The organism is Novosphingobium sp. B1, from assembly GCF_900176395.1.
In the GTDB taxonomy this organism is placed as follows: domain Bacteria; phylum Pseudomonadota; class Alphaproteobacteria; order Sphingomonadales; family Sphingomonadaceae; genus Novosphingobium.
Genome location: NZ_FWXL01000007.1, coordinates 56882 through 235532, shown reverse-complemented (window position 1 = coordinate 235532; position 178651 = coordinate 56882). Strand labels below are relative to the sequence as shown.

180 protein-coding genes, 1 tRNA gene and 2 pseudogenes (1 of these 183 only partly in view) are annotated in these 178651 nt (G+C 64.2%); 100 read left to right on the top strand and 83 right to left on the bottom strand.

What is annotated here, in order from left to right:
- Positions 1-103: 103 nt before the first annotated feature.
- The 3 genes and pseudogenes from B9A23_RS14540 to rho all read right to left on the bottom strand — a co-directional run.
- Positions 104-846, bottom strand: a pseudogene (locus B9A23_RS14540) (IS5 family transposase); the annotation flags it as partial.
- Positions 843-1112: a hypothetical protein gene (locus tag B9A23_RS14535; RefSeq protein ID WP_084279820.1), complete on the bottom strand. Its 270-nt coding sequence runs from the start codon at positions 1110-1112 to the stop codon at positions 843-845. The gene B9A23_RS14535 and the pseudogene B9A23_RS14540, both read right to left, overlap by 4 nt.
- A 127-nt stretch (positions 1113-1239) precedes the next feature.
- A complete protein-coding gene (gene rho / locus B9A23_RS14530; protein WP_084279792.1) occupies positions 1240-2496 on the bottom strand; it encodes a transcription termination factor Rho in 1257 nt (418 codons plus the stop codon).
- 215 nt (positions 2497-2711) lie between these two features.
- On the opposite strand from rho, the gene B9A23_RS22845 reads away from it, so the two are divergent.
- Entirely contained in the window at positions 2712-2870 is a 159-nt protein-coding gene (locus B9A23_RS22845; RefSeq protein ID WP_176218003.1) for a hypothetical protein, read from the top strand.
- Here B9A23_RS22845 and B9A23_RS14525 read toward each other — a convergent pair.
- Entirely contained in the window at positions 2867-3310 is a 444-nt protein-coding gene (locus B9A23_RS14525; protein WP_084279791.1) for a CopD family protein, read from the bottom strand. The genes B9A23_RS22845 and B9A23_RS14525 overlap by 4 nt on opposite strands.
- 80 nt (positions 3311-3390) lie before the next feature.
- Positions 3391-4419, bottom strand: a complete 1029-nt coding sequence (gene hemE / locus B9A23_RS14520) for a uroporphyrinogen decarboxylase (protein WP_084279819.1) — start codon at positions 4417-4419, stop codon at positions 3391-3393.
- Positions 4420-4773: 354 nt separating this feature from the next.
- On the opposite strand from hemE, the gene B9A23_RS14515 reads away from it, so the two are divergent.
- The 10 genes from B9A23_RS14515 (at position 4774) to B9A23_RS14470 (ending at position 11401) form a co-directional block, all read left to right on the top strand.
- Positions 4774-5613, top strand: a complete 840-nt coding sequence (locus B9A23_RS14515) for a pyruvate, water dikinase regulatory protein (protein ID WP_084279790.1) — start codon at positions 4774-4776, stop codon at positions 5611-5613.
- Positions 5610-6197 (top strand): nucleoside triphosphate pyrophosphatase, encoded by a 588-nt coding sequence (locus B9A23_RS14510; protein WP_084279789.1) that lies wholly within the window; start codon positions 5610-5612, stop codon positions 6195-6197. Before B9A23_RS14515 ends, B9A23_RS14510 begins: the two co-directional genes overlap by 4 nt.
- On the top strand, positions 6194-7051 hold the full coding sequence (gene aroE, locus B9A23_RS14505) for a shikimate dehydrogenase (protein WP_084279788.1): 858 nt from the start codon (positions 6194-6196) through the stop codon (positions 7049-7051). Before B9A23_RS14510 ends, aroE begins: the two co-directional genes overlap by 4 nt.
- Positions 7048-7653: a dephospho-CoA kinase gene (coaE, locus tag B9A23_RS14500; RefSeq protein WP_084279787.1), complete on the top strand. Its 606-nt coding sequence runs from the start codon at positions 7048-7050 to the stop codon at positions 7651-7653. The genes aroE and coaE overlap by 4 nt, the downstream gene beginning before the upstream one ends.
- A gap of 49 nt (positions 7654-7702) precedes the next feature.
- Positions 7703-8404: a DNA polymerase III subunit epsilon gene (gene dnaQ / locus B9A23_RS14495; protein WP_084279786.1), complete on the top strand. Its 702-nt coding sequence runs from the start codon at positions 7703-7705 to the stop codon at positions 8402-8404.
- A 68-nt stretch (positions 8405-8472) separates the two neighbouring features.
- Positions 8473-9057: a ribosome hibernation-promoting factor, HPF/YfiA family gene (gene raiA / locus B9A23_RS14490; protein ID WP_084279785.1), complete on the top strand. Its 585-nt coding sequence runs from the start codon at positions 8473-8475 to the stop codon at positions 9055-9057.
- Between the two features lie 179 nt (positions 9058-9236).
- A complete protein-coding gene (locus tag B9A23_RS14485) occupies positions 9237-9698 on the top strand; it encodes a PTS sugar transporter subunit IIA (protein WP_084279784.1) in 462 nt (153 codons plus the stop codon).
- On the top strand, positions 9688-10191 hold the full coding sequence (locus B9A23_RS14480; RefSeq protein WP_084279783.1) for a PaaI family thioesterase: 504 nt from the start codon (positions 9688-9690) through the stop codon (positions 10189-10191). Before B9A23_RS14485 ends, B9A23_RS14480 begins: the two co-directional genes overlap by 11 nt.
- Before the next feature lie 44 nt (positions 10192-10235).
- Complete coding sequence (locus B9A23_RS14475; protein ID WP_368655942.1) at positions 10236-10553, top strand: DUF1491 family protein; 318 nt, start codon at positions 10236-10238, stop codon at positions 10551-10553.
- A 215-nt stretch (positions 10554-10768) separates the two neighbouring features.
- The gene (locus B9A23_RS14470) at positions 10769-11401 is read left to right on the top strand and encodes a cell wall hydrolase (RefSeq protein ID WP_084279781.1); all 633 of its coding nucleotides are present in this window, start codon (positions 10769-10771) and stop codon (positions 11399-11401) included.
- Positions 11402-11528: 127 nt separating this feature from the next.
- On the opposite strand, the gene purH is transcribed toward B9A23_RS14470, so the two are convergent.
- The 3 genes from purH to rpe are packed head-to-tail and all read right to left on the bottom strand — an operon-like array spanning position 11529 to position 15734.
- Entirely contained in the window at positions 11529-13118 is a 1590-nt protein-coding gene (gene purH / locus B9A23_RS14465) for a bifunctional phosphoribosylaminoimidazolecarboxamide formyltransferase/IMP cyclohydrolase (protein ID WP_084279780.1), read from the bottom strand.
- Between the two features lie 14 nt (positions 13119-13132).
- Entirely contained in the window at positions 13133-15061 is a 1929-nt protein-coding gene (locus B9A23_RS14460) for a heparinase II/III family protein (RefSeq protein WP_254895127.1), read from the bottom strand.
- A gap of 1 nt (position 15062) precedes the next feature.
- A complete protein-coding gene (rpe, locus tag B9A23_RS14455; RefSeq protein ID WP_084279779.1) occupies positions 15063-15734 on the bottom strand; it encodes a ribulose-phosphate 3-epimerase in 672 nt (223 codons plus the stop codon).
- Positions 15735-16083: 349 nt separating this feature from the next.
- On the opposite strand from rpe, the gene B9A23_RS14450 reads away from it, so the two are divergent.
- The gene (locus tag B9A23_RS14450; RefSeq protein WP_084279778.1) at positions 16084-16578 is read left to right on the top strand and encodes a DUF2141 domain-containing protein; all 495 of its coding nucleotides are present in this window, start codon (positions 16084-16086) and stop codon (positions 16576-16578) included.
- Positions 16579-16631: 53 nt separating this feature from the next.
- On the opposite strand, the gene B9A23_RS14445 is transcribed toward B9A23_RS14450, so the two are convergent.
- The 3 genes from B9A23_RS14445 to B9A23_RS14435 all read right to left on the bottom strand — a co-directional run bounded on the left by B9A23_RS14445 (position 16632) and on the right by B9A23_RS14435 (position 19846).
- Positions 16632-17393, bottom strand: coding sequence for a phosphocholine cytidylyltransferase family protein (locus B9A23_RS14445; protein ID WP_084279777.1), 762 nt, complete (start codon positions 17391-17393; stop codon positions 16632-16634).
- A 94-nt stretch (positions 17394-17487) separates the two neighbouring features.
- A complete protein-coding gene (locus B9A23_RS14440) occupies positions 17488-18588 on the bottom strand; it encodes an inositol-3-phosphate synthase (RefSeq protein WP_084279776.1) in 1101 nt (366 codons plus the stop codon).
- Positions 18589-18685: 97 nt separating this feature from the next.
- On the bottom strand, positions 18686-19846 hold the full coding sequence (locus B9A23_RS14435) for a CDP-alcohol phosphatidyltransferase family protein (protein WP_176218002.1): 1161 nt from the start codon (positions 19844-19846) through the stop codon (positions 18686-18688).
- 133 nt (positions 19847-19979) lie between these two features.
- On the opposite strand from B9A23_RS14435, the gene B9A23_RS14430 reads away from it, so the two are divergent.
- Positions 19980-20948: a CDP-alcohol phosphatidyltransferase family protein gene (locus B9A23_RS14430; protein WP_084279774.1), complete on the top strand. Its 969-nt coding sequence runs from the start codon at positions 19980-19982 to the stop codon at positions 20946-20948.
- Here the strand turns inward: B9A23_RS14430 and B9A23_RS14425 are convergent.
- A complete protein-coding gene (locus B9A23_RS14425) occupies positions 20941-22509 on the bottom strand; it encodes a lipopolysaccharide biosynthesis protein (RefSeq protein ID WP_176218001.1) in 1569 nt (522 codons plus the stop codon). The two genes, B9A23_RS14430 and B9A23_RS14425, sit on opposite strands and share 8 nt — an antisense overlap.
- Before the next feature lie 9 nt (positions 22510-22518).
- Complete coding sequence (locus B9A23_RS14420) at positions 22519-23805, bottom strand: MFS transporter (protein ID WP_084279817.1); 1287 nt, start codon at positions 23803-23805, stop codon at positions 22519-22521.
- A gap of 170 nt (positions 23806-23975) precedes the next feature.
- Here B9A23_RS14420 and B9A23_RS14415 point away from each other — a divergent pair, with 170 nt between their 5' ends.
- Positions 23976-24602, top strand: a complete 627-nt coding sequence (locus B9A23_RS14415) for a class I SAM-dependent methyltransferase (protein WP_084279772.1) — start codon at positions 23976-23978, stop codon at positions 24600-24602.
- Between the two features lie 46 nt (positions 24603-24648).
- Here B9A23_RS14415 and B9A23_RS14410 read toward each other — a convergent pair whose 3' ends face one another.
- Entirely contained in the window at positions 24649-25470 is an 822-nt protein-coding gene (locus B9A23_RS14410; protein WP_084279771.1) for a glycerophosphoryl diester phosphodiesterase membrane domain-containing protein, read from the bottom strand.
- 107 nt (positions 25471-25577) lie between these two features.
- Between B9A23_RS14410 and lipB the strand changes: the two genes are divergently transcribed.
- Both lipB and B9A23_RS14400 read left to right on the top strand, forming a co-directional pair.
- Positions 25578-26246 carry a lipoyl(octanoyl) transferase LipB gene (gene lipB / locus B9A23_RS14405; protein ID WP_084279770.1) on the top strand — a complete coding sequence of 223 codons (669 nt, stop codon included), beginning with the start codon at positions 25578-25580 and terminating at the stop codon, positions 26244-26246.
- Positions 26243-26545 (top strand): hypothetical protein, encoded by a 303-nt coding sequence (locus B9A23_RS14400; RefSeq protein WP_084279769.1) that lies wholly within the window; start codon positions 26243-26245, stop codon positions 26543-26545. Before lipB ends, B9A23_RS14400 begins: the two co-directional genes overlap by 4 nt.
- On the opposite strand, the gene B9A23_RS14395 is transcribed toward B9A23_RS14400, so the two are convergent.
- On the bottom strand, positions 26528-27409 hold the full coding sequence (locus B9A23_RS14395) for an HpcH/HpaI aldolase/citrate lyase family protein (protein WP_084279768.1): 882 nt from the start codon (positions 27407-27409) through the stop codon (positions 26528-26530). The two genes, B9A23_RS14400 and B9A23_RS14395, sit on opposite strands and share 18 nt — an antisense overlap.
- 14 nt (positions 27410-27423) lie before the next feature.
- On the bottom strand, positions 27424-28527 hold the full coding sequence (locus B9A23_RS14390) for an alkene reductase (RefSeq protein WP_084279767.1): 1104 nt from the start codon (positions 28525-28527) through the stop codon (positions 27424-27426).
- A 67-nt stretch (positions 28528-28594) separates the two neighbouring features.
- On the opposite strand from B9A23_RS14390, the gene B9A23_RS14385 reads away from it, so the two are divergent.
- Positions 28595-29488: a DMT family transporter gene (locus B9A23_RS14385; protein WP_084279766.1), complete on the top strand. Its 894-nt coding sequence runs from the start codon at positions 28595-28597 to the stop codon at positions 29486-29488.
- A 2-nt stretch (positions 29489-29490) separates the two neighbouring features.
- Here the strand turns inward: B9A23_RS14385 and nadA are convergent, their stop codons facing one another.
- The 6 genes from nadA to B9A23_RS14355 form a co-directional block, all read right to left on the bottom strand.
- Positions 29491-30489 (bottom strand): quinolinate synthase NadA, encoded by a 999-nt coding sequence (gene nadA, locus B9A23_RS14380; protein WP_084279765.1) that lies wholly within the window; start codon positions 30487-30489, stop codon positions 29491-29493.
- Positions 30490-30545: 56 nt separating this feature from the next.
- Complete coding sequence (locus tag B9A23_RS14375; RefSeq protein ID WP_084279764.1) at positions 30546-31277, bottom strand: adenylate cyclase; 732 nt, start codon at positions 31275-31277, stop codon at positions 30546-30548.
- 100 nt (positions 31278-31377) lie between these two features.
- On the bottom strand, positions 31378-32049 hold the full coding sequence (locus B9A23_RS14370) for a DUF4230 domain-containing protein (RefSeq protein WP_084279763.1): 672 nt from the start codon (positions 32047-32049) through the stop codon (positions 31378-31380).
- A complete protein-coding gene (locus tag B9A23_RS14365) occupies positions 32031-32954 on the bottom strand; it encodes an MBL fold metallo-hydrolase (protein WP_084279762.1) in 924 nt (307 codons plus the stop codon). The genes B9A23_RS14370 and B9A23_RS14365 overlap by 19 nt, the downstream gene beginning before the upstream one ends.
- Before the next feature lie 41 nt (positions 32955-32995).
- Positions 32996-33481, bottom strand: a complete 486-nt coding sequence (locus B9A23_RS14360) for a DUF1465 family protein (protein ID WP_176218000.1) — start codon at positions 33479-33481, stop codon at positions 32996-32998.
- A gap of 126 nt (positions 33482-33607) precedes the next feature.
- The gene (locus B9A23_RS14355) at positions 33608-33805 is read right to left on the bottom strand and encodes a YdcH family protein (RefSeq protein WP_084279761.1); all 198 of its coding nucleotides are present in this window, start codon (positions 33803-33805) and stop codon (positions 33608-33610) included.
- 284 nt (positions 33806-34089) lie between these two features.
- On the opposite strand from B9A23_RS14355, the gene B9A23_RS14350 reads away from it, so the two are divergent.
- The 11 genes from B9A23_RS14350 to B9A23_RS14300 all read left to right on the top strand — a co-directional run bounded on the left by B9A23_RS14350 (position 34090) and on the right by B9A23_RS14300 (position 46225).
- Positions 34090-34248 (top strand): YdcH family protein, encoded by a 159-nt coding sequence (locus B9A23_RS14350; RefSeq protein ID WP_084279760.1) that lies wholly within the window; start codon positions 34090-34092, stop codon positions 34246-34248.
- 182 nt (positions 34249-34430) lie between these two features.
- The gene (gene ptsP, locus B9A23_RS14345; RefSeq protein WP_084279759.1) at positions 34431-36704 is read left to right on the top strand and encodes a phosphoenolpyruvate--protein phosphotransferase; all 2274 of its coding nucleotides are present in this window, start codon (positions 34431-34433) and stop codon (positions 36702-36704) included.
- A 128-nt stretch (positions 36705-36832) separates the two neighbouring features.
- Positions 36833-37873: a helix-turn-helix domain-containing protein gene (locus B9A23_RS14340; protein ID WP_084279758.1), complete on the top strand. Its 1041-nt coding sequence runs from the start codon at positions 36833-36835 to the stop codon at positions 37871-37873.
- Positions 37874-37969: 96 nt separating this feature from the next.
- Positions 37970-38950: a tetratricopeptide repeat protein gene (locus B9A23_RS14335; RefSeq protein WP_084279757.1), complete on the top strand. Its 981-nt coding sequence runs from the start codon at positions 37970-37972 to the stop codon at positions 38948-38950.
- A gap of 16 nt (positions 38951-38966) precedes the next feature.
- Entirely contained in the window at positions 38967-39953 is a 987-nt protein-coding gene (tilS, locus tag B9A23_RS14330; protein WP_084279756.1) for a tRNA lysidine(34) synthetase TilS, read from the top strand.
- 94 nt (positions 39954-40047) lie between these two features.
- Positions 40048-41979 carry an ATP-dependent zinc metalloprotease FtsH gene (gene ftsH, locus B9A23_RS14325; RefSeq protein WP_084279755.1) on the top strand — a complete coding sequence of 644 codons (1932 nt, stop codon included), beginning with the start codon at positions 40048-40050 and terminating at the stop codon, positions 41977-41979.
- A 211-nt stretch (positions 41980-42190) separates the two neighbouring features.
- Entirely contained in the window at positions 42191-43198 is a 1008-nt protein-coding gene (locus B9A23_RS14320) for a ligase-associated DNA damage response exonuclease (protein ID WP_084279754.1), read from the top strand.
- Positions 43198-44793 (top strand): cisplatin damage response ATP-dependent DNA ligase, encoded by a 1596-nt coding sequence (locus B9A23_RS14315; protein ID WP_084279753.1) that lies wholly within the window; start codon positions 43198-43200, stop codon positions 44791-44793. The genes B9A23_RS14320 and B9A23_RS14315 overlap by 1 nt, the downstream gene beginning before the upstream one ends.
- A gap of 60 nt (positions 44794-44853) precedes the next feature.
- Positions 44854-45042, top strand: coding sequence for a hypothetical protein (locus B9A23_RS14310; RefSeq protein WP_084279752.1), 189 nt, complete (start codon positions 44854-44856; stop codon positions 45040-45042).
- 62 nt (positions 45043-45104) lie between these two features.
- Entirely contained in the window at positions 45105-45524 is a 420-nt protein-coding gene (locus B9A23_RS14305) for a group II truncated hemoglobin (RefSeq protein ID WP_084279751.1), read from the top strand.
- Between the two features lie 62 nt (positions 45525-45586).
- Entirely contained in the window at positions 45587-46225 is a 639-nt protein-coding gene (locus B9A23_RS14300; RefSeq protein WP_084279750.1) for a YoaK family protein, read from the top strand.
- Here the strand turns inward: B9A23_RS14300 and B9A23_RS14295 are convergent.
- Genes B9A23_RS14295 through B9A23_RS14275 form a run of 5 tightly spaced genes read right to left on the bottom strand, consistent with a single transcriptional unit; the run spans position 46222 to position 50234 of the window.
- Entirely contained in the window at positions 46222-46503 is a 282-nt protein-coding gene (locus B9A23_RS14295; protein ID WP_084279749.1) for a DUF167 domain-containing protein, read from the bottom strand. The two genes, B9A23_RS14300 and B9A23_RS14295, sit on opposite strands and share 4 nt — an antisense overlap.
- The gene (locus B9A23_RS14290; protein ID WP_084279748.1) at positions 46484-47065 is read right to left on the bottom strand and encodes a gamma carbonic anhydrase family protein; all 582 of its coding nucleotides are present in this window, start codon (positions 47063-47065) and stop codon (positions 46484-46486) included. Before B9A23_RS14290 ends, B9A23_RS14295 begins: the two co-directional genes overlap by 20 nt.
- 20 nt (positions 47066-47085) lie before the next feature.
- Positions 47086-47622 (bottom strand): GNAT family N-acetyltransferase, encoded by a 537-nt coding sequence (locus B9A23_RS14285; protein WP_254895126.1) that lies wholly within the window; start codon positions 47620-47622, stop codon positions 47086-47088.
- Positions 47623-47629: 7 nt separating this feature from the next.
- Positions 47630-48622 carry a porphobilinogen synthase gene (gene hemB / locus B9A23_RS14280; protein WP_084279747.1) on the bottom strand — a complete coding sequence of 331 codons (993 nt, stop codon included), beginning with the start codon at positions 48620-48622 and terminating at the stop codon, positions 47630-47632.
- A 40-nt stretch (positions 48623-48662) separates the two neighbouring features.
- Positions 48663-50234: a M23 family metallopeptidase gene (locus B9A23_RS14275; protein ID WP_254895125.1), complete on the bottom strand. Its 1572-nt coding sequence runs from the start codon at positions 50232-50234 to the stop codon at positions 48663-48665.
- 133 nt (positions 50235-50367) lie between these two features.
- Here B9A23_RS14275 and B9A23_RS14270 point away from each other — a divergent pair, with 133 nt between their 5' ends.
- Together B9A23_RS14270 and B9A23_RS14265 are read left to right on the top strand one after the other, a co-directional pair.
- Positions 50368-51414: a DUF3667 domain-containing protein gene (locus B9A23_RS14270; RefSeq protein ID WP_254895124.1), complete on the top strand. Its 1047-nt coding sequence runs from the start codon at positions 50368-50370 to the stop codon at positions 51412-51414.
- 112 nt (positions 51415-51526) lie between these two features.
- On the top strand, positions 51527-52045 hold the full coding sequence (locus tag B9A23_RS14265; protein WP_084279813.1) for an EF-hand domain-containing protein: 519 nt from the start codon (positions 51527-51529) through the stop codon (positions 52043-52045).
- Positions 52046-52128: 83 nt separating this feature from the next.
- Here B9A23_RS14265 and clpA read toward each other — a convergent pair whose 3' ends face one another.
- On the bottom strand, positions 52129-54504 hold the full coding sequence (clpA, locus tag B9A23_RS14260) for an ATP-dependent Clp protease ATP-binding subunit ClpA (protein ID WP_084279745.1): 2376 nt from the start codon (positions 54502-54504) through the stop codon (positions 52129-52131).
- Between the two features lie 168 nt (positions 54505-54672).
- Positions 54673-54891 (bottom strand): DUF1192 family protein, encoded by a 219-nt coding sequence (locus tag B9A23_RS14255; RefSeq protein ID WP_084279744.1) that lies wholly within the window; start codon positions 54889-54891, stop codon positions 54673-54675.
- Between the two features lie 93 nt (positions 54892-54984).
- Here B9A23_RS14255 and B9A23_RS14250 point away from each other — a divergent pair, with 93 nt between their 5' ends.
- A complete protein-coding gene (locus B9A23_RS14250; RefSeq protein WP_084279743.1) occupies positions 54985-55983 on the top strand; it encodes an NAD(P)H-quinone oxidoreductase in 999 nt (332 codons plus the stop codon).
- Between the two features lie 74 nt (positions 55984-56057).
- Here the strand turns inward: B9A23_RS14250 and B9A23_RS14245 are convergent, their stop codons facing one another.
- From B9A23_RS14245 to B9A23_RS14235, 3 genes are all read right to left on the bottom strand, one after another.
- Positions 56058-56762, bottom strand: coding sequence for a DUF1013 domain-containing protein (locus tag B9A23_RS14245; protein WP_084279742.1), 705 nt, complete (start codon positions 56760-56762; stop codon positions 56058-56060).
- 128 nt (positions 56763-56890) lie between these two features.
- Positions 56891-57241, bottom strand: a complete 351-nt coding sequence (locus B9A23_RS14240) for a bactofilin family protein (RefSeq protein WP_084279741.1) — start codon at positions 57239-57241, stop codon at positions 56891-56893.
- 7 nt (positions 57242-57248) lie between these two features.
- Entirely contained in the window at positions 57249-58421 is a 1173-nt protein-coding gene (locus B9A23_RS14235) for a M23 family metallopeptidase (RefSeq protein WP_084279740.1), read from the bottom strand.
- Between the two features lie 277 nt (positions 58422-58698).
- Between B9A23_RS14235 and B9A23_RS14230 the strand changes: the two genes are divergently transcribed.
- The 9 genes from B9A23_RS14230 (at position 58699) to B9A23_RS14190 (ending at position 66102) form a co-directional block, all read left to right on the top strand.
- Complete coding sequence (locus B9A23_RS14230; protein WP_084279739.1) at positions 58699-59976, top strand: glutamate-5-semialdehyde dehydrogenase; 1278 nt, start codon at positions 58699-58701, stop codon at positions 59974-59976.
- Complete coding sequence (locus tag B9A23_RS14225) at positions 59940-60629, top strand: nicotinate-nucleotide adenylyltransferase (protein WP_084279738.1); 690 nt, start codon at positions 59940-59942, stop codon at positions 60627-60629. Before B9A23_RS14230 ends, B9A23_RS14225 begins: the two co-directional genes overlap by 37 nt.
- Positions 60630-60738: 109 nt before the next feature.
- Positions 60739-61131, top strand: a complete 393-nt coding sequence (gene rsfS, locus B9A23_RS14220) for a ribosome silencing factor (RefSeq protein ID WP_084279737.1) — start codon at positions 60739-60741, stop codon at positions 61129-61131.
- 171 nt (positions 61132-61302) lie between these two features.
- On the top strand, positions 61303-61728 hold the full coding sequence (locus tag B9A23_RS14215) for a 23S rRNA (pseudouridine(1915)-N(3))-methyltransferase RlmH (protein ID WP_084279736.1): 426 nt from the start codon (positions 61303-61305) through the stop codon (positions 61726-61728).
- A gap of 7 nt (positions 61729-61735) precedes the next feature.
- On the top strand, positions 61736-62953 hold the full coding sequence (locus tag B9A23_RS14210; protein ID WP_084279735.1) for a murein hydrolase activator EnvC family protein: 1218 nt from the start codon (positions 61736-61738) through the stop codon (positions 62951-62953).
- A gap of 124 nt (positions 62954-63077) precedes the next feature.
- Positions 63078-64421: a S41 family peptidase gene (locus tag B9A23_RS14205; protein WP_084279812.1), complete on the top strand. Its 1344-nt coding sequence runs from the start codon at positions 63078-63080 to the stop codon at positions 64419-64421.
- Positions 64422-64434: 13 nt separating this feature from the next.
- Positions 64435-64923, top strand: a complete 489-nt coding sequence (locus B9A23_RS14200) for a disulfide bond formation protein B (protein ID WP_084279734.1) — start codon at positions 64435-64437, stop codon at positions 64921-64923.
- Entirely contained in the window at positions 64920-65429 is a 510-nt protein-coding gene (locus tag B9A23_RS14195; RefSeq protein ID WP_084279733.1) for a demethoxyubiquinone hydroxylase family protein, read from the top strand. The genes B9A23_RS14200 and B9A23_RS14195 overlap by 4 nt, the downstream gene beginning before the upstream one ends.
- A gap of 100 nt (positions 65430-65529) precedes the next feature.
- A complete protein-coding gene (locus B9A23_RS14190) occupies positions 65530-66102 on the top strand; it encodes a hypothetical protein (RefSeq protein ID WP_368655941.1) in 573 nt (190 codons plus the stop codon).
- Between the two features lie 52 nt (positions 66103-66154).
- Here B9A23_RS14190 and fabI read toward each other — a convergent pair whose 3' ends face one another.
- The 3 genes from fabI to B9A23_RS14175 form a co-directional block, all read right to left on the bottom strand.
- Positions 66155-66958, bottom strand: a complete 804-nt coding sequence (gene fabI, locus B9A23_RS14185) for an enoyl-ACP reductase FabI (RefSeq protein ID WP_084279732.1) — start codon at positions 66956-66958, stop codon at positions 66155-66157.
- Entirely contained in the window at positions 66955-67953 is a 999-nt protein-coding gene (locus B9A23_RS14180; RefSeq protein ID WP_084279810.1) for a YihY/virulence factor BrkB family protein, read from the bottom strand. Before B9A23_RS14180 ends, fabI begins: the two co-directional genes overlap by 4 nt.
- Positions 67954-68031: 78 nt before the next feature.
- Positions 68032-68982, bottom strand: coding sequence for a DnaJ C-terminal domain-containing protein (locus B9A23_RS14175; protein ID WP_084279731.1), 951 nt, complete (start codon positions 68980-68982; stop codon positions 68032-68034).
- Positions 68983-69230: 248 nt separating this feature from the next.
- On the opposite strand from B9A23_RS14175, the gene pdxH reads away from it, so the two are divergent.
- Genes pdxH through B9A23_RS14160 form a run of 3 tightly spaced genes read left to right on the top strand, consistent with a single transcriptional unit; the run spans position 69231 to position 71651 of the window.
- A complete protein-coding gene (gene pdxH, locus B9A23_RS14170) occupies positions 69231-69848 on the top strand; it encodes a pyridoxamine 5'-phosphate oxidase (RefSeq protein WP_084279730.1) in 618 nt (205 codons plus the stop codon).
- Positions 69849-69858: 10 nt separating this feature from the next.
- Entirely contained in the window at positions 69859-70839 is a 981-nt protein-coding gene (locus B9A23_RS14165) for a cation diffusion facilitator family transporter (protein ID WP_084279729.1), read from the top strand.
- A complete protein-coding gene (locus B9A23_RS14160) occupies positions 70836-71651 on the top strand; it encodes a PhzF family phenazine biosynthesis protein (protein WP_084279728.1) in 816 nt (271 codons plus the stop codon). The genes B9A23_RS14165 and B9A23_RS14160 overlap by 4 nt, the downstream gene beginning before the upstream one ends.
- A gap of 35 nt (positions 71652-71686) precedes the next feature.
- Here B9A23_RS14160 and B9A23_RS14155 read toward each other — a convergent pair whose 3' ends face one another.
- A complete protein-coding gene (locus B9A23_RS14155; RefSeq protein ID WP_084279727.1) occupies positions 71687-72811 on the bottom strand; it encodes a serine hydrolase domain-containing protein in 1125 nt (374 codons plus the stop codon).
- 32 nt (positions 72812-72843) lie between these two features.
- Between B9A23_RS14155 and B9A23_RS14150 the strand changes: the two genes are divergently transcribed.
- On the top strand, positions 72844-73215 hold the full coding sequence (locus tag B9A23_RS14150; RefSeq protein WP_176217999.1) for a hypothetical protein: 372 nt from the start codon (positions 72844-72846) through the stop codon (positions 73213-73215).
- A gap of 7 nt (positions 73216-73222) precedes the next feature.
- On the opposite strand, the gene mnmA is transcribed toward B9A23_RS14150, so the two are convergent.
- A complete protein-coding gene (gene mnmA, locus B9A23_RS14145; RefSeq protein WP_084279726.1) occupies positions 73223-74362 on the bottom strand; it encodes a tRNA 2-thiouridine(34) synthase MnmA in 1140 nt (379 codons plus the stop codon).
- A gap of 172 nt (positions 74363-74534) precedes the next feature.
- Between mnmA and B9A23_RS14140 the strand changes: the two genes are divergently transcribed.
- From B9A23_RS14140 to B9A23_RS14115, 6 genes are all read left to right on the top strand, one after another.
- Positions 74535-74885: a hypothetical protein gene (locus B9A23_RS14140; protein WP_139797478.1), complete on the top strand. Its 351-nt coding sequence runs from the start codon at positions 74535-74537 to the stop codon at positions 74883-74885.
- Position 74886: 1 nt separating this feature from the next.
- A complete protein-coding gene (locus B9A23_RS14135) occupies positions 74887-75186 on the top strand; it encodes a CtrA inhibitor SciP (RefSeq protein ID WP_084279724.1) in 300 nt (99 codons plus the stop codon).
- 321 nt (positions 75187-75507) lie between these two features.
- Entirely contained in the window at positions 75508-76788 is a 1281-nt protein-coding gene (locus B9A23_RS14130) for an efflux RND transporter periplasmic adaptor subunit (RefSeq protein ID WP_254895123.1), read from the top strand.
- Between the two features lie 9 nt (positions 76789-76797).
- Entirely contained in the window at positions 76798-79980 is a 3183-nt protein-coding gene (locus B9A23_RS14125; protein WP_084279723.1) for an efflux RND transporter permease subunit, read from the top strand.
- A gap of 119 nt (positions 79981-80099) precedes the next feature.
- Entirely contained in the window at positions 80100-81305 is a 1206-nt protein-coding gene (locus B9A23_RS14120) for a DUF445 domain-containing protein (RefSeq protein WP_084279722.1), read from the top strand.
- A 29-nt stretch (positions 81306-81334) separates the two neighbouring features.
- Positions 81335-81859: a GNAT family N-acetyltransferase gene (locus B9A23_RS14115; RefSeq protein WP_176217998.1), complete on the top strand. Its 525-nt coding sequence runs from the start codon at positions 81335-81337 to the stop codon at positions 81857-81859.
- On the opposite strand, the gene B9A23_RS14110 is transcribed toward B9A23_RS14115, so the two are convergent.
- The 4 genes from B9A23_RS14110 to B9A23_RS14095 all read right to left on the bottom strand — a co-directional run bounded on the left by B9A23_RS14110 (position 81843) and on the right by B9A23_RS14095 (position 87155).
- Entirely contained in the window at positions 81843-83498 is a 1656-nt protein-coding gene (locus B9A23_RS14110; protein ID WP_254895122.1) for an ATP-binding protein, read from the bottom strand. The two genes, B9A23_RS14115 and B9A23_RS14110, sit on opposite strands and share 17 nt — an antisense overlap.
- 146 nt (positions 83499-83644) lie before the next feature.
- Positions 83645-85288, bottom strand: a complete 1644-nt coding sequence (groL, locus tag B9A23_RS14105) for a chaperonin GroEL (protein ID WP_084279720.1) — start codon at positions 85286-85288, stop codon at positions 83645-83647.
- Between the two features lie 51 nt (positions 85289-85339).
- On the bottom strand, positions 85340-85627 hold the full coding sequence (groES, locus tag B9A23_RS14100) for a co-chaperone GroES (RefSeq protein ID WP_039337841.1): 288 nt from the start codon (positions 85625-85627) through the stop codon (positions 85340-85342).
- Positions 85628-85778: 151 nt separating this feature from the next.
- The gene (locus B9A23_RS14095) at positions 85779-87155 is read right to left on the bottom strand and encodes an MATE family efflux transporter (RefSeq protein ID WP_084279719.1); all 1377 of its coding nucleotides are present in this window, start codon (positions 87153-87155) and stop codon (positions 85779-85781) included.
- A 237-nt stretch (positions 87156-87392) separates the two neighbouring features.
- Here B9A23_RS14095 and B9A23_RS14090 point away from each other — a divergent pair, with 237 nt between their 5' ends.
- Positions 87393-88817 (top strand): sensor histidine kinase, encoded by a 1425-nt coding sequence (locus tag B9A23_RS14090; RefSeq protein ID WP_084279718.1) that lies wholly within the window; start codon positions 87393-87395, stop codon positions 88815-88817.
- A gap of 51 nt (positions 88818-88868) precedes the next feature.
- Here the strand turns inward: B9A23_RS14090 and B9A23_RS14085 are convergent, their stop codons facing one another.
- Positions 88869-89744 carry an OmpA family protein gene (locus tag B9A23_RS14085; protein ID WP_254895121.1) on the bottom strand — a complete coding sequence of 292 codons (876 nt, stop codon included), beginning with the start codon at positions 89742-89744 and terminating at the stop codon, positions 88869-88871.
- Between the two features lie 169 nt (positions 89745-89913).
- A complete protein-coding gene (locus tag B9A23_RS14080) occupies positions 89914-90909 on the bottom strand; it encodes an adenosine kinase (RefSeq protein ID WP_084279716.1) in 996 nt (331 codons plus the stop codon).
- Positions 90910-91055: 146 nt separating this feature from the next.
- Between B9A23_RS14080 and B9A23_RS14075 the strand changes: the two genes are divergently transcribed.
- Positions 91056-91490, top strand: a complete 435-nt coding sequence (locus B9A23_RS14075) for a hypothetical protein (RefSeq protein WP_254895120.1) — start codon at positions 91056-91058, stop codon at positions 91488-91490.
- On the opposite strand, the gene B9A23_RS14070 is transcribed toward B9A23_RS14075, so the two are convergent.
- A complete protein-coding gene (locus B9A23_RS14070) occupies positions 91474-91926 on the bottom strand; it encodes an RrF2 family transcriptional regulator (protein WP_084279715.1) in 453 nt (150 codons plus the stop codon). The genes B9A23_RS14075 and B9A23_RS14070 overlap by 17 nt on opposite strands.
- 80 nt (positions 91927-92006) lie before the next feature.
- On the opposite strand from B9A23_RS14070, the gene B9A23_RS14065 reads away from it, so the two are divergent.
- Complete coding sequence (locus tag B9A23_RS14065; RefSeq protein WP_084279714.1) at positions 92007-92450, top strand: globin domain-containing protein; 444 nt, start codon at positions 92007-92009, stop codon at positions 92448-92450.
- Positions 92451-92535: 85 nt separating this feature from the next.
- Here the strand turns inward: B9A23_RS14065 and B9A23_RS14060 are convergent, their stop codons facing one another.
- The 5 genes from B9A23_RS14060 to B9A23_RS14040 all read right to left on the bottom strand — a co-directional run bounded on the left by B9A23_RS14060 (position 92536) and on the right by B9A23_RS14040 (position 96041).
- The gene (locus B9A23_RS14060; protein ID WP_084279713.1) at positions 92536-93705 is read right to left on the bottom strand and encodes a saccharopine dehydrogenase family protein; all 1170 of its coding nucleotides are present in this window, start codon (positions 93703-93705) and stop codon (positions 92536-92538) included.
- A gap of 90 nt (positions 93706-93795) precedes the next feature.
- Positions 93796-94350 carry a dCTP deaminase gene (gene dcd, locus B9A23_RS14055; protein WP_084279712.1) on the bottom strand — a complete coding sequence of 185 codons (555 nt, stop codon included), beginning with the start codon at positions 94348-94350 and terminating at the stop codon, positions 93796-93798.
- Between the two features lie 33 nt (positions 94351-94383).
- Positions 94384-94821, bottom strand: coding sequence for a cytidine deaminase (locus B9A23_RS14050; protein ID WP_084279711.1), 438 nt, complete (start codon positions 94819-94821; stop codon positions 94384-94386).
- Complete coding sequence (locus B9A23_RS14045) at positions 94818-95528, bottom strand: glycoside hydrolase family 25 protein (protein ID WP_084279710.1); 711 nt, start codon at positions 95526-95528, stop codon at positions 94818-94820. The genes B9A23_RS14050 and B9A23_RS14045 overlap by 4 nt, the downstream gene beginning before the upstream one ends.
- A gap of 30 nt (positions 95529-95558) precedes the next feature.
- Positions 95559-96041: a UPF0262 family protein gene (locus tag B9A23_RS14040; RefSeq protein ID WP_084279709.1), complete on the bottom strand. Its 483-nt coding sequence runs from the start codon at positions 96039-96041 to the stop codon at positions 95559-95561.
- A gap of 202 nt (positions 96042-96243) precedes the next feature.
- On the opposite strand from B9A23_RS14040, the gene B9A23_RS14035 reads away from it, so the two are divergent.
- The 3 genes from B9A23_RS14035 to rpoZ all read left to right on the top strand — a co-directional run bounded on the left by B9A23_RS14035 (position 96244) and on the right by rpoZ (position 99360).
- Positions 96244-97329 carry a GGDEF domain-containing protein gene (locus tag B9A23_RS14035; RefSeq protein ID WP_084279708.1) on the top strand — a complete coding sequence of 362 codons (1086 nt, stop codon included), beginning with the start codon at positions 96244-96246 and terminating at the stop codon, positions 97327-97329.
- A gap of 99 nt (positions 97330-97428) precedes the next feature.
- A complete protein-coding gene (locus B9A23_RS14030; protein WP_084279805.1) occupies positions 97429-98943 on the top strand; it encodes a replicative DNA helicase in 1515 nt (504 codons plus the stop codon).
- 72 nt (positions 98944-99015) lie between these two features.
- Positions 99016-99360, top strand: a complete 345-nt coding sequence (rpoZ, locus tag B9A23_RS14025; protein ID WP_084279707.1) for a DNA-directed RNA polymerase subunit omega — start codon at positions 99016-99018, stop codon at positions 99358-99360.
- 69 nt (positions 99361-99429) lie between these two features.
- Here rpoZ and B9A23_RS14020 read toward each other — a convergent pair whose 3' ends face one another.
- Together B9A23_RS14020 and B9A23_RS14015 are read right to left on the bottom strand one after the other, a co-directional pair.
- Positions 99430-99813, bottom strand: a complete 384-nt coding sequence (locus B9A23_RS14020; RefSeq protein ID WP_084279706.1) for a nuclear transport factor 2 family protein — start codon at positions 99811-99813, stop codon at positions 99430-99432.
- Positions 99814-99889: 76 nt separating this feature from the next.
- On the bottom strand, positions 99890-100588 hold the full coding sequence (locus B9A23_RS14015; RefSeq protein WP_084279705.1) for a dienelactone hydrolase family protein: 699 nt from the start codon (positions 100586-100588) through the stop codon (positions 99890-99892).
- Between the two features lie 120 nt (positions 100589-100708).
- Here B9A23_RS14015 and B9A23_RS14010 point away from each other — a divergent pair, with 120 nt between their 5' ends.
- From B9A23_RS14010 to B9A23_RS13980, 7 genes are all read left to right on the top strand, one after another.
- Positions 100709-100972 (top strand): DUF6489 family protein, encoded by a 264-nt coding sequence (locus tag B9A23_RS14010; protein ID WP_084279704.1) that lies wholly within the window; start codon positions 100709-100711, stop codon positions 100970-100972.
- A gap of 31 nt (positions 100973-101003) precedes the next feature.
- Complete coding sequence (gene mnmE / locus B9A23_RS14005; RefSeq protein ID WP_084279703.1) at positions 101004-102302, top strand: tRNA uridine-5-carboxymethylaminomethyl(34) synthesis GTPase MnmE; 1299 nt, start codon at positions 101004-101006, stop codon at positions 102300-102302.
- A gap of 68 nt (positions 102303-102370) precedes the next feature.
- The gene (gene mnmG, locus B9A23_RS14000; RefSeq protein ID WP_084279702.1) at positions 102371-104218 is read left to right on the top strand and encodes a tRNA uridine-5-carboxymethylaminomethyl(34) synthesis enzyme MnmG; all 1848 of its coding nucleotides are present in this window, start codon (positions 102371-102373) and stop codon (positions 104216-104218) included.
- A complete protein-coding gene (gene rsmG / locus B9A23_RS13995) occupies positions 104215-104889 on the top strand; it encodes a 16S rRNA (guanine(527)-N(7))-methyltransferase RsmG (protein WP_084279701.1) in 675 nt (224 codons plus the stop codon). The genes mnmG and rsmG overlap by 4 nt, the downstream gene beginning before the upstream one ends.
- Positions 104886-105662 carry a ParA family protein gene (locus B9A23_RS13990; protein ID WP_084279700.1) on the top strand — a complete coding sequence of 259 codons (777 nt, stop codon included), beginning with the start codon at positions 104886-104888 and terminating at the stop codon, positions 105660-105662. Before rsmG ends, B9A23_RS13990 begins: the two co-directional genes overlap by 4 nt.
- Positions 105659-106618 (top strand): ParB/RepB/Spo0J family partition protein, encoded by a 960-nt coding sequence (locus B9A23_RS13985; RefSeq protein WP_084279699.1) that lies wholly within the window; start codon positions 105659-105661, stop codon positions 106616-106618. Before B9A23_RS13990 ends, B9A23_RS13985 begins: the two co-directional genes overlap by 4 nt.
- A gap of 148 nt (positions 106619-106766) precedes the next feature.
- Positions 106767-107921, top strand: coding sequence for an acyl-CoA dehydrogenase family protein (locus B9A23_RS13980; RefSeq protein ID WP_084279804.1), 1155 nt, complete (start codon positions 106767-106769; stop codon positions 107919-107921).
- A 107-nt stretch (positions 107922-108028) separates the two neighbouring features.
- Here B9A23_RS13980 and B9A23_RS13975 read toward each other — a convergent pair whose 3' ends face one another.
- Both B9A23_RS13975 and B9A23_RS13970 read right to left on the bottom strand, forming a co-directional pair.
- Positions 108029-108730, bottom strand: a complete 702-nt coding sequence (locus B9A23_RS13975; protein WP_084279698.1) for a glycine zipper 2TM domain-containing protein — start codon at positions 108728-108730, stop codon at positions 108029-108031.
- A 124-nt stretch (positions 108731-108854) separates the two neighbouring features.
- Complete coding sequence (locus tag B9A23_RS13970; protein WP_084279697.1) at positions 108855-109337, bottom strand: GAF domain-containing protein; 483 nt, start codon at positions 109335-109337, stop codon at positions 108855-108857.
- 111 nt (positions 109338-109448) lie between these two features.
- Between B9A23_RS13970 and B9A23_RS13965 the strand changes: the two genes are divergently transcribed.
- On the top strand, positions 109449-110909 hold the full coding sequence (locus tag B9A23_RS13965; protein WP_254895119.1) for a PQQ-dependent sugar dehydrogenase: 1461 nt from the start codon (positions 109449-109451) through the stop codon (positions 110907-110909).
- 9 nt (positions 110910-110918) lie between these two features.
- Here the strand turns inward: B9A23_RS13965 and B9A23_RS13960 are convergent, their stop codons facing one another.
- Both B9A23_RS13960 and B9A23_RS13955 read right to left on the bottom strand, forming a co-directional pair.
- Entirely contained in the window at positions 110919-111737 is an 819-nt protein-coding gene (locus B9A23_RS13960) for a DUF815 domain-containing protein (protein ID WP_084279695.1), read from the bottom strand.
- Between the two features lie 10 nt (positions 111738-111747).
- Complete coding sequence (locus tag B9A23_RS13955; RefSeq protein WP_084279694.1) at positions 111748-113466, bottom strand: acyl-CoA dehydrogenase; 1719 nt, start codon at positions 113464-113466, stop codon at positions 111748-111750.
- 78 nt (positions 113467-113544) lie between these two features.
- Here B9A23_RS13955 and B9A23_RS13950 point away from each other — a divergent pair, with 78 nt between their 5' ends.
- A complete protein-coding gene (locus tag B9A23_RS13950; RefSeq protein ID WP_084279693.1) occupies positions 113545-114492 on the top strand; it encodes an L-threonylcarbamoyladenylate synthase in 948 nt (315 codons plus the stop codon).
- Here B9A23_RS13950 and B9A23_RS13945 read toward each other — a convergent pair.
- Both B9A23_RS13945 and B9A23_RS13940 read right to left on the bottom strand, forming a co-directional pair.
- Entirely contained in the window at positions 114489-114836 is a 348-nt protein-coding gene (locus B9A23_RS13945; RefSeq protein WP_084279803.1) for a hypothetical protein, read from the bottom strand. The two genes, B9A23_RS13950 and B9A23_RS13945, sit on opposite strands and share 4 nt — an antisense overlap.
- Positions 114837-114941: 105 nt before the next feature.
- Positions 114942-115721 (bottom strand): head GIN domain-containing protein, encoded by a 780-nt coding sequence (locus B9A23_RS13940; protein WP_084279692.1) that lies wholly within the window; start codon positions 115719-115721, stop codon positions 114942-114944.
- A 282-nt stretch (positions 115722-116003) separates the two neighbouring features.
- Between B9A23_RS13940 and B9A23_RS13935 the strand changes: the two genes are divergently transcribed.
- Positions 116004-116468, top strand: a complete 465-nt coding sequence (locus B9A23_RS13935) for a GNAT family N-acetyltransferase (RefSeq protein ID WP_084279691.1) — start codon at positions 116004-116006, stop codon at positions 116466-116468.
- Positions 116469-116569: 101 nt separating this feature from the next.
- Here the strand turns inward: B9A23_RS13935 and B9A23_RS13930 are convergent, their stop codons facing one another.
- From B9A23_RS13930 to B9A23_RS13905, 6 genes are all read right to left on the bottom strand, one after another.
- Positions 116570-117094: a CarD family transcriptional regulator gene (locus B9A23_RS13930; protein WP_011443787.1), complete on the bottom strand. Its 525-nt coding sequence runs from the start codon at positions 117092-117094 to the stop codon at positions 116570-116572.
- A 349-nt stretch (positions 117095-117443) separates the two neighbouring features.
- Complete coding sequence (gene fdxA, locus B9A23_RS13925) at positions 117444-117782, bottom strand: ferredoxin FdxA (RefSeq protein ID WP_084279690.1); 339 nt, start codon at positions 117780-117782, stop codon at positions 117444-117446.
- Positions 117783-117854: 72 nt separating this feature from the next.
- Positions 117855-118139 (bottom strand): RNA-binding S4 domain-containing protein, encoded by a 285-nt coding sequence (locus tag B9A23_RS13920; protein ID WP_084279689.1) that lies wholly within the window; start codon positions 118137-118139, stop codon positions 117855-117857.
- A gap of 18 nt (positions 118140-118157) precedes the next feature.
- Positions 118158-120710: a helicase-related protein gene (locus B9A23_RS13915; RefSeq protein WP_254895130.1), complete on the bottom strand. Its 2553-nt coding sequence runs from the start codon at positions 120708-120710 to the stop codon at positions 118158-118160.
- Positions 120711-120803: 93 nt separating this feature from the next.
- A complete protein-coding gene (locus B9A23_RS13910; RefSeq protein WP_084279687.1) occupies positions 120804-122132 on the bottom strand; it encodes an aminopeptidase P family protein in 1329 nt (442 codons plus the stop codon).
- 167 nt (positions 122133-122299) lie between these two features.
- A complete protein-coding gene (locus tag B9A23_RS13905; protein ID WP_084279686.1) occupies positions 122300-122728 on the bottom strand; it encodes a CBS domain-containing protein in 429 nt (142 codons plus the stop codon).
- Positions 122729-122869: 141 nt separating this feature from the next.
- On the opposite strand from B9A23_RS13905, the gene B9A23_RS13900 reads away from it, so the two are divergent.
- The 8 genes from B9A23_RS13900 to dxs all read left to right on the top strand — a co-directional run bounded on the left by B9A23_RS13900 (position 122870) and on the right by dxs (position 129118).
- Complete coding sequence (locus B9A23_RS13900) at positions 122870-123163, top strand: hypothetical protein (RefSeq protein ID WP_084279685.1); 294 nt, start codon at positions 122870-122872, stop codon at positions 123161-123163.
- 45 nt (positions 123164-123208) lie between these two features.
- Positions 123209-123541: a HesB/IscA family protein gene (locus B9A23_RS13895; protein WP_084279684.1), complete on the top strand. Its 333-nt coding sequence runs from the start codon at positions 123209-123211 to the stop codon at positions 123539-123541.
- 48 nt (positions 123542-123589) lie between these two features.
- Positions 123590-124378: an exodeoxyribonuclease III gene (gene xth / locus B9A23_RS13890; protein ID WP_084279683.1), complete on the top strand. Its 789-nt coding sequence runs from the start codon at positions 123590-123592 to the stop codon at positions 124376-124378.
- Positions 124379-124515: 137 nt separating this feature from the next.
- Entirely contained in the window at positions 124516-124656 is a 141-nt protein-coding gene (locus tag B9A23_RS22840; protein ID WP_176217997.1) for a hypothetical protein, read from the top strand.
- Position 124657: 1 nt separating this feature from the next.
- Positions 124658-125335 (top strand): peptide-methionine (S)-S-oxide reductase MsrA, encoded by a 678-nt coding sequence (gene msrA / locus B9A23_RS13885; RefSeq protein ID WP_084279682.1) that lies wholly within the window; start codon positions 124658-124660, stop codon positions 125333-125335.
- A 36-nt stretch (positions 125336-125371) separates the two neighbouring features.
- On the top strand, positions 125372-125839 hold the full coding sequence (locus B9A23_RS13880; protein ID WP_084279681.1) for a Fur family transcriptional regulator: 468 nt from the start codon (positions 125372-125374) through the stop codon (positions 125837-125839).
- Between the two features lie 36 nt (positions 125840-125875).
- A complete protein-coding gene (locus tag B9A23_RS13875; RefSeq protein WP_084279680.1) occupies positions 125876-127153 on the top strand; it encodes an MFS transporter in 1278 nt (425 codons plus the stop codon).
- 42 nt (positions 127154-127195) lie between these two features.
- Positions 127196-129118: a 1-deoxy-D-xylulose-5-phosphate synthase gene (dxs, locus tag B9A23_RS13870; RefSeq protein ID WP_084279679.1), complete on the top strand. Its 1923-nt coding sequence runs from the start codon at positions 127196-127198 to the stop codon at positions 129116-129118.
- 76 nt (positions 129119-129194) lie between these two features.
- On the opposite strand, the gene B9A23_RS13865 is transcribed toward dxs, so the two are convergent.
- Positions 129195-129875, bottom strand: a complete 681-nt coding sequence (locus B9A23_RS13865; protein ID WP_176217996.1) for an NnrU family protein — start codon at positions 129873-129875, stop codon at positions 129195-129197.
- A 111-nt stretch (positions 129876-129986) separates the two neighbouring features.
- Positions 129987-131981 carry a peptide MFS transporter gene (locus tag B9A23_RS22295; protein ID WP_084279677.1) on the bottom strand — a complete coding sequence of 665 codons (1995 nt, stop codon included), beginning with the start codon at positions 131979-131981 and terminating at the stop codon, positions 129987-129989.
- A 200-nt stretch (positions 131982-132181) separates the two neighbouring features.
- Here B9A23_RS22295 and B9A23_RS13855 point away from each other — a divergent pair, with 200 nt between their 5' ends.
- The 4 genes from B9A23_RS13855 to B9A23_RS13840 all read left to right on the top strand — a co-directional run bounded on the left by B9A23_RS13855 (position 132182) and on the right by B9A23_RS13840 (position 134198).
- Positions 132182-132523 carry a GntR family transcriptional regulator gene (locus B9A23_RS13855; protein WP_084279676.1) on the top strand — a complete coding sequence of 114 codons (342 nt, stop codon included), beginning with the start codon at positions 132182-132184 and terminating at the stop codon, positions 132521-132523.
- Positions 132524-132675: 152 nt separating this feature from the next.
- Positions 132676-132957: an integration host factor subunit beta gene (locus tag B9A23_RS13850; protein ID WP_084279675.1), complete on the top strand. Its 282-nt coding sequence runs from the start codon at positions 132676-132678 to the stop codon at positions 132955-132957.
- 237 nt (positions 132958-133194) lie between these two features.
- Positions 133195-133279: transfer RNA gene (locus B9A23_RS13845), tRNA-Leu, on the top strand.
- A 259-nt stretch (positions 133280-133538) separates the two neighbouring features.
- The gene (locus tag B9A23_RS13840) at positions 133539-134198 is read left to right on the top strand and encodes a PilZ domain-containing protein (RefSeq protein ID WP_084279674.1); all 660 of its coding nucleotides are present in this window, start codon (positions 133539-133541) and stop codon (positions 134196-134198) included.
- Between the two features lie 167 nt (positions 134199-134365).
- On the opposite strand, the gene B9A23_RS13835 is transcribed toward B9A23_RS13840, so the two are convergent.
- The 6 genes from B9A23_RS13835 to xseA form a co-directional block, all read right to left on the bottom strand.
- Positions 134366-135844 carry a tetratricopeptide repeat-containing sulfotransferase family protein gene (locus B9A23_RS13835; RefSeq protein ID WP_084279673.1) on the bottom strand — a complete coding sequence of 493 codons (1479 nt, stop codon included), beginning with the start codon at positions 135842-135844 and terminating at the stop codon, positions 134366-134368.
- 87 nt (positions 135845-135931) lie between these two features.
- On the bottom strand, positions 135932-139114 hold the full coding sequence (locus tag B9A23_RS13830; RefSeq protein WP_084279672.1) for a TonB-dependent receptor: 3183 nt from the start codon (positions 139112-139114) through the stop codon (positions 135932-135934).
- A gap of 486 nt (positions 139115-139600) precedes the next feature.
- Positions 139601-142579, bottom strand: coding sequence for a TonB-dependent receptor domain-containing protein (locus tag B9A23_RS13825; RefSeq protein WP_084279671.1), 2979 nt, complete (start codon positions 142577-142579; stop codon positions 139601-139603).
- Between the two features lie 380 nt (positions 142580-142959).
- On the bottom strand, positions 142960-143847 hold the full coding sequence (locus tag B9A23_RS13820; RefSeq protein WP_084279670.1) for a M23 family metallopeptidase: 888 nt from the start codon (positions 143845-143847) through the stop codon (positions 142960-142962).
- Positions 143804-144004 (bottom strand): DUF2093 domain-containing protein, encoded by a 201-nt coding sequence (locus B9A23_RS13815; protein ID WP_084279669.1) that lies wholly within the window; start codon positions 144002-144004, stop codon positions 143804-143806. The genes B9A23_RS13820 and B9A23_RS13815 overlap by 44 nt, the downstream gene beginning before the upstream one ends.
- Positions 144005-144030: 26 nt before the next feature.
- Positions 144031-145509, bottom strand: coding sequence for an exodeoxyribonuclease VII large subunit (gene xseA, locus B9A23_RS13810; protein WP_084279668.1), 1479 nt, complete (start codon positions 145507-145509; stop codon positions 144031-144033).
- On the opposite strand from xseA, the gene purD reads away from it, so the two are divergent.
- A complete protein-coding gene (purD, locus tag B9A23_RS13805) occupies positions 145508-146794 on the top strand; it encodes a phosphoribosylamine--glycine ligase (protein ID WP_084279667.1) in 1287 nt (428 codons plus the stop codon). The two genes, xseA and purD, sit on opposite strands and share 2 nt — an antisense overlap.
- A 67-nt stretch (positions 146795-146861) precedes the next feature.
- Here the strand turns inward: purD and B9A23_RS13800 are convergent, their stop codons facing one another.
- Positions 146862-147368 carry a hemerythrin domain-containing protein gene (locus B9A23_RS13800; RefSeq protein WP_084279666.1) on the bottom strand — a complete coding sequence of 169 codons (507 nt, stop codon included), beginning with the start codon at positions 147366-147368 and terminating at the stop codon, positions 146862-146864.
- A 95-nt stretch (positions 147369-147463) separates the two neighbouring features.
- Between B9A23_RS13800 and B9A23_RS13795 the strand changes: the two genes are divergently transcribed.
- Positions 147464-148255 carry a histidine phosphatase family protein gene (locus B9A23_RS13795; RefSeq protein WP_084279665.1) on the top strand — a complete coding sequence of 264 codons (792 nt, stop codon included), beginning with the start codon at positions 147464-147466 and terminating at the stop codon, positions 148253-148255.
- Complete coding sequence (locus B9A23_RS13790; RefSeq protein ID WP_254895118.1) at positions 148221-149129, top strand: NAD(P)H-hydrate dehydratase; 909 nt, start codon at positions 148221-148223, stop codon at positions 149127-149129. Before B9A23_RS13795 ends, B9A23_RS13790 begins: the two co-directional genes overlap by 35 nt.
- On the opposite strand, the gene B9A23_RS13785 is transcribed toward B9A23_RS13790, so the two are convergent.
- Genes B9A23_RS13785 through B9A23_RS13765 form a run of 5 tightly spaced genes read right to left on the bottom strand, consistent with a single transcriptional unit; the run spans position 149098 to position 154148 of the window.
- A complete protein-coding gene (locus tag B9A23_RS13785; protein WP_084279663.1) occupies positions 149098-149484 on the bottom strand; it encodes a (2Fe-2S) ferredoxin domain-containing protein in 387 nt (128 codons plus the stop codon). The two genes, B9A23_RS13790 and B9A23_RS13785, sit on opposite strands and share 32 nt — an antisense overlap.
- The gene (locus B9A23_RS13780; RefSeq protein ID WP_084279662.1) at positions 149481-151589 is read right to left on the bottom strand and encodes a S9 family peptidase; all 2109 of its coding nucleotides are present in this window, start codon (positions 151587-151589) and stop codon (positions 149481-149483) included. Before B9A23_RS13780 ends, B9A23_RS13785 begins: the two co-directional genes overlap by 4 nt.
- 44 nt (positions 151590-151633) lie before the next feature.
- Positions 151634-152053, bottom strand: a complete 420-nt coding sequence (locus B9A23_RS13775) for a DUF2497 domain-containing protein (RefSeq protein WP_139797477.1) — start codon at positions 152051-152053, stop codon at positions 151634-151636.
- Between the two features lie 41 nt (positions 152054-152094).
- Positions 152095-153567 carry a TolC family outer membrane protein gene (locus B9A23_RS13770; protein ID WP_254895117.1) on the bottom strand — a complete coding sequence of 491 codons (1473 nt, stop codon included), beginning with the start codon at positions 153565-153567 and terminating at the stop codon, positions 152095-152097.
- Positions 153555-154148, bottom strand: coding sequence for a protein-L-isoaspartate O-methyltransferase family protein (locus B9A23_RS13765; protein ID WP_084279661.1), 594 nt, complete (start codon positions 154146-154148; stop codon positions 153555-153557). Before B9A23_RS13765 ends, B9A23_RS13770 begins: the two co-directional genes overlap by 13 nt.
- A 193-nt stretch (positions 154149-154341) precedes the next feature.
- On the opposite strand from B9A23_RS13765, the gene B9A23_RS13760 reads away from it, so the two are divergent.
- The 3 genes and pseudogenes from B9A23_RS13760 to B9A23_RS13750 all read left to right on the top strand — a co-directional run bounded on the left by B9A23_RS13760 (position 154342) and on the right by B9A23_RS13750 (position 158648).
- Positions 154342-155856 (top strand): fumarate hydratase, encoded by a 1515-nt coding sequence (locus tag B9A23_RS13760; RefSeq protein WP_084279800.1) that lies wholly within the window; start codon positions 154342-154344, stop codon positions 155854-155856.
- Between the two features lie 1315 nt (positions 155857-157171).
- A pseudogene (locus tag B9A23_RS23325) lies at positions 157172-157903 on the top strand (sensor histidine kinase); the annotation flags it as partial.
- A gap of 10 nt (positions 157904-157913) precedes the next feature.
- Positions 157914-158648, top strand: a complete 735-nt coding sequence (locus B9A23_RS13750) for a LytR/AlgR family response regulator transcription factor (RefSeq protein WP_084279660.1) — start codon at positions 157914-157916, stop codon at positions 158646-158648.
- A 4-nt stretch (positions 158649-158652) separates the two neighbouring features.
- Here the strand turns inward: B9A23_RS13750 and B9A23_RS13745 are convergent, their stop codons facing one another.
- From B9A23_RS13745 to B9A23_RS13735, 3 genes are all read right to left on the bottom strand, one after another.
- A complete protein-coding gene (locus B9A23_RS13745) occupies positions 158653-160428 on the bottom strand; it encodes an AMP-dependent synthetase/ligase (protein ID WP_254895116.1) in 1776 nt (591 codons plus the stop codon).
- A gap of 186 nt (positions 160429-160614) precedes the next feature.
- Entirely contained in the window at positions 160615-162372 is a 1758-nt protein-coding gene (ggt, locus tag B9A23_RS13740; protein WP_084279658.1) for a gamma-glutamyltransferase, read from the bottom strand.
- A 10-nt stretch (positions 162373-162382) separates the two neighbouring features.
- Positions 162383-163432 (bottom strand): quinone-dependent dihydroorotate dehydrogenase, encoded by a 1050-nt coding sequence (locus B9A23_RS13735; RefSeq protein WP_084279798.1) that lies wholly within the window; start codon positions 163430-163432, stop codon positions 162383-162385.
- Between the two features lie 447 nt (positions 163433-163879).
- Between B9A23_RS13735 and B9A23_RS13725 the strand changes: the two genes are divergently transcribed.
- Genes B9A23_RS13725 through B9A23_RS13690 form a run of 8 tightly spaced genes read left to right on the top strand, consistent with a single transcriptional unit; the run spans position 163880 to position 169864 of the window.
- Positions 163880-164311, top strand: a complete 432-nt coding sequence (locus tag B9A23_RS13725) for an SUF system Fe-S cluster assembly regulator (protein WP_084279656.1) — start codon at positions 163880-163882, stop codon at positions 164309-164311.
- Entirely contained in the window at positions 164308-165789 is a 1482-nt protein-coding gene (gene sufB / locus B9A23_RS13720; RefSeq protein WP_084279655.1) for a Fe-S cluster assembly protein SufB, read from the top strand. The genes B9A23_RS13725 and sufB overlap by 4 nt, the downstream gene beginning before the upstream one ends.
- Positions 165786-166307, top strand: a complete 522-nt coding sequence (locus B9A23_RS13715) for an endonuclease domain-containing protein (protein WP_084279654.1) — start codon at positions 165786-165788, stop codon at positions 166305-166307. Before sufB ends, B9A23_RS13715 begins: the two co-directional genes overlap by 4 nt.
- Before the next feature lie 9 nt (positions 166308-166316).
- Complete coding sequence (sufC, locus tag B9A23_RS13710; RefSeq protein ID WP_084279653.1) at positions 166317-167060, top strand: Fe-S cluster assembly ATPase SufC; 744 nt, start codon at positions 166317-166319, stop codon at positions 167058-167060.
- Positions 167057-167785, top strand: a complete 729-nt coding sequence (locus tag B9A23_RS13705; protein ID WP_084279652.1) for a SufD family Fe-S cluster assembly protein — start codon at positions 167057-167059, stop codon at positions 167783-167785. Before sufC ends, B9A23_RS13705 begins: the two co-directional genes overlap by 4 nt.
- Positions 167782-168993 carry a cysteine desulfurase gene (locus tag B9A23_RS13700; RefSeq protein WP_084279651.1) on the top strand — a complete coding sequence of 404 codons (1212 nt, stop codon included), beginning with the start codon at positions 167782-167784 and terminating at the stop codon, positions 168991-168993. The genes B9A23_RS13705 and B9A23_RS13700 overlap by 4 nt, the downstream gene beginning before the upstream one ends.
- On the top strand, positions 168990-169472 hold the full coding sequence (locus tag B9A23_RS13695; protein WP_084279650.1) for an SUF system Fe-S cluster assembly protein: 483 nt from the start codon (positions 168990-168992) through the stop codon (positions 169470-169472). The genes B9A23_RS13700 and B9A23_RS13695 overlap by 4 nt, the downstream gene beginning before the upstream one ends.
- Positions 169473-169495: 23 nt before the next feature.
- Positions 169496-169864 (top strand): HesB/IscA family protein, encoded by a 369-nt coding sequence (locus tag B9A23_RS13690; RefSeq protein ID WP_084279649.1) that lies wholly within the window; start codon positions 169496-169498, stop codon positions 169862-169864.
- Here B9A23_RS13690 and B9A23_RS13685 read toward each other — a convergent pair.
- The 3 genes from B9A23_RS13685 to thrS all read right to left on the bottom strand — a co-directional run bounded on the left by B9A23_RS13685 (position 169861) and on the right by thrS (position 173612).
- A complete protein-coding gene (locus B9A23_RS13685) occupies positions 169861-170802 on the bottom strand; it encodes a hypothetical protein (RefSeq protein WP_084279648.1) in 942 nt (313 codons plus the stop codon). The genes B9A23_RS13690 and B9A23_RS13685 overlap by 4 nt on opposite strands.
- 72 nt (positions 170803-170874) lie before the next feature.
- Positions 170875-171621, bottom strand: coding sequence for a sulfite exporter TauE/SafE family protein (locus tag B9A23_RS13680; RefSeq protein ID WP_176218004.1), 747 nt, complete (start codon positions 171619-171621; stop codon positions 170875-170877).
- Positions 171618-173612 (bottom strand): threonine--tRNA ligase, encoded by a 1995-nt coding sequence (gene thrS / locus B9A23_RS13675; protein ID WP_084279646.1) that lies wholly within the window; start codon positions 173610-173612, stop codon positions 171618-171620. The genes B9A23_RS13680 and thrS overlap by 4 nt, the downstream gene beginning before the upstream one ends.
- Before the next feature lie 349 nt (positions 173613-173961).
- On the opposite strand from thrS, the gene B9A23_RS22835 reads away from it, so the two are divergent.
- The 8 genes from B9A23_RS22835 to B9A23_RS13645 form a co-directional block, all read left to right on the top strand.
- The gene (locus B9A23_RS22835; protein ID WP_176217995.1) at positions 173962-174132 is read left to right on the top strand and encodes a hypothetical protein; all 171 of its coding nucleotides are present in this window, start codon (positions 173962-173964) and stop codon (positions 174130-174132) included.
- Between the two features lie 3 nt (positions 174133-174135).
- Entirely contained in the window at positions 174136-174552 is a 417-nt protein-coding gene (locus tag B9A23_RS13670; protein ID WP_084279645.1) for a hypothetical protein, read from the top strand.
- The gene (locus B9A23_RS13665) at positions 174549-174743 is read left to right on the top strand and encodes a helix-turn-helix transcriptional regulator (protein WP_084279644.1); all 195 of its coding nucleotides are present in this window, start codon (positions 174549-174551) and stop codon (positions 174741-174743) included. The genes B9A23_RS13670 and B9A23_RS13665 overlap by 4 nt, the downstream gene beginning before the upstream one ends.
- A gap of 2 nt (positions 174744-174745) precedes the next feature.
- On the top strand, positions 174746-174907 hold the full coding sequence (locus B9A23_RS22830) for a hypothetical protein (protein WP_176217994.1): 162 nt from the start codon (positions 174746-174748) through the stop codon (positions 174905-174907).
- A 37-nt stretch (positions 174908-174944) separates the two neighbouring features.
- The gene (locus tag B9A23_RS13660) at positions 174945-175739 is read left to right on the top strand and encodes an alpha/beta fold hydrolase (RefSeq protein ID WP_084279643.1); all 795 of its coding nucleotides are present in this window, start codon (positions 174945-174947) and stop codon (positions 175737-175739) included.
- Positions 175740-175761: 22 nt separating this feature from the next.
- A complete protein-coding gene (locus B9A23_RS13655) occupies positions 175762-176688 on the top strand; it encodes a tetratricopeptide repeat protein (RefSeq protein ID WP_139797476.1) in 927 nt (308 codons plus the stop codon).
- Entirely contained in the window at positions 176685-177677 is a 993-nt protein-coding gene (locus B9A23_RS13650) for an LLM class flavin-dependent oxidoreductase (protein WP_084279641.1), read from the top strand. Before B9A23_RS13655 ends, B9A23_RS13650 begins: the two co-directional genes overlap by 4 nt.
- 197 nt (positions 177678-177874) lie before the next feature.
- Positions 177875-178651 carry the 5' end (the start) of an NAD-glutamate dehydrogenase gene (locus B9A23_RS13645; protein WP_084279640.1) on the top strand. It continues 3921 nt past the right edge of the window, so 777 of the gene's 4698 nt are visible here — the first part of the coding sequence; it begins with the start codon at positions 177875-177877; its stop codon lies off the right edge, out of view.

Sequence of the window (178651 nt, the reverse complement as noted above, 5' to 3'; positions counted from 1 at the left end):
CTTCATGGCTGCTTCCTTCCTTCAGGATTCGACAACCAGAAGTGTGCGCCTCAACCAAGGCCCGAGGGAAGCAGCCGCAATTACACGATGACTCATAAGCGCGCAGCCACAGGCGCATTGAGGCGAGTTGGACCATGGCGAGGAAGTTGGCAGCGAGTTTGTCGTAACGGGTAGCGACGCGACGGAAGTGCTTCAGCTTGGAGAAGAACCGCTCGATAAGGTTGCGCTCGCGATAAAGGCGCTTGCTCAAGCAGGGTTTCCATTTCCGATTGGATTTGGCCGGTATATTCGCCGTGGCTCCCTGCTCCTCGATCAGGCCACGGATGCGGTCAGCGTCATAGGCCTTGTCGGCCAGCACGATGGTGTGCGGTCCAAGGTGGTTGAGTAGCGTATCGGCGATTTGCCCATCATGCGTCTGACCGGCGGTCAGGCTTAGTCGGATCGGGAGGCCTTGTGCATCGACGACCGCGTGGATTTTGGTCGTGAGGCCGCCTCTGGAGCGACCGAGACAATGATCTCGATCCCCCTTTTTGCCGTTGCGGCCTGCTGATGAGCGCGAACGGAAGTGCTGTCGATCATCTGGATGTCGCCCTCATGAGCGGCAGTGATGGCATCCATCATCCGGTCCCATAACCCGGCTTTTCGCCATCGCACGAAGCGGTTGTAGCAAGTCGTGCGTGGGCCATAACGTTCCGGTAGATCGCGCCACGGCGCACCGGAACGCAGCACCCAGAAGATGCCGTTCAGCACGCGACTATCATCTACGCGCGGCACGCCTCTGGATTTGTTGGGCAGCAGCGGCTCGATAACGCGCCATTCGAAGTCGGTCAGATCATATCGGCTCATGCCGACGCTGAATCATAATCTCCATGCTCGGAGAAGAGCCGTTCCAGCAGGCTGGCGTCCCTGATGCTGCCGTCGCAACGAAAAATCTCAATCTCCGGCGTGTGGTCGGGGAAGAACTCCACCTCCCACCGCTCGCCGGGCACCGCCACCTGCACCATGACCGCACCTTCACGAACTGACGTCAGCGTGAAGTGGATGCGCGCCTCCTCAAGCCGAAGAAGGAAGGCGGACAAATCTGCAAGAGAACTACCGGTCGGATCACTCATCATCAGAGCGTAGCTGCCAGCCCCGGCGCTGCCAACCGCGCCCGCTTTATGAGTTCACAACCTAGCCACGCCAAACGCAAGAAAGCCCGGATTTCTCCGGGCTCTCCTGTTTTTCCGATCGACAATTCTACTGGTTCATCGTCGCGAAGAAGTCTTCGTTGGTCTTCGAATCCTTCATCTTGTCGAGCAGGAACTCCATCGCATCGACGGTGCCCATCTGCATGAGAATGCGGCGCAGGACCCACATCTTCGAGAGCTGGTCCTTCGGCACGAGCAGCTCTTCCTTGCGGGTGCCGCTCTTGCCCACGTCGAGCGCCGGGAAGATGCGCTTGTCGGCAACCTTGCGGTCGAGCACGATTTCGCTGTTGCCGGTGCCCTTGAACTCTTCGAAGATCACTTCGTCCATGCGGCTGCCGGTATCGATCAGTGCGGTGGCGATGATCGAGAGCGAGCCGCCTTCCTCGATGTTGCGCGCCGCACCGAAGAAGCGCTTGGGGCGCTGCAGGGCGTTGGCATCCACACCGCCGGTCAGCACCTTGCCCGATGATGGCACCACGGTGTTGTAGGCGCGGCCGAGGCGTGTGATCGAGTCGAGCAGGATGACGACGTCACGCTTGTGTTCGACCAGGCGCTTGGCCTTTTCGATGACCATTTCGGCCACCTGCACGTGACGCGTGGCGGGTTCGTCGAACGTCGAGGAGATGACCTCGCCCTTCACGCTGCGCTGCATGTCGGTCACTTCTTCCGGGCGCTCATCGACCAGCAGAACGATCAGGAAGACTTCCGGATGGTTGTCGGTGATCGCCTTGGCCATGTTCTGCAGCAGCACGGTCTTGCCGGTGCGCGGCGGGGCGACGATCAGTGCGCGCTGGCCCTTGCCCTGGGGGCTGACCAGATCGATCACGCGGGCCGACTTGTCCTTGACCGTCGGGTCGAGCGTATCGAGCTTGAGGCGCTCGTTCGGGTAGAGCGGGGTGAGGTTGTCGAAGTTGACCCGATGGCGCACGGCCTCCGGTTCGTCGAAGTTCACCTTGATCAGGCGAGTGATCGCGAAATAGCGTTCGCCATCCTTGGGCGCGCGGACCTCGCCCTCCACGGTATCGCCGGTGCGCAGGCCCCATTTGCGGACCTGGTTGGGCGAAACATAGATGTCGTCCGGGCCGGCAAGGTAGTTCGCCTCGGGGCTGCGCAGGAAGCCGAAGCCGTCGGGCAGGACTTCGATGGTGCCGATGCCGAGGATTTCCTCGCCGTCTTCCGCCATTTCCTTGAGAATCGCGAACATCAGGTCCTGGCGGCGCATGGTGCTGGCGCCTTCGACCTCGAGCTCCTCGGCCATCTGGACCAGCTCGGCGGGGGTCTTCTTCTTGAGTTCCTTCAGGTGCATTTGATGGTTTTCCAAAGGGTTGGGTAGATAGCCGGAAACCTCTGACGGGCTTGGAGAAAGCAAGAGGGCGGCTGCATCTGTGGCAGCGCATCGATCTTCCGGTTCGCCCGCAGATATGCCTCGGGCGGGCGATAGTCAATTGTGGATCAGGCCAGGGGGGTGGTATCCTCCTCGCATCAAACCGGAAAAACCGGTCAGTACGAGAGGACATTACCATGATCAGACTGCCGCGGCGCAGTAGCGCCTTTCCCCGCCCGCAGGCACACGATGCTCCGGCCAACGCCTGGGGCTCGCAGTGGAAGCACCTGCCACGTTCGCCGATGCGGATTGTCCGCAACGCCATGCGCGATGGCTTGCGGACCTTGCGCGGCTAGAACGGCTTCACGATCACCATGATGACGATCACCGCGGCAGCGACGCCGGGGATCTCGTTGAGCATGCGCAGCTTCTTGCCCGAAAGCTTCCTCACGCCCTGGGCAAGTTGCTGCGCGTAGTTCGCCAGCCAGAAGTGGTAGGCGGTCAGCACCAGCACGGCAGCCAGCTTGAGGTGGAACCACCCTTGGGCGAATGCGCCGATATCCACGGCCAGCAGCAGGCCGAGCACCCAGACCACCACCAGCGCCGGCCACATGATGATCTTCATCAGCTTGCCCTCGCGATCGACCCAGATCGCATTCTCGGGCGAGCCTTCGGGCGCTTCCTGGTGATAGACGAAGAAGCGCGGCAGCATGAACAGGCCCGCCATCCAGAAGATCACGAAGATGACATGGCCCGCCTTGAGCCAGAGATAGAGCATCGCCAATACCTGCTGCATCTGTTGTGGCTCCGCCTGCCAGTGCGCCCCGAGGGGCTATTTCGGCGCGGAAACCGTGGTTTGCAAGTGCCCGAAAAGGATCAGTCCCGCGACCAGCCCCGAACGATCCCGAGCAGCGCCTCGACGTTCTCGATCGGGGTGAACTGGCCGATGCCGTGGCCGAGGTTGAACACGTGCGGGCGGTCGGCAAAGGCCTCAAGCATGCGGATGGTCTGCCTTTCCAGCTCCGGACCGCCGGCCAGCAGCAGCAGCGGATCGAGATTGCCCTGCACCGGCATGCCTGCGGGCATCTCGCGCGCGGCCCACAGCGGGTCGATCGTCTCGTCGACGCCAACCGCGTTCACGCCGGTTTCGCGGGCATAGGCGGCAAGCTTTTCGCCCGCGCCCTTGGGGAAGCCGATCACGGGCACATGCGGGTAGCGGCGCTGCATCTCGGCTGCGATCTTCGCGTTAGGGGCAATGACCCAGCGTTCGAATTCGGCAGGCGCAAGGCTGCCCGACCATGAATCGAACAGTTGCAGGCCTTCGGCACCCGCCTCGACCTGGCCAGAAAGGTATTCGATGGTCACGTGCGTGATCGCATCGATGATTGCCTGGAATGCGCCCGGATCGCGATAGGCCAAGGCGCGCGTGTCATGGTGATCGCGGCTGCCTTCACCGGCCACCATGTAGGTGGCAACTGTCCATGGGCTTCCGGCAAAGCCCAGCAGCGTCGTTTCAGGGCTGATCTGCGCCTTCACCTTGGCCACGGTCTCGTAGATCGGCGAAAGGCGCTCAGGCACCGCGACAAGGCTTTCCAGCGTTGCATCGAGCAGGCGGGGCGAAAGGTGCGGCCCTTCACCGGCAAGGAACTTGAGATCCTGACCCATCGCATAAGGTACGATCAGGATGTCGGAGAACAGGATCGCGCCGTCGAAACCGAAGCGGCGCAGGGGCTGCACGGTGATCTCGGCCGCGGCATCCGTGTCATAGACCAGCGCGAGGAAACCGCCCTTCTCGGCGCGAAGTTCGCGATATTCGGGCAGGTAGCGCCCGGCCTGGCGCATCAGCCAGATCGGCCGGCGGGAAAGATTTTCACCCCGAAGAGTCCTGAGAAGAGGGCCGGGCATTTCGATCCAATCCACTAAATATAGATTCTTAGAATCAGGTTGAAGGTGTTTGTTGGCCCTGTGGAAACCGGGGATTGCGTTCGTCTGCCCGATTTGTGAGTCCGCTTCCACACTTTTCGCTGTGCGCGACTCTGGACAGCACATGAGTCAACGCGAAGTTCTCACCGCTCTCCACAGGCTGGGGAAAACGCTGTCCACTTGTCCACAAATGGCCCTGAACAGGACTCGGATCGAGGGTGAATCTGCGCCCGAAACTTGTCCCTGACTCTGTCCCGTGGTTTATCGGTCCTGTTTCCACAGGGTCATCCCGACTCCGTCCGGACCACTGGCCGGATACCCACTGAAAGCCCGCCTATGCAGCGCTTGCACCTGCACCTCCTGTCGGATTCCACCGGTGAAACGCTGGAAATGATCGCCAAGGCGGCGCTCGCGCAGTTCGATGGCGCCGATGTGGTGCGCCATTTCTGGCCGATGGTTCGTTCGATGCAGCATCTCGACCGTATCATGGGTGAAATCGCCGCAAATCCGGGACTTGTCCTGTTCACGCTGGTCAACGCCGACACGCGCGAGCGTCTCGAGCAACGCTGCGCGGCACTGGGCCTGCCGATGGTTCCGGCGCTTGATGCAGTGACCGATGCCTTGCAGCAGCAACTGGGCGTTCAGGCCAAGGGCCGACCGGGCCGCCAGCACATGATGGACGAGGCCTATTTCGCCCGCGTCGACGCGATCCAGTTCACCATTGCCCACGATGACGGCGTGAACTGGGAAAACTGGGAAGAAGCCGACATCGTGCTCGCGGGGGTATCGCGCAGTTCGAAGACGCCGACTTCGATCTATCTGGCCAACCGCGGCTACAAGGTCGCCAATATTCCTATCGTGGTCGAAAGCCCGCCGCCGTCGATGCTGTTTTCGCTGCGCAAACCGCTGGTTGTCGGGCTGACGACCAGTCCCGAACGCCTGATTGCGGTGCGTCGCAATCGCCTGCTGTCCTTGAACCAGGCGCCCGAGACAGCATATGTCGACAACGAACAGGTGACGCGTGAAGTGCAATATGCGCGCCGCATGTTTGCCGACAATGGCTGGCCGGTAATCGACGTTTCACGTCGCTCGATCGAGGAAACCGCGGCGGCCGTTATCAACCTCTATAACGAACGCGCTGCCGGAGCGGGCGGCGACGGAGCAAAACCGATATGACTCTCGTCCTCGCCAGCCAGAGCTTCTCGCGCAAGATGATGCTCGAAGCGGCAGGCGTGCCGTTCGAGGCGCGCTCATCCGATGTCGACGAAGGCGCGATCAAGCGCGAACTGATCGGCGTGACCGGCTGCCAGATCGCCAGTGTCCTGGCCGAAGCCAAGGCCTTTGCCATATCGCTCGCCATGCCAGGACGCCTGGTCCTGGGCGGGGACTCCATGGTCGAGGTCTGCGGCCGCCAGTTCGACAAGCCGACGAGCCGCGAGAACGCGGCAGAGCACCTCGAGTTCTTTTCCGGCAAGGAAATGCACCTCCATTCCGCCGCCGTGCTGATGCGCGATGGCAAGGTGGTGTGGAAAACCTGCGAGACCGCAAACTTGCGGGTTCGCACGCTTTCTCCCGAGTTTATCCAGAGCTATCTCGACAGGGAATGGCCCGAGGTTTCGGGCTGTGTCGGCGTGTTCCGGATCGAGGCACTGGGCGTGCAACTGTTCGAGAGTATCGAGGGCAGTCACTTCACCGTTCTGGGAATGCCGCTATTGGCACTGCTTGGTGCACTTCGCGAACAAGGTGAGATGCCAGCTTGAATCAGCCTTATGCCGAAGTGATCGGCGATCCGATCGCGCAATCGAAATCTCCGGTGATCCACGGCTACTGGCTCGCGAGGCTCGGGCTGGAAGGCCGTTACGACCGAGCTCACGTCAAGGCTGACGGGCTGGGTGAATACTTCGCCACGCGTCGCGCCGATCCCGATTGGTGCGGCTGCAACGTGACCATGCCACACAAGCAGGCGGTCATTCCTCTGCTCGACCGTTTGGACCCGCTGGCAGCGCGGATCGGCGCGGTGAACACCATCGTGCCCGAAGACGGCGCGCTGGTCGGCTACAACACCGACGCGCCCGGCTTCCTCGAGCCGCTGCGCGAGGACCTTGCCAGGACCCACTACTTCCGCATGGCGCGCGTGCTGGGCACCGGCGGCGCGGCGCGGGCGATCATCGCCGCTTTGGCAGACGAGCACATGGTCCTTGTGCTGGCGGGCCGCAACATGGAGAAGGCGCGCAGCCTGCTCGACGAACTCGATCCGCATGGCGAAAACCATGTCGCCCCGCTCGATCATTTTGCCGATGCCACGGACTTCGACTTCGACGATCGCGAAGGCTGCCTCGATCTCGTCGTCAATGCATCGGCGCTCGGCATGACCGGCCAGCCCCCGCTTGCCTTCGACACGACCCACGCCCCGCCCGGCTCGGTGTTCTACGATATCGTCACCAGCCCGCTCGAAACCGAATTTCTGAAAGCTGCCAGGACTGCCGGCTTCCGCACCGTGGATGGCCTGTCGATGCTGATCGGCCAGGCGGACCACGCTTTCCGCCGCTTCTTCGGCGCCATCCCGCCGCGCGGCGATGCGGACGTGGAACTGCGCGAAAGGCTTATGGCGTGAGCCGCCCTTACGTCCTCGGCCTCACCGGCTCCATCGGCATGGGCAAATCCGCCGTTGCGCTGATGCTGCGCGAACTGGGCGTGCCGGTGTTCGATGCCGATGCGGCGGTTCATCATCTGCAAGGCCCAGGTGGTGAACTGCTCCCCGCGATCGAGCAGGCTTTCCCCGGAACTACCGGACCTGAGGGCGTAAGGCGGCAGGACCTTGGCGCAAGGGTATTCGGCGATCCCGAAGCTCTCAGCCGGCTGGAGGCGATCGTCCATCCCGCCGTCGCCCGCATGCGCCATGCTTTCATGGTCGAGCACATGGGGGAACCGCTCGTCGTGTTCGACATTCCGCTGCTCTACGAAAAGGGCCACGGAGCGGACCTTGATGCCGTGATGGTTGTCTCCGCCCCGGCCGAGGTGCAGCGCCAGCGCGTCCTTTCCCGCCCCGGCATGACGCCCGAGAAGTTTGCGCACATCCTCTCGCTGCAGGTGCCCGATGCGGAAAAGCGCGCCCGCGCCAAGCACGTGATCGATACCGGCGTAACGCTCGCCGAAACGGAAGCACAGGTTGCCGCGCTGGTTGCGGCCATCCGGGAAAAAAACCCCCGTCAGTAACCTTCCCACCCCCTTGCCAGCCAAGCTTGCGGGGTCCACATATTCTTCAATGCGTGAGATCGTTTTCGATACCGAGACGACCGGACTGGACCCGAAAAGCGGGGATCGGCTGGTCGAGATCGGCTGTGTCGAAATGGTCAACCGGGTGCCCACTGGCCAGGTTTTCCATTGCTATTTCAATCCCGAACGCGACATGCCCGCAGAGGCGGAAGCCGTCCACGGCCTGTCGATCACGTTCCTTTCGGACAAGCCCAAGTTCGCCTCGCTGGCCGACGACCTGCTGGCATTCCTCGGCGACTCGCCGCTGGTCGCGCATAACGCCGGATTCGACTTCGGCTTCATCAACAACGAGCTGGAAATGTGCGGGCGCGAACCCGTCAGCCGCGATCGCATGGTCGATACGGTAGCAATCGCGCGGCGCAAGCACCCCGGTGCCAAGCTCAGCCTCGATGCCTTGTGCACGCGCTACGGCATAGACCGCAGCCACCGTACCAAGCACGGGGCACTACTGGACGCGGAACTGCTCGCCCAGCTCTATGTTGAGCTGATGGGCGGGCGCCAGATCGGCCTCGAACTCGCAGCCGAGGTTGCGATGGGCGCCGGTGTTGTCGTGGTGGAGGAGTCGATTACCGTCACCTCCAGCCTGACCCGCGTATTCCGTTCCCCGCGCCCGCATGCTGCGAACGCGGAGGAGCTTGCCCGCCATGCCGAATTCATGGCGGGTTTTGCCGAGCCGATCTGGTCGCGCTGAAACCATCGGGCTTGTCCGATGGTTCAGTCAGACCGGGCGTCTCGCCCGAGTGACAGGAGAAGTGACTTATGGATATTCGCGTTTCGGGACACCAGGTCGAAACCGGCGCTGCGCTGCAGACCCATGCCGAAGAGCGCCTTGGCGCCATCGTCGACAAGCACTTTTCCCGAGCGCTTTCCTCGAACGTGACGCTCGGCAAAGCCCCGCACGGCGGGTTCCGTTGCGATATCGTGACACACGTGACCCAGGGCCTCATCCTCAAGGGCAGCGCCGTGGCGCAGGATGCCCATGTCGCGCTCGACCAGTCGGCCGAGAAGATCGAGAAGCAGCTGCGCCGCTATCGCCGTCGCATCAAGGATCGCCACGAAGGTGCCGACCATGCGCGCAAAGCCGAAGAGGCCGCATTCGAGCCGCAGGAAGCAGCCTACACCGTCTTCGCGCACGATGAGGTGAGCGAGGAAGAACCGGCCGATGCACCGCTGGTCATCGCCGAGACCCGCGTCGACGTGCCCACCGCCAGCGTTTCGGACGCGGTGATGATGCTCGATCTGCGCAATACCAATGCGCTTCTGTTCAAGAATGCCGGCACGGGTTCGCACAACATGGTCTATCGCCGTGGTGACGGGTCGATCGGCTGGGTCGAGCCCAAGTAAGCATGCACTGAACAGGCAAATGCGAAGGGGGCGCATCATGCGCCCCCTTTTCGTTTCGCATGTGTCCGATGTCTTTGCGCGCGTGTGACAAATCGCTTTGCGCTTGCGTTCCCGAACATTCGGGAGCAATGGCCCCCCAATTCACCGTGCGTTCGCACTCTTGTGATATGTCTTACCGTATGTCGGCGCTGTTCACCCTTGATCCCCAGGCAGTCCGCGTGATCCGCGCGGAATCCAAGCAGCAGATCCTTTCCGATCTCGCTGACTGTTTCGCTGCAGTTTACGGACTCGATGGCGCGATGGTGATCGACGGGATCGAAGAACGTGAAAAGCTTGGCAGCACGGGCTTCGGGCGCGGCGTGGCTATCCCCCATGCCCGAATCGATGGCATCGACCGTCCGGTTGCGGCGTTTTTCCGTCTGGAAGACCCGGTCGATTTTGCCGCGGCAGACGGGATGCCGGTGGACTGCATCTTCGGATTGCTATCGCCAGCGCAGGCCGGTGCCACGCATCTTCAGGCGCTTGCTGCGATTTCGCGCCTGATGCGTGACGAACGGATGCACGAGCGGCTTGTTTCGGCCCCCGATGCAGAGGCGCTCTTCGGACTTCTGGTAAACGTCATCGATCGCGATGCCGCCTGAGGCGGGCCGGGACGAGCAGGAACGGGAAGAGGCCAGCAGCGCCAGCCTGCACTGGCGCGCGCTCGAAGGCCTCTATGCATCTGCCCCGGTCAACCAGCTGTTCCGCTCCGAACTTCACATAGAGCGCGAGGGTGTCTCGCGGATCGTCTTCGATGTTACCCCGGAAAGCTTTCATGCCGCCGGCGCTGCGCATGGCACGATCTATTTCAAGATGCTCGACGATGCCGCGTTCTATGCGGCCAACACGCTGGTTACCGACCGTTTCCTGCTGACGACTTCGTTCAACCTGTTCTTCAGCCGCCCGATAAACGGCGGACGGGTGACTGCAGAAGGGCGCTGGGTATCTGGCCGGCGGCGGGTGCTTGTTGCCGAGGCGCGGCTGATTGACGAAAGTGGTGAGGAGGTTGGCCGCGGTACCGGGACTTTCCAGCGTTCGCGCATCCCGCTGTCCAGCCTTGAGGGCTACAACGCGGGTCTGCGGGCGGTCCTCTGACCTGGGGTGATGCCACATCCGGGGATGCCCGGTTGCCGGCTCGGGTGGAGGTGAGCGGATTTCTGCGCGCTGCCGAGGCGCAGGGCGGGTTTGGCATGGTGCTGCGCAAGGGCGAACCAGACGCCGGAACGATCCTTCTCGTTATCGTTGAAAAACAGGAGCTTGCAGTATTGTACGAGCGCCTGCCACAGCTGGACGGCAGCCGGAAATGGTCAATTTCCAAACGGCAAGTAATTGATAATAAACAGGAATTCGAAGACTATCTGACCCGTCGTGGCAGTCAGGATCCCGATGTGTGGATAGTTGAACTGACCGTCGTGGAGTCCGAACGCTTCGTCCGGGACTGCCTTCTGGGAACCTGAACAAGGGTTGACTCTTCGCACCTGCAGAATAAAGGCGCGCTACCAATTTCGCGCAGGCGGTGACGGGAGGCAAATGAGGGCCGATCGCACTGGCACGCAGACGGGGGGCAACCGCCATGGCCCTTCTACCCGGACAGCGGCATAGCGGAAATATCCGCCAGGCTGTTTCCGCGTCTTGCCATGGCCGGAAGTTCACCGCCCAATGACGATATTAGATGAGCACTCGCTTCAAGTTCGCCGCAAGCTTCAGCCTTGCTGCGACGTTTATCACAACGCTTCTCAGCACCGGTGGATCCCACGCCGCCGCTCAAGCAACTAACGTAGTGGGCATCACTACCCCGGCCGCAGTCACTGCGACCTTCATCTCCCAGCCAGTGGTTCAGCCCGTCGCATCGCCGACACAGGATGCTGCCATCGAAGCCGAAACCGTCGATGCGGATTCGCTTTCCGAGCTGGTCGAGGAAACCCCCATTCCCGCCGCGCTTTCGAATGAGCTCGAGTGCCTTGCCGGCGCCGTCTATTTCGAAGCGAAGAGCGAAACCCTTGCAGGGCAGCTTGCCGTTGGCCGCGTGGTCGTCGCCCGCGCCAATTCCGGTCGTTTCCCGTCGTCCTACTGTGGCGTTGTGTACCAGCCCTCGCAGTTCTCGTTCGTGCGTGGCCATGGCATGCCGGCGATCAACCGCGCGAGCCGCGCCTGGCAGACTGCCGTGCGCATCGCCAAGATTGCCGACGAGGGTCTCTGGAAGAGCCCGGTCGAAGGTGCGATGTTCTTCCACGCTGCACGCGTTTCGCCGCGCTGGGAGAAGACCCGGATGGCCCGCGTCGACAGCCACATCTTCTATCGCTGAAGATTGGGCCCCGGGCCAGATACCGAATTTCAGCTGCCTTGGACGGCAATGAAAAGGGCCGGTCCCCTCTGCGGGGCCGGCCCTTTTTCCTTGCGTGCTCCCCGCACCATGACGGGGAGCAGCGTGTTCAATGGCGGAAGTGGCGCATTCCGGTGAAGACCATGGCAAGGCCCGCCTCGTCGGCTGCCTTGATCACGTCTTCATCGCGGATCGAGCCGCCTGGCTGGATCACGCAGGTCGCACCCGCCTCGACCGCAGCCATCAGGCCATCGGCAAACGGGAAGAAGGCATCCGAGGCCACGGCCGAACCCACGGTGCGCACTTCGGTAAAGGCATGCGTCTCGGCTGCTTCCTTGGCCTTCGCAGCGGCAATGCGCGAGGAATCGCGGCGGTTCATCTGGCCAGCGCCAATCCCGGCGGTGACGCCGTCCTTGGCATAGACGATCGCGTTGGACTTGACGTGCTTGGCCACCGTCCACGCGAACAGGGCGTCGGCCAGCTCCTGCTCAGTCGGTGCGCGCTTGGTCACGACCTTGAGGTCGGCCTTCCCGATCTTGCCGGCATCGCGATCCTGCACCAGCAGGCCGCCCGCGATCGGCACGGTCGTCAGGCCCTTGCGATTGGCATCGGGCAGGCTGTCGATCAGAAGCAGGCGCAGGTTCTTCTTGCGGGCGAAGGCCTCCTTGGCGGCTTCATCGGCACCGGGAGCCACGACCACTTCGGTAAAGATTTCGCAGATCGCGTTGGCGGTCGGCCCGTCGAGCGGTACGTTGGTTGCCACGATGCCGCCAAAGGCCGAGACGCTGTCGCACTCCAGCGCGTCCTTCCAGGCATCGAGCAGCGTGTCGGCCGTGGCGACGCCGCAAGGATTGGCGTGCTTGACGATGACAACCGTCGGCTTGGCATCGGCGAATTCCGCGACCAGTTCCAGCGCGGCGTTGGCGTCGTTGTAGTTGTTGTAGGACAGTTCCTTGCCCTGCACCTGGGTTGCCTGCGGCAGGCCGGTGACGGCAGGGTTGCGCGGCACGTAGAGCGCGGCATCCTGATGCGGGTTCTCGCCATAGCGCAGCGTCGTCACGCGCGTGTGCGCGGCGGCAAGGACGGGCGGGAAATGCTCGCCCTGATCCACGGTCGCGAACCACTGTGAAATCGCCGAGTCATAGGCTGCCGTCGCCGCATAGGCCTTGGCCGCCATCTTGCGGCGGAATACCAGCGTCGTCGCGCCGCCGGTCTGCTCCAGCTCGCCGAGGAACGTGGCGTAGTCGGCAGCGTCGGTCAGGATCGTCACGTAATCGTGGTTCTTGGCGGCAGAACGCACCATCGAAGGCCCGCCGATGTCGATGTTCTCGATCACCTCGTCACGCTCGGCGCCCTTGGCCACGGTTGCCTCGAACGGATAGAGATTGACCACGACGAGATCGATCGCGCCAATCTTGTGCTCGGCCATGGCTGCGGCATGTTCGGGATTGTCACGCACGGCGAGCAGGCCGCCATGGATCGTCGGGTGCAGCGTCTTGACGCGGCCGTCCATCATTTCGGGAAAGCCGGTATGCTCCGACACGTCCTTCACGGTCAGGCCTGCATCGCGCAGCGCCTTGGCGGTGCCGCCGGTCGAAAGCAGTTCGACGCCACGCGCCGCCAGTGCCTTGCCAAGATCCACAAGACCGGACTTGTCGGACACCGAAAGCAGCGCCCGCTTGATCGTAACCTCGCTCACGTGGGAATTCCTATCTATCGCATCTTCTTCAGCAGCCACGAGAAGCTCTCGCCGCTGCGGGGAACCTTGGCCGTCACGACCAATTGCCGCGTGCCGATAGGCCGTCCAAGCCCATCTGCCCAGAGGCTTTCCTCCACCGTGACCGGATCGCGGCCAGAGCGGAATTGCCACAGGCTGCCGTCGGGAAGGGACAGGGTTACGCCCTTGCCATCGGCGCTGCTTGCCAGTTCGATCTGCGGACCGAGATGAAACCGCAGGGCGACGCCGATCATCCCGCGCTTGCCCTTGCGTCCTGCCGGCACCAGCAGGTCCTCGCCGCGCAGTTCGGTGCCATCGTCGCGCAGGATCAGGATTCGCCTGTGGGTGAGGCCATAGCGGCTGACATAGCCATTGTGACTGGCTTCGATCCGCGTTGCCCCGGGGGCTGCGCCTTCGGCCGAAAGTGTGCGACGATCGACTTCGACCTCGGAAACACCCGAACCCAGCTTCCCATTGATCAGGACGGCCGTGGAATTGAAATCGTCGATGGTCAGTGTTGAATGCGCAGCCGTGGCGCGCAGGCCCTGTTCCAGACGCAACGGGATCAGCCCGCCGGCAAAGGCCGCACCGCCGCAGTTGACGATCAGGCGCTCAGGGCCATGGCTGAATTCGAAGGCAAGCGTCGAAGCGCAGCCATCGCGCGCCTGCCGTGCAAGGGGCGGCGGACCGGCATCGAACTGCAGAACGGCCTTGCCGGCAGTAGCGCGCTGATAACCCCATTGCCGCGCATCGCGCAAAGGACGCGTCCTGATACCGCTCGCGCGCACCGTCTGCTCGATCTGCTGCGCCCCGATTGCACCGGTGCCCTGCCAGTTGCCGAGGCCACCATCCCCGTGCAGGAGCGCCAGCAGCGGCGGCACCAGCAAGCTCAGCATGGTCTGGATCTGCGGCAGGGGTTCGGCCCGCACGGCTTCATAGCAGGCGCGCAGCGAAACCAGCATCTCGATGGCTTCGATCTGGCACAGCGGACTGCGCGAGAGAACCCCGCCATCATCGCCGACAAGTTCGCCCAATGCGCGCACGAGGCCCGCTTCGGCAAAGAGGCGTCGCGGCTTGCCTTCCGCCATCAGCAGACCCACGGCAACGAGCGCCGCCCAAGCCGTCGCTTCCGAAAGGCGATCTTCGGCCTTGCCGACATGCCGGTCGAGCCAGCGCGCGGTATCCTCGATCGTGTGGAGCACGCGTGTGCGGAACGCCCGGTCCTGTCCTGAGAGGATAAGCGGGGCGTGCACCATCCAGTTCATCAGGCGCTGGCCGACGTTGCCCACGTCCCACGCTGGCGTCGGGTCGGGCTTGGGATTGGCGTTCAGCCAGGTCGCGAGGATACGCTCGGCCACTTGCGCACACTGCGCGCGCGTTCCGCCGGATTCGAGATCGCGCAGCCAGCGAAAGCCATGGACCAGCCGTTCGAACGGCGGTGGAAGCCGGGGACCCGAAAAGGCGGTGTCCGCGATCGGGCTCTTGAAACCGTGGACCAGGAAATGCCCGGCGCGCAGCGCCTTGCCCCCGGCGGCATCTCCCGGAAGGGGCGGCGTTACCGTTGCCGTAAGGCGGGTCTTCCCGCGCTTGCGGAAGGGATGAAGCGCACCCTGCGGCAAGCCCAGGCGATAGGCGAGACGCACGAGACGTTCGCCTGCCCCGATCGCGGGCGGCGAAAAGTCGGTAAGGGCCAGCGACCGGCCCGGCTCGATCACGCCCGGTTCTATCGCGCTGCGATCGTCCAGGGTGATCACTGGCCGGCCTTCTTCAAGACCGGACGGACTGTTGCGGGCAGGGGCGCCTGAACGAGCCAGCAGTTCCTCCTTCGTCCGATCCAGCGGGAATGCGAGCGCTTCTTGCGCGGGGGTTTGGTCGGGAACGGCCGCGCCGCGACTTCCAATCAGGGGAAAGTCGCTTTGCGCCATTTCAGTCCGCGCCCTGGCCGAGAGACTTCAGCGCCGCGATGTTGGCGGCATATTGCGAGGGGCCGCCCTTGAAGGTGGCCGTGCCCGCCACAAGAACGTCGGCCCCGGCATCGACGCACGACCGGATCGTCCGCGTATCGACGCCACCATCGACCTCGAGGTGGATCGGCCTGCCAGACTTGTCGATCATCTTGCGGACCGCCTCGATCTTGCGAAGCTGGCTGGAGATGAAGCTCTGTCCGCCAAAGCCGGGATTCACGCTCATGATCAGAACCAGATCGATATCGTCGATCAGGTAATCGAGCATCTTCGCCGGAGTTCCGGGGTTGAGCGAAACGCCGGCCTTCTTGCCCAGCCCCTTGATCGCCTGGACGGTGCGATGAATATGCGGGCCCGCCTCGGGATGAACCGTGATGATATCGGCACCGGCATCGGCAAACGCCTGGAGGTAGGAATCGACCGGCGAGATCATCAGATGCACGTCGAACGGCTTGGCGGTGTGCGGGCGTAGCGCCTTCACCACCATCGGGCCGATCGTGATGTTGGGCACGAAGTGGCCGTCCATCACGTCGACGTGGATCCAGTCCGCGCCGGCCTCGTCGATGGCGCGCACTTCGTCGCCCAGCTTGGCGAAATCGGCGGAGAGGATCGACGGGGAAATCAGCGGAGCCATGAAAGCGTCTTCTTGCAGCGGGCGCGAGGACGCCGGAAGACACGCAATCGGTGCCAGTGCACGGCTACCCCACGCCTTGCGCTTAGCCCCCGCGAATCGGCCGAACAAGCATTAACCCTGCCCTTATCCACACGGAATGTCCCGCTTTGGAGGCGTTTGGAACTGTTTGCTGCAGGGTTAAAGAGGGGTTCAGCGGCTATTCACCGCCTGAATCCTACTTAACGAACCGAAACCAAGCCGGTATGCGTCCGGCAGAAACATACCGACATGGCAGTGCAATCTTGTTGTGGAACCCACGCAGGGCGCCAGTCGGGCGGAAGACACATCGAAATCGGGGCTAGTTTTAACCATGACCATGCCGAGACGGATTGGCGCCGCGGCCTTTGCTGTTGCCGCTGCCGCTTCCGCCCTTGTGGGTGCAAGTACCTCTGCCAGTGCCAACACGCCGAACTGCGCCGGGCCGGTGAGCGACACCTGGATCAACGTGACTGTCGACAACGTGCGCAACGGCAACGGGTTGATGGCGGTGACGCTCTATGCCGACGAGCCACGCAAGTTCCTCGTCAAGCACGGTTCGATGTATGTCGGCCGCGTCGATGCGACGGCGGGCGAAACCCGCATGTGCCTGTTCGTACCAAAGCCCGGCGTCTATGCGCTTGCGGTCTATCATGACGAGGATTCGAGCCGCAACCTGAAGCGCAGCGGCGTCCTCGGCCTTCCCGAGGAAGGCTTCGGCTTTTCCAACAACCCGCCGACAGTGGCGAGCATTCCCTCGTTCCGCTCGGTCCGCCTGAACATTTCCAAGACGAATTTGTCGACGCGGATTCACCTCAAGTATCCGTGATCCAGAAATATCGCTCAATGAACAAGGGGAGCCGTGAGCTCCCCTTTTTTTAGTCAGCTCTCGTCTGCCGGCAGGCCGATCTCGGCTATCGTCGGTGCCAGGTGCCACGGCGCCAGCTCTTCGGCCAGGGCGTGGGCGCGTGGATCGTCGACGTCCATCCACCAGGCATCCTCGATGTCCATGGTTCCGGCACGACCGGCATCTGCCAGACGTTGCATGCCGTCGGAAAGACTGCCCGACTTGCCCTCGGCAATGGCTTCACGAATGGCCGTTGCCAGTTCGGGCGTGGCCAGAAATGCGCCGCAGTCGACCGCATCATAGACGGGGATGGTCTTGCCGATGGCCGTGATCCGGCCTTGCTCGTCCATCTTCACCCAAGTCGCATCATCCGGATCGACCAGCGGATTGTCGATGCGGCGATCGATCGCCAGCGTCACGCCGCGCTCGGGCCGGTCTTCCAGCAGCAGGCGCGCCAGGATGTCGGCCTCGAACATGTGATCGGCCATCATCAGCAGGTAGTTGCCCTCGCACCGCGTGGCACCGGCCATGACTGAGTGTCCGTTGGGCGTCGACCAGTCGGACAGGCGCACCGGCACGATCTCGATGCCGGCGCGCAGCGACAGGTCGGCAAGGAACGTTTCGACCATATCGGCCTTGTGGCCGGTCACCACGACGACGCGGGTCACGCCTGCAGCCATGGCCTGGCGCACGCCGATCTCGATCAGCGGCACGCCGGCCACCGGCGTCAGCGGCTTGGAAGGCGAAAGATCGGCAAGGCGGCTGCCATAACCGGCAGCGATGATCAGGGCGTCCATGAGAGATTCCGGGTGAAGCTGTGTAAATCTGAAACGAAAAGGCCGACCAGACGAAGCGCCCGGTCGGCCATTTCAACGCTCGTGAAGCGGTCGCTTATTCGGCGGCCAGCTTCTCGACCGAAGCGTATTCGTCGACCATCTGCGCGGCGACGTCGTCGTTGAACTGCTGCGGCGGGTGCTTGCAGAAGTAGGCCGACGGGCCGATCAGCGCGCCGCCTTCACCACGATCCAGCGCAACCTTGCAGCAACGGATCGCATCCATCACGCAAGCTGCCGAGTTCGGGCTGTCTTCAACCGACAGGCGCAGTTCCAGGTTCATCGGAACATTGCCCCACTGCTGGCCTTCCATGCGGATGAAGCACAGCTTGTTGTCCTTCTGCCAGGGAACGTAGTCCGAAGGACCGACGTGGATGTTCTCGTCCTCGAGACGCGTGGCAAGCATGGCCTGCACTGCCTCGGTCTTCGACTCCTTCTTGCTGCCCAGACGCTGGCGGTCGAGCATGTTCATGAAGTCGGTGTTGCCGCCAGTGTTGAGCTGGTAGGTACGCTCGACGTTCACGCCGCGGGCGGCGAACAGGCTCGAAAGCACGCGGTGAACGATGGTTGCACCGACCTGTGCCTTGATGTCGTCGCCGACGATCGGGATGCGCTTCTCGCGGAACTTCGCTTCCCATTCCGGGGTCGAGGCGATGAACACGGGCATGCAGTTGACGACTGCAACGCCGGCTTCAAGCGCGCATTCCATGTAGAATTCGGTGGCTTCCTGCGAACCGACGGGGAGGAAGTTGAGGAGAACTTCCGCGCCCGAGTCCTTGAGAGCCTTGACGATATCGGCCTGGGTGGCTTCGGGCTGGTCAGCAACGATGAAGCCCTTTTCGCCGACCGAGGTCATGTGCGCGGCAACGCCGTCCGACACGCGACCCATGATCACCTTGCCGCCGGTCATCGGGACATTGGGCTGGAACACCGTGGTGTTGTTCGGAGCCGCGAAGATGGCTTCGGCAATGTCCTTGCCGACCTTGCGCGCATCGACGTCAACGCCGAGAACGAAATCGACGTCACCAGCGCCGTAGCCGCCGATACGGTCGTGGATCAGGCCCTGCGACGAATTGGTGTTGCGATAATGGACAACCCCCTGCACCAGCGAGCTGGCGCAGTTCCCTACGCCGATCACGGCGACCTTGATTGGCTTCATGAATTCAGATCCCTTCACACAGGCGCCCCAGGGGGCGGCTGTAACGATTTAGCCTCATTTCCAAATCGCGCGCCAAAAGCAAGAAGAATCCCCTGCGTCAAGCGCGCTTAGGCATTAGAGCGAGGATGACTGCTACCAGCCACCCCGCCGCCGCGATTGCAAAGAGGGCCAGCACCTGCGCGGCGAGCCCCATGGCAATCAACAGAGCGAAGACCAGCGCGAAGAAATCGCGGCTGGTCATGAATGTCAGCCACTGCATGATTTGCGAGGGCCTTGCAGCGTCCTGGCCGCGTCCTGCTGCAGAGGTCGCACCCTTGGCCCGGTAGTGCTCCTTGACCAGATCGAAGCTGAACGGGGCATTGCTGCGCGCCGCCGCACGACCGATCATCAGCAGGCCGATGGCAAGCAGGCCGAGCCCCAGAAATCCGAGGGCTGCGGCTCCGACGCGGTTCTGGAACAGCAGGTTCAGGGCAACGCCGAGCAGGAAGCACAGATTGGTGGCGGCATCGATCAGGCTGTCCATCCGCGCCCCTTCCGCCGATGTGCGCCACGTCGCGCGCGCCACTTCGCCATCGACACCGTCGAAGATCGAGGCGGCCTGAAACAAGAGGGCGCCGGCAATCAGACCCGTCGGGCCGCCCAGCAACAGGCAGGCGAACATGACCAGCGCGATCACCGCGGTGCCAATGGTGGCATGGACTGGCCGGAAGCCCGGAACCCGCAACGCCAGCGACGAGATCGCTTGCGAAAGCGGTCGATTTATATGGCGCGACACGATGCCATCGGTCGGCTTTGCCGTCGATCGCAGGATTGCCCGGCTGGCCGCTGCGAGTCGCGCCGCGCCTTCGCGCCCTGCCGCAAGCGCGCGCGCCAAGGCGTCTTCGATTCCCGCACCGCTGGCAATCTCGACCCCGTCGACCGGCTCGTTTCTCCCGGCAACCGCATCGGCAATCGCTTGCGCTGCCGGCAGTGCATCGCCCCGGATCACGGCATAAAGGCCCTGCCGACCCAGTGGAGGCGGGCTGAACGTGACCGGCATCGCACCGCCCAGCCGCTCGACCTCGGCGCGCGTTGTTGCAGCGGGTTGCCATCCCTCGCCACCGTTGACCTCGCAGGCGAGCAGTCCGGCCATGCGCGCCTCGCGCACGACCCGCGCCGCCGCCGGGATCCCTGCGACAAGCATGTCGGCATCGTGTCCGGCCGAGAATACGATAAGACCCGAGGTGGAAATGGCCCGACGATCCTTATAGAGTCGCAAAAAGACGACCCCTGAGCCGTGCATTCACAGCAAACCAGTGCATTTGCCGCACCGCCACTGTTTACCCGGGCACCGGTTTTATATAGCCGTGCCGCAAGGTCGCCAAGCCATGACCCGTCAAGGAGTGCAGATAATGTCGAGTTCCGCAGACGCAAGGGACGCCAAGCGCCCGAAGCGCCCGCGCGAATTGCAGGATGGCCTGAACTTCCACGTCTACCACCCGTTGGCCTGGCGCCTCGCCAAACTGCTGTCCCACACCCCACTGACGCCGAACATGGTGTCCGTCTTCGGCGGGCTGCTCGTCGTGGCAGCGGGCGTGGTTTATTACAACATGGACTCTACCGGCGGGACTTGGGCGCTCGGCTGGCCCGCAGGGGCCCTGCTCGGCATGGTCCTGCACTTGAGCTGGCACGTTGTCGATGGCGCCGACGGCGATCTGGCAAGGCTGACTGGCAGGTCCAGCCCGATCGGCGAAATGGTCGACGGCATATGCGACTACGTCAGTCACATCGTCGTCTACGTCCTCCTGGCATTCGTGCTGACGCGACAGGTCGGCGCGGGCGAGGCCTGGGCGTGGACCCTCGCGGCGGGACTTTCGCACATCGTCCAGTCAAACCACGTCGAGGTGCAACGCCGGTTCTACCAGTACTGGACCTATGGCGTGCCCTGGCTGAACAACGCCAAGGACAACAGCGCCGGCATGTTTGCCACGACCGGGCTGTTCAACAAGGTCCTGCGCACGATTGCGCAGGTCTATCTGCACATGGCAGCCGGGATGACCCCGCATGCCCGCCAGATCGATTCGGCCGTCAGCGAGTCCATGGCGTCGGGTGACACGCGCCGGCTCGAATCAATCCGTTCCGAAGTCGCGCGCGAGCAGAAGCCGCTGCTCAACTTCCTCAAGTTCCTCGGCCCCAATCCCCGGGCGATCGTGCTCGGGCTGGCGATGCTGGCTGGAAGCCCGGTCTATTACTTCTTCTACCAGGCCGTGGTGATGAACGTGCTGTTGCTGATCTCGGTGCAGCTGCACAACCGCGCCGCGATGGCAACGGCGGCACGAATCGAAGTCCCGTCGGCCGGCGGAGCGCCCGCGCTCAGCTGACGCGATAACGGTCGAGCGAGAGCACCCCGGGCCGCATCCGCCGCCAGACCATGACGAAGCCGATGTAAAGCATGAGCGCGATCGTCGGGGCAAGCGCCTTGCCCAGAGCAACCGGCGCATGTTCGAACACTGTCGTGCGCAGCACCCAGCCGGCATAACTGCCGATCAGCACTGCCGCTGCAGCTGCAAGCGCGGGCGTGAGCGCGTGGAGCGGGTCCCGCCGCACGCCAAGCCCCGCCAGCCAGTAGCGCCGCATCAGCGCGGCGACCACCGCTGCCAGCAACATGGCGAGCGAAGCGCCGAGAATGCCGTAAGTCGGCGCCAGCAGGGGAATGGCGCCCGCAGCAATCAGAATCAGGATCAGGTTGACCTGCAGCGCCAGCGCAGGCCGGCGGAAATAGAGAATCAGTTCCGATACGCCGAAGGCTCCGTTTATCGTCTCAGCCAGCACCATTGCGATCAGCGCGGGATAGCCGGTGGCATAGTGCTGTCCGAACAGGTCGAGCAGGGCGTCGCCCGCCGCTGCCATGAGCAGCACGACCCCCAGTTGCAGCGTCAGGATCACGCGCGTTGCCGCCGCGGTGGCTTCGCCGGTCGCCACATCGCCGTCGGCCTTCATCGTGCGCGCGGTGAGCGGCGTCAGGATGCCGTCGAAGGCCTGCCGCACTTGCACGATGGGTGTCTTGAGCTGGCGCAGCACGCCATAGACGCCGACTGCCGCATCGCCGAGCAGGAAGCCGACAAGATAGAGGTCGATGCGCTGGGCAAGGCTGGTCAGGAAATCACTGCCTGATGCCGGAAGCAGCGAGCGCGCGCGCCTGACGAGGACGGAAGGATCGGGCCGCCAACGCCGCAGATGGAGCGAACCGAGGCAATGCCGCGCGCTCCACACCGAAAAACCCGCCAGGGCCAGCGATCCGGCCCAGTAGCCGATCAGCATCCCGGTTTGCTCGAGGCCAAGATACCACGCCGCGAGCGCAACACCCGTCAGCACATAGGGTTCGACCAGGCCGCGCGCGATCACCTCGTAGCGCATCTTGTGGGTCCACCGGGTGGCGGCCAGCGCGATATCGCCCGTGATCTGGCCCAGAACGGCAGGAGCGAGAATCGCGAATGCGAGCCGGAGCTGGTCGGACGCGACGCTTGTGGGCAGCAGCCGCGTTGCTGCGATCAGCAACAGCGATACCGCAAGGCCTGCGCACATGGCCAGCAGCAGGGCATCCAGCAGAACGTGCGTGGCCGGGCGTGCCTTCGCCGCCAGGCCATCGCCCTGTGTCTCTTCCTCGAGCCAGGGAAAGATCATCCGGCGCAGGCCAAGGCTTGCCACGGGTACGGCCAGTTCGACCATGGCGCTGGCCATGGTGAACACGCCATAGTTCACCGCACCGTAAAGCCGCGCGCCGACATAGAGGAACGAAGCCCTGGCTGCGAACCGGATGATGAAGCTGAGGGCGTTCGACCCGGCGCCCCGCGCGATGACCCTCTGGGACGTGCTAGTGCGGGAATTGCCGGGTGCGTGCATATGTCCGCGCGGATTGGCGCGGTTTGCGGCACTTGGCAAGTGCGCCGATCACGCGGGATCCTTCTCCATGGCCAGCAGCGCGATCAGGACGGCACCAATGGTCAGCGCCTCGATCACGCCCCAGGCGAGCCACTGGGAATGATTGTACAGCGAAACGCCGATGGCCGGCGCAGCGATGTAGGCCGCACCATTGACCGAGGCGATGATCCCGGCCGACTGTCCCTGCTCGGCCGGCGAAACCGCAAGGCTGGCGCCGGAGGTGAAGCCGGGCCGAAACATCCCGAAGCCGAGCGAGGCGATGGCAAAGCCCACCGCGATGGTGTGCAGATCCTTGCCGACCGCTACGGGCAACGTGCCGATCGCGGCCAGTCCCATGCCCCACAGGGTGGAGACCCGCGGGCCGAGGCCGAGCATCGGGATCAGCCCCCACTGCGCCAGCAGGGTCGCGATGGCACCGGCCATGAGCACCAGCCCGACTGGCCCGGCGCCAGCATCCGGATCGCCGCGCAGGCCAAGCCGATCGAGCAGCAGGAAGCCGATGACGCCCAGCAGCATGGCCTGGGCGTGGCCTCCGGTCAGCCCCGCCGCCAGCCAGGGCCGCAGGCGCCGGTCGGTCCAGCGCAGGCGGTCGGCACCCTGATGCTGCGGTTCGGCTGCAGGCAATTCGTCGGGCGAGCCGTCGGGATGGTCCTCGACGATGCGCGGATTGGACGAGGCATTGAAGGGGTAGGACATCACCTCGCCGCGTGCGGCAAAGCGCGGGTCGTCGTCGGGCAGGCGCGTGCGCAGCAACACGAGCACGATCCCGCCCAGCAGGGAGAAGATTGCGAATGGGCCCATCAGGCCAAGCCCGGGAAGGATCATCAGCGGGGCCAATGCCGGACCCAGCACCGTGCCAAGGCCGAAGCTCGAGGCGACCAGCGAGAGGGCCTTGGTCCGCTCAGCGCGATCCGTGCGGCTGGCGACATAGGCCTGGACGGCAGGCGGCGCTGCGGAACCGAAGGTGCCGTAGAACGAGCGGGCAATCGCGAACAGGCTCATCGTCAACCCGGCACCGATCGCGCCTTCCAGCCCGAAATGCAGTACCGTGCCGCACAGCGCGAACGACAGGATGAACCCGCACACGCCCAGCGCCATCATTGCCTTGCGGCCGCGCCGGTCGGAACGCCGCGCCCAGAATGGCGCGAGCATGACCCACAGCAGCGCCGACCACGAATAGGCAAGGCTTACCCATACGTCGGCGATGCCCAGCCTCGTGCCGATCGATGGCATGACCGACTGCATGGCGGTGTTGCCCGCCGCCGTGACCAGCATGACCGCGAAAAGCAGTGCCATCCGCTCGCGCGGGAGCCTGACTGGTCCGTCCATCATCGTGTCTGCCGCCCGATTTTCCACCGCAGGTTCATGATCGTTGCGGTAGGAGTTCTGTTGAACGCTTGCAATGGCGTGGCAAATTTGCGACCCGCTCTGATCGAGCTTGACCGGCAGAGGACCAGATCCCGACAATGACTTCGACCCAGGCGGCGCGCGAGCCTTTCATTCAGCGGGCTCGGCGCAAAGCGGAAAGCATGCTCGGCCCGGCCGGCGTCTTCTTCAAGGGCTTCCTCAAGCATCCCGGCATGGTGGGCGCAATCGTGCCGTCATCCGGGCGCACGATCGAGCGGGTGCTGTCCAAGGTGGATTGGCAATCGTGCCAGCTTTTCGTTGAATACGGTCCGGGCGTGGGCACGTTCTGCCGCCCGGTGCTGGAAAAGCTGCGCCGCGATGGACGGTTGATCGTGATCGACACGAACCCCGATTTCATCAGCTATCTGCAGAAGACCATCGGCGACAGCCGCTTCACCGCGGTCCACGGCTCGGCCACCGATGTCGAGGAAATCGTCCGCGCGCACGGCTTCGAGCATGCCGACTACGTGCTGTCGGGCTTGCCGTTCTCGACCCTGCCCGAAGGCGTCGGCCCGGCGATCATGGGTGCCACGCACCGCGTGTTGCGTCCCGGTGGTGCATTCCTCGTCTATCAGTACACCGCGCGCGCGCGCGATCTGATGGGGCAGTTCTTCCGCCGCATCGACAAGGGCTTCGAACCGCTCAACGTTCCGCCTTGCGTCATAAGCTGGGGCTGGAAGGAATAACCGGCAGCGCATTGCCCATCGGCACGCTGCCTGTCAGCACGCCGGTTCAGTCGAAGATGGTCTGGTAGGCCTGGGCCGGTTCGCCGGCCATCTGCCGGTAGACCGCCGCCAGCATCGCCACGAAATACACCAGCGCGCCCGAGGTAAGGGCGCCGGAAACGGCGGCAGTCAGCACCTGTTGCAGGTTACCGCCGGTCATGAGCACCAGCACGACGCCGACCAGCATCATGATCAGACCATAGACGACGGCGAAGAGCAGCCCGGCAAGCACGAAGAAGCCCAGCAGGCGCCCGGAATTGCCCCTGGTCAGGTTCCACGAACGGCGCAGCGCCTGGATCGGATTGCGTTCGGATTCGATGGCAAGCACAGGGGCAACAAGCGCCATGCGCACGCTGCACCAGATCATCGCCAGAAACGCCGCGACAATGGCAATCGCGCCCAGCGCCTTCAGCCCGGTGAGGGCTGCGGCGCTGACCAGCACGAGAAAGCTCATGCCGAGCGCCAGTCCGACCACGATCTGCGCCAGAACATAAGGGCCGAGCGCGCGGAAGCCCTGGGCGATTGCCTGACGGACCGTGGGCCGTGCCGGGTCGGTCATCACGATCAGCATGGTCACGGTGCCCGCCATCTGCAGCAGCGTCACCACGATCAACAGCGGCATCGACGAGGCCCATGCTTCTGTCATGGCCTCCATCATCTCGCGCGGCGGGGTGCCTGGCGCCATCTGCGGTTCGGGAACGAACACCGAGAAGGCGAGGCCGGGCAGAAGGAAGAAGACGCCGGCAATCGCGATGAGCACATCACGATTGGTCGCTACGAGGCGGGTTGCGGTTTTCCAGGCGAGGCTGCTGTCCAGGCGGGGCGTCATGAGCGTGTTCCTAGCAGCGAAACCGGTCCTCTGTCGAACCCTCCCGTAAGGCCAAGATGGGCGACGGCACTTGCAGCCCGGCGCGGACTGCGCCATGCGCATCGAACATGAGCGCACCGGACACGATAGAGATCAGGCGATCGGACCAGCAGGTCCCCTATCGCACTGCGCTCGACGAAATGACCGGGCGAAACGCCGCTATTGCCGAAGGCACGGCGGGTGAGCTGATCTGGCTGCTCGAACACCCGCCGGTCTACACCGCAGGCACCAGCGCGGCCCCCGAGGAACTGCTCGATCCGCGCTTCGAAGTGGTCGAGGCTGGCCGGGGCGGGCGTTATACCTATCACGGCCCGGGCCAGCGCATCGGCTATGTCCTGCTCGATCTCAGGACCCGCGCGCGCGACGTTCGCGGCTTCGTCCATGCGCTTGAAGGCTGGGTGATCGATACGCTTGCAGGGTTCGGGGTAGAATCGTGGCGTTCCCAAGGCCGCGTCGGCATCTGGACGCGCGGGGCTGATGGTCGGGAGGCCAAGATCGGCGCCATCGGCGTGCGCATCCGCCGCTGGGTCACGATGCATGGATTTTCCGTCAATCTCTCGCCAGACCTCTCCCACTTCAGTGGCATCGTGCCTTGCGGGATCGAAGAGTTCGGCGTTACCAGCCTCGCCGCACTGGGCCATGATGTCAGCCCTGCGGAGTGGGACGAGGCTATGCTGGCGCAGTTGCCCACGTTTCTTGCCCGGCTCGCCACGCCCTGCCCACCGGAGGCTGCATGAACACGCGTTCGCTCTTTCTTGCCGTTGGTTTGCTGCTCGCCGGTTGTGAAAAGACGGCAGACAAGGGCGATGGCGCCGCAGTCAGCGGCGAAGTGCTGCCCGGATCGATTTCGGACGACATGATCGATCTCGACACGTCCACGGCATCACCGCCGCTGGCGCCGGTCCTGCCCAAGGCAAGGGCGTCTTCGTCCGCGCAGGCGACGAGCGCGGCCGAGCCGGCAGAGGCCGAAGCCGCCCCTGCGGCGGCAGCCCCCTCCCCTGCGGCTCCTGCTGCCGCTTCAGCCGATACCCAGTAGCTGCCGCGCCATCCGCAGATGCGGCTGGTCGATCATGCGACCATTGTATTGCAGTGTCCCGGCATGAGGGCTGGCAGCAAACAGCGCGACGATCGCCTCGGCTTCGGACAGTTCGGCCGCGGTTGGCGCGAAGGCAGTGTTGATGATCTGCACCTGTGAGGGATGGATCGCCAGCATCCCGGTAAAGCCATCGGCCTTGGCCGCTTCGGCTGCACGGCGAGTGCCATCCTCGTCCCGGAAATCGTCGTGCAGGGTGTCTATCGCCCAGACTCCCTTGGCGTGCGAGGTCAGCAGGCATTGTGCGCGGATGAAGCGAAAGGCGTCGGTCCATGCGCCGCCGGTGTCACGCTTGCGGCTCGCGCCGAGCACCGCCGAAAGATCTTCGGCTCCCCAGGTCAGGCCAGCCAGGCGGGGCATCGGCGCGTCGACATAGGCAGGAATGGTCAGCGCCGACCTGGCGGTTTCGCTGACCAGCGGCAGGATTCGGGTCGCGCCATTGGCCACGCGGTTGCGTTGCTCAAGCTCATAGATCTCGGCCGCGAGCATGCGGATCTGCTCGGGCCCTTCGCACTTTGGCAGCATGACCCCGTCCGGCGCGCCGGCCATGACCACGGCCAGGTCATCGCGCCACATGCCCGTATCGATGGCATTGATGCGCACCCAGCGGGCCACCGGGCGGTTCTCGGTCACGTGCTGGCGGTGCGCGGAAAGCCATTCCCGGGCGAGGACGCGGGCCTGCGGCTTGGCGCCTTGCGCAACCGCGTCCTCGAGATCGACGATGATCGCATGCGCCCCCGTCGTCATGGCCTTGCCCAGCTTCTTCTCGCTGTCACCGGGAACGAAGAGCCACGATCTGGGGGGCATGCAGAATTACTCCATCAGGCTGAAGCGGTCTCCTCCGCCAGCGTCGGATAGTCCGTATAGCCGACCTCGCCCGGGAAATACCATGTCTGCGGCACCCCCTTGTTCGGGTTGATATGCGCGCCCGCCTGGATGCGCTCGACAAGATCGGGGTTCGAGATGAACGGACGACCGAAGCTGATTGCGTCGGCGCGGCCCGAAGCGACATCGGCGGCAGCCTGTTCGGGCGTGTAGTCGCTGTTGAGCACCAGTGGCCCCGTGTAGATTGAGCGGATCAGGCCATCCTGCTGCGGTACGTCGGTATTGCCGAACGTGCCGTCCGGTCCCGGCTGGCGCAGTTCGAGGAAGCCGATGCCAAGCTCCTGCAGTACGCGCGCAGCTTCGCCGAAGGTGGCTTCGGGATTGCTGTCGTCCACGCCTTGCGAATCGCCGTTGGGCGAGAGGCGGACGGAGACGCGGTCCTTGCCCCATACCGCGATCAGGCGCTCGGTCACTTCGCGCAGCAGGCGCGCGCGGTTCTGGGGTGTGCCGCCGTAGTCGTCGTCGCGAAGGTTGCTGCCATCGCGCAGGAACTGGTCGATCAGGTAGCCATTGGCAGCATGAAGCTGCACGCCGTCGAACCCGGCCTTCTTCGCGTTCTCGGCAGCGCGCGTGTAGTCGTCGAGCAGGCGCGGCATTTCCTCCAGCGGCAGGGGACGCGCGGTCACGAATTCCTTCTTGCCTTCGGGCGTGTGGGCGTCACCGGGGGCGCGAGTGGCCGATGCTGAGATGGGCGGCTGCCCGCCAAGGAAATAGGGATGGACGATGCGGCCCATGTGCCACAGCTGCATCACGATCCGGCCACCTGCGGCATGGACCGCCTCGACAACAGGCTTCCACGCCTCGGTCTGCTCGTCGGTCCAGATGCCCGGTGCGCTTGGCCAACCCAGCCCTTCGCGGCTGATGCCGGTGGCTTCCGAAATGATCAGGCCGGCGCTGGCGCGCTGGCGATAATATTCCACCATGATCGGCGTCGGCACGCCTTCAGCCGTGGCGCGGCCGCGCGTCAGGGGGGCCATGACAATGCGGTTGGGCGCTTCGATGGCACCAAGGCTGAGGGGCTGGAACAACGGATCGTGCATGCTAGAGGCCTTTCAGTAGATCAGCGACACGCTAGGTTTCGCTTTGCAACTGGATTAGGCTGCGCCCATGACGAATTCAAGTGACGCAGACCTGTCAATTCGTCCCACTCCCAAGCATTTCCTTGCGCTGCTGACAGGAAACGTTGCTCTCGCGCTGGGCCCGTGGTTCGTGCGGATCGCCGACAGCGGCCCGGTTTCGGCGGGTTTCTGGCGGCTGGCCCTTGCCCTCCCCCTCCTTGCGCTGTTCGCGTGGCGCGGGAAGGAGCCGCTGCGTGGCTATCCGCGCAAGGACTGGCTGATCCTTCTTGCCGCCGGCATCGTCTTCGCGCTCGATCTTGCCAGTTGGCATGTCGGGATCGAGCGAACCAAGCTCGGCAACGCCACGCTGTTCGGCAATTCGGGCAGCGTGATCCTAATGGTCTGGGGCCTGGTGACGATGCATCGCCGCCCGCACCTCCGCGAATTTGCCGCCGTGGCGATGGCGCTGAGTGGCGCCGGTCTGCTGCTGGGCCGCTCGATGGAAATCGATGCACGCACGCTGGCCGGAGACCTGTTCTGCATTCTCGCCGGGCTGTTCTACGTGGTCTATATCCTGCTGGTGCAGAACGTGCGTGGGCGGCTGCGGCCGTGGAGCCTGCTGTTCTGGTCAAGCCTTGCCGGGTGCCCGGTCATGCTCGGCACCGCACTGGCCATGGGCGAGCCGGTGCTGGCGCAGAACTGGTGGCCGCTGATCGGGCTGATGCTGGCCAGCCAGATCGTGGGTCAGGGCCTGCTGGTCTATTCGCTTGGCCACTTCCCGCCGCTGGTGATCGGGCTGGTCCTGCTCACGCAGCCGGCGGTCTCGGTCCTGGTCGGCTGGCTCTCGTTCGGCGAATTGCTCGCGCTGCCCGACGCCATCGGCATGGCGCTGGTCGGCGCGGCACTCGTGCTGGCAAGGCTGGGCGAGGGCAAGCCCGCCTAGCGTCAACTGCCGAAAGGTCGCGCCCCCAGATCGCCCAGCCCCACCGTGCCGCTGGCCATTTCCAGCATGCGGTCGAGGCTCTTCTTCGCGGCGAGACGAAGGTTCTCGTCCATCTCGATCCGCGGCTGCAGGTCACGCAGGGCGAGGTACAGCTTCTCCATGGTGTTGAGCGCCATGTAGGGGCAGATGTTGCAGTTGCAGTTGCCGTCCGCGCCGGGCGCACCGATGAAGGTCTTGTCCGGTACGGCCAGCTCCATCTGGTGAATGATGTGCGGCTCGGTCGCCACGATCAGCGTATCGCCCGGCATGGTCTTGGCGAACTGCAGGATGCCGCTGGTCGAGCCGACATAGTCGCAATGATCGATGATGTGCGGCGGACATTCGGGATGTCCGGCCACCGGCGCACCGGGGTGCTGGGCCTTGAGCTTCAGCAGTTCGGTTTCGCTGAATGCCTCGTGCACGATGCACACGCCCGGCCAGAGCAGCATGTCGCGGCCGAACTTGCGGTTGAGGTAGCCCCCCAGGTGCCGGTCGGGCCCGAAGATGATCTTCTGCTCGGGCGGAATCTGCGCTAGAATCGTCTCGGCGCTGGAGCTGGTGACGATCACGTCAGACAGCGCCTTCACCTCGGTCGAACAGTTGATGTAGGTCAGCGCGATGTGATCGGGGTGGGCTTCGCGAAATGCCTTGAACTTGTCCGGCGGGCACGAATCCTCAAGGCTGCAGCCCGCGTCCATGTCAGGCAGGACCACGATCTTGTCGGGGGAAAGGATCTTGGCGGTATCGGCCATGAACTTGACGCCGCAGAAGGCGATGACGTCGGCATCGGTTTCCGCCGCCTTGCGCGAAAGTTCAAGGCTGTCGCCCACGAAGTCGGCAATGTCCTGGATTTCCGGGCGCTGGTAGTAGTGCCCGAGGATGACCGCATTGCGCTCCTTGCGGAGGCGGTCGATCTCGGCGCGCAAGTCGAGGCCGGAAAGGTTCAGGGGCTGGGCAGTCATGGCGTCAGGTCCTCTCGCCCGGCGGACCGTGCCGGGCGAGAGCGGACTTAAGGGGCCTAACCCGCTGCGGCAATACCTTCGGCCAGCGAAACGAAGGGCGGAAACACCGAAAGTCCCAGCACCACGCTGAACATCACGATCACGGCAAGCGCGTTGAAGCGCGTGGCGGGATGCACCGAACCCGCCTCGCGCAGATCATGGGCAGCAATTACGCCGACAGCCAGCAGCAGGAAGGCACCTTCCACGATCGGCGTCAGCACCGGCCCAAGGATCGGCGCAGGCACCAGGCGGCCCACGGCCGGTTCGAGAATCAGGATCATCGCCCCCATCATCAAGCGACGGTGCCACTGCGTTTCGCGCCGCAGGGCGATGGCAGCGATAACCATGCCTGCAAACAGCGATACGCCGATATGCGTCAGGGCCAGGAAATAGGCGTTGCTGAAGAAGGGCGGTACGCGATGCAGCTCTATCGCCATGCGGCCGGTGAACATGCCCAGCCCGGCGATGAACAGCACCAGCGCCAGCGATATCCAGCCCAGCTTGCGATGCAGGGTAATGTTTCCATTCAGCGCGAGCTGGTTCTGCGTGACGAACAGGCCCAGCCACGAGAGCATGGCCACGCCGTGCAGGTGCACCCAGACAGGAGCCGTCGAAGGCGAGGCCATGCCGCGCAACGCCCATTGCCCGAAGGCAAGAACCACGAACGCGGCAAGGCCGATGGCCATGCGGGTGAAGAAGCGCTGATCGCGCGCGTAAGGGTAAGCTTGTTGAATTGTGGCGGTAGCCATTGTGCATCTCCACCAGTCCCGCGACCGCCGTTAGACGATTCGGTCCGATCTGGCGGTGACGACAGTCACAACGGCAACCAGCGCGCCCGGAGGCGCGCGATCATGCGCCGTCGAAGTTCACGACCACCTTTGCCTTCCCGTAACCTGCCACCTGCAGGGGGATCGAAAGGTTCTGCGAGATTGCTTCCTTCGCCGCCTGCCGGGCGAGGTTCATCAGCACCGGGTTGGCGGCCTGCTGCACCGCTTGCGCTTCGGCAAGACGGGTGTTGTCGCGGGTCAGCTTGTCCTGCGCTTCACGCGTTATCCAGATTCCGTCGCGCAGATACTGGGCACGGGCCTCGTCAAGATTGGGGCGGCTCACCGTCAGCGCCGGCAGTCGTACCGACAGGGTCTGTTCCTGCGCATTCCATGACAGGCGATCGCGCCCGACGCTGGCGAGGTTGATGGTATAATCCACCCGTGCGGGGATGACTGCCACCTGCTTGGAATTGACCAGGCCGAACATGCGCGAATCGTTGCTGGAGACGACCGGGGCGAGTTCGGCGCTGAACACCGTCAGCTTGTCCTGCTTCTCGAAGGCGACGAGGCTGGTGGCCAGGGGATCGCCAAGATCCTCGGGCTGCCACCATTTCCACGCAAAGAATGCGGCAATGGCCAGGGTCACCAGAAACAGGGCCCACGGCAGCAGCGAAGCACGCGCAAGCGAGTGCGAAGTGCCCGGTTGCGGGGACGGAGCCGCAGCGGGGCGCGATGTCAGGTTCGGATCATCCATGTCTCGTCCTCAACCCGAACTCGCCCCTGTCGTTCCAGATCGATCAGGTGCGCAAGAACCGAACGACCTGCCGCACCGTTGAGCCGCGGATCCAGGCCCTTGTACATCGCGGCGACAAATTCGGGAATCGCGTGCGGGCCGCCATCTTCGAGAAGGCGCAGGATCTGGCGCTCGCGCTGGCGCCGGTGGCCCAGCATGCCGCGCACGAGCTGGCGGGGATTGTCGATCTGCGGCCCGTGCGCCGGATAGAGGACACGGTCGTCGCGGTCGTAAAGCTTCTGCAGGCTGGCCATGTAGGCCGCCATGTCGCCATCCGGTGGCGAAACGACCGAAGTCGACCAGGCCATCACGTGATCGCCGGTGAACAACGCCCCGCTTTCGAGCACGCTGAAGCACAAGTGGTTGCTGGTGTGGCCCGGGGTCGCCACGGCTTCAAGCGTCCAGCCGTCGCCCGACAGGCGTTCGCCATCGGCGAGCACGCGATCGGGTGCGTAATCGCTGTCAAAGGCGGCGTCGGCGCGCGGGCCATCATCTTCCATCGTCAGGGGTGCGCAGCCGATGATCGGCGCCCCGGTCGCGGCCTGAAGCGGACGGGAGGCGGGGCTGTGGTCGCGATGGGTGTGCGTGCACACGATGGCGGCGATCCGGGCATCGCCCACGGCCTTGAGGATCGCCTCGACATGGCCTTGGCCGTTGGTGTCGGCATGACCTGCCACCCCGGTATCGTCGGGACCGGGATCGATCACCGCGACTTCACGCCCTGCGCCGACGATGTAGGTCTGGGTGCCGGTAAAGGTATAGGGTGAGGCGTTTGGTGCCAGCACGCGGCGCACCAGCGGCTCAAGCTGTTCGGCTCGGCCGGTGGGCCAGTCCTTGCGGTCGGGAATGGGGGGCATCTGGGCCATGCCCCTTGCTATGGGTATTTTGATCGTGGTTGCAAGCAGCGTCACGCCGCAGAGGTCGTGTCCTCGACCGCGCGAACCAGCCGCTCGCGCAGGCGCCGCACCGCGCTTTCGCTGCTGCTCGCTTCAACCCGCCACGCTGCCTCAAGCCGCTGGATGCGCTGGTACAGCCGCTCGCTTTCGTGCACCAGCAAGGCGACATCGGCGGGAAGCGTCTTCACCACGTCGGCCTCGCTCGCCGGAAAGTTGGCGATCAGCCGGCCATGACGGCGCAGTTGCAGTTCCGACAACTCGCCCGCGAAATGGGCGCGATGATTGAGCAGCCAGGCAAGGCAATGCATCACCCGTGTCGTCGTGCGCAGCGCCTCGCAGCTTATCTGCACGCGGCGCAGGTCGTCTTCCATGCCCGCCTGTTGCGCGGTTTCCTGTCGCATGCGCTCGAAACGCATGCGAACTGTCTCGGCAAGCTCGAGGGCTTGCGCATAGAGCGCTTCGACGATGCGCGGATTTAGGCTGGGCAGAAGGGCCATTTGCCGGGTCTAGTCCGTGCCGGTGCGTCCGACCATAAGGCGAAGCGGCGCAGGTTGTCCCAAAACCCGAACGTTCCTTAACGGGACAGGCGAGGATATGGTGCAGTTCGAATCATGTCATTGAATTTACGCGATGATATCGGGGATCAGGTAATCTTCGATCATCGCGATCTGGTCTTTCAGCAGCAATTTGCGCTTTTTCAGGCGGGCGATCTGCAACTGGTCGCGCGGTCCTCCCAGAGACAGCGCGTCGATTGCCGCATCGAGATCGCGATGTTCCAGGCGCAGCGCCTCGAGCCGCTTGCGCATTTCCTCTTCAGTCACTGTCCGCCCAACTCCTTAATCCCGCCTGCCCATGCAACAAGGCGGGCCTGCGCCGGAACGAGACGCGGATGCGGCCTACGGCCAAACCCTGATCGACCACGTTCCGGCGCGGTTTGGCTTGCAAGATACGGTGATTGCGGCAGCATGACAACGCGCCGCCTGATCGAGTCGGAAACAATCGGAAACGAAAGCTCGAAAAGCCGATTGGCACAGGTTGCGCCGCCCCGCACGGGGATGGCCTCGTGCGGTATCTGAAGGGGGCTAGCCCTTTAAGGAGGACAGGCATGGAATCGACGCACATCAGCGCACTCGAGATGAAGCACGCCGGACTTGAAAAGCAGATCCAGATGGAAATGTCCCGGCCACTCCCTGACGATACGCTGGTGGCTCAGCTCAAGAGAAAGAAGCTGAAGATCAAGGAAGAGCTTTCGCGTCTTCACTGATTGCGCCGCCTTTCATACCGTTTCACAGCAGGAGCCGCCCCATCCGGGCGGCTCTTTTGCATGGTGCCCGCCTGCGTGCCCGCCCGCCCGAGGCGCGGAATAGCTATCCACGGCAAAATCGCTCCCGTATCGGAGGGCGCGCGACATTCCCAAACCGCGCACACTAGGCTAGTCCTTGTGCCATGCTCAGCGCCGTCACCGCCGCCCGCCAGATCCTGACCTCCCTGCACGAGGTGATGGCCTCGCGCGCCGGCGCCCAGGCCAAGCTTAACCAGATCGTCGAAGTGATCGGTGAGAACCTCGATTCAGAGGTCTGCTCGATCTATCTCCTGCGTGAGGGCATGCTCGAGCTTTTTGCCACGCGCGGCCTCAACCAGGCCGCCGTCCATGTCACCCGGCTGGCCGTCGGCGAAGGCCTCGTCGGCACGATCGCCGGCAATGTCGAGACGCTGAACCTCGCCGAGGCTGCAGCCCATCCCGATTTCGCGTTCCGGCCGGAAACGGGAGAGGAAAAGTTCCATTCCTTCGCGGGCGTGCCGATCGTCCGGCGCGAACGCGCCGTCGGCGTGGTCGCGGTCCAGCATGTCGAGCCACGCCGGTACGAGGAAGTGGAGATCGAGGCGCTGCAGACCGTGGCGATGGTCCTGTCCGAACTCATCGCCAACGCCGAACTCATCGATGACGAGGACGTGCTCGGCGCCTCGGCCCAGATGACCGGGCCGGAGCGGCTCACCGGCCTGACCTTGGTCAAGGGTCTTGCCAGCGGAGTCGCCGTCTTCCACCAGCCGCGCGTCACCATCGAACACGTTGTCGCCGAAGATACCGAGGCCGAGCGCCAGCGTGTCTACCTCGCCTTCGACAAGATGCGCGAACAGATCGACCGCATGGCCAGCCAGGCCGAATTCGGCGTCGGTGGCGAGCATGAGGAAGTGCTCGAGACCTACCGGATGTTCGCCTACGACGAAGGCTGGTCGCGCCGCATCAACGAGGCGATCGATTCAGGCCTCACTGCCGAGGCTGCCATCGAGCGCGTCCAGCAGCGTACCCGCATGCGCATGCGCCAGATCGATGATCCCCTGCTCGCCGATCGCATGCACGATCTCGAGGACCTGTCGAACCGCCTGCTGCGGATCGTCTCGGGCCAGCTTGGCACTGCGGCGACGATGGGGCTCAAGGGCGATGCCATCCTCATCGCGCGCAACCTCGGCCCTGCAGAGCTGCTCGAATACGATCGCCGGCGGCTCAAGGGCGTGATCCTCGAGGAAGGCTCGCTGACCGCGCACGTGGTGATCGTTGCCCGCGCCATGGGCGTGCCGGTGGTCGGGCGCATGCGCGCCCTGCGCGGCAAGGTCCGCGAAGGTGACCATCTCCTGCTCGACGGTGACCAGGGCGTCGTCGATGTCCGGCCGGCGCCGTCGCTGATCGAGGCGTTCGAGGCCCGCTTTGCCCGCAACCGCGAGCGTCAGGCCCATTATGCCACCTTGCGCGAGGTCGAGCCGTTCACCCGCGACGGAACCCGCATCACGGTGCTGATGAACGCCGGCCTGCGCGACGATACGCCGATGATCAACCTGACCGGTGCGGACGGGATCGGCCTGTTCCGCACCGAGTTCCAGTTCCTCGTCTCGGCCACCCTGCCCTCGCGCGAGCGACAGACCCGGCTTTACCGTGACGTCATGGACGCAGCGGGCGACAGGCCGGTGGTCTTCCGCACCGTCGATATCGGGGGCGACAAGGTACTGCCCTACCTTCGCCACAACGATGGCGAGGCCGAGGAAAATCCGGCGATGGGCTGGCGCGCCTTGCGCGTGGCGCTGGAACGCGATGGCCTGCTCAAGGTCCAGGCGCGGGCGCTGCTCGAAGCCGCCGGTGGCCGGACCCTGAACGTCATGTTCCCGATGGTCACCGAACCGTGGGAATTCGATGCGGCGCGCAAGGTCTTCGAAGGCCAGCTTGCCTTTCTGCGCTCGCAGAAGAAAATTCTCCCGGAAGCCATCCGCTATGGCGCGATGCTCGAAGTACCGGCGCTCGCCGAATGTCTCGACGTTCTGGCGCCACGCCTGTCGTTCCTGTCGATCGGCACCAACGACCTCACCCAGTTCCTCTTCGCGGCCGATCGCGCGAACCCGAAGCTTGCCGAACGCTACGACTGGCTCAGCCCCGCCATCCTGCGTTTCCTGCGCCGTGTGGTGCAAACCGTCGCGCCGTTCGGCACCGATGTCACCGTCTGCGGCGAAATGGGCGGCCGCAGGCTCGAGGCTCTGGCGCTGCTGGGGCTTGGCATCACCCGCCTTTCGATCACGCCTGCAGCCATCGGTCCGATCAAGGAACTGGTGCGCAAGGTCGATATCGACGAAATCCGCAGCGCGATGAACGGCTGGCTTTCCGAACCGCCGGAGAACCTGCGCAGCACGATTGCCGCCTGGGCAGAAGCACGCGGGATCGAGTGCGACTGAAGGACCCGGCGGGGCAGTTCGTCGCCCAATTCCGACCTTTTCGGACAGACACCGTTGACTTTCTGCGCTTTGCCGCGAAGCCTTGACGAAGGGTTGCAAAGCATAGTGAACAGAACGGGAGTTACGCCTTGGCACAAGCCGGCGGTGTGCAAGACATTACCAATTCCGAAACCGAGCCGACGCCTGCGGGCGCAGCCGCACAGCCGCGCGTGGCCGATATGCTGCGCACCGCACGCGAGGCGGCCGGGCTCGATATCAAGCAGCTCGCGCTGCTCACGCGGGTCACCAGCCGCCATCTCGAAGCGCTGGAGAACGGCGATTATGCCGCGCTTCCGGGCCGGCCCTACGCGCTCGGATTTGCCAAGAGCTATGCCCGTGCGGTCAATCTCGATCCGGTAACAATTTCCGAGGCGGTCCGCGCCGAACTTGATCGTCAGGCACCGGCCCCGCCACCGCGCGTCATCAACCAGTTCGAGGTTGGTGATCCGGCAAAGACCCCTACGCGGCTGACGTCATGGGTCGCGGCAGGCCTCGTCATCGCGATTGCCCTGGCAGGCCTGGCATTCTGGCGCAGCTATTATCTTCCCTCGGCCGAGCTGCCGTCGCTGGTCGGCCCGGAGGAGGCCAGGCCCGTGGCCAGCCAGACCGCAGTCGTTCCACTGCCCAGCGCAACGCCCAGCGGCCCTGTCGTGTTCACGGCCACGCAGGAGCGCATCTGGGTCAAGCTCTATGATGGCGCCGGCAAGCAGATCCTGCAGAAGGAACTGGCCATGGGCGAAAGCTTCACCGTGCCCGCCGATGCGCAGAAGCCGATGCTGTGGACGGCGCGGCCCGACGCCCTGAACGTGACGATCGGTGGGCAGGCGGTGCCAAAGCTTGCCGAGCGCGAGGGGATCATGAAGGATGTCCCCGTCGATGCGCAGGCGCTGTTGGCACGTGCAGCCGCACCGGCTCCGGCAGTTTCCGCACCTGTAGCATCGTCGAGCGCATCGTCGAGCGCATCGTCGGCGACCGGCGGGCAAGCCGCGCCGGTATCGCGCCCGGCGGCTCGTCGCAGCCCGACGACAGGCTCTGCGGCCAGCCCGGCAACGCGCTCGGCTCCGAACGAGGCAACGGTTCCGCCGCCCGTACCCGTGACGGCAGAAGATGCGCCTGCGTCCACTACTTAAGCCCGCTGGCGTCTCGACTTGGGACGCAGTCTGGGGCAATCATGGTGACCGGACGAGGAGGGCCGTCGCAGGCCCCCGCAGCCTGTGGGAACGACAATGACCTTTGAATTACGCCGCTGCCTGCCGCTCCTTGCGCTCGCAGCCGTTTCGGCCGCGCCGCTCGGCGCCCCGGCACTCGCGCAATCAGCCGCCAATGCCCCCACCGATGCCGAACCCAGATTGCGCCGCATCGAGGCTGAAATCCGCGCTATCCAGCGCAAGGTATTTCCCGATGGCGCAGGCAAGACCTTCGCCCCGGAAATCACGCCGAGCCAGACCACGACAACGCCCCGCATCGGCACCCCGGCGTCTTCGGCGGTAACGGACGTGCTCGCGCGCATGGATGCGGTCGAGGCGCAGATGGCGCGGCTTACCGCACAGGTCGAGGAAGGCCAGAACCGCGCAGCCAAGATCGAGGAGCGACTGGCCCGGCTCGAAGCGCAGGCTGTTCCGTCTGAACCGGCTGCGGCGCCCACTCCCGCTGCCGCACCGGTCGTGACCACACAACCGGCGCCCAAGCCGACGACTGCGGCATCGACGACGACGACGACCGCGCCAAAGCCTGCGACCACACCCGCTGCCAAGCCCGCGGCGCCTTCGGCAGCGCGCGTCGCTGCTGTCCAGGCGATCGAAAAGCCGTCGACGGCCGATGCCGGCCTCGATGAATACAACTATGGCTACCGCCTGTGGGAAGCGAAGTTCTTTCCCGAAGCGCAGCAGCAGTTGCAGATCTACGTCGACCGCTATCCCAAGCATTCGCAGATCAGCTTCGGCCGCAACCTGCTGGGCCGTGCATGGCTTGACGATGGCAAGCCCGGCACCGCAGCGCAGTTCTTCCTGCAGAACTACCTGGCCGACAAGAAGGGCGCTCGTGCGCCTGACAGCCTGCTGTTCCTCGGCATCGCCATGGTCAAGCTCAAGGACACGGAGAAGGCTTGCGGTGCGTTTGCCGAACTCGCAGCCACTTATCCTGACGAGATCGCCGGCCGCCTCAAGGGTCAGTACGATGCCGCGCGCACTTCGGTGAAGTGCAAGTGACGGTGCCGGGAATAGCCTGACCGCAGCCGCCGCGCGCCTCGCCACGGACTGGCAGGCGCCGCGGGCTGCGGTTCCCGTTGACGGCCCGGTCGGACTCGCGGTTTCTGGCGGGCCCGACAGTCTCGCCATGCTGCTGCTGTTCCACGAAGTTGCGCCGCGCAACTTTGCCGTGGCAACGGTCGATCATGGCCTGCGCGCCGAAAGCGCCGACGAGGCGGCCATGGTCGCAAAGGTCTGTGCCGAACGCCGCATCGCGCATCGGACTCTCGCCATTGCGATGACAAAGGGCAGCGCCGTGCAGGAGCGCGCCCGTGCGTCGCGTTATCACGCGCTGGCAGAATGGGCCGCAGCCGAAGGGCTCGCTGCCATTGTTACCGCCCATCACGCCGACGATCAGGCCGAGACGATGGTCATGCGACTCAACCGGGGCGCGGGCCTGCGCGGTCTTTCGGCGATGCGCCAGATTGCCCAGGTGCCCGGCGCGCCGCACCTGCCCCTGTTGCGTCCGCTCCTGCGTTGGTCGCGCCGCGACCTTCTTGCAGTCGTCGAGGCTTCGGGCCTGGTCCCGGCACTCGATCCGTCCAACACCGATCCGCGCTACGAACGTGTGCGGGTGCGTGACGCCATGACGTCAAATCCGGCCTTCATTGCCAGTGGCTTCGCTGCCAGCGCTGACCATCTTGCCGAGGCGGACGCTGCTCTCGACTGGGCGGTGCAAACCCTCTGGCCCCAGGTCCCGGCAGGCGCTGCGCAAATCGTGCTGTCGCCGCCTGTCGATATTCCCCCTGCCCTCGCGCTGCGCCTGCTCGAACGCGTGCTGGCGCATTTCGGCGCCCTGCCCCCGCGCGGGCCTGCCCTTGTCCGCTGGCACGAATCGCTTCGGGCGGGACACGTCGCAACCTTGGGCGGCGTGAAGGGCGATGCGCGCGGCAAGGCATGGCGGTTCACACCTGCGCCGAAGCGAAACGATGTTTCCGGCTCGGACATCGGGACAGGTCGCTGAAAAACCACAATCGCGTTATATTGCGATTCACCGGGTCACCCCTACATTGGCCCATGAGCACCGCCGCAGCGGCGGGCAATGCGGAAAGACAGCGATGAACGACGACCAGCCCCAGGGCAATCCGTGGATCAAGAGCCTCCTCGTCTGGGGCGGCATCTTCCTCGCGCTTCTTCTGGTGGTTTCCATGTTCGGCTCGCGCGTCGAACAGAACGCGACGACGATCCCCTACTCCGCCTTCCGCTCGCAGGTGGCAGAGCAGCAGGTCCGCTCGGTCGAGATTTCGCCCGATCGCATCACCGGCACCCTCAAGAACGGCGGCCAGTTCGCCACCATTCCGGTGCCCGGCGATTCGGATCTGCCCAAGCTGCTGCAGGACAATGGCGTACAGTACGCCGGCAAGGCGGCCGAACAGCCGAACATGCTGATGTACATCCTCGTCAATTCGCTGCCGTTCCTGCTGATCCTGGGCGTTGCCTTCTTTGCGCTGCGCCAGGTGCAGAAGGGTGGCGGTTCGGGCGCGATGGGCTTTGGCAAGTCGAAGGCCAAGCTGCTCACCGAACGCCAGGGCCGCGTGACCTTTGACGATGTCGCCGGCATCGACGAGGCGCGCGAGGAACTTCAGGAAATCGTCGAGTTCCTGCGCGATCCCTCGCGCTTCTCCAAGCTTGGCGGCCAGATTCCCAAGGGTGCGCTGCTGGTCGGCTCGCCCGGCACCGGCAAGACCCTGCTCGCCCGCGCCATTGCCGGTGAAGCAGGCGTGCCATTCTTCACCATCTCCGGCTCGGACTTCGTCGAGATGTTTGTCGGCGTCGGCGCTTCGCGCGTGCGCGACATGTTCGAACAGGCCAAGAAGAACGCGCCGTGCATCGTCTTCATCGACGAAATCGACGCAGTCGGCCGTCACCGTGGCCATGGCCTGGGCAATTCGAACGACGAGCGCGAGCAGACGCTCAACCAGTTACTCGTCGAGATGGACGGTTTCGAGGCCAACGAGGGCATCATCATCATCGCGGCGACCAACCGCCCCGACGTGCTCGATCCCGCCCTGCTGCGCCCCGGTCGCTTCGACCGTCAGGTGGTCGTGCCGATCCCCGATATCGAGGGCCGCGAGAAGATCCTCTCGGTGCACATGAAGAAGGTGCCGCTGGCGCCCGACGTCAACCCGCGCTCGATCGCCCGCGGCACTCCCGGCTTCTCGGGTGCGGATCTCGCCAACCTCGTCAACGAGGCTGCCCTGCTGGCCGCGCGCCGCAACAAGCGCCTTGTGGCGATGCAGGAGTTCGAGGACGCCAAGGACAAGGTGATGATGGGCGCGGAACGCCGCTCCATGGTCATGACCGACGACGAGAAGAAGATGACCGCCTATCACGAGGCCGGCCACGCCATCGTCTCGATCAACGAGCCGGCATCCGACCCGATCCACAAGGCCACGATCATCCCGCGCGGTCGCGCTCTGGGCATGGTCATGCGTCTGCCCGAACGGGACAGCTACTCCTACCACCGTGACAAGATGCACGCGAACCTCTCGGTCGCAATGGGTGGCCGCGTCGCTGAAGAGCTGATCTTCGGCCACGACAAGGTCTCCTCCGGCGCATCGTCCGACATCCAGTATGCCACCTCGCTGGCGCGCTCGATGGTCACCAAGTGGGGCATGTCCGACAAGCTCGGACCCCTGCAGTACGAGGACCAGCAGGAAGGCTACCTCGGCATGGGTGGCTCGCAGCGCCTGTTCGCCTCGGACGAGACCAACAAGGTCATCGACAGCGAAATCCGCAGCCTGGTGGATGGGGCCCACGCCCGCGCCACCGACATCCTCAAGACCCACGAGGACAAGCTGCACCTGCTGGCGCAGGCCATGCTCGAATATGAAACCCTCTCGGGTGACGAGATCAAGGAACTGATGGAGAGCGGCAAGCTCGACCGTCCGCAGAACCCCACCGGTTCCACGCGCCCGACGACGGCGCAGGGCTCGGCTGTTCCGCGCGCGGGCAAGAAGTTCGGGTCGGCCAATCCGCAACCGGCCTGATCGGCGTCATCGGATGAAAAGCAGGGGCGCGCCGCAGGGCGTGCCCCTTTTTTTATGCCTGCCCCGGCTTGCCTCCACCCTTGGTTCAGCCTGCTGAAGCGGGTTGCCGACCTTGCCGTGACCTGCCGCTCACCTGCCCTTCACCTCCCCCTCACCTGAACCGGCCTCTTGGGCAGTGGAACAAGCCGGGCCTGCCGTCCATTCTACACCGATGGCACCTCCTTTCTCCTGGCTGCGACCTGAACCGCACGGGCTCTACATCGTACCCGCCGACGCCTGGATAGACCCGGCGCGCCCGGTCGACCTCGCGCTCGTTACCCATGGTCACGCCGATCACGCGCGCGGCGGGCACGGCACGACTGTCGCCACGCCCGAGACCATCGCCATCATGGGGCTGCGCTATGGCGTGGTCGAAGCCGGGGCCCGCGCCGTTGGCTATGGCGATACGATCGCGCTTCGCGGTAACGTCAAGGCAACCTGGGTTCCGGCGGGGCACGTCCTCGGCTCGGCGCAGATCCTGCTCGAACATGCCGGTGAACGGGTGGTGGTGACGGGCGACTACAAGCGGCGCGCCGACCCTACCTGTCCGCCGTTCGAAGTCACGCCATGCGATGTCTTCGTGACCGAGGCGACCTTCGGCCTGCCGGTCTTCCGCCACCCGCCGATTGCCGACGAAATGGCCAAGCTCCTGAAAGCGCGCGAAAACGAACAGGGTCGCTGCGTGCTTGTCGGCGCCTATGCGCTGGGCAAGGCGCAGCGTGTCATTGCCGAACTGCGCGAGGCGGGGTTTACCGAAACGATCTGGCTGCATGGCGCGATGGAGCGGATGTGCCGGCTATATGAAGACCACGGCGTCGACCTTGGCGATCTCAAGGCGGTGGCCGGTGTGCCCAAGGCGGCGCTGGCCAACAGCATCGTGATCTGCCCGCCATCGGCGCTCAACGATCGCTGGAGCCGCCGCCTGCCCGATCCCGTCACCGCCATGGCCTCGGGCTGGATGCGGGTGCGCCAGCGGGCGCGGCAGCGCAATGTCGAACTGCCGCTGATCATCTCCGACCATGCCGACTGGGACGAACTGACCACGACGATCCGCCAGGTGAACCCGGCCGAGACCTGGGTCACCCATGGCCGCGAGGAAGCGCTGATTCGCTGGTGCGAACTGAACCAGCGCAAGGCCCGCGCACTGGCGCTGGTCGGGTACGAGGACGAGGACGACTGATGGAGCGTTTCGCTGCCCTGCTCGACGCGCTCGTGCTCACCCCGTCGCGCAATGCCAAGCTGGCACTGCTGGCCGAATACTTGCGCGAGACGCCCGATCCGGACCGTGGCTGGGCCCTGGCGGCGCTGACCGACGGGCTCGATTTCCCGGCCGTGAAAGCCAGCCTGATCCGCAGCCTGATGGCAGAGCGGATCGATCCCGTGTTGTGGACGCTGAGCCGCGATTACGTCGGCGATACCGCGGAATGTGCCAGCCTGCTCTGGCCGGAACCTCTTGGCGACCGGCTGCCCGCGCCTTCGGTCGCCGAAGTGGTCGAGACTCTCCATGCCACCACCCGCACGACCGCGCCGCGTATCCTGACGGACCTGCTTGACCGTCTTGACGTCAATGGTCGCTATGCCCTGCTCAAGCTTGCCACTGGCGCCATGCGCATCGGCATTTCGGCGCGGCTGGCAAAGGTCGCATTTGCGCAGGCCTTTGACGTGAGCGTCGAGGATGTCGAGGAATACTGGCACGGGCAGGCTGCGCCCTATCTGACGTTGTTCGATTGGGCGGCGAATGGCGCTGCCCCACCGCGCACCGATCTGCTGCCGCTGTTCCGCCCGTTCATGCTGGCTCATCCGCTTGAAAGCGAAAGCCTCGACCTGTCGGAATTCGCCGCGGAGTGGAAGTGGGACGGCATCCGCGTCCAGATCGTTCACGTTGCCGGTGAAACCCGCGTCTATTCGCGCAGCGGCGATGACATTTCCGCAACCTTCCCCGAAATTGCCGCAGCGCTGACAGTTCCCTGTGTGCTCGATGGTGAATTGCTTGTGCGCGGCGCGCACCAGGGCGGCGAGACTGGCGGTGCTGCCAGCTTCAATGCGCTGCAGCAACGGCTCGGACGCAAGACCGTTTCGAAAGCGATGCTGGCCGAATCGCCGGCATTCGTGCGCCTTTACGATCTGCTGATCGAGGACGGCGAGGACTTGCGCGAATGGGCATGGGAACAGCGCCGCGCCCGGCTCGAGGATCTGGTGCCGCGGCTCGATCAGGCCCGCTTCGATATCTCGCAAGTGATTGCGGCGAAGACCTTCGACGACCTCGCAGAGATCCGCTCCCGCGCGCGCGATGAGGCGATCGAGGGCGTCATGCTCAAGCGGCGTGACAGCCCGTACGTGGCGGGGCGACGCACCGGCCTGTGGTACAAGTGGAAGCGCGATCCGCTGCTGATCGATTGCGTGCTGATGTATGCGCAGCGCGGGTCCGGCAAGCGTTCTTCTTTCTATTCCGACTACACCTTCGGCTGCTGGAATGGCGATCCCGATCAGGGCGCAGAACTGTTGCCGGTGGGCAAGGCCTACTTCGGGTTCACTGACGAGGAACTGAAGTGGCTCGATCGCTACGTGCGCCAGCACACAGTGGGCAAGTTCGGCCCCGTGCGCGAGACCGACAAATCGCTTGTGTTCGAAGTGGCGTTCGATTCGGTCCACGCAAGCAAGCGCCACAAGTCCGGCGTTGCCATGCGCTTCCCCCGCATCAGCCGCATCCGTGCCGACAAGCCCGCGCACGAGGCTGACCGGCTCGAAACATTGCGGAGCCTTATCGCAGACTGACCCTGGCGGAACTGCGCGCGGTGACTGCCGTTGTCGGACAAACCATGGGAGAGAACGATAATGGCCAACCTGCTGCTCGCTGCGCCTGCCTACGCTCTTGGCCGGATGGCGTGGACGTCGTTGCGCACCGGGAGTGAATGGACGCGCTACCGGCAGTGGGATGCGGTTGCCACCAACTGGGCCATCGGCGCCGTTCTCGGGGGCATGGCGGCAGGGCTGGCCGCCAAGGCACTTCCCCACCACGATTGACCTTCTGCCCGATTGATCGATCGCAATGTCGCGGGGCTGCTGCGCGGGCATGACACAGGCTCATGATCCCTGCATGGAGCCAAGCCTTGCCCGTAGACACTCCCGTCCGGTCACCCTACGAACGCATTGGCGGACTGGGCGAATTGCGCCGCATCACGGACCGCTTCTACGATCTGATGGAAACGGACCCCGCCTTTGCCGCGCTGCGTGCCATCCATGCCGACGATCTTGGCCCCATGCGCGATTCACTTCCCGGCTTCCTTGCCGGGTGGAGCGGCGGTCCGCGTGACTGGTTCGAGGCGCATCCCGGCAAATGCATGATGTCGATGCACAAGCCGTTTGCGATCACGCGCGAGACCGCCGCGCAATGGGCAGACTGCATGGAGCGAGCGATTGCCGACGCCAAATTGCCTGATCCGGACATTGCCAGGGCGCTCTGCGATGTTCTGGGCCAGATGGCGCGAGGGATGGCGCGCCCATAGTTCCTGCCCTGTTTCCCCTCGCCTGATTCCCTTTGCTTCCAAGCCGCGCTAGAAACCTTCGCGTGATCGTCAACGACCGCCAGCGCCGCGTATTTGCCACCGCTCTTGCCGCCATGGCCGGTTTTGTCGATTCGGTCGGCTTTCTCTCGGCCCACGGCTACTTCGTGTCGTTCATGTCGGGCAATACGACGCGTCTGGGCGTGGCATTAGGCACTTCCCCCGGGGATGCCCTGGTGCCGGTGCTGCTTATCCTCGGCTTCATCGCAGGCGTGACCGGCGGTGCGCTGCTGTCGGAGAGGGCGGGGACCTTTCGCAAGCCGGCTGTGCTGGGTCTTGTCACCCTCTTGCTGATCGCGGCCTCGCTCGCCCGCGCGGCTGAAGGGGAAGCGGTCATGATAGCCGCGCTGGTGCTGGCGATGGGCGCGCTCAACAACACCTTCCAGCGCAATGGCGAGGTGACAGTGGGGCTAACCTACATGACCGGCGCACTCGTCAAGCTGGGGATGGGGCTGGCCCGCCGCCTGTCCGGACATCGCGATTCGGGCTGGTTGTCGTGGGCGCAACTGTGGGCCGGGTTGCTTGCCGGTGCGGTGCTCGGGGCATATCTGCAGGATCGCCTGCCGCTTGGCTGCCTGTGGATCGCGAGCGCATGGGGTGCGGCCATGGTGGCCGTCGCCTTCCGCTTTCCGGCCGAGGGCTAAAGCGGAATCCGGAACAGCTTTTCGCGGGAAGTTGCGCCGCGCAACATCTCGACTTTCGATGGAGCAACGCTAAGCGCCCGCGCCAGCAGATCGCCGACGGCTGTGGTCGCCTTGCCGTCCTCGGGTTTGGCGCGCACTTTCACGGCGACGGCGCCATTCTCGATCGTGATGCCCTCGCTTCGCGCGCCCGGCGTCACTCGGACGGCCAGCTGTCCCTCGCCATCTGCCAGCGCGCGCAAGGCGGCGGCAGGTGGCAGTTCAACCTTCGGTCGCGCCATGGCTTGCTGTCTCTACAGCGTGCTTGTGTGCCTTGCCGTTGTGCACATAGTGCGCGACGCCACGTTGCATGTCGGCAATCGCCGCCTCGGTGAGGTCGCGCATGTGGGCGGCGGGCCGTCCGCCCCAGAGCTGGCGCGCGCCGATGCGCTTGCCGCCAGTCAGCATCGCACCCGCTGCCAGCATGCCGTCGCTCTCGATGTGGGCGCCGTTCATCACGATGGCGCCAAGGCCAATGAAGCCGCGATCCTCGACCACGCAGCCGTGAACCATGGCAAGGTGACCCACCAGCACGTCCTCGCCAAGGATCGTGGGAAAGCCTTCCGGTCGTCCCGGCGTGGCGCTGTCGCAGTGGAGGACGCTGCCATCCTGGATGTTCGTCCGCGCGCCGATGCGGATGAAGTTCACGTCGGCGCGCAGCACGCAGTTGTACCAGATGGACACGTCCGGCCCGATCTCGACATCGCCGATGATCCGGCATCCCGGGGCGATGAAGGCACTGTCGTGGATGCGCGGGCTCTTGCCGTTCATCGGGATGATCGAAACGTCAGGGTACTTGTGCATCCTCGGCCCTCTGATTGCTGTCATGCCAGCTTGCGATAGACGATGTGGGGCCGCAGCGGATCGCCTGGGGCCAATGCCGGGTGCTCGAAATCCAGCTCGGGCATCCGCTCCATGCCGAGCCGTTCCATCAGGCCCCACGAGCGCACGTTGCCAGCCACCGTCATCGCGCGAATTTCGGCAAGCTTGAACTCGCCAAAACCCCAGTCGAGACAGGCCTGTGCCGCCTCCCGGGCATAGCCCTGGCCCCAGCCGTGGTGCGCCAGTCGCCAGCCGATCTCGGCATGGCCATGCAGCGGTGTGCCCTCAGGCCCGGGCTTGATCCCGCAGAAGCCAAGGAATGCGTCATCCTCGAGCCGCTCCAGCGCCCAGAAGCATTGTCCGTGATCGCGCTGGAAACCGCGCATACGCTCCAGCGCTGCGGCAACGTCCTCGTGGCTCAGTGGTGCGCCGAGGAATTCCATCACGCGCGGGTCGTTGCACATTGCATGAAACGGAGCCGCGTCGGCATCGCGCCACTCGCGCAAGGCAAGGCGCTGCGTTTCCAGGCGGAATGTCACGTGGCGATCAGGCGCCCATCAGGCGCGCCGCATGGGCCGCGTGATACGTCAGCACGCCCGAACAGCCCGCGCGCTTGAACGCCAGCAAGGTCTCGAGCACCATTGCATCGCGATCGGCAGCGCCTGCGGCTACCGCGTGCTCGATCATCGCGTATTCGCCGCTGACCTGGTAGGCGAAGACCGGCACGCCGAAGGTGTCCTTTACGCGGGCCGCGATGTCGAGATAGGGCAGGCCGGGCTTGACCATGACGCTGTCGGCGCCTTCGGCCAGATCCATCTCGACCTCGCGCAGCGCTTCCTCGGCGTTGCCCGGGTCCATCTGGTAGGTCTTCTTGTTGCCCTTGAGCAGCCCGCGCGAGCCCACCGCATCGCGGAACGGGCCATAGAACGCCGAGGCGTACTTGGCGGCATAGGACATGATCTGGATGTTGACGTGGCCCTCACCTTCGAGCGCCTCGCGGATCGCGCCGATGCGGCCATCCATCATGTCGGACGGGGCGATGATGTCGGCCCCGGCGGCGGCCTGGTTCAGGCTCTGGCCAACCAGCACCTCGACGGTCTGGTCGTTGAGCACATAGCCGGCATCGTCGATCAGCCCGTCCTGCCCGTGGCTGGTATAGGGATCGAGCGCAACGTCGGTCAGCACGCCTATATCGTCGCCACAGGCCTGCTTGATCGCGCGGATGGCGCGGCACATCAGGTTGTCGGGGTTGAGCGCTTCCTTGCCGTCCTCGCTGCGGCGATCGGGCTGCGTGTTGGGAAACAGCGCGAGACACGGGATGCCGAGCGCCACGGCTTCCTTCGCCCGAGCGACAATGCCATCGACCGACCAGCGCGATACGCCAGGCAGCGAGAGGATCGGATCCTCCACGCCGTCACCCTCGGTCACGAACAGCGGCCAGATCAGGTCGGCCGGCGTGACGAGCACCTCACGGTGCATGGCGCGGCTCCAGGCGGTGGCACGGGTGCGGCGCAGGCGAGTCATCGGATAGCTGGTCATGGCCAGCAGGCCTAGCCTTCCGAAGCCTTGCCCGCAATGATCAGCGCGCGTTTGCCGGGATGGCGGTGATCTGTGCCAGCTTGTTGCGGAACGCGGCAAGTTGCGCCGGGTCGACCGTGGCGCGCTGGACGATGGCCGTCATCGACATGGGGTTTACCGTCTGCCCCCCGCGATACATCTCGTAGTGGAGGTGCGGGCCGGTGGACAGGCCGGTCGAGCCGACGTAGCCGATCACCTGGCCCCGCCGCACGGTCATGCCAGGTGCCACGGCGATGCGGCTCATGTGACCATAGCCGGTGCCGATCCCGCCGCCGTGATCGAGCCGGACATAGTTGCCGTGCCCGCCATGCCAGCCGGCAAAACTCACCCGGCCATCGGTCGCGGCATAGATCGGCGCGCCCCAGCTTGCGGCGAAATCGATGCCGGCGTGCATGCGGACATAGCCCAGGATCGGGTGCCGGCGAGCGCCGTAGTTCGAGGTGATGCGACCGTTGACCGGCGCACCGAGGAAGCCGGTCGTCTGTTGCGACCCTTCCGCCATGCTTTGCGGCGAATAGAAACCGCCGTCGTTGCCCCAGCGCAGCAGTTGCAGCACCGGCTTTCCGGCACGGACGACACCAGCATAGAGCAGATCACCTGCCTGCTGCTCGCCACTGCCCGCGCGGCGATTGGCGAAAACGAGGTCGAATTCGTCGCCCGGCGCGATTTCCTCGAACGCCATGTGTTCATCGATGGTGCGCAAGTAGTCCTGCACGGCCGAGGCCGGCGCACCGGCAGCGCGGGCCGAGCGATAGAGGCTGGCGCCAACGATGCCACGGATGCGCATCGGGCGCGTATCGACGGCAATGGCATTGGCGGCCAGCGCCAGCGCGCCGCCGCTGCGCCGGATGTCGAGCGCCAGATCGAAGCGTGGGCGGAACGACAGTTGCTCAAGCGGGCGCGGCTGCGCCGGGCTTGTGCGCGCACCCAGCCGGATCGCAAAACGCGTGCCTTCGGGGATGCTCCCCGGCTTGACCTGGCCGCCCACGAGATCGAGCACGCGGACGATGTCAGTGCTGGCAAGTCCGGCGCGCTGCAACATCCGCGGGAAACTGTCACCGGCGCCCAGGGTGGCGCTCAGGTCGATCGTCTGGCGTTCCGGCGCGGCGGCCAGCGGAACGACGGCTGCCGTCGAATTCATGTGGCGACCGCTGTCTGCGCCAAGCGCGAGCGGTCGGATGCCCCCGACGCGAAATTCATCGCGCGCCGCATCGTCGATGGCGGTCATTGGCGCGGCTTGCAGCGGCGCGAAGCTTGGCCACATCAGGACAGCGGCAGCGCCAAGGCCGAGCATGGTGGCAAAGCCGCGGAACCAGCGCGCACTGCCGATGTCTTCGGCAAGGTCGGGCGCCAGATCGGCTCTTGCAAACCAGCGCTCGACCGGAATGACAATGCGGGACCAATGGCTGGCAAGCGCCTTGCGCGCCTCAGCAATCCGGTCAAATCGCGGTGGTCCGGAGGTGGACGCGGGGCCATGGTGTGCGGCGCGCAGCGGCAGGGGCGTGGTGCGCTGGCCGAAGCCGCCGCCGCCCGCGCCTGCCAGCGCCATCATCTGATCCCGCGGTGTGAACACGTGCGTCCTGTACCCTCTTGGCTCCGGCAGTGCACCTGTAAGGTTAATCTTACGTGAAATCGCGCCATCTCAAGGGTGTGGCGGGATCGTTCGGCCAAGGCTATGACAGGGCGCGAACAGGGGGAGCAAGGGGTTGAGCGGGACGGAAACCTTTGGCGGCATGGCGGAAGCCTTTGCTGCGGCGCGCACGGTGGAACCCTCTGCAGGAGAGTATGCCGGCGACCGTGGTCATACCCACGAATCTGCATGCCTCAATTGCGGTACGGCGCTCGTCGGCAGCCATTGCCATGCCTGCGGGCAGGCCGCGCATGTCCACAAGACGCTGGGTGCCTTCTTCCATGACCTGCTGCACGGCGTCTTCCACTTCGAGGGCAAGATCTGGCGCACGCTGCCCCTGCTGATCACGAAGCCGGGAAAGCTTACCCGCGAATACATCGACGGCCGGCGCGCCAGCTATGTCTCGCCCATCGCGCTGTTCCTGTTCTGCATGTTCCTGCTGTTTACCGCGATCAATTCGATGAGCGGTGATTTCAGCAAGACCACGGCAAATTCGCTCGAGACGGCCTTGCAAAGCGAGCGCAAGGACCTCGTCGAACTGGAAGCGCACCGGAAGGATCCGACGGAAACCGCTGCCGATCGCGCGAAAGTCGATGCCGCCATCGCCGAAACGCGCAACAACATCGCCACGCTGGAGAAGGTGAAGTCCAGCGGCATCACCGTGTCGGGCATCGACACCAGCGATTTCGAAAACGGGTCGGATATCCCCGCGCTCAACGAGGCAATCGCCAAGTGGAAGGCCAATCCCGGCCTCGCGCTCTACAAGGTGCAGACCTACAGCTACAAGCTGAGCTGGGCGCTTATCCCGATCTCGGTACCCTTCCTGTGGCTGCTGTTTCCGTTCAGCCGCCGCTTCGGGCTCTACGATCACACGGTATTCGTCACCTATTCGCTGTGCTTCATGACGCTGCTGGGGATCGTGGTGATGATTGGCGTACGCTTCGCTCTGCCGGGGCTGGGCCTGCTGGCACTGGTGCCGCCGATCCATATGTTGCTCCAGCTGCGCGGCACCTACGGGCTGAGCTGGTTCGGGGCATGGCTGCGGACCTGGTTCCTCAGCATGTTCTCGTTTGCGGCGCTGATGCTCTTTGCGACGCTGATCCTTGTCGAGGCTGGCGGGTAAGGTTCTGGATAACGCCGGAACCCGTTACTCGCCGCGCCCGTTGGCAGACAGCACGCATTCATCTTGCCCGGCTAGCTTGCAGCGCGGCAAAACCCAGCTTCGGAGATCTGCCATGCGGCGCACGCACAAGGCCCTCGCCCTGCCCATCCTCGCTCTTGGCCTGCCCCTCGCAGTGCTGAGCGGCTGCGGCGATACCGAGAAGGATACCGGTCCCGAAGTCGTGCCGGAAGCTTCAGCACCCTTCGTCGCCCCGTCGGAAGTACCGGCTGCGGTCGTGCCGCCCGCGGATAACCCGCTTGGCAGTTTCGACCGGCTGGCGGTCCAGGCGGACGGACAGATCTCGAGCGCGGTCTACGCCAAGGCAGCGCAGCAATTGTTCGAGATGATGGACGTGGAGCACGACGGCAATCTCAGCGCCGAGGAACTTGCAGCAGGCGCCAGGCTGCTGGTCCAGATCGACGGGATGACACCCGACGCCTTGCTCAAGATCGCCGACAACGACAAGGACGGAAAGATCAACCTTTCCGAGTGGATGGCCTATCACAATGGCCGCTTCACCCGGTTTGACAGCAATGGCGATGGCATGATCAGCCGCGCCGAATGGGATGCGGCGATCAAGCCAGCTTCCTGATCGCGGCGGATCGCGCGGCCAAGCGCAGCAAAAAGGGCGGCACCTCGCGATGCCGCCCTTCTCTTTTGCGTGTTGCTCGAGGCTTATTCGGCTTCGTCGGCGCTCGTCTCGGGCGCGGCGCTTCCGGCCTTGCCCTTGCGGGCCTTCTTCTTGACCAGCTTTGGCGCAGCCGGCGTCAGTTCGAAGGAGAGGGCGCCATCCTGGCCATCCTCCTGCTTGAGGCTGACGTGCACCTCGCCGCCATTGGCGAGCTTGCCGAACAGCAGCTCCTCGGCGAGCGGCTTCTTGACCTTCTCCTGGATCAGGCGGGCCATCGGGCGGGCGCCATAGAGCTTGTCGTAGCCCTTCTTTGCCAGCCAGCTGCGCGCGTCGGCATCGAACTGGATGTGGACGTTCTGTTCGGCAAGCTGCAGTTCGAGCTGCAGCACGAACTTGTCGACCACGCGGCTGACGACTTCGGGCGGCAGGTAGCCGAACGGCACGATGGCATCGAGCCGGTTGCGGAACTCGGGCGTGAACATCTTCTTCACCGCCTCGTCACCCGCATCGGCCTTCGAGACATCGCCAAAGCCGATACCCTGGCGCGCCATGTCCGAAGCACCCGCGTTGGTGGTCATGATAAGGACCACGTTGCGGAAATCGACGGTCTTGCCGTGGTGATCGGTCAGGCGGCCGTTGTCCATCACCTGCAGCAGGATGTTGAACAGGTCGGGGTGGGCCTTCTCGATCTCGTCGAGCAGCAGGACGCAATGCGGCTGCTGGTCGATCGCATCGGTCAGCAGACCGCCCTGATCGAAGCCGACATAGCCCGGAGGCGCACCGATCAGGCGCGAGACCGAATGGCGCTCCATGTATTCGGACATGTCGAAGCGCTGCAGCGGAATGCCCATGATCTGGGCAAGGCTGCGGGCAACCTCGGTCTTGCCGACGCCGGTGGGGCCAGAGAACAGGAACGAGCCGATCGGCTTGTCCGGATCGCGCAGGCCTGCACGGCTGAGCTTCATCGCCGAGGACAGCACCTCGATCGCCTTGTCCTGACCGAACACGAGGCGCTTGAGGTCACGCTCGAGATGTTCGAGCACCTTCTTGTCGTCCGAGCTGACCGACTTGGGCGGGATGCGCGCCATCGTTGCGATGACCTGCTCGATCTCGCGTGCGGTGATGGTCTTCTTGCGCTTGTTCGGCGGCACCAGCATCTGCATTGCGCCAACCTCGTCGATCACGTCGATCGCCTTGTCGGGCAGCTTGCGGTCATTGATGTAGCGCGCCGAAAGCTCGACCGCGGTCTTGATCGCATCGGGCGTGTACTTGACCTTGTGGTGTTCCTCGAACGCGGTGCGCAGGCCACGCAGGATCTTGATGGTATCCTCGATGGTCGGCTCGTTCACGTCGATCTTCTGGAACCGGCGCAGCAGGGCGCGGTCCTTTTCGAAGTGGTTGCGGAACTCCTTGTAGGTGGTCGAGCCGATGCAGCGGATCGTTCCGCCCGACAGCGCAGGCTTCAAGAGATTCGAGGCATCCATCGCGCCGCCGCTGGTCGCGCCGGCACCGATCACGGTGTGGATCTCGTCGATGAACAGCACTGCGTGCGGCATCTTCTCGAGCTCGGAGACCACCTGCTTGAGGCGTTCCTCGAAATCGCCGCGATAGCGCGTGCCGGCCAGCAGGCTGCCCATGTCGAGCGAATAGATCACCGCTTCGGCCAGCACTTCGGGCACTTCGCCTTCGACGATCTTGCGCGCGAGGCCCTCGGCAATCGCCGTCTTGCCCACGCCCGGATCACCCACGTAGAGCGGGTTGTTCTTCGAACGGCGGCACAGGATCTGGATCGTGCGATCGACTTCCGGCCCGCGTCCGATCAGCGGATCGACCTTGCCGCCCAGCGCCTTCTCGTTGAGATTGACGGTGAACTGGTCGAGCGCGGTTTCCTTCTTCTGGCCCTTGGCGTCGGCCTTTTCTTCCTGCTGCTTGGGCGCTTCCTCTTCAGCACCCTTGGGCGTGCGGCCATCGACCTGACGCCCGCCCTTGCCGATGCCGTGGCTGATGAAGCTGACCGCATCGAGGCGGCTCATGTCCTGCTGCTGCAGGAAATAGACCGCGTAGGAATCGCGCTCGGAGAACAGCGCGACCAGCACATTGGCGCCGGTGACGGTGTCCTTGCCCGAGGACTGCACGTGCAGGATGGCGCGCTGGATCACCCGCTGGAACCCGGCGGTGGGCTGCGGATCGGCCTTTTCCTGCGTCTTGAGCGACTGGTATTCCTGGTCGAGGTACTGGCGCACCACGTCGCCAAGATCGCCGAGGTCCACGCCGCAAGCCTGCATGACCTGCGCCGCATCCGGATCATCGATCAGGGCCAGCAGGAGATGCTCGAGAGTCGCGTACTCGTGGCTGCGCTCGGACGCATTGGCGAGCGCGGTGTGCAGCGTTTTCTCGAGACTCTGGGCGAAACTTGGCATCGTGCGGCTACTTTCTGGCTTGCGCCGGTGGGTTCTCCGACATGGAGAGTGCACACGCGTTATTAACCCGGGCTAAACCACGTGTGAGGGTGAGAACAGATGCCCGAAAGGCACCCGTATCCTGGCGGATATGGTAACGCCCTTCGGCAAAGGGAAGGGCGCCCGAATTCATCCTGCCTCGCCAGTAGGGGGAGGCGTCCGAAACAGCGCTTCTGCGGCGGCGCGATGGGCGCTGGCCTTGTCGCGATGGGCGACGGTGCGCACGATTTCCAGTTCAAGCAGGCGAATGCGCTCGTTCAGTTCGTCGTGCGAATAGGAGTCGAGCACCTCGGTTGCCAGCTGGCTGGCCAGATCCCCTTTCGGGCGCGGGCGCTCATCAAGGTCCATTGAGGACACTTTGTGCGCCGCAATGCCTTGCTGTCAACGCCTTGCGTGGCTACCCACGGCGAATTGGTATTCAAGGTTAACAGGGGCTGCTTGATGACCGCCATTCCAGAGACGATGACGGCTATCGGTTGGGACGCGCCCGGCGGATCCGAAGTTCTGCGCCCCGAGCAGGTCGCGGTACCGCAGCCCGGGCCGGGTCAGGTGCTGATCAAGGTCGCCTTCGCCGGGGTCAATCGCCCCGACGTCGTCCAGCGCCAGGGCTTCTATCCGCCGCCCGCCGATGCCTCGCCCCTGCCCGGGCTCGAAGTGTCGGGGCAGGTCGCCGCCATGGGCGAAGGCGTGACCTGGCCGTTCACCGGCACCATGGTCTGCGCGCTCGTGGCAGGTGGTGGTTATGCGCAGTACTGCATTGCCGAGGCGGCGCAGTGCCTGCAGGTGCCCACCGGCCTGTCGATGGCCGAGGCTGCAGCCATTCCCGAAACGCTGTTCACCGTCTGGCACAACGTCTTCGAACGCGGCATGGCCGCGCCCGGAGAGACCATCCTTGTCCACGGCGGCACCAGCGGCATCGGCTCGATGGCAGTGCTGCTTGGCAAGATGTTCGGCATCACCGTGATCGTCACGGCGGGCGGGCCTGAAAAGTGCGCCCAGGCGCTGCAGATCGGTGCGGCGCACGCGATCGACTACAAGGCCAGCGATTTCGTCGAGGAGGTCAAGCGCATCACCGAAGGGCGCGGCGTGGACATGGTGCTCGACATGGTCGCGGGCGATTATGTGGCACGCAACCTGAAATGCCTTGCCGATGACGGACGCCACGTGACCATCGCTGTGCAGGGCGGCGTCAAGGCGGAACTCAACATGGCCGAAGTCATGCGCCGCCGCCTTACGCTAACGGGATCGACGCTGCGTCCGCGCTCCAAGGCATTCAAGGCCGCGCTTGCCGCCGAAATCCGCGATACGGTCTGGCCGCTCGTCGCCACCGGAGAACTGCGCCCGATCATGGACAGGACTTTCGCGCTGGCCGAAGCGTCGTCCGCGCACGCCCGCATGGAAGAGGGCAGCCATATCGGCAAGATCGTCCTGGCGGTCTGACTTTTTATCGGCGCAAAGAAAAAGGGCCGCCCCTTCGCAAGGGCGGCCCTTCTTCGTGTCGGTGAAGCCGGACCTCAGCTGTCCGAGATGCCCTCGGCGCGGCGGGCAGCAAGCCATGCGGCGGCTTCTGCTTCCTGCGCGGCTTCCGATGCGGCCTTGGCCGAGGCCTGACGCTCGGCACGCAGTTCCTCGATCAGGGCCTCGCGGTCGGTACCAAGGCGCAGCGCGGCTTCGCCATTGTCTTCGATGCCAGCCTTCTTGGCAGCCTTGGCGACCAGCGAATCGAGTTCACGCTGCGAGCACAGGCCCAGCGTTACCGGGTCCTTCGGGTTGATGTTGCCGATGTTCCAGTGGCTGCGATCGCGGATCGCGGCGATGGTGGTGCGCGTGGTGCCGATCAGCTTGCCGATCTGCGCGTCCGAAACTTCGGGATGGTTGCGCAGGATCCAGGCGATGCCGTCCGGCTTGTCCTGACGCTTGGAGACCGGGGTGTACCGCGGGCCCTTGGTGCGGCTGACCGAGAGCGGCGCGCGCTGCATCTTGAGCTTGTATTCCGGATTCGCCTGGCCCTTGTCGATCTCGGCCTGGTTGAGTTCGCCCGAGTGCAGCGGATCGCGCCCGGTGTACTTCTGCCCGGCAAGGTCATCGGCCATGGCCTGCACTTCAAGGATGTGCAGCCCGCAGAACTCGGCGATCTGCTCGAAGGTCAGCGCGGTGTTGTCAACGAGCCAGGACGCGGTGGCGTGCGGCATCAGCGGATACGTGGGCTGGTTGCTCACGGACAATCTCCCGAAAAAAGCGGTCCCGCGAAAAGCGGATACAATAAGGGCCGCCCCTTTCGGAGCGGCCTTGAACCCTGCCGATGTAAGCCGGGAATGGCGAATCAGCAAGTTTTTGTTTGGCGGGCCTAGCTGACCAAGGTGAGCGAAGGTTCCTCGCCGGTCTTCACGCGATGGGCAAAGCGGCCATCGACCTGTGCGCCCTGCTCGATGGTCAGCGCGTCATAAGTGACATCGCCGTGGATTCGCGCGCTCTTGAGGATCACCAGTTCGCCCGCCTCGATCGAGCCGTGCACCGTGCCCGAAAGCCGTGCGCTCTGCGCCTTGATCGCGCCGGTCACTGTGCTCTTCTCTCCCTGCACCAGCGAGGCGCAGGTGATGTCACCTTCGACGCTGCCGTCGATGTGCAGGTCGGCCGTGGCGGACAGATCGCCCTTCACGGCAAGATCGGCGCCCAGCACGGAAAAAGTTGCGGCCATGGTCGTGTTACTCCCCGCCAGAAACGTTGATGTGGTGCGCGACGTTTCCGGCGCTGATTTCCTGAACATGCCTGTTTGCCTCAAGGAAGGGGCGCGGATTGACCGGACGATCGTTGATCCGCACTTCGAAATGGAGATGGGGCCCGGTCGAGCGCCCGGTGTTGCCGATCTTGCCGATCTCGCCACCGGCATCGACTTTCTGGCCGATCCGCGCTTCGGTACGCGACATGTGGGCGTAACGGGTCATCAGGCCGTTGCCATGGCTGACCTCGACGACATTACCATAGCCCTGGCGCTGGCCTACGAAGCTGACCGCGCCGGCAGCAGCGGCATAGATCGGTGCGCCCACCGGACCGCGGAAATCGAGCCCGGCGTGGAAGGCCGCGCCGCCGGTGAACGGGTCGGAGCGATAGCCGAAGCCGCTCGAGATATATTCAAGGCTCGCGGGCAGGGTGTTGGGGATGCGCCGCAAGCCCTTCTCTAGCTCCGCCATCCGCTCAAGGCTGGCGCCAAGGCGGGCAAAGCGCGGATCGACGCTTTCGTCGCTGCCGGTGAACAGGCGGATCAGCGGACCGCCCATTCCGTTTCCGGCCTGCGCTTCGCGCGTTGATGCGCGCAACATTGCCGGATTGAGGCCGACGCGGCGGATCGCGGTTTCGGCCTGCACGGCGCGGGCATCGGCAAATCGCGTCAGGCGTTCGATGAAGGCAAGCTGGCGCGCTTCCACTTCGGCAAGGCGCCTTGCTTCGGGCAAGACCATCGAAATCTTGCGCACGGTCTTTTCGGCTTCACCGCTGCTGTCCGACACGGTGCCTTGCGGCAGGTCCCGGGGCAGTTCGCCTATGGTGCCTTCGATAGCCTTCTCGATGAAGTCCTGACGGCGAGCGAGATCGTCGGCGACGCCTTCAAGGCCGCCGCGGTACTTCTTCACGCGGCTTTCGGCCGATGCCACGGCGGCCTCGCGTTCAAGCAGCGCGGCGTGATCGCGCGCGGCGGTGAATTGCGAAAACAGCGTTGCCGCCATGACGATCAGCCACAGCAGCACGGCTCCGGCAATGCCGGCGGCAACCCCCATCTGCAGGCGCGAGGAAATGCGGATGAAGCGGACTTGGCCCTGCGAGCGCATGAAGAACTCGCGCTCGGGGAACCAGCTTCTGACGCTCGCCAAGGCGCTGGCCATGGCTGGCGCAGCCCTTAAGCGGGCAGGCTTGATCGATGGCACAGGCAGGCGACCCCCGTCGTTTTTCTGCGTGGTTTGGTTAATTCAGATCCCGTCGCGGCGCGGGTTAGCGATCGGGTTCCCGACTGGCGAATCGGAATCGGTCCGAGCGCGTTGAAACGTGTGAGTCCCCCGATGAATCGTTTGAATCGTTGTGACCGTTCTCACCACAGGCACGATCCCGTAGCGAATCGTGGGAAGGATGACAGCCTTACATGCCGGTGCTACTGGGGCACCCATGTCCAGCCAGCCCGCCACGCTCGCCCAATCCATGACCGATCTGGTCGAAGGTCTTGCCCGCGCCGCCCGCACGGCGCAGCGCCAGCTGGCGCGGATGGATGCGCCGGCAAAGGAGCGGGCACTGAAACTGGCCGCGGCGGCCTTGCGCACGGCAGAAGCGGAAATCCTTGCCGCCAACGCGCAGGACATGGCCAATGGCGAGGCAAACGGCCTGACTGGCGCGATGCTCGATCGCCTGAAGCTCACGCCGGAACGCCTGGCTGGCATTGCCGATGCCGTCGATCAGGTTGCCAGCCTTGCCGATCCGGTCGGCGAAGTCATTTCGGAAGCCGCGCGTCCCAACGGCATGGTGCTGCAGCGTGTGCGTATCCCGGTCGGCGTGATCGGCATCATCTATGAAAGCCGCCCGAACGTGACTGCCGACGCCGCCGCGCTTTGTGTGCGATCGGGCAATGCCACGATCCTGCGCGGCGGCTCCGAAGCGGTCCATTCCAACCGCGCCATTCACGAGGCACTGGTTGCAGGGCTGGTCGAAGGCGGCGTGCCCGCCGAGGCGGTGCAGCTCATGCCGACGCAGGACCGTGCCGCCGTTGGCGCCATGCTCGCGGCCGCCGGCCTGATCGACATGATCGTGCCGCGCGGGGGCAAGAGCCTTGTCGCTCGCGTGCAGGCCGATGCCCGCGTGCCGGTGCTTGCCCACCTCGACGGGATCAACCACACCTTCGTCCACGCCGCAGCCGATCCGGCCATGGCCAAGGCCATCGTGCTCAACGCCAAGATGCGCCGCACAGGCATTTGCGGCGCGATGGAAACGCTGCTGATCGATGCGACCTATCCCGATCCGCACGGGCTCGTCAAACCGCTGCTCGATGCAAGGTGCGAACTGCGCGGCGATGCCCGCGCCCGCGCCATCGACCCGCGCATCGTGCCTGTGGCCGCCAATGACTGGGACACCGAGTATCTCGACGCGATCCTCTCGGTCGCCGTGGTCGATGGGCTGGACGAAGCGCTGGCGCACGTCTCTGCCCACGCCTCGGGCCATACCGACGCCATTGTCACCGAGGAGCAGGCCGTGGCCGACCGCTTCCTCACCGAAGTCGACAGCGCGATCGTCATGCACAACGCCTCGAGCCAGTTTGCCGACGGCGGCGAATTCGGCCTCGGCGCGGAAATCGGCATTGCCACGGGCCGGCTCCACGCACGCGGTCCGGTCGCTCTGGAAGGGCTGACAACCTATAAGTGGCTCGTGCGCGGCTCGGGGCAGGTCAGGCCCTGAGAAATCCCGCCGCGCCCCTGACTGGCCTGTTCGGCGGCAGCTTCAATCCCGCGCACGGCGGCCACCGCCGCGTCACGCTCTTCGCGATTTCGGCGCTGGGGCTGGACGAGGTGTGGTGGCTGGTCTCGCCCGGCAACGTATTGAAGCCGGTCGAAGGCATGGCGCCGCTCGAGGCGCGACTGGCCTCGGCACAGCGGCAGAGCCGCAATGCCCCGATCCGCGCCACCGCGATCGAGCGCGAACTGGGGACGCGATTCACGGTCGACACCCTGCGCGCGATCAGGCGGCGGTACCCCAGGCGGCGCTTCGTCTGGCTGATGGGGGCCGACAACCTCGCGCAGTTCCACAGGTGGAAGCACTGGCGGCAGATCGCACGTGAGATGCCGATTGCGGTGATCGCGCGTCCGGGTTATGATTCGGATGCCCTGGCAAGCCCTGCCATGGCCTGGCTGCGCCGCTGGCGCCAGCGGCCCGGACAGTTCGTCTCCGGCGCAATGCGGAGCGCTCCGGCGCTGACCATTCTTCGCTTCGATCCCGACCAACGGTCTGCCAGCGCGATTCGCGCAAGAGATCCGGACTGGTCCCGCCGCTACGCACAGGCGGCGCTGCGCGATGCGGTTACGCATCGTCTCGTAAAGCGAGGAAAATCCTGAGCGCGCAACACCTTGATCCATGTTCCGCCTGGGTGCGGAGCATAGAAACTCTTGCGCGTTCCAACCGTTATCACTTGACTCTTGAGCCACGGAGGCCATTTCGCGCATCATGACCAGCGTACAACCGCTGTCGGCCAATGCCGGCACCGCTCCCAAAACCCCTTACACCCCTGCCGCGCTGCACGATCTCGTGCTGCAATCGCTTGACGATGATCAGGCGCAGGAGGTGGTTTCCATCCCGCTCGAAGGCAAGAGCTCCGTTGCCGATTACATGGTGATCGCCTCGGGCCGCTCCACCCGGCAGGTCGCCGCCATGGCACAGAAGCTGTCCGAGCGGATCAAGCACGGCGGTTTCGGCCACGTGCGGATCGAAGGTCTTCCGGCGGCGGACTGGGTGCTCATCGATGCGGGCGACGTGGTCGTTCACCTCTTCCGCCCAGAAGTGCGCACGTTCTACAACCTCGAGCGCATGTGGGCCTTCGGAGACGCTGGCGCGGCGTGATTCGTGAAGTGCGCCCTTGGCATCCGCCAAGGGCTTGCGGCACCAGCCCACTCCCCCGGCCCGACCACCCGAAGCCTACCCGGTGAGGTGGTCGCCACGGAGGAGCGGTCTGGTGCCGCTGCTTTTCCTCAAGGGATTCTCTTGCGGTGTAAATCCCGCTAGACCGCTTCCATGCTGCTCCACGTCATCGCCCGCGGGAAGATTGGCCGGTCGCCGGAGGCGGAGCTGGTCGAGCGCTATGCCAAGCGCATTTCGTGGGGCTGGAAGATGACGGAGCTGCCCGACCGCGGCGGCACCGTCCCACCGCCATCGCAGACACCTGCCCGCACAGTCGCCCTCGACGAGCGCGGCAAGCAGCTGACCTCCAGCGAATTCGCCGCGATCCTGGGCCGCTGGCGCGACGATGGCGTGCGCGAAACGCGGTTCCTGATCGGCGCTGCGGACGGTCATGATGATCCCTTGCGCGAATCCGCCGATCTTCTGATCGCGTTCGGCAAGGCGACCTGGCCGCACATGATGGCCCGCGCCATGCTGGCCGAACAGCTCTGGCGTGCGACCAGCATTCTTGCTGGCCATCCCTATCACCGCGAGGGATAGTGGCGGCATGACGTCACGCCTCGCGTTCATTTTCATGTGTCTGGGCCTTGCCGGTGTCGCAACGTGGCAGGCCACGGCGCAGCAGGCGGCGCCTTACGCCGATGCAGGTGAAGCGGGCGAAGTGCTGCGGCGTGCAGGCCAGGCCCTCGCCCAATCGCGCGCCCGTGCCGAACATCTCGAAAAGGCCGCCCGCAAGGCCACCGCAGAGGCCGATCGCACCGCGCGCGAAGCGGCAGCCGTTGCCGCGCGCATCCAGCAATCCGAGGCCGAGATCCAGCTGGCGCAGGCAAAGATCATGCTGATCGACCGCCAGCGTGAGACTCTGCGCGGCAAGATGGCGCAACGGCAGGAACCGGTGGTGCGGCTGACCGCCGCGTTGCAGATGATGGCGCGGCGCCCGCTGGCCTTCGGCCTGGTGCGTTCGGAATCCCTTCGTGACACGATCTACCTGCGTGCGGTCATGGAAACCATGTTGCCCGAAGTGCGCCGCCGCACCGCTGGCCTGCGTGCCGAGATCGTACGCGGGCGCAAGCTTCAGGACGCCGCTCGCCTTGCCGCCACGCAATTGCGCGATGGCGAGAAGGTGCTCGGCCAGCGCCGTACCGAACTTGCCGCACTGGAAAGCCGGCAGCGCCTTGCCTCGCGCAATGCCCAAGGCGTGGCCAGCCGCGAGGCTGACCGTGCGATGGCCTTGGCCGAACAGACCCGCGACCTGACCTCGCTTGTCGGCAGGCTGGAAGAGGACGGGGCGTTGCGGGCAAGCCTTGCGGCGCTGCCCGGCCCGATCCTGCCGCCCAGCCGCCCGGGCGAAGTGTTGCGCGTGGCCGATGCTCCACCGCCAATTCTCGCCACTGCCGCGCCGCGCCTGCCATGGATCATGCCGGTTGCCGGCAGACTGGTCGCCGGCTTCGGAGCGGCCACGCCGACCGGGCCGTCCAAGGGCATAGCGATCGCCACCGCAGCGGCGGCGCAGGTGGTCTCGCCTGCAGCAGGACGGGTGGCCTTTGCCGGGCCCTATCGCGGCTACGGCAGCATCGTGATCATCGAACACGATGGTGGCTGGACCACGCTCGTGACCAATCTTGGCAGCATTGCCGCGCTGACCGGAGAGAAGGTCGTGCAGGGATCGCCGATCGGCACCACCGGCCCCGGTCGCCCCGTGTTGGGGGTGGAGTTGCGGCGCGATGGCGCGCCGGTCAACCCGCTGAACCAGGTGAGCGGCTGACCTGGGCGCATGCAGGGCTTGTCCAACTGGGCGCCCCCTGCCCCAAAACCTCATCTGGCGTTAATTCGCGCAGCCCTATACAACGGCTGCAATGAACGCTTCCACGCGAAAGGCCCTTGGGCAGATGAAGTTCGCTCCCCTGCTGCGCGCGACCGCGCTGGTCACCGCCGTAGCCCTGATTCCGGCCACCACCACCGGTCTTGCCGCTGTCGATGCCAAGACCGGCCCCGAATTCGGAAAGCTGATCGCGGTCTATGAACGCATCAAGGCCAACTATGTCGAGCCGGTGGACGACGACAAGCTGCTGAAGGGCGCGATCGACGGCATGCTTGCCACGCTCGATCCCCACAGCAGCTATCTCGACGTCCGCGATTTCGAGAACCTGCGTACCCAGACCGAAGGGTCTTATGGTGGGCTGGGCCTGTCGGTGACAATGGACGATGGCGCGGTCAAGGTCATCGCGCCGACCAAGGGCAGCCCTGCCGACCTTGCGGGGATCAAGGCGGGTGATTTCATCACGCACCTCGATGGCAAGCTGATCTACGGCGGCTCGCTGGACGAGGCGGTGGACCAGATGCGCGGGGTGCCGGGCACCTCGATCAAGCTCAGCATCTTCCGCCCCGGCCGTGACGAGCCGTTCGACGTTGCCGTCACCCGCAAGATCATCGAACTGAAGCCCGTCGAGTGGGAGCTTCAGGGCAATGTCGGGGTGATCTCGGTCTCGAGCTTCAGCGCCGATGTCGGCGCGTCGGTCCAGCGTGCCTGGAACGAGATCAAGGCTAAGACCGGCGGCAAGGTCACCGGGCTTGTGCTCGACCTGCGCGGCAACCCGGGTGGTCTGTTGGACGAGGCCGTTGCGCTGTCCGACCTGTTCCTCGACAAGGGCACCATCGTTTCGCAGCGTGGCCGCTATGCCCGCGACAACGAGGTCTATCCGGCCGAGATCGACACCAAGGGCGATATCGCCAAGGGCGTGCCGATGATCGTCCTGATCGACGAAGGTTCGGCTTCGGCTTCGGAAATCGTCGCAGGCGCCTTGCAGGACCAGCATCGCGCCGTGGTCATGGGCCAGCGCAGCTTCGGCAAGGGCAGCGTGCAGACGCTGATTCCGCTGACCCGCGATACCGCGGTCAAGCTGACCACCGCCCGCTATTACACGCCGTCAGGCCGCAGCGTGCAGGAAGGCGGCATCGATCCCGATATCGCTGTGCCGCAGATTTCCGATCCCGATCTCAGGAAGCGCCAGCTGCGCTCCTATCGCGAAAGCGACCTGCGCGGCCACCTGATCAACGAGATCAAGCTTGAGGACAAGGATCTCGAAAAGGACAAGGTCGATGATCCGCGCTTCAAGATGACCCAGGAAGAGCTGAAGGCCAAGAACATCAAGGACTTCCAGCTTTACTACGCAGTGCAGACGATCGGGCGCACAGGCCCCGGCACGGCGCTGGCTGCGAAGCTGAAGCGCTGAGGGGCAGGTTCCCGTGACGTCGCAGCAGTCTCGCAACGCCGCCTATGCGCTTGCCCTGATCGTTCCCGCCGCGCTGATGGGCGGTGCGCTCGTCTCGCAATACGTGTTCGGCCTTTATCCTTGCCAGATGTGCTGGTGGCAGCGTTATCCGCACATCGCGGCAATCGTGCTGGCTGTGCTGGCGATGATGATGAAGGGCAAAGGTTCGGGCGATCTCGCCGTCACGCTGGCCGCGATTGCGATCGGAATTTCCGGCCTGATCGGCGCTTTCCATGCCGGTGTCGAATACAACTGGTGGGAAGGCGTGACGGCCTGTTCTACCGTGGCCGGGGGCGGCAATCCGCTCGATGCGATCATGAATGCACCGGTGGTGCGCTGTGATGTCGCCCCATGGTCCATGTTCGGGATCAGCCTGGCCGGGTTCAATTTCCTGATCTCCACTGCCGGCGCGATCCTTATCTTCGCGCTGTTGGGCAAAGGCCGCAAGGGAACCGTACGATGACCAAGTTTGCCGAAATGCTGCGGGTCGACCAGGCCGGGGAATTCGGTGCGACCCGGATCTATGCCGGTCAGCTTGCCGTGATGGGCAACCGCGCGCCGCATTCGGCCGAGATCGCCGCGATGGCCGAACAGGAAGCGGGGCACCGCGAAAAGTTCGATGCGCTGATCGCGCGTCGCGGGGTGCGTCCCACCGCGCTGCAGCCGGTATGGTCTGCGGCAGGCTTCGCACTTGGCGCAGCGACGGCGCTTATCGGCCCGGAAGCCGCGATGGCCTGCACTGCCGCGATCGAGACCGAGATTGACCGCCACTATACCGAACAGCTTGATGAACTGGGCGACAAAGACCCCGAACTCGCCGCGATGATCCGCGAATTCCGCGATGACGAGCGCGAGCATCGCGATGCCGCGCTTGCCGCCGGTGCGGAGAAGGCGCCTGCCTATCCGGTGCTGTTCCACGCCATCCGTCTGGGGTGCCGCGCCGCGATCGCGCTTTCCAGGCGAATCTGATCCGGCGCGATTTGATCGAGCGCAGGGAACACTTGCGCTTCATCTACCATTCAGTGGCATGGCGTCCTATATCGCCGACAAGCCTGACCGGAGACCAATGATGAAGCGCCTGATTACCGCCGCCCTGCTGCTGTCTGGCGTCTCTGCCGCCCCGGCCTTTGCGCAAGCTGAAGGTCCGCTGGTCGATCCCTCGGGAGAGAAGGTCAACCAGCTTATCGTCTATGGCGACGATCCCTGCCCTAAGTCCGATGGCAACACCATCACGGTCTGCGCGCGCAAGGAAGAGGAAGAGCGCTTCCGCATTCCCAGGCCGCTGCGCGACAATCCCAACGCCGCGGTCAACCAGGCATGGAGCCAGAAGGTCCGCGCCTATGAAACGGTCGGCAACTTCGGCACCAATTCCTGCTCGGCCGTCGGTGCCGGTGGCGCCACGGGTTGCCTGACGCGCCTGATTGACCGTGCCTATGCCGAAAAGCGCAGCGGTTCGGACGTGCAGTTCGGCAAGCTGATCGAGGAAGAACGCGCCAAGCGCCTCGAGACGATCGACGCCGATGCTGCCGCAGAGCAGGGCCGCGTCGAGCAGATCGAAAAGGAATACGAAGCGCGGCTGAAGCGCGAGCGCGAACAGGCGGGCGAGCAGGCCCCTGCAGTGCCGACCCCGGCGCAGCCCTGATTTATAACCTCGTCATTCTCGCGCAGGCGGGAATGACGAGGATCGGGTGACCTCACCCCAGCGCGATGTCCGGCGCGTCTTCCTGCTTCATGCCGACCGTGTGGTAGCCGGCATCGACGTGATGCGTCTCGCCAGTGACACCCGATGACAGGTCGGACAGCAGGTAGAGCCCTGCCCCGCCGACGTCTTCGATGGTCACGTTGCGGCGCAACGGGCTGTTCAGTTCGTTCCACTTGAGGATGTAGCGGAAGTCGCCGATGCCGCTGGCGGCCAGCGTCTTGATCGGTCCGGCCGAAATTGCGTTCACGCGCACGCCTGCAGGGCCGCAGTCGTTGGCCAGGTACTTGACGCTGGTTTCCAGAGCGGCCTTGGCCACGCCCATGACGTTGTAGTGCGGGACGACCTTTTCGGCGCCGTAGTAGGTCAGCGTCAGGATTGAACCGCCGTTCGGCATCATCTCCATCGCCCGCTTGGTCACGGCGACGAGGCTGTAGGCCGAGATGTTCATCGTCATCAGGAAGTTGTCGAGCGTGGTGTCGTAGAACTTGCCGCGCAACTGGTTCTTGTCGGAATAGCCGATGGCGTGGACGATGAAATCGATCGTCGGCCATCTTGCCTTCAGCGTCTCGAACGTCTGGTCGAGCGCGGCCATGTCGGACACATCGCATTCGATCAGGAAATCGCTGCCCAGGCTTGCCGCCAGCGGGCGTACGCGCTTTTCTAGTGCTTCGCCCTGATAGGAGAAGGCCAGTTCCGCGCCATGTTCGTGCAGTTGCTTGGCAATACCCCAGGCAAGCGACTTGTCGTTGGCAAGGCCCATGATCAGGCCGCGCTTGCCTTGCATAAGTCCGGTCATGCGTCTTCGTTCTCGCTTCTAGTCTCGTTCCCGGCGCTCGCCGCCAAGGCGCGTGCGCGATTATCGGCCTGCCCAAGCATGTCGCGCTCTTCCGGCGTTTCGGCAAGGGCTGCGTTGAGTTCGGCTCCTACAACCATCCCTAAGCCGACAAGCCAGAAAAAGAAAAGGGCGATCATCATCCCGGCAAGACTTCCGTAGGTGAGATCGTACGAGAAAAAGGTGCGCAGCGCGGTCGGCAGGATCGTGGTGACCGCGATCCACCAGATCGTAACGAACAGGGCGCCGGGCCATTTCGGATAGTTTCGCCCGCGATAGGCGCCCGGCGTGAGCGATACGAACAGCAGCCAGAGCGCACCGTACAGGACGACCGCGGGGATGAAGCGGGACAACGCCAGGCTGCCGATCAGGTCGGCGAATTGCGGCAGCCATGCTTCGATGACTTCCTGCGCTGCACCGATCAGCACTTGCGCGAAGATGGCGAGCAGGATCAGCACCACCGAGGCCAGGGTAATGCCGGTCGATGCCAGGCGATAGCGCCAGAAGGCGTGTTCCCACCGCGTGCCATAGGCACGGCGCAGCACATCGCGGATGGTCTCGACAAGGCTGCCGACCGTCCAGAGCCCGAAGATGCCGCCGATCCACAGCAGCCAGCCAGTGCGCGCTTCGATCACGCTGCGGGCAACCGGTTCGATCGTTGCGGCCACGACCGGAGGCAGGGCAAACAGGACGGTGTCGATCGCCGCAGCGCGCTGGCTTGCCTCGCCGATGAACGAAAACAGCGCCGCGCCGGTGATGAAGAACGGGAAAAGTGCGATCACGATCATGTAGGCAAAGTTGCCGGCATGGATCGATCCGTCATTGAAGACGCCGGTCCAGACGCGTTTGACCACTTCCCAGAACTTGCTTCCGGGGCCCAGCCGCTGCCGTGCCTCGACCACGCCCTGGCGCCACAGCACCGCCTCCATTCGCCGTGCCTCGGGCGAAAGGTTGGGCATATCCAGCAGCGGACGCATATCGGGCGTGTCAGTGCCCGGCAGGGACTGATCAGGCCCTGTCGCTGACTCTTCGGTCACTCAGACTCCCAGCTTGTCGCGAAGGTTGCGCATATCCTGCCAACCCTCAAGACGCGCTCTGAGATCCAAGTCTTCTGCCGGAATTTCAATCTGCAAGGTCACCAGCTGATCGCCGCGCGTGCCATCCTTGCGGGTAAATCCGCGGCCCTTGAGGCGCAGGGTCCGACCGCTGGAGCTTCCCGGCGCGACCGTCAGCATGACCGCACCGTCGACCGTCGGCACCTTGACCTTTGCACCATTCAGCGCCTCCGAAAGGCTGATAGGCAGGTCGAGCCGGATGTTGTCGCCATCGCGTTCGAAAAAGGAATGGCTGCCGATCTCGATAGTGACGATCGCATCGCCATTGCCGCCCGGCCCCGGTTCGCCCTTGCCCCCCAGCCGCATCTGCTGGCCATTTTCCAGCCCGGCCGGGAGCTTGAGGTCAATGGTCTTGCCATCGGACAGGGTGATGCGCTGGTTGGCGCGCGTCGCTGCGTCGACGAACGCGACCTGCAGGCGATAACTGACATTGGCGCCCTTGGGCGGAGGACCGCGGCGCGCGCCGCCACCCATTCCACCCATTCCGCCCATGCCACCACGCCCGCCGAACAGGCCTTCGAATATGTCGCCGATGTCGATGCCTTCGGCACCGCCGCCGCCACCGCCAAAGCCGCCCTCGAAGCCGCCGTCGTGCCGGAAACCGCCTTGCGATCCGCGAAAGCCGCCGCCGCCGCCAAACGGCCCGGAGGGATTGCCGTCGGCATCGATCTCGCCGCGGTCGAACTTGGCCCGCTTGTCCTTGTCGGACAGCAGGTCATAGGCGCGGGTCACTTCGGAAAACCGCTCCGCCGCCTTGGGATTGTCCTTGTTGGTATCCGGGTGAAGCTCTTTTGCCAGCTTGCGATAGGCGGACTTTATGTCCTTCTCGCTCGCATTGCGAGCCACCCCCAGAATGGAATACGGATCAGCCATGGCCCACTAGCTAGGGCGCGCGGCGCCTGCCCGCAAGGTTGGCTTTCCGACATTGACCGAGAAGAGTAGACCCTTGCGATGCAATTGATCCCGGTCATGGAAAGCTGCTGCCCATCTCGCACAGTCCCTTGCAAAGGCACAGGTCCCGGTCGTCAGGACACGGTGACCGACCGGCGTTATCTCTTGCTCCCCTGCCCCTCACTCCTTTTCCCTTGGACTGTGTAAACCCCGTAAACCCCTTTCAGGAAATGCCGGTGCAATCCGAACAGACCTCTGACGCCATTCCGCACGCAGATCCCTTTGCGATCTTCGATTTCTGGTTCGCGCAAGCGCAGGACAGCGAACCCAACGATCCCAACGCCATGGCGCTCGCCACCGCCACGCCCGATGGCCATCCCTCGGTGCGGATGGTGCTGCTCAAGGGCCACGGCCCCGATGGCTTCATGTTCTATACCAACTTCCATAGCCGCAAGGGCGGTGAACTGGCCGCCAACCCCAACGTCGCGCTGCTGTTTCACTGGAAGTCGTTGCGTCGCCAGATCCGCATCGAGGGCAGCATCGCCGAAGTGAGCCCGGCGGAGGCCGATGCCTACTTCGCCAGCCGCCATCCCGAGTCGCGTCTCGGCTCGGCTGCTTCGGACCAGTCGCGCCCGCTGCCTGACCGGCAAGTCTATCTCGACCGCGTCGCCGCCCTGCGCGAACGCTATCCCGATGGCGATGTGCCCCGCCCGGCGCACTGGTCGGGCTATCGCGTCACGCCCTCGGCCATCGAGTTCTGGCAGGACCGCGACTACCGCCTGCACGAACGACGCCGCTTCGTTGCCGATGGCGCAGGTGGCTGGACCAGCACCCTGCTTTACCCCTAAAGCCCTGGACATGAGCGAGACACATGCCGATCTGAACCGCAAGGCTGCCCTGGCCAGCATTTCCGTTGCGGTCCTGCTGGTCGGCATGAAGGCATGGGCGGTTATCTCCACCGGATCGACCGCGATGCTGGGATCGCTGGCCGATACCGCACTCGATCTCGTGGCCAGCCTCGCCACGCTGCTTGGCGTCTGGGTCGCCTCGCAACCCGACGATCACAACCACCGCTTCGGTCATGGCAAGGCCGAGGCGCTGGCGGCGATGTTCCAGGTCGTGCTGATCTCGATCTCGGCGATCGGCCTCGCCTTCCGCGCGGTCGGCCAGTTTCTCGGGTCCGCCCAGGTTGCCGAGGCCGAATCGGGCGTGATCGTCTCGACCATCGCTCTGGTGGCGACGGTGGCGCTCCTCGCCTATCAGCGGCACGTCATCCGCCAGACCGGCAGCCTCGCGATCAGTACCGACAACGTCCACTACAAGTCGGACCTGTTCCTCAACCTCGCCGTGATCGCCGCCCTTGTCCTGGACACTTTCGTCGGCATCAAGGGCGCGGACGCGGTCTTCGCCTTCGGGATCGCCCTGTGGCTGGCCTGGGGGGCGTGGGGTGCATCGCAGGAGGCCGTGGACCAGCTCATGGATCACGAGTGGCCGATCGAGAAGCGCGAACGGTTTCTCGAAGTCGTTGCCCAGCATCCCGAACTGAAGGGCCTGCACGACTTGCGCACGCGCACCAGCGGCAACCGCGATTTCGTCCAGTTCCACGTCTGGATTGACGGACGCATGACCGTAACCGAAGCGCACAGGGTCATGGACGAGATCGAGGAAAAGCTGATGGCGGAGTTTCCCGGCGTCGAAATCCTCATCCACCCCGATCCCGAAGGCCTCGTCGACGAGGACACGATGGGCGCGGAAAACCTGCTCAATCAGGGGCCTGACGGTCTCAGCCCCGCCATTCTCGCCCAAGGCTCGCCCAATACCGGAGCGCTCAACCCGTGACCGATTCGAAAGTGCCCTATTTTCACGTCGATGCCTTCACCGCGCGCCCGCTTGGCGGAAACCAGGCGGCAGTGATGATTCTTGAAGCCTGGCCGGAAGATGCGACGCTTCAAGCCATCGGCGCCGAAAACAATTTTGCCGAGACGGCCTTTCTCGTACCGGACGCGACCGGTGCCGCCGATTTCGAACTGCGCTGGTTCACGCCGTCAGTCGAGGTCGTGATGTGCGGCCACGCCACGCTGGCTTCGGGCCATGTCGTTCTGTCACAGGACCCGATGCGGGGTACGGTGCGCTTTGCCACGCGCAAGGCGGGGATTCTGGAAGTTTCGCGCGATGGCGATCGCTATGCGCTTTCGTTGCCGCAGGTGCCGACCGAGCCGGGGGAGAGCGGCGACGACGCGGCAATGCTGGGCGATGCCGTGCCGAGAGAAGTGTGGCGCGGCGATGGCTACAATATCTTCCACTATGCCTCCGCCGAAGACGTTCTGGCGCTTTCGCCCGATTTCAAGGCGCTCCTGCGCTTCGGCGATGCGCAGTTCATCGCCACCGCTCCGGGCGCCGGGCATGAATCGGGCGCTGACATCGTCAGCCGCGTCTTCGTGCCTGGCGGCGGGATCGACGAGGATGCGGCAACGGGCTCGGCCCATGCCGCGCTGACGCCCTACTGGGTGCCCCGGCTGGGACGCACGAGCTTTACCGCCTATCAGGCATCGGCACGCGGTGCGGATTTCACCTGCCGGCTCGAAGGGGCACGCGTCCTTCTCGGCGGCGACTGCGTGACAGTGGTCGAAGGCCTGTTCCGGCTGCCCTGATCGGGTGCCCTGATCGGCTGCCCTGGCCGTTCGCCCTATCGGTAGACCGCCACTATGTCGGCAAGGCCGTCGACAACCGGCGGCAACTGGTCATCCTGGGTCTTGCCAAGCCTCACCACCGTCAGGCCGAGGCTGGGGCTGACGAGCACGTACTGGCCAAGATGTCCGACGCAGGCGAACAGGTCCTTGGGGCCGCGGTCGGGGAACAGCGCGGGATTGCCGGTGGTTGGCGTGCGATTGAGCCAGATCTGCGCGCCATACTGCTTTTCGCGCGGGGAAGGCGTGACCATGAACTCGATCCACTGACGCGGAATGATCTGAGCGCCCTTGACCGATCCCTTGGTGCGCAGGAACTCGCCGAAGCGCGCCCAGTCTCGCGCCGTTCCGTGGATCAGCGAGCCGCCGACCAGCGTGCCGGCGCGGTCGAATTCGGGCAGCATCGATTTCATCCCGGCCGGTTCGAGCAGCCGCGTGCGCAGATAGTCCGCCACGGCACGACGGCGACTGTCAGGATCGGGCGCCGGCGACAGCACGCGCGCGGCAAGGTCGGCCAGGATCACGCTCGTCGCGGTGGAATACTCGAACGTGCGACCGGGCTCGGATTCGAGCGGTTGCTCTTCGGCATAGCGCGCCATGTTATCGCGGCCATCGAGGAACAGCATGCGGACTTCGTCGGACTGATAGATCGGCGAGATCGCCTCGGCATGGCGGAGGCCTGAACGCATCTGCAGCAACTGGCGCAAGGTGATCTCGCCGCGCGGGTCGCCGGGGCGCTGCCATGCCGGCACCGGTGCGGTTTCATCCAGCCGCAGACGTCCGTCCGAAACCAGCATGCCGATCATCACACCGGTCACCGACTTGGCCATCGACCAGCTCACGAAGCGGGTGTTCTCGTGATAGCCTTCGGCATAGCGCTCGGCGACGATCCGGCCATTCTTCATGACGATCACCGCGCGCGTCTCGCCCATCTCCTGCGCAAACAGCGCATCGATCGCCCGCGCCAGCCTTTCCCGGTCCGCGCCCGGATCCCTGGTTACGGCCTTAAGCGCCTCCTCGGAAACCGGCGGCGGTCCTTCGGGCTGATTCGTCCCCTGCGAACACGCGCCCAGCACTGGCAGCAGCGCGAGTGCGAAGGTAAGGGAAGGAATGCGGCGGATCATCGGATTCGTCCTTTCCTCCAGAATCGGCAAGCATGGCAACCGGCAACCACAGTTCCCCCACAACTCCGTCGCTGACGATAGCGCCGCGCAGCAATTGGCGGTGGCGCTTGGCGCTGATCGGGCTGGCCGCGCTTGTGGCCGTGCTCGTCGTCATGTGGCCCGGCATCCGGGGCTATTCGCTGACCGGAACAAGCTATGGCGCGCGGGTGGCATGCTCGTGCCGCTATGCCGGTGGCAGATCGCTGGCCGACTGTCGCAAGGATTTCGAGCCAGGCATGGCGCTGGTCTCGCTCAACGAGGACAGCGCGCGCAAGAGCGTGACCGCCCGCATGGCGCTGCTGTATCCGCAGACGGCGACTTACCGCGAGGGATCGGGCTGCGTGCTGCAACCCTGGCAGGACTGAAGACGAATCAGTCTTCCCAGCGCCGGGTAGAATCGATCCATCCCCCGCCAACCACTCTTTCGCCAGCGTAGAGCACTGCCGCCTGTCCCGGCGCAACGCCATACTCCGGCTGCAGGAAGCGCAGCGTGGCGGTGCCACCGTCGCCCAAGGAGCCATCCAGCTCGACCGGCACGGGCTTTGCCAGCGACCGCACCTTTGCCATGAGCGGACCACCGGGTAGCGGGCCGATGCGATTCGTCTCGGTGATGACAGCCTGCCCCACCGCCAGCATTGGCCGCGGTCCCACAAGCACCCGGCGCGCGGCCGCATCAAGCCCGATCACATAGAGCGGTTCGGGCTGGCCCCCGATCTCCAGCCCACGGCGCTGGCCCACGGTGTAATGGATGATGCCGCGGTGCTGCCCCAGCACGACCCCGGTGCGGGCATCGACGATATCGCCGGGCGCATCGCCTTCTGGCCGGACTGCCCGCACGATCTTGGCGTAATCGCCATCCGGAACGAAGCAGATGTCCTGGCTGTCGGGCTTGGCAGCAACGGCCAGGCCCATTTCCTCGGCGATGGCGCGGGTTTGCGTCTTCGGCAGCCCGCCCAGCGGAAAGCGCAGGAAATCGAGCTGGGCTTCGGTGGTGCCGTACAGGAAGTAGGACTGGTCGCGCGCGGGATCGAGCGCGCGGTGCAATTCGGCACCGGACGGGCCCATGACGCGGCGGACGTAGTGCCCGGTGGCAAGGCAATCTGCGCCAAGTTCGCGCGCCATCGCCAGCAGATCGGTGAACTTTGGCCCCATGTTGCAACGGACGCAGGGGATCGGCGTGCGGCCCTGCAGGTAATCGTCGGCAAAGCGCTCGACCACGTCCTCGCGGAAGCTCGATTCGTGATCGAACACGTAGTGGGCTATGCCGAGACGGTCCGCGACGGTACGGGCATCACGGATATCGTCGCCAGCGCAACAAGCGCCCTTGCGGCCAGTGGCAGCGCCGTAATCGTAAAGTTGCAGCGTCACGCCGATGACCTCGGCACCAGTGCGCGCGGCCAGACCTGCGACGACCGAACTGTCGACGCCGCCGGACATGGCAACGACGATGCGGCGCGCCGAAAGTGGCGAGGGCAAGTCGAAAAGGTTGGGCAGAGTCGCAAGGGAAGCCATGCCGGCCGCCTTAGGCGCAACTGCCTCGCAGCGCAAAGGCCGCGCTTTCGCCCAGCGCTCCCTCCTGCGCCTGACGCAATCGACCGGGCGATGGCTGGAGCCTAAACAAAAGTTGAAGTGGCTATTTACCGTACCTTAGCCATCTCGCCCCTAGAAGGTCCTGGCAATGGACATGACCTTCAACGATCCCGGCGCGTTCGTCACGGCAGATCCGGTCAGCGGGCTTCGGCCCATGACCTGGCACGGCCTGTGTGCACGCATCGTCGCTGCACAGGATCTGCGCCGCGTGCTCGAAGCAGGCGGCGACAGTGATGCGGCGGCTGCGACCGGCAGCTTCCACGGTGCTGCCGCACGGCTCATTACATCCGGTTTTCCGGGCGTTTCGACCGTTGTGGAGGAGGGTAACCGGCGCGTTAACCCTACCTCTTCAGTGAATGGCAAATCCGATCTGGCCACATCAGGCGGCACGTACCCAGCGACGCGACCAGGGGCATGGCCGCATCGCGCTGAACCACGAGATTAACATGATCGAGAACCAGAAAATCCGCCCGGCTCAGGTCATCGGCCCTCTTGGTGAGCCTCTGACGCTCGACAGCCTGCCGCCGCCGACAACCACGCGCTGGGTCGTTCGCCGCAAGGCCGAAGTCGTGGCTGCCGTCAATGGTGGCCTGCTGACGATCGACGAGGTCTGCGAGCGTTACAGCCTTACGCTCGAGGAATTCGCATCGTGGCAGCGAGCGGTCGACCGTTCCGGCATGCAGGGACTGCGCGTGACCCGCATCCAGCACTACCGCGATCTTTACGAGCGGCAGCTCAAGTACTGATCCACTAGCCAGCGCCATTCACAGCGGCCGCTTCCTTAGGGGAGCGGCCGTTGTTCTTTATGGACCTTAGAACCTGCTGCAATTGGGCGGGCTGACCGATACAAAAAGTTACAGGTGCAAGAAAGACACGCTTTCCAAAACGGCATAAGTCCTTCGTCGAGACGGAATTGCGCCTTGTCGGAAGCGGGTCTATTGCCCTTCACCGTCCTGCCAGAAGGGCAGGGCCGCATGATTGCGGCAAGTGCACTATCGATGTAACACACCTACTCGAGCAGCAAGGGGCCCGACCTCGCCCGCAATGGGACGTTGGCGGTGATGATCATGAACTACGAATCGACCATCAATCCGGGGCAGGCAATGGCGCTCGATGGCGCAGGCGATGGTGGCCGTACCGGTGCCGGAAACGGCTCCAGTCCTGCGCATCGTTCGGGCGACCGCGGCAGCGATGGTGGTGCCATCGCAGGTCTGGGTGGCGATGACGGTGACGGTTCGGGGCCGGATGGCCGATTCCCCCGCCGCAACTGGATCATTGCCATCGTGGTGCTGGTCCTCCTGGTGGGCGCATGGTTCCTGATGCACAGGGGCTCGGATGAACCGGAAGGCGCCGCCAAGCAGCAGGCGCAGGTCGTTTCGGTCGTTGTGCCCGGCGTGACCACCATTGCCGCCGAGATCACTGCCAGCGGCACGATCGCCGCGCGCCGCGAAATGCCGGTTGGCGTGGCAGGCGAGGGTGGGCAAGTTGTCCGCGTCCTCGTCGATGCCGGAGACTGGGTCCAGGCCGGACAGACCCTTGCGGTGATCGACCGTGCCGTGCAGACGCAGCAGATCGCCAGCCAGGCAGCGAACGTCGAAGTCGCCGCGGCGGATGCCCGTCTGGCACAGGCCAACCTTGATCGTGCACTCAAGCTCGTTGAACGCGGCTTCATCTCGAAGGCCGATGTCGATCGGCTGACCGCCACCCGCGATGCCGCGGTTGCGCGCGTGCGCGTTGCCCGCGCCAGCCTTGGTGAACTGGGGGCACGGGCTGCGCGCCTCAACATCGTCGCTCCGGCAGCAGGTCTCGTGCTCACGCGCGCCGCCGAACCGGGGCAGATCGTCAGCCCCGGCACCGGCGTCCTGTTCTCGATGGCGCGGGATGGCGAGATGGAGATGCAAGCGCGCCTGTCCGAAGCCGATCTTGCCAAGCTTTCCGTGGGTTCCGCCGCGCAGGTTGTGCCGGTCGGGTCGTCGCGCACTTTCACCGGGCAGGTCTGGCAGGTTTCGCCGACCATCAACCAGACGACGCGTGAAGGCGTTGCCCGCATCGCGCTCAATTTCGATCGTGCGCTGCGTCCCGGTGGATTTGCCACCGCAACCCTGCGTTCGGGCACGATCAACGCTCCGCTGCTGCCGGAATCGGCAATTCTCAGCGATGAGAAGGGCTCGTTCGTCTATGTCGTCGGCCAGGACAACAAGGTTGAACGTCGGCCTGTCCGGACCGGCGAGGTCAGCGCCAAGGGCATTGCCGTGGTCGAAGGATTGTCCGGGCGTGAACGCATCGTGCTGCGGGCTGGCGGCTTCCTCAACCCCGGCGACAAGGTTCAGCCGGTTCTCGCGAAGTAGGGCCAGGGCATGAATTTCCAGAACATCTCGTCCTGGTGCATCCGCAACCCGGTCGTACCGATCGTCCTGTTCCTCGGGCTGACGCTGGCGGGGTTGGTGTCCTTCATGCAGATGAAGGTGCAGGACAACCCCGACATCGAATTCCCGGTCGTCATCGTCCAGATCTCGCAGCCGGGCGCAGCACCGACCGAGATCGAGAACCAGATCACGCAGCGCGTGGAATCCGCGGTGCGTTCGATCGCAGGCGTCGACACCCTGACCTCCACCGCATCGGAGGGTAGCAGCCAGACCCAGGTCCAGTTCAAGATCGGTCAGGACATCAACGCCGCGGTCAACGAGGTCAAGAACCAGGTCGACCAGATCCGGTCCGACCTGCCCGAAGGGATTCTCGAACCGCAGGTATTCAAGGTCGAAACCTCGTCGAGCCCGATCGCCTACTTCGCGGTCGCCGCCGACGACATGACCATCGAGCAGCTTTCGTGGTTCATCGACGACACCATCGCCAAGCGGTTGCTGACTGTTCCGGGAATGGCCGAAGTGAGCCGCTCGGGCGGCGTAAACCGTGAAATCGCGGTCACGCTCGATCCGGCCAAGATGAACGCCCTTGGCGTGACGGCCAGCCAGGTCAACGCCGCGCTGCGGCAGGTCAACATCAATGCCGCCGGTGGCCGCACCGAAGTCGCCGGATCGCGCCAGTCGGTCCGCGTGCTCGGCAACGCCAAGACGGCCTACGACCTCTCCCAGACCGAGATCACCCTTGGCGGCAACCGCCGGGTGCGCCTGTCCGATGTTGCCGACGTTCGCGATTCCTACAGCGAGCTGACCTCGATCTCGAAGTTCAACGGCCGCGCCGTCGTGACCTTCTCCATGTCCCGCGCCCGTGGCGAATCCGACGTGTCGGTCTATGACGGCGCGCTCAAGGAAATGGCGAAGATCGAGAAGGAGCAGGGCGGCAAGATTCACTTCGAACTGCTGTTCACCTCGGTCACCTACACCAAGGACCAGTACCGTTCCTCGATGAACGCGATGGTCGAAGGCGCGGTGCTGGCCGTGATTGTGGTGTTCTTCTTCCTGCGTGATTGGCGCGCCACCATCGTGTCGGCGATTGCCATTCCGCTGTCCTCGATCCCCACCTTCTGGGTGCTCGATCTCATGGGCTTCACGCTCAACCAGATGTCGTTGCTTGCCCTCGGGCTCGTGGCGGGTGTGCTGGTCGACGATGCCATCGTCGAGATCGAGAACATCGTGCGACACATGCGCATGGGCAAGACCGCCTATCAGGCGGCAATCGACGCGGCCGACGAGATCGGCCTGGCAGTTGTCGCCACGACGTTCTCGATCGTCGCGGTGTTCTTCCCGGTTGCTTTGATGCCCGGGGTTTCGGGCCAGTTCTTCAAGAACTTCGGCCTGACGGTCGTAATCTCCGTGCTGTTCTCGCTGCTTGTTGCGCGCATGATCACGCCGATGATCGCCGCCTACTTCCTCAAGGCGCATGGCGAGGCCGAGCACGGCGGCGGGCGCTGGATGGATCAGTACATGAAAATCCTCGGCTGGTCGCTGGATACGTCGAAGGCCAAGGCCTATCGCGCGCGTCATCCGCGCCGCCGTTTCCTCGCCCGGCTGCGCGATCATCGCGTGTGGATGATGGGCATCGGCTTTGTGGCGCTGCTGCTGACGCTGGTCATGTTCACCGTCATTCCCGCGCAGTTCTTCCCCGATACCGACAGCGACTCGAGCACGGTCAACATCGAGATGGTGCCCGGCACGACGCTCGAGCAGAGCGAGCGCAAGGTGAGCCAGGTCGTCAGCCTGCTTGCCAGCCAGCAGGAAGTGGAATCGCAGCTTGCCTCGGTGCGCGAAGCGCGTGGCAACATCTACGTCAATCTGCGCAAGGACCGCGTGCGGTCCAGCCTCGATTTCGAACGCGAGCTCACGCCGCAACTGCAGAAGATCGCCGACGCGCGCGTGACGTTCCAGGCGCAGGGGCCAAGCGGTCCGGGCGGTGGTTCGGGTCGGCCGATCAGCATCATGCTGGCAGGCTCGGATCCCGAGCTTCTCCAGAAGACCGCGCAGACCCTGGTTGACCAGATGAGCCAGCTTTCGCTGGTCGTGGCACCGCGCATCAGTGCCGATTTGCGCAGGCCCGAAGTGATCATCCGTCCCCGCCTTGACCTTGCTGCCGACCTTGGCGTGACCACGCAGTCGCTCAGCCAGGTCATCCGCATCGCAACCCAGGGCGAGATCGACCAGAACAGCGCCAAGTTCTCGCTGTCAGACCGTCAGGTTCCGATCCGCGTCAAGCTGCCGGTCGAATCGCGCCGCGACCTGTCGACGATCGAAAACCTTCCGGTGCCCACTGCCTCGGGCGGGTCGGTGCCGCTTTCGCGCGTGGCGGAAATCGGCTTCGGTTCAGGACCTACGCAGATCCAGCGCTATAACCAGAGCCGCCGTGTCTTCGTCGGGGCAGACTTGCCTCCCGGCGTGGTCAAGGGCGATGCGATGGCCGCCATCGCGAAGCTGCCGATCATGAAGAACCTGCCGCAGGGCGTCTCCAACACGGCCGCGGGCGAGGACAAGTTCCAGAACGAACTGATCACCAACTTCCTGATTGCGGTCGCATCGGGCATCCTGCTGGTCTTTTCGGTGCTGGTGCTGCTCTATCACCGCTTCATTTCGCCGCTGGTCAACATGGGGTCGCTGTTCCTCGCGCCGCTTGGCGGATTGCTGGCGATCTGGGCCGTCGGGCAGGCGCTTTCGCTGCCGGTGTTCATCGGCATACTGATGCTGTTCGGCATCGTCGCCAAGAACTCGATCCTGCTGATCGACTTCGCGCTCGAGGAAATGGCGACCGGCAAGAACAAGCTCGAAGCGATCGTCGAAGCCGGCCACAAGCGTGCGCAGCCGATTATCATGACCACGGTCGCGATGGTCGCAGGCATGATCCCGACGTCGCTGGCGATTGGCGGCGACAGCGGCTGGCGTGCGCCGATGGGTATCGTCGTCATCGGCGGCCTGACGCTCTCGACCGCCCTGACCTTGCTTATCGTGCCGGCTGGTTTCAGCCTTGCCGATGGCGTTGAAAAGCGGCTCGGGCCGTGGCTGGCGCGCAACCTGCTGGGGCATGATCCCCGCAACGACATGACTGGCCAGCCCCGGAACGAACCCGTGCACGAGGCATTACCGGCGGAGTGATCGCCAACCAAACCGATCGGACCGGTGCGCCAGTCGCAAGAGATGCCGGGAGCAGGGTGCACCGCCTGAGAGGGGCTGGTGCGTGGGTGAGCGGCGCAGCGCCAGACCGAGCAAGGCGCATGCGCCTTGTGGCGACGCTGTTGCTGCTGGCGATGGCGGTGATCTACGCCTTTGCACGCAGTCAGGAGCACCTGCACCCGGCCATCGGCTTCGTGCGCGCTTTTGCAGAAGCAGCCATGGTGGGCGGTTTGGCAGACTGGTTTGCCGTGACGGCGCTGTTCCGGCACCCGCTTGGCCTGCCGATTCCGCACACGGCCATCATTCCCGAGAACAAGGATCGCATCGCCGACACGATGGCGACGTTCCTGCAGACGAACTTCCTCACCCCGCAAGTCGTCGCCCGGCGCATGGGTGCGGTGAACGCTGCAGCTGCGGCCGGCGCATTTCTGGCAGACCCCCGCGGCGGTGAAAGCCGTCTTCGGGATGGCGCAGCGGGCCTGTTGGCCGACGTGCTCGAATCCCTCGACCCGGACGAACTGGGCGGCATTGCCAAAGGTGCCTTGCGCCGGCAGCTCGAAAAGCTGGATCTGGCGCCCTTGCTGGGACAGCTGCTCGGCGCAGCTATTGCCGATGGCCGGCACATGCCGGTGATCGAGAGCCTGATCCGCAAGGCGGCCGAGACGATCGAGGCGAACGAGCCGCTGATCCACGCTACGATCCATGAGCGCGCCAACGGCGTGCTGCGTTGGACCGGGCTCGACGAGAAGCTTGCAAACGGCATCCTCGATGGCCTCTACAAGCTGCTTGCGGAAACGCTGGTCGTTCCCGACCATCCCTTGCGTCGCAAGATCGAGGAAGGCCTGCAGAACCTGGCGCACGACTTGCTGCACGATGCCGGGATGCAGGCGAAGGTCGAGCAGATGAAGCGTGAAGTGCTCGACAATCCGGCCTTCGCGCGTTGGCTCGACGGGCTGTGGGAGCGGGGTCGCACGCGCCTTCTGCAGACCGTACGCAACCCCCACGGTGCCCTTGGCGGGCAGTTCGGGGCAAGCCTTGCAGAACTCGGTGGGGCCCTGCAGCGCGATCCTCGCCTGCAGCGCATGGTCAACCGGTTTGCCCGGCGCACGCTCGTCGGCATTGCCACGCGCTATGGCGGGCAAATCGTCAGGCTGGTTTCGGAAACCGTGAAGCGCTGGGACGCGCGCACGGTGACCGACCGTATCGAGGGCGCCGTCGGCCGCGACCTGCAGTTCATCCGGATCAACGGCACGCTGGTTGGCGGGCTTGTCGGGCTGACCCTGCATGCCATAGACCTCGCGTTGTGACGCAAGACCGATTGCTCCCATCCGCCCTCGTGCTTGAGACCGAAAGGCTGCTGCTGCGGACCCCCGGTCGGGACGATCATCATCTGCTGCGCGACCTTGTCGCCGATCCCGATGTCTGTCGCTTTCTCGGGCCAAGAGCAGCCGATCCTGTGACCGACATGTTTTCGCGCGCCTTGCGGGGCGGGGGATCGTGGTTCTTCTACGGTTACGGCACCCTGATGGCGTTCGAACGCAGCACCGGAGAGTTCGTCGGGCAGCTTGGCGTGTTCCATTCGATGCGCGGGTTCGGCAAGGGAATGGACGACGTTGCCGAAGCCGGATGGATCGTGGCCAAACCTTATTGGGGCAGGGGCTACGCTGCCGAAGCCATGGCAGAAGTGCTGCGCTGGATCGACACGGTCCACATGTTGCCGCGGACGTGCTGCATGATCGAGCGCGGTAATGCCTCCTCAGTTAAGCTGGCCGAGCGCCTGGGATACCTCCGTTACGACGAGCACGATTTAGGCGACGGCGTGATGGTGGACCTGTTCGAGCGGGTCAGGGCGCAGGGCTGACCTTTGCAGCGCCGAGCAGCGTTGCAACGCGGTTCTGAAGGTCCTCGATCCCGAACGGCTTGGTCAGCACGTCGATATCGGCAGCCTCGGGATCTTCGAGCAGGTTGATGCGGTCGGCATAGCCGGTGACGAACAATACCGCGAGATCAGGACGGCGGCGCCGCGCCTCGTCGGCGACCTGCCGCCCGTTGATACCACCGGGAAGTCCGACATCGGTCACCAGCAGGTCAATATCCGGGAAGCGATCGAGCTGTTCGATGGCCGTTGCACCGTCACTGGCTTCGAGACAGCGGATGCCAACGAGGCCGAGGGCGTCCACCATCATCATGCGCACCGTCGGTTCGTCGTCGACGACGAGCACCATGGCATCAGGCAGCGAAAGCATCTGGTGATGCGGTGAGGTCTGGTGCGCGGCCTCCACCGTGCCCTGGTATCGCGGCAGGTAAATCCGCACGAGCGTGCCTTCACCAAGGCGGGATCGAATACGCACGAGGCCGTTGCTCTGCCGCGCAAAGCCGTAAACCATCGACAGGCCAAGGCCCGTGCCGCGGCCCGTCGGCTTGGTGGTGAAAAACGGTTCGAAGACACGTTCGATGTCATGATCGGCGATGCCGGCACCGTCATCGGCAACGCTGATCGTGGCATAATCGCCGGGTGTCAGGCCCCGGGCCAGCGCCCCGTCCTCGTCAAGCGTGACGTTCTTCGTGGAAATGACGAGCCGTCCGCCCCCGGTCATGGCGTCGCGGGCATTGATGCACAGGTTGAGAACGGCGTTTTCAAGCTGGTTTGTGTCAACCATCGCGGGCCAGAGTTGCACATCTCCGCAGGTTTCCACCGCGATATCGGGCCCCATGGTGCGACGCACAAGTTCGATGAAATCGGCCATCAGCGCGTTCATGTCGGTCGGCTTGGGGGCGAGAGTCTGTCGGCGTGAGAACGCAAGCAAGCGATGGGTCAGGGCCGCGGCCCGCTGTGCTGCAGCCAGACCCGCTTCCACATAGCGCGGAACCTCGTCGGCGCGGCCTTTCTCGATACGACGGGCGATCAGTTCGAACGCGCCGGTGATGCCCGCCAGGAGGTTGTTGAAATCGTGTGCAAGGCCGCCGGTCAACTGCCCTACGGCTTCCATCTTCTGTGCCTGCCGCAGCGCGAGTTCTACCGCCTCACGCTCTTCCAGTGCCTGCTTCACGCGCAGTTCCAGCGTTTCGTTCAACTGTTGCAGTGCGCCTTCGGCCCGGACACGGTCGGTCACGTCCTTGAACAGCACCGCGACGAGGCGATCTTCGAAGCTGCCTATGCGGAACGAGGACACTTCGAGATGGCGGCCCGTTGCCACCAGCTCATTGCGAAAGCTCAGGGGTTCCCCGGTGCGCAAGACCTTCCCGTAAAAGGCGATCCAGTCGTCGGCTTCGTCCGGGACCATTTCGCGCAGGTATTGCCCGACGACGTTGGCGATGCTGGTGTGGCGTTCGTACGCGGGGTTGGCGAGGACATGGAGATAGTCGGAAAGCGGTCCATGCGGCCCATCGAGAAAGCGGATGACGCAGAAGCCATCATCCATGTTCTCGAACAGCGTCCGGTAGATCGCACCGTCGTGTGCCGCTGCAACCATCATCAAGCTGTGGTGATCGCTGCTCAAGAGCGGCACCATAAGCTTGCTGCGGGCCAGGCACGGTTCATCGCATACACAAATCCGCTTGTCGGCGGTTGTTCCCGGCAAGACAGAAAAAGGGCCGGAGGATTGCTCCCCCGGCCCGTTTTCCTGTCAGCGTGTGCTGCTTGGACTTAGAAGTCCATGCCGCCCATGCCGCCCATGCCACCGCCCATCGGCGGCATCGCGGGCTTGTCGTCCGGCTTCTCGCTGATCGCCGCTTCGGTGGTGATCAGCAGGCCCGAGACCGAGGCAGCGTCCTGCAGGGCAGTGCGCACGACCTTGGTCGGGTCGATCACGCCGGCAGCCTTGAGGTTCTCATAGGTGTCGGTCGCGGCGTTGAAGCCCTGGTTCTCGTCATTCTCGCGCAGCAGGTTGCCGGCAACGACAGCACCGTCATGACCTGCGTTTGCAGCGATCTGACGGATCGGGGCCTGGATCGCGCGACGCACGATGTCGATGCCCTTGGTCTGGTCGTCGTTGGCGCCCTTGAGGCCGTCGAGAGCCTTGGTTGCGTAGAGCAGCGCGGTACCGCCGCCCGAAACGATGCCTTCCTCAACCGCAGCGCGGGTAGCGTGGAGAGCGTCGTCGACGCGATCCTTGCGCTCCTTCACTTCGACTTCGGTCGCACCGCCGACCTTGATGACGGCAACGCCGCCAGCAAGCTTGGCCAGCCGCTCCTGCAGCTTCTCGCGGTCGTAGTCCGAAGTGGTGACTTCGATCTGCGCACGGATCTGCTCGACGCGGGCCTTGATCTCTTCGGCGGAACCTGCGCCGTCGACGATCGTGGTGTTGTCCTTGTCGATGGTGACCTTCTTGGCCTGGCCGAGCATGGCGAGCGTGACGCTCTCCAGCTTGATGCCGAGGTCTTCGGAGATCATTTCGCCGGCGGTCAGCGTGGCGATGTCGCCCAGCATGGCCTTGCGGCGGTCACCGAAGCCCGGAGCCTTGACGGCAGCGATCTTGAGGCCACCGCGCAGCTTGTTGACGACGAGGGTCGCCAGCGCTTCGCCTTCGATGTCTTCGGCGATGATCAGCAGCGGACGGCCCGACTGCACAACCGCTTCGAGGATCGGCAGCATCGCCTGCAGCGACGACAGCTTCTTCTCGTGGATCAGGATGTACGGGTTCTCGAGTTCGACCGTCATCTTTTCCGGGTTGGTGATGAAGTAGGGCGAGAGGTAGCCGCGGTCGAACTGCATGCCTTCGACGACATCGAGTTCGAATTCGAGGCCCTTGGCCTCTTCCACGGTGATCACGCCTTCCTTGCCGACCTTTTCCATGGCCTGGGCGATCTTCTCACCCACTTCCACGTCGCCGTTGGCCGAGATGATGCCGACCTGGGCGATTTCCGACGAACCGGCAACCGGGGTCGAGCGCGACTTGAGGTTCTCGACGACCTTGCCGACGGCGATATCGATGCCGCGCTTGAGATCCATCGGGTTCATGCCGGCAGCAACCGCAGTCATGCCTTCGCGAACGATCGCCTGGGCGAGAACGGTCGCGGTGGTGGTGCCGTCACCGGCTGCGTCGTTGGCCTTCGAGGCCACTTCGCGCAGCATCTGGGCGCCCATGTTCTCGAACTTGTCCTTGAGTTCGATTTCCTTGGCGACCGAAACACCGTCCTTGGTGATGCGGGGCGCGCCGAAGCTCTTGTCGATCACGACGTTGCGGCCCTTGGGGCCCAGCGTGACCTTTACAGCGTCGGCGAGGATGTCGACGCCGCGCAGAATGCGTTCACGAGCGTCGCGCGAAAAGCGTACGTCCTTGGCAGCCATTTCAGTTTCCTTTGAATGTCTTGGGTTGGTTCAGGAAATCCGGGTCTCGGCTCAGCCGATCACGCCCAGGATGTCCGATTCCTTCATGATCAGCAGGTCTTCGCCCGAAACCTTGACTTCGGTGCCGGACCACTTGCCGAACAGCACGCGGTCGCCGACCTTGACGTCGAGCGGGGTGATCGTGCCGTTCTCGGCGCGGGCGCCGGTGCCGGTGGCGACGATTTCGCCTTCAGCGGGCTTTTCCTTGGCGCTGTCGGGGATGATGATCCCGCCGGCAGTCTTTTCCTCGGCTTCGACGCGGCGTACGAGCACGCGATCGTGCAGCGGACGGAAAGTCATGGGTTGCTCCCTCTTCCAAGTTAAAAAATGTGCCTTGGCACTCTCGGGTTGAGAGTGCCAGCGGGCGGCATATGGGTGCCTGCGGAAGGGGCGTCAATGGGTCTGACGCAGAATCTTTTCGCGCAAATGAACGTTGCGGCAGGCCGTGGCCTCAGGCGGGCAGGAGGCCGAGAGTGGCGCGACGGCTCCAGCGCCAGTGCAGCAGTGCAGCGACGAAGACCAGCCCAACCAGCAGGCCGATCCATACGCCAAGTCCGCCAAACGGGGTGAACAGGCCCAGCCAGAGCGCGGTGCCGACGCCGGGCACCCAGTAGCCGAAGATCGCAATGAGCATGGGTACGCGCGTATCCTGCAGGCCGCGCAGCATGCTCGCGCCAACCGCCTGCGCCCCGTCGAACAGCTGGAAGGCTGCCGCGACGACCATGTACTGCATTGCCAGTACGACCATTCGCGCGTTTTCGGGGGCTGCAGGGTCGATATAGAGATGCAGGAGCTGGTAGGGGAAGGCCAGCATCGCACCGGCAGACAGGACCATGAAACCGATGCCGAGCTGGGTCGCAACCTTGCCCGCCAGCGCGATCGCGGCATTGTCGCGCGCGCCATAGGCAAGGCCGACCCGGATGGTGGCGGCTTGCCCCACGCCGAACGGCACCTGGAAGGCAATCGCTGCGAATTGCAGGGCCACCGTATGCGCCGCAAGCTCGGTCTCGCCGATCCTGCCCATCGCAAAGGCCGCGCCGTTGAACATGCCGGCTTCGGCGATGATCGTCCCGCAGATCGGCAGGCCGATCCGCAATACGTCGGCAAAGCGCTTCCATTCGGGCTTCCACCAGCGACCGAGCAACCGGTAGCGGTGCAGGCGGCGGTCAAATCGTATTACCAGCATGAAGGCGATCAGCATGGCGATGCTGGTGACGACGCTCGATATGGCTGACCCGACCAGGCCCAGTTCCGGCGCGCCGAAATGGCCGAACACGAACACCCAGTTGCCCAGTGCGTTGACCGCCACCGCCATTCCGGTGATGGCGGTGCCGATCCCCGGCTTGCCCAGCGTTGCGACAACGGTGCGCAACAGCGCGGCAAGAACCGCCGGGATCGATGCCAGCATCAGGACTTGCAGGAACGGCACCGCGCGGGCGACCACGCCCGGATCCTGGCCGGTAAGCTTCATCAACGGGCCGCCGAGCAGGCATACGCCCATCGCGACAAACGCCGCGCACAGGCCTGCCCAACCGGCCATGCGAACTGTCCGGCGCACCTCGCGCACTGCATGGGACCGGCGGCCGAGTTCGGCTGCGATCAGCGGCGAAGCAGCACCGACCAGACCGGTCATGCTCCATATCAGCAGCCCGAAAAGTGCTACCGACAAAGATGATGCGGCAAGTGCTTCAGGGCCAAGGCGCGCCACGAAGACCACGTCGACGGCAAATACGGCCATCTGCAGCAGGTTCGCGCCAACCAGTGGCGCCGCGAGCCTGAGCATCGCGCGCATTTCCTGCGGCCAGCCATGATTGGGCGTTTCGGACATCGCCGGGGGAATAGGGCCGCTTCCGTCGCTTGGAAAGCGGCCAAGCGCACAGGTTGCGATACACGCGTGTGCAAGGTGCTGGCCTTGAGGGACCCCGGGCCAGCAAAGGCGCCTTCAAGCAGGCAAAAGTACTGAATTTCTTCGTAATTCAGCCTTCTGTCACAAATCGTGTCCCATATGACGGGATGATTGACCGGCGCTGCTGGTGGTGACAGCGTGACAGACATGGAGAGGTCGATGTCCCGAGTGCCGCAGGCTGCGCCCAGTGGCCGGAATGCCGGAGTGCCGGCGGCAAGGCGGGGCCGTGTCCTTGGCCAGGCTGGGTGGCTGCGCTCGCATCTGGGGCACAGGCCGAACCTTTCGCGCCTCGCCGTAAGGGCGGCCACGCTTTTGTTGCTCTTGGCAGCCGTGCAGGCTGTCGCGAGCCTCGCCTTCTACAATGTGATCGACAAGGAAACATTGCGCGAGGATCATGCCCGACGGGTGGCCGAACTGCTTGTGGTCAGCAACCGGCTCCACGACCTCTCGCCCGACGCAGTAGCTCGGACAATGAGCACCAGCCATCTCGAAGTCGAGCTGGCCAGCGCCCCGCGTTCGATAACCGGCCGCGACGACGAAGCGGTTGACCAGATCCGCCGCTACATCCTGCGCTGGGAACCGGGGTTGGAGCGCAATCAGCTGACGCTCGGTCTCGAACCATCCCGGTTCGGCTACGGCAATCTCGTTGGCGCGATGCGGCTTTCGGATGGTCACTGGCTCAACTTCCGCTCGCTCGACGTGACGTCGGGCTGGCCGATCGCCCTGCGCGCCACGGTGCTTACGCTGATTACGGCCGTGGTTGGATTTGCGCTGGCGCTCTGGTCGCTGCGAATCATTACGCGGCCCTTGCGTGAATTGACCGATGCCGCAGATGCTATCGGCAAGGGCCTGGTGGTGCCCGTAAGCGAAAGCGGGCCGGATGACCTGCGCAGCCTCGCACGGTCGATGAACGCGATGCAGGATCGCATTTCGGCCATGCTGCGCGATCAGGCGCGGTCGTTCGAAGCTATCAGCCATGATCTGCGCACCCCGCTGTCACGCGTGACCATCGCCGCCGACCTGATCGACGACGAGGAGATCTCGGGACTTGTCCGCGACGCCACGACCGAGATGGAAGCGATGCTGATGTCGCTCCAGCACTACCTTCGTGCGCAGCACGTGGCACCACCGGCCTCGCAGATGGACCTCGGGCTTGCACTCGCGGATCTGGTCGAGGGAAGTTTCTTCGGAAAGGCTTCTATCGATCTCGGTCCGGGCCAGGCCGTGGTCTGTACCTGGCGCGAGCCCTTGCTCATGGCGCTGCGCCCGTTGATCGAGAACGCGATCCAGCATGGCGGCCATGCCTACATTTGCGGCCGTACATCGGCAGAGGGTCAGTGGGAAATCGTGATCGCCGATCGCGGGCCGGGCATTCCGGAGGACCAGTTCGAGCAGATTCTTGCGCCATTCTATCGCATCGACGAGGCGCGTGGGCGTGACACTGCCGGGTTCGGACTGGGCATTCCCACCGCGCATCGCCTGTTGCAGCGCTTTGGAGGTGCCCTCGGTTTCTCGAAGACCGATGGCGGAGGGCTTTCGGTAATCGTCACCGTGCCGGTCGCTCCGGCAGGAGAATGTTCCTGAACGGCATTCGGCAAGGGACAGCACCGCTTGTGCTGTCCCTTGCCCTTGCGATCAGAAGCCGTCGACCGCCTTGCTGACCAGCACGTTCACCGCAACGCGACGGTTCTGCGCCTTGCCTTCGGGCGTCGAATTGTCGGCGGCCGGATCGGCCTCGGCCATGCCGGTCGGCGTCAGCATGCGGTAGGGCTTCCAGCGGCACTGCTGCTGCAGGAAGTTGATCACGCTGCCGGCGCGCTTCTCGCTCAGCGTCTGGTTGTATTCCTCGCTGCCGACCGAATCGGTGTAGCCCACGACGAGCAGCAGGGCATTGTCTATGCCTTCCGCTGTCGAGGCCGCCTGGCACAGCTCCGCCTTGGCCTGGGGCGTGAGTGCCGCCTTGCCGGTGTCGAAGTAGACGTTGGTCGTACCCTTGACGTTGTAGTTGTCGATATCGCCCATCCGGTTGCGCAGGCCCTGCGTGGCGGCGGTCTGCTCGGCAAAGCCCTGGGCGGTGCCGTTGCGGATCATGCTGGCGGTCTTGAAATCGCCGTTCTTGAAGGTGATCTGGTTGGCCAGCAGCACCTCGCCAGCCTTCACGGTCTTGACCGAGACGGGCAGGCCATTGAGCAGGTTGGTCAGGTCCAGCTTCTTGGAGCCGAACAGGCCGGTGCTGGCCTTCACCGTGGTGCTGTCGTTGAGGAAGATGACCGTGCTGGTTCCGTCAGCGGCGGTGACCTTCATCTTGTCGCCCTTGCGCGCGGTGATGATGCCCTTGACCTCGGGGCCTTTCTCGATGGCGCTCATGTCGGGAAGCTGTTCACCCTCGACGATGATGTTGGGATTGGCTGCCGGGTTGGCGGGGTCTTGCGCGATTGCAGCGGCGGACGCGGCAGCGGCAACGGCGGTCAGCATGGCGAAGCGCGCAGTGCGCATCGAACGAAAAGTCATGGATGATTGCTCCTTGGCACCTGGGAACCTCACCCGGTGTTGCGGCGAAACTTTCTGGTGCATGAATGCACCCTCTTCCGACCCGATTGTGCGGATTGGCAGAGTGAAGTCTGCGACGAAACGTTTTGGATGAGACCCAGGATTGCCAGGAACGTGGCGGGTAAGGCGCTCAGCCCAGCCGGCTGGCGACGAGTTCGCCAAGGTTGGCTTCCGGCCTCGCGCCGTAGTGCGAGATCACTTCGGCAGCGCAGATCGCACCCAGCGTCAGGCTTTCGGCCAGCGGCTTGTTGCGCACGTAGCCGAACAGGAAGCCGGCGGCGAAGAGGTCACCGGCACCGGTCGTATCGACCACCTTCTCGATCGGTTCGGCCGGGACGTGCGCGTGTTCACCGTTGCTGATGGCATGGGCACCCTTTTCGCTGCGGGTCACGACAACGGTCGGGACTTTCGCGGCGAGCTGTTCGATGCCGGCATGGAAATCCTCGACGCCGGTCAGCGCGGCCAGTTCGTGCTCATTGGCGAAGAGGATGTCGATCTGGCCGTCATCGATCAGCGCGCGGAAGTCGTCGCCATGACGCGAGATCACGAAGGCATCGGACAGCGTGAAGGCAACCTTGCGTCCGGCGCTGCGGGCGGCGGCGATGGCGCGGCGCATTGCCTTGCGCGGCTCTTCCGGGTCCCACAGGTAGCCTTCAAGATAGAGCACGCTGGCCGACGCGATCTGGGCATCGTCCAGCGCTTCGGCGGGCAGGAACTGCGAGGCACCAAGGAAGGTGTTCATCGTGCGCTGGCCGCAGGGCGAGACAAAGATCAGGCAGCGCGCGGTCGGCTCTTCGTCCGAGCGGGTGGGTGTCTGGAAATCGATGCCGCCGGCGCGGATGTCGTGGGCGAAAACCTCGCCAAGCTGATCGTCCGCGACCTGGCCGATGAAGGCGCACTTTGCACCCAGCGCGGCAAGGCCGGCGAGAGTGTTGGCAGCAGAGCCGCCCGAGATTTCCCGCGCCGGTCCCATCGCATCGTAAAGTTCCTTCGCACGGGCGGTATCGATCAGGGTCATGCCGCCCTTGGCAAGACCAAGGCGTTCGATGTCCGCATCCTCGCAGGGCGCCATGACATCGACGATCGCGTTGCCGATGGCGATGACGTCAAAAACCGGGTCGGACATTCGGTATAGCTCCGTGGAACAGGGGGAATGCGCGCTGGCCTAGCCGCTTGGTGGCGCTGCAGCAAGCGGCAGGGTGCCAGAGGAACGCGCCATGCCGTGCAGGCGCGGCATTGACCGGGCAGGGCGTGCAGGGCATCCCCCGGAGTGTGAACCTGCGCAGCCTTACTCTCGTGCCCGCCCTGTCGTTGATGCTCGCCGCGTGCGGTGGTGGCGTGATCCCGTCCGGCGGCAAGACACCGGTTGTCCGCTCCGCGACGCAGCCGCCCGTGCGCACGACGGTTCCGCGCCCCGGCCCGGTCGGCAAGCCGGCAGCGCAAGTGCAGATGATTCCGGGCCTTGAAAGCGTGATCGGATCGGACGCGCTGCAATTGGGGCGTACCTTCGGCACACCGCGGCTCGACGTGATCGAGGACGATGCCCGCAAGATGCAATGGTCGGGCACCGCCTGCATTCTCGACGTCTATCTCTATCCGCCGGCCAATGGCGGAAAGCCGACCGCGACTTATGTCGATGCGCGGCGTGGCGACGGGCGCGATGTCGATCGTGCGGCCTGCGTCGCAGCGCTCAGGAAGGGGCAGTAACCGCGCAAGACGGGCTGCTGGGCATGGCAGTCCAGGGCGCGAAAGCAGGAACGCCCTCGCGCGAGACATCGGCCAGGGTGTAGCGATCAAGCACGGCGAGAAAGGCTTCGAGCGCCTCGGCCAGAACGCCGCTCAGGGCGCAATTGCCGCGCAAGGCGCATGTCGCGCAATCGGCAAGGCGCATGCTTTTTTCCATCTTCCGCACGACCTCGCCGACCGTGATTTCCGACGCGGGGCGGGCCAGCGCGATACCCCCGCTACGCCCGCGTTGCGACACCGCAAGGCCCGCCTGCACCAGACCCTGCGCCACCTTTGCGACATGGTGATAGCTCAGGCCCTGTTCGGCCGAGAAGGCGGGCAGGCCGATGGCCGTGCCCTTGCGTGCAAGCACGATCAGCAGGCGCAGGCCGAAGTCGGTGTGCTGGGTAAGTTGCATTACGCAAAGATCGTTTTTGCTCTTGCCGGAATCAAGCAAATTAAATACCGGTATATTTAATACCTGATTGGAGATACCTGATGCGCACTGCTTCCGAACATGCAAAGACCATCGTCAAGGCGACTGCGCCGGTGATCGAGAAGCATGGCGTCGATATTACCACGGCGATGTACAAGCGCCTGTTCCTGAACGAAGACGTGAAGGACATGTTTGACGCCGCCGCACAGGAAAGCGGTGAGCAGCCGCGCCGTCTGGCCGCAGCGATCCTTGCCTATTCGAAGAACATCGACAAGCTCGAGGCCCTCGGACCGGCCGTCACCCGCATGGTGAAGCGCCATGTCGAAACGGGGGTGAAGGCGGAGCACTACCCCTATGTGGCCGAGGCGCTGCTACCGGCTATTCGCGACGTTCTGGGCGCGGACGTCGCTACAGATGAAGTTCTGGCCGCCTGGGGCGAAGCCTACTGGATGCTCGCCGATATCCTGATCGCCGCCGAGGCGGAGGCCTACGCCGAAGCGGCCTGACAGCCGGATCAGAGGCTGTTGCAGCATGAAGCCCGCCTGCCGCAGATCTTCTCGGAAGCGGCAGGCGGGCCTTGCATGTTTTGCGCTACTCCGCCGCGAAGCTGATCTCGGCATGGGTGCGCAGGCGCTCGACAAGGGCTTCGCCAAGGATCGCACCGGGCGTGCCGACCATGCCGGGAGCCTTGGCTGAAAGCAGGGCGATGCCGGTTTCGGCAATCATGCGGCTGGTCGAGCCATAACCGGGATCGTAGCGGCCTTTCACGCCATAGCGGATGGTCTGGCCATCGGGCATCTGCCCCTGGAACAGCACATCATAGAAACCGGTCTCGCGCTCTTCCTTCGAAGGGCCTTCGCCGGGCTGCGGATCGTCGGGACGGCCGATCATCGGGGTCTTGGCCATGTGCTCGGCAATGGCCTTGCCCTGATCGCCTGGCCCGGTAAGCACCATCTCGTCATAGACAAAGTCTGAGCCCCACACATGGCCGAGCAGGGCGTTGGTGCGGTGAACGTTCTTGGTGTTGATCGCCGCCATGATGAACGGGGTTTCCCAAGAATCCAGCGCATCATCGTGCTGGACCTTGTCGCCCGCAGGCTGGGCTGGACCTTCGAATCCGGGGGTAAGGCAGAAGCTGCTCTGCATCAGCGGGATCAGCGACGGATCCTTGCCCAGCGCCGCAAGCGTCGCCTTGAGGCTCGCCGCAGTGCCGCCCGAAGCGCCACCCTTCATGCCGCGCACGCGTCCCTTGACGCGCGGGGCAGGGCGGCCGAACCGCGCCACCGCTTCCTTCTGCAGCATCAGCACGCCCAGATCGAACGGAATCGAATCGAACCCGCTGGAGAAGCAGATGCGCGCGCCGGTGCGCTTTGCTTCCTCGCCGTACTTGTCGATCATCTGGCGCATCCACACCGGCTCGCCGCACAAGTCGGCATAGTCGGTGCCCGCCGCGATGCAGGCCGCGAGCAGCGGTTCGCCGTAGAGCTGGTACGGGCCAACGGTGGTAATCACGACCCTGGCCTGTTCGACCATGGCTTTGAGGCTGGCCGGATCGGCGGCGTCGGCAACGATCAGCGGGGTGTTCTTGGGCGCGTCGATCAGGGCGCGGATCTCGGCCAGCTTCGCAGCCGAGCGCCCGGCCATCGCCCAGCGCGGACCTTCCTGCCCGTAATGCCGCGCCAGATATTCTGCGACCAGTCGCCCGGTGAATCCCGTCGCCCCGTAGACGACGATATCATAGGGCCTATCCGACTTTTCCATCAGCCTCTCCGCCTGTTGTGCTTATGGCGATCAAGCTTGGCGAGTTCGGTGACGATTGCAACCGGATTTAAGCGAGGGGTTAAGCTGCTCCTACAGCCTCGGCAGCGTCACCCCGCGCTGGCCCATGTATTTGCCCGCGCGGTCTGCGTAGCTGACTTCGCACGGTTCGTTGCCGTGCAGGAACAGGAACTGGCAGGCGCCCTCGTTGGCGTAGATCTTGGCGGGGAGCGGCGTGGTGTTCGAGAATTCGAGCGTGACGTGGCCTTCCCAGCCGGGTTCCAGCGGGGTGACGTTCACGATGATGCCGCAGCGGGCATAGGTGCTCTTGCCAAGGCAGATCACCAGCACGTCGCGGGGCACGCGGAAGTATTCGACGGTGCGGGCCAGCGCGAAGGAATTGGGCGGGATCACGCAGACATCGGTCTCGCGGTCGACCAGGCTGGCGCCGTCGAAGTTCTTGGGGTCCACCACTGCGGAATCGACATTGGTGAAGATCTTGAATTCCGGCGCGACGCGGGCGTCATAGCCGTAGGACGAGAGGCCATAGCTGATGCAGCCATCACGGCGCTGGTTCTCGACGAACGGCTCGATCATGCCTTCGTTCAGCGCCTTGTCGCGGATCCACTTGTCGGAAAGAATGGCCAATTGAGGTCCCCAGAAAGTTCAGGCGCGCGTGCTTCAGGCGAGATTGGCGGGGCCGAAGGCGTTGGGCAAGAGCACCGAGAGCCGCATTTCCACGGTTTCATGCTCGCCCACGCACAATACCAGCGGATCGGTACCACCCAGTGCCGCCAGTTCGTTGATCACCTGCCGGCAGCGGCCGCAGGGGCTGATTGCAGCCTCGACCGCTCCGCCCATGCCGCCCAGCACCGCCACCGCGAGCAATCCACCGCGGCGTCCGGCGTGTGCTGCAATCGACGCGGCAACGGTCTCGGCGCAGAGCGAGAGGCCGTAGCTGGCGTTCTCAAAGTTGGCGCCGGTCACGATCGCACCATCGTCGAACAGCAGCGCGGCACCGACATGGAAGCCGGAGTATGGCGCATAGGCCGTGTCCATCGCACGGCGCGCTGCAGCGATAAGGCTTTCGCGCGCTTCGGCAATCAGGGAATCACTCATGGTTGCACCACCACCCAATGCAGCGGCGCAGTGGCCGCATTCAGCCGCAAGCGCTTGCTCGCAGTCCACAGGACCCAGGGCCGACCGGCATAGGTGGGGGCGAGGAAATCCTGCTCCAGCCAGATGTTGCGGTCGATCCGGGCGGCGAGGTGGTACTCCTTTTCGAGCGAGGAGGACACCATCAGGATAACCGGCTTTTCCGCGTGCTTTTCGACCTGGTTGAGGAACGTGGTCAGCTCGCTCTGCATCTGCGCCTCGCCGGGAACCTGCGGACAGGTGCGCGAATCGATGTCGAGCCGGATTGCCGGCGGCAGCAGGTCCTTGTCGCGCGGGACGATCGTGACGAAATTGGCGGCCTGAGCATCGGCAGGCGCGCACAGGTCATAGACGTGGACCGCGCCGACCTGCATTCCGCGTTCACGCGCTGCCTTGAGCCCGGCGGCAAAGGCGGTATCGCGGGTCGAGGTGCCCTCGCTCGCGGTAAGGTAGGCGAAGTCTGCCCCCGCCGCGCGCAGCAGCCGCCAGTCGACAGGGCCGATATCGTCGCTCAGCCACACGCCCTGCACGGGGTAGTCCTGCCGATCGGGCAGCCATGTGCGCGCTTTCCACCAGGCAGCGCCGGCGGCGATCAGCACGATCAGCAGCAGGGCAGCAAGAATGCGCCTGCGCGCCGCACTGGGGCGACCGGTCTTGCGTGTTTTGGCCATGATGGAAGGTGTGCGCCCCGAGTCTGAAAATCAGCCCCTGATATGCAGCACGCAGATCAGGGTAAAGAGGCGCCGTGCGGTGGGAAAGTCCGTTTCGATCTTGCCTTCGAGCCGCTCGAGCAAGGTATTGGCGGCATCGTTGTGGATTCCGCGCCGGGCCATGTCGATGGTTTCGATCTCGGTTGCGGTGGCCTTGCGGATCGCCTGATAATAGCTGTCGCAGATCGCGAAGTACTCGCGGATGGGGCGGCGGAAACGGCCGAGGCCCAGGATGATCGTCTCGAGCGCGGTGCCGCAATCGTCGGCAATCGCCAGCACCAGCCGCCCGTCATCGACCGAGAGCTTGAGCCGGTAAGGCCCGGTATGCCCGGCTTCGAAGGCGCGCAGCGGCTTGAAGCTGTTCTCCTCGATCAGGTCGAAGATCGCGATGCGACGCTCCTGCTCGATATCGGCGTTGCGCCAGATGATCGTCGCTTCGTCCAGTTCGATATGCGAGATGCGCGGGTCTGCCATCAGGGCTTCATGTGTTGCAGACGAGCGCGAGGCAGGCAAGGGGACCTTTGCACGATCCGGCAGGGCCGCAAGGATGCCAGGGTGGATCCGCGCAGCGCCCGCTTACGCACTCTTACATATGCCCGGCAGGACCGAACCGCAGGCAAATTGTTCGACAATGCTGCTTGCATAAACACCAGCAGACCACAGGGAACACGCCCCGATGCCGGGTTCGATCCTGCTTCGCATGTTCGGCGGAGCAAAAGACACATCGTCGGATGACGCCAGCGGCCAGGCTTCGGACAGTGCGCGGCCCGAGGCTTCGGCCGGGGCCAGCGCGCTTCTCATGGACTCCATTTCCGAGTTCCTGCTTGGCCAGAACCTTGCGGTCACCGCCGCCAATCTGACGATGGCCCATGCCATCTTCACCGGGGAGGATTCTACCCTCGCTCGCAAGCTGCTGGAAAGAAAGGCAGCAAGCTTGCCCATAACCCAGGACTGGCTCGACCAGAACCGGGCGGTCGACGGCATTGAAAAACGCGTGAAACGAATCGTCGGCAAGCTTGAAAGCTCGCTGGAAACCTTTGCCCAGACCACGCGCAACGCACACGACGCGGCAGAGAGCTATACGACCCGCATTGCCGAACATGCCTCGGGCATCGCTGGCGAGAAAGATCCTGCAGCTACCGAGCAATCGCTGCAGGACGTGCTTCGCGAGATCATTTCGCAGGGCTCGGCCTTTGCTGCAGCAATGAAACAGAGCCAGGCCGAAACCCAGTCGTTGCGTGCCGAACTCGAAAAGGCGCGGCACGACGCCGACGTCGACCATCTGACCGGGCTGCCGAACCGGCGCGCCTTCGAGACTTTGCTGGAACGTCAATTCCGCGAGGCCCGGGCCAACCTCGAGCATCTCTGCGTTGCCTTTTGCGACATCGATCATTTCAAGCGCGTCAACGACACCCACGGCCACGACACGGGTGACCGGGTGATTCGCGCGATCGGCGAGGCCCTTTCGCGGATCACCGACGATAACTGCCACGTTGCCAGGCAAGGGGGTGAGGAGTTCGTCATGCTGTTCCGCGGCAAGACCCTGCAGGAGGCTTTCGACAAGCTCGATGCGGTTCGCGAAAATTTTGGCGAACGACACTTCGTGAACCGGTCCAACGAAGAGCCGATCGGCCGGATCACCTTCTCGGGCGGGCTTGCCGATGTCTTCGGCTATCCTAACCCCCGCGATGCCCTGAAAGCTGCGGACGAGGCGCTCTATCGCGCCAAGCAGGGGGGGCGCAATCGCATAGAAATGGCGTGAGAAGAGGGCAGGTCACAGGCCCGGCCAGATAGCCCAATCCCCGCTTTCCACACCTGCCGATGATTGCCGGATGGGGCGTCTTCGGGCACAATGCTGCCCATGTCCACCAGCGAAGCCATTCTCACCCGCGAACCCAACGAAGTGCGCGCTCTCCCCTCGAACGTCGAGGCCGAAGCGGCTTTTCTCGGCGCGGTGCTGATTGACAATCGCATCCTGGAAGAACTCCAGACCCCGCTGAAATCGGATCATTTCTTTGCTGCCGTCCATGGTCGCGTGTTCGAACGCATCCAGGCGCTGATCGATCGCAAGGCGGTGGTCACCCCGGTGACGCTCAAGCCCTATTTCGAAAGCGACGAGGGCCTCAAGGAACTGGGCGGCGTCGCCTATCTGGCAAGGTTGACCTCGGACGGGCAGGGCCTGCTCAACCCGCGCGAGCTGGCCGAGCAGATCTATGACCTCGCCCTGCTGCGCGAGCTGATCTCGGTCGGGCGCAATCTTGTCGAAGGCGCGCTCGACACCAGCGATTCGGTGGCGCCGCTCGAGCAGGTCGAGAAGGCCGAAGCCGCGCTCTATGCCGTGGCCGAGGGCGCACAGACCGGCAGCGAGGCGCAGAGCTTTGCCCAGGCCACCCGCGCGTCGCTGGAAATGATCGAGAAGGCGCTGCTTTCGGGCGGCCATATCTCGGGCAAGACCACCGGCCTCACCTCGGTCAACGAGAAGATCGGTGGCCTCCACGATTCCGACCTTATCATTCTTGCCGGACGCCCCGGCATGGGCAAGACCTCGCTCGTTACCAACATCGCGTTCAACGCCGCCGACAGGCTGCGCCGCGACATGGCTGATGGCATCACGCTCAAGGATTCGGTCGGGGCAGGGGTCGCCTTCTTCAGCCTGGAAATGAGCGCGGACCAGCTCGCCACGCGTATCCTCGCCGAACAATCAGGCATCAGCTCCGAAGCGCTGCGCATGGGCCGCATCAGCCGCGAGGACTTCCAGCAGCTTTCCTTCGCCAGCCAGCGCCTTGCCGAACTGCCGCTTTATATCGACGACACGCCCGCGCTGACGATCGGCTCTCTCCGCGCCCGCGCCCGCCGCCTGAAGCGCCGCCATGATATCGGCCTGATCATCGTCGACTACCTTCAGCTGCTGCAGGGATCAGGTCGCAGCGACAACCGCGTGAACGAGATCTCCGAGATTTCGCGCGGTCTCAAGACCTTGGCCAAGGAACTCTCGGTCCCGGTGATCGCGCTGTCCCAGCTTTCGCGTGCTGTCGAACAGCGCGACGACAAGCGCCCGATGCTCTCGGACCTGCGCGAATCGGGCTCGATCGAGCAGGACGCCGACATGGTCTGGTTCGTGTTCCGCGAGGATTATTACGTCGCCGCCAAGGAGCCGAAGCAGCCGCAAGGCAACGACGATCCCAAGGTGCAGGAAGCCCACGCCGCTTGGCAGGCGGAGATGGAGCGCGTCTACGGCCTCGCCGAACTGATCGTCGCCAAGCAGCGCCACGGCTCCACCGGCAAGGTTCGCCTGCGCTTCGAATCGCGCATCACGCGCTTCAGCGATCTGGCGCCTGACGACCTTCGTGCCGCTTATGCGAGCGATGACGAGTAGTTTTCTTGACTTTTCCACACCCGCGGCCTAGCTGCCGTCCTTTCCGTATCCTTTGATTGATTGGAGTGCCTGATGGCGCGCGTTACCGTCGAAGATTGCGTCGACAAGGTCCCCAACCGTTTCGATCTCGTCCTCCTGGCTGCCGAGCGCGCACGCGCGATCTCGGGTGGCGCTGAACTCACCGTCGATCGTGACCGTGACAAGAACCCGGTCGTCGCCCTGCGCGAGATCGCGGACGAGACCGTGCGTCCCGCCGTGCTCAAGGAAAACGTCATCCAGTCGCTGCAGCGCGTGCTGCCTGACGATGACGATGAAGTCGATGAAATCGGCTCGCTGTCGCAGTCGGCAGAAGCGTTGCGCATCACGGCTGCCGCGCCGGTGCGCAACACCTCGCTGGGTGCCGATTACGACGGCTGATTTCGGCCTGAGATCAGTATCTTGGCAAAAAGCCCGCAGTTAGCGCTGCGGGCTTTTTTGTGTCTGATGTCAGGTGTTCTCCAGCCGCTCGGCCATGAGTTGCCAGACCTTGTTGATGGCCTTCAATGGCCGCACCATCACCTTGAAATCCACGATCCGTCCTTCAAGGTCGAAGCGGATCAGGTCGATGCCGTTGACCTTTATGCCATCCATCTCGCACTCGAACTCAAGACAGGCTTCGGGTCCGTCAACCAGTTCGCGCACGTAGCGAAAGGTCCCGTTGCCGAACACGTGGCCGGCGGCAGTGAGGTACATCAGCACCTTCTCGCGCCCACCCTGCGGCGTGTGCACCACGGGCGAGTGGAACACGGCGTCATCGGCAACAAGCTCGTCGAGCAGCGCAATATCGCCGCTGACCATGTATCGGTGCCAGGCTGCGAGGCCGAGTTTCATGTGCTTCTCCCGTTGTTCTGATTATCGATAGGGCAGGGGTGTTGCACCGGCATTGATCCGGCGCAACACCGGTGCGTTAGCCGAGATGCTGCGCGAAGAAATCGCGGGTGCGCCGGTCGGCCAGCACCGCGCCGTCCTCATCGCGGCGGTTGCCCATTTCGGCGGCAAAGCCGTGATCGAGCCCTTCGTAATCATGAAGCGTGACCTTGGGGTGTAGATCGAGGCCGTCGTGAATCGCCTTCTGCGCATCCGGGCCGACGAAGTGGTCGGCGGTGGGGATGTGCAACATCAGCGGGTTGGCGATCGCGTGCGATTCGTTCAGCATCTGGTCGATCATCACACCGTAGTAGCCGACAGAAGCATCGATATCCGTGCGGGCTGCCGCCATGTAGGCCATGCGCCCACCAAGGCAGAAACCGACGAGGCCGACCCTGTCGATGCCTTCGTACCCGCGCAGAAAGCGGATCGCTGCCTCGATGTCCTTCACGCCCTGGTCTGCGTCGTACTGCCCGAAATAGCCGAGAGCCTCCTGCATCTGCTCTGGCACATCGGGGTCAAGCTCGATCCCCGGAGCAAAGCGCCAGAAGATGTCCGGGGCGAGTGCCATGTAGCCCAGATCGGCCCAGGCCTCGCACTTGTGGCGAATGCCAGCGTTCACGCCGAAGATTTCGGGGATGACAATGATTGCCGCGCGGATCGGTCCTTCGGGCGTGGCAAGATAACCCGGGATATCGCCTTCGCCTTCAAGCGCTGCAAACGTGATCTTTTCACCCATTGTCGTTCATCCTGCAATTCAAAGGAGTTGGTCGATCGTCATGTTGGCCCCGGCGATGGACTTTGCCAAGCGTGCATGACAATCTTGCGCCACGCTGCGAAAGCACCTGAAAGGTCTGATATGAAAGTCACCGTCGAAGTCGATTGTACGCCGGAAGAGGCACGTCGGTTCCTTGGCCTGCCCGACGTTTCGAAGGCAAACGACGTCTATGTCGAAAGCGTGGCCAAGGCGATGCAGGGGGCGGGAAGTCTCGATCAATTGCAGAGCTTCGCCAGGCAGGTCGCGCCCATGGGTGAGATCGGCCTGAAGCTCTTCCAGAATTTCATGGAGCAGGGCGGTCTCGGCGCAATGACCGGCGCCACCACGAAGAAGCCGAAGGACTGACGTTTCACGTGGAACAGTGTAGGGCGGGGCGGTGACTGACACTATCTTCGCCTTGTCCTCCGGCCCGCCGCCTGCGGGTATCGCCGTCATCCGTATAAGCGGTCCTCAGGCCGGACCGGCCCTTGCCGCCATGATCGGCAAGTTGCCATCACCACGCCGCGCCACCTTGGCCACGCTGGTCGACCCAGCGGATGCCTCGCATCTCGATCGCACGATGGTGCTCTGGTTGCCGGGTCCCGGTACGGCGACCGGCGAGGACAGCGTCGAGCTGCATCTCCACGGCGGCCGCGCGGTCGTGGCGGCTGTTGAAGAGGCGCTTGCGCGTCTGCCCGGATTACGGCGAGCGCAGGCCGGAGAATTCACGCGCCGGGCCTTCGCCAATGGACGGATCGATCTTGCCGAAGCTGAAGGCTTGGCTGACCTGCTTTCTGCAGAGACCGAACTGCAACGGCGCGTCGCTCTCGCCATGGCGGAAGGTGCGCTTTCGCGCGAAGTCGATGGCTGGAGGGACGAGCTGCTGCGCATATCGGCAAGGCTTGAGGCAGCGCTTGATTTTTCGGACGAGGACGACGTCGGGGAAGGTACGGGCGCACTTCCGGCAGGCCTTGCGGATCAAAGTCACGCCTTGGCCCATCAGATTGCAGGTTGGCTGGATAGGCCGCGCGCCGAACCGCTCAAGGAAGGCTTCAGAGTGGTCCTGGCCGGTCCTCCCAACGCCGGGAAATCCACCCTGTTCAACGCGCTGATCGAACAGGAAGCAGCGATAACCGCTGCTGAGCCGGGCACGACGCGCGATGTGCTGACGTTCGCAGCTGCGCTCGAGGGAGTGCCCTTCACCTTCGTCGACACCGCCGGCTTGCGGGATGAAGGCGCTGGCGAGATCGAACGTATCGGCATCGCACGGGCGAGGGCCGCCGCCGAAAAGGCTGACCTGATCCTCTGGCTGGGGCCGGAAGGCGCAGGTCCGCAGGGTCGAGCCTTGTGGGAAGTTGCAGCAAGAACCGATGATCCGTCCGCGCCACGCAAGTCGAATGGTTTGTTTGCGGTCTCCGCACGGACCGGCGAGGGGCTTGCATCGCTCAAGAGCGCTCTTGTCGCACACGCTCGCCAAGCGCTGCCGAGCCCCGGCCAGGTCGCGCTCAACCAACGGCAGTATGATCGTCTCAGTGCAGCTGCCGATTCCCTTCGTCTCGCTGCGTCGGAGCCCGACGGTATCCTGGCAGCCGAGGACCTGCGTCTCGCACGGCGATCGCTTGATGCCCTCGTCGGCCGGACGGGGACAGAGGACATGCTCGATGCGCTGTTCGGTCGCTTCTGCATCGGCAAGTGAGGTGTTTCACGTGAAACACGTAATCTGAAACTTTGACGCGAATCCCCAACTCGCGTATCGCGCCAGTCATGCAGCAATTCGACATCATCGTGGTCGGCGGCGGACACGCCGGCGTCGAGGCGGCCGCCGTCGCGGCGCGAATGGGGGCACGGACCGCACTGGTATCATTCGATCCCGCGACGATTGGCGCAATGAGTTGCAACCCGGCTATCGGTGGACTTGGCAAAGGCCATCTCGTGCGCGAGGTCGATGCGTTCGACGGGCTTATCGCGCGCGCGGCCGATGCCGGCGCCATCCATTATCGCATGCTCAACCGGTCGAAGGGCAGCGCCGTTCAGGGGCCGCGCGTTCAGGCAGACCGCAAGCGCTTCAAGGCAGCGATCCAGGCGATGATCGCGGCGCAGCCCAACCTGACAGTCGTCGGCGGAGAAGCTGCCGCGCTTCATCTCGAACAGGGCCGTGTTGCCGGAATCGACCTTGCCGATGGAACGCGGCTTGATGGGAGGGCAGTGGTGCTGTGCACTGGCACTTTCCTCGGCGGGCGCCTGTTCCGGGGTGAGGAGCGCATGGACGGCGGACGCATAGGCGAGGATTCCGCACACCGTCTGGCGCAGCAACTGCGTGCGGCCGAATTGCCGATGGCAAGGCTGAAGACCGGGACGCCGCCGCGTATCGATGGTCGAACCATTGATTGGGCCCGCTTGCCCGAACAGCCGAGCGACGCCGATCCCTGGACGATGTCGCCGCTGACTGAAGCGCGTCCGCTGCCGCAAGTGTTCTGTGCTATCGCGCGGACCAACGAGCGGACGCATGACATCATCAGGGCAGGGCTTGATCGCTCACCTCTGTTCACCGGGGCGATCGGTGCGCAAGGGCCGCGTTACTGCCCGTCAATCGAGGACAAGATCCATCGTTTCGGAGATCGTGACGGGCATCAGGTTTTCCTTGAGCCGGAAGGGCTGGACGATCACACAGTCTATCCCAACGGCATCTCGACCTCGCTGCCAACCGATGTTCAACAGGCCATGCTGCGATCGATGGATGGCCTTGAACACGCGGTCATCACGACACCGGGCTACGCGGTGGAATATGATCACATCGATCCGCGTGCGCTGCGCCGCAGCCTTGAGGTAAAGGCCATTCCCGGTCTTTACTGTGCCGGGCAGATCAATGGCACCACCGGTTATGAAGAGGCCGCTGCGCAAGGGCTGGTTGCCGGGATTCATGCCGCGGCCCAAGTGCTTGGGCGCGAGGCACCGGAGCTGGACCGCGGCAACAGCTATATGGCCGTGATGATCGACGACCTGACGCTGCATGGCGTCAGCGAACCATATCGAATGCTGACGGCACGGGCGGAATATCGGCTGCGGCTGCGCGCAAATAATGCCAGTTCTCGCCTTACGCCAATCGGCCTGTCAGTTGGATGCATCGGGAATCAAAGAGCACAATGGTTCGCCAGGCGCCAGGAACAGCGTGAGCAACTTGAAGCGGTATTGGCGCAGGACGTGACGGCGACCGAAATCAGCCGGGCAGGGATGGCGGTGGGCGCCGATGGTGCGCGGCGCTCGCTGATCGAATGGCTGCGCTTCCCCGAGGTGACGCTGGACACTTTGCGTCCGTGGATCGGAGAAGATCCGATCGATCCGCTTCTTGCTGAAGAGGTCGAAGAGGACGCAGCTTACGCACCTTATCTCGCAAGACAGGATGCCGAACTGCGGGACCTTCGGGCTTCGGATCATGTGCCGCTTGGTGATGGCTTCCCGTTTGCAGAAGTGCCGGGCCTGTCCCGGGAAATGGTAGAGCGTCTCGACAAGGCGCAACCCGATACACTCGCGGCGGCCGGCCGGATTGCAGGGATCACGCCCGCAGCGCTGGCGAGCCTGCTGGTTCACGCGCGTCGGAGAATGGCGGCATGATCGTGCGTGTTGAGGATGAAGCCCAAGACTGGTTGAGAGACGTTCTTGGTGTCGATCAGCCTGGCATGACGCGACTGTCAAAGCTCGTGACACTGCTGCTGGAAGAGAATGAGCGCCAGAACCTCGTCGCTCGCGGAACACTGCCCCATATATGGGTCAGGCATATCGTCGATTCTGCGCAACTTCTGCATGTTTCACGTGAAACACTCGCAGAAGGCGAATGGCTCGATCTGGGTACGGGCGCGGGCTTTCCGGGGCTGGTGGTCGCAGCATTGCAGCCGCATCGCCCCGTTACGCTTGTGGATTCGCGCAGGCTTCGCACCGATTGGCTTCAGCGTGCGGCCGAGGCTCTCGAATTGCCCAATGTGCGTGTGGTTCTGTCGCGCGTTGAAGATTTGCCATCTGGTCCGCACGCGGTCATTTCGGCCAGAGCTTTTGCGCCGCTGGACAAGCTGCTCGAACTTTCCGCGCGCTTTTCCACACCCGACACCGTGTGGCTGTTGCCGAAAGGGGCGAGGGCAGCGCAAGAACTGCAGATGCTTCCCGAATCATGGAATCACATGTTCCACGTGGAACAATCGCTGACTGACGCTGACGCCGGCATCATCGTCGGACGGCTCAGGGCAGGTGCGGTGAGCAAGCCATCTGCGGCCAAAGGCAAACGCACATGATCACGATTGCTGTTGCCAATCAGAAGGGCGGAGTGGGCAAGACCACTACCGCGATCAACATTGCCACGGCCTTGGCGGCCACCGGCTGGAAGACCCTCCTGATCGATCTTGATCCGCAGGGGAATTGCTCCACCGGTATCGGCATTGCTGCAGGTGAGCGCGAACGCTCGTCCTATGATTTGCTGATCGATCAGGCTGCAGTTGCAGATTGCCTGATGGAAACGCGCATTCCCGGCCTGGATATCGTCGCGGCTACGGTCGATCTTTCCGGTGCAGAAGTGGAACTCGTCAGTGTCGAGGATCGCACCCATCGCCTTCGCAAGGTGCTCAATGGCGACACCGGGCACGATATCTGCCTCATCGATTGTCCGCCTTCTCTCGGCCTGCTGACGCTCAATGCGCTGACCGCGGCAGACACCATTCTTGTGCCGCTGCAGTGCGAATTCTTCGCGCTCGAGGGATTGAGCCAGCTTCTGCAGACAGTCGAGCGCGTGCAGGAGCGATTCAATCCGGACCTCGGTATCCTTGGCATCGTGCTGACGATGTACGACCGGCGCAACCGCCTGACCGATCAGGTCGCTGATGACGTGCGCTCGTGCCTGCGCGACCTGGTGTTCGAAAGCGTGATTCCGCGCAACGTGCGCCTGTCCGAGGCGCCCAGCCACGGTTTGCCGGCGCTGATCTATGACCATGCCTGCCCGGGATCGCAGGCTTACATGAAACTGGCGCGCGAACTGATCGGTCGCCTGCCCGAGAGGAGACAAGCGGCATGAGCGGCGAGGACGCAGTGAAGGCCCCAGCGCCTGCAAATAGCACGCCGCGCAGGACCGGTCTTGGCCGCGGCCTGGGTGCGCTAATGGGTGAAGTGCGTCGCGAGGAGCCGATCGCCCGGATTTCGGTCACCCCGGCCGATGTTGCCGACAGCCGTGACGGCGGCCTCGCATTGCTGACCGTGGCCTCGATCGAGCCGCATCCCGAGCAGCCGCGCCGCCATTTTGACGAGGATGCGCTCGAGGAACTGGCCCAGTCAATCGCGGCGCGCGGAGTGATCCAGCCAGTGGTCGTGCGGCCGCTGTCGGGTGGTCGCTATCAGCTGGTGGCCGGTGAGCGTCGCTGGCGAGCCGCGCAGAAGGCGCGGGTTCACGAGATCCCTGCGATCGTTCGCAAGCTGGACGATCGCGATGTTGCCGCGCTGGCCCTGATCGAGAACCTTCAGCGCGAGGATCTGAATCCCGTCGAAGAGGCACGGGCCTATCAGCGTCTGGCCGACAGCGAGGGGCTGACCCAGAACGACATCGCCAAGTTCGTCGACAAGTCGCGCAGCCATGTCGCCAACATGATGCGTCTGCTCGGTCTGCCTGACGAAGTGCTCGACATGGTCGTTCGCAGCGAGCTGTCCATGGGTCATGCCCGCGCACTTATCAATGCACCCGATCCTATCGGCTTGGCACGTGAAGTGGTCGCCCGGGATCTGTCTGTCCGCGACGTCGAAAAGATGGCGCGCAAGGCTTCGCGACCAGAGGGACAGCGCCGCCAGGCCCGTGCCGGCAAGGACCCGGTCGGTGCCGCGGATCTTGCTGCAATCCAGCAGCACCTCGAAGACTTCCTCGGTCTCAAGGTCACGATCCAGCCGGACTCCGATCCGACGACCGGCGCCGTGACGATTCGCTACAAGAATCTCGATCAGCTCGACCTGATCTGCCAGCGTTTGACCGGTGGGGAGTTCTAATTGTCTGAAAATGCAGCGTAGATTTGCCGTCATGACGGCAGCTCCGTCTGCACTTTCGGACATTAATTAGGCGATTAAATCTCGTTGACCGGATGGGTCCTGTGCGCATAGGCTGCATACAAACAAACCAGAACCGGAGAGAATGGCCATGTCGCTCGACCTCATCCCGCGCACAGCCTACAACGAAGATCACGAAGCCTTCCGTCAGACCGTCCGTCGCTTCCTGCAGGACGAAATCGCGCCGCACTCCAACGAGTGGGCCGAGGCTGGTATCGTGCCGAAGGAGATCTGGCCGAAGGCTGGCGAACTCGGCATGCTGTGCCCGACGGTTCCTGAAGAGTACGGCGGCCTCGGCCTCGACTTCGGCTATAACGCCATCGTCGATGAAGAAAGCGCCTATTACGGCCGCGTCGCGACCGGCTTCTCGCTTCAATCGGACATCGTCGTCAACTACCTCGTCTCCTATGGCTCGGAAGAGCAGAAGAGGAAGTGGCTGCCCAAGATGGTTTCGGGCGAGGTGATCACCGCCATCGCCATGACCGAACCCGGCACCGGTTCGGACCTTCAGGGCATGAAGACCACCGCCAAGAAGGACGGCAACCATTATGTGATCAACGGGTCCAAGACCTACATCACCAATGGCCAGAATGCCGACCTGATCCTGGTGTGCTGCAAGACCGACACCGAAGTGCAGCCTGCCTGGAAGGGCGTCTCGATCGTGCTGGTCGAGGCCGACCGCGAAGGTTTCAAGCGGGGTCGCAACCTAGACAAGATCGGGCAGGACGAAGCGGATACTTCGGAGCTGTTCTTCGAGGACGTGCGCGTGCCGATCACCAACTGCCTCGGCGAAGAAGGCAAGGGCTTCATCTATCTGATGAGCGAGCTGCCGCAGGAGCGCCTGTCGATCGCGGTCAGCGCACAGGCTTCGGCGCAGAAGGCTTTTGACGATACTGTAGAGTTCACCCGTGATCGCAAGGCCTTCGGCAAGCCGATCCTCGATTTCCAGAATACCCGCTTCACGCTGGCCGATATCAAGGCCAAGCTCCAGGTCGGCTGGGCGCACCTCGACTGGGCGCTGGCGCGGCATCTTAAGCGCGAACTCACGCCCGAAGAAGGCGCTGCGGCCAAGCTGTGGCACACCGAGTTGCAGTGGGAAGTGATGGACAAGTGCCTCCAGCTTCATGGCGGCGCAGGTTACATGAACGAATATGCGATTGCCCGGGCTTGGCGCGGTGCACGCGTCACGCGCATTTTCGGCGGCACCAACGAGATCATGAAGGAACTGATCGGCCGCAAGCTTTAAGCGCGTCAGCATCTTCTCGCCACCGCTGGATTGACGATTGGCGAAACGGAACGGCCCGCTCTACCATCGTAGAGCGGGCCGTTTCACGTGGAACAGACTGGCGCGCGTCAGCCGGTGTAAACGCGCTTTTCCTTTACGCGCTTGTCACGCCGATGGATCACGCGGCGGCGGGCGGGCGCGTCCACCCACGTCTCGGTTACCACAGTGGTCTCGACGCAGGGCTTTTGAGGGCCGGTCACAACCGGCACCATCATGTAACCGTAAGGTGCATAGCCGCCTGGGTAGGGTGCGCCGGGGTAGGTGCCCTGCGGCGGCAAAGAGGCGAAATAGTCATCGCATTCGCGGCGCAGGCTCTTGTCCTCGGCCTTGTCGATCACATTGCCCGCAACCGCTCCGACAGCCGCGCCGGCGACTGTTCCCAGCACGCGATTGCCGCTTCCAGCGATGCGGTTGCCCGCCACACCGCCAATGACGCCGCCCAGAACTGCTCCGCCAACGCCGCGGTCGCCATAGACCCTGGCGCAGCGCGCGTTCATGTCGGCCCAGCGCGGATCTGGTTGATAGCCCTGCGGGTAGTAGCCTGGCGGCGGAGGAGGCGGACCCTCAACCACTGGCCGGGTCATGACAACAGTAGGATAGGGCGCGCCGATCATCGGGGGATAATAGACCGCCCCCGGGGCATATCCGCCGTGCCATTGGCCGTTATAAGCGCCCTGATAGGCGCCGCCGGAGTGGTGACGGTCGCCGGCAAGGGCAGGGGATGTGGTAGCGATGAGAATCGCCGAGGCGGCCAAGGTGCGGATAAGCATGCGGTTTCCCCCTGTTGGGACCTTCTGTTAACCGCAAACTTACCATCATGATCCGCAGGAAACCAAGGTTTCGCACGTCATCGCGTCCCGGCCGTCCCGATTTGGGGCAGGTTTCGCCTGGAGCTCAGATCCGCGCCGAGATAGCCTTGGCCAATGCCTCGATTCCGCGGGCATCGTCTTGGGTGAAGCGCGATGGAGAAGGACTGTCGAGATCGATCACGGCAATCACCATATCATCGCGAATGACGGGCACGACCAGTTCTGACCGGCTCGCCGCATCACAGGCGATATGGCCGGGGAAGGCGTGGACATCTGGCACGAGCTGGGTTTCGCCGCTGGCTGCAGCCGCGCCGCACACGCCTTGGCCCACGGCGATTCGGATGCAGGCGGGTTTGCCGATGAATGGCCCCAGCACAAGCTCGCCTTCGACCATGCGGTAGAACCCCGCCCAATTGAGATCGGGCAGGAACTGCCAAATCAGCGCCGCGATATTGGCCATGTTGGCAACGCCGTCGGGCTCGCCATCGGTCAGGGCCGTGGCCGCTTCGAGAAGGTCGGCGTGAAGTTGGGCCGTCGTCTGGCCCTCGGTTGGTGCGAATGTGAACATGGGCCAAGCCCTAGCGCAACTTGCGACAAAAGTCGCGCGGCGCAACTTCGCACGTGCCCTGTCATTTCAGCAGCATTGCCCTAACGGGCTGGGCGTCCTAGATTCATGGCCATGAACCTCATCAAGAAGATCCTGATCGCGCTGGTCGTGGTCGTCGCCCTTGTCGGAGCCCGGATTGCGTGGTCGGTCCACGGCTCACCCGCCCAGTTCACGCTGAACGAGACGACCGGACCCAAGCCCAAGCTTGCCGATCCGGACGAGCAGACCATCCCGACGATCAAGACCGCCGATCCGGTCGGCTGGAAGGACGGCGAGGCTCCCGTGGCGGCACAGGGCCTGCAGGTTTCGCGCTTCGCCGACAAGCTTGACCATCCGCGCACGATCTTCACCTTGCCCAACGGCGATGTCCTGGTGGCGGAAACAAACTCCCCGCCGCGCGAGGAAAAGGGCATTACCGGCGCGGTCATGGGCTTCCTGTTCCGCAAGGTTGGTGCAGGTGGCCCCTCGCCGAACAAGATCGTGCTGCTGCGCGATGGCGATGGCGACGGGAAGGCCGAGCAACGCTTCGTGATGGAGAACCAGGCGCTCGATTCGCCGTTCGGCATGGCTTTCCGCGATGGCCGCCTGCTGGTCGCCAATCACAATGCCGTGCTGTCCTTCCCCTACCAGCTTGGCGAGACCAGCCTTCCCGGCAAGCCGGAAAAGCTGATGGACCTGCCCGGCGGCGGCAATCACTGGGCGCGCAATCTTCTGCTCTCGCCCGATGGCTCGCAACTGTTCGTCACCGTGGGTTCGGCGTCGAACATCGCCGAGGGCGGCATCGACGCCGAGCGTGGTCGCGCCTCGATCCACGAATATGATTTCGCCAAGAAGAAGGCGCGGGAATATGCCGGAGGACTGCGCAATCCCAATGGGCTCGATTTCAACCCGCTCAGCGAGGAACTCTGGACCGTCGTCAACGAGCGCGACATGCTCGGCTCTGACCTCGTGCCCGATTATCTGACCAACGTGCCTTTCGGCTCCAACTATGGCTGGCCGTGGGTTTACTGGAAGCGCAACATCGATTGGCGGGTCAAGGATCCGATGCCGGAATACATGATGGATTACGTGCGCAAGCCGGAATATGGCCTTGGTGCACACGTCGCCCCGCTCGGGCTTGCCTTCGCCAAGGGTGGCAACCTGATGGGCGACAAGTTCCAGCAAGGTGCCTTCATCGCGCGGCACGGTTCGTGGAACCGCCGGCCACTTTCGGGCTACGATGTGGTCTTCGTGAAGTTCGATGCGCTCGGCAACGTCCTGCCTAATCCGCCCGTGCCGGTGCTCACAGGCTTCCTGACCGGGAACGAACAGGCACGCGGCCGTCCTACGTGGGTGGCATTCGCCAAGGATGGCGCCTTGCTGGTCAGCGATGATACTGGCGGCGTGATCTGGCGGGTGACTGCACCAGGCGCTGCGCCGTCAGCCGAAGTCAAGCCGCTGCCGAAGCGCTCGGCACCGCCGCAGCCCAAGGGTACGGGCAAGTTCATCATGAAGCCCAACGCGGATTCTGACCTGATGAAGCCCGCTGAGTAAGCGGTCGGCTCAGAGCATCCGGCCTGCGCGGCCTGCCAGTTCGTTCACGTACTGCCAGGCCACGCGGCCCGAGCGACCACCGCGCCGCTTTGACCATTCCAGCGCATCGCCTTCCTCGTAAGCAAGGCCGAAATGCGCGGAATATCCAGCAATGATCGCCAGATAATCGTCCTGCGTGCAGTTGTGAAAGCCCAGGCTCAGGCCGAAGCGATCGGCGAGGGCGAGACGATCGTCGATCACGTCACGCGGATTGATCGGGTCATCCTGTTCTGAAAGGTGGCGCTCGACAATGGCGCGCCGGTTCGAGGTGACGGCAAGGCGCACATTGGCCGGGCGCGCTTCAACGCCGCCTTCAAGCCACGAGCGCAGCTTGCGCGCGCCGTCGCTGTCACCTGCATCGAAGCCAAGATCATCGAGGAAGACGAGAAAACGGCGGTCGATCTTGCGCAATGTCGCAAAGAGATCGGCCAGACCGGCGTCCGGGCTTGCCTGTACCAGCGCAATCGAACCGGGCAGAGCCTGCTGCGCGGCAAGCGTGGCGGCACGGAGCAGCGCAGACTTGCCCATGCCACGCGCGCCCCACAGCAACATGTCGTGCGCTGCCGCCCCGCGCGAAAGCCGCGCGACATTCTCGACGACTGCAGCCTTCTGCTTGTCGATGCCCTGCATCAGGTCAAGCGCGGGCGCTTCCAGCGGATCGATGCCCCGCGCCGCCTTGCCATCCCAGACATAGGCCGGGAAGGCGAGCCAGTCGGCACTGGCCTGACGGGGCGGAGCGATGCGTTCGAGCGCTTCGGCGATGCGGATCAGCAGGGCGTCTGAGGTCATGCTCTGCCGGTTATCCGGCAAGCGCCTCGGTGTCGAGATCGTAGAGCAGCGCCGCGCCGGCCATGGCTGACGACCCCAGTCCGCGGGCTTCGGGTGCGATGACGCGATTGAAGAAGCGCGTGACCGCGATCTTGCTGTGCAGGTCTGAAGCGCGGGACTGCCGCGCAAGCTGCCAGCCCGCCACGGCCACGGCGCACATCGTGGTGAAAGGCACCGATCCTGCCAGCTTGTCGTCGAGCGATGCGGTCGTGCTCATCCACTGGCCGATTGCCGAAGCGTCCTTTGCAAGCGCGGCCACCTCGGGAACATCTTCCATCTCCGACGCGATCTCGGCCATCAGGGCCTGCAGGACGCCACCGTTGTCATATCCGAGCTTGCGGGTGACAAGGTCTGCTGCCTGAATGCCGTTGGTGCCTTCATAGATCGGGGCGATCCGCGCATCGCGCAGGTGCTGCGCCGCGCCGGTTTCCTCGATGAAGCCCATCCCGCCGTGAACCTGGATGCCAAGGCTGGCAACCTCGCAGCCGATGTCGGTGCCCCAGGCCTTCAGCATCGGCACAAGCAGTTCCGCCCGCTTCTGCGCGGCCTCGTCTCCCAGAGCGCCGCGATCGACTTGCCCAGCGGTATAATACAGCAGCGCGCGGCTGCCTTCGGTCAACGCACGCATCCGCATCAGCATGCGGCGAACGTCAGGGTGCTCGATAATGGCAACCGGGGTCTTGTCGGGTGATCCGGCCCGGGCGGCCTGCACGCGGTCACGGGCATAGGCGCTGGCCTGCTGGAGGGCGCGCTCGGCAATCTGCACGCCCTGGCTGCCGACGTTGATGCGGGCCGAATTCATCATGGTGAACATCGCGCGCAAGCCGCCGTTCTCGTGCCCGACCATCTCGCCGATGCACTCGTCATTGTCGCCATAGGACATGACGCAAGTTGGCGAGACGTTGATGCCGAGCTTGTGCTCGATTGATACGCAGCGAACGTCGTTGGGCTTGCCCGGCGATCCGTCCTGTTCCACGTGAAACTTCGGCACGATGAACAGCGAGATGCCTCGCGACCCCTCAGGCGCGCCCGGCGTGCGGGCAAGGACGAGGTGGACGATATTCTCTGCCGCTTCGTGCTCGCCGAAGGTGATGTAGATCTTCGTGCCCTTGATCAGGTACTTGCCGGCATGAGGGCCTTCGGTGATCGGGGTGGCCGTGCTGCGCAGCGCCCCCACGTCGGACCCGGCCTGAGGTTCGGTCAGGTTCATCGTGCCCGACCATTCCCCGCTGATCAGCTTGGGCAGATAGGTCGCCTTCTGAGCCTGGTTGCCGTGATGCTCCAGCGCCTCGATCGCACCGACTGTCAGCATCGGCAGAAGCGTGAAACCCATGTTGGCAGCGCCCAGCGTCTCGAGCGTTGCCGTCGCCAGCGTGAAGGGCAGGCCCTGTCCGCCGAACTCGGTCGAGCCGGCAATCGAGTTCCAGCCCTGTTCCACAAACGCCCTGTAGGCATCGACATAGCCATCGGGGAGTGTAACCTTGCCGTCGCGCAGCTTTGCGCCCACCTGGTCGCCGAGGCGGTGCAGCGGCGCCCATTCGCCCGCGGCAAAGGCGCCGATGCCTTCGACGATCGCTTCGACAAGGTCGGGCGTAGCCGCGGCAAAGCGCTCGGTCTGTGCCAGTTCGTCGATCCCGGCGCTCACCTTGATGGCAAGGAGCTGGTCGGCGGAAGGCGGGGTGAAGGTCATCGGTCCTCTCCTGTGGAGCCCAAGATCCCGTGAAGGGCGCGCTTGGCGCAAGGCGTCTGCCTCCCTATAGCGAGGCTTATGGAGCCGACAAAGCCTTCCAAAGTGCATCTGCCCGACAGCGCGGGATTGATCCGTGCCGCCAGCGTCATCCGGGAGGGTGGAACCGTCGCCGTGCCGACCGAGACCGTCTATGGCCTTGCGGCCCGGGCCGACGACGATGCGGCCGTGGCTGGCATCTACCGGGCCAAGGGGCGGCCGGATTTCAATCCGCTGATCGTCCACGTGCCCGACGTTACGGCAGCCGAGTGTCTCGCCGAGTTTGACGATCGGGCAAGGGCGCTGGCTGCGGCCTTCTGGCCCGGTCCCTTGACCATGGTCCTGCCCCTTCGCGAAGGGGCGGGCCTTGCTGCAGCGGTAAGCGCAGGCTTGCCGACCGTGGCGCTGCGCTGTCCGGCGCATCCGGTCATGCAGGCCCTGTTGAAAACCTGTGGATTTCCGCTGGCAGCGCCCTCTGCGAACCGGTCGGGCGGCGTCAGCCCGACCAGCGCCAGCCATGTTGCGGCTTCGCTGGGGGAGCGGGTGGACCTGATCCTTGATGGCGGTGAGACGCGACAAGGTATCGAATCGACAATCGTCGGGTTGCGCTCAGACTATACATGGTCGGTCCTGCGGCCGGGGCCGATCACCGAGGCGGACATCGCAACGGTCCTGGGCGGGCACAGTGCCGCCATGACGTCAGCACGGATTGAAGCGCCCGGCCAACTTGCAAGCCACTACGCCCCCGGCAAGCCGGTACGTCTGGATGCGACCGAGGGCAGGGAAGGGGAGTTCCTGATCGGCTTCGGAGCGATTTGCGGAAATGTCACCCTGTCGGCGAAGGGAGACCTCGCCGAAGCTGCGGCACGCCTCTATGCGTGCCTTCACGTGGCCGCCGCCGCGCCGCACCCGCGCATCGCCGTGGCACCCATCGCGGATCACGGCATCGGCGTTGCGATCAATGACCGGTTGCGCCGCGCCGCGGCCTAGTATCGCGCCTCATAAGGCACGCTGGCGCGCATCGCATCCATCTCGGCATAGATGCTGCGGGCATCATCGCAGGCGTCGTCATCGCCTCGGCTGCAATCACGGCGCGCCTTGTCGTATTCGCGCGTTAGCTTGCCATAGCGTTCCTCGCGCTGGCGAATTTCGCGTCCGCGCTTCTGATCGCGTTCGGAATCGCTGACCGTCACCCGGTCATAGACGTCGGCGGTGGTGTTCACTGCGCGTGCGCCAGCCCGCACCGGCAGGGTCGCCAGGTCAAAGGCGCTCTTGGCGACGCAGCCCGACAGCAGGATGAACATGAGCGGCAAGGCGGCGACGGCAGGACGCATGAAATTCTCCCTCGGCACGGAAAATCCCATCAGTCGAACGCCTTGGCAAGAAAGACCTGCGCCGGATCGGGTGAGTCCAGCGCAGGTCGTCGCATTTTGCGGAGCTTACTGTTCGCTTGCGTCCTCGCTGGCATTGCTGGCCGGGGTCACCCCGTTCTCGCACACCAGCTTGCCCGAACCCATGGCGCTGACCTTGCAGGTTGCGCGTCCGAATACGCGAACCTCGCCCGAACCCATGATGCTGGCCTTCACATTGCCGTTCGAGGCAAAGCGCGCGTTGCCCGACCCCGCCACGTCGACCTTTGCCTCGTCGACGTTAAGCCCGTCCATTTCGGCATCGCCACTTCCTGCGACGGTCATCTTCATCTCGCGTGTCTTGCCGGCGGCGCGCAGCTTGCCCGAACCGACGACATCGACCTTCAGCTTTTGGGTGTCGATCGACCGGGCCTCGACCGTGCCCGATCCTGCCACGACGATCTTGGCTTCCTGCCCGGCCATCTGGTCGGCCGTGAGGTTTCCGGATCCGGCGAGCACCACCTCGCTCAGCACCGGCAGCGTGACGTTGACAGTGGCCGGGTTGGCCGACTGGCCCAGCTTCCAGTCATCGCGCGCGATACCAAGCTGGCCCTCGGACAGGGCGAAACGCAGCTTGTCGGCCCCTTCGCCATCGACGGTGATCGCCAGCTTGTCACCCCGCGTGACGCGCACGTTGTCCGGGCCGAGCAAGGCAATGACGGAGGGCGCGGGGCCGTTCAGGTCAAGCTCGTTCAATGGCACGCCCTTCTTGCCATTGAACGAGATATTGGACGCATCGCATCCCCCGAGTGCAGTGGCCAGGCCGATGGCTGCCACTCCGGCCAGAGCGCGAATGATGTTCTGAAGCATGACGAGCTCACTCCTAACTGTGTTGCTGACGTAACACGGTAAGGCATGGAACGCCAAGTCGTTCGTGGGAGCGGGTTGCGGGTTCGTCGGGCAACAGGAGCAGGCTTGGCATGGACAGCCGTCCGGCTTACGCTTGGCCGGCTCTCACGAGCAGTTCCGGAGATTTTTTGGTTACAACTGCGTCAATCCGCTGACCTGTGACGGTCAGCCCAGATCATCGCCTCCCTGGACCCGGTCCGGCGGAGAGCTTCTGACGCATCCCGAGAAATTCAGGACTCAACTATGCCAGATTCATCGATCAGACCGCTGCACAAGGCCGATCTTCGCGCCGTTGCGCAGATCGTCGAGCAGACCGACATGTTTCCAGCCGAAATGCTGGACGACATGACAGCACCCTACTTCGCCGACCCTCAAGGGGATCAGCGCTGGCTGGTGCTGGAGCAAGACGAGGTGAGGGCGGTGGCCTACCATGCGCCCGAGCCACTGACCGAAGGTACCTGCAACCTGCTGCTGATCGCGGTCGATCCCGCGGCACAGGGCAGGGGACTCGGCACCGCACTGATGGCGCGTATCGAAAGTGATCTTGCGGCAGCCGCGACCCGCATTCTCCTGGTCGAAACTTCGGGCAAGGACGAATTTGCCCGGACACGGGCGTTCTATGCCAGGCTTGGCTACAATGTAGAGGCGATGATCCGCGACTATTATGCGGATGGCGATGACAAGGTCATCTTCCGCAAGCGTTTGTGATCACTGCGCCGGGCGGACGATGCGTCCGCCCGGATCTTGCCCATGAAAAAGGCCCCCGGTTTCCCGGGGGCCTCTTGTCATGCACCAGTGCGCGAAGCGGATCAGGCCGTTTCGTAGTACTTGGGCGCGTGTTCGTTGAGGATCGCAAGGATCTTCTTGAGTGCGGCCGGCTCGTCGGTCTTTTCCATTGCCGCGAGTTCGCGGGCGAGGCGCGAGGAAGCCGCTTCGAAGATCTGGCGTTCCGAATAGGACTGCTCCGGCTGGTCGTCGGCGCGGAACAGGTCGCGCGTCACTTCGGCGATCGATACGAGATCGCCCGAGTTGATCTTCGCTTCGTATTCCTGGGCCCGGCGCGACCACATCGTGCGCTTGACCTTGGGCTTGCCCTTGAGCGTATCGAGCGCTTCACGCAGCGTCTTGTCCGAGGACAGCTTGCGCATGCCGATTGCTTCGACCTTGTTGACGGGAACGCGAAGGGTCATCCGTTCCTTTTCAAAGCGCAGCACGTAAAGCTGCAGCTTCATGCCGGCAATTTCTTCGTCCTGCAGTTCGACCACCCGGCCGACACCATGCTTCGGATAAACGACGTAGTCCCCAACATCGAAGGCGAGAGCCTTACCTGCCATTGGTAATCCTTTCGACGCGGGCAGGACCGGCAAACGGAAATCAGCGAAGCCTTGAGGGAAAAGGGCATGAGCCCGCCGGATCGACGGTCATGCGAGGCTTGCGATCCGGTTGCTGTTCTCGTCCTGCCGTTTTTCGTGGTGAAAAGACGCTGGACAGGCATGAACCCACCAGCGCTCCGGCGGGTATATAACACTTCGGCAATAAAATTACCACCCCTGAACGCACCGCAGCGCAGCGGAAATCGTTTGCGAGCTCCATTGCGGAGATCGCAGACGCTTCACGCCGCGCGGGCCGGTACGGGGCGATGCAGGCCCGGCATGTGCTGCCGAACCTGCAAAATCAGCGGGATCAGTCGCCCTCGCCGGGTTCAGCCGAGAAGTACTTGTCGAACTTTCCGTCTTCGCCCTTGTGCTCGTCCGCGTCGGCCGGAGCATCCTTCTTGGCGGTGATGTTGGGCCATTCGGCTGAATACTTGGCGTTGAGCTCGAGCCACTGTTCAAGGCCGGATTCGGTATCGGGCAGAATCGCCTCGGCCGGGCATTCCGGTTCGCACACGCCGCAGTCGATGCACTCGCTGGGGTTGATCACCAGCATGTTCTCGCCTTCGTAGAAACAGTCCACGGGGCACACTTCGACGCAGTCCATGAACTTGCAACGGATACAGGCGTCGGTGACGACATAGGTCATGGCAATCAAATCCCTCAGGTCTTCGTTTGAGGCCGTGCTAGAGGCGTTTGGGCCGCCCCGTCAAGCGGGGCTTCAGGCCGCGGACTGGCCCGGCGACGAATGGTCAGGTATTTCCAGCACGCGATAGCAGGTCTGCGCTTCCGGCGCGGGCCCGCGGCGGGCGGGAAGGGCAAGAACCTCGATCACGGTAACGCGGCTGCGCATCGGCAGGACCAGCACATCGCCCAGCTTGATCCCTGCGCTGCAGCGTTCGATTCGTCGCCCGTTCAGCCGGATGTGGCCGGCCGAAACCCAGTCCTGCGCAAGGCTGCGACTGCCGGCAAACCGGGCGAACCAGAGGAACTTGTCGATCCGCAAGCAGGCGTTCTCCCCTCTCTATCGCGCCACCAGGTCTGCCAGGGCGGCAAAGGCCCCGGTGGATGGCAGCGCAGGTGTCTGATGTTCGGTGGCAGCTGTGGGGCGACGGGTCGGGCGCCAGTCCCACAACGGCGGATGTGGCGGGCCGTATGCCTTTTCGGGCAGGCTGCGTCCCATGTGCACGCGAAAGCCCGCAGCCCGCAGCAGCGCGGCGTAGGCTGCAGTCGAAAGGTTCATTGATCGGGCGATGGCAGGATCAAGGAAGACGCGCTTCGCTTTCGTGCCCATCCGGGTGGCATGAGCGGCATGAAGCAGCTTTTCAGCCAGATCGACGCGCAGGGTTTCGTTGCCCAGGCGGCGGTAACCGGCCGGGGCAGTCTTGGCGTGGACAACCGGCTGCATCGTTTCGGGCGGCAAGGGGGCGGGCTTGCCCCACAGCCGCGCCAGCCGGTGCCAGGCCTGCATCGCGCCCGGCCGCAAGATCGCGGGCACGAACAGGTCGAGCGCGCCGATCCGCACGCCCAGCTTCTTGAGACGCTGGCGCTGCGCGGCATCGAGCCGGTCGAGGCCCGAAACCTCGCGCGGGAGCACCCCGCCGGCTTCGACGAGATGCAGCAGCAGGGCCCGCAATTCCGGGCCGGATGCCGGATCACGGCTCGCTGCGTCCAACGCGATCAGAGGCTTGAGCTGCCGACCGTGCTGATCTCGCAGCCACTCCTCGAGCGATGCGACGACGGCTGCCTTGTCATTGGCCGAAAGCCGGTCAAGCGCGGGATCGGCCTTGAGGCGAGGGGCCAGCATCGTCCGCCCGCGCTCAAGTCTGGCAACGACGGTGTCCTGCCAGACCAGCGCGGCATCCTCGAAGGCAATGCCCTGCGGATTGCGGCTCGCTTCGATCAGGGCCTTCGCACGATCGCCCAGCAAGCCGGGCAGATGGCGCTCGGCTGCGGCCAGCAGCAGGCGGCGATCCTGGGCGCGCGTCAGCGGGTCCACGACGAAACGGAAGCCTTCGAGATGGCCGATGGGTTCGTCATCGACGAGGACTGCGCCTTCATCCGAAAGCCGGACCGGCAGCAAGGAAGCATCGCCGCCCGCCTTGCGCATCAGCACGGCCGTGCGGCGATTGACGAAGCGTTCGGTCAGCCGCGCGTGCAGCGCGTCCGACAGTCGCGCCTCGACAGCACGGGCGCGGGCCGACATTTCCTCCTTTGCCAGCACCCAGTCGGGGCGCTGGGCGATGTAGGCCCACGAGCGGATCGCCGCCACGCGCGCCTGCAATGTGTCGATATCGCCTGAAGGATTGTCGAGTTGCGCAATCGCCTGCGCAACATAGTCCGCGCCGAGATAGCCATGGCGCAAGTCCTGCCACAGGCGGGCGACAAAACGGCTGTGGGTTTCCTCGCCCTGCGAGCGGAAATCGGGCAGGCGACAGACATCCCAGAAGCGCTTCACCGATTTCGCGCCGCGCACGCTGCCGGCGGTGTCGGGATCGTCCGCCAGCCGCTTCAGCACCGCCAGGTCGATGGCCTGTGGCGGCGAGGCCAGTTCGGGGCGGGGCGGAGGGCTTTCGAGATCCTCGATCAGCGTTGCGATACTGTCGAACCGCGGCTCCGCCTCGCGCCAGAACAGGCGCGTGAGGGGCGGGAAGCGGTGCTCCTCGATCGCGTATATTTCCTCATCGGCAAACTCGGGGTTTGCGCCGTTCCCTGAACCTGCCAGCGTTCCGAACGTGCCGTCGCGCTGGTGCCGTCCGGCCCGACCGGCGATCTGCGCCATCTCGGCGGTCGTCAGTCGCCGCTGGCGATAGCCGTCGAACTTGGAAAGACCTGCGAAAGCCACGTGATGCACATCAAGGTTGAGGCCCATGCCGACAGCATCGGTGGCAACGAGATAATCGACCTCGCCGGCCTGGTACATCGCGACCTGGGCGTTGCGCGTCTGCGGCGAAAGTGCGCCCATGACCACAGCTGCGCCGCCACGGAAGCGCCGCAGCATCTCGGCCATGACATAGACCTGCTCGGCACTGAACGCGACGATCGCGCTGCGCGGCGGAATGCGCGAAAGCTTCTTGGCGCCGACATGGGTAAGCGTCGAAAAACGCGGGCGGGTCACCACTTCAGCCTCGGGCACCAGCGCCTTGATCATTGGCTCCAGCGTGGAGGAGCCGAGCAGCATGGTTTCCTCGCGCCCACGGGTGTGCAGCAGGCGGTCGGTGAAGACATGGCCGCGCTCGGGATCGGCGGATAGCTGCGCTTCGTCGAGCGCGACAAAGGCAAGATCGGGGCGTGATGGCATGGCCTCGACGGTGCACAGGTGCCAGCGCGCGCCCTTGGGCTCGATCCTTTCCTCGCCCGTGATCAGGGCCACGTTTTCGGCGCCCTTGATCGCACAGACCCGGTCATAGACCTCGCGCGCCAGCAACCGCAGGGGAAAGCCGATCGCGCCAGAGGAATGCGCGCAGAGCCGCTCGATCGCGAGATGGGTCTTGCCGGTGTTGGTAGGGCCGAGCACTGCCTTGACCACGCCGGTATCGGCTCGCTTCCGAGGCTGGGCAGAAATGCGCTGGGCCATGAAGGAGAATGTGGCGGCCATGATCGCTTGAAACAAGCGAGGCGGGGAATTTTATCCCCGCCCGCATGAGTTGCGCCCCAAGAGGCAGGAGTATCAGCGCCCCATGTAGCTTTCGATTTCCGCTACCGTGCGCGGAATTCCCGTGCTCAGCCGCTCGCAACCGGTGGGCGTGACGAGATAGAGATCCTCGATGCGGATGCCCTGGTTCATCTGCTGATTGTAGAGCCCCGGCTCGATTGTGATGACCGCGCCCGCCGGGATGGGCTTGGCATAATCGCCGGCATCATGGACATCGAGGCCCACGAAATGGCCGAGGCCATGGGTGAACTCGTCGATCCGCCCGGCCTTGCGGAACAGGGCATAGACCGCTTCGGTCATGTCCTCGTGGATGACGCCCGGCTTCAGGAGCCGGGCCGCAGCGTCCTGCGCGGCCATGACCAGTTCGTAGTCCGCCCGCTGCTGGGCCGTGAACTTGCCCGAGGCCGGGAAGGTGCGGGTGATGTCGCAGGCGTAAGTCCCGACGCTCGCCGCCGCATCGATCAGCACGAGATCCTGCGCGCCGATTGCCGCGTTGCCATGGGCGTAGTGCAAGGATGCGGCGTTGCGGCCTGTCGCCACGATGGAATCGTAGGACAGCCCTTCGCCTCCGCCCTGGCGGAAGCCGTCTTCCAGAACGGCGGTCAACTGGCGTTCGGTCATACCGGGGCGCACCGCCTTCATCGCGGCAAGATGCCCGGCCTGCGTTGCGGCCAGCGCCTTGCGCATCAGCTCCAGTTCGCGCGGTTCCTTGACCGTGCGCAACGCCGGCAGAAGCGCGCTCTGGTCCTTCATCGTGCAGCCCGGAACATGGGCCATAACCCGACCATAGAGTTCCATTGCCGGCGGCACCGGCGACGAGGCGCTGGTGATCGGACCCATGAAGTGCAGTGTCCGGCTGCGGGCGGCAAGCTGGGTCACCAGCGCATCGAGCCCCGAGGTGCGCCGCACCCGCTGAATTCCGGTGCGCTGCTCGATCAGCGAGCCCAGAGGCAGGCGCTCCACGTCCCAGCGCTCGGTCTCGACATCGCGCGAGGGCAGCAGCAGAAATTCCCTGTAGGTCCGCTCCGCTGGGGCCAGCACCAGCACCGCGCCGGGTTCATCGACGATGCCGGTGAGCCAGGCGAAATCGCCCGACTGGTAGAACGGCGGACTGACCGGCCCGCTGGTGCGGTCCCGCTCGGCACCGTGGATCACCGCCACGCCATCCTTGAGCGTCGCCATCAGCTTCGCGCGGCGTTCGCGGTAGACATCGGCGCTGAAGGGATAGGTGCCCGAGGGCGTGGCGAAGCCGGAAGGGGGGAGGACCTGCGCGCGGATCGTTATCGAAAGCGAGGCAGTCGCGGCGGCTGCTCCGGCAAGGAGCGAGCGGCGGGTGAGGTGCATGGTCTATCCCCTGGGTTTTGACGCCAGCCTAGAGTGTTTCACGTGAAATGGGCAACCGCTGACCGCCACCTGCGCGAAAACGTGCGGGAGCGTGGGGTGACCTACCCCCGACCTATGCCGGACCTGCCCCCGACCTGTGCCTGAGCTTCGTGTGATTTCGAGCGGGTTCAGGCTTGCTGGATATAGACCCGCATGGCGTCGGCCTCGGCTTCGATCTTGTCGAGCCGGTGCTTCACGAGGTCGCCGATCGAGACGAAGGCGACCATGTGCCCGCCCTCGACCACCGGCAGGTGGCGGAAACGGCGCTGCGTCATCAGCGCGAGGGCCTCCATCACCGAGGTCTGCGGGGTGACAGTGACGACCGGTGCGGTCATCATGTCGCGCACCTTCATGTGCAGGGCCGCCTCGCCATGCTTGTGCAGGCAGCGCATCATGTCACGTTCGGAAAAGATGCCAGCGACGCCGCTGCCGCCATCACTGACCGGAAGGGCCCCGATGCGGTGTTGGGCGAGCATGTCGACCGCGTCCGACACCTGCGCGTCGGCGGACACGCTCCAGACTTCACCGCGTCCCTGAATGACTTGCGCAATCGTCATGGCATCCTCCTTCGTGATGCGGCCGACTGCGCCTTCGGGCGTCTTGGTAGGCCGCCTGATCTCCCGTAAGGATCATGCCAGCTTGGTGGCCATTGTCAAAGCCGTTGCGCGCACCATCTTCGCCCGTCAAAGGACTTGATCATGGCCGGTTACTCTCCCCTCGACGATCCCGAGAATGCCAGCTTTGCCTGGGCGCGCTATCGCCGGATCATGAAGGGCATGGCGTGGTTCAGCACCGTGACGGTCGCTGTGGTGCTGGCAGTGCTCTACTGGCTGCTTGGCTTCGTCTCGATCCACCTGTTCATCGCCAGCGCGCTGGGCGTGTGGCTGACGATCATGCTGATGGCGGCACTGATGGGGCTGGTGTTCCTTTCAAGCGGGACCGGCCACGACGAATCGATCGAGGACCGCCTGGAGGACGAGCGGAACCGTTGAGCGGATCAGGTTGAGGTTTCGCCCTCTGCCTCCTATCTTGCGGACATGAGCGAAACACAGGTCACTCTCGCCCCGAGCGCTGCCGCCCGCGTTGCCACTATTGCGCAAAAGCAGGGCAAGCCCGCGATCCTGCGGCTTTCGGTGGAAGGCGGCGGCTGTTCGGGCTTCCAGTACAAGTTCGGCCTGGCTGAAGCACCGGAAGAGGGCGACCTGATTGCCGAGACCGATGGCGTGCGTCTGGTGGTCGACGAGGTGAGCCTTGGCCTGCTGGATGGCAGCGTGGTGGAATATGTCGAATCGCTGGGTGGCGCGGCGTTCCGGGTCAGCAATCCGCAGGCGGCTTCGGGCTGCGGCTGCGGCGCATCGTTCGCGATCTGACCATCTGCTTCGTCGCTACGCTCCCAATGAAAAACGAAGGATAAGAGCATGAGCGCCGATCCCATCAAGGTCGCCAGCTTCAATATCAACGGGATCAAGGCCCGCCTGCCGCGCCTGCTCGAATGGCTGGAGGAAACACGGCCCTCGGTCGCCTGCCTTCAGGAGATCAAGACGCAGGACGAGGGCTTCCCGGCGGCCGAGTTCGAGAAGATCGGCTATCACGCGATCTGGCATGGCCAGAAGGGCTTCAACGGTGTGGCGATCCTGGCCGATGGGCAGGCGCCGGTCGAGGTGCAGCGCGGACTGGCGGGCGAGCCCGAGGACGAGCATTCGCGCTATCTGGAAGCCGACGTGTTCGGCATTCGCGTGGTGTGCATCTACCTGCCCAACGGCAATCCGCAGCCGGGACCGAAGTTCGACTACAAGCTGCGCTGGATGGAACGGCTGCGTAAACGCATGGCCGAGATCACCGCGGAAGACGTGCCGGCCGTGGTGATCGGCGATTACAACGTGATCCCCGAGGACAAGGACACCTTCTCGGTCAGGGCGATGGCCAGCGACGCGCTGATGCAGCCCGAATCGCGCGATGCCTATCGCCGCCTGCTCAACGACGGGTGGACCGATGCGATCGACACGCTCAATCCGCAAGGCGGGGTGTGGACCTTCTGGGATTATCAGGCCGGGGCCTGGCAGCGCGATCATGGTTTCCGCATCGACCACGCCTTGCTCTCCCCGGAACTGGCCGATCGGCTGGTGGCGGCTGGCGTCGACAAGGAATATCGCGGCCGGGAGAAGGCCAGTGACCATGCACCGGTCTGGGTGCAGTTGCGCTCCTAACCATTCGTCGCACGCAAGGAACGGTTCGCAGATCGTTCCATGTCCTGAACGGCGGCCTGTGCACGGCGTCACCCAACATTAATCCAGATCGAGGCAAGTGCGTCCTCGACACAAGAATCGTTGAAAGCGCAAAGACCATGGGCCTGTTCAAGCCTGATTTCTTTCGTTCGCTGGCCTTCGGCTTCCTGATGGGGGCGGCGGTCATGGGCCTTTCGGCCGGGACCACCGCATTCGCGACGCCCGATACCGACGCTGTCTCGCAAGAGGGAGCGCGCTGACATGCGCCGCGCCATTCTTTCCGCAGTTCTGGCAGCAGGCATCTTCACTGCATCGTGCCAGCAACCAGCCCTTGCCGAAGGTGCTGTCGCAACGCCGGCTGCCGCAGTGCAGGCCAATGAATCCGCGGGCAAGAAGACCGCTGTTTTCGCCGGGGGCTGCTTCTGGGGCATCGAGGCGGTGTTCAGCCATCTCAAGGGCGTGAGCAGCGTCGTTTCGGGCTATCACGGCGGGGCAAAAGGCACCGCGATCTATGATGTGGTCGGCAACGGGCGCACCGGCCATGCCGAATCTGTTCGCGTGACCTACGATCCGGCGCAGATCCGTTATGACCAGTTGTTGCGGGTGTTCTTCGCCGTGGGTGCCGATCCCACGCAGCTCAACTACCAGGGGCCGGACCACGGCACGCAGTATCGCAACGCGCTGGTGCCGATGAATGCGGAGCAGGCACGGGTTGCTGCGGCCTATCTCGGCCAGTTGAAGAAGTCTGGCCTGTGGAAGCAGCCGATCGTCACCACGATCGAACCCTACAAGGCATTCTACCCGGCGGAAGGCTATCATCAGGACTTTGCCGCCAACAATCCGGATCATGGCTATATCAAGCGGTGGGACGCCCCGAAGGTGGCGAACCTCAAGCGGATGTTCCCCGATCTCTACAAGGCAGGCTTCACGCGGAACTGATTTGCGCGAGAGGCGGGTCGTGCCTATCTAGGGCGAATGTCCGGGCACCATCATCACGATTTCGCAGGCGACAGGCTGATCGAGGCAGCGCGTGATGCGCTTGTGGCATCGGGCGAGCAATGGACCGACATGCGCGCCGATGTGTTCGAGGCGCTGGCCGGGCGCGACCGGCCGGTTTCGGCATATGACGTTGCCGAAAGCGTGGGTGCGCGGCGCGGAAAGCGGGTCGCGGCCAATTCGGTCTATCGTATCCTCGACCTGTTCGTGCGCACCAACCTTGCCCGCAGGGTCGAGAGCGCCAACGCCTATGTCGCGAACACGCATCCCGGATGCCGCCACGACTGCATCTTCCTGATCTGCGATCTGTGCGGCAAGGCCGTCCACAACGATGACGACAAGCTGACCGGCGCATTGCGGCTGGCGGCGCAGGCGGCTGGCTTTGCCGAAGTGCGGCCCGTCGTTGAAATCCGCGGCCATTGCGCCGAGTGTGCCAGCGGCGATTAGCCAAAGCTGCGATGCTGCCTGATTGGGGGAAAGGGCATGGACGATCTGGCTGAGCAGACTAGGCATATGCCGACGCGCAAGCAGTTTGTGGCGGTCATTTCCGGCAACGCGCTGGAATTCTACGACTTTCTGAGCTTCAGTTTCTTTGCTGTGAACGTGTCGCGCGTGATGTTCCCGGCAGGCGCGCCCGGCAGCACGCTGCTGCTCACGCTGATGACGGCAGGCGCTGGTTTCGGTGCAAGGCCGCTGGGCGCCATCCTGTTCGGCCTGCTGGGCGACAAGGTGGGGCGGCGGCCGACCATGCTGGCAACCTTCGCGCTGATGGGCGTGAGCGCGATCGGTCTGGCCCTGACGCCAAGCTACGCCAGTATCGGAGTCTGGGCGCCGGTGCTGGTCGTGCTGTTCCGCCTGCTGCAAGGGCTGGCTGCCGGGGGCGATGTCGGCCCGACGACGGCGTTTCTGGCCGAAAGCGCGCCGCCCAAGCGGCGCGGAATGCTGGTGGCGCTGCAACTGGTGGCGATGCGCATCGGCGTGCTCGCAAGCGGCATGGTGGGGCTGGTGCTGGCGAGCATGCTCAGCCCAGAACAGCTTGATGCTTTCGGCTGGCGCATTGCCTTTGGCATAGGGGCCGGGATCGTGCCGCTCGCGTTCATCCTGCGGCGGCGGCTGGACGAGACATTGCACTTGCCCGAGCGCGGGCCGAACGTGGTGACGCAACTCGACGTGCCGGCCTATCTTGCCGCGCTGCTGGGCGTGTTCGGCTTCCTGCTGGCGGGGGCGACCGGAGATTTCCTGTTCGTCTATGCCGTCACCTTCCTCAAGATCCCGGTGACCAACGGCTATCTGCTCCAGATGGCGGCGGCGGCGACGCAGATCGTCGGGCTGCTGGGGGGAGGCTGGCTGGGCGACCGGATCGGCCGGCATAAGGTGAACCTTGCCATGGCGGTGCTGGCGGCGGCGGTTTCTTTGCCGCTGTTCCGCTGGGGCATCGCCGGGGGAACGCTTGGCACCCTGGCGCTGGCAGCGGCCTTGCTGCTCCTCATGGCCACGGTTTCGGCAGCAGTGGCCTATGCCGCCTTTGTCGAGATCGCACCAAAGCGCCATCGCGCCGGGCTGGTCGGTATCGGCTATGGCGTGGTGGTCGCGCTGACCTTCGGGCTGACGCCGGTGCTGCTGACACGGTACATGGCGCAGACCGGGGATCTGGCGGCGCCAGGATATGCGTTCGTCATGGCTGCGATCGCGCTGATCGCGTCTTCGATAATGCTGGCGCTGCGAAACGCACCGATCATGGGGAAGGCTTCGGCAACATGATCCTGTTCGACAGCGCCAAAGCATCGGTGTAAGGGCGGAGGGATGAATTCAGAACCGGCAACGCCGCTGCTCGACACGGTCAAGACTCCAGACGATCTTCGCAAGCTTGCGCCTTCGCAGCTTCGCCAGCTTTCGGACGAACTTCGCGCCGAAATGATATCTGCGGTGGGCACCACCGGCGGTCATCTCGGCTCGGGCCTCGGCGTGGTCGAACTGACTGTGGCGATCCACTATGTGTTCAACACGCCGCAGGACAAGCTGGTGTGGGACGTGGGCCACCAGGCCTATCCGCACAAGATCATCACCGGCCGGCGCGACCGCATCCGCACGCTGCGGCAGGGCGGCGGGCTTTCGGGCTTCACCAAGCGCAGCGAGAGCGAGTACGATCCGTTCGGCACCGCGCATTCGAGCACGTCGATCTCGGCCGCGCTGGGCTTTGCCGTGGCGAACCAGCTTGCCGGACGACCGGGCAAGGGCATCGCGGTGATCGGCGATGGCGCGATGAGCGCCGGCATGGCCTACGAGGCGATGAACAATGCCGAGGCTGCGGGCAACCGGCTGGTCGTCATTCTCAACGACAACGACATGTCGATCGCGCCGCCGGTGGGGGGGCTTTCGGCCTATCTCGCCCGGCTGGTATCCTCGCGCCAGTTCCTTGGCCTGCGCGAGATCGCGCGCAAGCTTTCGCGGCGCCTGCCACGCCCGCTGCACACCGCTGCACGCAAGACCGACGAATTTGCCCGCGGCATGGCCATGGGTGGTACGCTTTTCGAGGAACTGGGCTTCTACTACGTAGGCCCGCTGGACGGTCATAACATCGACCAGCTGATCCCGGTGCTCGAGAACGTGCGCGATGCGGCCGAGGGGCCGTGCCTGGTCCATGTGGTGACGCAGAAGGGCAAGGGCTATGCCCCGGCGGAAGCCGCGGCGGACAAGTACCACGGCGTGCAGAAGTTCGACGTGGTGACGGGCGAGCAGGTCAAGGCCAAGCCCGGTGCCCCGGCCTATCAGAACGTGTTCGGCGAGACGCTGGCCAAGCTGGCCGAAACCGACCCGACGATCTGCGCGATCACCGCCGCCATGCCCGGCGGCACCGGCGTGGACAAGTTCGCCAAGGCCCATCCCGGCCGCACCTTCGACGTCGGCATTGCCGAACAGCACGCCGTCACCTTCGCGGCGGGCCTTGCCGCAGAAGGCATGCGGCCGTTCTGCGCGATCTATTCGACGTTCCTGCAGCGCGCCTTCGACCAGGTCGTGCACGACGTGGCGATCCAGAACCTGCCGGTGCGCTTCGCGATCGACCGCGCCGGGCTGGTCGGCGCCGATGGCGCCACGCACGCAGGCTCGTTCGACATCACCTATCTTGCCACCTTGCCCAACATGGTTGTGATGGCCGCGGCCGACGAGGCGGAACTGGTCCACATGACCTATACCGCTGCAAAGCACGACAGCGGCCCGATTGCCTTCCGCTATCCGCGCGGCAATGGCACGGGCGTGGAGATGCCGGCCGAGCCTGAGCTGCTGGAAATCGGCAAGGGGCGCATCGTGCGCTCGGGCTCGAAGGTGGCGCTGCTCTCGCTCGGCACGCGCCTGGCAGAAGCGCTGAAGGCGGCAGACCAGCTTGAGGCGAAGGGGCTATCGACCACGGTGGCCGACCTGCGATTTGCCAAGCCGCTCGACACCGATCTCATTCGTCAGCTGATGGCGACGCACGAGGTGGTCGTGACCATCGAGGAAGGCGCAATCGGCGGGCTTGGCGCCCACGTGCTGACGATGGCGAGCGACGAGGGGCTGACCGACGGCGGCCTCAAGATCCGCACCATGCGGTTGCCCGACCTGTTTCAGGACCATGACGCACCCGACAAGCAGTACGATACTGCCGGCCTGAATGCTCCGCACATCGTGGACACGGTGCTGAAGGCCTTGCGGCACAATTCGGCCGGAGTGAGCGAAGCGCGGGCCTGACGGTCCGCGCCGCTGTCAGCCAGCGGCGCTTGTCATGGTGGCTGAATGATAAACCGTGCGGATTGCCGGTCTGGGCTTATCCGATCCACATCCAGATGCCGGCGGGAATGCCGAAGAAGTGGTAATGCGCCCAGGTTGCGATGAACCACACGAGCAGCGCGACAAGCCATGACAGGCGCATTTCCATGAGCTTGCCAAGGCGCGGCCAGAAGCTGGTGCGGCGCTGCCAGGGACCGAATTCGCGGGTGTTTCCCGCAAGCTTGCGCTTATCCTGCAAGTGCGACCCTACCAGAGCCAGGACGATGATGCTCGTCATCATGATGGCGACCGGCAAGGTTGGCGCGGCGATCATGTGGGCAATGGCCCACAGCGCGAAGCCCCACATCATGGGGTGACGGGTGACCGTGAACACCCCTGACGGAATGACCGTGCCCAGGCCTGCCTCCTTGCGCCCGGGGAGGGCAGGGTTTCTGGCAAAGGAAGGCAGGAGCAGCGTCATGGCAACGAGCGTCAGAACGCTGGCGGCCAGCCATGGGACTATCGCCGTGCCATCATAGAGCGGCAGGCCCGGCTCTGCACGATCAAACGCGACGATCAACCAGGTGAGTGCCAGCAGCGAAACCAGTGAATAGGCCAAGAGGAAACTCTGCTCCCCCAGCGCGGACCTGAGCGGTTTGCGCAAGGGGCCGGACATGATGAAATGCGACGACACGAAAAACACTGCTGCGACAAGCAGATTTCCAACAGACGCGTCCATCAATTCTCCCATGCGAGGCCGTTCGCGCATTGATTGCGCTCTTCCTTTTCATCTTATTAATCATGAACCAAACGAATGAACATCCGATTTGGGTCAATCTAGCTCGTCTGATTACGTGACGCCGTGCATCAGCTTGCGCAGCGGAATGGCGACCACCAGTAGCAGTGCACCGATGCAGACCGAAACCCACCCGATGGTGGTAAAGACGCCGACGTAGGTATCGAGGCTGACCTTGAGATTGGTGACTTGGCCGCCGACGGTCTCGACGCTGGCGACCTGCGCGACCATGCCGGCGACATACTGCGCCACTGCGATCGACAGGAACCACACGCCCATCATCATCCCGACGATGCGGGCCATCGAGAGCTTGGTGATCATCGAGAGGCCCACAGGCGAAATGCACAGTTCGGCCATCGAATGGATGAGGTAGAGGCCCGCCAGCCAGACCAGCCCGACCTTGAACTGGGCGTCGGCAAACTGCGCCCCCCAGACCAGCAGGAGGAATCCGCCGCCCACGCCCATCAGCGCGATCGCGAACTTGACCGGGATTGAGGGTTCGATGCCGCGACGGGCCATGGCGTTCCACATCACGCTGAACAACGGTGCGAGCGTGACGATGAACAGTGCATTGAAGATCTGCGTCTGGCCTGCCGGCATGACATAGACCTCGTCGGTGCCGAAGCCCTGCGACCGTGCGTAGACCATGCCGAGGAAGCCCGCGATCATGACAGCGGCGAAGCCGAGGCCCATCCTGCGCTTCGCTGCCGGCGCTTCACCATTGCCGAAGAACCAGGCGAGGAGCCAGCCGAGGCCACCCAGGAGCACTGCGAAGAAAACGTAGTAGCTGGCCGGCGCTGAGTTGAACATCGCGAAGAGCGAACGCGTCCACCCGATCTCGAGCTGGGTATTGCGTTCGGCAAAAAGGGTCAGCGATGACCCCGCCTGTTCGAAAAGGGTCCAGAACACCGTGTTGAAGACGATCAGCACCATTGCCGCGACCATCATCTGGAATTCGACGCGGTTGCCGGCTGCGAGCGCCCAGATGAGGATCCCGGGGACGGCAAGCAGGAAGGTGCCGAACATCAGCTTGCCCATGATCGGCAGGCCGAGGAAATAGCCGAGAAGTCCTTCGCCGGCCTCGGGGGCGACATAGGCCATGAGATTGGTGAACAGGAAGAAGAACAGCGGCACGCAGACCAGCGCGGCGCCATAGATCAGCCAGTCCTTGCGCGGATCGGCACCGGCAGGACGCTCGCCATAGCCATCGAGCCTGCCGCCATCGAACTGGAACAGCAGCCACGAGAAGGTCATGCCGATGGCGGCAAGGCCGAAGCCGGCCCACCAGCCGACAGATTCGGCCAGGATCGGACAGAAGAACTGCGAGATCAGTGAGCCGAGGTTGATCCCCATGTAGAAGATGGTGAAGCCCGCATCGCGCCGCCGATCGCCATCGGCATAGAGTGAGCCGACAATCGTCGAAATGTTCGGCTTGAAGAAACCGTTGCCGACCGTGACCAGCGAAAGGCCGATCAGCAGGATGGCGATATGGAACTGCGACCGTTCACCATCGGACTGGAAGGCGCCAGGTGCAATGCGCTTGGCCTCGCCGCCATCTGCAGTCTTCAGCGAGACCGACTTGTCGTCATTGCCGACGATCTCGAGCCGCTGCCCCGCCATTTCGACCGACCGGACTTCGCTTCCGCCCTGCTCGGTGACCGTAACTTCGTAGCGCTGGCCTTCGATCGTGGCGTAGGGCTTGGCTGCCTCGCCGCCAAAGCAGAGCATGAAGTAACCAAGGGCCATCAGGATGGCGCCGAACTTCACCGAGCGCTTCGAGCCGAGATAGCGGTCCGCAATGAGCCCGCCGATCAGTGGCGTCAGATAGACCAGCGCGGTGAAGCCCCCGTAGATCCCGGTGCTGGTCGTATCATTGAACAGGAAATGCTTGGCGAGATAGAGCGTGAGAATGGCCCGCATGCCGTAATAGCCGAAGCGTTCCCACATCTCGGTGGTGAACAGGCGCTTCAGTTGCGCGGGATGGCCGAACCATTCACCGGCATCGGCAGGTGGCATGGTGTGGGGGCTGCTGGGGGTTTCTTGGGCCATGCTGGCGAGCTGTCTCGTCTGTTGTTGCAAGGATCGAAGGCGCCTCTCCCGCGCATTCGCAAGTCTTGCGCTCTAGTGCCACGAGGCAAGTTGGCAAGAAACTATTTTCATCCGCAACCAGTCCGCACTGCCGCCCGACCATTGGGCACTTTTCGCAAGATGCGTTGTGAATATGACTGTATTATGGTAATAGATCACCCGTGAGCAATGCTGGCCGCCCTGTCTATCTCCGCCTGCGCGATGCCATCGCTGCCGCGATCCTCGACGGACAGCATCCTGAAGGTACGATGTTGCCATCGGTAAGGTCTTTTGCGGCCGACCAGGGCGCCAATCCCCTGACCGTCGCCAAGGCTTACCAGCAGTTCCAGGACGAAGGGCTGGTGATCGTGCAGCGTGGCGTCGGCATGTTCGTGGCGGCGGGGGCGATTGCCCGCCTGCGTGAGCGCGAGCGCGAATCGTTTCTTCGCGAGGAATGGCCAGAAATTGCCGCGCGAATGCGGCTGCTTGGCCTCAAACTCTCGGATCTCTCGGAAACCGCCTGAATTGGTCCTTTTTTGGGCTGTAGCGGCTATATGAAACGATTGTCATGGTCGATTTGCCGTGGCAGGATCAATGCGTGTGTTCGTACGGGGGTTCGAATGCCGGGATCGTCAATAACGGGGGGCATCGAAGCGGTGCCTGGCGGAGGGAACAAATGATCAGATCGGAGCTGCTGCAGGCGCTCGCCCAGGAGAGCCCTGGTATGCGCAGCGAGGAGATCGAACGCGTCGTTGACGTGTTCTTCGATGAAATCGGCAAGCGTCTGGCCGAAGGCGGGCGGGTAGAACTGCGGGGCTTTGGTGCTTTTTCCACGCGCGAGCGTGAACCGCGCAAGGGTCGCAATCCTCGCACCGGTGAATCTGTAGAAGTGCCCAGCAAGCGCGTTCCCTATTTCAAGGCCGGCAAGGAAATGCGGCTGAGGCTGAACGCCGACTGACAGGGTCCTCAGGCTCTGGATTTCACGTCGCATGGCGACCTGATCAGGCATAGGACTTCTACAGCTGGCCTTTTGCGGCTGTCCGCAAGGGTGTCTCGTGACGGGGACCGGCCGGCTGCAGGTTGGCTGGTCGCGACACAAGCATTGGCAAGATTTCGACAAAAACGTGCAAGGGCGTGGTGACGAGCGTTGCCGCGCCTTTTGCGCTGTGGCAGGCGAGGCACGCCAATGACAGGCGCGGACGTGGCGGAATGGTAGACGCCGGGGACTTAAAATCCCTTGATCCTTGATCGTGCGGGTTCGAGTCCCGCCGTCCGCACCACGCCGATCCCTGCAGATCAAGTATTGCGAAATGGTCCTGGAGCGGAAGTCAAATGACAGGCCAAGGCCCTGTAACCGGGTGAACTCATCCGCGCACGTTCGCCAGAATGTGATGCTTATCGCATTGAAAACACGGAAAGAAATAAAATGTCTAAATGCGCGAAACGGTAACTTCGCGGTAGGACTTCACCCGGTATAGTTACGATGTCGAAATTGGCTGTTCCACGAGTGCGTGGAGGCAGCAATAAAGGGAATCGTATTTGTCCGGGCATGGCGACAAGCAGGTCGGAAATGCGGAACAGGGCGCCGACAAGCGCACTGCGCCGCGCTTCACCCTGCTGATCCGCGCCGCGAAGCTCATCCTGGATGGAAAGCGCGAATATCTGTGCGTGATTCGCGATGCCTCAGCCAGCGGCATCAAGATCCGCCTGTTCAATCCTCTGCCGCCGCACTCATCGGTGCAAATCGAGATGAGCAACGGCGATCGCTACATTGTCGACCAGGTCTGGAGCGAGGGCGAGTACGCCGGGTACCGGTTCTGTGACGGCGTCGACATCGAACGGCTGCTTGACGAAAGCCACGGCGTATTTCCCAAGCGACAGGTGCGGCTGCGCATTCACCTGGATGCGCTGCTTCATTCGGGCGGTGAATCCCTGCGCGTGGCATTCCAGGACATTTCGCAGCAGGGCGCCTGCATAGAATGCGACAAGTGGCTGCTGATGAACGAACTGGTCCGGATCGAGACCGACGTGCTCCCGCCAATCTACGCCAAGGTGCGCTGGCGCAGCCACCCGCGCTATGGCTTGCTGTTCGAGCAGACGTTTCAGCTCGACGAACTGGCAAAGATCGCAGCTCCCTTGCAAGGATACGATCATACGGCCGACGTGTTGCATCATCCCGAGCGCTTCCGCCGCGGCTGAACAAGAGCCGCCAGCGGGCTTATCGCTGGCCATCGACGACCACTGCGCACTTCAGCTATCGCTTGAAGCCTTGCCTTGTTGCGCGCGCGTCTTTATGCGGCTTCCCTTCCCAGAGCGACGGCAGGGCGTGAACAGACCGTCGTCGAGGGTCTGACACGTTTTATTTCCTAGCGCGAAAGCGCCCCGTACCGCTCGATGAATGGCGTGAGATATTCTCGGTATGGGTCTGCCGCGCCGATCGCGCCGGTGTTGATCGGCTCGCGTACCTGCATCACACTTGCGGTCGAGACAACGCGCTTCGTCTCGTGCGGGCGGAACACCTGCTGTTCGGGCGCGAGGCCGCAGTGGGCAAGGATGCGCGGGATCTCGGTGTCCGGAGATTGCACGAGCTGCTGGTAATCGACCGGCAGGATGCGATCGGGGAACATTTGCGACCAGTGCTCGAACAATGCGTCCTCAAGGGCGAAGTGATCGGCAATGTCCTCCAGCTTCCATGACCAATCGAGTCCGCTGATGAAATAGGTGCGGAAGGCGGACCATGCGCAGTCCACCGGATCGCGGCGGAGCCAGATGATCGGGGCTTGTGGCAGGAGGGCGGCGATCAGCCCGACATGGCGGCTGGTGCCGATGGCCTTGTCGACGAAGCGTCCGGTCTTGCCGAACCGCTCCTGGCCGAGGTGGACATAGGTTTGGGCGAGGTCGTCTGCCCGTCCGCCTCGCGACAGCCAGTTTGCGAGATGGCTGGCCGACAGACCGCCGAGATCGCGCTGCAGGATCGCCATGCGGCCAAGTTCCTCGCCGCCGCTGACGGCCGAGTGACTGACGAGGATCTGTTCGACCAATGTCGTGCCCGAGCGCGGCAACCCGGTGACGAAGATCGGCTGGCTCGTATCGACGCTGACTTGTGCGTTGAAGTCGGCGACGACGCTGCGATCGTACCCTGCGCGGCATTCCTCGGCCTCACGGCGATCGGCAGAAGGTTCGAAGCCGCGGATCTTGCGGGCGATGGCAGCACCTGCGGCGAAATTACGAAAGGCATCGGCAGGCTCGCGTCGGTCGAAGTGAACGCGTCCGGCGGCGTAATGGTAATGCGCCTGCTCAATCTTGGGAGCGACCCGCATCAGCGGCGCGGCAGCAAGGATGCGATCGCCGACAGGATCACCGGCCAGACGCTTGCGGGCAGCAGCAAGCGCGAGCATCGCCTGGCCGAGGCGGGGGTTGGCCTTAAGGGCTGCGAGGAGATTGCCTTCAGCCTCGTCCGCGCGGCCTAGGTTCACGGCGATAGTGCCGCAGATATAGCGGTTGCCGGCACGGTCAGGCACATCGGCGGGCACACGCTGCATGACCGCAGCGGCTGCTTCGAGATGGCCCGTTTGCGCAAGCATCGCTGCCTGCTGAAACGCTGCATCGGGTGCTCCGCCGCGATGCTCTACCCAAGCCTGCATGGCGTGGTTGGCAGCGTTGAGTTCGCCGTTGGTCTGCATGACACGAGCGATCGATTGCCAGCGTTCCCCCAGCGGTGGCTTGCCCTGAATCAGTGCAAAGGCTGCGGCATTGGCGGTCCGCCGATCATTGGCTTCGAGCGCGGCCACGAAACGGCGCAACTGCTGGACGGCTTCGGCTTCGGTCATGGCGGTGGCTGTCATTCAAATGGGCTAGACGATGGGGGCTCACAAAAAAAGAGGGGCAGCCGAAGCTGCCCCTCCCGATTGTGCATTGGACTTTGCTTCAGATCAGAAGTTCACGCCGAACTGGAAGCGGAAGTAACGCGGGGTCTGGTACGACAGCGGGGTGCCGTAGTCACCGCGCGGACGACCGTTGGCCTGCGTGCCGAGTTCACGAAGGTCGGTGACGGCCTTCTGGTTGAACACGTTGAACACGTCGACGCGGAAGCTTGCATCGATCGCGTCGGTCGGGACCTTCAAAACCGCCGACAGGTTGGTGTAGGTCGTCCAGTCGGACTTCAGACGCGAACCACGCGGGGTGAGCGAGAGGCTCGTGCCGGCGGCGTTGTTCTGGAAGCCGGTGAACGCCGGGTTGGTGATGACATTACCGCTGGAGTCCACGTTGCAGTAGAAGCCGGCAGCGCCATAGGCACCTGCGTACGGGTCCACGCGAACCGGCACCCGCCCGATGCAGCCGAAGCGGCGGGGCGAGATCGCCTGGAACTGCGCACCGAGCGTCAGCCATTCACCGATCTGGTAGGAACCGAAGATCTTGAACTTGTGACGCGCATCGTTCGGCAGGTAACCGAACGCACCATTGACGAGACCCGGCTGGTCGAACGCGGTGGTCAGGCCCGAGTCGGTCTGGCCGTTATCCGAGCGGATGCCGCCTTCGATGTTACCTTCCGACTTCGACCAGGTGTACGAACCCGAAAGGCTCCATACGCCGTCGAACTCGCGGTCGAAGGTAAAGGTGACAGCCTTGTAGGTGCGCTTAGCCCGCGGATAGCCCAGATCTGCCGCCGAGAAGTTAACCGTGCGCAGCGTGGTTTCGCCGTTGACGGGGTTCGACAGGGTGATCGAGGCATCACGGCCGGGGTTCGCCAGCACATACTGGTGGAAGCCGGACCAGATCGGGCTGCCCGATGCGGTAGTGCAATCGAGCTTGTTGGTCGTGCAGTACTTGTTGACGGCAGCGTCGATCGCGATGTCTTCGAGCGAGTCGTTGAGCTTGCGATACTGACCGAACAGGCCGACACGGATGCGGCTGCCGATCTGCTGTTCAACACCCAGCACGAACTCGTCAACCGACTGCGGCTTCAGGCTCTTCGAGACGGTGGCTTCCGTGGGAGTGGCCACGCCGTCGGAGATGATGTCGCAGTTGCGGACGCTGTTATCGGGGCACGGGGCAGCATCGGCAAAGCCGAGCACCGGTGCGCCGAGGATCGGCGTACCATCAGGATTGACGCCCGACACAAGATTGTAGCGGGTGTAATCGAGCTCGGCGCCGGCCAGGCGGATGTTGGTGTTGGCAACGATCGGCAGGAAGTAACGGCCGTAGGAGCCATAGATCTTCGTGCGCTTGCTGCCGGTAGGGTCGAACGCGAAAGCGAGACGCGGCGCCCACTGGTCACCCGACTTGTAGTAGGTTTCGCCCGCGACGTTCTTGTTCTCGAAGCGGTCGTTACGCACGCCGAGGTTCAGCGAGAGGCGATTGTCGAGCAGCGACCAGCTGTCCTGCAGGTAGAAGGCCTCGTTGCGCGACTTGAACACGCCGCCGTTGATGAACGTACGACCCGTTACATAGAGGGTGTTCGGGGTCCGCACGTACACGTCGCCAGTCGGACCCGAGTTCGTGTAGGTGTAGAACACGTTGCCGGTGTAGCTGGTCGTCGAGTCGGTCGTCAGGTTTTCACGGTCGTAACCGGCCTTGAAGTGGTGTTCACCGAAGGCCTTCACGAACAGCTCTGCGTCGGCACGGTAGAATTCACGCGTATCGAGGTTGGTCTCGATCGCATTGACCGCGTTGCCCGACAGTGCCGGGCTGAAGTTGCCGGAAACGTCGGAAATCCCCGGGTAGTCAGGCTGGGTCGAGCCGGTGATCTGGCTGTTCTTGTTCTTGCCGTAGGCGCCCGAGATGGTGAGGAAATCGGTCAGCTGGCCGGTGTAGCGACCAACGAAGTTCTCGCCGCCATCCTGAAGACGGGCCGTGCTCTGGTAGCCGGCGCGGACGGGACCGTCGGGGTCAAACCGCGAGTCGTAGCCGCCACCGTTGACGTCGGTCACGGCGAACGAATTGCGCAGTGTGACGCTCGTCGAGTTGAAGTAGGTGAACTCGAGGCGGTGACCATCGAACGGCAGGAAGTCGACCTTGCCGCCGTAGAACGGCGTGCGGGTGGTGTCTTCGAGACGGCGCAGGCCAGTGCTGTAAGGCTGGACCTGAATGCGGTTTGCCGGATTTGCAGGATCGACAGCCGTGGTGTTCGGGTTGACGGTCAGCAGGGTGTCTCCAGCCTTGCTGTAGTTCGTCTGGTAGAACGCGTAGAAGAACAGGCGGTCCTTGATGATCGGGCCGGACAGGTTGAAGATCGCCTGCTGCAGCTCGCGACGGTCCTGGTCATTGCGGTCAACCAGGGTGTTCGGACGGTCCTCATAAAGCGAATCAGGCTGCCAGTTGAACAGGACGCCGCCGTGGAACTGGTTCGAACCCGACTTGGTGATCGCGTTGATGAAGCCACCGGTGAAGCGACCGAATTCAGCAGGGACGCCGCCGTTCTTGACTTCGACCGTCTGGTAGAATTCGAACGGAACGGTTGCCGCACCCAGACCTTCGCGGAAGTCGGTGACGTTCAGGCCGTTGATGAAGAAGGTGTTTTCCGAAACCGAACCGCCCGAGATGGCAGGAAGGTTGCCGAATGCGCTGTCACCCTGGCTGGTGCCGGGAGCGAGCAGGATGACCGAGGTCAGGTCGCGAGCGACAGGGACGCGCGCGGCGACGTCGGCAACCGAGATGACCTGGCCGGTGGTGGTGCGGTCAAAGTCGGAAACGCGGATGCGCTGGCCGGTGACGACGATCGAGCCGTCGGCCGACGTCGAGCCGGCACGGATCAGGCGGAACGAGTTGCCGCCTTCGGACTGGGTGATGCGCACAGCCGGGTCAGTGAAGGTGCTGTAACCGTCAGCCGTGATGGTGAAGGTGTAGGTGCCCTGCGGCAGGGTCGGGATGCGATAGCCGCCCGCAGCGTCGGTCGTCGTGGTGCGGGTGAAGCCCTGGTCGTTCGACTTGATTTCGACCGTTGCACCGGCGAGCGGGGCATCGTCGTCACCAACGATCTGGCCGCTTGCAGTGGCGTAGGTAAAGTCCTGCGCCATGGCAGGCGCGACGAATGCGGCCGAGCCGGCGAAACCGGCGACGACCAGCGCCAGAGGCGCGGCGCTCGCACGGAGCGCAGAGAAGGTTTTGATGTTCACGTGTCCAGTCCCTTTTGTCCTGACGCCCGGACCTCCCTATCGAGATTGACCCGGACCCCTTGCCCGATTGCCTTAACCCGGAAAATCCGCTTGCGCGCAAAGTCCAAAGCCCCCTGCAATCGGGTAAGATGGTTCTGTGTGACTTAATCGGACACAGTCAGCAAAACAGGAATCACCCAAGGGAAATGAATTCGAAACATGTGTAGCGAAACTGCCACACAGCCTTTGGGACAGGGGACAATTGCCTGCATTTGCGCATGTTACGGGTGGTGCACGGAAATTACACTCGGCCGCCGTTCATTTTGCATTAATTTCAAAAGCGACCGTTTCCGTTGAAACAAGCGCCATCGCGACGCCTGGAATGGGTTGCGATTGCAACCACATCGCTGACGGCTGAGCGCGCCGTTAGCACGTGGCGGCGCAGATGCCAAAGAAGAGGGGGCGCGGCCTTGAAGGCCACGCCCCCCTTCAATCATCGGCCAGACCTCAGAACTTGAGGCGTGCTGCCACGGTGAATCGGCGCCCGATCGCGTCATAGAGCGACGGGAACGTATTGCCGCTGTTGTACGAAGTCGATCCGATCGTGTTGCCGACTTCCGGCGGTGCCTTGTCAAACAGGTTCTCGACCAGGAACGACAGGCGCATGGTCTTCATGACATCGAACCCGACATTGAGGTCGAAGTAATCGAACGCGCTGATCGAGCGATAGTTCGGTACGATGACGGCCGGGTTGGTCGAACCGAAGCTGCCGACAGTGCCGGCGACCGGCGGCGTCGTTGCCGTGGCACCGGTACGCGGTTCGTAGCCGACCGCACCGATGTGACGCCACAGCAGCGAGACGTCGACAGCCTTGTATGCACCCGTCAGGCGAGCGTTCCAGGTCCACTCCGGAAGGACCGGATCGCACGAGACGCTGTAGTAGCCGGCGCACTCGCGGATGAACGAGTTCGGGTTCGACTGGAAGCGGCTCTTGTCGGTGTAGTTTCCGGTCAGGCCCAGGCCCATGCGGACGTCACCGAACTGGCGATCGTAGGTGAGGGTGAAGTCATAGCCTTCGGTTTCCAGGAAGCCCTGGTTGGTCGAAAGCAGGACCACGCCCCCGGTCGTTGCCGGCGAGCCCGACAGACCGCCGGTCAGCGGGTTGCGCAGGATGAGCTGGCAGCGCGGATCGGCAGCGTTGCTCTGGCCGAAGCAGCCGTTGAGGATATCACCGACGGTCGGCGAGGTGATCGCACCGGTCACGCGGATGCGGTACCAGTCGAACGTCGCGCTCAGGCCCGGAATGAACGAGGGCTGGAACACGGCGCCAAGGGTCAGCGTGCGGGCGCGCTCCGGATCGAGATTGGGGTTGCCGGTGGTGGTGACGTTGATCTGGCCGGCGATCGGCGCGGGGATGTTGCCCAGCGTCGCTGCGGTCAGGCCCACGGCCTGAAGCTGCGCGGTGCACAGCGTGCGGGTCGTCGCATTCGTCACGTTGCCCTGGCAGGGATCGACCGCGAGGTTGTTCAGGATGACGTTGCGCGGCGTGAACAGCTCGCCGATGTTCGGCGCGCGGACGGCCCGCGTGTAGGCACCACGGAACTTGAAGTCGCGGATCGGCGCCCAGCTGCCGCCAACCTTCCACGTGGTGTTGCCACCGGTGGTCGAGTAGTCGGCATAACGGATGCCGGCTTCAAGCGTCAGGTTGTGGAAGAACGGACGGTCGGTGACGAGCGGCGCGTTGATTTCGGCGAAGAATTCCTTCGAATCGTACTCGCCATCGACAGTCAGGAAGGCGCCGCCCGAGCCGAGGATTTCACCAGGCTGCTGGTTGGGCAGATCGCCCAGCTGGCTGCCGCCATAGCGACGGTATTCGGCACCGAGCGCGATACCGATCGGCACTTCGGCGAACGGGCTGCTGAAGCCGAGGTCACCCGAGATGATCGCCTGGGCCGATGCCAGTTCGGTCTTGGTCGTCTGGGTGGTGGGCACGCCGACGAAGTTCAGCATTTCCGGCGTGATCGAACCGGAGGCACCGAACAGGTTGATCGGCGTACAACCCGTCGACGACCCGGTCGGGCAGCCGCGCAGGGCCTGCTGGACGCGGCTGCGCAGGGCAGTGCCGGTATCGACGCGGATACGCTCGGATTCGCCGTACTGGCCGAAGATGTCCCAGTTCAGGGTGTCGGTCAGCTTGCCGCGGGCACCAGCGGTGATCTGGAACAGATTGCTGGTGAATGTGCCGACGCGCGGGCCGGTTTCGACGAAGCGACGTGCCACGATGGCGGTGATTTCGCGACCCGAACCGACGGCGCCGGCGCAATCTGCAATGCCTGCGAACGAGCAGAGCTGCGTACGCTGGGTGGGGGTCAGGAACTGGTTGTTCAGCGGCAGCTGGAACTGCTCGGTGAAGGTCCCCGTCGGTGCGAGGTTCTGCACGATCTTCGAACGCGTGAACATCGCTTCGCTGTAGACTTCGATGTTGTCGGCGACTTCGTATCGTCCGCCTGCGTAGACGCTCCAGCGGTCAAGCGGGGTCTGGAAGTAGTTCAGCGGGTTGAAGTTGTAGTCGCTGAGGCCCGGAGCGATGCTGCCCGTGGCCGGATCGAACTGCGCGCCGCTCGAACGGGTCGGGTCGACTGCGGCGACCGGCAGCGGGAAGAACAGCGAGGCGGGAACGGCCGTGTTCGAACCCTGCGGGTTGCCTTGCAGAACGCTATCGGGGCAGGCACCAGACACGAGCTGGGCCGTGGAACAGGTGGATGCGCGCGAGACGGTGCCGATCGGACGATCGCCCTGAATGACCGGCTTGGTCTTGGTGTAGCTGATGCCGAGCACGACGTTGCCCGCACCGCCGCCGAGTTCGGCGCCCGTGGTGAGGTCGAGCCGGAAGCTCTGGCCGTCGCCCTCTTCGGCAAGGCCATACTGGGCCGCGATGTCGAAGCCGGTGAAATCACGCTTGGTGACGAAGTTGACCACACCCGCGATGGCGTCGGCACCGTAGTTGGTGACAGCACCGCCGGTGAGAACGTCGCTGCGCTCGATCAGGGCAATCGGGATGACGTTGAGATCGACCACGTTGCCGAGGGTCGAGGGGACGACGCGGCGACCGTTCAGCAGGACGAGGTTGCGGTTCGTGCCGAGGCCGCGAAGGTTGAAGCTGGCAATGCCGTTCGCGCCGTTGTTAACGCCCGGGGTGATTCCGGCCGTGGTGCCCGGGAGCTGGCGCAGGACCTGCTCGACCGAAACCGCGCCGCGACGGGCGATTTCCTCAGCGCCGATGACGGCGACCGGGCTGGACTGTTCGAGATCGGGCCGGTTGATGCGCGAACCGGTAACGACGATGGCTTCGCCGGGAACGACTTCGGCATCAGCCTGCGCGGCGTCTTGCGGTGCTTCCTGGGCGAGCGCAGGGGCAGCGAGCAGCGCCAGCCCTAGCGCGATCGGTGCGGCGCCTGAGCGCAGCGACGAGAAATTGGCTCTCATGTTTGTTCAGTCCCTTTGTTGGGCAGTGCAGTGCTGCCCGCGTTTTCTTTCTGACCCGTCGGGAACCTGAAGGGGGTTCCTGAATAGTGGACCGTACTCGGTAGGCGGAGGGATGAATCAGATTGGCCAATTCTTGAAAGTGTAATTCAGGGCAGATAAATCTTTCGCAGTAGTATTGTGACTTTGTTGCCACATAAGAATAGATTCTATTACTTTTCTATACTATTTCTATAAAGTTTCCTTCCGTTTCGAAGTGTTTCCGACTGTCGATATATTCGCGAAAATACGCGTTGGCGGGCAAGAAGATTTCAGGCGTAACCAGAAACGCGCAATCGCCCGCGCCGGGCTGCGGCACGTTGTGCAAGCGCTGTTGGTTGGTGTCAGGCGGTGGCGTCGAGCAGCAGGAGGGGGTCGATGCGACGATCGAACCACTTCATCGACCAGTGCAAGTGCGGTCCGGTAGCCCGACCGGTGCTGCCGATTCGCCCCAGCGGATCGCCTTGGCGCACAGCGTCGCCTTCGTTGACGAGCAGGGCCGAAGCATGGAGGAAGGCGCTGTTGAGACCATTGCCGTGATCCAGCATCAGCAAGCGCCCTTCGAGGCTGAAGGGCGCATCACCTGCAGCAAGGATGACTACGCCATCGGCAGGTGCGACATAGGTCGTGCCAGCGCCGCCTGCGATATCGAGGCCCGAATGATAAGCGGCCGGTTCCCCGCGATAGACGCGTTGCGAGCCGAAGCGCCCCGAAAAACGGCCTGGTGCCGGACGGATGAAATCCTGGCGCCAGCCTTGCGCTGCAGTCTTGCGAGAGCGGGCATTGGCGATCCGGGCGAGTTCGGCCTTGCGCAGACGCATGTAGGCTTCGTCGGTGACGCCGCCGGGCTTGCGGGCGACGTTGATGTGTTCGATCTGCCACGCCCGCGGCGCGATGGTCAGGTCGCTGACGAACGGCGCTGAACCCGCGCGTGTGACGCTGAGCCTGGCCAACGGTCCGGCATCGCGATCGAAGGCGATCAGGAACGTTCCGTCGGGAGCGAGAGGAACGGGGCTGCCGTCAAGCGTGAGTGACGTGGTTCCGGGCTGAACCCTGCCGCGCAGCCAGCCTCCCTGCATGGCGCGGCCACCGGGCAGGATGCTGACAGGAGGCAGCGGCGTATTGCCGATGGCCAGCCCTGCCAATACGGCCGTCGCGCCGCTCAAAAATGCGCGGCGGCTGGGTGTCTCAGCTTTCAAGATGACGACGGGTCGAGATTTCGGCCGTGGCATAGGCTTCCTGCCGCGCGGCGCACCAATAGCGCAAGGCATCGAGCGGGATCTTTTCACCCGAAACCGCGCACACGACGTGATCGCCGCCGGAAAGCTGGCGGAAGGTGCCGGGGAGATAGTGCAGGCGCGCGAGGCGACCGGATTGGGACATCAGCATTGCACCAATGTAGTCGCTTGCGACCGTCAGAACAATTCCTGCTGACCCCCCGACCGTGCAACCGGGCGCGGTTTCTGTGCAGGCCGTGGTGCAGGCGGTGTGGCCCCGGCAGAGACATCAAGCGTGCCATCGGAAAACTTCAACGTAAGAGCGGCCTGCTGGGCGGCTGTTGCCTTGTCCTTCACCAGATTTCCGTCGCGATCGGTGACCAGCACATAACCACGCTCGAGTGGTGCTTCGGGATTGAGAGAGCGGCGCAGCCGGTCCAGCGCCTCGACCTTTCCGCGCGCATGTTCGATGCGCTGGAGCAGAACCTCGGGGCGCAGGCGGCGCGCGGAAAAGCGCTCAGCGTCACGTGCCACACGGGCGGTGAGCAGGGCAGGGCGCAAAGCTCCGGCGTGGCGAGCGAGAAGCGCGCCAGCGATCTCGGTGCGGTGGAGCAGGGCGCGACGCAGGCGTTCGCCCAAGTCGTCGATGCGCTGGGCCTGTCCCTGTAGCAATGCCTGGGGCTGAGGCAGGCGCTGGCTGCGCTGTTCGAGCCGCTCCTTTGACTGGGCAAGCTGGCGGGCCAGGGCACGGCGTTGACGCGCATTGAGATCGGCAACAGTAGCAGCGAGTTCGGCCTGGACCGGCACCGCGAGTTCGGCGGCTGCGGTGGGCGTGGGCGCGCGCAGGTCGGCCGCGAAATCGCACAGCGTGGTGTCAGTTTCGTGGCCCACCGCGCTGATGATCGGGATGGTGCAGTCGGCGACCGCGCGAACGACCTCTTCCTCGTTGAACGACCACAGGTCTTCTATCGAGCCGCCGCCGCGGGCGACGATGACCAGATCCGGGCGCGGGATCGGTCCACCCGGTTGCATCGTGGAAAAGCCGCGCACCGCATTGGCCACCTGCGCTGCGGCACCTTGTCCCTGCACCAGCACCGGCCACACGATCACGCGGCTGGGGAAGCGATCGGACAGGCGGTGCAGAATGTCGCGGATCACGGCACCGGTGGGCGAGGTGACGACACCGATGGTGCGGGGCAGGAAGGGCAGGGCCTTCTTGCGCGCTGGATCGAACAGCCCTTCGCCTTCGAGCCGGGCCTTGAGCTTGGCGAGCAGGGCAAGCAGCGCGCCCTCCCCCGCGATCTCCATACGCTCGATCACGATCTGGTAGTTCGAACGCCCGGGATAGGTTGTGAGCTTGCCGGTGGCGATCACTTCGACGCCGTCTTCGGGCCGGAAGTTCAGGCGCTGTACCCCGCCGCGCCACATCACGCCGTCGAGGCGCGCGTTCTCGTCCTTGAGGCAGAGGTAAAGGTGGCCAGATGCTGCGCGTTTCACGCCTGACAGTTCGCCACGCACGCGCACGAAGCCGAAGCGATCCTCGACAGTACGCTTCAGGAGCGCGGAAATCTCGGAGATCGAAAGGGCCGGAGCGTTGTCGCCAGCCGATTCCCTCGCTAGGAGCCCGCCCGAGCCATTGTTGTCGTCGTCGTCAAAAGGCGCGGAAGGGAAAGCCATGAATATCCTGCTGCTGGGATCGGGTGGGCGCGAACATGCCCTCAGCTGGAAACTGGCCCAATCGCCGCTGACGGGCAAGCTCTATGCGGCGCCCGGAAACCCCGGCATCGCGCAACATGCCGAACTGGTGGCGCTGGACCTTACCGATCATGCTGCCGTGGTGACCTTCTGCGAAGCGAACCGTATCGGCCTTGTAGTGGTCGGGCCGGAAGCGCCGCTGGTGGACGGTCTGACGGATTCGCTGCGGGCAGCAGGCTTTTCGGTGTTCGGGCCGAGCCGCGCGGCGGCACAGCTTGAAGGGTCGAAGGGCTTTACCAAGGACTTGTGCGCCCAGGCGAACATACCGACGGCGGGTTACGTGCGGACCCGTTCGCTGGAACAGGCGCGCGCCGTGCTGAAGGACTTCGGCGCGCCGGTGGTGATCAAGGCCGATGGTCTGGCCGCGGGCAAGGGCGTCGTTGTGGCGATGACCATGGCCGAGGCCGAAGCCGCCGTGGACGACATGTTCGATGGTGCGTTCGGCTCTGCCGGGGCCGAGGTCGTCATCGAGGAGTTCATGACCGGCGAGGAGGCAAGCTTCTTCGCTCTCACCGATGGCGCGACAATCGTGGCTTTCGGATCGGCGCAGGACCACAAGCGCGTCGGCGATGGGGATACCGGCCCCAACACCGGCGGCATGGGCGCCTACAGTCCGGCGCGCGTGCTGACGCCCGAACTGGAAGCGCAGGTCCTGTCGCAGATCATCGCGCCCACGGTGAAGACCATGGCCGACGAGGGCATGCCCTACTCCGGCGTGCTGTACGCAGGCCTGATGCTGACCGGGCAGGGGCCGAAGCTGATCGAATACAACGCCCGCTTCGGCGACCCGGAATGCCAGGTGCTGATGATGCGGCTTGAAAGCGACCTTGTCGAATTGCTGCTTGCCTGCGCCGATAACAAGCTTTCAAGCATCCAGCCGCCGCGGTTCTCGAATGAGGTGGCGATGACCGTGGTGATGGCAGCAGAAGGCTATCCCGGTACGCCGAAGAAGGGCGGGCGGATCGATCATATCCCTGCCGCCGAGGCCACCGGCGCAAAGGTCTTCCACGCAGGAACGACGCTTTCGGCAGACGGTGTGCTGTCAGCCAGCGGCGGACGCGTGCTTAATGTCACCGCCAAGGGCCCGAGCGTAAAGGCAGCGCGTGACGCTGCCTATGCAGCGGTCGATGCGATCGGCTTCCCTGAAGGGTTCTGCCGCCGCGACATTGGCTGGCGCGAGATCGAACGCGAGGAAGCCGGCGCCTGAAAGCCGCCAGCCGGCGCGACGCGCAACCCTTGCCCCAGCCGGAACCGGAGCAAGGGTGAGGTAGCGGTCAGGTATTGGCCTGCAGCACGCGCAGCTCGGCTTGCGGCAGGGCATCGGTCTTTGCCTGGGCGAGCAGCTCCTGCTTGCGGGCGAGCATTGCATCGCGCAGGGCAACCATGTCCATGCCGGTTTCGCGGGCCTGGGAGAACATGCCTTCGGAACGGGCCTCTTCCTCGTGGACATGGTGCTTGATCTCTTCGCTGAGCACCTTGACCTTTGCATCGAAGAACTCGTCATCGGGCGAGCTTGCCATGATGTCGTTGATCAGGATCTTGGCAGCGTCGTGTTCGACGAAGGCCTCGGTGTAGGTCTCTTCCTCGATCTTGCCCTTGAGCGCGGGGTAGAAGATTTCTTCCTCGATGATCGTGTGGATCTTGAGCTCGTTGCAGATTTGCTGGGCAAGTGCCTGCTTGCGATCGTCGCGGGCAGACTCGAACTTCTCGAACAGCGCCTCGACATTGCGGTGATCGGCCTTGAGCAAGGCAATGGCATCGGTGAATTTCGCTTGGGCCATGGGAAAATCCTCGAAAAATGAGTCAGTTAGCCGTTCAATCGTTCGAGCGGGGCTAACGTTCCGGAACCTTCGCGCGCGCTTGCGCTTCCTTTGACATGAATGGTTTATCGAGCGCGGCGCAGCCGCACGAACGCTGGCCCGAAGTCCTGTGGCTGATTCGGCATGGCCAGAGCGCCGGTAACGTGGCGCGCGACGCTGCGGACGCGGCTGGCGATCTGCGCATCGCGCTCGATCATCGCGACGTCGACGTGCCGCTGTCCGATCTCGGGCGCGATCAGGCCCGGGCGCTTGGCCACTGGTTTGCAAATGGCGAGGAAGGGGAACGGCCCGACGTGATCCTTGCCAGCCCCTACGTCCGCGCCGTGCAGACCGCCGAGATATTCCGCGAGGCAGGCGGATGTGCCGGTGACCTGCGCATCTGCATAGACGAGCGCCTGCGCGAGAAGGAATTCGGTGTTCTCGACGGGCTGACGACCGCCGGTATCCATCATTACCAGCCGGACCAGGCAGAGTTTCGCCGAGTGCTGGGCAAGTTCTACCATCGTCCGCCGGGCGGCGAGAGCTGGGTGGACGTGATCTTCCGGCTGCGTGCGCTGCTCGACACGGTGTCGTTGCACTATGCCGGGCGGCGCGTGATGATCGTTGCGCACCAGGTTGTCGTCCTGTGCATGCGCTATGTGATCGAACACCTCTCGGAATCCGAGATTCTCGGCATCGACAAGGCAGGCGACATCGCCAACTGCGCGATCACGCAGTACCGGCTCGAACGCAGCGCGAAGGGCGACGGCGAGCTGGTGCTTGAACACTTCAACATGGTGGCGCCGATGGTCCGTGAAGGGACCGAGCCGACGCGTGAGCCCGACCGCATGGTTGCTGCCCGTGGCTGAGGCGCGGACCCTGGATGGGGCATGGCTGCGCAAGCACCCGTTGCCGCAGCCGCATGAAGAAAGCGACAAGAACGCCCGCGGCCGCGTTCTCGTCGTCGGCGGCTGCACGATGGTGCCGGGCGGGGTCCGCCTGACGGCAGAGGCAGCCCTGCGCGCGGGCGCAGGCAAGGTGCGGATAGCGACCGTCGAGGTCACCGCGCTGATGATCGGTGTGCTGATGCCGGAGGTGGCGGTGCTGCCGCTGCTGCCTGACCGCAAGGGCGAGATCGACGCGAGCCGGGTCTCGCTGGAAGGCGAAGTCGGAAAGTGCGATTGCCTCGTCCTTGGCCCGGCCATGAGTTGTGCCGAGCAAGCGTCCGCCCTGGTCGGCATGTTGATGACGGCAGCGGAGGAGACGTCGCTGGTTCTCGATGCTGCGGCGCTGATGGCGATCTGCGACCATGCCGCGCGGCTGAAAAAACGGCGTGCACCGGCGGTACTCACCCCTCACCTCGGCGAAATCGCTGCGCTGCTGGGCGAAGACGCAGCGGCTATCGAGCAGGACCGCGCCGCCGCCGTGCGCCACTGTGCCGAGCGTTTCGGGTCCATCATCGTGCTCAAGGGTGCAGTCAGCCTGGTCGCGGCTCCTACGGGGGAACTGTTCAGCTACAGCGGCGGGAACGTCGGGCTGGCGACCGGGGGTTCGGGCGATGTCATGGCCGGCATAACTGCAGCGCTTCTGGCGCGCGGAGCAGAACCGCTCCAGGCGGCGCTATGGTCGGTCTGGCTTCACGGCGAGGCCGGGCGCCGTTGTGCCGAGGCGATCGGCCCGCTGGGCTATCTCGCCAGCGAGCTTCTCGGCTTCATTCCGCGGGTGATGGAACGGGCTGCTTGAGACGGTAGTCCTCGACCGGCACGCCGCCGATGACATGCTCCTGGATGATCCGCTCCAGCACTGGCGGAGTGCAGGAGTGGTACCACACGTTGTCCGGATAGACGACCGCGACCGGCCCGACCATGCACACCCGCAGGCAGCCGACCTTGTTGCGCAAAACCCCCTGCGCCCCACCGAGCTTGAGCTCGCCGAGGCGCTTCTTGAGGTAGTTCCACGCCTCGTCACCGACGTCGCGCGGGGCACACTTGTCCTTTTCAGGGCCGGCGCAGAGCAGGATGTGGCGCTGCGGATTGAACCCGCCGAGCTTTTCGAGGGCTATTTCTGCCAGAGCAATTTCAGCCGGATCGGGCGTCATTCCGCCTTGCCGCCCTTCTTCAACCAACGGTCGAGCCAGTTGAACGAGGTCTGGTGCCACTGCAACGAGTTCTTGGCCTTGAGCACCCAGTGGTTCTCATCGGGGAAGACCAGCAGTTCGGACGGAACGCCGCGACGCTGCAGCGCCGTGAATGCCGCTAGGCCCTGAGTATAGGGAATGCGGAAGTCCTTCTCGCCGGTGATCACCAGCATCGGCGTCTTCCACTTGGCGACGTGGTTGACCGGGTTCCACTTCTCGAACTCTTCGGGCGCCTCGTAGTATGGGTGCCCGCCGTGCTCCCACTCGTCGAACCACAGCTCCTCGGTTTCGTAGGCCATGGCGCGGGCATCGAACACGCCGTCATGCTGGACGAGGCACTTGAAACGGTCGGGCCAGTTGCCGGCGATCCAGTTCATCATATAGCCGCCGTACGAAGCGCCGGCGGCGCAGGCGTTGTCGCCATCGATCTGCCCATCGAGCGCGATCGCGGCAGCAAAGCCCTTCTGCAGGTCTTCCAGCGGCTTGCCGCCCCACTGCCGGTTGATGCCATCGGTGAAGGCCTGCCCGTATCCGGTTGAGCCGTGGAAATCGACCGAGACGATGGCGTAGCCCTGGCTGGCCCAGACGCGCGGGTTCCAGCGGTTGGACCAGCTATCGTTGTACGAGCCCTGCGGCCCGCCATGAACGAACAGGACAGAGGGCATCTTGCCCTTGATCCAGCTCGGCTTGGTGATCTGGCCCCAGACCGTGTCGCCATCCGCGCCCTTGAAGCTGAAGCGCTGTGTGATGACCGGTGCGCGCTGGGCCAGCGCCGAGGTGGCAACATCGGTCAGTCGCGTGCCTGCCTTGCCCGGCTTTCCGATGAACAGCTCGGCCGGAGCATCGAGCGAATCGCGGGTGTAGACGAGGCGACCGTCCTTGAGGGGCACGACATTGCCGATGTGCCCTTCGCGGCCGGGGTTGAGCACGAGGCGGGTGACCTTGCCGCTCAGCGGATCGATGCGGAAGGCGGGCGTATCCAGGACGTCCTCGGCGGTTGCGATCAGGGCCTTGCTGTCCGGCGTCCAGGTCAGCGAGGTGACCGAGCGGTCCCAGCCACCGGTCAGTTCGCGCTTTTCGCCGGTCTGCAAGTTGATGAGGTGGACGACAAGACGGTCCGCCTCGTAACCGGGTCGCGCCATCGCGGCATAGGCCAGCCACTTGCCATCGGGCGAAGGGGCGGGCGTGTTGTCGGTGGCCTTGTTGGATTCCGTCAGGTTCTTCGGCGCCGCGCCGTCCAGCCGCGATTGCCAGATGTCGAGATTGGTCGAGGTCGGCTCGTTGCGGTCGGCCTGCCGCGCGACGAAGAACAGCGACTGCGAGTCTGCGGCCCAGGCGACGTCCTCGCCGCCACCAAAGGGCTTGCCGGGGCTGTCGCCGGTGAGGGTGCCCACAGGGCCGTCGGCAGCCTTGCCATCGCCGATGACCTTCCCATCAGCGCCAAGATCGAAGGCAAAGACGCGGCTGTAGTTGCCAGGCGTTTCCCACGCATCCCAGTGGCGAACGAAGCCCGCACCGTCCTTGTAGTGGCGGCCTGTGCCGGGTCCGGGGAGGGCGGTGTTGCCGTCGCTGTCGCAGCCGAAGGTCGGGCAATCGCGCGCGATATCTCCCCACACGGCAATGTGCTTGCCATCGGGAGAGAGTTCGAACCCGGATACCTCTGCCTTGAAAGCCGTGACCTGCGCGGTCACGGCCGAGGTCACATCGACCTTCCAGACCTGGGTGGTTTCGGCTTCGCCAACCTTGCGATCCGAGAGGTAATAGAGCGAACCGTCCGGCGCGAAGGCTGGGTCGCTGGCGCTGCCGCCGGTGTCGATCCGGCGCGGCGCGCTCTTGCCATCGGCGCTGCGCACCCAAAGTGCAGGCGTGCGCTTGTAGCTGGCAGGATCAGTCGTGGTGACGACGTATGCGATGGTCCTGCCATCGGGTGAAACCGCCGTGCTGCCCAAGCGGGCGAGCGTCACCAGATCCTGCGGAGAAAATGGCGCGGCTTGCTCCGCGAGGGCAGGAGCAGCGAATGCGACGGCGAGCGGGGCAGCCGCCCACAACAGCGAGTTGGATTTCATGGAAACCGGATTAGCGCCGTAAGTCCACGGCGCAAACCGCTAAATCAGCCGCGCTTCCCGGCGATACGGGCAATCTCCGCTGCGACCATCTTTTCGACCATGGCAGGCAGGTTCCTGTCGAGCCATTCGGCCAGCATCGGCTTGAGCAGTTCGCGCACCAGCCCTTCAAGCGAGGTTTCGCCCGACCGCACGATCTGCGGGGCAACACCCGGCTGCGCCAGCATCGAGAGCGCTGCCAGCGATTCCCGCATCGAGGCAGCAGCAGCGTCGGCAATCAGTCCGCCTTCGACGCCGTCCTCATCCTCGGCCGTCTCCGTCAATTCCAGCACTTCGGGGCGAGGGGCCGGCCGCGGGGCAGGTTCAGGCCGAACGCGGGCCTGCGCCTCGGCCTTGTTGTCGCGCGCGATCACCTTCTTGATCGAGTCGAGAATTTCTTCGACGGACGGTTCACCGGCCTGACGCATCGCAACGATTACCCCCAAATACCCCTGGTGTACCGATTCTCTCAGGGAAGCGGCGCGGGCGGGATTGTCGCATCCTGCGCCGGTGTGTCAACGGTACGTGTCGATACGGCCGCAGGCTTGGGATCACGGTCCCAGTCCAAGAAGCGTCCCTTCACCCGATCGTAGTTGACCTGCGGATCGTAGAGGGCCCCGCCATCAAGACCGAGGTCATTGGCATCGGCCTTGCCCATTGCTGCCAGCAGGTTGAACCCTGCGACATAGGCATTGCGCCGCGCCGCCACCAACTGCACTTGCGCGCGCAGCAGTTCCTGTTCGGCATCGAGGATGTTGAGGATGGTGCGGTTGCCGACCGTGTTCTCCGCCCGCACCCCTTCAAGGCTGAGCGCGGCGGCATCGACAGCGGTCTGGTTCATCGTGATAATCTCGTTTGCCGCTTGCAACGACGCATAAGCCGAGCGGACCGAGGCAATCACTTCACGCTCGACGCCGATTTCCTGTTCGAGCGTCGCGCTCTCACGCGCCTGCGCTTGCCGGGTCTGCGCAGCGGGGCCGCCACCCTGATAGAGCGGGATCGAGACGCTGACGCCGGCTTGCGCCGTGGTATTCGCTTGCTGAAGGGTCTGGCTGGAGCCCTGGAACGTGCCCTTGAATGCCTGCCTGCTGCCATTGGTGGACAAAGAGACCGTAGGCAGCTTTGCCGCATCGGCAACCTTCACGTCGAAGGCTGCGGCTTTGCTGCGCTCGCGCGCGGCGATCAGATCGGGATTGTTATCAAGTGCGAAATCGACTGCGGCATCCGCGTTGCCCGGCAGGCCGGGTAGTGGCGGCGGGGGCTGCAGATCAGTCGGCGCCTTGCCCACGACCTGAATGTAGCGTTCGCGGCTGGCGATGAGATTGGCTTGTGCAGTGCGCAGATCGCCACGCGCCAGCGCGAGGCGGGAGTTGGACTGGGCAACGTCGGTGCGGGTTACGTCGCCAATCTCGAAGCGGTCGCTGGTCGCCTTGAGGTTCACCTCGAGCACATCGACATTGCTCTTGTTCAGCCCGACGATCGCGGAATCGCGGATGACGTCCATATAGGCGGCGACGACTTGCGAGAATACGCCTGACTCTGTCGCGCGCAGATCTTCCTGCCCTGCTTCGACACGGGTCTTGGCCGCGCGGATCGAATTCTTGACCGCGCCTCCAGAATAGACCGGCACGCCAAGGCTGAGATCAAGACTGTTCGACCAGTCTGTGATCAGAAACGAGTTGGGGTTGGCCCGCAGCACCTTGGTGTAGCTCGCCTGACCCTGCAGGCTCGGCAAACCGCGCGCCCGGGCGAGCGGCACGCCTTCATCGGTGGCGCGCTGGTTCGCGCGCGCGGCCTGAAGCGTCGGGTTGGTGTTGTAGGCGCTGGTCAGCGCCTCCCGCAGGTCGTCCGCCAGTGCCGGCGTGGCGACGAGGCTGGCGGCGCTGGCCGTCAGCAGCAGGCAAAGCGCCTTGGCACTGGGCATGGGGTTCAGAAGCTCCATTTCTTCGGAGCGGCAAACTCCGCAAGAATCGCGAAATCGGCTTCGGCCAGCGGCGTGGCGACGACCTTGCCCTGAACGGCGCGACCGATGGCGAGACGCGTCACGCCGCGATCGGAAAGGCCGGTCACGATCCGGCCTTCATCGGTGAGGAGCGAGGCAAGGGAATCGGGCAGCACTTCAGCAGCGCCATCGACGAGGATCAGCGAGAAAGTGCCACCTTTCGCATCAGCCAGCGAATCGGCGCGCGCGACGCTTCCCGAAAGCTGCGCGGCAAGTGCCGCCAGATAACCGTTGGGCGAGATGACCAGCACCTTATCTTCCCGCGTGGTCTGCGCAGCTTCGAGCATCTGCCCGTAAGTCAGCGCCGGAGAAAGCGCACGGCCATCGCCCAGTGGCACGGCGCGATCGATATAGGCCACTGCGCGGCGTGCGGCTGGCACGAAATCTTCACGCGGCACGGCGTTGAACGCGTTCAGGATTGCCGGAGAATTCACGCCGCTCACGCGGAGCTGGCTATCGATCATTGCACGGCGTGCGATCAGCATCTCATCCGTTGCCGGGCGATCTTCAACCACGGTCATTCGAGCCCTCATATCCGTTTGCTGCCGTAGTCCCGCTGGACGCCAGCCTGAATGTTGCCAAGTGCCTGTAGATTATCGACCTGCCGTTTCCAAGGGATTTGCATGTTGATTGTCGAGGCGTAAGGGGCGTTCGCAGTTTCGGCGCCGATCGGCGCGGCATCGACCTCTGGAGGGAGTCATCGAGATGGCGGAAATGGTCACGATCCGGGAAGCGGATCTCATCGAAAGCGTGGCGGACGCGCTGCAGTACATCAGCTATTTCCACCCGATGGACTACATTCGGGCACTGGGCGAGGCCTACAACGCCGAGCAGGGCCCGGCGGCGAAGGACGCAATTGCGCAGATCCTGACCAACAGCCGCATGTGCGCAGAAGGGCACCGCCCGATCTGCCAGGACACCGGCATCGTCAACGTGTTCATCGAATGGGGGCAGGATTGCCGCCTCGAATCCGACATGAGCCTGCAGGACGTTGTCGATGAAGGCGTGCGCCGCGCCTACAACAACCCCGATAACAAGCTGCGCGCGAGCGTTCTGGCCGACCCTGCCTTCACCCGTCGCAACACGCGCGACAACACGCCGTGCGTGCTCCACGTCGAGATGGTCAAGGGCAACAAGGTGACGGTCGACGTCGCGGCCAAGGGCGGCGGCTCGGAAAACAAGTCGAAGTTCAAGATGATGAACCCGTCTGAGAACATCGTCGACTGGGTGGTCGAAATGCTGCCGCAGATGGGCGCAGGCTGGTGCCCGCCGGGCATGCTCGGCATCGGCATCGGCGGCACGGCCGAGCACTGCGTGCTGCTCGCCAAAAAGGCGCTGATGGAGCCGATCGACATGGCCCAGCTCAAGGAGCGGGGTGCCCAGACCGATATCGAGCGCATGCGCATCGAGATCTTCGACAAGGTCAACGCGCTCGGCATCGGCGCGCAAGGCTTGGGCGGTCTTTCCACCATCCTCGACGTCAAGATCATGGACGCGCCGTGCCATGCTGCGGGCAAGCCGGTGGCGATGATCCCGAACTGCGCCGCCACCCGCCACGCGCATTTCACGCTCGACGGCTCCGGCCCCAGCTATCTCGAGCGCCCGAAGCTTGACGAATGGCCGCAGGTCCACTGGGCACCGGACAGCGCGGCCAAGCGCGTCAACCTCGATACCCTGACGCAAGCCGAGGTCGAAGGCTGGAAGGCCGGCGATCGCCTGCTACTCAACGGCAAGATGCTGACCGGGCGCGATGCTGCGCACAAGCGCATCAAGGACATGCTGGCCAAGGGCGAGGAACTGCCGGTCGATTTCAAGGGCCGCGTTATCTACTATGTCGGCCCGGTCGATCCGGTGCGCGACGAAGTCGTCGGTCCGGCGGGCCCCACCACGGCCACGCGCATGGACAGCTTCTCGGACACCATGCTCGACCTCGGCCTGCTGGCCAGCGTTGGCAAGGCAGAACGCGGCCCGGCCGCCACACAGTCAATTGCCAACCACAAGAGCGCCTATCTGATGGCGGTCGGCGGCGCGGCCTATCTGGTTGCCCGCGCGATCAAGGAAGCGAAGGTGGTAGGGTTCGCGGATCTTGGCATGGAAGCGATCTACGAATTCACCGTCGAGGACATGCCGGTAACCGTCGCGGTCGACAGTTCGGGCGAGAACGTCCACCAGGCCGCGCCGCTGGTATGGAAGAAGAAGATCGCGGACGAGGGCCTGCTGCCTGCGTAAGCTTGCTGTTCGATGAACGGCATAGGCCGCCCGACCGCCGTTGTGGCGTGTCGGGCGGGTTGCGTTTAGGGTTGGCGCAATGACGTCGTCGCAAATAGACCCCGGTATTCCGCGCGTTCCGGCCCGGCAGGTGATCCTGTCGGCGGCGGCGTTGTGGCTGTGCTACTTCCTGCTGATCACCGTGCGTGGCCTGGTCGTGGAACTGGGAGACTTCAGCGACCTCCTGTGGCGGCGCGCGCTCGTCACGGCAGCGGGTATCCTGGTGACGGTCGCTTGCTGGCCGTTGTTGCGCCGCTTCGACGGACGCCCGCTGGCGACGCGCGTCGGCGCCGCCCTGGTGATAATGCTCCCCGCTGCGCTCGCACTGGCCGCGGTCAACCAGTGGGCCTTCGCCCCGGTCGAAAAGCGCATGATCGAGCGGATCAGTACCGGGTCCGAACAGCAGCAGGGCAAAAGCCAGACGACGACGACCGAGACCACCGCAACCGATGGCGGGAGTCAGTCCGCCGGCAAGGGCGGGGTGAAGATCCGGCATGACATGGCCGGGAACGTCCTGGTCGACGTGCTCGACGAAGGCTTCATACCGCCGGTTCCGCCACCGCCACTCCCGGCCCCTGAACTGACCCAGGCGCCCAAGGCCCCGCCCGCTCCCAAGGCGTCTCCCGCCCCCAAGGCCAGCTTCGAACCCTTGCTGAGCGAGGAGGACATCGCGGAACTGCGCAAGCTCGGGGATGTCACGGCGCTGGAGGCGCTGCGCAAGGCCGGGATCAGGCAGGATGCCGACGGCAGCACGGTCATTTCTCAGCCAGGGCTCTATGTCCGCCAGTTTGCCGATGGACGGTCCGAGGTGCGCACGGGCGGCAAGATCTACACTGTCGACGAGGACGGCGAAGTCGAAGATATCCAGGACGGTGCTGTTCCTACGGCTCCACCGGTGCCCCCGGCACCGGCGGCAAGTGCCGCAGCGCCCGCAGCGCCGGTGCTTTCCGCCGCCGACCGCGCACGGATCGAGCAGAATGCGCGGCGCGAGGCGCAAAAGGCGCTGCAACGAGCGCAGGCCCTGCGAGAAGCCGCGCTCCAGCGGGCAGAAGCGGCGCGCGAGCGAGCCGAGGCCAGCCGCGAGCGAGAGGTTCAAAAGCGGCAGGCCGGCCTCGATAGCGGCACTCCCAAGGTTGCTGCTTCCCAGCGGGCGGCTGAAGACGCGCCTGCACCGGAAACCGAACCCGACATCAACCCTTCCGACATTGCCACGGAGGAGCTGCGCGGACCGGACCATGTGACCATCATTCGCCAGACGGTCGAGAACGAAGGGCTGTGGCGGCAACTTACCGACGTTGCGCTTGGCCGGTACTTCCTGCTGATTGCCTGGGCTGCGCTTTACCTCGCACTGGGCAATGGCGAACAACTTCGCGCAGCAGAGTATCGCGAGGGGCAGTATGCCCGTGCTGCAAAGGCGGCAGAGCTTCGCTCGCTACGTTATCAGGTCAACCCGCATTTCCTGTTCAACACATTGAATTCCTTGTCGGCTTTGGTCATGGTCGGGCGGACCGAACAGGCCGAGAAGATGATCCAGTCGATTTCGCGCTTCTACCGTCACAGTCTGGCAGGGGACCCGACTTCGGATATGCCCCTGGAAGACGAAATTGCGCTGCAGCGCCATTATCTCGATATCGAGGCGGTGCGCTTTCCCGAGCGGCTGCGCTGCGAGTTCGATATTCCGGATGACCTGCTTTCGGCATGCGTGCCGGGAATGATCCTGCAGCCATTGGTGGAAAATTCTATCAAGTACGCGGTGTCCACCACGATCCGGCCGGTCACCATTCGCATCTCTGCCCGCGAGGCGGGGGGATTCCTGGTGCTGACCGTTGCCGACGATGGTCCCGGCGAAGGGTTCGTCAATGGTGGGACAGGCATCGGCATTGCCAATGTGAAAAGCCGGCTCGCGGCCCGTTTTGGCGAAGACAATGCAATAGTGGAAAGCGGCCCGCTGCCGGCGGGAGGATATGCCACCGTGATGACGATGCCGGTCGTCCGGAACGACTGTTGAGGGGGCCTGAGTGCGTACGCTGATTGTCGATGACGAACCGCTGGCGGTTGAACGGATGCAGATTCTTTGCGCGCGGATCCCTGCGCTGCAGGTGGTCGGTACGGCCAGCGACGGCGCGGCTGCCCTGCGCCTGATCGAAGCGCTGGCCCCGGACCTGGTCTTGCTGGACATGACGATGCCCGAGGTCGATGGCCTTGGCGTTGCGCGGGCGCTGGCGGGGCAGGAAAACCGTCCGGCGGTGGTCTTCGTGACCGCGCATGACGATTTTGCGGTCGAGGCTTTCGACTGCGATGCGGTGGACTATGTGCTCAAGCCGGTAGCGCAGGAGCGGCTGGAGCGCGCGGTCGAGCGCGCGCAAGCGCGCCGTTCCGCGCCAGCCGATGTGTCACTGACCCCTGAGAAGCCCGCCAGCGAATGGATCGAGGAATTCTGGGTGCCGCACCGGTCGGAGTTGATTCGCGTGGCCGCGGCGGATCTGGAGCGCATTGATGCAGAGCGCGACTACGTCAGGCTGCATGCCGGCCAGCGAAGCTACATGATGCTGCACACGATCGCCGGACTCGAGGCCAGGCTGGACCCTGAGAAATTCATTCGCCTGCATCGATCGACGATCGTGCGACGGGACCGGATCGCAGGCTTGAAGCATGACGGCCTGGGCGTGTGGTCGGCCGAACTGGCCGACGGCACGTTGCAACGGATCGGCCGCACCTATCTGGCGCGGGTCAAGGCGATGGCCGGCCGCTGAACGTTCACCCCTTGTAGAGCGCGTCGATGCGGGCGCCGTACCGCTCCCTGATCTTGTGTCGGCGGATCTTGAGGCTCGGTGTCATCTCGCCATTGTCGATGCTGAAGGCTTCATCGGCAAAGGCGAACTGGCGCACCTTCTCGATAACGGAAAGGTCCTTGTTCACCCGGTCAACCGCGGCGCGGATGGCGCTCTTGAACGCGGGCAGATCCTGCAGTTCCTTGAAATTGAAATGCTCGCCCTCGGCGCGTGACCATTCCAGCGCCCATTCGGCGTCGGGCACGATCAGGCCGACGATGTAGGGGCGCTTGTCACCGGAGACCATTGCCTGCGCGATCTCCGGCTGCAGCGTCAGCATGCCCTCGATCTTCTGCGGAGAGACATTGTCGCCCTTGTCGTTGACGATCATGTCCTTCTTGCGGTCAGTGATCACGATCCGACCTTTTGCGTCGAGGTGGCCGATATCGCCGGTGTGCAGCCACCCGGCGTTCGGGCCTTCCGGCGGGATGGCGCGCGCCGTTTCGGCATCGTTGTGCCAATAGCCGTGCATGACGAGTTCGCCCTTCACGAGGATCTCGCCATCTTCGGCAATCCTGACCTCGACGCCCTTCATCGGCGGGCCGACGGTGTCCATCTTGAGGCCAGCCTTGGGCCGGTTGCAGGAAATTACCGGGCCGGCCTCGGTCTGGCCATATCCCTGCAGCATGGTCAGCCCCATCGCGTCGAAGAACACGCCGACGTCGGGATTGAGCGGCGCGCCGCCCGAGACCATCGCCTTCATCCGTCCGCCAAACCGGGCGCGGATCTTGGGCCTCAACGTGCGATCAAGGATCAGGCTCATCGGCGCATCGATGATGCGGCCCTTGCCGGCGGCCTTGCGGCCGCCGATCGAAAGGGCGCGGTCCATCAGGTAGTTGGCCACCTTACCCTGCTTTTCGACCTGTTTCATGATCCGCGTGCGCAGCACCTCGAACAGGCGCGGAACGACGACCATCAGTGTCGGCCGGACTTCCTCGATGTTCGAGGCAAGCTTCTCGAGGCCTTCGGAATAGTAGATCTGCGCACCCATGCCGATCGGCAGATATTGCCCGCCAGTGTGCTCGTAGGCATGGGACAGCGGCAGGAAGGAAAGGAACACTTCCTCTTCCCAGCCGAAATCGTTCGCCAGGATCTCGGCCGCACCCTCGACATTGCAGAGGATTGATCCGTGGTGCAGCCGGACGCCGCGTGGTGAGCCGCCCGTGCCACTGGTGTAGATGATGCAGGCAAGATCGCTGCGGCCGATGTTCTTGAGACGCTCGTCGACGGCTCGGCGCGCCTCCGAAGCATCGCCGGTGATCATGGTCTGCCAGTCATGAAAGGCCAGCTTGCCTGCCTGCATCTGCCGCAGTGGCTCGATGCCGATGACATGTTCCACGCAAGGGGCGGACAGGGCAGCAGGAAGCAGGGGCTGCGACAGCTTCGATGTCGAGACGATCACGGCGCGCGCGCCCGAATTCTCGAGGATGTGCAGGTGATCGCGTTCGGTGTTGGTGATGTAGGTCGGCACGGTCACCAGACCTGCTGCCATTATGGCATGATCGGCGATGCACCATTCCGGCCGGTTTTCGGAAACGAGGGCAACGCGGTCACCCGGGTTGAGGCCAAGCGCACGCAAGGATTGGGCAAGCACGCAGACTTGCCGCGCTGCTTCCGTCCAGCTCAGCGATTGCCACTGGCCCTTGGTCTTCGCCCACAGGAATGGACCGTCACCCCGGAACGCAGCGCGATCGAGGAACATCGAGACCAGATTGGGAAAGCTTGCAAAATCGGAAAGCTGCACTGTTGACCCTCGCCCCTTATCGGCGGGACGGACATGGTCCGCCCCCCAGTTAACGGGAACCTAGTGCCCTCGTTCCATCACGGCAACCGCAGAGCACGGCTGTTCCCCAAGGGACGCAAGGATCGCCTCGCAGCTCAGTCCCCATCAGGGGGCAACTGCCGCGCCTTCGCTGCGCGGGTCTGCCGCGCCAATCCAGCGATCGCCAATGCGCTCGATGGCATTGGCCTTGAACGAGGGCGAACGGGCCATGACCTGGGCGTGGCCCAATTGCTGAAGTGCAGGGATCATCGTCTCCAGGCTGGTGCCCTTCTCGACGAAGATCATGTCTCCCCCAGGCGCGAAGACCACTGGCAGGGCAATGGCCTCGCGCGCGGAAAGGTCCCAGTCGAGCACGCCGATCAATGCCTTGGCCACCTGGGCAGGAATGGTCACCCCGCCTGCCGCGCCGACGGCGATACGCAACCTGCCGTCTGGGCCGTACACCAGGGTCGGTGCCATCGAACTGCGCGGACGCTTGCCGGCCTCGATACGGTTTGCGGTGGGTTTGCCATCCTTGTCGGGGACGATGTTGAAGTCGGTCAGCTCGTTGTTGAGATAATAGCCGCCGACCATCAGGCCCGATCCGAACGGACCCTCGATGGTGGAGGTGTAACTCGCGGCGTTGCCCCAGCGATCGACTGCGACGAAGTGCGTCGTTCCGTTCTCTTCCTGGGCGGCAGGCCGCGCGAAGGCAGTTCTCACGCCGGGCGGCGTTCCGGGCAAAGCCGCAGCCATAGTTGCCTTGTCGGAGATCAGCGCCGAGCGCGTGGCAAGATAGGCGGGATCGGTCAGACCCGATACCGGCACTGTGACGAAATCGGCGTCGGCCAGATATTTGTCGCGATCGGCGTAGGCCAGGCGCTGCGATTCGGCGATGAGATGCCATGAAACCGGGCTCGCCAGGCCAAGCGCTTTCATGTCGAAACGTTCGAGCTGCTTGAGAATGGCAAAGACCGTCGTCGCGCCAGACGAGGGTGGCCCCATGCCGCAGATGCGATACTGGCGATAGGATCCGCATACTGCAGGACGCGGCACGGCGCGGTAGGCGGCAATGTCGGCGGTGGTCATCGGCGCGGGATTGCGCGGTGCGGTGCCGACCTTGCTGGCGATCAGCGTTGCGTTGTCGCCGCTGTAGAAGCTGTCGGCACCCTTGGCTGCAATCGCCTCGAGCGTGGCGGCAAGGGCTGGATTGCGGATCAGTGTTCCCACCGGCAGTGGATTGCCATCCGCCCCGTAGTAAAGTGCGCGCGCTGCAGGATCGAGAGCGCCGGTGCGGCTGGCTGCGGCAAGGATGGTGTTGAGCCGCGGCGTGACCATGAAGCCTTCACGGGCGAGGCGGATGGCGGGCTGGAACAGGGTTCGCCATGACAGCTTGCCCTTGCCGTTGTGGGCCATCGCCGCAAGCCTGAGATTGCCAGGAACGCCGACGCTCCGTCCTCCGGGTATGGCATCGCCATATGCGAGCGGCTTTCCATCGACATAGAACCATTGCGGCGTTGCGGCCTTCGGCGCCATTTCACGGCCATCGATGGTCTCGACCGCACCGGCAGCATCGCCAAGCACGAGGAATCCGCCGCCGCCGATGCCCGAACTTTGCGGCTCGACGACGGTGAGCGCGAGCATCGTGGCAATTGCAGCGTCGGTCGCGCTGCCACCGAGCCGCAGCATCTGCACGCCGGCTTCGGCCGCGCGCGGGTCTGCCGCCGAGACAAGGCCCGGCGACCCCACGGCGACGCCGGGTTGCGACGATTCGAGTGCTGCAGGGGGCGGCGCGCTTACGTTTGCGCCAGGAGGTGGCACGCAGGCTGCGGTTGCGAGAACAAGCAGCGGAGCGCTGCGAAGGACGATGGAGGGCAATTTCATGCCCGCCTTGCTATTCCTTGCCGACCGCCTCGGCAATGGAAGTCAGCCCAGCCTCGCGGACCTTTTTCTCCAGCCCTGCAACGATACGAGCGGCAAGCCCCGGTCCTTCATAGACCATGGCGCTGTAGAACTGGATCAGGCTTGCCCCAGCCTTGATGCGTGCCCAGGCATCATCGACCGTGGCAATCCCGCCGACGCCGATCAACGGAATGGTCCCGCCGCTTGCCGCGCGGAAATCGCGCAAGCGCTGCAGAGCGAGGTCTCGCAACGGTTCGCCCGAGAGTCCGCCGGTTTCCCCTGCATGACGCGACTCGAGCGGCGGGCGGGTGATCGTGGTGTTGGCAATGATCAGCGCCCCCAGCCGTTTCTCGACCGCAATGCGGCAGATGCTGTCGATGTCGGACGGTTCGAGATCGGGAGCCAGTTTAAGGAAAACGGGCACATTGATATTGCCGCGCGCTTCAATCACCGCGTCCAGAAGGGCTGAAAGGGCGCCTTCGTCCTGCAGTGCGCGGAGGCCCGGCGTGTTCGGAGACGAGATATTGACCGTGAGATAGGATGCGAGCGGCGCCATCAGTCTTGTCATCAGGGCGTAATCGGCAATCCGATCGACCGAATCCTTGTTGGCACCGATGTTCACGCCGACAATGCCGGGGCGCCCGTTGCGTCCGGTTTCCCGCCGCCGAACCAGCCGATTCGTAACGGCCTGCGCGCCCTCGTTATTGAAGCCCATGCGGTTGATCACGGCACGGTCTTCGACAAGGCGGAACAGCCGCGGCTTCGGATTGCCTTCCTGAGGCTTGGGCGTCACGGTGCCGACTTCGACGTAGCCGAACCCCAGTCCGAGCATCGCGTCCGGAACTTCCGCGTTCTTGTCGAATCCAGGTGCCATGCCGACGGGGTTGGGAAAGGCAATTCCAGCCACGCGTTGCGCGAGGCTGGGAGTGGGCGCAGCCAAGGTCGTGGGCTGATTGAGGCCAAGGGCCTTGATCGTAAGGCGGTGGGCAGGCTCGGCCGGGATGCGGAAGATCAGCGGGCGCAGCAGCGAGTAAAGCGTCACAGTCAACTATTTCCGGTCAAGCGCGTGAATGCGAAAGGCATGGAAATGCCATTTGCCGATCACCTGACCGGTGCGCACCCCCAAACCGCACCTTTGCGCCGTGTTTTCCGCAAGGCCAAGCCCGATCTTCTCGAATCTGACAGCAATTGTCATTGAAAGGACTGCGAATGTTGCCGGAATGCCACCGATTTTGTCGAATCCATACAATTCTCCATCCGGTCTTCTGCGTAGTTAGGCAGTGCGACCCGAAGGGCTCGGAGCAGTGATGCATCGAGTTCTCGACTTCAAGGCGGCCGACGATCCTGACGGATCCGGCCGCCCTTTTTTTGGTCTGCCTCCTGCCAGCATGGTTCTTGTTAACTGGCGACGCTGTGCCTAGATAACCGGAGCGATTCGGTCTGATTTGCAGTCCGGCTCGGCGCCAAGGCACTTCGGGAACTTTTGCCAATGCGACTTTCCAGCATGGCCGATTACGCTGTCGTCACGATGACCGCTGCTGCACGCCATTGTGGCGGAGAGCGTGTATCGGCCCAGCAGCTCGCCGATGAGACCGGCCTTCCTGCGCCGACCGTGCAGAAGCTGGTGAGCAAGTTGTCTGCCGCCGGGCTTCTGAAGGCCGTGCGCGGGGCGCGTGGCGGGCTCAAGCTTGCGCGCCCTGCCGCGGCGATCACCTTGGCCGACATTGTCGAAGCCGTGGAAGGACCCATTGCGCTGACGCCTTGCAGCGAGCATGGGCGTCATGACTGCACGCTGGAATCCGCGTGTACCGTCCGTCCGCACTGGCCTGCCGTCGATGCCGCACTTCGCGGTGCGCTGGCGGGCATACCGCTCACCCAATTGTCCCGTCCTGCCGCAGCGGTGACGGAGGTTATGGCATGACCGAGAACGTCGAAGTGAAAGACCAGGCTGCCCGCGAGGCTGCCGCAAAGGTGGCTGAATACGAACACGGCTGGTCATCGGATATCGAGCAGGAATACGGGCCGAAGGGCCTGTCCGAGGACACCGTCCGCTATATCTCGGCCAAGAAGGACGAGCCGGAGTGGATGCTCGAATGGCGGCTCAAGGCCTATCGCCATTGGCTGACCATGCCGACGCCGGACTGGGCCAAGCTGAATATTCCCCCGATCGACTATCAGGACGCATATTACTGGGCCGCCCCCAAGGCCAAGCCCAAGCTCGGCAGCCTTGACGAGGTCGATCCCGAAATCCTGCGCGTCTACGAGAAGCTGGGCATTCCGCTGGAGGAGCAGAAGGTGCTCGCAGGCGTCGAAGGCGCGCGCAAGATCGCTGTCGACGCCGTGTTCGACAGCGTCAGCGTCGCCACCACCTTCCGCAAGGAGCTGGAAGCAGCGGGCGTGATCTTCCGTTCCATCTCCGAAGCGATCCGCGAATACCCGGACCTTGTGAAGAAGTGGCTCGGCAAGGTCGTGCCGATGCACGACAATTACTTCGCCACATTGAACTGCGCGGTCTTTTCGGACGGCACCTTCGTCTACATTCCCGAGGGCGTGCGCTGCCCGATGGAGCTGTCCACCTATTTTCGCATCAACGCGGAGAACACTGGCCAGTTCGAACGCACCCTGATCGTCGCCGACAAGGGCGCCTACGTCTCCTACCTCGAAGGCTGCACCGCGCCGCAGCGTGACGAGAACCAGCTCCACGCCGCCGTGGTCGAATTGGTCGCGCTCGACGATGCCGAGATCAAGTATTCCACCGTGCAGAACTGGTATCCCGGCGATGCGGAAGGGAAGGGCGGCATCTACAACTTCGTGACCAAGCGCGCGCTGTGCCAGGGTGCCCGTTCCAAGGTCTCGTGGACCCAGGTCGAAACCGGCTCTGCGATCACCTGGAAGTACCCGTCCTGCGTGCTGAACGGCGAGGATTCGGTTGGCGAGTTCTACTCGGTCGCCGTCACCAACAACTACCAGCAGGCCGATACCGGCACCAAGATGATCCACAACGGCAAGGGATCGCGCTCCACCATCGTTTCGAAGGGCATTTCGGCGGGGAAGAGCAACAACACCTATCGCGGTCTGGTGCGCGTGGCTCCGCAGGCGGAAGGCGTGCGCAACTTCACCCAGTGCGACAGCCTGCTGCTTGGCGCCGAATGCGGCGCGCACACCGTGCCCTACATCGAAGTGCGCAATCCGAGCGCCACGATCGAACACGAAGCCACCACCAGCAAGATCAGCGACGACCAGCTGTTTTACGCAATGCAGCGCGGCTTGGATCAAGAAAGCGCCGTCGCCCTGATCGTCAACGGATTCGCCCGCGAGGTGCTGCAGCAACTGCCGATGGAATTCGCGGTAGAAGCGCAGAAGTTGCTAGGGATCAGCCTTGAAGGATCAGTCGGTTGAAGAAGACGCTTACCCTCCGCCCTGTCGGCGAACGTGCCGAAGCGCCGAAGATCCAGAAGAAGGGGCGCGGCTGGGCCATTTCGGGATCGCGTCTCGATGCGATCCATGAGCGCGCGCGCCAGTTGCGCCGTGAGCCGGACGAGGCTCACTTGGCGCTGGCTGACGAACTCGCCAAGGAAGATCTCGGCAAGTACAAGTTCAAGCGCTACGCCGTGATCGGATCGGCCATCGTCGATTTCGCCAGCCAGTCGCTCAAGCTGGTTGTTGCGCTGGATCGCGGCGATGCACCGGAACTCGAACGCCGTCGCGATGCCAGCCTTGCAGAAGTGGGCCTCAAGGTAATCCGCTATGATGCGGCCGAAGTGCTCGGCGATCCCGAAGGCGCCTGCGCCGCCGTGCTGCGCGAGATGAAGGCCCGCTACGACGAGTTACGCGCCGCCTCGCGCCCGCAACGCCCATCCTACTCGCGCTCCGGCGCGCGCCCGCAGCGCAGCACGTATTCACGGACTCGCGACTGAGAGAGACCCATGCTCGAAATCCAGAACCTCCAGGCCACTGTTGCCGACAAGCCGATCCTCAAGGGTCTTTCGCTCACCATCAACGCGGGTGAGATCCATGCGATCATGGGGCCGAACGGTGCCGGAAAGTCGACCCTGGGCTACACGCTCGGCGGGCGTCCCGGCTATGAAGTGACCGGCGGCACCGCCACGTTGGATGGCGCCGACCTGTTCGAACTCGAACCGCACGAACGCGCCGCGGCTGGCCTGTTCCTCGGCTTCCAGTACCCGGTCGAGATCCCCGGCGTGTCCTTTGTCCAGTTCCTGCGCGAATCCGCCAATGCTCAGCGCAAGGGCCGGGGCGAGGCTCCGCTTTCGGGCGGCGAATTCCTCAAGCTCGCCAAGGAGAAGGCAGGGCTGCTGCGCATGGACATGGACATGCTCAAGCGCCCGGTGAACGTCGGCTTTTCCGGCGGTGAAAAGAAGCGCGCCGAGATGGTGCAGATGGGCATCCTCGATCCCAAGATCGCGATCCTCGACGAGACCGACTCCGGCCTCGATATCGATGCGCTGCGCATTTGCGGCGAGGGCATCAACGCGATCATGCGCAAGCCCGACAAGGCGGTGCTGCTGATCACGCACTATCAGCGCCTCCTCGATTACGTGAAGCCCGATTTCGTCCACGTCCTCGCCGGAGGCCGCATCGTCAAGAGCGGCGGCCCCGAACTCGCGCTCGAACTCGAAGAGCATGGTTACGAGGCCGTCGCGGCATGAGCGCACTGCCCACCCGCAAGGATGAGGCCTTCCGCTACGCCGACCTCGCGGCGCTCGCAGCGCTCTGGCCGCTGCCGGTGCAGGATATTCGCGTTGCTGCGGGTGAGACGGGCGCGAGTGCGGTGGTGCTCGACGGTGCGAACGATGCCGCGCAGGACATAGCGATCACGCTGGGAGATGGCGCGGAGTACGACTTGCGCTTGCTCAACGCCGGGTCCGCCTATGGTCGCATTTCGGTCAAGGTCACGCTCGGGAAGGGGGCGAAGTTTCACCTTGGTGCGGCGCAGATCGCAGGCGGCGAACAGACTGCCGAGATCGTTACCGAAGTGGTCCATGCCGAGCCTGACGCGGTTTCCAGCCAGGTTGTCCGCTCGGTCCTGGGTGGCAAGGCTGCCGGCACGTACCTTGGCCGCGTCGTTGTGGCGCGAGGGGCTGTTGGCACCGATGGCGAACAGTCGATCCGCGCCATGCTGCTGGATCGCACGGCGACGGCCAATGCCCGCCCGGAACTCGAAATCTACGCCGACGACGTCAAGTGCGCCCATGGCTGCGCCGTCGGTGAACTCGATCAGCAGAGCCTGTTCTACCTTGCCCAGCGCGGCCTTCCGCCTGCCGAAGCCAAGAAGCTCATGCTCCATGCTTTCATCGCCGAAGCCTTCGTCGGCGCAGGCGAAGAGGAAGCGCTGACAGAAGCCGCGCTCAAGGCACTGGATGCCGTGCTGTGACCACGGACGCGCTCACCCGAACTGCCGAGTGGCCCGGCCTCGTCAATCCTGACGGCAGCCGCTGGCACTACCTCGATACCGCCGCCACCGCGCAGAAGCCGCAGGTGGTGATCGATGCGATGGTGCGCGCGCTCGGCAGCGATTACGCCACCGTCCATCGGGGCGTCTATGCGCGCTCTGCCGACATGACGCTGGCTTTCGAAGCCGCCCGTCGCAAGGTTGCCGCTCTGGTCGGCGGCGCCGAGAGCGAACTGGTCTTCACGCGCGGCGCGACCGAGGCGATCAACCTCGTTGCGCAGACCTGGGGGCAAGCTAATCTCAAGGCCGGCGACCGCATCCTCATCTCGCGCCTCGAACACCATGCCAACATCGTGCCGTGGCAGATGCTGCGCGATCGTACGGGTGTGGAGATCGACGTCTGCCCGCTGACCGAGGACGGCAAGATCGACCTCAACGCTGCCGAACGCATGATTACCCCGGCACACAAGCTGGTTGCATTCGCGCACGTTTCGAACGTGCTGGGCTCCACTCTCGATGCGGAGCGCGCGGTCGCGATGGCTCATAGCGTCGGGGCGAAGATATTGCTCGATGGCTGCCAATCTGTCGCCCGCCTGACCGTCGACGTGAAGGCCCTCGAGGCCGACTTCTACGTGTTCTCGGCGCACAAGCTCTATGGCCCCACCGGCATCGGCGCGCTCTGGGCCAAGGCCGAGATCCTCGATGCCATGCCGCCGTGGCAGGGCGGCGGCGCGATGATCGACAAGGTGACGTTCGAGCGCACCACCTACGCCCCCGCGCCGCAGCGCTTCGAGGCTGGCACCCCGGCCATCGTCGAGGCGATCGGCTTTGGCGCAGCAGTCGATTTCGTGGCTGCGCAGGGGCTTGACGCCATTCATGCCCACGAGTGCGCCCTTGTCGCAAAGGCGCGTGAGGCACTGCGCGGCATGAACTCGGTCAAGCTGTTCGGCCCTGAAGACAGCGCCGGAATCCTCAGCTTCGCGCTCGAAGGTGTGCATCCGCACGATCTCGGCACGATCCTTGACGAGGAAGGCGTGGCGATCCGCGCCGGACACCATTGCGCCCAGCCGCTGATGGCGCATCTCGGCGTGCCTGCTACGGCGCGCGCCAGCTTCGGCATCTACAGCGATGAAAGCGATATCGCCGCGCTCGTGCGCGGGATCGAAAGGACCAAGAGGATTTTCGGATGAGCGATAACGATCCCAAATTCGCTATCGAGGAAGTGGAAGCCGTCTCGGCCCCCAAGCGCGCCTTCGTGGAGGACGCGGTCGAGGAAACGCCCGCCGAAAAGCTCGAGCGCAAGCGCGATTATCTTGAGGGCTTTCTTGCCGCCAAGCCGGAAACGGTTTCATCGGGCGAACCGGGCGGTGTAATCTACGATGGGGTGATCGCGGCGCTCAAGGAAATCTTCGACCCCGAAATCCCGGTCAACATCTACGATCTTGGCCTGATCTACGGCGTCGATGTTTCCGATGACGGTCACGTCGATGTGACGATGACGCTGACCACGCCGCACTGCCCTGTTGCTGAATCCATGCCCGGCGAAGTGGAGTTGCGCGTCTCGGCCGTGCCCGGTGTGCGCGATGCCGAAGTCAATCTCGTCTGGGACCCGGCCTGGGATCCCGCCAAGATGAGCGATGAAGCCAAGCTCGAACTGGGAATGCTCTGAACGCTCCCCATATAGGTGTCACCATGACGACCGAAACGCAGACCAAGCCCCGCCGTCCCCGCCCCGCCGCGGTGATCCTCACCCCCTCGGCAGAGGCGCGCGTGGCACACCTCATGGCCACGGCCCCCGAGGGCGCGATTGGCGTGAAGCTGTCGACGCCGCGTCGTGGCTGTTCCGGCCTTGCCTATTCGGTCGACTACGTGACTGAAGCCAACCCGCTCGACGAAAGGATCGAAACGCCGGGCGGCCTGTTTTTCATCGATAGCGCCTCTGTGCTCTACCTGATTGGCAGCACGATGGACTGGCAGGAAGACGATTTTACCGCCGGCTTCGTGTTCCAGAACCCGAACGCCAAGGGTTCGTGCGGCTGCGGCGAAAGCTTTACGGTCTAACCGTCCGCCAGAAACTGCAGCAGCGCCGACTCGAGCGGATCGATCAGTCCGTCGGCGTCGATGCGAGCCTGCAGCCACAGGTTTTCGGCCTCGGTTACCGCGTGATCGCTGGCAACTTCGCTGGCGATGTCGCGCACCGGCTTCTTGCGGCCAAACCCGACTTCGCGGAGGCCTTGTGCAAAGCCAGAGGCATTGACCTTGGCCATGCGCCAGAAGAACCGGCCGATGTGGGTTGAACGATCATCCATGAAGGCTTCGAGTTCGCTCGCACGCGACCGGCTGATTCCGCGAGCGCCGTTCCAGCCCTGCAGGTAGTTGCCGATGCCCTGGACGAAAAGCCGCTCCCATTCAGGGGCATTAGGCGCACCAAGCGTTGCGTCCTTGAGGCGAAACAGCATTTCCGCCTCGTGGCTGCTGACGCCGGCAGGGCGGTTACCGCCAGAGGAAAAGATCACGCGACGGATCATCGTGCATTCGGCAGCCGTGATGCAGCCTGGATCGAACGCGCCGCCATCGCGCGTCGGCCCTTTCCCGGTCAGCACTTCATGTTCAAGCTGTTCGAGGACGAACAGGCGCAGCGCTCCGGGGGCGGAAATCGCCTTTTCGAGCACGCGGACCATCAGTTCCATTTCGGTCAGCGAGTTGACCTTGCCATCGTGCGAGATGCGTTCGATCAGCCAGTGGGCGGTATCGTCCGAAACGTGCCCACGCGGTTCGGTACCATTCACCACGAATTCGACCAGGGCTTCGACGAAGAAGTCCGACCACTCGGGCGTCGGTGCCTTGATCTGGTCGTTGAGGATGAAGATGGCCTCGGCTTCGTCGGAGTCGATCTTCGCATCGGGCCATGCGGCACGGCGCAGTTCAAGAATTTCCTGGGCGGATATCGCGCTGTCTTCGGCAACCTGCGCGGCCAGAGCGCGGAAATGCAGCGTCATGCAAGTTCTTTCCCTCAAGCGTCCAATCGCCGCCTGACATATGTAATATCGCTTAATTTGGCGTTATCAGACTCAAGGGCCGATAAGCCTGACCATGGCCATCAGCGCGGACATGGCGAGCAGGAAACCGACAAATCCGCGCCACGCCTTGTCGCTGACCTTGCCGAACGCCAGTGAGCCGAGGTGATTGCCGAGCAGTACTGGCCCGAACAGCAGCAGTGCGAAAAGGGCGTCGCGCCACGAAGCCAGACGGAGCGCGAGGGCGGCGACGGTGCTCGCGATCGAGGTCAGCAGAAAGACGGTCAGCATCGAGGCACGCGCCACTTCGCGCGGGATCGGGCGGCGCAGATAATAGGGAACGACAGGCGGCCCCGGCATTCCGGCAAAACCGGTCAGCAGGCCGGAGGCGATCCCGGTCAGGCCTGTTTCGACAGGCCCGGGAGCAGCGCCTTCACGCGCGGGTAGCAGCACCAGCAGGAATGCGGCCAGCGCGACGGCAGCGATCAGAACGCGGGCGAGCCCGGGCGGGGTAGCGAACAGGACGAGCAGCCCGACCGGTGTCAGCAGCATGGCAGTGCCGCCGATGATTCCCGCGCTTTTCTCGCCGGCGTTCCACACCTTGCGCGCGCCGACGAGGCCGATCAGCAGTCCGAGCATGTTCGAAACCACCACGGCCTCGCCCGGGGGGATCACCAGCCCGATCAGCGGCACCAGCAGGATTGCCATGCCGAACCCTGCCAGCCCTCGCACGAAGGCGGCCACAAATGCGGCAAGGGCGCAAAGAGAGACCGAAAGGAGCGGGAGATCGAGCGAGGTCAGCTCCGCAGATCCGGCGGCGTAGCCTCGCCCTTGAGCAGGGCAATTGCCTCGTCCAGCGACATCACCTTCTGGTGCTGTTCGCCCAGCGTGCGGATCGCCACGGTGCCTTCCTCGGCCTCGCGCTTGCCGACCACCAGCAGGTAGGGGACCTTCTGCAGCGAGTGCTCACGCACCTTGTAGTTGATCTTCTCGTTCCTGAGGTCGGTATCGGCACGGATGCCGGCAGCCTTGAGCTTTGCGAGCGCGTCCCTGGCATAATCGTCAGCATCCGAAACGATCGTCGCAACCACGGCCTGCACCGGTGCCAGCCACGCCGGCAGGCGTCCGGCGAAGTGCTCGATCAGGATGCCGATGAAACGCTCGTAGCTACCGAAGATTGCGCGGTGCAGCATGACCGGACGGTGCTTCTCGCCATCCTCGCCGATGTAGGTGGCATCGAGGCGCTCCGGCAGGACGCGATCCGACTGGATCGTGCCGACCTGCCAGGTGCGGCCGATCGCGTCGGTCAGGTGCCATTCCAGCTTGGGGGCATAGAACGCGCCTTCGCCGGGCAGTTCTTCCCAGCCGTATTCCTCGGTGGCGAGGCCTGCGCGCACCACGGCGGCGCGCAGTTCGGCCTCGGCCTTGTCCCACATCTCCTCGGTGCCGAAACGCTTTTCCGGGCGCAGGGCGAGCTTGATCGAGTAGGTAAAGCCGAAGTGCTTGTAGATGCGGTCGGCCAGTTCGCAGAACGCCTGCACTTCCGAAACGATCTGGTCCTCGCGGCAGAAGATGTGCGCGTCGTCCTGCGTGAACTGGCGCACTCGCATCAGCCCGTGCAGCGCGCCGTGCGGCTCGTTGCGGTGGCAGCAGCCGTTCTCGTACAGGCGCAAGGGCAGTTCGCGGTAGGACTTGATGCCCTGCCGGAAGATCAGCACGTGCGCCGGGCAGTTCATCGGCTTCAGTGCCATCCAGTCGGCATCATCCGAGACGATCGGACCCTCATCCTCGGTGTTCGGCACCTCGTCGGGGATCACGAACATGTTCTCGCGGTACTTGCCCCAGTGGCCGGACTGCTCCCACTGGCGCGCGTCCATGACCTGGGGGGTCTTGACCTCGCGATAGCCTGCGCCGTCGATGGCGCGACGCATGTAGGCTTCCAGCTCGCGCCAGATCAGGTAGCCCTTGGGGTGCCAGAACACCGACCCGTGGGCTTCGGCCTGGAGATGGAACAGGTCCATCTCGTTGCCCAGCTTGCGATGGTCACGCTTGGCCGCTTCTTCCAGCCGCGTCAGGTGTGCATCGAGCTGCTTCTTGTTGAGCCAGCCGGTGCCATAGACGCGGCTGAGCATCGCGTTCTTCTGGTCACCGCGCCAGTAGGCACCCGAAACGCGCGTCAGCTTGAACGCCGCCGGATCGAGCTTGCCGGTCGAGGGCAGGTGGGGGCCGCGGCACATGTCGAGCCAGTCCTCGCCTGACCAGTAGACCGTCAGCTCTTCGCCCTCGGGCAGCTCGGCAGCCCATTCGGCCTTGAAGTTCTCGCCCTGCTGCTTCCAGCGGCTGATCAATTGCTCGCGGCTCCATACCTCGCGGCGCAGCGGCTTGTTGGCGGCGATGATCTTGCGCATCTCCGCTTCGATCGCCGGGAGGTCCTCGTCGGTGAACGGGCGGTCCTTCGGGGCAAAGTCGTAATAGAAGCCGTCGTCCGTGCTCGGCCCGAAGGTGATCTGCGTGCCGGGGAACAGCGCCTGTACCGCTTCTGCCAGAATATGCGCATAGTCGTGCCGCGCGAGGTCGAGCGCTTCAGCCTCGTCCTTCGCGGTTACCAGCGCCAGTTGCGCGTCTGCCGTGAAGGGGCGCGACAGGTCCACCAGCTCGCCATCGACTTTCGCCGCCAGCGCAGCCTTGGCAAGGCCCGGACCGATCGCGGCGGCAATGTCGGCCGGAGTGCTGCCGGTCGTAACCTCACGCACGGAACCGTCGGGCAGGGTGATCTTCAGCAACTCGGACATGCGGGTCTCTCTGCAATCTGTTGGCAGCGCTTTGGCACAGGTGCGCCGCCACCGAAAGGGCGCGCATCAGGCAAATCGGATCGGTTCGGGAGGCGATGCGCGGGCCTGCCCGAACCGGGCGGCGGCATCGCGGCAGGACCTAGTCCAGCAGCGACCGCCCCCGGCTCGCGGGGGTAGTGGTTGTAGTGCTGGTCGTCAGGCGTGCCATCGTGCCCGCCTTCTAGCGTGGAAGCCGTACAGAGTCATCATGTGTATCAGGTCAAGCATCATTGGCATGATGACAATGACGCTTGACATGCTGCGTAAAAAGGTCAAGTAACCTTGTCATCAAATCAAGGAGGCTTTACCTATGATTCGCTTTGCACTTCCTGTCGTGACCGCCCTCGTGATGGTGGCAATCGCCATGCTCGATATCTTTGAAGTCCTGCCAAAGGGCTCCACCACCAATGCCGTCCTGTTCGTGCCGCTTGTCGCCGCGCTTTCGGGCACGCGCTGCCTGCGCCGCCAGCGGGAGGCCTGAGCCATGGTCGCCCGGATGACGCCCGAACACCGCCGCTACACCCGCGCCGTCATGCTGCTGATGGGAGGGTATGTCGCCACGCTCGTCGGCGTGAACCTGTTCTTCAAGAACAGCGCCCCTACCGGCCTCGGCGCCTATGCAGCCGCCCTCCTTCCCGCGCTCCCGGTCATCGGCGTGTTCGTGGCAATTGGCCGCCTGCTCACCTCGCTGCGCGACGAATACCAGCGCTACCTGATGACCCGGCAGATACTCATCGCCACCGGCTTCACGCTCAGCGTGGCGACGGCATGGGGCTTTGTCGAAAGCTTCGGCCTGCTCCCTCACGTCCCGGCCTTCTATGCCACGGTCCTGTGGTTCGCCGGGCTTGGCTTCGGTGGTTGCGTCAACGCGCTTCTCGAACGGCGCGGAGGTGGCGAATGAAAAACCGCCTCAAGGTCCTGCGCGCCGAGCGCAACTGGAGCCAGGCCGATCTTGCCGAAAAGCTAGAGGTCAGCCGCCAGTCGGTCAACGCGATCGAGACGGGCAAGTATGACCCTTCGCTCCCCCTCGCCTTCCGCATTGCAGATGTCTTCGAGCTTCCGATAGAAGACATCTTCCAGCGTGGAGATTGAACATGTCCGGAAAGCACCCCCGCCGCATTGGCATGTGGCTGGCGATTGCGGTCGGCATCGCTGCCGCCTCGATGTCCGCCAGCAAGCACCACAAGGCTGACCGCCCAACCGGCACGACCAGCCGCGCCGCCCAGCACGTCATTCTGGTCTTTCCGCTGAACTGAGCTTGCCGGGCCGCGCCTTGCGGGCCATGTCTGGGGCATGACTGATATCGCGCGCTTTACCCTGCCATCGGGCCAGCAGATGGCCTACCGCCACCTGCCTCCCGCCGCCTCGATCGCCGCTCCAATCCCCGTTCCTACCCCCGGTCCTACCCCCGGTGCTACCATCGTGTTCCTCCCCGGCTACATGTCCGACATGGCTGGCGGCAAGGCGCAGGCCGTGCTCGAGTGGGCGCGCGAGCAGGGTCACGGCTGCCTGCTTCTCGATTACACCGGCTGCGGGATGAGCGATGGCGACTTTGCCGATGGGCGCCTTTCCAAGTGGCGCGACGAGGCCGTTGCGCTGATCGATCACCTTGGCATCGACAAGGTTGCGCTGGTAGGTTCGAGCATGGGGGGATGGCTCATGCTGCTTATTGCCGAAGCATTGGGGAATCGTGCCGTTGCACTGCTCGGCATAGCCCCGGCCCCGGACTTTACCGACTGGGGCCTTTCGCAATCGCAGCGGATCGAACTGGCGGCTGGTCGCACGATCCATGAGGACAATCCCTATGGCCCCGAACCCACGCCGACCTATGCCGGGTTCTTTTCGGATGCCGAAAAGCACAAGCGGTTGCGCGGCGAGATCCCGTTCGACGGGCCGGTGCGGTTGATCCACGGCCAAGCCGATCCAGACGTCCCCTGGGAGGTCTCGATCAGCCTTGCCCGTGCCCTGCGTTCAGCCGATGTGCAGGTCCACCTGATCAAGGACGGCGACCACCGGCTTTCCCGCCCGGCCGACATTGCGCTGCTCTTGCGTGAAATCGCCGGGGTCATGGCCGGACAAGACACCTGACGTGCCGAAGGACAAGCCTGCCATGATCGACCTACCCGCACCCCTCTTTGCCGTGGAGCACCGGATCGAACAGCAGGCATCGATGATGCAGATTGGTCCCTCGACAATGCCAATGCGCCCGTTCGACTTGCCGATCCCGCGTCGACGCGATCCCGAAAAGGAACGCGCGGCGGAGCGCCAGGCAGGGCTCGATCGCCCGCAACTGCCCGAACAGGACCGTCTGGCCTTTTGCCTGCAGAAGGCCGCCAGCGATCCTGATGCCGCGATGGTCGAGGTCCAGACCTGGCTCGGGGAGAGCCGCGACACTGGTCAGCAGGTTCGCGCGAACCAGTGTCTCGGCTTGCTGCGCTCGAACGCAGGCGACTTTGCCGGGGCGGCCGAAGCATTCTCGCAGGCTGTTGCCGGCGTGCCCAAGGAACAGGAAGTCGCCGCGGTCCCGCTGATGGGTATGGCCGGAAACGCTGCTCTTGCGGCAGGACAGGCAGAAGCCGCCGTTTCGTGGTTCGACCGCGCCTTGGCGGTGAAGGGCGCGACCGACAATGCTGCGCAGGCCGATCTGCAGATCGACCGTTCGCGCGCATTGGTGGCGCAGAATCGTCTTGCCGAGGCTGCTTCCGCTCTGGACGAGGCCCATCGCCTCGCGCCCGAAGATGCGGAGGGCTGGCTTCTGTCTGCCACCCTCGCACGCCGCCAGGAAGAGCTTGATCGGGCGCAGCGCGACATCGAGATCGCTGCCAAGTATGCGCCGCGCGATCCGCGCATCGGACTGGAGGCGGGCGTGATCGCGGTTCTTTCGGGCCGGGATGATGCGGCGCGCAAGTCGTGGGAGTCGGTCATTGCGGCCGACAAGGGCGGTGAAGCGGGACAGACCGCGCGCGGTTACCTTGAACAACTGGGGCCTGCACCTAAATCGGTTTCACCCGAAACCGCAGGAAAGCCAGCATCATGAAACTCTCCATCCTCGATCTGGTCAGCGTGGTCGAGGGGGGGAATGCCAAGGCGGCACTCGACAACTCCTCCGCTGCAGCGCGCGTTGCAGAGGAATGCGGCTATGAGCGCTACTGGGTCGCCGAACATCACGGCATGGAGGGTCTCGCCGGCGCTGCGACAGCCGTGGCGCTTGCCCACATCGGCCACTCCACGTCGACGATCCGCATCGGGTCGGGCGGGATCATGCTGCCCAACCATAACCCGCTGGTAATTGCCGAGCAGTTCGGCACGCTAGACGCCCTGTTCCCGGGCCGGATCGATCTTGGTCTGGGCCGTGCTCCCGGCGCGGACCAGCGCATCATGCGCGCCCTTCACAAGGATACCAACCGTTCGGCCGAGGACTTCCCTCAGGACGTGGTCGAACTGCAATTGCAGTTCGCTGGCGACCCCCGCGTGCCGCTGCAGGCTTATCCGGCCAAGGGCGCGCGTCCTCAGCTCTGGATTCTCGGTTCGAGCCTGTTCGGCGCGCAACTCGCCGCGATGCTGGGCCTGCCTTATGCCTTTGCCTCGCACTTCGCGCCCGACCATCTCGACGCAGCGCTGAAAATCTATCGTGAGCGCTTCCAGCCGTCTGAAACACTGGACGCACCCTATTGCGCCGCTGCCATCAATGTCGTCGCTGCAGAAAGCGATGAAGAGGGCCAGCTTCTCGCCTCGTCGATGGATCAGGCCTTCGTGGCACTGCGTTCCGGCACACCGGGCAGGCTCAAGCCGCCCGTGCCGGGCTACCGCGACACCCTGCCGCCGCCCGCCCTCGCCATGCTCGAGCACGTGCGGCAAGTCAGCGCCGGTGGTTCGGTGAAGACGGTACGCGACGGACTGGCCGCATTTGCCGAGCGTACGCAAGCTGACGAGATCATCGTCGCAGCCTCGATCTACGATCAGGAGGCGCGGCTGCGCTCGCTCCGTCTGACGGCACAGGCGGCGCGCGAACTCGCACCGGCCTGAAAAGGGCCTGATCTAAATCGCTCGGCACGAAAGTACGGGCAAAGGGTTCACAACGGCGGGTTAAGCCGCTTGCGCCAGTGAACCGGACTTGAGGTCTCGGAACGGCTGGATTACCCTTTGGAACAATGATACGCTTACGTATTCAATAATTACACGAGAGTGAAATATCCTCTCGCAAGGAGAGTCGGGAACACGCCATGGCGTCAACGTCCGCAAGCCGTCCGCAAAACCCTGCCACCCCATCCTCGCAGGAGCCTACCGACCAGATATCATTGGCGCTGGCTGAGCGGTTTGCAGCCGCGCTCCTGCCGGACGAAGCGCTTGATTTCGATACGGCGCGTCTTGCTGATGCGGCACGTTTCGCGGCCGGTGCTGCTGCTGTCCGCAAGGGCAGCGATCCTGCCATCGCCATCGAAAGTGTAAGTGGTTCTGACAGCGGCGGCCGCCACTTGCGCATCGCGGTGATCAACGACGACATGCCCTTCCTTGTCGATTCGATCACCTCTGCCATCACCGCACAAGGCTTGGCCATCGATCGGCTGGTACATCCCGTTGTGGCCGTGCGTCGCGATGGTGAAGGCAACCTCACGGATTTCCCTGCCGGCGATGCCTCGGGCGAGCGCCGCGAGTCGATCGTCTATCTCGAAACGGAGCGCGCCGACGCGCGGCAGCGTCGCAGCCTGATTGCAGCTCTGGAAGAAACGCTAGCAGACGTTCGCGCCGCGGTTACCGACTGGCCCCTGATGCAGGCCGCCATGCGCGAAGATGCTGCAGGCCTTGCAGATCCCGAAGGCGCCGCGCTCCTGCGCTGGCTGGCCGATGGCATGCTTACGCAACTTGGCAGCGTGACGCGCAATCGCGATGGCAGTGAGGACAAGCCGCTCGGCATCTGCCGCGCGAGCCAACGCAATCTCCTTGCCGACAGCTCGTTTGACCGCGCGTTCCGCTGGTTTGAATCGGGCAAGGGCCGCGCA

What these genes read in the sequence shown, in the direction of transcription:
- B9A23_RS14535 (WP_084279820.1), bottom strand. Translation starts at nt 1,112, where the DNA reads ATGAGTGATCCGACCGGTAGTTCTCTTGCAGATTTGTCCGCCTTCCTT.
- rho (WP_084279792.1), bottom strand. Translation starts at nt 2,496, where the DNA reads ATGCACCTGAAGGAACTCAAGAAGAAGACCCCCGCCGAGCTGGTCCAG.
- B9A23_RS22845 (WP_176218003.1), top strand. Translation starts at nt 2,712, where the DNA reads ATGATCAGACTGCCGCGGCGCAGTAGCGCCTTTCCCCGCCCGCAGGCA.
- B9A23_RS14525 (WP_084279791.1), bottom strand. Translation starts at nt 3,310, where the DNA reads ATGCAGCAGGTATTGGCGATGCTCTATCTCTGGCTCAAGGCGGGCCAT.
- hemE (WP_084279819.1), bottom strand. Translation starts at nt 4,419, where the DNA reads ATGCCCGGCCCTCTTCTCAGGACTCTTCGGGGTGAAAATCTTTCCCGC.
- B9A23_RS14515 (WP_084279790.1), top strand. Translation starts at nt 4,774, where the DNA reads ATGCAGCGCTTGCACCTGCACCTCCTGTCGGATTCCACCGGTGAAACG.
- B9A23_RS14510 (WP_084279789.1), top strand. Translation starts at nt 5,610, where the DNA reads ATGACTCTCGTCCTCGCCAGCCAGAGCTTCTCGCGCAAGATGATGCTC.
- dnaQ (WP_084279786.1), top strand. Translation starts at nt 7,703, where the DNA reads ATGCGTGAGATCGTTTTCGATACCGAGACGACCGGACTGGACCCGAAA.
- raiA (WP_084279785.1), top strand. Translation starts at nt 8,473, where the DNA reads ATGGATATTCGCGTTTCGGGACACCAGGTCGAAACCGGCGCTGCGCTG.
- B9A23_RS14485 (WP_084279784.1), top strand. Translation starts at nt 9,237, where the DNA reads ATGTCGGCGCTGTTCACCCTTGATCCCCAGGCAGTCCGCGTGATCCGC.
- B9A23_RS14480 (WP_084279783.1), top strand. Translation starts at nt 9,688, where the DNA reads ATGCCGCCTGAGGCGGGCCGGGACGAGCAGGAACGGGAAGAGGCCAGC.
- B9A23_RS14470 (WP_084279781.1), top strand. Translation starts at nt 10,769, where the DNA reads ATGAGCACTCGCTTCAAGTTCGCCGCAAGCTTCAGCCTTGCTGCGACG.
- B9A23_RS14460 (WP_254895127.1), bottom strand. Translation starts at nt 15,061, where the DNA reads ATGGCGCAAAGCGACTTTCCCCTGATTGGAAGTCGCGGCGCGGCCGTT.
- rpe (WP_084279779.1), bottom strand. Translation starts at nt 15,734, where the DNA reads ATGGCTCCGCTGATTTCCCCGTCGATCCTCTCCGCCGATTTCGCCAAG.
- B9A23_RS14450 (WP_084279778.1), top strand. Translation starts at nt 16,084, where the DNA reads ATGACCATGCCGAGACGGATTGGCGCCGCGGCCTTTGCTGTTGCCGCT.
- B9A23_RS14445 (WP_084279777.1), bottom strand. Translation starts at nt 17,393, where the DNA reads ATGGACGCCCTGATCATCGCTGCCGGTTATGGCAGCCGCCTTGCCGAT.
- B9A23_RS14440 (WP_084279776.1), bottom strand. Translation starts at nt 18,588, where the DNA reads ATGAAGCCAATCAAGGTCGCCGTGATCGGCGTAGGGAACTGCGCCAGC.
- B9A23_RS14430 (WP_084279774.1), top strand. Translation starts at nt 19,980, where the DNA reads ATGTCGAGTTCCGCAGACGCAAGGGACGCCAAGCGCCCGAAGCGCCCG.
- B9A23_RS14420 (WP_084279817.1), bottom strand. Translation starts at nt 23,805, where the DNA reads ATGGCACTGCTTTTCGCGGTCATGCTGGTCACGGCGGCGGGCAACACC.
- B9A23_RS14415 (WP_084279772.1), top strand. Translation starts at nt 23,976, where the DNA reads ATGACTTCGACCCAGGCGGCGCGCGAGCCTTTCATTCAGCGGGCTCGG.
- B9A23_RS14410 (WP_084279771.1), bottom strand. Translation starts at nt 25,470, where the DNA reads ATGACGCCCCGCCTGGACAGCAGCCTCGCCTGGAAAACCGCAACCCGC.
- lipB (WP_084279770.1), top strand. Translation starts at nt 25,578, where the DNA reads ATGAGCGCACCGGACACGATAGAGATCAGGCGATCGGACCAGCAGGTC.
- B9A23_RS14400 (WP_084279769.1), top strand. Translation starts at nt 26,243, where the DNA reads ATGAACACGCGTTCGCTCTTTCTTGCCGTTGGTTTGCTGCTCGCCGGT.
- B9A23_RS14395 (WP_084279768.1), bottom strand. Translation starts at nt 27,409, where the DNA reads ATGCCCCCCAGATCGTGGCTCTTCGTTCCCGGTGACAGCGAGAAGAAG.
- B9A23_RS14390 (WP_084279767.1), bottom strand. Translation starts at nt 28,527, where the DNA reads ATGCACGATCCGTTGTTCCAGCCCCTCAGCCTTGGTGCCATCGAAGCG.
- B9A23_RS14385 (WP_084279766.1), top strand. Translation starts at nt 28,595, where the DNA reads ATGACGAATTCAAGTGACGCAGACCTGTCAATTCGTCCCACTCCCAAG.
- nadA (WP_084279765.1), bottom strand. Translation starts at nt 30,489, where the DNA reads ATGACTGCCCAGCCCCTGAACCTTTCCGGCCTCGACTTGCGCGCCGAG.
- B9A23_RS14375 (WP_084279764.1), bottom strand. Translation starts at nt 31,277, where the DNA reads ATGGCTACCGCCACAATTCAACAAGCTTACCCTTACGCGCGCGATCAG.
- B9A23_RS14370 (WP_084279763.1), bottom strand. Translation starts at nt 32,049, where the DNA reads ATGGATGATCCGAACCTGACATCGCGCCCCGCTGCGGCTCCGTCCCCG.
- B9A23_RS14365 (WP_084279762.1), bottom strand. Translation starts at nt 32,954, where the DNA reads ATGGCCCAGATGCCCCCCATTCCCGACCGCAAGGACTGGCCCACCGGC.
- B9A23_RS14360 (WP_176218000.1), bottom strand. Translation starts at nt 33,481, where the DNA reads ATGGCCCTTCTGCCCAGCCTAAATCCGCGCATCGTCGAAGCGCTCTAT.
- B9A23_RS14350 (WP_084279760.1), top strand. Translation starts at nt 34,090, where the DNA reads ATGGAATCGACGCACATCAGCGCACTCGAGATGAAGCACGCCGGACTT.
- ptsP (WP_084279759.1), top strand. Translation starts at nt 34,431, where the DNA reads ATGCTCAGCGCCGTCACCGCCGCCCGCCAGATCCTGACCTCCCTGCAC.
- B9A23_RS14335 (WP_084279757.1), top strand. Translation starts at nt 37,970, where the DNA reads ATGACCTTTGAATTACGCCGCTGCCTGCCGCTCCTTGCGCTCGCAGCC.
- ftsH (WP_084279755.1), top strand. Translation starts at nt 40,048, where the DNA reads ATGAACGACGACCAGCCCCAGGGCAATCCGTGGATCAAGAGCCTCCTC.
- B9A23_RS14320 (WP_084279754.1), top strand. Translation starts at nt 42,191, where the DNA reads ATGGCACCTCCTTTCTCCTGGCTGCGACCTGAACCGCACGGGCTCTAC.
- B9A23_RS14315 (WP_084279753.1), top strand. Translation starts at nt 43,198, where the DNA reads ATGGAGCGTTTCGCTGCCCTGCTCGACGCGCTCGTGCTCACCCCGTCG.
- B9A23_RS14310 (WP_084279752.1), top strand. Translation starts at nt 44,854, where the DNA reads ATGGCCAACCTGCTGCTCGCTGCGCCTGCCTACGCTCTTGGCCGGATG.
- B9A23_RS14305 (WP_084279751.1), top strand. Translation starts at nt 45,105, where the DNA reads ATGATCCCTGCATGGAGCCAAGCCTTGCCCGTAGACACTCCCGTCCGG.
- B9A23_RS14295 (WP_084279749.1), bottom strand. Translation starts at nt 46,503, where the DNA reads ATGGCGCGACCGAAGGTTGAACTGCCACCTGCCGCCGCCTTGCGCGCG.
- B9A23_RS14290 (WP_084279748.1), bottom strand. Translation starts at nt 47,065, where the DNA reads ATGCACAAGTACCCTGACGTTTCGATCATCCCGATGAACGGCAAGAGC.
- hemB (WP_084279747.1), bottom strand. Translation starts at nt 48,622, where the DNA reads ATGACCAGCTATCCGATGACTCGCCTGCGCCGCACCCGTGCCACCGCC.
- B9A23_RS14265 (WP_084279813.1), top strand. Translation starts at nt 51,527, where the DNA reads ATGCGGCGCACGCACAAGGCCCTCGCCCTGCCCATCCTCGCTCTTGGC.
- clpA (WP_084279745.1), bottom strand. Translation starts at nt 54,504, where the DNA reads ATGCCAAGTTTCGCCCAGAGTCTCGAGAAAACGCTGCACACCGCGCTC.
- B9A23_RS14255 (WP_084279744.1), bottom strand. Translation starts at nt 54,891, where the DNA reads ATGGACCTTGATGAGCGCCCGCGCCCGAAAGGGGATCTGGCCAGCCAG.
- B9A23_RS14250 (WP_084279743.1), top strand. Translation starts at nt 54,985, where the DNA reads ATGACCGCCATTCCAGAGACGATGACGGCTATCGGTTGGGACGCGCCC.
- B9A23_RS14240 (WP_084279741.1), bottom strand. Translation starts at nt 57,241, where the DNA reads ATGGCCGCAACTTTTTCCGTGCTGGGCGCCGATCTTGCCGTGAAGGGC.
- B9A23_RS14235 (WP_084279740.1), bottom strand. Translation starts at nt 58,421, where the DNA reads ATGGCCAGCGCCTTGGCGAGCGTCAGAAGCTGGTTCCCCGAGCGCGAG.
- B9A23_RS14230 (WP_084279739.1), top strand. Translation starts at nt 58,699, where the DNA reads ATGTCCAGCCAGCCCGCCACGCTCGCCCAATCCATGACCGATCTGGTC.
- rsfS (WP_084279737.1), top strand. Translation starts at nt 60,739, where the DNA reads ATGACCAGCGTACAACCGCTGTCGGCCAATGCCGGCACCGCTCCCAAA.
- B9A23_RS14215 (WP_084279736.1), top strand. Translation starts at nt 61,303, where the DNA reads ATGCTGCTCCACGTCATCGCCCGCGGGAAGATTGGCCGGTCGCCGGAG.
- B9A23_RS14210 (WP_084279735.1), top strand. Translation starts at nt 61,736, where the DNA reads ATGACGTCACGCCTCGCGTTCATTTTCATGTGTCTGGGCCTTGCCGGT.
- B9A23_RS14205 (WP_084279812.1), top strand. Translation starts at nt 63,078, where the DNA reads ATGAAGTTCGCTCCCCTGCTGCGCGCGACCGCGCTGGTCACCGCCGTA.
- B9A23_RS14195 (WP_084279733.1), top strand. Translation starts at nt 64,920, where the DNA reads ATGACCAAGTTTGCCGAAATGCTGCGGGTCGACCAGGCCGGGGAATTC.
- B9A23_RS14190 (WP_368655941.1), top strand. Translation starts at nt 65,530, where the DNA reads ATGAAGCGCCTGATTACCGCCGCCCTGCTGCTGTCTGGCGTCTCTGCC.
- fabI (WP_084279732.1), bottom strand. Translation starts at nt 66,958, where the DNA reads ATGACCGGACTTATGCAAGGCAAGCGCGGCCTGATCATGGGCCTTGCC.
- B9A23_RS14180 (WP_084279810.1), bottom strand. Translation starts at nt 67,953, where the DNA reads ATGCCCAACCTTTCGCCCGAGGCACGGCGAATGGAGGCGGTGCTGTGG.
- B9A23_RS14175 (WP_084279731.1), bottom strand. Translation starts at nt 68,982, where the DNA reads ATGGCTGATCCGTATTCCATTCTGGGGGTGGCTCGCAATGCGAGCGAG.
- pdxH (WP_084279730.1), top strand. Translation starts at nt 69,231, where the DNA reads ATGCCGGTGCAATCCGAACAGACCTCTGACGCCATTCCGCACGCAGAT.
- B9A23_RS14165 (WP_084279729.1), top strand. Translation starts at nt 69,859, where the DNA reads ATGAGCGAGACACATGCCGATCTGAACCGCAAGGCTGCCCTGGCCAGC.
- B9A23_RS14155 (WP_084279727.1), bottom strand. Translation starts at nt 72,811, where the DNA reads ATGATCCGCCGCATTCCTTCCCTTACCTTCGCACTCGCGCTGCTGCCA.
- B9A23_RS14150 (WP_176217999.1), top strand. Translation starts at nt 72,844, where the DNA reads ATGGCAACCGGCAACCACAGTTCCCCCACAACTCCGTCGCTGACGATA.
- mnmA (WP_084279726.1), bottom strand. Translation starts at nt 74,362, where the DNA reads ATGGCTTCCCTTGCGACTCTGCCCAACCTTTTCGACTTGCCCTCGCCA.
- B9A23_RS14140 (WP_139797478.1), top strand. Translation starts at nt 74,535, where the DNA reads ATGACCTTCAACGATCCCGGCGCGTTCGTCACGGCAGATCCGGTCAGC.
- B9A23_RS14135 (WP_084279724.1), top strand. Translation starts at nt 74,887, where the DNA reads ATGATCGAGAACCAGAAAATCCGCCCGGCTCAGGTCATCGGCCCTCTT.
- B9A23_RS14130 (WP_254895123.1), top strand. Translation starts at nt 75,508, where the DNA reads ATGAACTACGAATCGACCATCAATCCGGGGCAGGCAATGGCGCTCGAT.
- B9A23_RS14125 (WP_084279723.1), top strand. Translation starts at nt 76,798, where the DNA reads ATGAATTTCCAGAACATCTCGTCCTGGTGCATCCGCAACCCGGTCGTA.
- B9A23_RS14120 (WP_084279722.1), top strand. Translation starts at nt 80,100, where the DNA reads ATGCGCCTTGTGGCGACGCTGTTGCTGCTGGCGATGGCGGTGATCTAC.
- groL (WP_084279720.1), bottom strand. Translation starts at nt 85,288, where the DNA reads ATGGCTGCCAAGGACGTACGCTTTTCGCGCGACGCTCGTGAACGCATT.
- groES (WP_039337841.1), bottom strand. Translation starts at nt 85,627, where the DNA reads ATGACTTTCCGTCCGCTGCACGATCGCGTGCTCGTACGCCGCGTCGAA.
- B9A23_RS14095 (WP_084279719.1), bottom strand. Translation starts at nt 87,155, where the DNA reads ATGTCCGAAACGCCCAATCATGGCTGGCCGCAGGAAATGCGCGCGATG.
- B9A23_RS14090 (WP_084279718.1), top strand. Translation starts at nt 87,393, where the DNA reads ATGTCCCGAGTGCCGCAGGCTGCGCCCAGTGGCCGGAATGCCGGAGTG.
- B9A23_RS14085 (WP_254895121.1), bottom strand. Translation starts at nt 89,744, where the DNA reads ATGACTTTTCGTTCGATGCGCACTGCGCGCTTCGCCATGCTGACCGCC.
- B9A23_RS14080 (WP_084279716.1), bottom strand. Translation starts at nt 90,909, where the DNA reads ATGTCCGACCCGGTTTTTGACGTCATCGCCATCGGCAACGCGATCGTC.
- B9A23_RS14070 (WP_084279715.1), bottom strand. Translation starts at nt 91,926, where the DNA reads ATGCAACTTACCCAGCACACCGACTTCGGCCTGCGCCTGCTGATCGTG.
- B9A23_RS14065 (WP_084279714.1), top strand. Translation starts at nt 92,007, where the DNA reads ATGCGCACTGCTTCCGAACATGCAAAGACCATCGTCAAGGCGACTGCG.
- B9A23_RS14060 (WP_084279713.1), bottom strand. Translation starts at nt 93,705, where the DNA reads ATGGAAAAGTCGGATAGGCCCTATGATATCGTCGTCTACGGGGCGACG.
- B9A23_RS14050 (WP_084279711.1), bottom strand. Translation starts at nt 94,821, where the DNA reads ATGAGTGATTCCCTGATTGCCGAAGCGCGCGAAAGCCTTATCGCTGCA.
- B9A23_RS14045 (WP_084279710.1), bottom strand. Translation starts at nt 95,528, where the DNA reads ATGGCCAAAACACGCAAGACCGGTCGCCCCAGTGCGGCGCGCAGGCGC.
- B9A23_RS14040 (WP_084279709.1), bottom strand. Translation starts at nt 96,041, where the DNA reads ATGGCAGACCCGCGCATCTCGCATATCGAACTGGACGAAGCGACGATC.
- B9A23_RS14035 (WP_084279708.1), top strand. Translation starts at nt 96,244, where the DNA reads ATGCCGGGTTCGATCCTGCTTCGCATGTTCGGCGGAGCAAAAGACACA.
- B9A23_RS14030 (WP_084279805.1), top strand. Translation starts at nt 97,429, where the DNA reads ATGTCCACCAGCGAAGCCATTCTCACCCGCGAACCCAACGAAGTGCGC.
- rpoZ (WP_084279707.1), top strand. Translation starts at nt 99,016, where the DNA reads ATGGCGCGCGTTACCGTCGAAGATTGCGTCGACAAGGTCCCCAACCGT.
- B9A23_RS14020 (WP_084279706.1), bottom strand. Translation starts at nt 99,813, where the DNA reads ATGAAACTCGGCCTCGCAGCCTGGCACCGATACATGGTCAGCGGCGAT.
- B9A23_RS14015 (WP_084279705.1), bottom strand. Translation starts at nt 100,588, where the DNA reads ATGGGTGAAAAGATCACGTTTGCAGCGCTTGAAGGCGAAGGCGATATC.
- B9A23_RS14010 (WP_084279704.1), top strand. Translation starts at nt 100,709, where the DNA reads ATGAAAGTCACCGTCGAAGTCGATTGTACGCCGGAAGAGGCACGTCGG.
- mnmG (WP_084279702.1), top strand. Translation starts at nt 102,371, where the DNA reads ATGCAGCAATTCGACATCATCGTGGTCGGCGGCGGACACGCCGGCGTC.
- rsmG (WP_084279701.1), top strand. Translation starts at nt 104,215, where the DNA reads ATGATCGTGCGTGTTGAGGATGAAGCCCAAGACTGGTTGAGAGACGTT.
- B9A23_RS13990 (WP_084279700.1), top strand. Translation starts at nt 104,886, where the DNA reads ATGATCACGATTGCTGTTGCCAATCAGAAGGGCGGAGTGGGCAAGACC.
- B9A23_RS13985 (WP_084279699.1), top strand. Translation starts at nt 105,659, where the DNA reads ATGAGCGGCGAGGACGCAGTGAAGGCCCCAGCGCCTGCAAATAGCACG.
- B9A23_RS13980 (WP_084279804.1), top strand. Translation starts at nt 106,767, where the DNA reads ATGTCGCTCGACCTCATCCCGCGCACAGCCTACAACGAAGATCACGAA.
- B9A23_RS13975 (WP_084279698.1), bottom strand. Translation starts at nt 108,730, where the DNA reads ATGCTTATCCGCACCTTGGCCGCCTCGGCGATTCTCATCGCTACCACA.
- B9A23_RS13970 (WP_084279697.1), bottom strand. Translation starts at nt 109,337, where the DNA reads ATGTTCACATTCGCACCAACCGAGGGCCAGACGACGGCCCAACTTCAC.
- B9A23_RS13965 (WP_254895119.1), top strand. Translation starts at nt 109,449, where the DNA reads ATGAACCTCATCAAGAAGATCCTGATCGCGCTGGTCGTGGTCGTCGCC.
- B9A23_RS13960 (WP_084279695.1), bottom strand. Translation starts at nt 111,737, where the DNA reads ATGACCTCAGACGCCCTGCTGATCCGCATCGCCGAAGCGCTCGAACGC.
- B9A23_RS13955 (WP_084279694.1), bottom strand. Translation starts at nt 113,466, where the DNA reads ATGACCTTCACCCCGCCTTCCGCCGACCAGCTCCTTGCCATCAAGGTG.
- B9A23_RS13950 (WP_084279693.1), top strand. Translation starts at nt 113,545, where the DNA reads ATGGAGCCGACAAAGCCTTCCAAAGTGCATCTGCCCGACAGCGCGGGA.
- B9A23_RS13945 (WP_084279803.1), bottom strand. Translation starts at nt 114,836, where the DNA reads ATGCGTCCTGCCGTCGCCGCCTTGCCGCTCATGTTCATCCTGCTGTCG.
- B9A23_RS13940 (WP_084279692.1), bottom strand. Translation starts at nt 115,721, where the DNA reads ATGCTTCAGAACATCATTCGCGCTCTGGCCGGAGTGGCAGCCATCGGC.
- B9A23_RS13935 (WP_084279691.1), top strand. Translation starts at nt 116,004, where the DNA reads ATGCCAGATTCATCGATCAGACCGCTGCACAAGGCCGATCTTCGCGCC.
- B9A23_RS13930 (WP_011443787.1), bottom strand. Translation starts at nt 117,094, where the DNA reads ATGGCAGGTAAGGCTCTCGCCTTCGATGTTGGGGACTACGTCGTTTAT.
- fdxA (WP_084279690.1), bottom strand. Translation starts at nt 117,782, where the DNA reads ATGACCTATGTCGTCACCGACGCCTGTATCCGTTGCAAGTTCATGGAC.
- B9A23_RS13915 (WP_254895130.1), bottom strand. Translation starts at nt 120,710, where the DNA reads ATGGCCCAGCGCATTTCTGCCCAGCCTCGGAAGCGAGCCGATACCGGC.
- B9A23_RS13910 (WP_084279687.1), bottom strand. Translation starts at nt 122,132, where the DNA reads ATGCACCTCACCCGCCGCTCGCTCCTTGCCGGAGCAGCCGCCGCGACT.
- B9A23_RS13905 (WP_084279686.1), bottom strand. Translation starts at nt 122,728, where the DNA reads ATGACGATTGCGCAAGTCATTCAGGGACGCGGTGAAGTCTGGAGCGTG.
- B9A23_RS13900 (WP_084279685.1), top strand. Translation starts at nt 122,870, where the DNA reads ATGGCCGGTTACTCTCCCCTCGACGATCCCGAGAATGCCAGCTTTGCC.
- B9A23_RS13895 (WP_084279684.1), top strand. Translation starts at nt 123,209, where the DNA reads ATGAGCGAAACACAGGTCACTCTCGCCCCGAGCGCTGCCGCCCGCGTT.
- xth (WP_084279683.1), top strand. Translation starts at nt 123,590, where the DNA reads ATGAGCGCCGATCCCATCAAGGTCGCCAGCTTCAATATCAACGGGATC.
- B9A23_RS22840 (WP_176217997.1), top strand. Translation starts at nt 124,516, where the DNA reads ATGGGCCTGTTCAAGCCTGATTTCTTTCGTTCGCTGGCCTTCGGCTTC.
- msrA (WP_084279682.1), top strand. Translation starts at nt 124,658, where the DNA reads ATGCGCCGCGCCATTCTTTCCGCAGTTCTGGCAGCAGGCATCTTCACT.
- B9A23_RS13880 (WP_084279681.1), top strand. Translation starts at nt 125,372, where the DNA reads ATGTCCGGGCACCATCATCACGATTTCGCAGGCGACAGGCTGATCGAG.
- B9A23_RS13875 (WP_084279680.1), top strand. Translation starts at nt 125,876, where the DNA reads ATGGACGATCTGGCTGAGCAGACTAGGCATATGCCGACGCGCAAGCAG.
- dxs (WP_084279679.1), top strand. Translation starts at nt 127,196, where the DNA reads ATGAATTCAGAACCGGCAACGCCGCTGCTCGACACGGTCAAGACTCCA.
- B9A23_RS13865 (WP_176217996.1), bottom strand. Translation starts at nt 129,875, where the DNA reads ATGGACGCGTCTGTTGGAAATCTGCTTGTCGCAGCAGTGTTTTTCGTG.
- B9A23_RS22295 (WP_084279677.1), bottom strand. Translation starts at nt 131,981, where the DNA reads ATGGCCCAAGAAACCCCCAGCAGCCCCCACACCATGCCACCTGCCGAT.
- B9A23_RS13850 (WP_084279675.1), top strand. Translation starts at nt 132,676, where the DNA reads ATGATCAGATCGGAGCTGCTGCAGGCGCTCGCCCAGGAGAGCCCTGGT.
- B9A23_RS13835 (WP_084279673.1), bottom strand. Translation starts at nt 135,844, where the DNA reads ATGACAGCCACCGCCATGACCGAAGCCGAAGCCGTCCAGCAGTTGCGC.
- B9A23_RS13825 (WP_084279671.1), bottom strand. Translation starts at nt 142,579, where the DNA reads ATGAGAGCCAATTTCTCGTCGCTGCGCTCAGGCGCCGCACCGATCGCG.
- B9A23_RS13820 (WP_084279670.1), bottom strand. Translation starts at nt 143,847, where the DNA reads ATGCCACGGCCGAAATCTCGACCCGTCGTCATCTTGAAAGCTGAGACA.
- B9A23_RS13815 (WP_084279669.1), bottom strand. Translation starts at nt 144,004, where the DNA reads ATGCTGATGTCCCAATCCGGTCGCCTCGCGCGCCTGCACTATCTCCCC.
- purD (WP_084279667.1), top strand. Translation starts at nt 145,508, where the DNA reads ATGAATATCCTGCTGCTGGGATCGGGTGGGCGCGAACATGCCCTCAGC.
- xseA (WP_084279668.1), bottom strand. Translation starts at nt 145,509, where the DNA reads ATGGCTTTCCCTTCCGCGCCTTTTGACGACGACGACAACAATGGCTCG.
- B9A23_RS13800 (WP_084279666.1), bottom strand. Translation starts at nt 147,368, where the DNA reads ATGGCCCAAGCGAAATTCACCGATGCCATTGCCTTGCTCAAGGCCGAT.
- B9A23_RS13795 (WP_084279665.1), top strand. Translation starts at nt 147,464, where the DNA reads ATGAATGGTTTATCGAGCGCGGCGCAGCCGCACGAACGCTGGCCCGAA.
- B9A23_RS13785 (WP_084279663.1), bottom strand. Translation starts at nt 149,484, where the DNA reads ATGACGCCCGATCCGGCTGAAATTGCTCTGGCAGAAATAGCCCTCGAA.
- B9A23_RS13780 (WP_084279662.1), bottom strand. Translation starts at nt 151,589, where the DNA reads ATGAAATCCAACTCGCTGTTGTGGGCGGCTGCCCCGCTCGCCGTCGCA.
- B9A23_RS13775 (WP_139797477.1), bottom strand. Translation starts at nt 152,053, where the DNA reads ATGCGTCAGGCCGGTGAACCGTCCGTCGAAGAAATTCTCGACTCGATC.
- B9A23_RS13770 (WP_254895117.1), bottom strand. Translation starts at nt 153,567, where the DNA reads ATGGAGCTTCTGAACCCCATGCCCAGTGCCAAGGCGCTTTGCCTGCTG.
- B9A23_RS13765 (WP_084279661.1), bottom strand. Translation starts at nt 154,148, where the DNA reads ATGACCGTGGTTGAAGATCGCCCGGCAACGGATGAGATGCTGATCGCA.
- B9A23_RS13760 (WP_084279800.1), top strand. Translation starts at nt 154,342, where the DNA reads ATGGTCACGATCCGGGAAGCGGATCTCATCGAAAGCGTGGCGGACGCG.
- B9A23_RS13745 (WP_254895116.1), bottom strand. Translation starts at nt 160,428, where the DNA reads ATGTTCCTCGATCGCGCTGCGTTCCGGGGTGACGGTCCATTCCTGTGG.
- ggt (WP_084279658.1), bottom strand. Translation starts at nt 162,372, where the DNA reads ATGAAATTGCCCTCCATCGTCCTTCGCAGCGCTCCGCTGCTTGTTCTC.
- B9A23_RS13725 (WP_084279656.1), top strand. Translation starts at nt 163,880, where the DNA reads ATGCGACTTTCCAGCATGGCCGATTACGCTGTCGTCACGATGACCGCT.
- sufB (WP_084279655.1), top strand. Translation starts at nt 164,308, where the DNA reads ATGACCGAGAACGTCGAAGTGAAAGACCAGGCTGCCCGCGAGGCTGCC.
- sufC (WP_084279653.1), top strand. Translation starts at nt 166,317, where the DNA reads ATGCTCGAAATCCAGAACCTCCAGGCCACTGTTGCCGACAAGCCGATC.
- B9A23_RS13705 (WP_084279652.1), top strand. Translation starts at nt 167,057, where the DNA reads ATGAGCGCACTGCCCACCCGCAAGGATGAGGCCTTCCGCTACGCCGAC.
- B9A23_RS13695 (WP_084279650.1), top strand. Translation starts at nt 168,990, where the DNA reads ATGAGCGATAACGATCCCAAATTCGCTATCGAGGAAGTGGAAGCCGTC.
- B9A23_RS13690 (WP_084279649.1), top strand. Translation starts at nt 169,496, where the DNA reads ATGACGACCGAAACGCAGACCAAGCCCCGCCGTCCCCGCCCCGCCGCG.
- B9A23_RS13685 (WP_084279648.1), bottom strand. Translation starts at nt 170,802, where the DNA reads ATGACGCTGCATTTCCGCGCTCTGGCCGCGCAGGTTGCCGAAGACAGC.
- thrS (WP_084279646.1), bottom strand. Translation starts at nt 173,612, where the DNA reads ATGTCCGAGTTGCTGAAGATCACCCTGCCCGACGGTTCCGTGCGTGAG.
- B9A23_RS22835 (WP_176217995.1), top strand. Translation starts at nt 173,962, where the DNA reads ATGATTCGCTTTGCACTTCCTGTCGTGACCGCCCTCGTGATGGTGGCA.
- B9A23_RS13670 (WP_084279645.1), top strand. Translation starts at nt 174,136, where the DNA reads ATGGTCGCCCGGATGACGCCCGAACACCGCCGCTACACCCGCGCCGTC.
- B9A23_RS13665 (WP_084279644.1), top strand. Translation starts at nt 174,549, where the DNA reads ATGAAAAACCGCCTCAAGGTCCTGCGCGCCGAGCGCAACTGGAGCCAG.
- B9A23_RS22830 (WP_176217994.1), top strand. Translation starts at nt 174,746, where the DNA reads ATGTCCGGAAAGCACCCCCGCCGCATTGGCATGTGGCTGGCGATTGCG.
- B9A23_RS13660 (WP_084279643.1), top strand. Translation starts at nt 174,945, where the DNA reads ATGACTGATATCGCGCGCTTTACCCTGCCATCGGGCCAGCAGATGGCC.
- B9A23_RS13655 (WP_139797476.1), top strand. Translation starts at nt 175,762, where the DNA reads ATGATCGACCTACCCGCACCCCTCTTTGCCGTGGAGCACCGGATCGAA.
- B9A23_RS13650 (WP_084279641.1), top strand. Translation starts at nt 176,685, where the DNA reads ATGAAACTCTCCATCCTCGATCTGGTCAGCGTGGTCGAGGGGGGGAAT.